This is a genomic window from Actinomadura macra NBRC 14102 (genome assembly GCF_001552215.1).
Taxonomy (GTDB): domain Bacteria; phylum Actinomycetota; class Actinomycetes; order Streptosporangiales; family Streptosporangiaceae; genus Spirillospora; species Spirillospora macra.
In genome coordinates this window covers 333,374-556,815 of the sequence record NZ_BCQT01000010.1, presented here as the reverse complement: position 1 = coordinate 556,815, position 223,442 = coordinate 333,374, and the positions used below count along the sequence as shown (strand labels likewise).

Sequence of the window (223,442 nt, the reverse complement as noted above, 5' to 3'; positions counted from 1 at the left end):
GACGGCGACGACCAGGGCGACACCCGCCTGCCCGAGGCCGAGCTGCGCGCGCTGCACCTCCCGCCGTTCCTGGCGGCGCTGCGGTTCGGCGTCGGCTCGGTGATGATCTCGCTCAGCGCGTGGAACGGCGTGAAGGTGCACGGTCACCGCTACCTCATCACCGACGTGCTGAAGGACGAGCTGGGCTTCACGGGCATCGTCGTGTCCGACTGGAACGGCCTCGACGAGATCTTCGGCCGCGAGGAGTTCACCGGCGAGGAGGTGCGCGCCGCTATCAACGCGGGCATCGACCTGGTCATGGTCCCCGAGCGGTGGCGCCGCTTCATCGACGTGCTCCGCGACGAGGTCGTGGCCGGGCGGGTGCCGATGTCGCGCATCGACGACGCCAACCGCCGCATCCTCACCAAGAAGTTCGAGCAGGGCCTGTTCGAGCACCCGCTGACCGACCGTTCCCATCTCCCGGCGATCGGGTGCGCCGACCACCGCGCCCTCGCCCGGCGGGCGGTGGCGGCGAGCCAGGTCGTGTTGAAGGACGAGCACGGGCTGCTGCCCCTCGCCCCCGGCCCGCGGCGGATCTTCGTCGCGGGACGCGCCGCCGACGACATCGGCATGCAGTGCGGCGGCTGGACCATCTCCTGGCAGGGGTCGCCCGGCCCCATCACCCCCGGCACGACGATCCTGGAGGGCATCCGCGCCGCCGCGGGACCGGACGCCACGGTCGTCCACGACGCCGGCGGCGCGGGGATCGACCCGTCCTTCGACGTCGCCATCGCCGTCGTCGGCGAGGAACCGTACGCCGAGGACGAGGGCGACCTCCCCGGCGCCATGGGCCTGGACACGGCCGACCTGGAGACCCTCGCGCGGCTCCGCGACGCGGGCGTCCCGTTGATCGTGGTGCTCGTCTCCGGCCGTCCGCTGGACATCGCCGCCGAGCTTCCCGGCTGGGACGCGCTGGTGGCGGCCTGGCTACCCGGCACCGAGGGCCACGGCGTCGCCGACGTCCTCTTCGGCGCTGTGCCCGCGACGGGACGACTCCCGGTCACCTGGATGCGCAGCGCCGAGCAACTCCCCATCGTCGACGGCGACGGCCAGGACCCCCTCTTCCCCTACGGTCACGGGCTGTCCCTGCGGGCATCGGGCGAGGTGACCGGATAAGGCAATAAGGCGCGATCAACCTCACGTGCCGGAATGGGCCGTCTACGCTGGTGGCGACGTCAATTCCGGACGTGAGGGGGCGCGATTTGGCCGAGGTCTACCTCGCGTACGGGCGAGCGGACGCAGCATGGGTCCGGAAACTGTGGCGCCACCTCGACCGGCTCGGGATCGATGTGTTCTTCGACGAACTCGTCCTGCCGGGCGACGGTGTCGTCCACACGCTGGAACAGGCCATCTGCGACACGACCTCGGGAATCGCTGTTTTCGGGCCCGGGCTCGCGAGCGACCGATGGGCGCTCACCGAATACGCCGCGCTTTTACGATCATGCACGGAAAAGGGATTACGGTTCGTTCCCGTCACGTTCGGCGGCGCGCCGATACCGCCTTTCGCCCGGGACTGGGGCTGGATCGATTTCGCCGACGGCGGGGACTTCGACACCCGCGCGGACGAGGTGGCCCGCGCCCTCCGCGATGAGGCCCCGGCGGACGGTATGCCGGAGGAAAGGGTGCTGGCCGAACCGCCCCGGCGCCTGACCGAGCCGCGGCGGCGTTCCGTCGTCGTGTGCTACGCCCCCGCGGACGCCGAGTACGGCAGGCGGCTGGTGGAGCGCGTCCACGAGGCGGGCCTGCCGGTCTGGTCGGTCCGGAGCCTGCGTCCCGGGGACCGGCTCGTCTGGACGACGCGCCAGCAACTGCGCTACGCGACGGTGGTCGTGGTGGTGATGTCCCCGGCCGCGCAGGACTCCGAGGACGTCACCCGCATGATCCTCGAAGGCCAGTGGCACGAGCGGCCCTTCTTCCCCGTCCTGCTCGCGGGGAACCGGCACTACCTGCTGGCCAACCTGTGGTGGGCGGACGCGCGCACCGGCGGGCCGCTCGACGACGGGGCGCTCGCCCAGCTCGTGGCCCTCCACGAGGCGGCACTCGCCGGACGCCCCCTGCCGCAGCCCGAGGTGGTGACAGAGCCCTCGCGCGCCGCCCCGTCCGTCCACGTCCCCACGTCGGTCTCGCTGGACCGGCTGCGCGCGGCCCTCGCCGAGCACGAGACCGAACACGCCGACCTGCTCACGACGTCGCTGCTGCTGGAGGCCGCGGACAAGCTCGACTTCGGCGTGCTGGGGCGCCGCGACGCCGGGAAGCTCTCGGCCGACCTGCTCGCCGGCGTCGACGCGCTGTGGGCCGCCGCGACGGACGGCCGGATGGGGTTCCGCGCCCAGGCGGCCATCGCCCCGGTCGGCGGCAAGAGGCACGCCGACTTCCTCACCCTGTCGACCAAGCTCGGCTGGCGCGCCTCGGCCGACGAGGCGGTCCCCACCTACCGCGAGTTCGCCGACCGTGCCCTAGGCCGGCCCGGCTTCTTCCCCACGCTGCGCAACCCGCGCGGCGAACAGCACGTGGACTGGTACGACGACTGGACCCAGACCGTGCTGACCGTCCATGCCCGGCTACGGGAATGTGGAGTCCGACCGTGATCCCCTTCTTCCTGTTCCTGCTCCTGACGGCCGGATCGGCCGGCGCGGGCTACCTGTACTGGCTGGGCCGCCACGTCGTTCCCGTCGACCACGTCGGCCTCGTCCGGCGCGAGTGGGGCCGCCCGCATCCCGACAAGACGTTCCGGGAGGTGGTGCCGAGCACCGCGCGAGGTGTGCAGTCCTACATCCTCCTCCCGCAGCGGCCGACCTGGCTGATGCCCTGGCTCTACACCGTCGAGCCCGTGCCGCGGATCCACATCCCGGAGAAGATGATCGGTGTGGTCATCGCGCGGGAGGGCAGAAGGCGTCCCACCGACCGGCGGGTGGCGCTGCTGCCCGAGCGAGTGGACTGCGATCACTTCCAGGACGCGACGGCGTTCCTACTGGGCGGCGGCGAGGAGGGACCGCAGGCGGTGACGCTGGCGGGCGGCTCCTCCTATTCCATCAACACCGCGCTGTTCGAGGTGCGGATCGTGCCGCGCACCTACGTACCGGACGGGTCGGTGGGCCTGGTGAAGGCCGAGGTCGGCCGGAACCGGGAGGCAGGGCAGCCGTTCGCGCGGCACGTCCCCTGCAACGACTTCCAGAACGCCACGGCCTTCCTACGGGGCGGCGGCGAGCAGGGACGGCAACTCGCGGTCCTGGCCGGGGGCACCTACTACGACCTCCATCCGGAGATATTCGAGGTGGTGACGACCGAGAACATCGGTTCGGGCCGGGAGGGGCTGGTCGCCACGCAGCTGGAGCTGACGTCCATCCCGGTGGGGCACACCGGCGTGGTGATCACCCGCGACGGCGCCGAGCCCGAGGAGAACGAGAAGGTCGGCCCGCCGGTGCCCGGCCACCGCAACTTCCGGCTCCCCTGGGAGTTCATCGCGCAGGGTGGTCGCCGCGGCGTGCAGCAGGAGACCCTCAAAGAAGGGTCGGTGTACGCCCTGAACCCTTGGTTCGTCCAGGTGCTGCTGGTGCCGACCTTCCTGCTCAACATGGAATGGAACATGAAGGACTCGGCCAAGAAGGGCAACTACGACGCCCGGCTGCACGAGCTGGACCTGGAGACCAGCCAGGGCATCCGGCTGCGGGTGGAGGTCTCGCAGTCCTTGCGGATCCCGCCCGCCGCGGCGCCGCGGCTGGTCAGCGAGTTCGGCAGCTCTCCCGACTCGGGACGGCTGGCCGGTGGCGCGTTGACCGATGATCCGCAGCCGGTCCAGCGTTTCGTGGAGCGAGTCCTAGGCGCCACCGTGGAGACCTACTTCGTGGAGATCGCGGCGGACTCCACGGTGAAGGAGTTCCTGTCCGGTATCGCCGACATCCGCGCCAACCTCCGCTCCCTGGTGCGCAACGCGCTGAAAGCATGGGGCGTGGACGCGGTGCGCACCAACATCGAACGCGTCAAATCGCTGGACGAGGTGTACTACGAGGAGCGGCAAGAGGTCTTCCGCGCGGCCACCCGCGGCGACGTCCTCGAAGAGCAGATCCAGCACGCCGAGGCCAAGAAGAAGATCGAATTCCAGCAGATGGAGATCGACAAGAAGCGCCTCATCCTCGCGATCGAGGCCGAGGCCGAACTGCTCGGGCTCGACCACGTCCGGCTCACCCGGATGATCGAGGCGATGTCCAAGCTGCCCGTGCCGTCCTACCTCAGCGGCGACCTGCCGGGATACCTGGAGTCACTGCCGACGAGCATGGTCCGCAACCTGCTGGAAAGGCTCCGCGTCGCCCCCGAGACGAAGGCGGTCACCGCGGGGGCCGCCGTCCCGCAGATCCTGTCGATCGGCGACGAGTCCGTCGAGCAGGACGAGCCATGGGACGGGGAGACCACCTGACGCGCCGCGCGTCAGACGCGGGCGGGCCGCTCCCCGCGCAGGGCCCGGACCAGCACGTCGAACCTCTCCTCGAACGGGGCCGGGTCGCGGAAGTCCACCCCCTTGCGCGTGCCGAGGAACTGGGGGACCTCCCCGGCGCCGCGGACGACCGGGATGAACCGCAGGCCGTACTCGATCGACCGGGTCATCAGCGCGGTGTAGACCTGCCGCGTCAAGGGTTCGTCGGGGGTGTGCGCGCCGACGACCATGAGCGCGTTCCGCGCCTCCCGGATCCCCGCCTCGACCCGCTCGACGACGATCTCCGCCTCACCGATGTCCCACGCGTCGAGCCACACCGTGAACCCGGCGGCCTCCAACCGGACGGCGAGGTCCCTGGCCCACGCCTCGTCCCCACGCGCATAGGCGACGAACACGTCCCGGGCATCACCGGAACCTCCGCCCGGGGAACCAGCCGTCCCGGACGACGCCGGAAGCGGCGGCGGCGCGGACGGTCGCGACCGCCGGGACTGGCGTAACGCATGGACGGTGCCGAAGACACCCGCCCCCGCCGCGACGACGCCCGCCGTTGTGCCCACAGACGCGAGGACCAGCGACACCACGCTCATGGATGCGACTGTAAGCAGCCCCGGGCCGGCGCAGGCACCCCCGGCCGACTACGGCCACCCCCCACCACTTGAACCAGCGAAGAGCCCGTAGCGCGACAGGTCGTCTCACCCAGGGGCGGATGGGACGGGGCGGAGCGCTCGCACGCGGGGCCACCATCGAATAGAGCAGACGCTGTGAAACATGAGGACCCCGTGCCTAGCCTGGGAGTTGTCGAGACTCCAGGAGGGTGCGGGGCCCATGCGTGAACGCAACACGCGGCTCGTCACGGCGGGCGGCACTCATGTTCGATGACTTGGCCGGGCAGCGAACCGGCAGGCGCATCCAGATTCTGCGGGAACGTAAGGGCTTGTCGCGTCCTACGCTCGCCGGACTGGTCGGCATGTCGAGCTCGTGGCTGAAGGACGTGGAGCGAGGCCGGCTGCTGCCTCCTCGTCTCCCCACACTGGTGAAGCTGGCCGAGGCTCTCGGCGTGGGTGATGTCGCGCTTCTGGCCGGCACAGACATGAACATCGGCGATACCGCTTCCATCCCGATGGCATCCTTCGCCCGCATCCCGCACGAAGCGATCCCGGCCATCCGCGACGCCATCCGCGACCCGTTGCTGACCGTCCCGCCCGCGGACGGGCCGCTCGACATCGCCCCCTTGACCGACCGCGTCGCGAACGCCTGGCGGCTGTGGCACGGATCGACGACCCATCGCACCGATGTGGGACGGATCCTGCCAGGGCTGATCCAGGATGCGCGGATCGCTGAGCGGGTCGCCGAACCCGAGCAGCGCCGGGAGGTGAACGCCGTCCTGTCCGATGTGTACGCGCTGACGCAACATGAGATCGTTTGGGCGTCCGAGCCAGAGCTGATCTGGGTCGTGGCCGACCGTAGCGTCAGTGCCGCTCACAACGCCGACCGGCCTGTCACCCTGGCCGGGGCCGCGTGGACGCTGGCGATCGTCCAGCGGTCGATGGGCGACCTTGACGGCGCGGTCCAGCTCGTCACGGACGCGGCGGCTCTGCTGCGACCCCGGCTTGACGACGGCTCCGTCCAATTGCAAGCCATGTACGGCGCGCTTCACCTGCATGCGGCCACTACCAGCGCACGCGCAGGCCGGGAAGGTGAGGCGTTGTGGCACCTCGATGAGGGCGACAGGACGGCCAAGCGACTACCGAAGGGCTACCACCACCCCTGGACGCAGTTCGGTACCTCCAACGTTGCGGTGCACTCGGTATCCGTCGGTGCTGATCTTTCCAAGTCGGCGACCGCACGGGACCGCGCGCAGCAGATCGACCCGGACACCATTCCGAGCCGCGAGCGCCGCGCCCGCCTGATGGTGGAGACGGCTCGCTCCTACCACCAGAAGCGGGACTACTCGGCCGCCCTGGATTGGCTGGAGCGCGCCTATCCGGTGTGCAACGACTCGGTGCACTACTCTCCGCAGGCTCGGCAGATGGTCTCGGACGCGGTCGATTGCGGCGGGCCGATGATCGATCGGCGGTCGCGTACCTTCGCACAGTTGCTTGAGCTGCCGGTGTGAAACGAGAGGGGGGAGACTCCACCCCTCCACCGTGGAGCAGAGCGCCTCCCATGGTCATGGGGTGTGAGCTGCAACTTGTGACACAGCGGCGTCCAGTCATGCTCTGTGTAACCGGAACACCACCGCAGATCGCACCGGGAGACAGGCATGGCAGACACCTTCGATGGCAGCGAGCACTTGCACGCCTACCCCAAGCTGTACGCGCTGATGAGCACCTTGCAGGTGCGCGGATTCACGACGGACCTGCGGGCCCGCTCGCTGACCGTGACCAGGCCGGGTGACCCCGAGCGTTCGGTTCAGACGATCACGTGCAGGCCGCGGGTCACCGACGCCGACAGGTTGTGGTTCTTCGACGGTTCTGGGGAGCCGATCGCTGAGGCCGAGGACATCACCGGCGCCGCGGTGATCATCGCGGGGAACCTGACCCCGGCCCCATGAGCCGCGAGAACGGGCAGACCGTCGTCGGTGGCTTCGTCCTCAAGGGCGGTGACGGCGTGTACCTCCTGCTCGACCCGGAATCCGAGAGTCCGTGCGCCACGATCATTTCGCAGGGTGATGGGACGTGGCGGGCCCGCACCTTGGACGGTGAGGCGAAGACCCTCCAACCGCCGGACGACAACGACCGTCCCGCGGTGTGGGTCGCCGAGCAGATCACGCGGGAGGCCCCGAATGCTCGGTGAACTAAAGGTCGAGCCGTTCGGTCCGATAGACGCGCTGCACGCCGCCGTCCGGCGCCGCGCTCCGCAGGTCGCGGTGACGCGTGCGCGCGTCCCGGAGGAGTACAGCGTCCCCAAGTTCGGGACGTTCGGTGTACTGGGATTGCGGCTGCATGTGTCGTATCGGACTCGTCTGGCGCGGCGGATCCGCTGGGACGGCGACGCAGCAATTTACGTGTGGGCGTCTGGCCCGGACGACGGCGTGCAACTGTCAACCGATCCCGAGGTGGCCGCGACGCGGATCGCCCGGGCCATAGGTGCGCCGGTGTCCCCAGCCCCTTCCAGGAGGTAGAGCCGGGGCGGCGGCGCCACGCCCGGTGACCGCTGGCGCCGCCGCCCCTTTTCAGCGACACGCCCTCGGGTGGGATGCGAGGCCCTGCCGGTCAGGCTCGATCGGGGCCCGCTAGCCCAGGTCGGCGGACAGCCAGTGTTCTGGGCGCATGTAGATGAGGAAGTGTTCGCCGAGATGCGTCCGGTCGTATTCCACGTACTCGGCGACCTTGTCAGGCGGCAGGTATCGGGCGGCCATCTCCCATGACCGCTCATGGCTGTCAGGCGCGGTCCTGATCACCGGTCCCTCCACCGACACGTAGCGGATGGTCGGTTCGGTCCGTTGGACCATGAGGCTGAACCGGCCGGCCCCGTTGATCGCCCGTGCCTTCCGCGAATCGGGACCCGTGCGTACCCACAGCTCGCCGCCCGGGGCGTACTGGTACCAGATGGGAACCGTCAGCGGCGCCCGATCCGGCGTCTCGACCACCGACAGCGCACCGATATGGGGTTCTGACAGGAATCCTTCACGATCTTCCACCGACAACACCATGTGCCGGACGCTACCCAGGGATCGGTCAACCTAGCGCCTGGCCATGGAGATGTCTGAACGTGGCGAGTTAGCGTCCGCAGGTACCAGCGAGGCGGCCTCAGCACAGATCATCGTTTCTCTTTCATCGGGACCCGCACGATCCACTCGGCGTTCCATCATGTACATGCGGCGGCCCGCTACTCGTTTCGGCGCATCCGCCAAAGTCGTGCCGCTTGAGCCATATCCGTCGTCCACTCCACCGTATTGGCCGCGGCTATCTCTTCCCACATCCGGTTGCACGCTCGCGCGAACACCGCCAAGCCTTCCTGCGGAGCTGATCTCCAGGCCGGTACATCCGCCACCACCTCTTCGGCCGACTCCGCACTATGTCCGCTCGCCATCAGGCGCAGAATGAGGCAGGCAGGGTCGATCCACCCCGCCCCCCTCGTCGGCCAGGCCCAGTCGATGAGCATCGCCCGTCCGTCGACCATGAGCACATTCAACGGGTTGTAGTCGGTGTGCAGTAGCCGGTCGCCCTTGAACCACTCCAGCTCCTCGGGAGTGGCGACGTAGTGGCGCCAGCGATGCTCGGCCAACTTCACCGGCAAGTCTGGACAGGGAATGTCTCCGAGCGCCGTTATGGTCTCGGCCACCTTGGGAAGATCGGCCGAGCCAGGCTGATAGACGCTATGACGCCCGTCAAGCAACTCGAAGCCCAGCACGTCCCACTCACCCTCAACCCGCCACAATAGCCGCGGTGCCAACTGGTCGACGTACGGGTTGATCAGCGCCTCCATGTCCTGTGTCCAGCGCCGCGGGTAGTCCCGGTGCAGCCCCTTCACGAACACCGACCCGGACTCGGTGATGAGCACGGCCGCAATTGCGGAGTTGAGCCCTTCCGGGACGGTTGTGGCGGACCACACGGCGCCGGTGTGCCGCTCCACGACCTCCTTCGTGGCGCGCGGAAGGTCTTTCCAGCGGACACGTTCGACTGCCATGAACCCTCCCGGTGAGCGCGACAGAGGGCCGCCCTCGCTATACTAGGGCGGCCCTCGCCTGCTGCCCCGTTAGTACGGCTGGTCGTCGCCAGCTGCACACGAGCACGTGGCTGACTCGACGAGCGTCTCGATGTCCTCGACGAACACGACCTCGGTCACGTCCTCGACGGGCTTCGGCCTGATCTCGACGTCCACGATCATTTGGCTACTTCCTTCCTGAGTTCCCGATGCTGGCAGTAGGCCGCCAGCGGAGCCTTGGCCTCGCGATAGAGCTGGACCAGCGGCATGCAGGTACCGCACGTTCCCTGCAAGGAGCAGCCGGTACAGCTCCCTTGCCGCAGCAGCAACGAGTCTGCGATGGCGCCGAGGCTGCCGAGGCCCTCGACACCTTCCTCGATGAGTGGGATCTGCGGGTCGCGTCCGATCTTGCAGATACTTGCCATGCCGTGCGGGTCGACGTGGAAGAAGCTGTGGCCGGCATTGCAACCGGTGAAGGGCTTGCGCTTGCGCAGGTGCTCGACCGACTGGGCGGGCAGCGTCTCCGCGCCGCCATAGATGGTCGGCGACATGTTCACGTAGAGGTGATGCGGGATACCGAGTTCGTCGCCCAGAGCCTGCATCTGCTCGACCTCGTGAGCGTTAGTCTTGGTGACGATCAGGCTGAGCCTGAGCAGCAACCCAGCCTCGTGGGCCGCTGCCAGGCCGCGACTGAACGCCTTGAACGCGCCGCGCCGGCGGGTGAGCCCGTCGTAACTCTCCTCGGTTGCGCCGTATACGCTGATCGTGATCTCGTGCGATCGGTGCGACGTGAGCAGTTCCAGAATCTTTGGGTTGGCCAGGCGCGAGCCGTTGGTCAGGATGCTGAGCATCATGCCGAGCTCAAAGGCCAGGCCGTACGTCTCGGGAAATAGCTTGTCGATGGTCGGCTCACCACCGGTGAGCTGGAGCCAGAGAACTCCGGCTTCGCGCAGCACGTGAAGGAGCTTTGCGCGGTCGGGCCAGGAAAGTCCTTCGAAACGCTTGAGGCCCAGGTAGCAGTGCTCGCAGTCGTAATTGCAGCCCAGGTTGAGCTCGTAAGTTGCGCGGACGTAGCCGTAGGGCGACTCCTCGCGGGCTACGAGGAGTTCATCAGTTCGCTGTCCAGCGATGTCGATACCCCAACTCCGCTGAACTGCATCCGTAAACCAGGGAGGACATACCTCACCGGCCGCGGTCGCGGCCGCGAGCTCCTCGTAGTGACCGTGTGAAACCTTTACGGCTCCGGCACTGCCTGGACGGAGCACCAGGTAGCTCCCCAGGAACGGACTGGCGATAAACTGATGCGCTAGTCCTCCACGGTGATAGTGCTCACGTGTGAGGAGTGGGACAGAGGTCTTCACAGAGATGGCCTCCAGTGTCAGAGAACGGATGCTAGGCGTCCCGTCATTCAGAACTGTAAATCCACTTGGCGCGCAAAGCCAGAAACTTTCTAGAGATTTCTTGCAGTAACTCAGAGACTTCGGGGTGCGGAAATCAGTCGCCATCTTCCGGTAGGCCAGCAGCAAGACTCTCGATGACGCAGTTGATGATCGCTCGCGCAGTCCGCCCGTGGCTGGCAACGGTGGCGATTTCCTCGAACACGCTGCTATACAGCTCGATCTCCTGCGGTTGCCGTAGATCCAGGGCGGCCGAGAAGGTCTCGACCAAGACCCGTTCCCGGTCGTAAGGCCAGAAGCCGTGCCATGGTGAGGTGGCGTACTGCGTCTCAAAGCCGACTATCCCAAGCCGTACGTTGGGCAGCTGAGAGAGTGAGATCAAACGATCTAGCTGGCCGAGCATGGTTGCGGGTGAGCACAGGCGGAACCGCAGCGCGGCCTCGGTCAACACGAAGTGGAAGCGCTTATCCGGCTGGTAAAGGATCTCTTGTCGGATCAGGCGGCCCTGCACCGCCTCGTTGATGTCATTCGGCAGCCCCAGCCGGCGGATGCCCTCGGCAAAGCGGGCTCGTGCATACTCCGCGGTTTGCAGCAGGCCAGGGATAACCGTCGCTTCGAACGCTCTGAAGAGTCGGGTCTTCTGATCCCACTCGGCCAGCTCGTTCTGCCGCGGGCGCAGGCCGGTCCGCAGGATGCGCTGCCACTCGGCGTGTTGGACTTCGAGGGTGTGTAGTGAGGCGAGCAGGGCTTCGGTCTCGGCCTCGCTGCCCGTGGCTCGCGTCCAGGCTCGAATGTCCCCGTCGCTGGGTGTCTGTCGGCCGTTCTCCAGCTTGCTGATTTTCGAGGGCGGCCACGACAATGACTCCGCGAGCCGCCTGCCGCTGAAACCGGCGGTTCGGCGAAGCTCACGGAGCCGTTTCCCGAGCGCGTTACGAGCCTCCTGGACGTTAGAGGCGCCCGAGGTGTTGTTCGGCAAAGTCGTCCCGTCTGATGGCGTGATGCCAGGCTGTATCACGCCAGTAGTTGTGCTTCACGATCTCAGAGGCATCCTCGATGACCTCGCCGCCGAGGAAGACGTCACTGTCGTCGAAGTGCATCCGCACCAGCTTGGATGAGTCGAAGAGCCAGTAGTCGTAGCTGGGCAGTTCTGCGGCTTGGGCCTCGTCCCGCGGGAGGTAGCGGATGTCCTCTCCAGCACCGTTGGTGAACTGCGCGCACCACACACCGAATCGGCTGTAGTCCGTAAGGGGCAGTGTTACCAGCCGTACCCGCGCGAAGCGACGGCCTTTGGCCGTCGCCTCCTGAAGCATGTCCAGCCAGCTCTGCATCCACGGTAGATCGTCCGGTTCACCCGCCAGAAACTTCTGTAGCGACTCATTTTCATAGCTCGCGTCATAGCTGTCGCGAGCCTCCAGGCGGAAGGCCGTGTACTCGAACGAGTGGAAGAGCTGCCGGAACACCGGGCCCGGTTGGATGAGCTGAGTCAGGGGTCCACCTCCTCCACGTGGCGGCGAACGTAGAACCGCAGTACCTCCTCCGGGATCTCGATCACAGTCTCGTGGTCGGGCACCGGCCCGATGTCGGCGAGGGCTTGGGGGTCGGTTACCTTCCACCCCTGGGCGATGTACGTCACGCGGTCGGTGCGGTCGGTCGCGAACAGGGTCGGCGAGTTGTCTACCTGAGACTCTGGATCCTTGCCGAGGAACCGGGCGCGCATCCTGACTCCTTGCGAGAAACGTAGTGAAGTGTTCTCGTCAAGGGTGGCAAGCGGCAGCGAGCCCGTCAATGGGCGATCGGAGCAGAGGGGGCGTGTGGCGGGTGCTGCTTGACAGGCTGCCGTCCGCTCGCCGTGCGCTCCGATGGAGGAGGGGCTGCCCCCGACGCGTAGCGGATCGTAGGTTCGGTCCGTTGAACCATAGGGCTGAACCGGCTGGGCGTGGAGGTGTTCTGGAACGGTGGCGAGGGCGCGGGTGTCTCGCCGGGGCCCGGGGCGAGGGAGGGCTAGAACGATCCCCATTTACGGTTCTTTGTAGCGCGTGCAGATAGATTTTTTCGGTCGTCTTCACCAGGCGGTCGTACACGGCCTGTCCGCGTCGCCGGTCCACCCAGGTGCCGAGGAGACTGAGGTTCACCGCCGCGTCCACCAGCAGTGGTTCTGTCACGGCGACGTCGCGCTTTTGAGCGGGGACCAGCCCACCTCCGTTCCTGCGGGTCTCGTCGGCCCCGTGCGAGATCAGAAGATCGATCACCTCGGCGGCGCCGCCGTGATAGGCGTAATGCAATAGCGTGTCGCCGTTCACGTCGTTGTTCATCACCCACCCTTCGAGTGTCGCGATCGAGCTGAGCTCATCGATGGAGCCCGACCTGACCGCCGCGGCGAGTCGTGCCCATGTCTTGTGGTCGGCGCGTGGGCCTTAGGAGAACCGGCTGTGCGTCCCGCAAAGGATCAGGGACGCCATGGCAATGGCGAACCGCATCGTGTTTCCCGTATCGAGTCATGGCGCCTGGCCGGCGCGAGTCACTCAAGGGTGTTGCCTCCCGGCCCGCGGGACGGTCCCGGGCGAGTGGCCTTCCGTGCTAGGTGGTGATGCATTCGATGCGGTAGTGGCCGTCTTCGTCGCGGTGGGCGCCGTGGATGTCGGTGGCCAGGTGGGGGAAGGCGCGGTCGAAGTCCTCCAGGGCGCGCAGGTAGCACATCAGCGGGCCGTCGTCGGGGCCGGTGGTCTCGCCGGGCATCAGCATCGGGATGCCGGGCGGGGTGACGACGACCGTCGTGGCGGACGTCCGGCCGGCCAGGCCGCTCAGCGGGACCCGTTCGGTGCGGGAGCGGATCAGCGCCTGGTAGCAGTCGGCCGGGGTCAGGACGGGCTCGGGCAGGTCGGTGAAGACCTGGTCGAGCAGGACGTCGAGGTCGGAGTCCCGGAGCCTGCCGTGGACGCAGGTGCAGAGCGCTTGCAGCGTCATGCCGGGATGGCCGAACCCGGGCAGGACCTCCGCGAGGGGCGTGCCGTCGTCGTAGGCGTTCTTGAAGTCGATGAGCGCGTCGATCAGGGTGCCCCATTTGCCCTTGGTGATGCCGATGGAGAACAGCACCAGCAGGGTGTGGTCGCCGGTCTTCTCCACCACGATGCCGCGTCGCTCCAGGAAGGCGGCCACGATCCGGGCGGGCACCCCCCACTCGGACGTGCCGCCGGTCGCGTCGGCGCCGGGGCAGGTGATCGTCACCTTGATCGGGTCGAGTAGGCACCAGCCGTCCTCCAGGCCGTCGAACCCGTGCCAGGCGGCGCCGGGCTCCAGCGTCCAGCAGCGGGGGTCGGTGGACAGCAGTTGGACGTCGGCGTCTTCGAACGGCACCGCGGAGCCGGTGCGGGGGTCGGTCACCTCCGGAGGCTGCCAGGCGCCGAAGAACCAGTCCGGACGGGTTCCGTCCTCACGGAACCGGGCCGCGAGCCGGACGAGCGCCTGGCGGAAGCGGACCGCTTCGATGATCGCCTCCCCGGTCAGGAACGGGCCGGACGGGCCGTCCATCATCGCCGCCGCCACATCCAGCGAAGCGATCATCGGGTAGAGCGGCGAGGTGCTGGCGTGCATGAGGAACGTCTCGTTCAGCCGGTCGTAGTCGACCGGTGCCTGAGGCGACGGGCGCACGTGCAGCATCGACGACTGCGACAGTGCCGCCAGCAGTTTGTGCGTGGACTGCGTGGCGAACACCGTCGGACGTGGCGCGCCGGGCAGGGACCCCTCGCTGACGGCCATGCCGTAACGGCGTTCGTACATCGGGTGGAACCGGGCGTAGGCGAACCACGCCTCGTCGAAGTGCACCCGCGGGACGGAGGCGCCGAGCAACTCCGCGACGCGGACGGCGTCGTAGCACAGGCCGTCGTAGGTCGAGTTGGTGATCACGGCGTACGCGGGGTCGGGGTGGGCCGCTCCGGGGGCGAACGGGTGGCCCGCCAGCCGGTCGCGGACGGCCGGTTCCGCCAGCGTCCCGGCCGGGATCGGGCCTGCCAGGCCCAGTCCGTTGCGTTCGGGGACCAGGTAGACGGGGCGGGCGCCGCTGATGGTGAGGGCGTGCTGGACGGACTTGTGGCAGTTGCGGTCGACCAGCGCCAGTTCGTCGCGTGCGACCGCGTGATGGCCGACGACGCGGTTGGCGGTCGAGTTGCCGTTGACCACGAAGAACGTCCGTTCGGCGCCGAAGACGCGGGCGGCGTTGCGTTCGGCGTCGCCGATCGGGCCGGTGTGCTCCAGGGGCGAGCCGAGCTCGGGTACCGAGATGGACAGGTCGGTGCGCAGCAACCGTTCGCCGTAGTAGTCGTAGAACGCCCGTCCCACCGGCGACTTGAGGAACGCCACGCCACCGGCGTGGGCGGGGGTGTGCCAGGAGTAGCCGTGCCTGTCGTCCAGGCGCAGCAGCGCCCGGAAGAACGGGGGGAGGAGACGCTGGGCGTACTGGCCGGCCGCGTGTGCGATGCGTCCGGCGATGAAGCCGGGGGTGTCCTCCAGCAGGAAGACGTAGCCCTGGATCACCTCGTAGACCCACAGGGGAACGTCGCGTGGCTCGTGCTCGGTGGTGAGCAGGAAGACCGGCAGGCGGTGGAACCTCCAGGTGACCGCGTTCATGATCTCTTCGGCGCCGGGGGTGCCCCAGCCCGCCAGGACGGCCGTGAGCATCGCGTCCGAGCGGATCACCGCCAGCGCGTCGGCGCTGCGATGGGTCCAGCGGACCTGTAACCCCTGCTCGTCCATCGTGGCGCAGAGGCGGCGCAGCTGCTCGGCCATCACCGAGTCGGCGTCGGGCCGCTCATCGACGGCGACGAGGATCGTTCGTTCCATCGCGACACCTCCACGTCGCTCACCTCATGACGACTGAGAGTATTCGTACAAATACGGAATGTAACAGTCGTGGTGATTGATGAGTAGTGGCGATGAAGTTGCTAAGAGTAACCGTTCAGTCAGAGTGGGCTCCCGGGACGGTGTCGGACGTCGCGTTCGGACGGGGGTACCAACTCACGCCAGTCCCGTACGGTCGCGCCCGTCAGGGGCTCTCCCGGGAAGGTGTTGGGCAGCAGGTCGTAGCGCTCCTCGTAGGCGAGCCTGAGAATTCGAAGCCGCCCCTCGGTCCGCTCCTTCACGAAGGTGTCGGAACTCGCCCCGTACCTTCCCGAGGCCGAGTTCGCCAGCCGGAACTTCTGTGCGGTCCGTTCCATGTCCCGTAGCGGGAAATGGTGCATCAGCAAAGACGTCTCGCTTTCCAGGACGGGTTTGCGAGACGGCGGGGCCGCGATGGTGTGGCGGCCGAACGTGAACCGGAGTTCTCCGGGGCCGCGGACGAGGAGCATCTGGTGCTTCCAATGCCCGGCGGGGCAGAAACGGATGGTGTTCCAGTGGGCATTGGGCAGTTCGTCGAGGGGATGGTGCCGGGGCCGGGGCGCGGAGAGCCTGCTCGGATAGTGCTCCAGGACGCGGCTGCCGACCGTGTCCACCCACGGCGGCAGGGCGCGGGCCAGCTCGCCGATGGTCATCCCGTCCGGCCCGCGGGGGAACTCGTCGGCGTCGACCACGACCCACCAGACGGGCCTGCCCGCTGCCTCCGTCCGTTCTTCGATCACCCGGACGAGACGTTCGGTCCGGCGGACCTCGTCGAACATCCCGTCGCTGGCGTCGCGGATGACGGTCGCCCCGGCGGCCTCCGCCTCGAAGACCGTCCCGTCGTCGGAGCCGTCGTCGATGACGAAGACCCTGTCGGCGCCCTGGAGCAGCATGTTCCGGACGGTCGCGTAAATGACGTCTTCTTCATTCCAGGCTTGGCACAGCCCGTACACGAGCGGTTCCCGTGAATGCGTTCCGCTCGTGCACGGGCGCGCGGGCCCGAAACTCTGCCACGTCCTGGCGTACCTGCGCAGCCACGGCGGGATCGGCGGATTGCGGCGCCGGGCACGGGCGAGCGCCAATTCCATCCCGTAACGGGGATAGTCGAGAATCCTGGTCTCGGGCCCGTCGCCGAAGAAGAACCCCTGGCTGCCCCACCTCTTCTTCATATCGAGGCGCCGCGCGGGTCAGCGGTCGACCGGCGCGACCGGCGACATCTCGATCGGCTGGCCGTCGGCGTCGAGGGCCTCGACCCGGACGACACCGGTCCGCAGGGACTCGGGCAGCTTGACGGCGGTGTCGAAGCCGTCCCAGTCCACCACCTCGGCCTCCTGGAGCGCGTCCTCGGCGGGGCCGGCGAGCAGCCGCCACCCGGCGACGCCGGTCGCGCCGTTCCACACCGCGCGTACGAGGTCGCCGTCCACCACCGCCACTGGGGGTGTCGCCGGACGGCCGTGCCATTCCTGCCGGAACACCCGGTAGGTCGTCCAGCCCGGCCCGTCGGGTGTCGTGGCGTCGAACAGCAACTCGCCGTCCGGGGAGAACTCGGAGATGCGGCCGGCGCGTCCCCAGCCGACCAGCGTGTTGCCGTTCGGCAGCCCCTGCGCGCTTCCCTCGACCGACGACGACAGGTGCTCGGGGTGGGTGATCTGCCGGACGTGCGTCGCGATGCCGTTCTCGACGTCGGCGCGCAGCCACACCACGCGCGACTCGTAGCCCTCCATGCCGATGTTCGCGCCGTTGTCGAACACGCGGTGGACGCCGTCGCCGACCGGCTGCGCGTCGTGCGGCCAGTTCAGGCGCGCGCCCACGCCGAGTACCAGCGTGCTGGCGCCGCTGCCGAGCTTCCAGAGGACCTCGCCGGTGCCGCGGTCCAGCTTGTAGAGCGCCTGCGAGTGCCGCGCCGTGATCACCAGGTTCTCGTCGTCGTCCACGCCGATGGCGTTCACGTGCAGGTGGTCCCAGGGGCCCTCGCCCGCCATCTGGACGGGCAGGTCGCTCTCACCGAGCGGGATGCTCTCGGCGCCGCTCCAGTGCAGCAGTACCTCGCCGGTCGCGATGTCGATCTCCTCGATGACGCTGTCGAGGATCAGGCCGTCCTCCCGCCCGCCGACGGGGGACAGGTCGTGCGGCTTCGGGTGGTAGCCGACCAGCAGCGCCGTCCCGCGGTCGGTCAGCAGCAGCTCGTGCAGGTCGGCGGGCATGTCGCCGCCCATGCGCAGCGCGGCGATGACGCGGTAGGACGTGTCGGCGATGTAGCAGGTGCCGGTGCCCGCGCCCGTCCGCGTCGCCTCGCCCTGCCACCAGGTGAGGACGGGCTCGCCCCGGTACTGCTGCACCCGGACGTTGGTGGCGTACTGGCCCTCGGGGACGGGACGGAACCAGACCACCCGTCCCTGGTCGTCGGCGATCTGCGGGCCGTGCGGCGCCGCCGGCTCCAGGATGGACTGCGGCGACATGAACAGGTATCCCGGTGCCACGCCGGCGTGCCTGGTCGTGACGTTGATCCTCCGGATCTCCTCGTACGGGGGCATGGGCGCGGTCGTCTCGGTCACAGGTTCCCTCCAGGGCTCGGCTCGGCGACCATCGTCTTCGCTGGGGCACCGCCGTCATAAGGGTCCGATCGACGCACGAACGACCATGCCCAGGCGGACGCCCGCCCCCCACCCCGAGGGTTCAGCGCTTGCGCACCATCGTGGCGCCGTCCCCGGACGGGAAGATGAGGGAGTCCACGCGGTCGTCGGCGTGCACCGCCTCGTTCAGCTCCCGGACGGCCACGACGTCCTCGGCATCGCAGTCCTCCTTCAGGACGCGCCCGCCGCGCAGCGAGTCGGCGAGCAGGATCAGCCCGCCCGGCCGCAGCCGCCGCAGCAGCTCCTCGTAGTAGAGCCGGTGGTTGACCTTGTCGGCGTCGATGAACGCGAAGTCGATGTCGGCCTCCTCGGGGAGGGCGAGCAGCGTCTCGGCCGCCGGACCCACCCGCAGGTCGATCTTGTGGTCCACTCCGGCGCGCTTCCAGTACCGCTCGGCGATGGCGGCCCACTCCGCGTTGATCTCCAGCGCGAGCAGCCGTCCGTCCGAGGGCATGGCGCGGGCGATGCACAGCGAGGAGTAGCCGGTGAAGACGCCGACCCCGACGACGCGCCGCGCCCCGGTGATGCGCGTGATCATGGACAGGAGCGCGCCCTCGTAGTGGGTGATGTGCAGGTCGGGGGCCGTCGCCTCGGTCTCGGTGGCCAGCTCGCGGAGCACCTCGTCGGGGCTCTCGCAGTGCGACAGCAGATAGCGGCCGAGCGCGGCTTGCATGGCGTCCATCGTGTCCTCCTGAATGCGGTGGGGGCACGGTCACGCTAGGTCTGCGTGCGCAGCCCCGCCCAGCCACGTTCAGGCGCACCCTCGGCTACCACCGTTCCGGCCGAGGCCACGTAAGCGCGTCGCTCACCGTTCTGGCCGTCGGGTGGTGAACGGCCCCCGGAACTGACGACCGGCGTTCCGGGGGCCGCTCCCTGCCGTCCAGCGGACCGCGCCCGCCAGTCGCTACAAGGACGGGGGTCTCGCGCCGGACGGCGTCCCGTCCACGGGGACCTCCTCCCGATGGACGGGTCTCACGCGGTCGCCTTCCCCGGCTAGGAGCACGACCGTGTGAGCGTCTTGCACGGGCCCGGGGACTACCACCCCTGGAATCCCCGGGACCCGCCGCCCGCACGTGAGCGCCACGGGAGACGAAACGCTCACGTGCGGGAGTCTCTGTCCGCGTGGTGAGGACGCCGTGTTTGGGCGCTCTCCACGCGGACGTCTGGGGTTACCCGTCCGGCCCGTCCTGGCCCGTCCGGCCCGTTCTGGACGAGCTTCCGGGCCGCCTGGACGAACTCCGAATGCCACGCCTCGCCGGTCCCGTCCACCTGGTAGGCGAGCTTGTGAGCCTCGTCCCGGATCTTGGTGACCGTCTCCGGGAGGTGTCCGGTGTCGCACAGCAGGGTCCGGACGTGTCCGGAGACCTCGTTGAAGGCCACGCCGAACGCGTCCCGCGCGGGAGCCTCCGGAACCTGCGCAAGCGCTTCCTCCGCCCGGGCATGAGCCGTGTCCGCTACGTGCCGGATCATGGACCGGGGCCGGTCCTGGGCCGCCATGACCTCCTCGAAAGCCGCAACAGCGGTCTGCGCAAGCTGTGCGGGCCGCATCATGCCGGAGGCCATCTCATCCCCTCCCGATGAGGCTGGGGAACCATCCGACCGCCCCGCACGCAACGCCAGAGAGCAGCGTCCCCGCGAACTTCCCCGCGAGCTCCCGGAGCGGAATCATCGTCACCCTGCCCGGTACCGCCGTCATGCCGCCGTCCTCCGCCGCATCTCGGCAATCACGACCTGGGTCACCTTGAGCGGTTCCCGGGCCGGAGCAAGCCCCACGGTCCGACCGTCGGCGTGGCGCGTCATGATCCACCACCGCCCTTGTGCCGAGACGTAGCCACACCCCAGCGTGAGCGTGCCCCCGATGCCGTCCAGGCGGGAGACCGCGAGCGCCGGGTACCCGTCCGCTTCGACGAGCACGCACGCCATGTCCCGCACGCGGGTGTCTGAGAAACACCTTTGGACGGCCCGGAGAGGCTCCAAGCGTTCCGAATGAACGGAAGTGATCACCGGCAACAGCCCGCACGGAGGACGGTCCTTGTTCGCGTCCAAGGCCGCAGTGGCGGCGGGGCGCGCATGGATTCCGTCCGGCGGTTGAATCGTCGGCAGAGCCGTGTGTGTCCGTTTCGCGTGAATGCCCATGTCCCGGTACCACCTCACAGGGCAGATGTATGTTCCTTGGGCTGCAATCATGCGCTCACGCAGAGTAAGTTCGCTACGTTCGCGAACGAAACGAACGTAGGAGAAAGCGCCATGCCCGGACAGCAGGATCTAGACCCGGATCGCTCAATGTGGCACTTCATCGCCACTCAACTGCGGTTTCACCGCGAGCAACGGAGGATCACCGAACAGCAGGTGGCGGACCTAATTGACCGGACGCGTTCGGTTGTTTCGCGGTATGAATCCGGGATGATTCGTCTCCCTCTAAAGATCGCGCGCATCATAGATAGAGATTGGGATACGAATCTCCTATTCACGCGGCTTGTCGGGTTCGCGAGTGCAGCGCAAGATGGAGACTGGCTAGTCGGGCTCTCGGACTGGGAGCGTCGCGCAACACGGCTACGGATGTGGGAGCTGGTACTCATCCCGGGGCTGCTCCAGACGGAGGGCTACGCGCGGGCCGTGCTGGCCTCAGGACTGACTGGAGACTTGGAGGAGCGACTACAGCGGAGGATGGACCGACAGACAGCCGTGTTCGGACGCGCCGAACCCCCGCAGGTCTCCGCACTGATCAACTGGGCGTGCCTCGCGCATCCGATCGGAGATAACGGCATCATGCGGCAACAGGTTGAACACCTGATCAAACTCGCGGAACTTCCGCACGTGAGCATCCGGCTTGTCCAGCCGGACGCGAACGCGCATCCCGGGTTGAGCGGAGCGTTCGAGCTGTTGACCGTGGACGCTCGCGATGTGGCGTACACAGACGATCCTGATGAGGGGCGGCTCATCATCAGCCCCCCGGACGTCCAGCGGTACGCACTACGGTACGACCGCATAGGCGACCTCGCCGTACCACGGGGACCGTCGCGGGCCCTGCTAGCGGAAGCACTGGAGAACTACTCATGATGATCGAATGGCGCAAGTCAAGTCGTAGCAACACTGAGAACGGGAACTGCGTCGAGCTTGCGAGCCTGCCCGGACGGGTAGGTGTGCGGGACAGCAAGAACCCCACGGGCCCCGCGTTCGCGCTCTCCCCGGAGTCCTTCCGGGCATTCGTCCGTGACGTCAAGGCGGGCGAGCTCGACACCCCGTGAGCCCGCGCAGAACCCCCGGCTTACCCCTCGATAGGTCGGGGTTTCGCGCGGATGCCGGTCCGTTTGACTGAGATCGGGAAGCCCCTCGCCTTCGGGGAGGTATCACCGGCGCTGCATCTCACCCTGCGCTCGCCTCGACTCGGGAGGTGAGCAGGAGGGAGCCGCCGCGGAAGCGCCACCGTCCGGCGTTCCCCGGCGCACCGAAACCGCCGGCCGCGCGCAACACCGCCGCCTTGTCGTCGCGGCAGGGGGTGCCTTCGCCCAGGCCCAGCACCCAGACCCGGTCGATCCGGCCGAGCCTGGCGGCGGCCTCGGGGTCGGTGACCGACCTGCCCGCCATGGTGCCCGCGTCCGCCGCGGATTCGAGGAACGCGACGTCGGTGAGACGCCGGTAGGTGGACGGGAAGGGGGCGATGACCCGCCGGTCGGCGCCGCAGGCGAACAGCAGCCCGTCCCCCGGCCGGGCGTTCACCCGCAGGATCGAGTCCATCGCGCTCAGGTCGTCGATGCGCGAGTCCTGCTGCCGCAGTTGGACGTGGCCGGGCACCGCCAAGGCCACGAGCACGAGCCCTGCCACCGTCCGCCACGGGGGTGTGAGGCGGGCGAGCCCGGCGCCGGCCGCGAGGGACGCGGCGGGCAGGCAGAACAGGACGTACCGGAACGTGTAGAGCGGGGTGACGAGGCTGACCGCCATCAGCAGCAGCGGCGGGAGCAACAGCCAGGAGAGCAGGAGGGCCCGCAGGTCGCGGGCCTGCCACAGGCCGTACCCGGCGGCCGCCGCGACCGGGGCGAGCAGCAACGACGACCCCGCCAGGCCCGAGAGCAGCACCCAGATCTCGCCGGGGGACGGCTTGGCGAGCCACGCGACCTGATCGCGCTGCCGGGAGGCGAGCCAGAGGAGAGGGGCGAGCGCCACCGCCGCCGCGAGCACGGCGGCTGTCCAGCCACGCGCGAGTGAGCGATGCCTCCGCAACACCAGGACGCCGTGTGCCGTCAGGATCAGCAGGCCGAGGATGTTGAAGGCACCCAGCAGCGCGAGAGTTGCGCCATAGGCCGTGAACCGCCGGGCCGAGGCTCGCTCGGTGAGCTTCACCAGAAGGCACGTGGAGAGCACCGCGAGCGCCGACACGAGCGCGTAGGGACGGGCCTCCTGGGCGTACCTGCTGACCATGGGGGTCAGCGCGTAGGCGGATCCCGCGAGCACGCCGGTGCGCCGCCCGTCCAGCCGCTGCCCCAGCCACGCCACCCCGGCCGCGGCGAAGGCCACCGCTAGCGCCGACGGCAGGCGGAGTATCGCCGCACCGCTGCCGAACAGCGTCACGAAGGGGTGGAGCAGCAGGTAGTAGGCACCGTGGACGGCGTCGGCGTGCCCGAGGAGCCGCCACAGCTCCGGCAGGGAGTGGTGCGTGGCCGAGACGGTGGCGGCCTCGTCCCGCCACAGCGACGGGATCGAGATCCCGGCGGACCCGATCACCAAGGCGGCCACGAACGCGAGCACCTGCGGGCCGCGCTCACCGGACGTTCCGCGTTCACCGGACGTTCCGCGCTCACCGGACGTTCCGCGTTCACCGGACGTTCCGCGCTCACCGGCCGCTCCGGGCCCGTGGGCCGTCTTCCGCTCGTGCGTCTTCGACGGAGGCTCCGCCGTCCTCGGCTTGCGGTCGATCCCCACGGCCCCGGTCCCCCTTCGTCCCATCATCGGCACGCCCCCGGCCAACGCTAGGGACGAGGACCTGGGATGTCTGGCGCCTTAGGGGCGCTCAGAAGGGCCTGCCAGATGGACGGCGGCGGGCGGGGACGGTCCGGGACCTGGCGTCCCGCCGCTCACCCTTCCGCATGTCCGGACAGCCCATTCGTCCGCCCGGCAGAGCGGTCGGCGGGGGATATCGCCGCCCCGCCGCCGGCGACCACGATGGCAGCGCCCCATTGGCCGGAGGGCGGCACGCCCGAGCGTGCCCCAGGACTTTGAGGAAAGAGCAGGTGATGAGCCATGAGCGAGGCGCTGCGTGGCATGACCAAGAGCGGCTCCCCCGATCGGGAGCTCGCCGCGCACGGCGGCACGCCTGCCCGCGCGACACCGTGGCCGGCGTGGCCGAGGCTCGACGCCGGGACCGAGCGCCTCGCCCTGGACGCGCTGCGGAGCGGGCGCTGGGCGATCAGCGAGATGCACAACGGGCAGGAGCTGTACGAGCGGCGGTTCGCCCGCGCGTTCGCCGCCTACCACGGGGTTGAACACTGCATCCCGACCACCAGCGGCACCAGCGCCCTGACGATCGCCTTCGAGGCGCTCGGTCTCAGCCGCGGCGCGGAGGTGCTCGTCCCCGGCCTGACCTGGGTCGCGTGCGCGTCGGCGGTGGCGGGCGCCGGGCTCGTCCCGGTGCTGGTGGACATCGACCCGGACACGCTCTGCATGTCCCCGGCCGCCGCGGCCGCCGCGCTGACGCCGCGCACCGAGGCGGTCCTGCTCGTCCACTACGCGTGCAACACCGCCGACCTGGACGCGTTCACCGACCTGGCGCGGCGGCACGGGCTCGCGCTGATCGAGGACTGCGCGCAGGCACACGGCGCCGAGTACCGCGGCCGGCCCGTCGGCACCTTCGGCGCGATCGGCACCTACAGCATGCAGGAGTCGAAGGTGCTGACGTGCGGCGAGGGCGGCGCGTCCGTCACCGCCGACACGTCCCTGGCCGGGCTCATGGAGCAGTACCGCGCCGACGGACGGGTCTACTCGGTGAACCCCGGGCTGGGCGAGCCCAACCTCCAGGACCGGGGCGACGTCCAGGGGCGGAACCTGTGCCTGTCGGAGGTCCAGGCGGCGCTGCTGCTCGGACGCCTGGAGGAGATGGACGCCGAGAACGAGCGGCGGCGCGAGACGGCCGCCCTGCTCGACGACGCCCTCACCGAGATCGACGCGTTCTCGCCGATCGCGGTGCCGGACGGATGCACCAAGCGCACCTACTACCGCTACTGCGTCCGCGTCCACTCCGACGTCAAGCCCGACGAGGTCGAGGCGATGCAGCACGAGCTGAGCCACGAGCTCCGCGTCACCTGCGAGCCGCTGCACGACCCGCTGAACGACTGCCGCCTGTACAACCCGCTCGGATCGCCGCAGAAGTACGACCCCGCGCTGCTGACCCGGATCGACCCGAAGAACTTCGAGCTGCCCGAGTCGCTCGCGGCCCGGCAGCAGGTCATGACGATCCCGCACTTCCTGCTGCTCGGCGACTACGCCGACTTCAGCGACATCCGCCGCGCCCTGCTCAAGGTCTCCGCCGCCCACGGGCTCTGAGCGGCCCACGGGCCGCCCGCGTGCTCCGGGCGGCCCACCGACACTGGCTCCAGCGAAGGGAAGGCAATGCGAAGCCGTCTCACGGTCGACGTCGTCGGGTGCGGGGAGATCGCGCAGATCATGCATCTGCCGCACCTGCTCGAACGCTCCGACGTGTGCACCGTCCGCGCGATCTGCGAGCGCGACCCGCACGTCCTGAAAGGGGTGGCGGACCGGTTCGGCATCGCCGCGACCTTCACCGACCACCGCGAGATGCTGCGGACCTCGCCGGCGGACGTGCTGGTGGTCCTCACCTCCGGCGACCACGCGTCCATCGTCGACGACGCGCTGGACGCCGGCATGGACGTCTTCGTCGAGAAGCCGCTGTGCTACTCGACGAAGGACGCCCACGCGCTCGCGCGGAAGGCGAAGGAACTCGGCAGGACCGTCATGGTCGGCTACAGCCGCCTGTTCGACACGGCCTTCGGCGCCCTGTGGGACGAGGTCCGCGAGGAACCCGGCCCGGTCTACCTCCGCGCGGAGGCGAGCCTGCCGATGGACTACCACTTCCGGGCGCACCTCGACGTTGTCCGGCCGCTCGACTGGACCCCGCCGGCGGCGGCGCCGGAATGGGGTGGATCGTGGGAGTACCTCCGCCAGGAGGTGCTGTTCAACCTGGCGATCCACGAGGTGTACCTGCTGCGCGTGCTGACGGGCATCCAGCGGCCCGAGCTCCGGCTCGTGACCGACGTGCTGGACCGGCGCGGTGTCGAGGCCATCTGGCAGGACGGCGGGAACCGCCACGTCAGCATGGGCGTGCTGACCCTCGACACCGTCGCGGGCGGCTACGTCGAGGAGATCCGGGCGGTGACCGGCGACGCGACCCACGTTCTGGACTATCCGTCGATCTACCTCAAGAACGTCCCGGCGACGCTGTCCACGACCCGGCTCCGCGACGGCGCGCTGGTGGAGAGCACGGTGCCCGGCTCGTACGTCAGCCCCTTCAAGGCCGAACTCGACCACTTCTTCGACGTCCTGTCGGAGGGGCGGCCCTGCCTCAGCCCGGCGGAGGACGCCGCCCACGACGTGGAGACGCTGAACCGCATCCACGCGGCGGCCCGCGAGAACGGGGAGGCCCGCAAGGATGGGGCGAAAAGGGACGACCAGTGATCAGGATCAGCGCGGCCATCATGCACCATCCGCGCCGCGCGCACCGGATCCCGTCGCTGCTGCGCGCGTGCGCGCCCCTCGCACCGACGGTCGTCCCCGACCCCGAGCCCGAGGGCAAGCCGAGCCCGCTGCGGACGGCCAAGCGCGCGTGGGCGGCGATCGACGACGACGCGACGCACCACCTGGTGCTCCAGGACGACGTGCGGCTGGCCCCGGGTTTCGCCGCGCAGCTGCACGACGCGGTCGCCCGGCGGCCCGCGCACGGCGTCTCGTCCTTCTGCCTGTGGCACACTCCGCACAACTCCTACCTGGTGCGCAGGGCGGCGGTCGCCGGCGCGGCCTACGCGCCGCTGTCGCTGTACGAGTGGACGCCCACCCAGGCGTTCGTCCTGCCGGTGGAGCACGCCCGTGCCCTCGCCGACTACCTCGCCGGCATCCCCGACGAGGTCCAGGACGACGACGAGATGGTCGTGATCTTCTGCCGGGAGCGGGGCATCCCGGTCGTGACCACGGTGCCGCACCTGATGGACCACGGGCACGCCGAGTCGCTCGTCGAGGGCCATAGCGACGGGCTGCGCGCCACCGTCTTCGCGCCGGACCTGCGCTGGCCGGCGGACCACCCGTCCGCCGACCTCGAACTGCCGCCCGGCGCCTACACAGTCGCCCTCCAGGACTCGGTCTGCTCGATCCGGCTGATGCACGGCGACCCGGTGGAGCACGAGTTCGGCTGGTACTGGTACGACGCCTGCCCGCTGGCCGGGGTGGATCCCGAGGAGGTGCTCGACGCGGGTGCGCCGCACCTGTCCGGGCTGCCCGCCCGCGCGGCCTCGGCGATGACGGAGGTGTGGGCGGCGTGCTACCTCCTCGGCGTGGACGTCGCGCGCTCGGCGCCCTCGTCCACCGGATGCGGGCCGCTCATGCCGGCGGCCGTCGAGTCCTGGATCGACCAGGGACTGACCCGGCAGGACCACCGCGAGCTGCGCGAGGACTGCGTCCGGCTCGCGCTCGCGGCGGTCCGGCAGGGCATGGGAGAACGGAAATTCGCTGATGCGTCCTGACGTGAAGACCCTGGTGACGGCGATGGCGCGGCGGGAGGCCGCCGCCGCGCTCCTCGCCGCCCCGCGGGTGGAGTTCGGCGCGCCGGGGCCGTCCGTCCGCGTCCGCCTCGTGGAGTGCCCCACCTGCGGCGCCAGCCCGGGGGATCGGACCTGGGCGCCCCCGTTCGCGGCGGACCAGAGCGCGGCGGACGCCTCGCCGGGACCCGTCCTGCGCATGCTCGCCTGCGAGACGATCACGGCGCGTGCGGTGCTGCCGATCGTGGCCCTGGCGGAACGCTCGCCCGGCCTCCGCCGCGCGGTGTTCCAGACCCGCGCGCTGGCCTGGCTCGACGCGACGCGCACCGCCCCCACCCCCGCCGCGGCGCTGGACCTCGGCACGACGCTGGCGGTGGTGGACGACGCGGAACGCTGGGTCACCGACCCGGACGCCGCCACCGGCCGCACGATCCCCGCGTCCACCCGACGGCACGTTTCGCAGGGCGGCTGGGCCGACCATCGGCAGCGGCTCGTCCCGTCGTTCCTGTCGCCCCACGCGGCCGTCCCGCCGCCGCTCGAAGGGCTGTACGAGGAGGAGTTCCGCGGGGCGATCGTGCACGGCTACGCGTTGGCCGGCGCCTCGGCCTGACCGGCCGCTCCGTCTCTTCCGTCCACGGCAGCAGAACGCCCCCCAGCCAGAACCATCGGCTGGGGGGCGGTTCCTTGCGCTCAGCCGGCGTCCACGTCTGCGTCCACGTCTGCGTCCGTGGCGGCGTCCGTGCCTGTGCTCACGTCTGCGACCGGGATCGTGGGTGTCGGGGACATCCAGTAGCGGCCACGCTCGAACGCGTAGGTCGGCAGGGACACGCGGGACCCCGCCGGCACGGCCTTCGTCCAGTCGGGGGAGACACCGGCGGTGACCAGATGCGCCAGATGGCGCAGCATGCCGTCGCGGCCGCGGGAGGAGCCCACGACGTGGACCGGCACATCGGCCTCGTCCGCGTCCGCCTGGACCGCGGAGGGCTCCGTGCCGACCTCCACGAAATAGCGGAACCGCTCGCCGACCAGGTACCGCGCGGTGGGCACGGCGGGCATCTCCTGGCCGTCGCCGTGTCCCGTGACGATGGCGACGGCTTGGTCAAGGGTGAGCGCGCCCGAGACGTACGCGGCGGTGACCTTCCCGACGCCGTCGCCGGTCACCGCGTCCGGCTGGATGCCGAGGGACCGCCACATCGCGTCCAGTGCGCAGCCGAAGGTGAACCGCGCCGCGTCCCCCAGCGGGCCGGACGCCTCCTCCGCACCGTGCAGGATCGGCATCACCGACCAGCCCGCCCGGCGGCGGATCGCCTCGTCGCAGGCGGCGAGCGCGCCGGCGAACGCCTCCGAGTGAGCCACCAGGCTCGCGCCCGTCGCGGTGCGGCCGGGGAACACGAACGCCAGCTTCCCCTTGAGATGCTTGCGCGCCGGAACCAGCGCCGGATCCGGACGACCATCCGCCAGCGCCTCCAACGCCGACAGCAGCGTGTCGCGGTCGGCGCCCAGCACGACGGCCCGGCGCTCGAAGTGGCTCCGGCAGTGGGCGAGCGTGTACGCCACGTCCGGCAGCCGCACGGTCTCGTCTTTCGCCAGATGGGCGGCCAGACGGGCGGCCTGACGGCCGAGCCCGTCGTCGTCGCGGGCGGAGATCACGAACAATCGCGGCTCGTCCCGCCCGACCGTTTCAGTCGATCCGGCCGTTTCGACGGGTTCGGCCGGATCGGGGAGCGGCGCCTCCTCGACGATCACATGGACGTTCGTCCCGCCGATCCCGAAAGAGCTCACCCCCGCACGTCGCGTCCGCTCGCCGCGAGGCCAGGGCAGTGATTCCTGGACGAGCCGCAGCCCGCTGTCCTCCCATTTCACGCGGCGCGTCGGCTGCTCGGCGTGCAGCGTGCGCGGCAGCCGCTCGTACTGCAACGACAGCACGACCTTGATCAGCGCGGCCAGGCCGCTCGCCGCCTGCGTGTGCCCGATGTTGGACTTCACGCATCCCAGGTGCAGCGGACGGCCCGGCGGCCGGTCGTCCCTGAAGACCCGGGCCAGCGCGCGCGCCTCCGTCGGGTCACCCACCATCGTCCCGGTCGCGTGCGCCTCCACATAGTCGAGGTCGCCGGGCGCGAGCGCGGACAGCTCCAGCGCTCGCCTGATCACCTTCTCCTGCGACGTGCCGTTCGGCGCGAGCAGCGCCCGGCTCCGCCCGTCGTGGTTGACCGCGGTACCGCGCAGCACCGCCAGCACGTCATCACCGTCCCGCCGCGCGTCCGACAGCCGCTTCAGCATGACCACGGCGACGCCCTCGGCGAAGGCGCTGCCGTCCGCCCCGTCCGCGAACGACCGGCACCGGCCGGTCGGCGACAGGGCCCGCAGCCTGCTGAACTCCACGAACGTCTGCGGCGTGGTCATCACCGTGACACCGCCGACGAGCGCCTGCTCGCACTCGCCCGACCGGAGCGCCGCGGCGGCCAGGTGCACCGCCAGCAGCGACGAGGAGCACGCGGTGTCCAGCGTCATCGCGGGCCCGACGAGACCCAGGATGAACGACACGCGGCCCGAGGCGACGCTCAGCGCCGAACCGGTGCCGACCTGGCCGTTGAACTGGTCGAGGCTCAGCCCGGACAGGTAGTCGCTGCCGAGCATGCCGAGATAGACCCCCGTCTCGCTCCCGGCGAGCCGGGCGGGCACGGTCCCGGCACGCTCCAGGGCCTCCCACGCCGTCTCCAGCAGCAGCCGCTGCTGCGGGTCCATCGCCGCCGCCTCGCGCGCCGTGATGCCGAAGAAGTGCGGGTCGAACGCGTCGATGTCCGCGACGAAGCCGCCCTCGCGCGCGTAGGTCTTGCCCAGCGCGCGGGGATCCGGGTCGTAGACCGACTCAAGGTTCCAGCGGTCCGGCGGGAACGCGCCGACCGCGTCCCGCCCCTCCGACAGCAGCTCCCACAGCCGCTCCGGATCGTCGATTCCCCCCGGAAGCCGGCAGGCCATCGACACCACCGCCACCGGCTCGTCGCGCTGACGCGGTGTCTCGTCGCGCTGACGCGGTGTTCCGTGCATCCCTGGTCCCCTCGACGCGTCCGACGGAGATGACCGAATCTTCCTGACTTCCGTCCCCGCCCCAAGGGTCGATCGCCCGCCCCATCGCGCTACCCCGACGGCCATAGCCGTCCCGCCGCGCGCAGCCGATCGTGCAGGCGTCGTCAAGCCCCTTGCGCGGACGGTCATGGTCCCCCGCCGGTGAGTCCCGGGATGCTCCGCGGGGAATGTCTTCCCGCGACCTCGACCCCGCACCGAAAGCGCGGTACCCATTGAGCACGCCAGCCGCACCGTCCGGACGGATCATGACCGTCACCGGGCCCCTCGCGCCCGACGACCTCGGGCCCACGGTCACCTCCGTCCACCTGGTCAGCGACCTGGGGCACGGCGTACCGGACGGCCCACCGGTGACCATGCCCCTGCTCGGCGCGCTCGCCCTGGGCGCCGAGAACCGCGACGACCTGCGGCTGTCGGAGACCGACGCCCGTCCCGACCTTCTCGACTTCGCCGCGCAGGGCGGCGGCGCCGTCGTGGACGTCACCGCCCCCGACCTCGGCCGCGACCCGGCGGCGCTGGCCCGCCTCGCCCGCGACACCGGCGTCAGCGTGATCATGGGCTGCGGACGCTACTGCGCCCCCGCGGACGCCACCGCCGAGAGCCTCACCGAGGAGATCGTCCGCGACCTGGGCGCGGGCGTGGACGGCGTGCGCGCGGGCGTGATCGGCAAGATCGGCGCGCTGGACACCGGACGCCCGCCCGACCAGGCCCTGGCCGCGGCCGTGGCGGAGGCCGCTCGGCGCACCGGCGCCCCGGTGCTCATCGACCGCACCGCGACGCACGACGTCCTGGACCTGCTGACCGCGGGCGGAACCGACCCCGCCCGAGTCGCCGTCGGCGGCTGTGACGGCCTGGCAACCGACGTCGGCGCCCTCGCGGCGCTCGCCGGCCGCGGCGTCTACCTCCAGTTCGACGGGCTCGGCCGCCTCCCCAGCGTGTACAGCGAGGTCGACGACCAGGACGTCGCCGCCGCCGTCCTCGCCCTCGCCGACCGCGGCCACGCCGAGCGGATCCTGCTGTCGCCCGGCGTCTCCCGCAAGAGCGACCTGAAGGGCTTCGGTGGCGGCGGGTACGGCTTCGTCGCCCAGCAGCTCGTCCCCTACCTGGGCTTCACGGGGGCCGACGAGGCGCTCCTGCGCACCCTCACGGTGACGAACCCGCAGCGTTGGCTGACCATCACGGAGGACGCCGAATGAACCGGACCATCCCGAACCTCGCCGGGCAGGTGCTCACGGTCGCCGGGCCGGTCGACCCCGCGGTCCTCGGTCCCACGCTCATGCACGAGCACCTGTTCGTCGACCTCCGCCGTCCCGCCCACGCCCTCCGTCCAGGCGAGGACGCACCCGAGGCGCGGGAACCGCTCACGCTGGCCAACCTGGCCCGGACCCGGCACGGCGCCGTCAACGCCGACAACGACGTCCTCGCCGACTTCGACGAGATGCTGGAGGAGGTCCTGGCCTTCCGGCGCGCCGGCGGCGGCACCGTCGTGGAGGTCACCAACCTCGGCATCGGCCGCGACCCCGCGTCCCTCCAGCGGATGGCCAAGGCCAGCGGCCTCAACATCGTGATGGGCGCCGGCTGGTACACCCCGACCTTCCACCCCCTCGACATGCCCGAACGGACCGTCGACGACCTCGCCGAGGCGATCGTCCGCGACATCGTGGACGGCGCCGACGGCACCAGCGTTCGCGCCGGCATCATCGGCGAGGTCGGAGCCGAGAACGCGCCGCTGACCCCCGAGGAGCTGAAGAGCGTCCGCGCCAGCGGCCGGGCGAGCCGGATCACCGGCGCCCCCATCACCTTCCACGTGGGCGGGGTCGGCGAGGAGAAGTTCGCGGTCCTCGACATCCTGGACGAGGAAGGCGTGGACCCCGGCAATGTCGTCCTCGGTCACGCGGGCACCATGGCCGTGGACCTGCCCTTCGCGCGCCGCATCCTCGCCCGCGGCGTCTTCATCGAGTTCGACTTCCTGACCTCGCCGGGCAGCCCGTGGGGCCACCTCGTCCTGCTCAGCGACCACAAGGTCATCCGCGGCGTCGCCGCCCTGGTCGAGGAGGGCCACGCCGACCAGATCCTGCTGGGCCACGACGTCTGCCAGAAGATCCAGCTCAAGCGGTACGGCGGCCAGGGCTACGACTACATCCCCGAGCACTTCCTCCCGGCCCTGCGCCGCCGCGGAGTGGACGACGAGGCCCTCCACAAGATCATGGTGGACAACCCCGCCCGAGCTCTCACCTTCACCACCCCCGCCTGAACCGGCCCTCGGCCCCGGTCACGGGCCGGGACGTCCGGTCTGTCTGTTGTCGGAGGCGCGGGCGCGCCGAGGCGGCGTCACTCCGGGGACGACGTCAAAGCCCAGATGTTCCTTGATCAGGTGCTTGAGCTCGGCGCCGTTGATCAGGGTGATGCGGTTGCGCTGAGCGAACTGCTCGCTGGCGCGACCGAACCATGAGGTCGTGACGAGGACGCCCGTCGTGGCGTTGTGGTCGGCCATGACCCCGGTGAGGGCATGGACAGCCTCCAGGCCGACGAGTCCGGACCATCGCTTGGCCTGGATCAGGCAGACGCCGCCGAAGAACATGTTCTTGCTGGTGGCCACGGCGTCAACGCCGCCGTCCTTGGAAGGGATGGTGGTCCATGCCTCGGCTCCCATGGCGACGAACAACTGGCGAATGAGGTGCTCGAACTCGGTGGGGGTCAGCTTGACGAGGTTGCGGCGGGAGTCCAGGTCCGAGACCACGTCCACGTCCTCGGTGAAGCGGAACCGTTTCAAGTCGAAGGTGATGAACGGCTCGATGGCCTCCAGGTCGTAGGGGTTTGGGGAGACCAGGGCGTTGAGCTTCTTCAGGCATTCCGCGGGATCGACCTTGGCGAGCACCAGCTCTTCGAAGACGGTGCGTTCGGCTTCCACACTGAGGAGATGCAGTCGGACCGTCTTCCCCGTGGCCGGGTCGGTGGTGGTCAGCCGTCCGTTGAAAACCACCGCTTCCACGACCGCCGACGAAGTCGCGCTGAAGATCTCGTGCAGTGTGCGAAGCGTAATCTGTGCGACGAGTTGCTTATACCGCTTCTTTGTCTCCGTGACGGGACGGGAGATCGAGTCTATGACGTCGCGTGTCTTGACATATTTGTAGGCGCGGACGTCGGGGATCACCGTGGCCGGGGGAAATTCGAAGTCAACGACCACATCGTGGTTTTCGGGTCGGTAGGCGACCTGGACTCGCCGAGGAAAATCGCTCGGGTAATCGGATCCTTGCATTATCTGTCCGATGAACCACTCGACGGCCTCGGGTTCTCCGGATCCGACGCCTGTACGACGTCTTCTCAGGTCGGCGTTCACCGCCGCCGCCTTCTCTTTGAGGGCCTGGACACGGCGAGCGTGGGCGGTATGTGCTTCGTCGAGTGCGCGGACGCGTTGAGATTCACGGTGCCGGTGGGCGGCGAGATCAAGATCGTATCGCTGCCGCGCGTCCTCGGAAGCGCGCTCATAACGACCGGCGCCGCCGAACACGCGGCTCCAGGGCCCAGGCGGTATGGGTGCGTAATTCGCCCAGTCGGGCACCGGTTCAGAGGCGGCGAGCCCGCCGGGATCGAACCCTGGAACCCTGGGGGTCACCCATAGGTCATCGAAGTTCAGTGGCTTCTTCTGCAGGGCGTCCGCCAGGATGCGGTCGAGTCGCCCGATACGGTCGTCGACCTCGGCCGTTTTGTGTTCGCTCAACGTTATCTGGCCTGCTAAGTGTCGCTCCTTACGGCGCTTCTCGGCTTCTCTCTCGCGACGAGTCCGCTCTCGTGCGGCCCGCTCCGCCTCGCGTCGCGTCGCCGCCTGCTGCCGCTGCCACTCCGAGCGGCCGCCCCCACGTTGCGCCACGCCCTCGACCTCCTGCCAAGCCTCCACGAAAGCCTCGGGCCAAAGGGTAAGACGGTTCTCTGACCGAAGGAAGAGGTCAAGCGGCGGTCACGCCGTTACCGGGGATCGCCAAGTGCGATATCAGCGGCGTCTCGGCAACGTGTCCACGTCCTCGCCAGTGACCTTCAGGGAGATCTTTTCGTTCGGCGTGCCGGGGGCAGCGGTGCTCAACCTCTCGCGCGCAGGGCGTCCGCGATGTCGGCTCCGATAGGGTCCGGGGGCATGGACTGGGGGGAGCGTGTGCTGGGCGTTCGCCGGTATTCGCGCAACGGTGAACGGGCCCCGCACAAGCCGCTGCTCCTGCTCTACGCGCTCGGCCGCTTCCGGAACGAGGGCGCCGGGCCGATCGAGTTCTCGGCGGCGGAGGACGATCTGGACCGCCTGCTCCGCGAGTTCGGGCCACCGCGCCCCACCAGCCCGGGTTATCCGTTCCACCATCTGACCAATGACGACCGGCTGTGGCTCGTCGAGACGGCCAACGGCGGCGGCAGCCCGGGGTCGGGTGTCGGGCCGCTGCGTGCGCAGCGCGCGGCCGGGCGGCTGCATCCCGATCTGGCGGCGGCGCTCACCGAGGACCGGGGGCTGCTGGCCCGGCTGGCGCGCGTTCTGCTGGACGCCACGTTCGCGCCGTCGCTGCACGCCGACATCTGCCAGATGGTCGGGTTGGACCTCGAGGACGCCGAACTCGCCGTCCACGCGCGGCCGGAGGTTGTCCGGCGCGATCCCGCGTTCCGGCAGGACGTGCTGGAGGCCTACGAGTTCTCCTGCGCCTTCTGCGGCTATGACGGATGGCTGGGCGGCGTGGCGGTCGGCCTGGACGCCGCGCACGTGCGATGGCGGACCTATGGAGGCCCCGACAGCCTGGGCAACGGGCTGTGCCTGTGCGCCCTCCACCATCGGCTTTTCGACCGCGGCGTCCTCGGGCTGACCGGTGAGCGGGTCATCACTGTCTCGCAGAAGTACATCGCCCGCGCCGACACGTCCAGGAGCAATGTGCTGGCGCTTTCGGGGCGCCCCGCGGGTGAGCCGCAGACCGGTTTGCCGGTGGTCGATCCTCAGCACATCGACTGGCACACCAGGCAGGTGTTCCGCCGCCCCGCCCGGGCGGCATGACCTGGACGGTCCGCGGGGCCCATGAGCGCGTGATCCGGGTAACGGCCCATGTGGTGGGCATGGTGGTCTTGACTGCCGGACCGCCCGCTCGGGGCCGTGGGAAGGGGGATCGCGTGTCGGATGCCGTGGTCGTTGTCGGGGCGGGACTGGCCGGGCTCGCCTGCGCGGTGAGACTGCACGAGGATGGTGTCCCGGTACGGGTCCTGGAGGCGTCGGACGGTGTCGGGGGCCGGATGCGGACCGACATCGTCGACGGTTTCCGCCTCGATCGGGGATTCCAGGTCTTCAACACCGCCTATCCGGAGGCGCGGCGCGTCCTGGACTTCGACGCCCTGGATCTGCGGTCGTTCGCGTCCGGCCTGCTGGTCTTCCATGAAGGGCGCCGTGAACGCGTCATGCTCCCGTGGAAGCATCCCGAGCACGCCTTGAGCGGGGTGTTCGCCGATATCGGCTCGCTGCGCGACAAGGCCACGCTGGCCGCGATGACCGCCCGTGACCTCGCGGCTCCCGACTCCTGGATGCGGAACGGCACCGAACGCAGCACGTCCGAAGAACTTCACCATTGGGGCATCTCGGACGAGATGGTGGAGAAGCTGCTCCGGCCGTTCCTGGCCGGGGTGCTGCTGGAACGGGAGCTGGAGACCTCAAGCCGCTTCTTCCACCTGATCTGGCGGTCGTTCGCACGCGGCACGATCGCGGTCCCGGCGCTCGGCATGGGGCAGGTACCGGCACAGCTCGCGGCCCGGCTCCCGGACGAGACGATCACGCTGGGCACGGCGGTGCGCGAGGTCACCGGGGAGGGCGTGACCACGGCGGACGGGGCGTTGATCCCGGCCCGCACGGTGGTCGTCGCCACCGATCCCGTCCGGGCGGCGGCGCTGGTCCCCGAGGTGGAGGCGCCGGTGATGCGGTCGGTGACGACCTTCTACCATGCGGCTCCCGCGTCGCCGCTGGACGAGCCCGTCCAGATCCTCGACGCCGACGGGGTGATCACCGACACCCTCGTGCTGACCGACGCGGCTCCGGAGTACTCCGCCGACGGGAGCGCGCTCATCTCGACCTCGGTGCTCGGCCTCAACGCCAAGGAGTCGCTGGTGCGCGCCCGCCTGAACGAGATCTACGGGGACACCTCGGCGTGGCGGCTCGTCGCGAGCTACCCGATCGCGGTCGCCCTCCCCGCGATGACGCCGCCGCTGCGGCTGCGGCGCCCGGTCCGGGTCGGGCCCGGCCGCTACGTCTGCGGTGACCATCGCGACACCGGGTCCATCCAGGGCGCCCTGGTGTCCGGCCGCCGCGCCGCCCAGGCCGTCCTGGCCGATATGGGCGGCTGACCAGGCATTTCGGAGGAGTATCCGGCCTGTCCGCGGGTACCGCGAGGCACATGGCAGACAAGGATGATCCCAACGTGGGGGACGAGGTCACCTGGCGCAGCCACGGCTCCACGGCCAAGGGACGTGTGAAGAAGAAGATCACCGACCGCCGCGAGGAGGCGGGACGGACCGTCGCGGCCTCCCCGGAGGAACCGCAGTACGTCGTCCAGAGCGAGAAGAGCGGCGGTAAGGCCGTCCACAAGGGCTCCGCGCTGCGCAAGCGCAAGGGCTCGAAGTGAACGACGGCGGCGCGGCGACTGCGGGTTACTCCACGTCGATGATGGGCGGCGGGTAGTCGAGCGACTCCCGTTGGCCTTCGGGCAGTTTCCAGGGACGGTGGACGCGCGCCCCCTCGATGTCGGCGAGCTCCGGTACGTAGTGCCGGACGTAGTCGCCCCGGGGGTCGAAACGGGACGCCTGCCGGAGCGGGTTCATGACCTGGTCCGGCCGGGTGCTGTTACCGGTTCCGGCGACCCACTGCCAGTTCCCCGCGTTGTCGGCGATGTCGCCGTCCGCGAGCCAGTCGTTGAAGTGGCGCAGGCCGTGCCGCCAGTCGATGCCGAGGTCACGGGTCAGGAACGAGGCGGTGATCAGGCGCGCCCGGTTGTGCATGAAGCCCTCGCGGTGCAACTGGCGCATCCCGGCATCGACGATCGGGACGCCGGTCATGCCGTCGCGCCAGGCGGCGAGCGCGTCGCCGTCGTCGTTCCAGCGCCGTCCGCGCGACCGGTAGTCGTCCTTGGCGAGCCCGGGGAAGGCGGCGGCGACCTGGTGGTGGAAGTCCCGCCACGCGAGCTGGCGCCGGACCGGGTCCGGAGCGGCCTCCGCCAGTTCCCGCGGGGACACGCAGCCGAACTTCAGATAGGCGCTGAGCCGGGACGTGCGATCGGCGGCGAGGTCGTCGCGGGTCTGCTCGTAGCGGGCGGCGTCGTCGCGCAGCCACGCCGCCATGTGGTACCGGCCCGCCCGCTCGCCGCCGGGCGCGAGGTCGGGTGACAGCGAGCCGGATGTCAGGTCGGCGAGCTGGGGCAGGGCGCCGACCCGCACACGGGACGGCAGCCGGACCGCCGTCGGCGCGTCCACGGCCGGACGCCATCGGGCCTCGTCCCAGGCCCGCCAATATGGGGTGAACACCCGATAGTGGTCGCCGCCGGCCGGGGTCAGCTCCCCGGGCGGGACGACCGTGACGCCGGGATGCACCGAGACGGTGAGCCCCTCCTCGCGGAGCCTGCCAAGCCGCCGCGTCGCGTACGCGGACCGCTCGTCGGCGAGGGCCACCGAATCCGCGTGGGTCTCGGCGGCCAGCCGGGCGACCTCCGTGACCGGGTCACCGCGCCGCACCACCAGATCACCGCCCCGCTCGCGCAATGACTTTCGCAGGTCGGCAAGGCTGTCCAGGAGGAACCGGACACGGTTGGGGGCGGCGAACGGACCGTCCAGGATCGCGTCATCGAAGACGAAGACCGGCACGGTGCGGTCGGCCCCGCACGCCGCCGCCAGCGCGGGATTGTCGTGGACCCGCAGGTCACGGGTGAACAGCAGGATCGAGGTGCTCATCACCCGGTCTTCGGAGCGGTACCCGTGGCCGGTTGCCCTCCCCGCCTTCGCCCGGGACGAACACGACCGTTAGTGTCTGAGAGATGCGTTTCGCGATCTCCATCCCGCAGGACGTCACCGACCGCGAGTTCGACCCGGCCGCCTTCCGCGCCCATCTGCGACGCGCCGAGGAACTCGGCTTCGAAGGCGCCTGGACGCAGGAACAGGTCCTGGGTTCGGCGTCGCGGCTGAGCCCGATCGAGACCATGTCCTACGCCGCCGCGTGCACCGAACGGTTGCGTCTCGGCTGCGCCGTGCTCGTCACCCCGCTGCACATCCCCGTCCACCTGGCCAAGAGCCTGAGCACGCTGGACCAGCTCAGCCGGGGCCGTCTCGACGTCGGCGTCGGGACCGGCGGGCAGGGACGGATGTTCAGCGCGTTCGGTCTCGACCCGGACGGTCTGGTCTCCCGGTTCACCGAGGGGCTGAACCTGATGAAGGCGTGCTGGACGCAGTCCCGCATCGACTTCGACGGGCGCTTCTGGCAGGTCGAGGGCGCCGCCATGGAACCCAAGCCGTTCCAGAAGCCGCATCCGCCGATCTGGTTCGGCGCGCACGCCCCGGCGGCGCTGCGGCGCGCGGTCCGGCACGGCGACGCCTTCATCGGCGCCGGGTCGGCCACGACCGAGCAGTTCGCCGACGAGGTCGGCATCCTCCGCGAGGCCCTGGTGGAGGAGGGGCGCGACGCCGCGGGCTTCCCGATCGCCAAGCGGGTCTATATCGCGGTCGACGGGGACGCCGCGCGCACCGGGGAGCGGGTGGCCGCCGGCCTGCGGAACCTCTACGGGCACGACGGCCTGACCGACGTCGCCGTCTGGGGTCCTCCGGAGGCGTGCGTGGAGGGGTTGCAGAAGGTGGCGGACGCGGGCGCGGAGCTGATCCTGCTCACCCCGCTCTACGACGACGCCGAGCAGATGGAGCGGCTTGCGGCCGACGTGATGCCACACCTGGGCTGAGAGGTCGCCGGGGAGCGTGCAGGGGGACCGGGCTCCCCGGCGACGTTAGCGGTGGTCAGCGCGAGTGTTTGCGGAGCCACCTCTGCAGGACGGGGTTGAAGACGTCCGAGCGCTCCCAGTGCGGCTGGTGGCCGCACTCGTTGGCGACGACCGTCTCGACGTCGCGCAGGTGGCTCGCCATGATCCGCTGGACGGTCGGCGGGCTGTAGAGGTCACCGTCGCCCCACAGGAGCAGGGTGGGGACGCGCAACCGCTCGACATCGGTCCAGGCGGGCTTGTTGGCGTTCGCCTGGCTGACCTCGGTGTGGACGGCGCGTTCGTGGATCTCAAGCCACTCATGCACGCCCGAGGGGTTGATCGCCCGGTAGGACGGTCCGAGCTCGATGAAGTCGGGGGGCATCTCGTCGAAGCCCTCCGGCCGCAGGCGCAGGAGCATGTCCTTGTACGCCTGGTCGGTCACGCCGGTCAGGCTGCCGCTGATCACCAGGCTGTGCAGCCTCTCCTGATGTGACAGCGCGTAGTCGAGGGCCACGCCCCCGCCCGCGGCGACGCCGATCGCGTGGAACCGGCGGAGGCGGAGGTGCTCGACGAGGGCGTGCAGGTCTCCGGACCCGGTCCCCGTCTCGTCCTTGGACCCGGCGTCGGACCTGAAGTAGCCGCGCCGGGAGTAGCTGATGACGCGGTAGCCGGCCTTGGCGAAGTAGGGCTGCTGGTACGGCCAGCTCTCCGCGCTGCCGGTCCCCGGGTGCAGGAAGATGATCGGGGTTCCGCGGCCCCCGGTGTCCCAGTACCACAGGCGTGCGCCCGGCGCCTGCACGTATCCCGAGGTGGCGGGCACCTGCGGCGGGACGGGGATCGGCTTCAGCGGCGAGTCGGGACGGGGGATGCCCGTCCCCGCGGCGGCCGTTCCCACGCCGGTGGCGAGCACCGCCCCGCCGACCGCCAGTGCAGTGGCGCTTCCCAGCAGTCCCCGGCGGCCCATGCCCGCTGCCGTCTCCGTCTGTCTGACGCTGTCGTTCGTCGTCACTCAAGACCTCCCAATCTTGACGTCGACTCCTCGCTCCGGAGCCCGTTCGGGGGCGGGGCGCTCGCAGGCCGTGGCGGGGTGTCCATGGCGTCCGCCTTCGCGGGCTCAGGGAGGGTCGTCACAGCAGGTATATAGCGACCTGTTGATAAACACAACACTTAAGATCGAACAAAACACCGTGACTTGCGCTGATTTCTTGTGTCTGAGTTGACAAAGACAACACTGTGAAGCAAGGGGCGGCGTTGCGGCCGAGCCTTGTCGAGTGGCTGTGGAGGAGCCGGGGTTGCCGTCCCGAGAGTGTGAGTGGTTTATTACTCAGATGACCGCCGCCCCCCGGAAACTGTCCACCGCGGACGAGCGCCGCGGCACGGTCGTGCGGACCGCGATCGACGCGTTCGCGGCGCGCGGCTACTACGGGACGACGACGACCGAGGTCGCCCGGCACGCCGGGATCTCCCAGGCGTACCTGTACCGGCTGTTCCCCGACAAGGAGGCGCTGTTCGTCTCGGTCGTGAACCACTGCGCGGACCGGATCCTCCAGTGCATGGCCGACGCCGCGGCCGAGGTGCGCAGCGGCGACCCGGAGGCGGTGCTGTTCGCCATGGGCGACGCCTACGCCCGGCTGATCGCCGAACGGAACCTGTTCATGGTGCTCATGCAGGCCAAGTGCGCCGCGAGCGAGCCCGCCATCGGCGAGGCGATCCGCGCCTGCTACGCCGAGGCCGTCGAGTATGTGCGGGAGGTGTCCGGCGCGTCCGAGGGCCAGATCCAGATGTACTTCGTGCGCGGGTTCTGGTGCGACGCCGTGACCGCCATGGGGGTCGACCAGGTGGACGCGCCCTGGGCGCGCACCCTCGCGCACGGCCTGCTCCACTATGCGCCCGAATCGGGCTGAAGGACGGAGAGGCCGGTGTCGCGCAGACCGCTCGGGCAACTGGAGGCGGAGGTCCTGGCGGCGCTGGCCGCGCTCGGCGGGTCCGCCAGGACCGCGGAGCTGGTGGCGCGGCTGGAGGGCGGCCCCGCGTACACCACCGTGAACACGATCCTGCACCGGCTGCACGAGAAGCGGCTGGTCACGCGTACCCGCGCCGGGCGGTACTACCGGTACCGGCTCGCCGTCGACGAGTCCGAGCTGGTGGCCGGCCGTATGCACGACCATCTGCGCCTCGCCAGCGATCCTGGCACGGTGCTGAACCGGTTCGCGCAGTCGCTCAGCGCCGAGGACGCGCGCAGGCTCCGGGAGTTCCTCGACGCACCAGAGGCGGACGGGTGAACTGGTTCACCTTCCTGCCCCTGGCCGTCATGCTGGCGCTGGCCACGGCGCTCGGCAGGGCGCTCGGCAGGGCGCGCTCGCCGCTGCATCCCTCCTGGGCGGCGCGGCTGCTGGCGACGACCGGGGCGATGTCCGTCCTCGCCGCGCTCGGCACCGGCGTCTTCGTGACGATCAACTACGCGGCGACGCTGCTGCCGGCCGCCGCCGCGCACGTCCCGGAATGGGCGCTGTCCGGGGACGACAGTCCCGTGCCCGACCTCGTGGGAGTCCCGGCGGCCGTCCTGCTGGCCGCGGCGCTGCTGACCACCGCGCGCACGGCGCTGCGCTGGACGGGCGAGCTGCGCACCGCCCGTTCGCAGGCCCGGAGGCCACTGGAGACCGAGGTCCCGATCGCCGTCGCGGTCCCGGGCCGCCGCGGGGGAGTGCTGATCTCCAGGGGACTGCTGCGCGCGCTGTCGCCCGCGGAACTGCACGTGGTGTTCGCGCACGAGACGTCCCACCTGCGGCACCGGCACCACCGCTACCTGGCGTGCGGCGCCCTGACCGCGGCGGTCCTGCCGCCGCTGCGTCCGCTGGACGAGCGGCTCCGGCTCGCGGTGGAGCGGTGGGCGGACGAGGACGCGGCGGAGGTCGCCGGTGACCGCGCCCTCGTCGCCCGCACGATCGCCAAGGTCGCCCTCGCTCACCCCACGGCACCCGGACCGTCCGCCGCGTTCGCCGAGTCGGGCGTCGTCCTGCGCGTCGAGGCGCTGCTCGGCGCGCCGCCCGCGAGGAATTCCGTCACCGGCCCGCTGCTGTTCATGGGCAACGGCTTCCTCACCAGCTCGCTGACCGCGACGACGCTCCAGCTCGACCAGGTCGTCGTGTCGTGCCTGCTGCCGCTGCTGGCGCTCCAGTGACGGGACGCGCCGGTCAGAGCTCGAACTCGGCCGGGTCCAGACCCACGGCGAGGCAGGCTTCGCGGACGACGGCCTTCTCGCTGTCGTCGAAGTGCCCGTCCGCGCCGCCGATGATGATGCCGATCTGGATGACGGCCCGCGCCTCGGTGGGCTTCTTCTTGGTCTTGGCGATGTCCTGAAGCACCGAGACCTTCCCGAAGGCGAAGTCGGCGGTCAGCTTGGACACGTTGTCGTTGAAGCGCTGCTGGAGGACGTCCGCGGGGAAGTTCTTCAGCACGTCGTTGGAGGCGATGAGGGAGGCGGTCCGCTGCCGCTCGGACGGATCGACGCTGCCGTCCGCCGCCGCCACCAGCGCGCACATCGCCATGCTCGCGTCGCGGAACGTCGCGCTTTGCAGTTCGTTCTTCTTGCTGAGGAGCTGCGACTGAAGGGTCTGGGTCGATTCGCGCAACTTGGTCCAGAAGGCCATGGGGGTCCTCCGCTCGCCGGTCGTGTCCTCCGACCCTAACCGGCTTCTGCTACAGCTGTAGCAGAAGCCGGTCGGAGTTCAGGACAGAGCCAGACAGCGTCCAGGCAGCGTCCAGGCAGAGGCCCGGGCAGAGGCAGGGGCAGAGGCAGGGGCAGAGTCAGCAGGTTTGGAGCAGCTCGGTCAGGGCGCCCTTCTCGGCGGGATCGACGGTCAGGCCGTAGCGGTGCTTCACGTCGATCCAGGACCGGGCATACGTGCAGTAGAACGAGGTCAGCGGGGGCTTCCACTGGGCTGGATCCTTGTCGCCCTTGGCCTGGTTGACGTTGTCGGTGACGGTCCAGAGCTGCGAACTGCTCAGATCGTTGGCGAACTGGCGCCTGCGCTCGGTCGTCCACTGGTCGGCGCCGGATCGCCAGGCCTGGGCGAGGGGCACCATGTGATCGATGTCGAGGTCGGACGCCTGCGTCCACCGGCCGCCGTCGTAGGGGCTGGTCCAGGTGCCGGAGATGGCCGCGCACTGGTCATCGGTCTGGACGTTCTCGCCGTCGCGCTTGAGTGCGGTCTCGCGGGTGTTGCAGGTCCCGGAGATGGTGATCCAGTGCGGGAACTTCTGGCGGCTGTAGCCGGTCATGGAACCCTCGGCGGCGACGGCCAGGCCGGCGAGGTGTTCGGCGGCCTCGGCCTTACCGGGAGGAGCCGGCGGATCAGCGGACGCGGCCGGAGCGGCGGCGACGAGGACGGCGGCGAGAGCGGCGGTCAGCGTGGCGGGCACGGTACGGCGGTACATGCGGGATCTCCCAGGTCAGGGTCATGATCACCGCTAGCTTCACCACCGTGTGCGCGGCCGCCGCCGCGACACGGTCAGACGCTGTGATCACTTGACCCGGTGCTGACCCGGGCGTGCCGAGATCGCCTAGGGCACGGGCCATCCGCGCGGCGGCGGCCCGTGCCGATCGGCCGGACGATCAGCGGCCGTCACCCGCGGGGGACATAGAGGCGGATGTCGTCGATGTCGGCGGAGCCCTCGTAGTAGTTCAGGTGCGGGTCGCCGATGATGAAGGAGTCGGGGTAGGCCGAGCCCTTGGGCCAGGCGTGCTCGGTCGTGTACGTCCCGGCCGGGCCGCGGTGAACGAGCGTGCGGTCGAAGCGGCCGTCGTACTCGCCGGGGGTCTGGTTGTAGTGCCAGATCGGACGGCCGTCCTCCACGAACCTGTGGTGGACGCGCAATGTCGTCTGCCCGATGTGGAGGAACGGGCCGCTCATTTCGAGCGTGTACCCGGTGCGGTCGCGTTCCACGGCGAACCGGTAGGCGGCCTTGGGGAGCAGTTGCGGTTGCAGTTCGGCGCTGGTGAGGTGGCCCTGGAACCGGCCGCCCGGTCCATAGGGCTTGTCCATGGAGACGTTCCCACAGGCGGTCTTGATGTAGTACTCGTTGCTGATGTTGTTGTTGGCGGCCTCGCGGAACAGGTCGCCGCGCGGGAAGAGGGCGTTGACGCCGTTGAAGGTGCCGTCGAAGGTGCGATAGATCTTGCCGGTCTTCGGGTTGCAGGTCCCGGCGTTCTTCCAGCGGGCGTCATCGCTGTAGTAGCCGTCCATGATGGCCTTGCGCCGGTAGTGGATGCCGGGATTGCCGTGCGGCGCGGGCGTCGCGTAGTCGAGGATCGTCATGTAGTAGAACCCGTTCTCGCGCGTCACGTCCGGGTACTCGCAGCGCGACTTGCCGGGCAGCGCGCCTTGGAACGTCCACGGGAACCGTGTTTTGCAGGGCTCTTTGGTGTAGCCGTTGTGCCGGCCGTTGTAGTCGAAGGTGCCGCGTCGCATGCCGCCGAAGTTGATGCCGCGCAGCGTCATCTCCACGCGGTAGTGCGGTGGCAGCGGACGGGTGGGACGGATCAGGACTCCGGCGTCCCAGCTCGGCTCGGACAGCCGCGCCGCCTTCTGCCCGTTCGGGAGGCGTGCGGTCGACAGACCCGGGCGCGAGTCGGGGTGGCCGTCGCGGTCCTTGTCGACGGCGGCGACCTCGGCGGTCAGCCATCCCCGGTGGCCGAACGCCACGCGCTTGCGGAACACGTTCAGGGTGGAGAGCTGCTTGTTGAACAGCGGTCCGCTGATCCTCTTCCACGCCGTGCCGTCGTCGTCGAACGCGTCGACGTGCCACGGGCTGCGCGGTCCCTGCGGGTCGAGGCGCCACTTGGCCCCGTCGATCCGCAGCGGCCTGTCGAAGCCCTCGTGATCGAGCAGGACCCAGCCCTTGCGCCCGATCCCGCGGTCGATGGTGCCGGACGCGGTTCCGGCAGGCCAGGCGGCGGACGCGGCCGCCGCGGCGGTCGCTCCGGCGGCGGCCACGGTGAGCTTCCAGCTTCTCCTCAAGACGTCCCCCTCGGGCACGGGAGGCGCGCCGCACCCCCGGTTCGGCGCGGTCCGCGCGGACCACGCCAGCGGACCCTACGACCGGGAGGCGGCGTGGCCGGAGGCGATGCGCCGGTCCACGGGGTGTCTTGGCCGTTCCTTGGGAGATCCTGGGCCGAGCCTCAGGAGTCGGCCGGGACGGTGCTGATGACCTTGCCCTTGGTGTTCACGGCCAGATAGCCGCCGTCGTACTCGTCGGTGAAGTAGATCATCATGGTGGGGCGGTCGCCGTTGAAGGTCCAGGACGCCTTCACGATGATGTACTTGCTGGTCGGCTTCGGCACCTTGAGCGTGCGCGCGGCCCGCTGCATCAGCGCGGGCAGGGCGTCCCAGTTGAAGGCGTTGAGGTTGACCTTGGCGTCGCCCGTCGTGATCGCGATGCTGGGGCCCTTGCGGACGGCGGCGTCCGCGCCCTTCTCGAAGGTGTAGTTGTCGAAGGCGGCGCGGCGCCCGGCGACGGGGGCGTCGGCGTCGGCGCGCTCCTCGTACACCGTGAACTCGGCGAACTGCTTGCTGTGCGACGCGTCCTCGAACTTCTTGATCACGCTGCGGATGGCGGTGGGGGTCAGCAGGGTCTTGGTCTCGGTGGTGCCGCCGCCGGTGCCGCCGCGCGGCCCGGCCGCACCGCTCGTGCCGCTCGTCGGCTTGTTGCCGGACGGGTGGCCACCGTTCGCCACCCGTCCGGTCGCGTTGTCCAGGACCCGGGGCAGGACGATGATGATCGTCGCGAGGAGCGCCGCGACCGCCCCGGCCGCCAGGATGGCGACCACGGTGGTGATCAGCGGGGACCGGCGGCGCGGCGCCAGCGCGGGGTCGGTGATCCGGATCGGCGGCGGGAACGAGTTCGGGTTCGTCCCCGGGGCACCCGGCATGGAGAAACCGGGCGGCAGTGGTGGGGGACCTCCCGGCATGGACGCCACGCTCGGGCCGGTGGGGATTCCCGGTCCGGTGGAGACGCCCGGTCCGGTGGAGCCGTTCGGTCCGGTAGAGCCGTTCGGGCCGGGCAGGGGCGGGACGGCCGGGATGTTCAGGCCGGTGGAGCCGTTCAGGCCGGTCGCCGCGGCCTGGGAGAGCAAGTGGTCCAGGTGGGCGCCCGCCGGGCGTGCGGCCGGGTCCCGCACGAGCAGCGCCTGTAGGACGGGCGCCAGCGCGCCGGCGCGGTGGGCCGGCGGGATCGGGGCGGTCATGACGGCGGCCAGCGTCGCGGCGGTGGTGGGGCGGCGCAGCGGGTTGCGGCCCTCCACCGCCACGTACAGCAGCACGCCGAGCGACCACAGGTCCGAGGCGGGATTGCCCTCGTGCCCGTGCAGCCGTTCGGGCGCGATGTACTCCGGCGAGCCCACGAGCCCGCCGGTGGCGGTGACGCGGGACGCCTCCTCCAGCACCGCGATGCCGAAGTCGGTGAGGACCGGCGTCCCGTCCGTCCGCAGCAGGACGTTCGCGGGCTTGACGTCGCGATGGCAGATCCCGGCCTCGTGGGCCGCCCGCAGCGCCGCCAGGATGCCGCGCCCGACCGCGGCTCCCTCGGCGGGCGACAGCGGGCCGTTCTCCAGCCGGTCGTGGAGGGACTGCCCGCGGACGAGTTCCATGACCAGCCACGGGTGCGGCATGTCGGGCGAGTCCACGATGTGGTGGATGGTCACCACGTTCGGGTGGTCGATGCGCGCGAGGGCGCGGGCCTCGCGCATCACCCGCTCGCGCAGCATCCGCACGACGTCCGGGTCGAGCTGGGAGGTCTCGGTGTCGGCGAGCCGCACCTCCTTCAGCGCGACCTCGCGTTCCAGGGCCAGGTCGAACGCGCGCCAGACCGTGCCCATCCCACCGCTGCCGAGCCGTCCCCGCAGCTCGAAGCGGCCGTCGATCACCATCTGCCCTGAGGTCACGGGCGACAGCCTAGAACCACTGCCAGCTGGAATGCCTCATATCCCCCTCAACCGGTCTCATGGCTCGCTCCAATCCGGGGAATGCCCGCAATCCCTCGCGCACCGGCATCACCCCGTCACGCAGCCGGGTCGACCGGGAGCCGCCGGCCCAGCGCGGTGATCAGCTCCGCGTTGAGCCGGTAGGCCGTCTTCACCTCGGCGATGACGCGCCCGCGCTCGGCCTCGTCCCACGGGGCGTCGTCGAGCAGGGCACGGTACCGGTCCTTCATGACCTTCGGCCTGCCCTCGAACTCGTAGAAGCGCAGCCCGTTCCCGTCCGCGAGACCGTAGACGCCCTTCAGCCGCCTTGCGATGACCTGCCCGCCGGACAGGTCGCCGAGGTAACGGGTGTAGTGGTGGGCCACGAAACCTCCCGGCCAGTCGAAGCACACCGCACGGAGCCGGTCGCAGTAGCGGCGGGTCGCCTCGTCGGCCTGGACGTGCTCACGCCAGCCCGGCCCGTAGAAGAACTCAAGGTCGGAGTGCAAGGCGTCCAGGCGGCGGAAAGCCGGGAAATCGAACGTCCCCGCGACCTCGTCGTCGTGCATACGGTCGGCCGCCTGCTCCAGGACGTCGTAGACGAAGGAGAGCTGCCCGACCAGCAGCGCGTACTCGTCCCGGTTGAGCCGCCCCTCGACCAGCGCGTCCATGAAGGGCGAGTGCTCGGTGTCGCCGTGGTCGGGCCTGGTGGCCATGCGCAACCTGACCGAGAACCGCTCGGCCTCGCGGGCCTTGTCGTACATGCGCACCACCTCGGCGCGCACCTGCGCCCGCTGCGTCAGCCGTTCGCTCCACGGGATCCGGACGGGCACCGAACGCCCGTCCACCTGGACGGAGAAGTCGATCCCGTCGGCGTCCATCCCGGTCATCACCGCGGCCGTGGCCGCCGGCTGCCCGCCGAGCGCCCGCACGATCACCACCGAGTCCGCGGCGTGGTCGTCGTTCATATGGCGGGCGATCGCCGCGACCACCTCCGCGGTGAACGGTTCCTGTTCCATGGCGCACTCCTTCTCTACACGGACGGGCCGGGGCTGGACGCCCGTCCCGCACTGGTCACCGGGCTGGCGGGAGGCGCGATCTCGTAGCCGGACGGCGGCAGCAGCAGCGCCGGCAGGGGGACGTCGAGGGCGCGGCTGAGGGCCAGCAGCTCGTCGGCGTCGAAGCGGTGCGGCGGGCTGAGGGTCTCCGCGCTCTCGACGTCGCGGTCCGTCCACGTCGTGCCGGTGAGCGGGGTCAACGTGTCGGCGAGCGCGGCCCGCGACAGGTTCCGGAGGCGCCGCCACTGCCCGACGTTGAGCGCGACGATCTCGTTCATGGCGACGGCCCGCGGCGCCCCGGCCACCTGCCGCGGCCCGCGGGCGCCCCTGCCGCGGGGACGGCGGAGCTCCCTGACGATGACGAGCGGCGCCGCGAGCACGATCAAGGCGGGCAGCGCCCACGGGTAGGACGAGGTGCGGGCGGTGAACCGCGCGGGCCGGTCGACGCCGGTGAGCTCCCCGACGATCGCGTACCGGCCGAAGGCGGGACCCGGCAGCCGGGCGCGGACGGAGTAGCTGCGCTCCTGCCCGGGCGCCAGCGTCCCGATCCTCGGCGCGTCCAGGATGCCGGTGGGCTCGCCGCCGCGTCCGACCGCCAGCGTGAGCGGCGGGTCGGTGACGGGTGCGGCGCCGGTGTTGCGGACGGTGAACGTCACCGTCCGCGTCGCGGAGCCGCCGAGCCAGGCCGCCCCCGGGCCGCCGCCGCTCACCCGGACCCCCGAGACGGCCAGGTCACGGGCGGGCGTGGTGGACACGGCGCGGCGCTGCGCGGACGACAGCGTCGGGACGCCCGTGACCACCAGCGGGACGGTCCGCGCCCGCCCGCCGGTGACCGGGCGCGCGGAGATGACGCAGGGGCAGCCGATCGGCGGCTTGACGACCGTGACCATCGCCGTGCCACGGCCCTTGGCGTCGATGAACGTCGTGGCCGCCGCGGCGACGGCGCAGTCGGCCGAACCGCGCCCCCCGCCGTTGCCGCACAGCTCGATCAGCACGTTCCCGGACGGCCATGCCGCCAGGTCCACGGTGACGGTGTCGCCCACCCGCGCCTCCGCGCGGTCGATCTCGACGGTCGGGCCGGGCGCGGCGAGGGAGAGCGGCGGGACGGCCAACGCCGCAGCCAGCAGTGTCCTCATCAGCGCGTCCTCATGAGCGTGCGGCGCCGCCTCATGGACGGGCCCTGCGGCGGCGCCGCACCAGGTACACGGCCAGGACGGCGGCGAGCACGATCGCGGCGGCCGGCGCCCACGGCGTCGCCCACCACCCGGCGGTTCTGACGGTCGGCCGCGGGGCGGAGGGCGAGCCGTCCGCCGCGCCCGCCGGCGTCAGCCGCAGCGTCGCGGTCAGCGGACCGGCCGGATACACGCCGCGGACCCGGTCGGTGAAGGTGTAGACGCTGCCGGGCAGCAGCTCGGGGACCTGCCGCGTGGCGGGGCTGCCGAGACCCGTCCCGAACGGGCCGCTGACACCGGCCCGCGCCGTCGCGGCGAGCCGCACGTTCCCGGTGTTGCGGATCCGGTAGGTGACGTTCACGTCCCCGCCGCCGAACACCGGGCGCTGGTGCGCGACCTTCAGCGACTCCACCCGCAGCGACGAGGTGAGCGCACCGTCGACCCGCGCGTACACGCGGGCGGCGATCCTGCGGTCGACGTTGACGCGCTGACCCTGGCTGCCGGTGGTCTGCTCGGTGACGGCGGCGATCACGCCGCCGGAGTGGTCGCCCGGCGTGGCGCCCGGCGGGACGGTCAACGTGAACGGCAGTTCGGCGGAGCGGCCGGGCGCGACGGTGCGCGCGGGGTTGCCCGCGACAGTGATCCAGGTGCCGATGTCGCTGGCGGTACGGTCCGCGGTGAGCAGTGCGAACGAGCCGTCCGCGGTGTTGAACGCGTCGGTGGCGTACACGCGGAAGGTCAGCTTCCGCGTGCTCATGTTGGTGACGACCACCTTGTCGCGCACGCGCTGGCCGGGCGACACCGAGTAGACGAAGAAGTCGCGCCGCGACTGCCCTTTGGCCCCGGCGGGCTTGACCGACCAGGCGAACCCGCCCGGCGCGGGCGCGGCACCGGGCGCGGCACCGGCGTGCGCGGTGGCCGCAGCGGCGGCGTGCGCGGCGGCCGGTGGCGGGACGGCCGCGGGCGCGGCGAGGGCGGTCGCCGCGGCCACGACGGCAACTCCGCGAATGGCGTTCATCTTGGTAAGGACTCCGCGTACTCTTCGCGGGCGAGGTGGGGATGCTTGGATCATCCCCACCTCGCCCTTCATCTGCGTCTTGCGGGCAGACCCTAGGAGAGGGTCAGGGTGAGGGTGGCGGTGTAGTCGCCCGGTGCGGTTCCGGCCGGGACGCTGAGGTCCAGCCCGGCTCCGGCCTCGAACACGCCGCCGCTGGATCCGGCGGCCGACGACGCGAGCGTGCGGGGCGCCCCGAGGGAACCCGCCGCGCCCGGCGTCACCGCGCCCCGCGAACCGTCGTCCACCACGCGTGCGGTCGGGGACCACGCGAGACCGGACGCCGGGATCGTCCCGCCCGCCGCGCGGCCGAAGTCGGTGACCTCGCCGACGAGGCTCCAGCCCGCCTGGGTGCCACGGGCGTCGGTGACCGTCGCGGTCCGCAGCGCGCCGGTGGAGTGCTTGCCGGGCGCCACCGCGCTCAGCTCGGCGCTGTCACCGGCCAGGGCGAGGGTGAGCGCCCCGTTGCTGACCTTGGTGGACAGCTTCTGCTGTCCCGTCCCCGCGGGGGTGCCGGGGCCTGGGCCCCCGGGGTTCTCCCCGCCCGTGAACGTGACCGGGGTGAAGCTGTCCTGGCTGCGGTCGGGGAGGCCGTGCGCCGCCATCGTGATGAGGTAGCACTGGGTGGTGAGGCAGTTGACCTGCTTGCCGTCGCCGTCGGTGTACTTGGCCTTGATGCCGGTGAAGGTGACGTCGAAGGTGCCGTCGGCGTTCAGCACGGCCTGGCCGGCGCTGGGAGTGGCTCCCTTGTGCACCCACTTGGACGCCTGGTAGGCGTTCGCGTTGGTGGCATAGTCGGGCCCCTTCGGCCCGAACACCGCGTAGACGCCGAGGCCGTTGTTCGCCGTGGCGCTGAAGCCGCTGCCGTGGACGGTGAGGGTCGCGCCTTCGGGGTCGGCCCCCGTCGCGGGGGTGACGGTGGTGGCGGGGCCGGCCGCGAGCGCCGGCGCGACGCCGAGCCCGATCGTGGTCAGCCCGGCTGCGGCGAGCAGCGCCGCGCCGCGGGCGAGCCGTACGGACGCCCTCGTCTTGGGTCTGGTCATCGGTTCCTCTCAAAAATTAGGTAAGGCTTACCTAAGATCGGCTACCTAAGATCGGGACTGTACAGGAGTGCCGTCGCAGATCAAGAGGGGTGCCCTGGTCATGACGCCCTACCGCCGGTGGGCCGCCCGGCGGCGGGCGCCGTGACGGGCGGCCAGCACCGCGAGGAGAGCGGCTCCGGTTATGGCCCAAAACGGCCACGGCGATCCGGTCCGTCCGCCGGACGGGGTCTGCTCGAACGCGCTCGCGGGAGAGAGCCCGTCCGGCGCGACCGCGCCCGGTGCCGCCGCCGCTGACGGGGCACCGGACGCGGCGCCGGACGGGCTCCCGGATGTGGCGGACCCGCCCGCTCCACCCGGTGTGCCCGTCCCCGGCCCGGAGGACGTCCCGCCGCCCGATCCGGTGCCGGACGAGCCGTCCGTGTCGGACCCGCTCCCGGGCTCCGGGTCGGAACCTGGCCCGGAACCCGGCCCGGAGCCGGTGAACCTGATGGGGGTGGCGGTGTCCTGGCTGCGGTCGGGGACGCCGTGCGCCGCCATCGTCATGACATAGCACTGGGTCTTCAGGCAGTCGACCTTCCTACCGTTGCCGTCGGTGTACTTGGCCCTCACCGAGAGGCTGACCGAGAAGCCGCCGGACGAACTCATGGGCGCCTGCCCTCCGCTCCCGGCGGCGCCGCGGTGCACCCATTTGGCCGCGAGGTAGGCGTTGGAGTCGGTCACCCAGTTGGCGCGGCGGGGCCCGAACACGACGTAGACGCCGAAGCCGTTGTTGCGCGCGGGGTCGAAACCGGAGCCACTCACCGTGACCGACTGCCCGGCGGGATTCACACCGGACGTGGGGGACACCCGTACCGAGGCGGCGTAGGCGGGATCGGCGGCGAGGGCCAGCGCGGCGAGGGTGGCGGCCGTGACAGAGGCGGGAATCGCGGCACGCCGTAGCGCGATGGAGTTAGGCAAGGCTCACCTCTTAAGAGTTAGGTAAGCCTAAGCTAATGTAAGGGCGGGATCTCGGTAAAGCCCCTGGTGGGGGCCGCACAGCTCGAAGGTTGGAAAACCCAATGCACGCTTCCCTCATCGCCGTACGTCCGCTGGCGACGCTCGCCCTGACCGCCGCCGCGGGCGCGCTGCTCGCCCCGCCCGCGCACGCCGTGTCCGTGGCCGTTGGGTCTGCCGCGTCCGTGCCCGCCAAGGAAGGGCGGGCCGCCGGTCCCTCCGGACAGGCCCTCACCGTCTCGCGGGTGGACGGTCTGCCCGTCAAGGGCGCCACTGTCCGTGTCCGAGGCTCCGGTTACGACAAGGGCAAGGGCGTCTACGTCGCCCTGTGCAAGGACAACGGGCAGGGGAAGGTGCCCTCCCCGTGCGGGGGCGGCGCCGACACCTCCGGGAGCGCCGGCGCCTCGCAGTGGATCTCGTCCAACCCGCCCCCGTACGGGAAGGGCCTGGCCGTTCCGTACGGGCCCGGCGGCACCTTCGACGTGCAGCTGCGGGTCGGCGCCGCGCTGTCGGACACCGCGGACTGCACGAAGGTGCGCTGCGTCGTCGTCACCCGCGCCGACCACACCCGGACCTCGGACCGCTCGCAGGACGTCCGCGTACCGGTGACGTTCACGGGCGAACCCGACGGCGTGCCCGTCTGGGCGTGGGTCGCCTCCGGCGCGGGAGTCGTCGTCATCGCGGGAGCAGGATTCCTCCTCCTGCGCCGCAGGAAGAGCGCCGGAGCCTCCTCGTGACCGGTCCCGTCCGCGCTCTGGCCGCGACGTTCGCCCTGGCCTGCACGTTGCCACTGACCGCCTGCGGCACCGGGACGGCGGCCGGACCCGGCGGTGCGCGATCCGCCCCCGGCTGCGGACCCGCCACGGTCGCGGCGCCCAAGGGCGACCCGGTCCCGGTCAAGAAGGCACCGGAGCCCAAGCTGCCGGTCACCGTGCGGTCCGCCGACGGCACCGACGTCACCGTCCGCGACGTGCGGCGCGTCCTCGCGGTCAACCTCTACGGCTCGCTCGCCGAGATCGTGCACGGCCTCGGCCTCGGCGACCGCCTCATCGGACGGGACGTCTCCACCACCTTCCCCGCCGCCCGCGCGCTGCCGCTGGTGACCGCGCAGGGCCATGACCTGTCCGCCGAGGCGATCCTGAACCTCAACCCCTCGGTGGTGATCACCGACAAGAGCATCGGCCCGCCCGAGGTGCTCGCCCAGCTCCGCCGCGCCGGCATCCCCATCGTCCTCGTGGACGACAAGGAGACGCTCCCCGCGATCGGCCCGCACATCACCGCCGTCGCCGAGGCGCTCGGCGTGCCCGGCGCGGGACGCGAACTGGCCGGACGCGTGGACCGCGAGATCAAGGCCGCCGCCAGGCCGGCGTCCGGTGACCGGCCGAAGGTCGCCTTCCTCTACGTCCGGGGCAACGCGGGCGTCTACCTCGTCGGCGGGAAGGGCGCGGGCTCGGACGCGATGATCGAGGCCGCCGGCGGAGCCGACGCGGGCAGCGCCATCGGCCTGTCCGGCTTCCGCCCGCTCACCAGCGAGGGAATGATCAACGCGGCTCCCGACGTCCTGCTCGTCCTGTCGGGCGGGCTGAGGTCGGTCGGCGGCGTGACCGGACTGCTGAAGCTGCCGGGCGTCGCGCAGACCCCGGCCGGACAGAGCCGCCGCGTCGTGGACGTCGACGACGGCACCCTGCTGTCCTTCGGCTCCCGCACGGCGGAGACGATCGGCGCGCTCGCCGCCGCCGTCCACCGGACCTGCTGATGGCGACGGCCACCAAGAGCCCGCCCGGCAGGACCGCCCGCGAGCGCGGGAACCGGCGGCTGCCCGGCGCCGCGCTACTGCCGGGACTGGCCCTCGCCCTGGCCGCGCTGTGCGTCGTGGCCGCCGGCGCGGGGCAGGTCGACGTCCCGCCCGACCAGGTGATCGGGTCCCTCCTGCACCACCTGGGGCTGGACGTCGGGCCCCGTCCCACCGCGGCGCAGGGCGACAACGCGCTGTGGATCGTCCGTTTCCCCCGCGTCGCGCTCGCCGTCGTGGTGGGCGCGTCGCTCGGCTGCTCCGGCGCCGTCATGCAGGGGGTGTTCGGCAACCCCCTCGCCGAACCCGCCGTCATCGGCGTCTCCTGGGGCTCGGCGGTCGGCGCCGCGACCGTCATCGTGTTCGGCCTGTCCACCCTCGGCAGCTGGACGATCATGACCGCGGCGTTCGTGTCCGGCCTGGTCACCACCCTGCTCGTCTACGTGGTGTCCCGTTCGGGCGGCGGCACCGAGGTCGTCACACTGCTGCTCACGGGCATTGCGGTCAACGCGGTCGCGAGCGCGCTGCTCGGCCTGCTGATGTTCGCGGCCGGCGACGACGCGCTGCGCGCCATCACGTCCTGGAACCTCGGCAGCCTCGCGGGCGCGAACTGGAACGCGGTCGCCGCCGTGACCCCGGTGGCCGCCGCCGGAATGGTGGTGGCGCTCGCCCTCGCGCACCGCCTCGACCTGCTCTCCCTCGGCGAGCGCACCGCCCGCCACCTGGGCGTGGACGTCGAACGGCTGCGCTTCACCGCGATCGTCGTGATCGCCCTGATGACCTCGGCCGCCGTGGCGTTCGCCGGCGTCATCTCGTTCGTCGGACTGGTCGTGCCGCACCTGGTCAGGCTCGTGGCGGGCCCCGGACACCGGACGCTGATCCCGGCCAGCGCGCTCGGCGGCGCCATCGTGCTGGTCGCCGCCGACACGGTCGCCCGCACCGCGATCCCCTACCAGGAACTCCCGCTCGGCGTCCTCACCGCCCTGCTCGGCGGCCCGTTCTTCTTCTGGCTCCTGCGCCGCGCTCGCGGCGGCCCCGGGAACTGGTCATGATCGGCGCACGCGCCCTCCGGCCGCCCCGCCCCGTCCCGTACGGCTCCGCCACGATCGAGGTCCGTGCGCTCGGCGTCGAACGAGGCCCCCGGACCGTCCTCACGGGCCTCGACCTGACCGTCCGCACCGGCGAGGTGCTCGCCCTCGTCGGCCCGAACGGCGCGGGCAAGTCGACCCTGCTCGCGGCGGTCGGCGGCGACGTCCCGTCCACCGGCCACGTCACCGTGGACGGCGCGCCGCTCGCGTCGTGGAGCCACCCCGAGCTGGCGATGCGGCGGGCGATCCTCCTCCAGAAGCAGACCCTCGCGTTCCCGTTCACCGTCCATCAGGTCGTCGCGATGGGCCGCGCCCCCTGGTCCAGGACGCCGCTCGCCGCCGACGACGAGGCCGCGATCACCGAGGCCATGCGGCAGACCGACGTGACGGCGTTCGCCGGCCGCCCCTACCCGCACCTGTCGGGCGGCGAGCAGGCCCGCGTCGCGCTCGCCCGCGTCCTCGCCCAGCGGACGGGCGTCCTCCTGCTGGACGAACCCACCGCAGCCCTCGACCTGCACCACCAGGAGATGGTGTTCGACATCGTCCGGCAGAGAGCCGACGCGGGCGCCGCCGTGGTGGCGGTCGTCCACGACCTCGGCCTCGCGGCGGCCCACGCCGACCGCGTCGCGGTCCTCTCCGAAGGCCGCCTGGCCGCCTGCGGCCCCCCGGACGAGGTCCTCACCGCACCCCTGCTCACCGACGTCTACCGCCACGACATCGAGGTGGTCCCGCATCCCCGCACCGGCCGCCCCCTGATCCTCCCCCTCAGACGAACGTGAACGAGACCTTGTGCCGCGGCGGCGCCACGGCACAAGGTCTCCGGTGTTCCGCTGTTCAGGTGTTCACCGAGACGCTCTGCTCACGGCCCGGCGTACCAGAAATGCTGGAGCGGTCGTCTCTGGCCGATGGCGAAGACGTGCTGCTGGTCTCCGGTGCCGAACCCGGCCGGGGTGCCCTCGACGCCGCAGCCCCACTCGCTCGACCCCGCCAGCGGGAGCAGGAGCGGTACAGCCAGCGCTACCACCGTGACCGCTTCAGCGCCCATCAGGCGGTGCGGGGACGCGCCGCCTGCCGCCTGCCGCCGGGTGCCGGGGACGGGCGGCACGCTGAAAAAGCGGCATTGCGTCGGGTTGTGAGTGGCAACACAATTGCCCGCATGAGTCCCATGTCATTAGATCAAGGTGAGCCTCTTTTCACCCCGGAAGAGCTCCTCTGGTTGGAGGGCAAGGGGAGCAGGCTGCACCGGCTGGCGGGGCACGTCTTCTTCGAGGAGGGCGAGGAGACGGACTTCGTCGTCCTGATACTCAGCGGCCACGTCAAGGTCTCGATGGGCGATCCGAAGCGCATGGTCGCCGTCCGCGGTCCCCAGGACGTCGTCGGAGAGATGGCCTCACTGGCCCGCAAGCCCCGGACCGCTTCCGTGGAGGCGATCGACGAGGTGGAGGCGTTGCTCATCTCCGCTTCGCCCTGGTCGGAATTCCTGGCGCTTCATCCCCGGGCGATGCTGGCCCGGCTGGCGGCCATGGACACCCGGCTCGACCGAACCACGCGCAAGATCGTCGCGTCCGAGCTGGCGGTGGAACAGCGGCTCGCGCGGGCCGTGATCGAGTTGGTGGAAAGCGGCCTCGGCCGGACCAGCGATGAGGGAATCGAGCTGCGAATCTACCAGCAGGAATTGGCTGATTTCGCCGGCATATCGCTCGAATCGGTGAAGAAGCTCATCCGGGCGTTCAAGGGCGCCGCGATCGTGACCACGTCCCGGCAGCAGATGCTCGTTCACGACCTGGCGGCCCTCCGGGAGATCGCACAGGGGAAGCAGACGGCTTCCGCCTGAGGGGAGCGAGCACACCGAGTGCTCCTCCGGCGTGCGGAGACGGCGCCCGGCCGGGGAGGGATGACCGGACGCCGCTGGATGGTGGAACCGGGGATCAGCGCGCGCAGCGCGCCGGCGGCGGGGCGAGGTCGACGGCACCGTCGATGACCTCGATCACGTTGCCGGCGGCGTCCTTACGGACCGCGTGCACGGCCATGTGGTTCGGGTTCCCGCGGGCGACCGGGTTCGGGTGGACCTCCCGGATCCCGTCCGCGGTGGAGATGTCGTTGTCGTTGCGGAAGAACTCCGTCCCGTTGTCGGTGAAGCTGACCGACCACCGTTGCCCGGCGGCCTCGGTGTTGATCTCGAACTCCTCCCCGGCGACCAGTCGGTTCGGCGGCGTGCCGTCGTCGTCGTACTGCGACTTGAGCGTCCATGGGGTGCCCTGCGAGCCGGTCCCGCTGGTCATGACCGGGCGTCCGCAGGGGCGCTCCTTCGCCTCGGCGGCGGTGCCGGTGGCCACGGCGGTCGTCAGTGCCAGCGCCCCCGCGGTCACCAGCCCCGCCACTGCTCGGATTCGCATCGAGTTCTCCTTCTCCGCACGGTTGCTCGTTCAGCCGCTTGATAGGCGCGGGGGTTACGGGTGGCGGCGACGTGTAACCCCCGCGCCTATCTGTTGTCGGAGCCTGAAGCCGGAGAAGGGACGGGGAGATGGGGAAGACGTTGGCGGTCATGGCCGTGGCGGTGGGGACCACCTTGTCGGCGGGAGCGGCGTACGGGGCGCAGGCCGAGCCCGCACGGACCACCACGACGGCGAGCGCGCGGGCCGCGGAGGGCCGGGAGCTGGTGATCCAATGGAACCGGACATTGCTGGGGATCGTCCGGACGCCCGGTGCGCAGCCGGCGACCGTACATCCCACCCGCAACTTCGCGATCATGCATACGGCGATCGCCGATGCCATCGGCGCGGCGGGCCGCGGCGGTTCCGGGCAGGCCGCGGGGGCGCAGGCCGGGCACGACAGCCTGGCCGCGCTGTACCCGGCGCAGCGCACCGGCCTGGACCGGCAGCTCGCCGACGAGCTCGCGGACGTGCCGGACGGGCCGGCCAAGGACGCGGGCATACGGGCCGGGCGACACGCCGCCGAGGCCGTGCTCGCCGACCGCGCGGGCGACGGGTCGCAGGCCGTCCCGCCACCGTTCGTGCCGGGCGATCGGCCGGGGGACTACCGGCCCACACCGCCGGCGTTCGCCGCCCCGGTGTTCACGCATTGGGCCGGCGTGCGGCCGTTCACATTGGGCCGCGGCGACCGGTTCCGTCCGCGCCGGTACCCGGCGCTGACCAGCCGGGTGTACGCCACGGCGCTCAACGAGGTGGAGGTCCTCGGGCGGGACACCAGCGCCGCGCGGACGGCGGACCAGACGACGCAGGCGCGGTTCTGGGCCGCGCCGATCTGGAACTACTGGAACGAGATCGCCGAGGACGCCGCGCGCCGGCACGGGACCGACCTGGCCACCACGGCGCGCCTGTTCGCCGTGCTCGACCGGACGTTCGCCGACGCGGCGATCGCGTTCTACGACGGTAAGTACCACCACCGGATCTGGCGGCCCGTCACCGCGGTCCGCGCCGCCGGTACCGACGGCAATCCCGCGACCCACGCCGATCCGAACTGGAACCCGCTGGCCGCGACGCCACCCGACCCGTCCTATCCCGGCGCGCACAGCGTCGTCGGCGAGGCCGGGGCCATCGTGCTGTCGGCCTTCTTCGGCCCCGCCGACCGCTTCACCGTGACCTCGGAGGCGCTCCCCGGCGTCACCCGGTCGTTCGCGCGCTACCAGGACGCGGCGGACGAGGGCGGCCTCAGCCGCATCTATGCGGGCATCCACACCCGCATCGACCACCAGGCGGGGGAGACACTCGGGCTGCGGGTCGCTCGATACGGGCTCGCCCACACCGAGACCGGCCGATGACCCGTTCCAGGAAACGGCGGAAAGGATCGTTATGCGCCGTTGGAACCCGGCCTCCCGGAAACCGGCCGAACCGGCGGGGTCGGCGCCCCCGCCCCGGGCGCCGCTGCACCTCGTCCAGGCGGAGACCTACGCGAACTGGGAGGCGATCTACCTGCACAATGTCGACCGGATCTACCGGCTGATCTTCGCCAAGGTCGGCAACCGGCCCGATGCCGAGGACCTGACCGCCGAGGTGTTCATGACCGCCCTGCGGCCGTTACGGGTGTCGGCGTCCGTCGGCGAGGTCCGCGCGTACCTGCTCGCCACCGCCCGCACCGTCCTCGCCGCGCATTGGAAACGCACACTCGGACGTGAGATCACCAGCATCGATCTCGACCAGGTGGCCGCCGACGACGCACCGCCGACGGAGAACGGCGGCTCCCAGCGGCGGGCGGAACGGTTGCTGGCCGCACTGCCCGACAACTACCGGCGGGTGCTGGAACTGCGGTTCCTGCGCTCGTACTCGATCCGCCAGACCGCGACCGAACTCGGGATCAGCATCGGCAACGTCAAAGTGGTCCAGCATCGCGCACTGCGGCTCGCGGCCGAGTTGTCCCGCAACGACCCGAACCTCCAGGGATGAGCAGGTGACCATGAAGGGACTGCACCGCTTCGTCGAGACCCTGCTGTCCGGTGGCCGGCCTCGGCCGTTCCCGGTTGAGGAGGCCGACGCGGACGCGCTGCGGGTGGCCATCGAGCTGCGCGCGGCCCGGCCCGGCTCGCACGCGCCCAGCGAGGAGTTCATCACCGAGTTGCACCGCCGCCTGGCCCGCGACCAGGCCGAAACCGCGCCCGTCCCGGTCCGCCGGCGCCTGCTCATCGGCGGCGCCGTCGGGGCGGCCGGAGCCGCCGCGGGAGTGTTCGCCGATCGCGCGATGACCGGCGACCCGTCCGCACCGGGAGGCGGCACGCTGAACCCCGACCTGGGCGCCTGGCACCCCGTCGCGAACGTCGCCGACCTACCCGAAGGCGCCGTCCACGGCTTCGCCGCAGGCGGCGTCGACGGCTTCGTGACCCGCACGGGTGGGCGGCTGCGCGCCGTGTCCGGCGTGTGCACCCACCAAGGCTGCCGCCTGAGCGTGCACGCCGGGACGCAGCTGCGCTGCCCGTGCCACGGAGCCCTCTTCTCACTCGACGGCGCCGTCCTGCACCACCGCCTCAAGGCCCCGATCCCCGCGCTGCCGCGCTTGGCCGTACGCCAGGTGAACGGGACAGTCGAGGTCTATCTTCCACGCGGATGAAGTGGACAATTTGGCAGGAATTGAGGTGATTTTTGTCGCTGAGTGCCGGGCCGCATCCGGCCGTACTAAAGCTCTCCTCGGGCTTGACGAATCGTGTGAATCTTCTCCTGACTATGATCTCACTATCAGGAGCGACCCCATGGTCAAGATCCCGATGGTGGCGCGCGGCGCAATGGCGCTGTCGCTCGCCGCCGTGTCAATGCTCACCGCCGCGAGTACGGCGGCCGCCGCGTCGGCGGACCCCAAACCCGGTGACACCTGCACGTCCGCCGACCTCGGTAAGAGGCACCCGTTCATCAAGAGCGCGGTGACCGACCCGACCATCACCCATTTCAAGGGGTACTACGTCACCGACGGCTCGACGGGCAGCCAGAGCGTCACCCTCAGCACCCAAACCGTGATCACCGTGCAGGTCGGGAACACGGCCCAGATCACCAGCGGGTTCAACATCGGGACGCTCTTCAAGGTCGAGGCGTTCGTCAACAGCACCGTGACCAAGAGCACCGCCACCACCAACACCCAGAGCATGACCATCACCTGGAACTTCCTCAAGCCCGGCTACTACGGCGTCTACCAGGGGACGCGCAAGGTCACCGGCGAATACGGAAGCCTCAACTGCGACCGGGTGGACCTGGGCGGCGGCCGGTACGCCACCCGCTGGGTCGCGCGCCCCGGCGGCACGTACACGACCTTCTCCACGATCGAGGAGGGCGCCGTCCGGTGCGAGGACAAGGTGCCCGCCGGCAGCATCATGCGCAAGGCCCAGACGGTGCTGGGCTGCACCGGCACCCCGCCGCAGACGCGCACACAGGCACCGGCTCCGGCCAAGGAGACGCCGACGGGCCACGCTCTCGCGCCCAAGGCACTGCCCCCGGGTTTCACCTGTCTCCCGGGCTATTACCGGATCGGTACGCCTGACCGCCTGCTGTTCTGGTGGAACGCCGACGGCACCGACGAGTTCCGACTGCGTGCCTGGGGGTCGTCCGCCCGGCCGCAGTGGCAGGTCTGCCAGGGGCCGACCAGCAACGGCAAGGTCGAGCACCTCCTTATCACCCGGCAGAGCAACAAATGCCTCACCTTGAGACCCGCTGACGTCCCCAGTGAGAGCGTCCGGCTTTTCGAGGAGGGCTGCCGGACCGTCGACGACGGCCAGCGGTTCTACGTCTACCAGGACGTGCCAGGAACAGATTTGGTCGGTTTGCAGAACAAGCTGTCCGGATCGATGATCGGCCAGGAAAGGGTCACCGACAACGAGAACATGCGCCAGTACAGCACCGGCAAGGCGGACGGAACAGGGACCTACGTTCTTGAGCCGATCACATAGCGGAGCCGACTAGGAGATGGTGAGCCGCCCGCTGTCGAGCATCTGCTGGATATAGGGCGGCCAGATGTCGTCGAGCTTGCGCTCGAAGTGCTCGTGCACCGCCCGGCGTTCCTGCTCGGTGAGGAACTCGCTCGTACCGTCGGCGTAAAAGAGCTCGAACTGCTGGGCGGTGTTGATCATGTGGAAGTGGGCGCGGCGGCTGACCGTCATGAAAATGCCGAGGATGCGAAGTTCGGGTAGGTCCCGTAGAGCGTCTTCCCAGCCGGGAACGCCGAGGTCGTCCCAGCTGCTACCGCGCTCGCCCAGCCAGCGGGTGATATCGGTGAACCAGACGACACGCTCGCTCGGGTGCTCCCTGACGTACAGGTGCGTGACCTGCATGACATCCTCGACGTGCTCCGGAAGTCTCCGCCAATTCATGCATTCGGGGGCGCAGACGAACGCCGCCTCCGCCATCGTCGCGTCGGGTTGCCGCTCCGGCCAAGGCAGCGCGGTCATCAGCCAGTACGGGGGATGGGTGAACCGATTCCTGACCACAGAAAGAGCCTATCGGGCGACCCTCTCATGACGTGCGTTCTAGTCGGAAAGGACGTGGCCAGTTCACCGGTTCGAAGAAATTGCCTAGCGCCCGGCACGTGGCCAAGGTGCTTGCGGTGAAGGCGTGCCGCTTCATGGGGTGATCCGGACCGGGAGCATGCAGACCAGGACGCCCGGGACGTGCTCGCGCAGGGCCTCCGCCAGCAGCAGGCTCCACTGGTCGTAGAGGAACCGGTACCGGGGACGGCTCGACCCGACGGTCGGGATCAGCACGACGACGGCGCGGTCGTCGTGCGCCGCGACCCGGCGGACGTAGTCCACGATCGGACGGACCTTCGCCTCCTGGGGGCTGGCGAGGATCTCCAGTCGCACGCCAGGGTTCCAGCGGTCCCAACGCTCCCGCAGGGTGCGGGTCCGGTCGTCGTCCGAGGACACCGTGACCGCGATCGCCTCCTCGCCGAGGCCCAGCGCGGTGCTCAGGACGCCGCCGGTCGTCGCGCCGAGCTCGTTCAGGGGGACCAGCACCAGTCGCCGTGTGGCTGCCGGCCTCGGGTGTTCCGGGGGGATCTCGCCGATCCGCAGCTCCCGTCCGATCCGGTCGTAGTAGTGCCGTATCCGGGTGAACAGCAGGATCAGCAGCGGCATCACGATGACGACGACCCAGGCGCCCTCGTCGAACTTGGTGATCAGGAGCACCGCGGTGGCGACCGCGGTGAGGACCGCGCCGGTGCCGTTGAGCAGTGCCTTCCCGGCCCAGCCGGGTGTCCGCAGCCGCGTCCAGTGCAGGACGAGTCCCGTCTGGCTGATCGTGAAGCCGGTGAACACGCCGATGGCGAACAGGGGAAGGAGCCGGTGGGTGCGGGCGTCGACCGCGATCAGCAGCAGCGCGGCGGCGGCCGCCACCGCGAGCACGCCGTAGCGGTGCACCGGGCGCTCTCCGCGCAGGGTGAACACGTGCGGCAGCCTGTGGTCCCTGGCCAGCAGGCTGAGCAGGACGGGCAGGCCGCCGAAGCTGCTGTTGGCGGCCAGGGTCAGCGCGATGGCGACCACGATGCTCGCCGCCTGGAAGAGCCAGCCGGTGCCGAAGGCGCCCACGGTCAGCTGGGCGAGGATCGTCACGCCCTCGCGCGGGACGACGTCGTCGCGCCGGATGAGCAGCGCGATGCCGATCAGCATCAGGGCCAGCAGCGCACCGAGCATCAGCTCGGTCCGCTGCGCCCTCGCCACCCTCGGTTCCCGGAACATCGGCACACCGTTGGCGATGGCCTCCACGCCGGTCAACGCGGAGCAGCCGGAGGAGAACGCCTTGAGGATCAGCATCACGCCGAGCGCCTCGGGCGCGTGGGGCGCCACCGCCGCGCCCACGGTCGCGGTGGCCTGTCCCCGGACGAGGCCCACCACGACGATGCCGAGGATCGTCACGACGAACAGCACGGTCGGCAGCATCAGGAAGCGGGCGCTGTCGGCGATGCCGTACAGGTTGACGGCGGTCAGCACGAACAGGACCGCCAGCGTGGTCTCCAGCAGGTAGGGCAGCAGCGAGGGGAACGCCGAGGCGAGGGCGGCGGCGCCCGCCGCGAGGCTGACCGCCACGGTGAGGACGTAGTCGACGACGAGCGCGGCGGCGGCCAGCATGCCGACCCGGGGGCCGAGATCGTCCTTGGCCACCGCGTAGGAGCCGCCGCCGTCGGGGTGGACGGCGATCACCTGCCGGTACGACACCACCAGCACGGCCAGCAGCCCGGCGATGACGAGGGTGACGGGCAGCGTGAGGCGGACCTTCGAGACGCCCGCGGTGACGAGCACCAGGGCGATCGCCTCGGGACCGTAGGCGACGGAGCTGAGCGCGTCGAGGGACAGCGCGACCAGCCCTTGGACGCTCGTCAGACGGCTCCTGTCGCCCTCGCCGTGGCGTAACTGGAGCTTCGGCCCGCGGCGTCCCGCGAGCGGGCCGCGGGACGACACCACGGCGCGGGACGGGTCGAACGGCTTTCCGGCGTCGGCCTTGCCCAGGGGCTGGGGCGCGCCGGCGTCAGCCTTCGACAAAGTTGGCGTCCGTTCCCTTGGCCTGTTCCTCGTCGGTCATGTGCATGCGGAAGAACCGGTCGATGAGCTTGCCGATGATGTAGGTGACGATGAACGCGTACGCCCCGACGGCCAGGACGGCGACGACCTGTTTGCCCAGGACCGAGACGGAGCCGCCGTAGAACAGCCCCGGCGAGCCCTGGTCCCAGCCGGTGGCCAGGAACCCCAGGGACACGATCCCGACGATGCCGCCGGCGCCGTGGATGCCGGTGACGTCCAGGGTGTCGTCGTATCCGGCGACGAGCTTCAACTCCACCGCGTAGGTGCACACGACGGCGGCGATGACACCGATCCCGAAGGCGCCCTCGACGCTGACGAACGCGCAGGACGGGGTGATGGCGACCAGCCCGGCGAGCGCCCCGCTGGCCGATCCCAGCTGGGTGAAGTGGCGGGTGCGCAGCCATTCCAGCAGCCGCCAGGTCAGCATCCCCGCGCATCCGGCGATCATGGTGCTGACGAACGCGCGGGTGGCCAGGGCGCCGTCGCTCAGGGCGGAGCCGGCGTTGAAGCCGAACCAGCCGAACCAGAGCAGCCCCAGCCCGAGCAGCACGAACGGGACGTTGCCGGGACGGGGTCCCTCCCGGCGGCGGAACGCGATGCCGGGCCCGAGGACGAGGGCCATGGCCAGGCCGGAGATGCCGGAGTTGAGCTCGACGACGAGACCACCGGCGAAGTCCATCACGCCCCACTCGTTCAGCCATCCCGAGGAGGAGAACACCCAGTGCGCGATGGGCACGTACACGAGGGTGACCCAGACGATGACGAACAGGATCCAGGGGCCGAAGCGGGCGCGTCCGGCGATGGAGCCGCTGATCAGCGCGACGGTGATGATGGCGAAGGTGAGCTGGAAGCAGGCGTAGATCTGTTCGGGGATCTTGCCCTGGAGGGTGTCGGGAGAGATGTGGCCGAGGCGCCAGTCGCCCCAGCCGATCAGCCCGGCGTCGCCGGCGTCCTTGCCGAACGCCATCCCGTAGCCGTACAGGAACCACAGGATGGTGACGAGGCTGATGCAGATGAAGCTCATGTAGAGCATCGTCAGCATGTTCTTGGAGCGGACCATCCCGCCGTAGAAGAAGGCGAGACCGGGCGTCATCAGAAGCACCATCGCGGTGCTCGTCATCAGCCATGCGGAATCACCGGTGTTCAGCCCGACAGACATTTCAGACCTTCCGGTCGTTCGCGCGCTCTCCGCCCCCACCGACCCCGGGCGAAGCATTCCCAGAAACCCGCGAGCTCGTCCGGTCATGGGGCAAAGATCGCGCTTGGGGTTCTTGGTCGATAATTGGCGGAACGCGATTTTGCGGATCCGGCGTGCGGGAAATGTGCAAGGTGTCATGACTACCTGGACGGCCGGATGACCGTGCCGCCGTCCACCGCCGCAGGGAGAGCGCGAATGGCGACGGCAACGGCGGCCGTGGAGACACCGGGCCGGGAGGAGCCGTCCAAACGTCCCGGCCTGGCGGACGTCCTCCTGACGATCCCGCGTGGCGTCGCCCAGGTGGACTTCCAGCCCAGCTACTGGACCGGGCTCATCTTCATCGTCGCCCTCTTCGTCGGGGGCTGGCAGTTCGGCGTCTTCGGGCTGCTCGGCACGGTCACCGCCACGGTCACCGCGTACCTGCTCGGCGTCTCCCGGGACCGGGTCTCGATCGGCCTCGAAGGGTTCAACGGGACGCTCGTCGGTGTCGCTCTCGTCCTCTACCTGGACGTCCGGTGGATGACGGTGCTGCTGGTCATCGGATCCGCGATCGCCGCGAGCGTGGTCTCCTCGGCGCTGAACACGGTGCTCACGCCGTACAACCTGCCGGGCTTCACCGCGCCCTTCTGCATCGTCACGCTGGTGATGGTGATCGGGGCGCCGTCCTATGACCGGGTGTGGGCCGAGCACGCCAACACCGCGGCGCCCTCGGCCACCGACCCCGGCACGGCGATGACCTGGCACGACTTCTGGCGCGGCACCTTCAACGGGATCGGCCAGGTGTTCTTCCAGGACAAGTGGTACGTGGGCCTGATCTTCCTGATCGGGCTGGCGGTGTCGAGCCGGCTGGTCGCGGCCGCGGCGCTCGTGTCGAGCGTGATCGGGCTGCTGGTCGGCTGGTGGCTCGGGGTTCCGGCCGCCGACCTCGGCGCCGGCCTGTACGGCTACAACGCCGTGCTGACCGGGATCGCGCTGACCGGGACGTTCCTCGCGCTGAGCCGGGCCGGCGTGCTCTACGCGGTGATCGGGGCGGCGACCGCCGCCGCCCTGACCGCCGGTATCTCCAATCTGTTCACCGTGGTCGGCGGCCACACCCTGACCTGGCCGTTCGTGCTGGTCGCCTGGGTGTTCCTGGCAGCCGTCCCGATCTTCTCCAGGCTCCGGCGGGCCAGTTGAGCACCGCGCGGCGCCGCCAGGAAGGACCTCGATGAACCTGTCACCACGGGAGATCGACAAGCTGCTCATCTTCGTCGTCTCGGAGATGGCCGAACGGCGCCGCGACCGCGGCCTGAAGCTCAACTACGGCGAGACGGTGGCGCTGATCAGCGCCGCGATCGTCGAGGCGGCCCGGGACGGCAAGACCGTCGCCGACTGCATGGAGCTGGGCAAGCACGTGGTGGGGCCGAACGACGTGCTCCCCGGAGTGCGCGGAATGCTGAAGCTGATCCAGGTCGAGGCGGCGTTCGACGACGGGACCAAGCTCGTCTCCTGCCACGACCCCGTCGGCGGCGGCAAGTGACCGCACCATCGCGGGGAGCCGGGCCACCGGGCCGCGCCGTCGTGACGGTGGGCGGGCACGAGTGCCCCGCCGGGGAGACGCCGGGTCCCGGACGCGCCCTGGCCGCCGCGCTCCGGGGCCGTCCGCGCGCCGTCGTGGTACCGATGACGCTGGGCCGCGACCCGGTGCTCGCGGCGGCCGCCGCGCAGACGATCGGGTGGGCGGCACGCGGCGGGACATCCGGCGATCTGCTGCTCGCCGGGCCGCTCGGCACGGTGACGCATCTGGTCGGCTGGCTGCGCGCGGCCGTCGTGCGGGCGCTGCGCGGCGGGGACTCCGGACGGGCCGCGCTCCTGGTGGCGCCGGCGGGGCGGCCCGAGGACGACGCGGAGCTGTGCAAGGTGGCGCGGCTGGTCTGGCGGCACCTGCGGGCGCCCTGGGTGGAGGTCGCCTTCAGCGGCGGGGAACCGGAGGTGCCCGAAGGGGTGGACCGCTGCCGCCGCCTGGGCGCCCGGGAGGTGGTGCTCGTGCCCGCGTCGCTCGTCCCGCCCCCGCAGTGGGACGGCGCCCTGACCGCCCCGCCCCTGCTCGGCACCGCGGCGCTCGACGCCCTCGTCCGGGAGCGCGCGGCCGAGGCGGAACGGCGGTGGCACCGGGACGGCGATGACGGACTGGCCGCCGCGGCGGCGCACCACCACGGTCACCGGCACGACCACGGTCACCGGCACGACCACGATCACCAGCGCGACCACGATCACCGTCACGTGGCCGTCGGGCATGTTCACGACGCTTGTGCGGAGACCACGGAACCGAGCCTGAGGGGGGCGGCCGTCCATGGCCGATGACGTCTACATTTTCGCGGAGGGCTCGATCGAGCTCAACGCCGGGCAGCGCAGGACGCGGCTGACCGTGCACAACACCGGAGACCGGGCCGTCCAGATCGGCTCGCACTTCCATTTCTTCGAGGTCAACCGGGCCATGAGCTTCGACCGGGAGAAGGCGTTCGGGATGCGGCTGGACATCCCGGCCGGCACCGCCGTCCGGTTCGAGGCCGGCGACACCAAGGAGGTGCGCCTGGTCGAGTACGGGGGCGGGCTGCGCATCGTCGGTTTCGGCGGGTTGCTCAACGGAAGCGTCCGGTCCAGCGCCGCGAAGGCCGAGGCGCTGGCGCGGATGCGCGCCCGCGGCTATCTCGACGAGCCCGGGGCGCCGGCGAAGGACGACGGCCGGGCCAAGACCGGCGCGGGCCGGCACGGCGCCGGCCGGAGCCGCGCGAGCGGCAGCCGCGCGAGCGGGAACGGCGCGGGCCGCAAGAAGGCACCGAAGCGCCCGGCCGCCGCACGGGCCGGTACGTCCCGGTCGAAGAAGGGCTGACGGCGATGACGACGATCTCTCGCAAGCAGTACGCGAGCATGTACGGGCCCACCGTGGGGGACCGCATCCGGCTGGGCGACACCAACCTGGTCGTCGAGGTGGAGAAGGATCACACCGAGGGGCACTACGGCGACGAGTCCCAGTACGGCGGCGGGAAGACGGCCCGGGACGGCATGTCGTCCGACCCGGCCTCGCAGAACGCCACCACCGCGCTCGACACGGTGATCACCAATGCCGTGATCATCGATCCGGTGCTGGGCATCGTCAAGGGCGACATCGGGATCAAGGACGGGAGGATCGCCGGGGTCGGCAAGTCCGGCAACACGCACACCCAGAACGGGGTGGACCGGCGGCTGATCATCGGCGCCGGTACCGAGGTGATCTCCGGGGAGAACCTCATCGCCACCGCCGGGGCGATCGACACCCATGTCCACTTCATCGCACCGCAGCAGGCGCAGAACGCGCTGAGCAACGGGATCACGACCCTGGTCGGCGGCGGCACCGGCCCGGCGGACGGCTCCCGCGGCACCACCTGTACGCCCGGGCCGTGGAACATCGCCCGGATACTCCAGGCGTACGAGGACATCCCGATCAACATCGCCGTCTACGGCAAGGGCAACAACAGCCTGCCCGGCCCGCTGGACGAGCAGCTGCGGGCGGGTGCCGCCGGCCTGAAGGTGCACGAGGACTGGGGCTCGACCCCGGCGGCCATCGACTGCGCGCTGTCCGTCGCCGACGACCACGACGTCCAGGTGACCATCCACACCGACACCCTGAACGAGGCCGGATTCGTCGAGGACACGATCAGCGCGATCAACGGCAGGGCCATCCACACCTACCACTCCGAGGGCGCCGGCGGCGGGCACGCGCCGGACATCCTGCGCATCACCGGGGAGCCGAACGCGCTGCCCGCGTCCACGAACCCGACGCTGCCCTACACGGCGAACTCGGTGGACGAACTGCTGGACATGACCATGGTCTGCCACCATCTCAGCTACGACGTCCCCGAGGACCTGTCGTTCGCCGAGAGCCGCGTCCGGGCCGAGACCATCTCGGCCGAGACCGTCCTGCACGACCTCGGCGTCATCAGCATCATCGGCTCGGACTCGCAGGCGATGGGACGGGTCGGCGAGTCGTTCACCCGGGCCTTCCAGGTCGCGCACCACTGCAAGGACAAGCGCGGCGCGCTGCCCGAGGACTCCTCGCGCAACGACAACCACCGCGTGCTGCGCTACATCTCCAAGCTCACCATCAACCCGGCGCGCGCGAGCGGGATGGCCGACACGATCGGCTCGCTGGAGGACGGCAAGCTCGCCGACATCGTGCTCTGGCAGGTGCACTCCTTCGGCGCGAAGCCGTTCATGGTCGTCAAGGGCGGGCTGATCAGCTGGGCGCAGATGGGCGACCCGAACGCCTCGCTGCCCACGCCGCAGCCGGTCTACCTGCGCCCGACGTACGGGGCCTTCGGCAAGGCGCTGAAGGAGACCTGCGTGACGTTCATGTCGGACGCGGGGATCTCCGCGGGTATCCCGGAACGGCTCGGGCTGGAGCGGCTCATCCGTCCCGTCCGGCAGTGCCGGACTGTGGACAAGCGGCACATGCTGTACAACTCGACGCTGGCCGACATCGAGGTCGACCCCGAGACGTACCGGGTCACGGTGGACGGGGAACCGGCCTCGATCGAGCCCGCCACGAAGCTGCCGCTGAACCGGCTGTACTTCATCGCATGACCGGCGTCACGCCGCCGTCCGGTCCGGAAGAGGGCGCGGTCCTCGAAGCGCTGCTGGGGCAGTTCCAGATCACCGACTCGGGCTTCCCCAGCGGGCTGTACACGCTGTCGCACGGGCTGGAGGGCTACACCCAGCTCCGCGCGGTGCAGGCGGACGGCCTGGTCGCCCTGGTCACCGACCTCGTGCGCGCCGCCGGGACGAGCGACGCGGCGGCGCTGGCGCTGACGCACCGCGCGGTGTGGACGGGCGACTGGGACCGGGTCGTGGATGTGGACCGCAGGTTGTACGCCGTCAAGCTGAACCGGGAGCAGCGGAGGGCCTCGGTCCGCACCGGACGGCAGGTCCTGGACACCGCTGAGGAGGCGTTCGGCTCTGAACCCGCCGCCCGGCTCACCGGTCTTGTCACGCGCCGGATCACCCCCGGCAACCACGCGGTCGCCGTGGGGACCGTCCACGCGGGACTCGGCTCCCCTGTGGAGCACGCGGTGGCCGGTGACCTGTTCGCGTTCGCGGCGGGGTGCGCGGCGGCGGCCGTGCGGCTGGGGCGGATCGACTTCCGGCGGGCGCAGGGGCTGCTGCGCGAGATCCGCCCGGAGCTCGTCCGGGCGGTGGGCCGGGCGCTGGCCGCCCGGGACCCGCGGGACCTGCACGGCTCGACGCCGGTCGCCGACACCGTGTCGACCGCGCACGAGCGGGCCGAGGCCCGCCTGTTCTTCACCTGAGGGGGCACGAGATGGAACTACAGCAGGTGTTCAAGATCGGCATCGGCGGGCCGGTGGGGTCGGGCAAGACGGCCCTCATCGAGGCGCTCGTCCCGGTCCTGGTCGAACGCGGGCACAGTCCCGGCGTCATCACCAACGACATCTACACGCAGGAGGACGCCGAGCATGTCCGCAGGACGCTCGCCGGGACGCTGGACGGGGAGCGCGTCACCGGCGTGGAGACCGGATCGTGCCCGCACACGGCCGTCCGGGACGACCCGACGATGAACCTCGCCGCGGCGGCCGAGATGCTCGACCGCTTCCCCGACATCGACGTGCTGCTGTTCGAGAGCGGCGGCGACAATCTGACGCTGACCTTCAGCCCCGTCCTGGCCGACGTGTTCGTGTTCGTGCTGGACACGGCGGAAGGGGAGAAGATGCCCCGCAAGCGCGGCCCCGGCACCACCGACTCCGACCTGCTCGTCATCAACAAGATCGACATCGCGCCGTATGTGCGCACCGACCTGACGATCATGGAGCGGGACGCGCGCCGGGTACGCGGAGAGGGCCGCGTCATCCTCACCGACTGCCTGGCCGGCACCGGTATCGCCGACGTCGCGGACTTCGTCCTGGCACAACGGGAGACAGTGTGCTCACCGGTGGGGTGAGGACGAATCCCGCCCTGAAGCTGTGCACGCCGGACTGGCTGCCCGCGTCCGTGGCGCGTCATGCCGCCGTGCCGGAGATGCTCCCGGTGGGCGCGCCCGGCAAGGTCGGTGTCCTGGACCTGCGGTTCGAGACGTCCGGTGGGCGGACGGAGCTGACCGGGCACTACCAGGCCGCGCCGCTGCACATCCCCCGCCCCCTGTACCCCGATCCCGAGCAGCCCGGGATGCCGTCCGTGCTGCTCATGTCGTCCGGGGGAGGCGTGCTCCAGGGCGACCGCTACCGCACCGACGTGGACTGCGGCCCCGGGACGTCCCTCCACGTCACGACGCAGACCGCGACACGGCTCTACCGGATGGAGCAGGACTACGCCACCCAGCTCGTCGGCATCACCGCCGCGCCCGGAAGCTACGTCGAGTACCTGCCGGAGACGACGATCCCGTTCGCGAACTCGCGGTTCTACCAGCGGACCACCGTCACCGCCGACCCGGAGTCGACCGTGGTCCTCGGCGAGAAGCTGATGGCGGGACGGCTGGCACGCGGGGAACGGCACGCCTACACCGCCTACTGCACGGACCTGGAGGTCAGGACACCGGACGGCCGGCTGCTGTTCGCGGACCCGGTCCGGCTCGTCCCGGACGAGTGCGGGGTGGCCGGTCCCGGGGTGATGTCCGGCTTCGGGGTCATGGCGTCGCTGTACGTCGTCACGGGGGCGAAGCCCGCGCAGCAGGTGGCCGACACGATGCACGAGGCGCTCGCCGGGACCGGCCTGCTGGGCGGGTCGAGCGTCCTGCCCCACGAGGCGGGGGCGTGGGCCCGGCTGTTCGGTGACCGGTCGCCCGAGGTGGAGGCCGCGTTCTTCCAGACCTGGGACGCCGTCCGGTGGTTGCTGCTGGGCGGCCCCGCACCGGATCGCCGCGGATAGGGACGGATCATGATCGGGAGACTGCGCCACCGCGAGCAGGCGGAGGCCGCCGCGCTGCATCCGCACGCCGGACGGCCTCCGAAACCGGGGCTCGGCCCGCGGGTCCTCGCCGAGATCGCGGCCGGGGGCGCGGTCGGCGCGCTGGCGCGCCATCTGCTGACCAAGGCGATCCCGAGTTCCGCGGACGGCTTCCCGTGGAACACCTTCACCGTCAACATGCTCGGCTGTCTCGTCATGGGCATCCTGACCACGTACCTGCTCGGCGGCAGGCCGCACGCGCTCGCGCGCCCGTTCGCCGTGACCGGCTACCTGGGCGGCTTCACCACCTTCTCGCACCTGATCGACGGCATCTACACTCTCGGCTCTGACGGCCGGGCGGGACTGGGCGTCGGCTACGCGGCCGCCAGCGTGCTCCTCGGCTGGGTCGCGGTGGCCGTGGGCCTGGTCCTCGGCCGCAGAATTCCCCACCGCGACGCGGGGGAGAGGACATGACCACGGTCGCCGTGATCGTCCTCGTGCTCGTCGGCGGCGCTCTCGGCGCCGTGCTCCGCTACGTCATCGACGGCTATGTGAAGGCGTTCGCGGGCAAGGCGTTCCCGTGGGGCACGCTCACGGTCAACGTCCTCGGCGCGGCGGCCCTCGGCGCCCTGCACGGCGCGGGCACCGGGGAACTGACCGAGGCGCTGCTCGGCACCGGCCTGTGCGGTGCGCTGACCACCTTCAGTACCTTCGAGCTGGACACCGTCCACCTCCTCCAGGACGGCGCCTACACCAAGGCCGCCGTCAACGCGGTCGGCAGCCTGGTTCTGGGATTCCTCGCCTTCCTGGCCTTCCACGCCCTGCTCGGCCGGCTCACGTGACGTTCAGGATGACCTTTCCCCGCGCGTGACCCCGCTCGATATAGCGCACCGCCTCGGCCGCGTCCGCCAGCGGGTACGAGCGGTCGAGGACCGAGGTGAGCCAGCCCTCCTCGACGAGACCCGCGAGGTCGCGGAGGTCCTCCTGGCGCTGCTTGGTCGGGACGATGCGGAGCCGCTGCCGGACGAAGCGGTCCAGCGCGACCCCGCGGAGCATGGCCCCGACGGCCCCGAAGACGGCCCCCGGCGAACCGCCCGCATTGATCACGAGCGTGCCCGCGGGAGTGAGCGCCCGCCGCAACCGGCCCAGCGCGTGGTTCCCGACATTGTCGAGGATCACATCGAAGCCCCCGGACCGCTCGGTGAAGTCCTCCTTCGTGTAGTCCACGGCGTGCGCGGCGCCGATCGAGCGCACCAGATTCAGGTTGCGCGTGCCGCACACGCCGGTCACCTCGGCGCCCAGCATCACCGCGATCTGGACGGCGTACATGCCGACGCCCCCGGCCGCGCCGTTGACGAGCACCCGGTTCCCGGCCCGCACTCCGCCGATGTCCCGGATCGCGCGCAGCGCCGTCGTCGCCGCGATCGGCAGCGCCGCCGCCTCCTCGAAGGTCAGCCCCGCCGGTTTGGGCACGACCAGGTCCGCCCTCGCGCGGGCGTACTCGGCGAACGCGCCCGGGCAGAAACCGAACACCTCGTCGCCGGGCCGCAGGTCGCGCACGTTCGCGCCGGCCGCCTCGACGCGCCCCGCCGCGTCGACGCCGGCCACCGGGTTCCTCGGCCTGGTCAGCCCGATATCGCCCATCATCAGCCGCGCGACGTAGGGGTCGCCGCGCAGGACGTGCCACTCGTACGGGTTGACCGCGGCGGCGTGCACCTGGACGAGCACGTCGCCCGGCCCGATCTCGGGGGTGTCCACGTCCGCCAGCCGCAGGACGTCCGGCGGCCCGAACCGCTCCTGGACGATCGCCTTCATCGCCTCACCTCACGTTTCCGGGTGGCCCGGGTCCGTCCCTGGTGGTCCATGACTCGATCGTGACGGCTGGCCCCGGTGCCGCTCATCGGTAGAAGAGCCTGGATCGAGCCGTCCTTACGTTGGACCGGGGGGCCGTACTTTCGGATGAGGGTCGGTGACGACCGCGAGGTCAGCCTAGGTGCTGGTCTTCACGCGGTTCGTCTCATAGGCCCAGATGGCGATCTCGACGCGGTTCCGGGCGCCGAGCTTCGCCATCAGGCTGGTGATGTGCGTCTTGACGGTGCTGAGTGTGATGTGCAGTTCATCCGCCACCTCGCTGTTCGTCCGCCCCCGCGCGACCGCGGCGAGGACCTGCTCCTCCCGGCCGGTGAGCGCGTCGGCGGGCCGCGCCGCGGGGGCGGCGGGACCGGTGGCGGCGAAGGCCGAGAGCAGCCGCGCGGTGACGCTCGGGGCGATGAGCGCGTCGCCCGCGGCCGCGGCGCGGATCGCCTGCGAGAGCAGCGCCGGCCCGGCGTCCTTCAGCAGGAACCCGCGGGCACCCGCCTTGAGCGCGGCGTAGACGTGCTCGTCCAGGTCGAACGTCGTGATGACGACGACCGCGAGGGGGTCGGGGACGGCCGGCCCGGCGAGCGCCCGGGTGGCCTCGATGCCGTCCATGCCGGGCATCCGGATGTCGAACAGGCACACGTCGGGACGCAGCCGCCGCGCCAGTTCCACCGCCCGCCGCCCGTCGCCGGCCTCCCCGACGACCTCGATGTCCGGCTGGACGTCGAGCAGCATCCTGAGCCCGGTGCGGACGATCTCCTGGTCGTCGGCGAGGACCACCCGGATGCTCATGTCGCCCGTCCGGCGCGGGGCAGCACGGCCGTCACCGTCCAGCCGCGCCCGGGGTCCGGCCCGGCGTCGCACGTGCCGCCCAGCAGGCTCGCGCGCTCCCGCATCCCGACGAGCCCGTACCCGGGTGACGCGGCGGGGCGCGGGCCGCCGGGGTCGCCGTCGTCGCTGACGCGCAGCCGCACCACCGCGTCGTCGGCGGTGACGCGGACGTCGATGCGCGTGGCATGGCGGGCGTGCCGCCGGGCGTTGGTGACGGCCTCCTGGACGAGCCGGTAGGCCGCCGCCGCGACCGGCGACGGCAGGTCGTCGATGTCACCGGTGATCCCCACCTGCACGGCGGGGCCGGAGCCCGAGCCCGAGCCCCTCGCGCTCGCGAGCCGGCGAAGGTCGGTGACGCGCGGACCCGGTGCTCGGTCGGCGGGCTGGTCGAGCTGTCCGTGCTGGTCAGCGGGTTTGTCGGCCGGTTGGTCGGCCGCTTGGCCGGGCGGGTCGGCCGGTTGGTCGTGGCGCAGAACGCGGACGAGCGCGCGCATCTCCGCGAGGGTCCGTGTCGCCTCCGCCTCGATGACGCTCAGGGCGTCGGTCGCCGCGTCCGGGTGCGTCGCGGCGGTCGCGAGCCCCGCCTGCGCGCGGATCGCGATGGCCGAGACGTGGTGGGCGACGGTGTCGTGCAGGTCGCGGGCGAGACGCTGGCGTTCGAGCAGCTTGACCTGCTCCAGCTCGCGCAGCACGGCCCGGGCCCGGTACCGCAGCGCGCCGCCCGCGGCCATGGCCGCGCACAGGATCGCGAAGGCGCTGAACATCGCGCCGGAGTCCATGTCGTCGACGGCGCCCGACACCGCCACCTTGCCGAGCATGATCGCCGCGCCGAGCAGGGCCTCCCGTCCGGACCCCCAGCGGAACAGCGCGTAGGCCAGCAGCAGCAGGAACGCCATCGTGTCGAGGCCCGGCGGCTCCCCGGCGGTGAGCAGGCCGGCGAGACCGCAGAGGCCGAAGGCGATCGCGACCATGAGCAGCGGCCTCGTCCGCCGCCACAGCAGGGTGGGCACCAGCCCGACGGTGAGCAGGAGGGACAGCGTCCGCCACGGGACGTCCGGCCGCAGCAGCCCCTCCAGCGCCGCGGCCGGGACCAGCACGCTGACCAGCGCCCAGTCCCGCCACACACGCGCGGGCGGGCCGGGAGGGCGCGGCTCGTCCCACAGGGACCTCGAAAAGCCGGGCACGCGCTCATCGTACGAGCGTCCGTACCGGCCGGTCCACTTCGGGAAATGACCGTTGTGGCAGACAGCAATGGCGGACCTCAGGGGTGTGAACGTCCGCGGCCCCGGGTATCGGCCTGGGTCCGGCGGCGCCGGAAGAGACGCGGAGTTCGCGGTACGGATCGATGCAGGCACGCCCCGTGCTGCCCCAATTTCCATCGAACGTCGAGCGGCGGCGGGGAATCCGCCGCCATCATGGCGATGAGCTCGGAAACCTCGATCCCAGGCCTCGTGGCATACAGTCGCCTTTCCGGTGCGGATAGTGCCTATCCCGGAACGGCTTGTGACCTCTCTCCGGCGCGATTACGATGATCAGCGGCATTTTCTGCGACAGACGGCCGTGTCCAGCCCCCCGCCTTTGCCTGACGCGGCCGGACAATTTCTGAGAACGATTTTCTGATTCCTGGAGCCGGTATGGGAGACCTGCGTTCTCCGGTCGCCGTGAGGACGCGTCGGCGCTGGTCACCATGCTGACCTCGCCGGCGGATGACGCGCTGGACGGGCGGAAGGGCAAACCGATGGAACACGTGCACCTCGGACGCAGCGGGCTGGTCGTGAGCCGGCTGTGCCTGGGCACGCTGAACTTCGGGCCGCGCACGTCCGAGCCCGAGTCCCACGCCATGATGGACCTCGCTCACGAGAACGGCGTCAACTTCTTCGACACCGCCGACACCTACGGCGGTGACGGCGCCCGGGGCCGCACCGAGGAGATCATCGGCGACTGGTTCACGCAGGGCGTCGGCCGCCGCGACCGCACGGTCCTCGCCACGAAGGTGTACGGCTCGATGGGCGGGTGGCCGAACGAGGAACGGCTGTCCGCGCTGCACATCAAACGCGCCTGCGACGCCTCGCTGCGGCGGCTGCGCACCGACCGGATCGAGCTGTACCAGCTCCACCGCGTCGACCGGCGGACGCCCTGGGAGGAGATCTGGGAGGCGCTGTCCGACCTCCGGGCCCAAGGCAAGATCCTCTACATCGGGACGTCCGACCACGCGGGCTGGCACCTGGTCAAGGCACAGGAGCGGGCGAGCCGGCTCGGGCTGCTCGGGCTGGTCAGCGAACAGCCGCCGTACAGCCTCGCCGAGCGCACGGCGGAGCTGGAGGTGCTGCCCGCCTGCCAGGACTACGAGATCGGCGTGCTGCCGCGGAGCCCGCTGTACCACGGGTTGCTGTCGGGTGTCCTGCGGCGCACGGGCGGGGTCCGAAGCCGAGGCGAGCACGCGCGGCGGGCCCTGGCGGTGATGCACGACCGCGTCGAGGCGTACGAGTCGTTCTGCGCGGAACTGGGCGAGGCCCCGGCGGCGGTCGGCCTGGCCTGGCTGCTGCACCAGCCCGCGGTGACCGCACCGATCATCGGGCCGCGGACCGGCGATCAGTTCCTCTCCGCGCTGCGTGCCCGCGACGTGCGGCTGGACACGGCGGCGCTGGCCCGGCTGGACGCCATCTTCCCCGGGCCGGGGGGTGCGGCGCCAGGGGCGTACGCGTGGTGAGCTTCAGCGGTCGTACCGCCAGAAGACCTCGTACCCCACGAACTCGTCCCAGCGGCTTGTATGGGCCGGGTCGAGACCGAGCCCGGGAAGCTGGGTCCGGTACTCCCGGACGGCCCGGTCCTTTCTGGCGCGGGCGTCCGCCGACAGCCTGCGTACCTCGCGCGTCAGTCGCGCCGGGTCGAGGCCGTTCCTGGTCATCTGGTCGGCGAGCCAGTAGTCGATGTCGAGGTAGGGCCTCGGCTCGGCGCCGGTCACCCAGGACGGCCAGCCGTACTTGATCGAGTACGGGAGGTCGGCGTAGAGCCGCAGGTCGGCTCCCGACCCGGTCGGTGCCCCGGCCGCCGACCGCCGCCGCTCCAGGCCGTCCAGCAGCGTGTCGCGCACCGTGACGTGGTCGGGGTGGTTGCCGATCGCGGCGGGGATCCAGATCTCGCCGGCCGTCTTCAGGAAGGGTTCGAGCCGGTCGAACAGCCGCTCCTGGTCGATCGGGCCGTCGCGGTACTGGTCGTCGAGTTCGTCGCAGCGGACCTGCGCGCAGCCGAACACGTCCATCGCGCGGTCGTCCTCGGCGATGCGCTCACGGTAGCGCTCGTGTGAGCTACGGGCCCCGGTAATGCGGTCATAGTGGGTCAGCGTGATGCTCTTGGGCGGTGAGCCGGCGAACACGGTGACGACCTGTGTTCCGGGTTGCGTCAGCGGAACGGAAGCGGAGAACGCGGCGTCGTCCAGGTGCGGAGAGAACACGACTGTGGGGTTCACCGGGTGAATATAGATGATCGAAGGAAATTCATGGAGAGAAACGCCGATATCCGTTAATGGGGCGTTTGTCGTGTTTGTTGTGGCGGATGGGAACCATTCTGCCGGCGAGGTCTCACGACGGCTGGCACCACTGGTACTCGACTGGACGCGCACCGGAGCCGAAGAGGCGGGAACCTCGAAGGCGCGTTCCGCCGTCCGGGAACGCCCCTTTCCCGGCCAGATCATCGTCGATGAGGGACGCCCAGAACCGTAACTGGTCCGCGTAGTGGACGAGCTCGGCGACGGCCGTGTCCTCCAGCCGCGCGTGGTACTCCCGCCAGGGACCTCGCAGAAGCGGGCCCGCCTTCCCGGCGAGGGCCTCGCCGTAGGCGCGCACGTCGGCGTGCGCCGATCGGCGGGCCCGGCGGACGTCCGCGCGCAGCTCCGCCCACAGCACCCGCCCGAGGACCGGCGGCACGACGGCACCCCGCCCCGCCCGCCCGGCCAGGGCGGCCCCGGCCGCCCGGAGCCAGTCCGCGTAGGCGAGCCCCGCCCCCACCTCCCCGAACGCCTCCCGCGCCGCGTGCAGCAGCGGCCACAGGATCTCCTCGCGGAAGAGGTAGGACGACAGCTCGCCGCGCCCCGAGTCGGTGACCGTGCCGCGCGAGTGCCACAGGCCCGTCCCGGCGACGCAGCCCGGAAGCCCGTGCGCCTGCATGAGGTCGCCGACCGCCACGTCCACGAGCCGCGCGGACGTCGCCCACATCGTCGGGGGCCCCGGCATCCGTCCGGCCGGGAGACCCACGACGGTGCCGAAGGCCGACGTCCATCGCCGCAGCGAGACCGTCGGCGGCGGGTCGGCGAGGAGCCGCCGCATCGGCAGGCCACCGGACAGGAGACTCACCCTGGCCGCCGCGGGGGTGCGCGGGTCGAGGACGAGATGATGGCTCGCCCTCGCCCGGACGTCGGGATGCCCGCAGGTATGGAAGTGCACCATCCCGGGCAGCGGATGGCGCCGCGGCGACGGCGGGCCGAGCGCGGTGAAGGTCGTGTCCTCGTAGTCGACCACCTGCCCCTCCACCGGCATGGCCTCCAGCTGCGCCGCGTGCGCGAGCCGGTCGATCACATGGACGATGTCGACGGGCTCGGGCCGGATGTCGGCGGGCGCGCCGTCCATCACGTCGAGGAACGCCCGCGCGCCGCCTCCCGGACGGGCGGGGGTCACGGGCGCCCAGGGCATTGCGTCCTGTTCGAGCCAGACGATGTCGCGGCCCGTGAACGCCGCGAAGATCGCGTTCGCGGTGCCGGGCAGCCCGGGGGCGAAGGTACGGTCCGCGCACGCCCTCAGATCGTCCCGCCGCGCGGCCAGCCGCCGCCGGAACACCCGCTTCGGCCCCGCGCCGCCGTCGGCGTCCCACTCCCCGAACCGGGTCACGTCGAAGCCGAAATCCCGCCGCGCCTCGCCGCACACCTCGTCGAGATCCCGGGCGGCGGCGGGGGAGGGCGCGTCGTCGGCGACGACGATCAACAGACCCGTATGGCCGTAGCGCCGCATCACCTCGCAGTGCGCGGCGAGGGCCGCGCGGACGTCGGCGGCCCGCCCGGCGGTGGGCAGGATGACCAGCGGCGGATCCGCCGCCAGCCGGGACCGGCCCGCGGGCGGGCGGCCGCTCAGCAGGGCGTGCTCGGCGGACGTGATGGACCGCGCCGGGGCGGCGGCGCGGCGGCCCGGCCCGAGCGGCCCGGCCGGATGGTCGTCGCGGGCTGTCAGCGTCCCGTCCGGCCTCCGGACGATGCGCAGCCGCGCGGCGAGCCGGACGTTCAGCACGGCCAGCAGATCGCCGAGCGCCGCGGCGTCGCGCGCCGTCACGGGCAGCGCGGCGCGGAGCCCGAGCAGGAATTCGAACAGCTCCTCGGCGCGGCCCCCGTAGGTCTCGGCGAGACCGCCGCGCGGGCGGACACCGAGGAGTCCCAGCGTGACGGCCCGGCCCTCCGCTCGGACGTCCCGCCACCGTCCGATCACCCGGTCACCCCATCCGGCGCCTCGCCGAGTACCTCGAACGGGTCGTCCCCGTCCAGGAAGTCCTCGGCGTAGCACCGCAGCTGGGTGATCGGCTCGATCACGGCGACATCGTCGAGGTGCGGCACCCGCCGGTCGCGGACGTCGGCGGACACGGCGCAGCACAGGAGCAGCCGAATCACCGTCCCGGCCTGCTCCACCTCAGCGGCCGGCCCGTCCGAGGACGGCACCAGGGCACGATGAACCCGCATCTGCGCGCCGGGCCTCCCGGACCGCAGGATCCGGACCGCGATCTCGGCGGGCTCCGCCAGCCCCCATTCCCGGTAGCGGCGTTCGAGGTCCCGCCAGGCCGGGGTACGGGCGGCCGCCGCGCGGTCGGCGAGGTCCAGCAGCCGCCGCGGCGCCGCCGGCCGGTCAGGGTCCGGTCGCATCGGCCGGCTCCCGCGTCCAGTCGACCAGCAGGTCGGGGCCGTCGAACCGGGCCGGGACGACCGGCAGGTCCGAGCACGACGGCCCGTGGACCGCCCGGCCGTCCCCGATCCGGAAGGCGGAGCGGTGCCAGGCACAGACCAGCAGCCCGCCGATCTCGTAGGCGTCTTCCAGCGGACCCCCGCGATGGGGGCACAGCGCGTAGTGGACCACCGGCACCCCTTTGACCAGCCGGACGACATACGGGCCCTGCTCGGTCTCCACCTGGACGACCCGCTCCTGCGACAGCCGCTCACGGAACCCTTTCAGCCTTGCCATGCCGTCCCCGCCTCCTTGGACGGGGGAGTCCCCGCCGCCTCGTACAGCCAGCCCGGGTGGGGACGCCACAGCAGTGACTCGTCCGCCCGCGCGGCTTCGAAGAAGGCCACGACCACGCGGCGGACCTCGTCCATTCCCAGGCTGCTCGGCGCGGGGACCTCGTCGTCGGTGTACAGCTGGAGCAGCGGCGTGGCGGTAGCGGGGGACTCGCAGAACCAGAGGCCGTCCCGCTCCCGCGCGTTGAGCTCCGCCGCCAGGAGATCGCCCCTGACCCGGGGTGCAGGGCGCCTGGACTGGAGGTCCACGAAGTTCTCGTAGCGGAAGCGCAGGCTGTGCCGCCCGTCGCGGCGCAGCCTGAGCACGTGGCCCGCGTCGGTCCGGGCGTGGACGGCGTACTCGTGCGCCGGCCCGGCGGTGTCGACGAAGACCGCGAGATCCCCACGCTCGTCGACCTCGATCGGGGACCGCAGCGAGCGCTCGACGTCCTCCCATTCGCCGGCCCATCCATCGCGCCAGGCGTCCGGGTCGAGCAGGCATTCCCGCGCCACGTCGAGCATCCCCCGGTACAGCGCCGTCGTGGCCTGCTCCACCGACCGGAACCGCGTCGCCTGGCTGATCTCGCGCTCGGCCGCCAGCAGCGCGAGGCACGCGCGGACCCCCGGGGCGCCTGTGTGCACGTCGAAGTCACCGCACAGCGCCGTGGCCTCCACCAGGTCCCGGTGGCGCAGCGTGAACGCCGGATCGGTCAGGCAGAGGACGCTCAGCAGGCCGTCCACGTCGTAGTGGTCACACGTCACCGCGGTCGCCCCGGCGAGCAGGCGCTCCCGCTCTGCCGCGGGCCGGTCCCACAGCCGCAGGACGGACTGGGTGCTGACGTCGCACTTGAGGTGGGCGGGCGTGCGGTTGCCCGGCCAATGGCTGAGTTCCAGGACCGTCGCCGGGGTGCGGAGGCCGTCGACGAACACGTGCGGCCGGTCCCGCAGCCCGGCGCCGAAGGGGACGTAGGGCAGCGCTCTCATCTGTGCTCCCCGCCGGTAGGTCAGGCAACGGGTCGCCACCGCGCGCGGACGCGGACGGTGTCCTGATCACCCGTATCCCGTGCGGAGCCCGGCGAAACTCACCGGACCCTCCACAGCACCATGCGGACGGTGCCGCGCCACAGGCACGCCGATCTCCGAAGCGCCTGCGGCCCTCACGCTTGCGGCGGAGGGTCGAGGCCGGTGACCACGAGCGTCCCGTCCGGACGGATGATCACCTTGGCGGCCGGGACCGCATCGAGGTCGGCCGCGGTGTAGCGGCCGGTGAACAGGTGCACGGTCTTGTTGGACGAGCCGCACAGCCCCCCGCCGAGGTGCCACGCTCGCCCGTACCGGCCGGCGAGCAGCACGTCCACCCGCTCGCGCAAGGCCGCCGCGCCCGGCATCCGCACGACCTCGTCCCAGGCGTAGCCGGTGAGTAGGACGACCGACAGGGAGGTCTCCTCCCGCAGCCGCGCCAGCAGCCGCAGCACGGGCCGGAGCTGCTGGAGCGGCTCCCCGCCGCTGACCGTCACGCCCTCGATCCGGTCGCCGAGCGCGGCGATGTGCGCGACCATCATGTCCACGCCCGTCTCGTAGCCGAACCGGGGGTGCGTCTCAGGGTTGGAGCAGCCCGGACAGCCCAGGGTGCACCCCTGCAACCACAGCACCGCACGGGTGCCGGGGCCGTTGGCCTGGCTGAACGGCTCGAAGGCGTGCACGCGCAGGGGACGCGGCTCCGGCGGTGCCTCGTGCGGCTGCCGCCGGCGCGAGGGCCAGCGCCACGTTCCGGGCCGCGTCCACCGGCGGCGCGTGGCCGCGCCGGCACCGCCATGGTCTCCGAGTTTGTCGGTCATGTCGTGATTGGACTGCGGTCTCGCCGGGACCCGTCCCGGGGTGATCCCCCATCATGTCCCTGGGCCGGGACGGCGGGAGGAGGGCGGTGGCGGAGCCGCTTCAGCGGGCCGACCCGGACCGGAAGCGGGACCCCTCCCGCGCCGGGACGGCTACCGTGAGCCTCGGCGCACGTGCGGGAAAGGACGGTGCACATGGCCACGGCGATGCGGAAGCCACCGGGCAAGGTCGACATCCTCCCGAAGGAGATGGGGAGCCTCGCGACCGGTCTGCCGCCGGCTCAGCCCGGCACATTGTTCGTGATGGGCGCGAACGGCGGTATGCGCGTCTCCCCCGACGCCGGATTCGAGGTCGTGTTCGGACGCTGCGAGCCCGACGTCCACGTCTGCGTCGGTCCGGCCGACCCCCGCGTCAGCCGCCGGCACGGATACATCACCCGCGAGCATCAGCGCTGGGTGCTGCACAACGCCGGGAAGCTGGCCATCCGGTTCCCCGGCCCGAGACTCGTCCTCGGCGGGCACCGGGCGGAACTGCCGGTGGCGTACACGCCGCTGTTCATCGTCGCCCCGGGCCAGGAGCACCTGCTCGAAGTGCGGATCGCCGCCGGCCCGGGGCTCGGCCCGGCCGACATCCACGAGGTCGAGACCTACGACCCGGAGGACACCGGTGCCCGGGCGGCGCAGGCCGACAAATGGGGGCTGAACGCGGCGGAAAAGCTCGTCCTGGTCTGCCTCGCCCAGCGCTACCTGCGGCAGGAGGCCTGGCCGCAGCCGCTCACCTGGGCCCAGGTCGCCGACGAGATCGGACGGCTCCGCCCCGGCGAGAAGTGGAACGACAAGCGGGCCGCCCGCATCGTCACCGCGGTGCGGATGCGGCTCAGCACCGAGGTGGACGGGCTGCTGGAGGAGCAGATCCCGCCCCCGATCGGCAACGCCCTCAACCACAACCTGATCACCGCGCTGCTGGTCGGCACCAGGCTCCGCACCACCGACCTGGCCCTTCTCGGCGGCTGACCGGGGCCGTCAGGCCGCCGGAAGCTGGGCGGTCGCCGCGTCGGCGAGGTCTGTCGCCAACGCGCACAGCCGCTTGGTGGGCGGCTCGCCCTGGACGACGAGGAACAGCACCTCGACCGCGTCCTCATCGTGCTGGTCGGAGTAGGTGCGGTGGACCACCCTGACCAGGCACGTCCCGTTCCCCTCCTCGTCCGGCGAGACGAAGGCACGGTGACCTCGAAGCCGGGTCGGGCTGCCGTCCACGGCGGTGAGCGGGGGGCCTCGATCGAACCGCAGCTTGACCTGGATGTCCTGGGTGGTGCTGTGCCATTCGCAGTCCCAGCCGCCGAACCCGACGTCGGGTTCCGCGGCGTCGATGCCGGGAACCGCGTCCAGGGCGTCCCCACTGAGTATCGCGCACGCGTTCCAGTGTGCGAGGGACTCCGCGGGCAGTCGCGGACGCCGGGGGAGCGGGCCCCGGCCGAGCACGGCGACCGCTCGGGCGGCGGCCGTGTCGGCGATGGCGCAGAGGGGGGCGGGTCCCTCCTTGGTCTCGTGCGCCAGGACGATGATGCTGGTGTCGCCGTCGGGGACCGGCAAGAGCAGCCTCCTGCCGCACTCGTCGCCCTCGGCGCGGTCCTCGACCACGCGGAACCGCCCGACCGCCCTCACCGGCCCGGTCGGCTCCGGCGCGGGCCCCGCACTGAAGTTGATCTTGACGTCCACCTCGCTCTTCGCGCCCGGGTCCACGAGCACGTCGCACCGGTCGAAGTTGCCGTAGTCGTTGTCCAGCTCGGTCTCGCCGTACTTCCCGAGAGCGGCGGGATCGGCCAGCGCACAAGGGTCGGCCGTGTGCGGATCACCGATCAGGGACACGGGCCCCGCCTGCGCCGGAGCCTCCTTCCCGTCACCTAAGACGGACACGAGCAGAAGCGCCGCCACCGCCGCCGCCACCACGACGGACGCACCGGCCAAGGAGAACGGATGCCGCCGCACGTAGCCCACCGGACCCCGCCGGCCCGGCGGGCCACCTTCCTCCTGCGCCGTGCCCGGCCCGTCCTCGGTGGCGGTGGCATGGACGGGAAGCTCCACCTCCGCGTCGCCCGCCACCTCGGCCAGCATCCGCCGCGCCTCCGCGGGGCCCGGCCGGTCGGCCGGATCGGGCCGCAGCAGCGCCGCCAGCACCCCGCTCAGCGGCCCCGCCTCGGCGGACATCGCGCCGGGCGGCTCCCCGGTGGTCAGCGAGTGGACCGTGAGCCCCAGCGAGTACACGTCCGACGCCGGTTCCGGCACGCCGTGCAGGACCTCCGGCGCGGCATAGGCCGGAGTGTGGGCCACGGAGCCGTTCCGCGTGATCGTCTCCCGTCCGCCCACCCGGTACGCGGCACCGAAGTCGGTGAGCTTGGCGGTCCCCTTCTCGGTGACGACGACGTTGCCCGGCTTGATGTCGCAGTGCACGATCCCCTCGGCGTGCAGCGCGGCCAGCGCGTCCGCGATCTGCGCGCCGATCAGCGCTGCGACCTGCGGGGACGTCGCCGGCCAGCCGTCCAGGCTGCCGCCCGGCACGTACTCGAGGACGAGCCACGACGTCGCGCGCCCCCGTGCTCTCACCCGGACCGCGTCGTACAGCGTGACCACATGCGGGTGGCTGAACCGCGCCAGCGCGCGGGCCTCCGACTTCAACCGGTCGAACGAACGCGTCCCGCCGTCACCGAACCTGGCCCGCTTGAGCGCGACCCGGCGCCCGAGCTCGGTGTCGTCCGCCAGCCAGACCTCGGCCGTGCCCCCACGTATGGGCCCCTTGACCAGCCGGTACCGCCCGGTGACCTCCGCTCCCAAGCGCACCGTGACTCCTCTCACCGGGACGCCGGCCACGCGCCGTCAAACCTACTGGGTGACAGAGCGAACACACACCGTTTTCAGGTTCTCCACACAAACCGCCTCAACGTGCTGATCCCGAGTCAGGGGCTGACCTACTTTTCACTAAAACGACGGTCAAATACCGCTTAATTGTGGTTTGTGGCTTCTGGAGCTGCGGGATGTGCCGGATGCATGAACGCTGCCGGCCGGTCCGGCCGCCGCGACGACGGGGAGGTTCGATATGACCAGAACGGCCCATGGCTCGACCTCGGTGCACCGGCGGCACCGGACGTCCGGATGGCTGACGTTCGCGGGCACCTTGGCCTTGGTGGTCGGCGCCTTCAACGTCATCGACGGGCTCGTCGCGCTGTTCAACGACGACTACTACCTGGTCGGTGCCAACCAGATTCTGGTGTTCGACTTCGACACCTGGGGATGGATCTGGCTCGGCGTCGGCATCGTCCAGATCGCCGTCGGCGCGGGGATCCTGGCGGGCCAGATGTGGGCCCGCGTGGTCGGGGTCATCCTCGCCGTCGCGGCGGCGATCGGCCATCTGGCGTTCCTGCAGGCGTTCCCGATGTGGTCGGTGCTGACCATCGCCCTGTGCGTCCTGCTGATCTACGCGCTCACCGCACCGCCCGCCGGATCGAGAGCGGCCTGAACGCGCCGCGGAACACTGCCCAGTCAAGAGAGCCCAACGGGGGATTTCATGAGTGACCTGATCGCTGTCGCCTACGACGACCTGCCCACCGCAGAGCAGGCCCGGGACAGACTCGTCCAACTCCAGCGCGAGCACGTCGTAGAGCTGGCCGACCTCGTCGTCATCGAACGCAAGGACGACGGCAAGATCAAGCTCCACCAGGCCCGGAACATGGTCGCGGGAGGCGCGCTCGGCGGCGCCGCCTGGGGCGGCCTCATCGGGCTGCTGTTCCTCATGCCGCTGCTGGGCATGGCGATCGGCGGTGCGGCGGGCGCGGCCGCCGGTGCCGCGACCGACATCGGCGTCGACGACGACTTCATGCGCGACCTGGGGCGGCACCTCGTCCCGGGCACGGCCGCGCTGTTCGTTCTCGTCGACAAGCGCAACCCCGACAAGGTCATCCCCGAGATGGCGCCCCTGGGCGGACGGCTCATCAGGACGTCTCTGTCCAATGAGGAGGAAGAGCACCTTCGCGAGGCGGTCATGGCCGCTCGTGCTCACCAGCCCGCCTGACACTTTCTCGGACCATCGCACGCGACAGGGGCGGCCATTGTGCCGGCCCTGCTGCGTCATGTGCGACAAAGAATGACGAGCTCCATGCAATAGCGTGTGGCTCTAGGAACGGAGCAAGCGGACGCGGATTCGGCATGGCACGGCCCGGTTCTTCGGCCTTTGAGCCGGGCGCGCCCTGCGTGGTGGTCAGGTCCCCCCACCGAGTCGGTGTCCCTGGAGCGCGACGTCACCCAGTCCGCCTTCGCCCCTCAGCTGGCCAGCGGGGCGGCCCGCTGACGGAGAGACGGGCCGATGGACCTGTTAGGGTCCGACCGCAACACCCGCCCCCTGCCTCCGGAGCTGACCCGTGTCCCGAAAGATCGCGATCCTGCTGATGTCCGGGGGCCTCGTCCTCGGTGCCACCGCCTGCGAGGGCGAGAGCGAGGCCAAGGGCACCTCGCCCGCCCCGTCGGCGAGCGCGACCGCGCCGGGAGCCGCCACGCCGGCGGCGCCCACGTCCTCCACGCCCACGTCCTCCACGCCCACGTCCTCCGCGCCGCCGGCCGACGCCTCTCCCATGCCCCGGGCCACACCCACTGAGCCCAAGATCACTAACAGCAAGCGGATCATCATGATCGATCCGGACGGCAAGCGGTACACCTTCACCATGATGGTCCAGATGGCGGCGGGCATGCGCGCGACCATGGGCAAGAACGCCCCGCCGAACTTCTGCGCCATGTCCTATAAGCAGGGCGTGAACGAGGGCGGCAGGTTCCCGGCCGGGCGCCAGGCGTTCATGGCCGCCTGCGAGGAAGGCTGGCGCAAGGGCGCCTGACCCGGGGGAGGGGTTTCAGCTCCCCTGGGCGCAGGCGAGCCGGTGGCGAATGCCGTCGAGGAAGAACGGTCAGGCGAGCCGTCAGGTCAGCTGTTCAGCGCGGATCCGCGCCGACGCGGACGCCGCTTGGGCGTGGTGACCTGCTGGTTCCCGCGAGCGGAAGCGTGCCCGGCGGAGCCGCCGCGGCGCGGTTTGCGGGACGGTGTGGTGGCCGGAGCCGCGGCGGGCGGTGTGGCGGCGCGGGACGGTGCGGCGGCGGCGCGGGACGGCGGGCGGGCGCCGGTGATGCGCGCCAGCTCCTGGTCGCCGGGCCGCACGCGGGTGGTGCGCGGCTTGATGCCGGCCTTGGCCATCATGTCGTCCATCTCGCGACGCTGCTCGGGCAGGACGAGGGTCACCACGGTGCCCGGACGTCCGGCGCGTGCGGTGCGCCCGCCGCGGTGGAGGTAGTCCTTGTGGTCGGCGGGCGGGTCGGCGTTGACGACGAGGTCGAGGTCGTCGATGTGGATACCGCGGGCGGCGACGTTCGTGGCGACCAGCACGGTCACGTCCTCGGTGCGGAAGCCCTCCAGCGCGCGGTTGCGCTGCGACTGGGTCTTGCCGCCGTGCAGCGCGGCGGCGCGGATGCCGCGGGACGTCAGCTTGCGGACGAGGCGGTCCGCGGCGTGCTTCTTGCCGACGAACATGATCACCCGGTTGTGCCGGGCGGCGATGTGCACGGTCGTCTCGTGCTTGTCGGCGTCGTCGACGTGCAGCAGGTGGTGTTCCATGGCGGTGACGACCCCGGCCGTCGGGTCGACCGAGTGGGTGACCGGGTCGGTGAGGAAACGGCGGACGAGCTGGTCGATGTTGCGGTCGAGCGTCGCGGAGAACAGCATCCGCTGCCCGCCCGGCGGCGTCTGCTCCAGCAACCGGGTGACCTGCGGCAGGAACCCCATGTCGGTCATCTGGTCGGCCTCGTCCAGCACGGTGATGTCCACCGCGCCGAGCCGGCAGTCGCCGCGCTCGATGAGGTCGGCGAGGCGCCCGGGAGTGGCGATCAGGACGTCGGTGCCGCGGCGGAGCGCGTTCGCCTGGCGGGCGAGCGGAACACCGCCGACCACGGTCGCCAGCCGCAGGCGCACGGCGTCCGCGTACGGCGCGAGGGCATCGGTGACCTGCTGGGCGAGTTCCCGGGTGGGGACCAGGACCAGGGCGAGGGGGCTGCGGGCCTCAGCGCGGCGGCCGGCGGTGCGGGCGAGCAGCGCCAGGCCGAACGCGAGGGTCTTGCCCGAGCCCGTGCGTCCCCGGCCGAGGACGTCGCGGCCGGTGAGGGCGTTCGGCAGGGTCGCGGCCTGGATGGGGAACGGTTCCGTCACCCCGTTGCGGGTCAGTGCCGCCAGCAGCGGCGCCGGCAGCCGCGACTCCGCGAACGACGCGATCGGGGGCAACGGCGGGGTGGTGGTCTCCGGAAGCGCGAACTCGGCGTTCGGACGCGCGGGCGCCGGACGGCGACCGCCCGCGGATCGGGACGAGCGGCCTCGGGCGGCCGGACGGGTGGCGCGGGACATGGTGGAGCCTTCCTCGGGAGCGGTGCGTGTCGAGGGAGTGCTCCGCTGCGCGTGGTCGCGGCCTCGGATCGGGGCGGGCGAAGGTTTCTCAAGAACGAACCGGGAACAAGCGGCGAACGGCGGGCGAGCCCAGGGCTGACCCGGGCCCGCCCGCCGTGCCGTCGATGATCAGGCGGTGACGAGCGTCGTCACCGTCAGGCGGGGACGATGTTCTCCGCCTGCAGGCCCTTCTGGCCCTGGGTGACGTCGAACGACACCTTCTGGCCCTCCTGGAGCTCACGGAAGCCCTGGGCCGCGATGTTGGAGTAGTGGGCGAAGACGTCGGCGCCGCCGCCGTCCTGCTCGATGAAGCCGAAGCCCTTTTCCGCGTTGAACCACTTGACGGTACCGGTGGCCATTGTCTTCTCCTTCTGGGGTCGGTCCCAGCCGCGCACCTTGTGCGACCGAGGACGCCGCGATGGCCCATCCGGAAGATCCAGAACAACAAAAAATGCGCCTGAGGTGGAACCGGCAGGCGCACGCATATGTCTATGGGAACCGCAACTACCGACAGAGTAGCACATGATCCTGGAGAGGGAACCGGTATCCGCCGCGAGTCGCGCGACCGTAGGTTTTCGCCGTGCGACGACCCGCGCGGCGGCACCCCCCCGCCGGGCGCCGCCGCTGCCGCCCGATCGCCTCACGCCTGGGTTGACCAGGGCGGGCGCAGCGCCCGGACGACATGCGCGCGGTCGGCGGGATCCGGCGAGACTCCGGCGCGGTGCGCCTCGGACAGCTCGATCAGCCGGGCGGACATGTCGGCGAAGAGCAGCATCTGGCGTGCCATGACCGGGCTGAACGGCTGCGCTCCCGGACGGCCGAGGACGGCGAGCACCCCACGGGTGGCCTCGCCCGTCTCCAACGGCAGGATCAGTATCGGGCCGGCCGGCAGGGCGCTGAGCGTCTGGTCGGCGACGATCCGCGCGGACAGCGCGCGGCGCGAGCTGAACGCCCGGCCGAGCATCGACCGGCCGCGCCGCACCGTCAGCCCGCGTATGCGGTCGCTGCCGGCGCCGATCGCGACGTCGATCCGCAGCGTGTCGGGGTCCTCTGCGGGCATGGCGATGAACGCCAGCGGAACGCGGGTCATCGCGCGGGCGTGCGCCGCCAGGAGGGTCAGCATGTCGGGCAGGCGCGTCCCGTTCAGGACGGCCGTCATCAGGTCGAACGTCGCGTCCAGCCGCTCACGGTCCTCGGCTCGCCGGGCCGCGCCCGCGTGTCCCCAGCCGCTCGGCGGCGTCTCGTCCCCGCTCATGTCGTCATCCCGCTCTCCTCCTCCGGCCGGGACGGCGCTCCCCGCGCTCAGGCCACGGCCGATCGGACTCCGGCACGGGCGAACCGGGCCGCGGTGACGGTGGGGCGGATGGTGAAGGCCCGGGACAACCCGGTGATGTGCAGCAGCTTGACCATCTGCGGGCCCGGGGCGGCGAGGACGATGGTGGTGCCCCTCGGTTCCGTCCGCCGCCGCGCGCCGATGAGCAGGGCAAGACCGGACGCGTCGCAGAACGTCACCCCCGACAGGTCAATGACGACGCGCGGCCCGACGTTGCGCAGCGCGGCGTTCAGGCGTTCCCGCAGGGAGGGCGTGGACGCGATGTCGAGTTCGCCGCTGAGGGTGATGACGGTGTGTTCCGCGAGCCGTTCTCGGCTCAGCCCGGCCTCTCGCGAGGCGGTGTGAATGGCGGGCATGCTGGATCTCCGATCCGAGGTCTGTGTGCGCCGGTCGCGGCCAAGGCCGGTCCGGCGGCGGCACGGGCCGTCAGCCCGTGGTGAAGAGTACGCGGCGTCCGCACCGTCGCTCCGCGGTCAACGTGATCGCCCCTCGGTGTCAGGGAGGGTTCCTGCGCTTTCCGGCGCGGACGGCGGACGTCCGCGTCCGGACGGGGTGGTGTTGCGCCGTCATGGGCGCCGGCCTGTCCGGGCCCCGAGGGGGCCGAGTTCCGGGAAACCAGGGGAACACGGGCTGGCCGCCCGCATCGAGAACCCCTCGTTCACTTCAAGTCTACGCCTTTCGGGGGCCACGCGCTCTGAACGTCCCTCGACCAGCGGGTCTTCGGCCTGCTCGAAGCCCGTCCGGCACGGGGTCTTGCGCGCGGGAGAGGTCTTCTCCCTCCGCGCCGATGTCGTCGCCGGGTAGGGGGTGGGCGTGCGGTCAGGTCGCCTATGTTGAAAGTGATACGGCAAGTGCCCTGCCGTTCCAGGGAGATGAGGCTCATGAGCGGAACGGCGTCCCAGGTGTGGATCTCGGCCGCTGACGGTGGCGACATGGTGCGCGCCGATGCGATCGTGATGCTCCGTTTGGACGAGACAGGCCGGCTGACGGCACAACTCCGCGATGACGCGAGGGTCAGCGTCAGCCTTCTGGAAGGCTCGTCGGCCGGTGGCCGCCCGCCCGCCGACTTCCACCGACAGCTGATCCGGGCGGTCGTCGAGCTCGCGGACTCCAGTGGTGCGCGGCTCGTCCACGCACGCCACGAGGACGGCGTGTGGCGTTGGATCAGTGAATCGCTCTGAGACGGCGGTGGCGGTTACGCGGCGAGTCCATCCGGGACAAGCACGGCCGGATGGACGGCGAGGGTCCGGTCCAGCCCGCTGACGCGGAGCAGCTTGACGACCTGCGGTCCGGGGGAGGCCAGGCGGACCGTGATGCCGAGCCCGGCGGCACGCTTCTGGGTGCCGACCAGTACGGCCAGCCCCGCCAGGTCGCAGGAGGGCACCTCGCCCAGGTCGACTATCAGCAGCCGACCGCTGTGACGTAGCGCGCCGATCAGATGCTCGCGCAGCGCCGGCGCGGCCGCCGCGTTCAGGGCGCCGTGCAAGGCGACGATGGTGTGGCCGGGACGCGGACGGGGAGGCATGGTCACTTCCGCGGGGGCGGAAGAGGGAGTGATGGTCACGGCGATCTCCGATCGCAGAGGGCGGACGCACCGGCCGAGACGCGGACCGGGCCTGGCGGAGGCTGGATCACTATGCCGGGCGGTTCTCCCGCAATCGCCCACCCTCAGATTCCCAGGCGTTCTCTGAGGCGGCCTGCATGCCGGACCGGTTCGCTCGACCGGGCGGCGTGGCGAGCAGGGCCGGCAGGTCGGGGCTGTGGAGGAATCCGTCGGTGCGGGCGGCCAGTTCCATGACCGCCTGGGCCCTCTCGTGAGGCGTGGCGGCGGGGACCGTGAGCAGATCGATGCGCCGGCCGCCTGCGCAGATCGCCGTGAGGAGCCCCACGGGAAGGGTGTCGAACCAGCTCAGCCGAACCACCTGGGTGTTGTCCGGGCCGTCGACGCGCAGCCGGCGGGGATGGCTGTCCCAGTCGCCGACCCGCAACATCACATGGGTGACGGGACGGCGGGCATCACCGTGACCGTGCTCTTGCACGGCCAGGATCAGCCCCGGCAGTTCCGCCACCGGATCGGTACTGCGGGGCCACCAGGCGCCGTCCAGCAGCGTCCGCGCCGAGCCGGCGGATGCGGGCCCGAAGCGTAGCCGTGGGGACGAGGGGGCCGACAAGCTGATCGTGGTGCGGCGCTCGGTGGTGCTCCACATGGCCATCGCCTTCCGATCGGTGTCCGACCGACACGGCGGGCCGGATTATCGCCGGGGTGCCGGCGTCCGATGCCGTCAGCTGACTCGCCGCCACTGGCGCGAGATCACATTACGTCATTCGTCGGATACTTTTTAATATACCCCATAAATGTTCGGTATCGTGAAAATTCGATAATCAATTTCTGGGAATAATTCGCGGGTCGCCAGGTAGACTCCGAATACGCCCGGCGTCATTTGTGAACCGCTCGCGTCCCGGCGCTCACGGGCGGGCCGGCGCGGACGCGGGCGCCCGCAGGTCGGCGATCGTCCGCGTAGACTGCGGGTATCCGGCTATGACGACCTCCCACACGCGGTTGACTCGCCACACCGGCTCGCCCCCGAAGGGGGATGCCATGCCGCTCCCGAACCGCGCACGCCGAACCGGTACCGACCGCACTATCCGCGCGTCCCGGATGGGACTCGCCGGCCCCCTGGCGATCACCGGGGTGGCGCTCATCGTCTTCACGGTCTTCTGGACGACGGCCTCGCCGCTGATCGCGGTGGTCATGGCGCTGGCCGCGCTGGCCGCCGGAGCGATCCTGCTCGTCCTGGTCTTCGGGCCGGGCCGGCTTCGCGGACGGACCCGTTCCCAGGGGCTGTGGCGGTACCGCTGACCCGCCCGCGTTCCGTTTGACGGACTCGACCCTGCCCTGGCAACGAACGGAGTTTCATGGTCCTGACGCTCGGAGTGACCGCTCGATCGGGTAAGGAGAACGAGCGCAGGCAGCCGATCCACCCGCTGCACATCGAGCGGATAGACCCCGCCCTCCGCTCGCGCGTGTTCCTCGAACGCGGGTACGGCGAGGGTTTCGGTGTCCCGGACGAGAAACTGGCGCCGCATGTCGGCGGGCTGCTCACCCGTGAGGAGCTCATCGACCGCTGCGATGTCCTCCTGCTGCTCAAACCGCGGCCCGATGACCTCAAGAGGATGCGCCGCGGCCAGATCCTGTGGGGCTGGCCCCACTGCGTCCAGGACCCGGAGATCACCCAGCTCGCGGTCGACGCACGGCTGACGCTCATCGCGTTCGAGGCGATGAACCACTGGACCGCCGCCGGCGGGTTCGGCCTGCATGTGTTCCACAAGAACAACGAACTCGCCGGCTACTGCTCGGTGATGCACGCCCTCGCCCTCTCCGGCGTCACCGGCGCCTACGGACGACGGCGGAGCGCGGCCGTCATCAGCTTCGGCGCGACCGCCCGGGGCGCGGTCACGGCGCTGAACGCGCTCGGTGTCCACGACGTCCACATCCTGACGCAGCGGGGTGTCAGCGCGGTGGGCTCACCGATCCACTCGGCCCGGATCGTCCATTTCGATCGCCGTCCGGACGACCCGACCCTCACCCAGGTGCTCACCGAGGACGGCCCGATGCCGACCGCCGCCTTCCTCGCGCGGCACGACATCATCGTCAACTGCGTCCTTCAGGACACCGGCGCGCCGCTCATCTTCGCGACCCTCGGAGACCTGCCGCTCTTCAGGCCGGGCACGCTCGCCATCGACGTGTCCTGTGACGCGGGCATGGGGTTCGAGTGGTCGCGTCCGACACCGTTCACCGACCCGATGTTCACCGTCGGCACCGTCCGCAACTACGGCGTCGATCACAGCCCGTCCTATCTCTGGGACTCCGCGACCTGGGAGATCAGCGAGGCCCTGCTGCCGCACCTGCGCACGGTTCTCGCCGGCCCCATAGGCTGGGAAGCCGACAAGACCGTCCAGCGGGCTGTGGAGATCCGCGACGGTGTCATCAAGAATCCCGCCGTCCTCGCCTTCCAGCAGCGCTCCTCCACCTACCCGCACCTCCAAACCTGACGGGCGCGACCGGACCCGCCAGGTGAGCGGACGGCCTTCCCCGTCCGGCGAGGAAGGCCGTCGATCGAACCTCGGCTCAGCCGGTGCGGTCCTGCCGGACGCGGTGCGCCGCCGTGACCAGGTTGCGCAGGGACGCCTCGGTCTCGGGGTAGGCGCGGGTCTTCAGGCCGCAGTCGGGATTGACCCACAGCCGGGCGGGCTCGACGGCCTGGAGCGCGCGCCGGAGGTTGTCCTCCATCTCCTCGGCGGACGGGACGCGGGGCGAGTGGATGTCGTAGACGCCCGGCCCGATGCCGTTGTCGTACCCGGCGGCGCGCAGGTCGGCGACCAGTTCCATGCGCGAGCGGGCGGCCTCGACGCTGGTGACGTCGGCGTCCAGGGCACCGATCGCGCCGATGATCTCGCCGAACTCCGAGTAGCACATGTGGGTGTGGATCTGCGTGGCGTCCGCGACGCCCGAGGTGGCCAGCCGGAACGCCTCCACGGCCCAGTCCAGGTAGGCGGCGCGGTCGGCCTCGCGCAGCGGCAGTGACTCGCGCAGCGCCGGCTCGTCCACCTGGATGACGCGCACCCCGGCCGCCTCCAGGTCGCCGATCTCGTCCCGCAGGGCCAGCGCCACCTGCCGCGCGGTGTCGGCGAGCGGCTGGTCGTCCCGGACGAACGACCAGGCCAGCATCGTGACGGGGCCGGTCAGCATCCCCTTCACGGGCTTGCTCGTCAGCGACTGCGCGTAGGTCGCCCACTCCACCGTCATCGGACGCGGCCGCGCGATGTCGCCGTGCAGGATCGGCGGCCGCACGTAACGCGACCCATAGGACTGCACCCAGCCGTGCTCCGTGGCGGCGTACCCGTCGAGCTGCTCGGCGAAGTACTGGACCATGTCGTTGCGCTCCGGCTCGCCGTGCACGAGCACGTCCAGCCCGATGTCCTCCTGGAGCTCGATGACCCGCGCGATCTCCTCCTTCATGGCCTGGACGTAGGCGTCGGCGGAGATCCGTCCGGCCCGCCCGTCGGCGCGGGCACGGCGGATCCCCGGGGTCTGCGGGAACGAGCCGATCGTCGTCGTCGGCAGGTCGGGCAGGCCGAGCGCGGCGCGCTGCGCGGCGAACCGGCCCGCGCGGTCGCCCCGGCGCACGCCGCGAAGGGCGTCCAGGCGGGCCCGGACGTCATGGTCGACCGCCGGTGCCGGGGCGGGAGCCTCCGCCGGCGCCGGACCGTCCTCGCGCAGTGCCCTGCCGAGCGCGACGACCTCGGCGACCTTCTGCCGGGCGAAGGCGAGCCGCCCGCGCACCGACGGGTCCAGCGACGTCTCGGCGTCCAGGTCGATCGGGACGTGCAGCAGCGAGCACGACGTGCTCACCACCACCTGGTCGGCCAGCCCGAGCAGGGTGGCGCAGGTGGCGCGGGCCCTGCGCGTGTCGGTGCGCCAGACGTTGCGGCCGTCGACGACGCCCGCCACGACGGTCTTGCGCGGCAGCCCGCCGACCGACGCGAGGGCCTCCAGGTTGCCGGACCCGGCGACGAAGTCCAGGCCGACGGCCTCGACCCGGTCGGCCAGCACCCGCAGCGCGTCCACGCCGATCGTCGCGAAGTAGGTCGAGACCAGCAGGCGCGGACGCGACGACAGCCCGCCGAGCCGCCCGTAGGCGCGGGCGAGCGCGGCGATCTCCTCATCGGTCCGGTCGGCCACGAGCGCGGGCTCGTCCAGCTGCACCCAGGCGGCGCCGGCGCCGGAGAGCCGCTCCAGCAGCTCGGCGTACACCTCGACCAGGTCGTCCAGCAGGTCCAGCGGCCGGAACCCGGCCGGCGCACCCGGTGCGGGCTTGGCCAGCAGCAGGTAGGTCAGCGGCCCGACCAGGACCGGACGCGTCTCGACGCCCAGCGACCTGGCCTCTCCGTACTCGGCCAGGGGCTTGGACGCCGACCCGCCGGCCAGCCGGAACCGGGTGTCCGGCTCCAGTTCGGGGACGATGTAGTGGTAGTTGGTGTCGAACCACTTGGTCATCTCCAGCGGCGGGACGTCCTGGACCCCGCGCGCCATCGCGAAGTACCGGTCGAGCCCGGTCAGATGCCGGTACCGGTCCGGGACGGCGTCGACGAGGACGCTGGTGTCGAGCACCTGGTCGTAGAAGGAGAACGTGTTCGACGGGATCGCGTCCAGCCCCGCGTCGCGCAGCTGGGTCCAGACCTGACGGCGTAGCTCGGCCCCCGCCTCGTCCAGCGCGGCGGCGTCGATGCGTCCGGCCCAGTAGTCCTCGGTGGCGGTCTTCAGTTCGCGGTGCGCACCGATGCGCGGATATCCCAGGACAGTGGAGTTCATGGCGGCTTCCCTCGCTGAGCCACAAGGCGGACACGCGTGGGGGACGGCGCGGCACGGTCAGGCGTGCCTGCCGTGACCCTCCCGCGAGGCCACCGACCACCGCACGCCGGACGGCGCGCGGGCGGAGGCAGGTCTTCGGACTCGCGGGCACCGCTTCCGTGAAGAAGCGTCCTACTGGCCGTCGCTTCCCAGGATCGAAGATCCCAGTGCATGATGACGGCGGTCGTTCCCGCTCACCGCTGCGGGGCAGTCCCGGATTCGCACCGGGTTCCCTCTTACGACACTCGTCACCGAGTGAACCATCCGCATCGCGGAGTCTACCAACGCGTCATGAACCACCGCCCGACAGGAGGCCCGCGGGCGCCGCTCCGAGCGCAGGTCGCAGGCGACGCGGGCGTGGTGGTGTGGGCGAGCGCCTGCCGGGTAAGGTGGAGGTGAAGTTCCGCCCTGTGTCCGCGGATCAGTGCTTTTAGGCTGCCCGAAGGGACAATCATGGCGAACGACCGTGACATCAGCGATCATACCGACCACCGTCCGTGGCCACAGCCTGGATCTGCGTCCGGCCGCGGTCGGGAAACGTTCATCGATCAGTGGTCCTTGGCCGCGGGACAGTTGGCATGTGCGTTGCGCTCGATGGCGGTCATCTCTCGGACCGATGGTGTGGCCCTGATGCTCGCCGCCGACGCGAGCGGGTTGCGCGCCGTGGGGGGATCCACGGCGGAAGGGCTCGAATTGGAGTACGCCCAGCAGGCCGAGCAGCTCGGGCCCGCCCACGAGTCCGTGGCTGCCGATCACCCCGTCGCGGTGGAGGATCTGGGCCGCGAGAGCGGGGCCGGATACGCGCGGCTGGCGCGCCGGGCGGCACCGGTTCGGGCCGTGCTGTCGGTGCCCGTGCACCTCGACGGCGGTGTCATCGGGGCGTTGAACTTCTACCGGTGCGCACCGTGCACCTGGACGCGGAACCAGATCACGGTCGGTGAGCACCTGGCCGAAACGGCCGCCGAACTGCTGGTCCGTCTCGCCGCGCACACCGCGTCGGACGACCACGGATGGCCGTAGTGCCCGCCCGGACCCATCGACCGCTGTTCCGCCATCCGAGGACGTAGATCATGATGCACATCGACACCGAAGCCCTGCAATTCAGCCTTGAGCATCTGCGTAAGACGCCGCACGAGACGGATGTGGTGCGCGCGCTCCAGCGTGTGGTCAGCTCGGTGGACGAGCTGTTCGGCTACGACGGCGCCGGCATCATGCTCATCGACGAGGAGGAGCAACTCCTCTACGTGGCCGCCTCGGACGAGGTCGGACGGACCCTGGAACAGGCGCAGATCGACGCCGAACAGGGCCCGTGCTACGACACCTATGTCGTCGGCCACCCGGTGTCCACGAAGGACGTGCGGTCCGACGCCCGCTGGCCGCAACTCGTCGAGGTGCTGGACGAGCGCGTGCGGGCGGTGGCCGGGGTGCCGATACTGCTGGGAGGCAGTCCGGTCGGGACCCTGAACGTCTACCGGTCCCAGCCGTACGGATGGGACGACTCAGACATCTCGGCATTGCGCGCCTACGCGGGCCTGATCGGGGAGCTGATGTCCGCCGCGCTGTCGTCGCAGGAGCACAGCGTCACCGCCGCCCAGTTGCAGTACGCGCTGGACTACCGGGTGATCATCGAGCGGGCCATCGGCTACCTGATGGCCACCCACAAGGTGGACGCCGTCTCGGCCTTCAACCGGTTGCGCCGGCAGGCGCGGGACAGCCGGCGCCGCGTCGCCGACCTGGCCGCCGAGATCCTCGAAAAGGGCGTTTCCTAGGTTCCGCAACCGTCCGACGTCCGCTGATCCGACCTCATCCACTTATCCGACGCGCGTCCGATCCGATTGGACCACGTTCGCTTGTTTCGTCTTGGCCCGGCCCCTGACCCCGCCCGGTCCCGGAGATCTCGCGTAGCCCTGGAGGCTCTGTGACCTTGCCCGACAACACCTCGACCCAACCCTACGCACCCCCCGACGTGCCGCCGGTGCCCTCGCCGGCGCTGACCCCGCCCGCGGCGGGCACCGACGCCTACACCGGCAGCGTTCTCCTGCTGGCCGTCGACGTCCATCACGACGGGACCACGACGGAGCTCCGCCTGAGCGGCGAGCTGGACGTGGCGACCGCGGACGAGCTGCGCCATCACATCCGGATGGCGGTCAACGCGCACAACCCGCACCGGTTGCTGCTGGAGATGTCGGGGCTCGGCTTCGCCGACTCCAGCGGCCTGTCCGTCCTGGTGTGGGCCCACCAGCTGATGAGCGAGCGCGGCCACCAGCTCCGCCTGCACCATCCGCAGCCGCAGGTGATGCGCGTCCTGCACATCACCGGCCTGCACACCCGCCTGCACATCACCGAGGCGAGCGCGTCCGGAGGCTCGCGCTCACCCGGATCCGACCGCCGGCCCGCGCGGCGGAGGTCGGCTCCCCGGTAGGCCCGTGATGAAACCGGTGCGCGGGGTTCTGGCGAAGACCTGGTAGATCGTACGCTTTGCGATCCGGGACAACGCGGGGAGTCGAGCGCATGGACGGGTCGGCGGGCCGAGAGGCCGGGCTGGGTGTGGGCGCGGTGGCGCAGCGCCTCGGCGTGGCCGCCTCGACCCTGCGCACCTGGGACCGCCGGTACGGGATCGGCCCCAGCGGGCGCAGCCCGGGCGGCCACCGGCGCTACACCCCCGCCGACCTGGCACGGCTGGCGACCATGCAGCGGCAGATCCTCGCCGGTGCCCCGCCGGGTGAGGCCGCCCGGGTCGCGCTGGACGAGCCGCCGGGCGAGCCCGCGCCCCGCGCGCACGGCGCGGGCGGCCGTCGCGTCCCCCTGGCCGGAACCTCCGCCACGCCGGACGGGACGGGCGCCGCGGTGCGGGGCCTGGCCCGGGCGGCGATGGCGCTGGACCAGCCCGCGATGGTCGAGACCGTCCGGGACGCGCTGCGCCGGGACGGGGTCGTGGCGACCTGGGACGGGCTGATCGTTCCCGTCCTGACGGGGGTCGGGCGCAAGTACATGGCGACCGGGGAGTGCGTGGAGGTCGAGCATCTGCTGTCCACGGTCCTCCTCGGTTGCCTGGCGGAGGTGACCGCGCCGGCGCGGTCGCTGAACGTCCGTCCCGTGCTGCTGGCGTGCGCGCCGGAGGAACAGCACTGCCTGCCGGTGTACGCGCTGGCCGCGGCCCTTGCCGAGGCCGGTGCCACGGCGCGGATCCTGGGCGCGCGTGTGCCGCCCCGTGCGCTGGCCGCCGCGATCCGGAGGGCCGGCCCGAACGCCGTCTTCGTCTGGTCGCAGACCGCCGAGACTGGTGAGCCCGGCTGGCTGGACGGGCTGCCGCCGTCGCGTCCCCCGTATCGCCTGGTGGTCGGCGGGCCCGGCTGGGCGCGCGACCGCCTGCCGGGCTCCGTCGTCCTGATCGGGACGCTACCCGAGGCCGTCGCCGAACTGACGTCGACGCCGCCGCTCGCCTGATCGCTCCTGGTCGTCGTACCGGCTTTCCTCTTCCTTTGCGCTGTGCTGGTTGCGCATGCCCACCGTTTTGACTATGAACAAGTTTTGAATCACTTTTTCTGGAGACGACGGTGCATATGACCCCGCACACGAGCCTGGGACAGCGGCTTGCCCACGGCGACGAGACGGCGCTGGCCGAGTGCTACCGGACGCTCGCGCCCCTCGTCCGCCACCACGCGGCACGGCTGGTACCCGGGCACGCCGTGGACGACGTCGTCCAGCTCGTCTTCCTGGAGGTGTGGCGGTCGCGGCGCCGCTTCGATCCCACCCGCGACCTGGAACCGTGGGTGATCGCCATCGTCCGCAAACGCGCCATCGACCAGCTGCGCGCCGAGGCGCGCCACCACCGGCGCGCGGTGCCGCTGGAGGACGCCGCCGCCGTGCCCGACGCGGCGCCCGCCCTGGACGTCGCGCACGACGTCCGCAACGCGCTGGCGGTGCTGCCCGTCCCGCAGCGGCAGGCGATCGTGCTCGCGCACTTCGGGCAGCTGACCCAGCGCGAGATCGCCGACCGGCTGGCCGTCCCGCTCGGCACCGTCAAGGCGCGTACCGCCCGCGGGATGCGCCGCATGAAGGAGCTGCTGTGACCCCGCCCCTGCCGCCGCCCGGACCCGCGCCCGGGGCCCATCCACGCCCCCGGCTCGCGGTGTCCAGCTGCCTGCTCGGCGCGCCCGTCCGCTACAACGGCGGCCACAGCCGCGACCGTTTCCTCACCGGTCCGCTCGCGCACCACGTCGACTGGGTGCCCATCTGCCCGGAGATGGAGATCGGCCTCGGCGCCCCGCGCCCCACCCTGCGGCTGCTCACCGACCAGCACATCGTCACCAAGGACGGCGGCGCCGACCACACCCGCGCGATGACCACCCTGGCGGACGACCGCGTCGTCGCCATCGCCGACGTCGACGGGTATGTGTTCAAGTCGCGTTCACCGAGCTGCGGGCTGCTGAACCTGCCGCGCTACGCGTCCGGACGGCCCGGCGAACGCACCGACGGGCAGCCGGTGGACCGCCGCGGCCGGGGCGTGTTCGCCGCCCTGGTCACCGGCGCGCTCCCGCACCTTCCGGCCGAGGAGGACGGGCGGCTGCGCGACCCCGTCCTGCGCGAGCACTTCGTCGAGCGCGTCTTCGCCCACGCCCGCCTCCGCGAGCTGTTCGCCGGCGACTGGCGGCCCCGCGACCTCGTCGCCTTCCACAGCCGCCACAAGCTCCAGCTTCTCGCGCACACACCGTCCGCGTACCGGGAGATGGGGCGGATCGTCGCGCAGGCGGGCACCCGCGACCGCGACGGCCTGGAAGCCGACTACCGTCGCGCCTTCGCCGAGGCCATGGCCGTCCGTCCCGGCCGGGGCCGCCACGCCAACGCGCTGCTGCACGTCTTCGGCCCGCTGAGCGAGCACCTCAACGAGGCGCGGCGGCATGACATCGTGGCCGCCATCGAGTCCTACCGGCAGGGCGAGGCGCCGCTGAGCGTCCCCGTCGCCCTGCTGCACCATCACGCCGAAGGCGAGGACCTCGCCTACCTCACCCAGCAGACCTACCTGGACCCCTTCCCCGCCGACCTCGTCCTCCGCCACCATCTCTGACGCCCTTTCGCGATGATCGTGATCGTCTGCACGGTGACCGCATGGTGGCCGGCCTGGTGTTGCTCGACGTTCGGCTGCTCGACGTGGAGTCGGGGGAGTATCGGCAGGGCGACCTGTTAAGACACCCCCGGCGAGCCGCGCGCGATCGTGGCGGAGGCGGAGGCAGAGGCGGCCAACCGGTACGTCGCCGCGCACGCCTACACCGCACGATCGGTGAATCGGGCGCTGGAGCCGGGCGTCCGCGGTAACGCTGGTCGGGGGTCGAGTATCGTTCGAGGATGCGGCGGTGCGGCAGATGTCACCATTGGGAACCCGCCGGAGCGCCCGACTGCGAGCGATGCGCCGGGATCGTCGATGAGATCGTCGAATCCGGATGGCGGGGGTTCGTCACGCAGGAGTTCGGCACATTGACGGCCTCGGACGAGCACGCCGTCGCCGAGATGGTGATCGACGAGCCCGACAGACACCCGTGGCGGGTGGTGGACGCCGCCTACGACCGGCTTACCTGCGCCGAGTGCGGCGACAGGTTGAGCCGGGGCCCGGCCGGCTGCACGGCCTGCGACCTGGCCAACGGATTTCGATTCGTCGCCGTGGAGACCGACCGGCCGGGCGTCCCACCGGGCAACGAGCACGCCTTGAGGGTCAATGTGTCCGTGGTGCGCAGGCCATCAGGAATCTCGTCGCGCGAGGTGCGGGGGCGGCGGCTCTCACTCCCTCACCTCCTTGACGGATATCTGCCGACGACCAGGCAGGCCCAGGCCGCCCGTGCCCTTCTCAACGAACGGGGTACGGCGAAGCGCCTTTCCCGGGACGATGACCGACCGCCGGCCCGGTAGGCACGTGCAATCTAAGGAGTCTCCTGCAACGGCCACACCTCGACCACACCGTGCGCGACCGCGCATGGGGTCTTCGACACCAGTTGGACGGCCTCGTCCATGCTCGCGGCCTCGATGATCGCGAACCCGGCCACCGGGAGAGCGGAGGACATGAAGGAGCCCTCCCGCACGGTCACACCGGCACCATCGTGGTTACGCACCTGTGCGGGCGAACCGGCGATGCCCATGACAGTTCCGGCTTCCTGCAAGCGAGCGTCGTGCGCGTGCGCCTGGTCACGGACAGATGGGCTAGTACGGTCGTAGCCCTCCTGGTCTCCGTACCCGATAGTCACATATTTCGGCACAGCAGGTCCCCCTTCTCGCAATCGCGCGGCACGTTCACCAGTACCGACCCTGCCGAAGCCTCGAACTCATCGGTGCGACGGAAGATCCTTGGACCCCTCAGGTGGTCGGTGCCAGATGCGCCGAGGCCCCGGCGTCCTGCGCGGAGCAGGTCACCGGGGCACGGTCACGCGGGGGAGGGGTCAGCGCCACCGCTGGACGGAGCCGACGCCGTTACGGGTCTCCGGCTCGCCGTTGGGGTTGATGAACCCGCTGGGGCTTTCGCAGTTGGGGTCTTCAAAGGCCATCCACAGTTCGGGGGCCCCTTCGCTGGCGACCTGCCATGAGCTGAACCGGTAGTCGGTGTTCTGGCACTCGAAGCCCTCGAAGACCTGGTCGGGGGGCCCGCTCGGCTGGCCCCGCCAGGCGTGCAGGCTGCCTGCGGCGGCCGCGGTGGCGGTGTTCTGTCCGTCGGGGGTGTCGGCGGTTGCGGCGGGACCCAGCATCAGGCCCGTGACCGCCGTGGCTGCCGCGGCCAGAGCGCCGCAGGAACGGATGAGTCGGGGGGAGTAGCGCATGACAGATGACTCCTCTGGTTTCAGGTCGGATGACAGGAGTCTCTCCAGCAACCGACAGCTACTCAATGCACATGACCAACTACATGTTGTGTCCAAGAGGAGAGGCGGAGGTGACTGCTGAGGCGCCTGTCTCCGCCTTGTTGCATTGCTGCACGCGAGGCAAGAGCGCCCCTCGAAAACCGACGTAGACCCGGGGCCGCACAGCTGCCCGGGAGTGGGGACTCGCGTCGGTGAACCGGCGGATCGTCATCGTGGTGTGGCTCGGAACGCCCGGCGGTAGGCGCCGGGGGTTGTGCCCAGACTGTTGAGGAAGCGCCTGCGGAGATTGGTGGCCGAGGAAAGACCGACGCGGCGGGCGACGGTGTCCAAAGAGAGGTCGGAGGACTCCAGCAGATCCCGGGCCGCGGCGATCCGCTGGGCGAGCAGCCACTGCCCGGGGCTGGTGCCGAGCTGATCGGAGAAGCGCCGGGTGAGGGTACGAGTTGAGATGCCCGCGTGCGCGGCCAGGCGTTCGATGGTCACGGGTTCGCTGAGTCGCCCGGTGATCCATTCCAGCAGCGGCGCGAGCGTGTCGTCGATCTGTGCGGGATGTGGCGGCGCCGAGTACTGCAACTGCCCGCCCTCGCGGTGGGGCGGCATGACCATGGTCCGTGCGACATGCGCGGCGTACCGGGCGCCCTGGTCGTTGCGGATCAGGTGCATGCACAGGTCGATTCCGGCCCCGGCGCCGGCGCTGGTGGCTACGTCACCATGGTCCACGTACAGCACATCCGGGTCGATCCGGATAGCCGGGAAGCGCGCGGCGAACTCGTCCGCCAGTGCCCAGTGAGTGGTCGCCCGCCGTCCGTCCAGCAGGCCGGCGTGCGCCAGCGCGAAGGCGCCGGAGCAGATGCTGACGACCCGCGCTCCGCGGGAGTGGGCGCTGCGCAGCGCGCGGACGACGGCGGGAGAGGGCGGCTCCTTCGTGGGCAGCCAGCCCGGGATGATCACGGTGTCGGCCCGGGCCAGAGCGTCCAGCCCGTCAGTCACGAGCATGTCGTACCCGGCGAGCGTCGCGACCGGGCCAGGGCGCTCCGTGCACACGCCGAAGGCGTACCGCGTCGGAAGTCCTGGCCGTTCGATCCCGAACTCCTGAGCTGCGCAGCCGAGTTCGAAGGTCGACTGAGGCGGGCGGACGAGGGCCACGACGCGATGCATGGCAGGAAAGTACCGCATGATGTCTTTTCTGACACTCGGCGGGGGCCACGGTCGGCCGCCAGGCTGGCCCCATGACGACTGAACAGAACACGCCTGCCTATGTGTGGTCCGCCGTCCAGGACGCCCCGGTTCACGAACTCTTCCCAGGCATTCGTGCGCGCCCACTGTGGAACGGGGACAATGGCGCGAAGGCACATGTGCTGGAGATGGACGCGAACACATGCTGGCAGGGAGTGGACGTCCACGAACCGGGTCCCGAGGAGGTCTTCGTGATCTCTGGCATCTTCAACGACGGAGACCGGGACTACCAGGCCGGATCCTTCATCCACGCCCCCGCAGGCTCCTCGCACGTCCCGCAGACCACGACGGGTTGCACGCTGTTCCTCTTCTACCCGGAAGGTTAGTTCAGCTAGTAGCCGAAGGACGTCAGCGCCGGGCGGAAGCTGGTGTTCGCGCCGGGCACGAAGTCAGGGGACGTCCAGGTACTGGAGTTGTCGCACCGGTTCCACCAGATCCGCTGGTCTCCGGGGACTCCCTTCCAGGCCATGTAGACGTGGGGGCCGCGCACGGTCAGCGTGGGACCGACGCTGGTGTAGGCGCCGGGCACGCCTTGCGGGGCCGACCAGCGCGCCGGGTAGAGCATGCGGCTCCAGTAGATCTGCCCGTCGGAGGGGTTCCTCCAGGCCATGACCAGGCCGCCGATGGACGGAGCGGCCAGCGCGACCCCGGCGTCGGTGAAGGCACCCGATAACGGCGTCGGCGCGTTCCAGCTCTTGCGGTCCCGGTGGTCGAAGGTCATCCAGTAGATCTGCTGGCTGGTGTTGTGCTTCCAGACCATGTTGACCTCGCCCCAGTCCTGGAGCGAGCCGGGTGCCCGGACCGCCAGCGCAGGGCCGAAGCTGGTAAAGGCGTTGGGCACGACCTGTGTTCCGGTCCAGTTCCCGGACGGCCAGTCGCGTGAGATCCACCAGATCCGGTCATCACCGGCGACCCCCTTCCAGGCCAACCACGTATGGTCCCCCCAGACGGTGGCCGCCGGGCCGACGCTCGTGAAGGCGCCGGGCACCGCCTGCCGCTCACCGAAAGTCGAGCCGTCGAAAGCGTGGAACCAGATCTGCTGATCGTCGCCGTACCCCCGCTCGAGCATTATCGTCTGTGCCCGGAAGGGGAGGCTCAGTGCCGTACCGGCGGAGGTGATGGCGCCGGTCTTCTGCGGCCAGGTCCAGCCGGGCCCCGCACCGTCCAGATGGTTCCACCAGATGGCCTCATCGCCGTCCACGCCCTTCCAGACCATGTACGTCGTTCCCCTGTCGGGCTCTGACGCACTCGGCCAGGACGTGGCGGCGGCCGGTGCGGGAACAAGCCGCGAGCCGGCCGCCAGGGCGAGCGGGGCGGCCAGCAGCGTCCGCCTGTCTAAGTGGGCCATCGGAAGTCCCCTCCAGGAGCTGGTGACGGGAGCGCGGGCGGCGCACCGAGGAGGTGAGTCGACCGCCGACGCCACCATCCCCCCTGTCCTATATGAACATCAATGGCCATACTTGTCCGGTTCTTGCCACGTTGCCGGGCCCCAACTCAGCCGCAGCGCCCGGCTGGGTGGGCCTGCCGGTGGCGTTCCAGGCCGCGCCTCGAAATCTGTTCGTCTCCCGGCGTCGTCTGGGACGACGCTCACTTCCTGGCAGTCACCGTGCCTTGATCGACGACGCGGGTGAGCGGGCCAAGTCCGTGCTCGGCCCCCTCTGATCCCGAGAAACTGATTCCAGACGACTTTGCGCCGATCGTCCGCAACCGCTTGGCCTGCTTCGATATCGATGCTTCTCTTGGTTTGCTCGGCGACCAAGAGGTCTAGTATGGGGAACAGTATCGCCCACTATGTGCTGGCCGGAATCCCTAGCTCTCTGAGATAGGTGATACGGGCAGTTATTGCGGCGGAAAAATGCTTCCAGTCGAGGCTTTCGACTAGCTCGATGGGGTGCGGATCAGGTGCGGACGAAGTGATGTAGCAAACCGCATCATATAGACCTTCCGCCATAAGGCGCTCGCAGAAGAGTGCGAATCTTGCTTGGTAGGATCTTCCGCGCCAGATCTCCTCGACAGGCGATGCTCCCCTCTTGAGGCGTACGGGGGTGCGTGAACCGGGGGCGTCTTCCATGATAAAGAAGTAGCCGAGCCACGGCTTTTCGCCGGGAAACAGATCAGCGAGTGCGGCGCGTCTGAGGTCGACTGCGCTACCCAATGCCTCTTCTACTCGATTATTATAGTTGTTGCCGAAGGACGGGCCGCCGAGCGCTTTGAGCTCAAAGGCCGCAACGAGGGTCGTCCCATGGGATATCACGAGGTCCCACTGTTTTTGTGGGCGATAGTAGCCGGGAAGTTCCAGTCCATGCTTCTTCGCCACTCGGATGTCCTTCGTTGGATATCCGGACTCTAGGAAGAACTTGGCAAGAAGAGCGGTGATATCGTCGAAGTGTCTGCCGCCCCGTATGGAGCCGGCCGTGCCAGCGCCGACAGCATCTTTGATCTTAGATATTTCTCGCTGCGACTCTTTCGCGTCCCAGTAAGCGGCAACCGCGCCCTCGAAGTCTTGTCGAGTAACTGCCAAGGTCTTCCTTCAGTCGGGGAGTCCTGGGAGCCCGTAGGCGCGCAGGGCGGCTTGTGTCGCTGCCTGCACGTCGCGGCGTTCGAATGCCGCCGCCAAGGCCGCGCCGGTGACTTCATCTATCTCCGCAGGGTCTGGAACGCGGATCTTCCGCAGGTACTGGGCTTGGAAGCGCAGAGTTCCGCCCCGCATCTTGACCGCGTAGGCCTCCACGAATGCCTCAGCGACATTGGACAGCAGCAAACCACCAAGCACCCGCAAATCCCAGACATCAGAGACGATGAAGTACAGGTTGTGATGAGGATACAGCCCGCCCTCATCCAGCACCGGGTGAATGACCTGCTTCATGTCCGGCAGCAGGAGCTTGGGACGAGTGTTCAGCTGCGGGTCAACCTTATCGATCGTCTTGTACCAGCGTTCTGGCTGCTTACGGGCAACATGACGCTTTTGTAGCGCTGCCCGGTGCCGGGTGAGGTAGGCGCGCAGCCGCGGATAGGCTGCCAGGTCGACTAGCCCACCCAGCTCATTCCATGGGTTGACCAGGTACATACCGCCCCAGTCGAGATTCCCCGACGTCGTGTCGCGGACCATGGCGAGGGGAAGCATTCGATCTTCTTCCACGAGATCGGATCGCTCGGTGATAAAAACCTTGTCCGCTCCCGTGGCCACCCCGATGCCAACGCGTGTTCCCGTTGTCTCGTCTTCGAGGAGCTGAAACCTATCACTCAGCTCCTCCAGAACCGCCAAACGTGCAGGGGAAGCCGCCGGCCAAGAGTCCTCACCAGGGAACCAGTGAGGAAGACGCGAAGCCTTGAAGCTCGCGGTGACTACCGTGTCCTGTGACGGGCCATTCAACCATCCAAGGAGTTCCTGAGCCTCGGACGGCCCGAAACCTCTCGTGGTATCGGCGGCGATCGCGGCACCTTGTGCAGCGTTACGAATGATCGTAATGGCCGGGTAAGCGGAAACCGGTTCGTGGAACGCGTCAACGTCATGCATCGTAAGAACAAGGTCCATGCTGTGACGCCGTGTCACCGTCTGCCGAAGACGCCGGCCATATTGGTTGCGCATCCAACGATCGGCACAGATGAAGCCGAGTTTCCCGCCCGTCTTCAAGCTACGAAGGGCGGTCTCATAAAATCCCACATATACATCAGCGCGACCACCCATCGTGGGACAGACGGCCCGATAGGCCATCATGCGCTCTTCCGGCACGTCCTCAAGCCGGATGTAGGGCGGGTTGCCGACCACGAAGTCAGCCTCAGCGGTACGGTGAGCGGCGAGTAGATAGTCCCCTTGGCGCACCCAGCCTGACACGATGGCCTCAGTCTCGCTGTGTCCCCAGCCGTCCGCCGTGAGCTGGTCGCGGACGAGCGTGCGTGTCAGCTCGACGTTCCCGTGCAGCAGATCGAACGTTCGGATCGACTCAGCTGCGTCGGAAAGCGGCCGCCCATGATCTCGACACGACTTGCTCAACCGCTCCACGACCGGTCCGACGAATGCGCCCTGCCCGCACGCCGGCTCAACGAGGCTCAGCTCAGCAAGATCACGATTGGCGGTGTAGCCGACGAGGTCGAGGATCAGCTCCACGACCCACCGGCGAGTGAAGATCTCCCCGTGCCGCACAGCGGCCTGCAACGCCATCGGTAGCGAAGGCTCGTCCACGTCGAACAGCGCTTGAGTGACCACCGGCCAGACGATACCTCCAGCTACGTGGCGCCCAAGGTCACACTCTCTACTTGTGGATACTTCTTTGGCTGGCCCAGGCTGGGGCCACCGGGGTCATGAGCACCACGCTCGCGGTCCAGACGGGCGGTGATGTGCGCGCTCGCGCTTCGTGGGGGACTCCAGAGCCCCGGACGGACCCCGGGCGGCTGCTTCACGGGCAGCGCTTCCAGGCCAGCTTGATCTTGCTACCTCTGGTCGAGTCCATCTCCATGACTGTGGTCTTGGCTTTGTCGGAGGTGCCGATGTCCACCCTCAGTGACAGGTTGATCAGCAAAGTTCTTTCCTCGCCGCAGGGCTTGAACTGCTGCTCTCCGGTAGAGAAAACATCCGAGTACGTCCAGTTGTCCCAGTACGGGCCGGTGAGCTCATGTTTGTACAGCCCTCCGGACCGGCCCTGGAAGTAATAGGAGGAGGAGAGACGGCCGGAGGCGCCAGGCTGTAGATCGGCGAAGCCGGAATGGTCAGCGGCGGCGACCGCGTAGGTGAACTCCTTCGGGGCGCTGATCTGTAGTCCGGTCTGGCAGATTCTAAAGCGGTCGGTGGGTTCGGCGGTTCCGCCGGCATGTGCGCGGAAGTCGGTGGGCGTCAGGGTGAAGGTATAGGTCTGGAGATCTACGGAGAACCCCACGGTGTCTGGTGGGCAGCCCGAACCGCTGCTGGTCAGGCGTGTGATGGTGACGCTTCCCGGTGGCGGGGTGGTCGGGTCCGCGGATGCGGGGGCGGAGGTCAGGGCGGTCAGGGCGAGTGCGGCCCCCAGTGCCGCGCTCGCCGCGTGTCTGCTGTTCGTCATGGCAGCCTTCCGGGCCTGGTGAAAGGTGAAACATACTGGGAGCCGGCACGGTCGCAATGATCAGTGCGCGCCAGGGAATCTGTTGCCAGGCTAATTCTGATCTAGGAAGAACGTCAATGTTGATGTCTTTCGTTCTTCATTCACATTCAACAGTGCAGGGGGGCCTCGGCATCATTTTGATGCCATCCATTCGCTTTTGAGGGCGATCCGAAAACTGGCCCTGGGTGCGCTATGACCTGGACGAGTGCGTCACTCGTGCGCGGCCGACGTCGACTCCATCTCGCCTGTCGCGCGGCGGGCGCCTGCCGCGCCGGTCGTCATGACGATCGTGGGCGACCGGTCCGGGTACGGGGTCGTGGCCGGGGACGTCCTGGCCGCCGTGGCGACGGGCGGAACGCGGCTGAGCTCACCTGGTCCTGTCCCGTGCGAGGGTCGCTTGACCTGGGGTTTCGTCTCTCTTGTGCGTCATGTCGACGTGATGTATACATTACGTCTATGAGTCGTACGCAAGGTGCGCGGGAGAGTGCGCAGGACGTCACGTATCGGTGGTTGAAGCGGCACATCGGGTCGTTGCCCCGGCATGAGGGGACCTTCCTGACCGAGGCGGAGGTGTGCGAGGCGACGGGGACGTCGCGAACCCCTGTGCGGGAGGCGCTGCTGCGGCTGGAGACCGAGGGCTTCCTGAAGATCATGCCGAAGAAGGGCGCGTTCGTGCCGCCCGTCTCCGATGGGGAGATCCAGGCGGTGATGCAGGCCCGCGAGCTGGTCGAGGACTGGAGCGTGCGGCGGGCGACGTCGCTGGCGGAGGAACTCGCCCCGGAGTTGGAGGTCCTGGTGACGCGGCAGGAGGGGCTGCTGGACGACCCGGTCGAGTTCATCGAGTGCGACCGGGCGTTCCACCGCGCGATCGTCACGAGGGCGGGCAACTCCGTGCTGGCCGAGTTCTACGAGTCGCTGCGCGACCGGCAGGTCCGGATGGGGTTGCGGGCCATCGCGTCGGCGGAGGACCGGGCGCGGGTGGTGCTGTCGGAGCACACCGCGATCGTGGACGCGATCCGGTCGGGTGATCCGCTGCGGGCCGCCGAGGCCCTGGCCGCGCACCTGAACGGGACGCTTGAGGTCCTGCGGCTTCCCGCGGTGGCGAACTGGGACGGACGATGACGCGGGTCGCGCTCGTCCAGGTCGAGAGCCCGCCGTCCGAGCCGGTCGAGCGTCGGCGGGAGCGCGTCGGGGCGATGGTGGCCGACGCCGCGGGCGCCGAGTTGGTGCTGTTGCCCGAGTTGTGGCTGCCGGGCTATTTCGCGTTCGAGCGCTATGAGGAACTGGCCGAGCCGTTGGACGGGGACACCGTCACCGCGGCACGGGAGTGGGCCAGGGACCTGAACTGCTTCTTGCATCTGGGGAGTTTCCTGGAGCGTTCCGCGGAGGGACGGCTGCACAACACGGCCGTGCTCATCGACCCCGCAGGTGCGGTCGTCCACACGTACCGGAAGGTGCATGTGTTCGGGTACCGGTCGCGGGAGGCGGAACTGCTGACGCCGGGTTCGGGCGTTGCGGCGACGGCGTCGCCGCTGGGCCCGCTGGGTGCCACGACCTGCTATGACCTGCGGTTCCCTGAGCTGTGGCGCGACCTGGTGGACGCGGGAGCACAGGCCGTGGCGGTGCCGGCGGCGTGGCCCGCGGCGCGCCGGGGGCACTGGCGGCTGTTCACCGAATGCCGCGCGGTCGAGCAGCAGGTCGTGGTGCTGGCCTGCAACGCGGTCGGCACGCAGGGGGACGTCGAGCTGGGCGGCGCCGGACGGGTCGTCGACCCGTGGGGGACGGTCCTGGCCGAGGGCGGCGAGAAGGAGGAGATCGTCCATTGCGAGGTCGATCCGGACGTCGTGGCCCGGACGCGCGAGGAGTTCCCCGTCCTGAAGGACCGGCGGTCATGAGCGCGACGTTGCGGCTGCGGTTCAACGGCGGCGAGCTGGAGTGCGCGCCCCGGCACCTGATCGTCGCCGGTTACACGGGACGGGACGAGGCGGCGGCCCGGGTCCACATCGAGGAGCTGGCGGCGATCGGGGTGCCCGAGCCGCCGAGCGTGCCCGCGTTCTACCGGTTGGACCCCGGCCTGCTGACCGCGGAACCGGTGATCGCGGTGGCCGGCGGCAACACCTCCGGTGAGGTCGAGCCGGTGCTGATCCGGCATCGCGACCGGCACTACCTGGGCGTCGGGTCCGACCACACCGACCGCGACATCGAGCGGACCGGGATCGCCGCGGCGAAGGCCGCGTGCCCGAAGCCGCTCGGCGGCGAGGTCGTCGAGCTGCCGGACGGCGAGGCGGCGTGGGACGCCATCCGCGTCGAGTCGTCCGTGGACGGGAACCGGTACCAGTCCGGGACGCTCGCGGAACTGCGCACCCCCGGTGATCTGCTCGGCCGGCTCGCGGACGCGGTCGGCGACCTGGACGGAGACGTCGTGGTGTTCGCCGGGACGCTGCCGCTGCTCGGCGGCGTGTTCGCCCCGGGCCGCCGCTGGCAGCTCTCGCTGACCGTCGGCGCGACCACTCTGACCTGTGAATACGAGACGAAATGGAGGACGTCGTGATGCGTACCGGAGCGGAGTACCTGGCGGCGTTGAAGGACGCGCGGGAGATCTATGTCGATGGCGAGCGCGTGCAGGACGTCGCCGACCATCCGGCGTTCGCGCCGATCGCGCGGACGATGGCGGAGCTGTTCGACCTGGCCGCCGACCGGTCCACGGGGATGACCTACCGGTCGCCGGAGACGGGGGCCGAGGCCAACCTGGTGTTCTCCGTCCCGCGCAGCCGGGAGGACCTGGCGGCGCGCCGCCACGCGATCGAGACGTGGGCGCGGCACACGCACGGCTGGGTGGGACGCAGCCCCGACCATGTGGGCTCGTTCATCGCGGCGTTCGCCTCGTCGCCGGAGTCGTTCGTCACCGAGCGGCGGGACCTGTCGTCCAGCGTCACCGAGTACCACAAGCGGGTGCTGAACGAGAGCCTGTACGTCTCCTACGCGATCATTCCGCCGCAGGTGTCGCGGGCGACGACCGCGCACGCGTGGGACGGGGAGTTCATCCAGGCCGGCGTCGTCGAGGAGCGGCCGGACGGGATCGTGGTGCGTGGCGCGCAGATGCTCGCGACCGGCGCCGCGGTCGCGGACGAGATCTTCATCTCCTGTATCAAGCCGCTGACGCCGGACGACCGCGACTTCGCGGTGGGCTTCACCGTCCCGGTGTCGGCCGAGGGGCTGAAGCTGTACTGCCGCCGCCCGTACGCGACGACCGGCAGCGGCTACGACTACCCCCTGTCCACGCGCTACGACGAGACGGACTCCCTGGTCGTGCTGGACGACGTGTTCGTCCCGTGGGAGCGGGTGTTCGTGGACCGGGACGTGGAGGGGCTGCGCCGCCAGTTCTTCTCCACCGGCGCGCACGTCCTCGGCAACTGGCAGGCCCAGATCCGGTTCGTGGTGAAGCTGCGGTTCATCGCCGGGCTCGCCGGGAAGATCGCCGCGGTCAACGGTGTGGACCGGATCCCGGGCGTCCAGGAGAAGCTGGGCGAGTTGGCCGGGCTGGCGTCGCTGGTCGAGTCGGCCGTGCTCGCGGCGGAGTACAAGGCGGAGCCGGACGGGAACGGGATGTGGCGGCCGAACGCGCGGGCCGTCTACGGGGCGATGGGGCTCCAGGCCGAGCTGTATCCGCGGGTCCTGGCGATCCTGCGGGATCTCGCGGGCGGCGGGGTGCTGCAACTGCCGTCCAGCGTCGCCGACATGCGCGAACCCGCGATCCGTGCGGACATCGACCGGTACGTCCACTCCCCGGGGGTGGAGGCCGTGGACCGGGTGAAGCTGTTCAAGCTCGTCTGGGACGCGGTCGGGTCGGAGTTCGCGGGACGCCACCACCAGTACGAGATGTTCTACGCCGGCGCGCCGTTCGTCGCGAAGGGCTACGCCTACCGCAACTTCGGCTACCCCGAGGCCGTCGCCGATGTCGACGCCTTCCTCGCCGGCTACACCGACGTCGCCTGAACGGACGAGATCCATGGCCAAGCCCGAACACGAGTTCTTCCCCGCCGAGAAGGTCGGCTTCACGCCCTGCGAAGGGGACGTCCCGGAACTGACCGAGCGGATCCTCGCCGCCGACACCGGCGCCGGGGTCGCCACCCGGATGCTGCGCTTCGAGCCCGGCACCGACACCAGGCCCAACGGCGTCCAGGCGCACGACTTCTGGGAGGAGGTCTACATCCTGGAGGGCTCGATCACCGACCTGCGGCTGGGCGAGACGTTCACGGCCGGGATGTACGCCTGCCGCCCGCCCGGCATGGAGCACGGGCCGTGGCGCAGTGAGGACGGCTGCCTCACGTTCGAGGTCCGCTACCGCACATGAGGGAGGCACCGTCATGCCACCGACCACCAGCCCCGGGGCCCCGGTGCTGAACCCCGTCGACATGCGCCGCGTCATGGGGCGCTTCACGACCGGGGTCGCCGTCATCACGACGCTGGACGCGGACGGGGACCCGCATGGGATGACCGTCAACTCGCTGACGTCGGTGTCCCTGGACCCGCCGATGATCCTCGTCTGCTTCGGCGCGCGGGCCCGCACGGCCCTCGCCGTCGCCGCGTCCGGGAGGTTCGCCGTGTCGATCCTGGCCGCCCGCCAGGAGCCGATCGCGCGGCGGTTCGCCGGACGCGGCGAGGACCACTTTGCCGGGCTGCCGCTCACCTACGGCGAGCACGACGTCCCGGTCGTCCCGGACGCGCTCGCCCACCTCGAATGCGCCGTGGACCGCCAGGTCACCGCCGGCGACCACGTCGTGGTGTTCGGCGCCGTCCAGCGGACCTGCGACCGGGACGGCCTGCCGCTGGCCTTCCTCGGCGGCCGCTTCGGCGACTTCGCCGGCCGGGGGCACGAGCCTCCCGCCTGGTTCTTCTGATCCCACACCGTCTCTTCCCACCCTGGCCGTTCGCGGCCGAATGAGGAGTTCGTCATGCCCTCGATCGGATTTCCGGTCCCCTCTCCCGAGCATCTGGAGGTGCCGCTGAGCGACGGGGCCGGCCTGTCCGTGCTGCGGTACCCCGCGTCGCGCGGTCCTGCTCCGGCGGTGGTGGTCATCACGCCGTACCGCAAGGAGTCCGCGATGCACATCGAGCTGCTCCAGGTACCCGTGCGCGAGGGGTATGAGGTGCTCATCGCCGACGTGCGCGGGTTCGGCGGCTCCACCGGGCCCTACCACGGCATCCTGTCCCCGCGCGAGGTCCAGGACGGCGTCGAGCTGCTCGAGTGGGCGGCCCGGCAGGAGTTCTGCGACGGTCGGACGGCCATGATCGGCGGCTCGTACTCCGGTCTGAACCAGCTCCTCATCGGGGCCCGCCGTCCGGGCGGCCTGCGCTGCATCGCCCCGTGGATCGCCCCGACCGACTTCTACCGCGACATGTGGAAGCGCGGCGGCATCCCGTCCCACACCAACTGGGGCGCGATGGCCTTCCTGTCCGCGCAGCGCGCGGACACCCGCCGGGAGGGGCTGCGTCATTTCTACGGGGAGATCGTCGGGGAGGACTTCGACACCGAGCTGTTCCACCGCAGCACGCCGGACCTGTCGGCGATCGAGGTCCCGACCCTTTTCCTGGGCGGCTGGTACGACTACTTCCTCCGCGGCACCGTCCGGGGATTCCAGCAGGTCGGGTGCCCCAAACGGCTGGTCGTCGGGCCGTGGAGCCACGAGCCGTTCCTGTCGGACGAGCAGCGCGGCGAGCTGGCGTCCTGGCTGAACCACTGGCTGCGCGATGAGGGGGCGGACCCGACCGCGGAGGGCGCCAACGTGCGGCTGTCCTGCGTCGGCTCCGACGACTGGGAGGTCCGCGGCGACTGGCCGGCGACCGACGAGATCTCCTGGACCCGCTGGCGTCCCGTCGCCGCTGAACAGGCTGGTCCGGGGGGTGTGGGGGGTCGCACCTCCACGGAAGGCCGCGTCGTTCCCATTGAGCCCTGCCTGTCCAGCACGCCTCCTCCTCCGCCGTCCTCGGTGGACACCATGGTGGACACGACCACGAGCTCCGGGATGCGCCTGTGGGGGGAGACGGTCGTCTTCGACCTGCCGGCCGCCGGGCGACCCGCCCGCCTCCTCGGCCCGATCGGGCTTCAGGCCGTGCTGCGGACCGACGACTCCTGTACCGACTTCGAGGTGCACGCGCGGGTGTCGGTCGTCCGGCCGGACGGGCAGGTGCACCCGGTCACCGAGGGCCGGCTCCGCGCGTCCCACCGCGAGGTGGACCTCAAGCGGAGCCTGCTCGACCAGGACGGGGAGATCATCGTTCCCTGGCACACGCACGGCGAGGGCGAGCCCGTCGAACCGGGGACGCCGGTCACGCTGCACGTCGAGGTCTACCCGGTGCACATCCGGCTCGCGCCCGGCGAGCGGCTCCGGCTCGGCCTGACCCTCGTCCGGGCCGACGAGTCGGCGGCGCCCGCGCAGGCCACGCTGCTGCCCGGGACGACCGTGTCCCTCCCAGCGACCGGCCTCACGTCGTTCCCGGTCACGGGCGGCGACACCGGCCAGGACGGGTGACGATCATGCTGCGCATGGTCGGCGGGCGGCTGCTGTGGTCGCTTCCGCTGCTGCTGGTGCTGTCCGCGCTGACGTTCGTGCTGGCCTGGCTGACCCCCGGCGACGCCGCCCGCACCATCCTCGGCACGAACACCGACCCCGCCGCCTACCGGCAGGTCAGGTCGCAGCTCGGGCTCGACCGGCCGCTGGCGGACCAGTACTGGACGTGGCTGTCGCACGCCGTCCGCGGCGACCTCGGCGCCTCGCTGTTCACCGGGGAGCCGGTGTCGTCGGTGCTGAACTCGCGCCTGGCGGTCAGCCTGTGCCTGCTCGCCGGCGCCGCCCTGGTGATCGCGGTGCTGGGCGTCGCGGTGGGCCTGGTCGGCGCGCTGCGCGGCGGCGTGGCCGGACGGGTCCTGGACGGCGCGGCCGTCGCCGGGATGAGCGTGCCGCAGCCGTGGCTCGGGCTGGTGCTGGTCGTGCTGTTCGCCGTCAACCTGGAGATCTTCCCGGTGACCGGGTACGTGCCGTTCGCGCAGGCGCCGGACCAGTGGGCCCGCTCGCTGGTCCTGCCGGCCGCGTGCCTGGCGCTCGGCGGCATCGCGATGATCGCCAAGCAGGTGCGGGGCGCCCTGGCCGACGTCCTCGGCCGGGAGTACATCCGCGCGCTGCGGGCGAACGGGCTGCCCGTCCGGTCGCTGCTGTTCCGGCACGCGGCGAAGAACGCGGCACTGCCCGTGGTGAACGTGTTCGGGGTCGTGCTCATCGGGATGCTCGGCGGCTCCATCGTCGTCGAGCAGCTGTTCGCGCTGCCCGGTCTCGGGCAGCTCGCGGTGACGGCCACGGCGCAGCACGACCTGCCCGTCCTCCAGGGCGTCGTCCTGTACTTCACGATCCTGGTCGTCCTGGTCAACCTGCTGACCGACCTCGCGTCGGGCTGGCTCACGCCGAGGGCGGTGACGAGATGACGGGCACCCTCGGGGTGAGCCGGTCCGGCACGCTGACGCTCCGTGTGCTGCGCCGCCCCGCCGGGTTCGTGAGCGCGGGCTGGCTCGTCCTCGTCGTCCTCGCGTGCGCGCTGGCGGGCCTGATCGCCCCCTACGACCCGCAGGAACAGGACCTGACGACCGTCTACGGCGGGCCTTCCGGCGACCACTGGCTGGGCACCGACCAGCTCGGACGCGACATCCTCAGCCGCATCCTGCACGGCGGCCAGGTCAGCCTGCCGGTCGTGGCGGAGGCGCTGGCCGTGTACGTCGCCGTCGGCGTGCTGGCGGGCCTGGTCGCCGGGTACAGCCCGGGGATCCTCGACCGCGTGATCATGCGGGTCTGTGACCTGCTGCTGTCGGTGCCGTCCGTGGTGATCCTGCTCGCCATCCTGGCGATCTTCAGCCACAACGAGTCCGCGGCGATGCTGACGCTCGGGTTCCTGGCGTCCGGCGGCCTGGCCCGGGTGGTGCGCGCCGGCGCGCGGGACGTCCGGGACGAGCCGTACGTGACGGCGGCGCGCGTCGCGGGGCTGACCACCCCGCGGATCCTGCGCCGGCACGTGCTGCCGCGCATCGCCGGCCCGGTGATCTCGCTGACGTCGCTGGTCGCGGGGTCCGCGCTGCTGATCGAGACGTCCCTCGGCTACCTGGGCCTCGGGGTGCAGCCACCGCGCCCGTCCTGGGGCGGGCTGATCGCGGAGGCGTCCCAGGCGATCTTCCGGCAGACGTGGATGCTCGTGCCGACCGGCGGGGTGGTCGTGCTGACGGCCCTCGCGCTGGGCCTGCTCGGTGACGCCGTCCGCGACGTGGCCACCGACCGCGCCTCCAGCGAGCCGCTGTCGTGGCGGCGGATGCGGACGCGCGTGATCGGACCGCCGCGTCCCGCCAAGGGCGGCGTTGCCGACCCGGACGACGCGGACGGCGGCGCGCTGCTGTCGGTCCGGAACCTGTCCGTCCGGCTCCAGGACGCGGGCGGGACGACGCAGGTCGTGGACGGGGTCGGTTTCGACGTGCGGCGCGGCGAGGCGGTCGGGCTCGTCGGCGAGTCCGGCTGCGGGAAGACGATGGCGGTGTCGGGCGTGATGCGGCTGCTGCCTGCCGGCGGCACCGTGTCGGCGGACGCCCTCCGGTTCGACGGGCACGACCTGCTGGCGATGAGCGAACCCGAGGTCGCCCGCCTGCGCGGCCGGGGCATCGCCTACATCGGGCAGGAGCCCGTCGCGGGCCTCGACCCGGTGTTCACGGTCGGGGCGCAGCTCAGCGAGGCCGTCCGGCACCACACCGGGGTGGACCGGCGCGCGGCGCGCCGCCGCGCCGCCGAGCTCCTGGAGATGGTGCGGCTGCCACACCCGGACGCGGTCCTGACCCGCTACCCGCACGAGCTGTCGGGCGGCATGGCGCAGCGCGTGTCGATCGCCCGCGCGCTCGCCGGCGGACCGAGCCTGCTCATCGCCGACGAGCCGACGACCGCGCTGGACGTGACCGTCCAGGCCGAGATCCTCGACCTGCTGCGCGACCTGCGCGAGAGCACCGGCATGGGCCTCATCCTGGTCACCCACGACTGGGGCGTCGTCGCCGACGCCTGCGACCGGGCCGTGGTGATGTACGCCGGCCAGGTCGTCGAGCAGTCCGGCGTCGGGCGGGTCTTCGACGCCCCGCGCCACCCCTACACCGAGGCGCTGCTCGCGGCCGATCCGAGCGCCGGCACGCCCGGCCGCCACCTGCCCGTGCTGCCCGGCGCGGTGCCCGCCGCCGGGCGCTGGCCGTCCGGCTGCCGGTTCGCGCCGCGCTGCCGCTACGCGGCGGCCGACTGCACGGCCGCGCCGGTGGCGCTCACACCGGACGGCGGCGACGGCTACCGGTGCCTGCATCCGACCACGACCGGAGGCTGACCATGCCACTGACAGAGCCGCCCGCGGGGCCGCTCACGGGGCCGGCGACGGGGTCCGCACGCCCACTGCTTGAGGTGGCCGGCGTGACCGTCCGCTACCAGGGGCGTCGCCGGCTGCGTTCGACGTCCGCGCTCACCGAGGTGTCCCTGGACGTGCGGCCGGGCGAGACCGTCGGGCTGGTCGGCGAGTCCGGGTCGGGGAAGACGACGCTGGGCAAGGCCGTCCTCGGGCTGGTGCCGGTCGCGCACGGCGCGGTGCGGCTGGACGGCCGCGACATCACCCGGCTGGGCGGGCGGGAACGCCGCGCGCTGAGCCGGGACGTCCAGGTCGTCTTCCAGAACCCGTACCTGTCGTTCAACCCGAGCCGGACCGTCGGGCAGACCGTCGCCGAGACCACGACCATGCTGCGCGACATGAGGCCCGCGCAGGTCGCCGCGCGGATGGCGGAGATGCTGGAGGCGGTCGGGCTGGACGGCGCGGCCGCCGGCCGGTACCCGGGCCAGTTCTCCGGCGGGCAGCTCCAGCGGATCGCCATCGCCCGCGCGCTGATGCCCTCCCCGCGGCTGCTGATCTGCGACGAGGCGGTCAGCGCGCTGGACCTGTCCGTCCAGGCGCAGGTCCTCAACCTGCTGGCCGACCTGCGTGAGCGGCACGGCCTGGCGTACCTGTTCATCACCCACGACCTGGCGGTCGTCCGGCACCTCGCGGACCGGGTCGTGGTGCTGCGCCGCGGCCGGGTCGTGGAGTCCGGCACCGTCACCGAGGTGTGCGAGCACCCCCGCCATTCCTACACCCGCGCGCTGCTGGCCGCCGCGCCCGTCGCCGACCCCGGCGAGCAGGCGCGCCGCCGGGAACTGCGCCGGTCACCGGCCACCGCCGGGACCCCTGAAAGGAACGCGAGATGACACCACGGAAACTGACGGCCGTGCTGGCCGGGACCGCCCTGGCGATGACGGGAGGGGCGATGGCGGGGTGCTCGTCCACGACCGGGGCGGCGTCCGGCGACCGGACGCTGACCATCGCCCTCCCGGCGCCGCCCGAGAGCCTCAACCCGGGGCAGAACGGCTCGGGCGGCCAGGGCATCCTGCACTGGCTGACGTACGAGCCGCTGATCAGGGCCAACTCGGACGGCACTTTCAGCCCCGCGCTCGCCACGTCCTGGAAGTACGTCGGGAAGCGGAACACGCGGTTCGACATGACGATCCGCTCCGGCGTGAAGTTCGCGGACGGCTCCGCCGTGACCGCCGAGGCCGTCGCCGCGACCATCGGCCACTACCTCAAGACCCCCGGTTCGATGAGCCCGTTCCTGACCGGCGTGACCGGCGCGAAGGTCACCGGCGGCTCGACCGTCCAGGTGGACCTGTCGTCCCCGAACCCGATCCTGCCCTACGTGTTCAGCCAGCTCGTCAACTGGGGCGACGTCATCAGCCCCGCCGGGCTGAAGAACCCGGCGCAGCTCACGACGCGGACGTTCGGCGCCGGTGCGTACACGCTGGACACCTCGGCCACCGTCGCGGGCGACCACTACACGCTGACGAAGAACCCGAACTACTACCGGCCGGACGCGCAGCGCTGGGACCGGGTCGTGATCAAGGTGATCGGCGACCCCAACTCCGCGCTCCAGGCGCTCAACAGCGGGCAGATCGACGTGGACCTCAACGCCTCCGCGACCCTCGCCCCGCAGGCGCGCGGGCGGAACGTGAAGGTGCTGTCCGGAGACCCCGGCGTCCTGGCGCTCTATCTGATCGACCGGGCGGGCAAGACGACGCCCGCGCTCGGTGACCGGAGGGTCCGGCAGGCGCTGAACTACGCGATCGACCGGAACGCGATAGCGAAGGCGCTGGGCGCCGGGTACACGCCGTCCGCGCAGATCGCGCCCGCAGACACCGACGGCTACGACCCCGCCCTCAAGAACGCCTACACCTACGACCCGGCCAAGGCCAAGAAGATGCTCGCGGACGCGGGTTACCCCAACGGCATCGACGCCAAGCTCGTCGACCTTTCCCTCTTCGGCATGAACGTCGTGTCGCAGGCCGTCGTCGCGCAGCTCGCCAAGGTCGGCGTGCGGGTGTCCCTGAACAACGTGGGCAACGACCTCAACAAGTTCGTGGCGGAGCTGACCTCGCACAAGTACGCGGTGACGACGTTCCGGCTCGCGACCCCGATGTTCGCCAACGCCCTGTTCAACTTCACCGGCGCCACGTCACCGCTCAACCCGTTCCAGAGCCGGAGCGCCGAGATCAGCAAGGTGTTCGCGAGGCTCGCCTCCGCGCCGGCGGCGGGCCAGCAGGACGCCGCGCGGGCGCTGAACAAGACCGTTCTCGACGAAGCATGGTTCGTGCCCATCGCGACGATCGAGAACTACCTCTTCGCCAATGGCGTGAACGGTCTCGGCCGCTACGGGCTCAACGGGGCCCTGGACGTTCTGTCCTGGAACCCCGGCACATCCGGCTGACGGTGTTGCCGCTGGACCGTCCGTTGTCATGATCCGGTCGGGAAATCATCCCGGAATTGCGGCGGAGCATTGTGCCGATCGAGGTCCTATTCTCGGTCGGCACAGGCTCCGGCCCATATACTCCATGTTGTCAAGAGTAGTCACGATTACGGTGCGGGCATCACTCGTTACGCTGTTGAATAAGCACTGATGAGAATGCGCACTGCGTAGAATTTTGTGCGCCCCACTGGCCTGATCAGGTCAGCTCCTGGCAGATTTCGGATTTCTCCTGCAAACTGATCTGGATCTAGCGGGGGTTGATCTGATCAATGAAATCATTCGTGAGAATTTCACGCGCACTCGGCGGTCCGGTGTGAGCCGCGCTCGCGGGGGCCGGGACATCCGGCTGCCACGGCGGCCTCCGGACGCCTGACGCCGCATCCTTCATCGGGGAACCGGCGGATGGAACGGATGCACAGGCTCGCCACTCTGGCGTGCGTGTGCGCGACGACGTTCATGATGGTGCTCGACATCACGGTCGTCGCGGTCGCGCTCGCCGACGTGCAGCGGGATCTGCACGCGGGACTGGCGGACCTGCAATGGGTGGTCGACGCCTACGTGGTCCCGCTCGCGGCGCTGCTGCTGGTCGCCGCCGCGTTCGGGGACCGGTTCGGGCGGCGGACGGTGTTCCTCGGCGGGACGGCCGTGTTCAGCGCCGCGTCGCTGGCCTGCGGCCTCGCGCCGACGGTCGGATGGCTCGCCGCGGCCCGCACGGTGCAGGGCGCAGGCGCGGCGATGCTGCTCGGGATCGCGCTCGCCCTGATCACCGACGCTTTTCCGGAGCAGCGCCGGCGCGACGTCGCGCTGGGCGTCTTCGGGGCGACGGTGGCGAGCGCGATCGCCGTCGGGCCGCTGCTCGGCGGCGGGCTGGCCCAGTGGGCGGGCTGGCGGGCGGTGTTCCTGGTCAACGTGCCGATCGGCGCCGCCGTGGTGTGCCTCGGATGGCGGCGGCTGCCCGCGCCGGGGCCGCGGCGCCGCGGCCGGGTCGACTGGGCCGGGACCGCGACGCTGACCGTCGCGCTGGCCGCGCTGGTGATGGCCTGCGTCAGGGCCGGCGGGGACGGCTGGGACGATCCGCTGGTGCTGGCCCTGTTCGGCGTGGCGGGCGTGCTGCTGGCGTCCTTCGCGATGATCGAACGGCGGGCCGCCGACCCGGTGGTGGACCTGCGGCTCCTCGCCGGCCGCGGCTACGCGGCGAACGCGCTCGTGGCCCTGCTCAACCAGGGCGCCGTGGTCGCGGCGGCCACCTACCTGGCGCTGTACGTGCAGCAGGTCCGGGGGCTCGGCCCCCTGAAGACGGGGTTATGCCTGCTGCCGTTCGGGGTGGCGGCGTTCCTGTCGGCGCTGCTGTCGGCGCCGCTGGCCGGGCGGGTGCCGACACGGTGGGCGGTCGGCGGCACGGCCGGGTTCACCGCGGCGGGGCTGGCGCTGCTGACCGCGCTCGACGCCTCGTCCGGGTGGACGGTGGTGATGTGCGGGCTCGCGGTGATGGGCGTCGGCCTCGGGGCCAGCTCCACCGTCCTCAACCAGGTCGCGGTGTACGGGGTGGACGCGCGCCGGGCCGGGATGGCCGGCGGGATCATCATGGCCCTCCGCCAGGTGGGCACGGCGTTCGCCGTGCCGGCGCTGGGCGCGGCCTACCAGCACTCCGGCCTGGACCTGCTGTTCACCCTGGCCGCCGCCGGCACCGCCGGCGGGGGCCTGATCGCGCTGCTGTGCACGCAGGACATCCGGAGCCCCCCGCGGCCGGAACCGCGTCCCGCCGGACGGGCGGCGGGAGCGCGCTAACTCGGGAAAGGAGCTGAACCGTCATTTCGAACGACTCGGCCGGGGGTGGCCGATTACTCATCGCACCGATCACGATCACACCGACCAAACCGATCTTGCCCACCCATGCGAAAGGGTTCCTGTGGGTGGACGTGCTGTACCGGAGCACCCGCGCCCTGGGTGATGTGACATGCCTGTGGAACACGCGCTCCGCCTGCCTGACCGGGCAGACGATGCGGTACTGGGAATACCTCGACCGGACATCCGGTGACACCGATTTCGCCCGGCGGTCCGTGCATGAGCTGGGCGAGCTCTACGTGAAGGCACATGCCGAGCCGATGCCGTCGTTCGCTGCGCTGCGGCCGTACGCGGAGCGGGCGGAACAGGGCTGGATCCATCCCGCCAGTGAGCGGATCCTCCGCCTGTGGAGTGAGCAGCTCGAAGTGCTGCATGTGACCGATCCGGGTCTCTTCCTCGACCAGCCCTACCGGGTGGGAACCGGGGAACTGATCGAGATGCTCGCCGACCGGGGTCTCGCCCTGGACCACCGCCGGTTCGGCGGGCCCGTCTACCTGGACGGCACCCGCTGGGGAATGCCGCTGCGCAGGGTGGTCAGCGCGGACGGGCACGCCAACTACCTGCTGATGGTGCTGCGCGACCTGGTCCCGATGATCGCCGGGCACGACCGGGTCCTGCTCGTCCACGACGAGGAGATCGGGCACGACTACGCGCTGGTCGAGCGGATTCTCGGGCACCTGGGAGCCGTGACGTCACGGCTGGCGCTCGGCCGGGTGCCCCTGGCGGGCGTCACCGGGACCAGCCGGGAGGGCGGCTGGGCGGGCACGGCACTGGACGAGCTGTCGGCGCTGTGCCTGCCCCACGTCGAGCCCGATGTCTACCGCCTGGGGATGCGGCTCTATTTCATCGCGACGTTGCAGCGGAAGGGGGACACCCCGCTCGATACCGGGCTGCTCCGCCGCGCCATGCGCCGGGCTGCCGATCTGCTCGCCCGTGCGGACCGCGATGCCGATCCCGTCGGGGAACTGCGCCGCCACCTGACCCCGTCCGGCTGGGTCAGTCCCTACTCGCTGACCTGCGGAATCCTCGCGAAGAACAACCGCACGCCGGCCCGTCGCCTTCTCGACGACGTCTTCCTCTAGCCCCACCCCGCAGTCGCACCCCGCCCCCGCAGTCCCACCCCGCAGTCCTGCCCCGCAGCCTTGCCCCGCAGTCCTTCAGCGGTATCCACGAAAGGCCGTGCACATGCAATTGCCCGAAGGTTCGTTACCCCAAGTGGAGTTACCCCAGGCGGGAACCGCCGACCCCGGAACCCCCGCCGGGCGGGCGGACGGCATCCGCCGCCGTGCCCGCGCCGAGCTGGCCCGGTTCCGCGAAGCGCTGGCCGATCCGCAGGCAGTGCAGTCGACGGTCCTCGCCGCGGCGGTCGAGGCGAACCGGGAATCGGCCTTCGGCCGCTCCCACGGCTTCGCCCTCGTCAAAAGCGTGGACGACTACCGTGCGGCGGTGCCGATCCGCGCGCACGAGGAGCTGGCGCCCTGGCTGGACCGGGTCATCGGTGGCGAGCCGGGGGTCCTGTCCAGCGAGGATCCGATCGTCTACTTCTCCAGTAGCGGCACGACCGGCGTGGAGAAACGGATCCCGGTCACCGTGCGCTACCTGAAGCAGAGCTTCCTGCCGTTCTACTTCGCCGGGCTCGCGACGGCGGTCGAGCACCATCCGGGGTTGACCGCCGCGGACGACTCGGTCCTCAACCTGTGGCAGGACCCGTACTCCCGGATGGGACGCACCGAGGGCGGCCAGCCGCACATCGGACCCAGCCAGCTCGACTACAAGCGCATCGGCGAGGACATCGCCACCGGACTCGGCAACCGCGCCCCGTGGAGCAAGCTGCCCGAAGGGTTCGACGGAAGCGATCCCTGGGAACGCACCTACCTGCGGCTGCGGCTGGCCGCCGAGCGCGACGTCCGCGCCGTCATTGCGGTCAACCCCGCCATCGCCGCCGCGCTGCCGTACCAGCTCGGGCTGTGGTGGCCGCGGATCATCAAGGAGATCCACGACGGCACGCTCGGCGGGGAGCCGTTCCGCGCCCCCGATCCCGCACGCGCCCGCGTCATCGAGCAGGCGGCGCACCGGCTCGGCACCGTCCGGCCGTGCGACCTGTGGCCCCGGCTCGACGTGGTGCTCGCCTGGACCACCTACGTCGCGCGGCTCTACCTCCCCTGGGTGGCGCAGGAGTACGGCCCGCGGGTGCGGGTGCTGCCTGCGCCGCTGGGCTCGTGCGAGGGGCCGCTGGCGGCGCCGGTGGACCGCCATCCCACCGCCGGGCCCCTGATGACCCCGTCCTGCTTCTACGAGTTCGTCCCGGCCGAGGACGAGATCCACGGCGAGTCGCGGACGGTCCTCGTCCACGAGCTGGAACGGGGCCGGGACTACCACGTCGTGCTGTCGCACATCGGCGGGCTGTACCGCTGCGCGACCCGCGACATCGTCCGGGTGACCGGCTTCACCGGCCGGACGCCGCGCGTCGAGTACTGCGGCCGGGACACGACGCTGTCGGCGGCGGGGGAGCGGCTGCGGGAGTACGAGGCGCTGCGGGCGCTGTCGGCCGCCGTCTCCGACACCGGGCTCGAAGTGCGGAACATGACGTGGCGGCTGGATCCCGCGCGGACCGAGGTCCCGGCCCATCAGGCGGCGGTCGCCGTCCAGGGGCGGGTCGCCGACGCCGAACTCCAGGCCCTCACCGACGCCCTGGACGCGCGCCTGGCCGAGGAGTCGGCCGGGTACCGGCGGGCCCGGGAGCAGCGGGCGCTGGCGCCGCTCAGTGTCCTCCCGGCGCGGCCGGAGCTGTTCTTCGAGGACTGGCGGCGCCGCGTCGAGGCGGGTGAGCGTCCACCCAGGGTCAAGGATCGGGTCTTCCAGCCGTCCTCGCCCCTCTGGGCCCGGCTGGTGGAGGAGCAGTCGCGATGACCGGCCGGAACGAGGAGATGCCCGGACGCGGGCTGTACACCGAGGCGGCGCGGCGGGCGCGGCTGGAATGGCTGCGCCGCGCCACCGGCTCGCCGCTCGCGACACTGGAGCGGACGGGCATCCCCGCCCGCGACCTGATGGGCAACGTCGAGAACTACGTGGCCACGGTGGAGGTGCCGGTCGGGCTGGCCGGGCCGCTGCTCTTCCGCGGGGACGCGGCGCGCGGGCCGGTCACCGTCCCGCTGGCGACCACCGAGGGCGCGCTGGTCGCGTCCGCGGCCCGCGGCGCCAAGGCCATCACCCGCGCGGGCGGCGTCGAGACGAGGGTGATCGCGCAGCGCATGACGCGGGCGCCGGTGTTCGAGTTCGACGGCATCGCGGCGGCGGACCGGTTCGCGCGCTGGGTGACCGGTCTGCACGCCGAGCTGGCCGAGCAGATCGGTGCGGTCTCCCGCCACTCCCGGCTGGTCGAGCTGGACCCCGTCCAGATCGGCCGCGCCGTGCACCTGCGCTTCGTCTACGAGACCGCCGACGCCGGCGGGCAGAACATGACCACGGCGGCGACCTGGCGCGCCTGCGGCTGGATCAACGACCGGATAGCGCTGATGCCGGATCTCGCGCCCGTGTGGTTCGCGGTCGAGGGCAACATGAGCGGTGACAAGAAGCTCACCCACCTCAACATGATCGCGGGCCGCGGGACGCGGGTGACCGCCGAGTGCGTGCTCGACCGGGAGACGGTCAGGCGGGTGCTCAAGACCACCCCCGAGGCGATCGACCGGGGCTACCGGATCGGCATCCCGGCCGCGCAGCAGGCCGGGATGATCGGGTTCGACATCGACGCGGCCAACGTCATCGCCGCCGTCTACACCGCGACCGGGCAGGACATCGCCAGCGTCTACGAGTCGTCCGGCGCCATGTTCTACGTCGAACCCGACGGCACGGGGCTGCGCGCCACCCTGCTGCTGCCCAACCTGCTGGTGGGGACGGTCGGGGGCGGCACCGGACTGCCCCGGCAGCGCGACTATCTGGAGGCCCTCGGCTGCGCGGGCGACGGCGGGATGCGCCGGCTGGCGGAGATCATCTGCGGGTTCTCGCTGGCCGTGGACCTGTCCACCATCGCCGCGATCACCGGCGGCCAGTTCGCCGACGCCCACGAGCGGCTCGGCCGTCCGCGCCGCGTCGACTGGCTGACGCGGGCCGACCTGGACGCGCCGCTGCTCGAAACCCTGCTGGCCGACGGCCTGGACGTACCGGAGCTGAAAGTCCGCGAGGTCACGGTGCTGCCCACGGACGACGCGCCGTCCGGGCTGCTCACCGAGATCGCCGCACGCGGGGAGAGCCGCAAGCTGACGGGCCTGTTCCCGCTCCGCGTCGGCTACACCGGCCGCGACGGCGCCGGCGGGACCCTCGACCTGGTCGCGAAGGTCAAGCCGCTGGACGACGAGGTGATCATCGAGGCGGCCAAGCTGGCGGCGCTGTCCGGTGGCGCGCTGGCCGACCTGTACGCCACCTGGCGCGACTGGACCGGGTTCAAGGACGTGCACACCCGCGAACCCGCCCTCTACCGGAGCGGCGACCCCGCCCTGGCCCGCGTCCTCCCCGCGGTGTACGGCGTGCATGTCGACCCCGCCCGGGAGGCCTACGTGATCCTCATGGAGCGCCTCGGCCCGGACGTGATCCTCATGGACGCCGCCGACCGTCCCGGCCTGTGGCGCGGCGAGCATGTGCGCGCCGCCGTCCGCGGGATCGCCGGTGTCCACGCCGCCTGGCTCGGCCGCGAGGACGAGCTGATCGGCCTCGGCTGGCTGGGCCGCGTCCAGTCGGCGGAACGGATGGCGGCGATGGCCGGGTTGTGGACGGCGATGGCCGAGCACAACGCCGCCGAGCATCCCCACTGGATCACCCCGGACGTCCTGCGGCGCCTCCGCCGGATCATCGGCTCGGCGGGCGACTGGTGGGCGCGGCTCGAACGCCTGCCGCGCACGCTCGTCCACAACGACTTCAACCCGCGCAACATCGCGCTGCGCGAAGCCGACCTGAGCCTGGTCGCCTACGACTGGGAACTGGCGACCCTGCACGTCCCGCAGCGGGACCTGGCCGAGCTGCTCGCCTACGTGCTGCCCGCCGACGCGGGGGAGACCGAGGTGAGCGACCTCCTCGACCTGCACCGGGCGGCCCTGCGGGACCGGGGAGCCGCGGCGCCCGGCCGCGACTCCTGGCGGGAGGGGTACCGGCTGGCCCTGTGGGACTTCTCCATCACCCGTCTCCAGCTGTACCTGATGGCGCACACGCACCGCGAACTGCCGTTCCTGGAGCATCTCGTCCCGACCGTCCTGCGCCTGCTGGAGATCGAGGACCGGGCGGAGGAGGCCGTCGGTGCCTGCTGAAACTTCGGTGCCTGCTGAAACGCCGGTGCCTGCTGAAACGCTCCGCGCCGCCCTGGTCGGCATCGACGGCTCCGGGAAGTCCACGGTGATCCGGCTGCTCGCCGACGGCTCGTCGGGGGACCGCGCCGCCGTGTCCTGCCTGCGCGCCCACGAGAACCCCGACGGCCCGCTGCACCGGCTGTCCCGCCATCTGGACTCGCTGTCGCGCGACGCCGACCGGCTCGGCGCCCCCGAGCTGAAGCTCGCCGTCCTCTACCTCCAGATGTGCACCTTCGCCGTGACGGAACGGTTCTTCATCGGGGAACTCGGGACGCGGGTCGTCCTCTCCGAACGGCACCCGGTCGTGGACGGCCTCGCCTACCTCCCGATGTACCGGGACGCCATCGAGCGCGTCGCCGGGCCGGACCGCCCGGCCCGGCTCCGCCGGCACCTGGCGTCCCTGGACCCCGGTGATGTCGGAGCCGCCCGCGCCTGGTGCGAGCGGCTCGGCCGGCGGCTCGGCCGCACGCCCGACCTCGCCACCGTCGCCGCCGACCTCATCCGGCTGGTCGACCTGCCGGACGCCGAGCGGGCGCACGCGTTCGCCGGCCGGCTCGGCGTCCGCCTCCCCGACGTCGTCGTCCACCTCGACATCGACGTGGCGGAGGCGCGCCGGCGTGTCCGCGACCGCGACCGGCCCGCGGAGCTGCACGAGCACCACGCCCCGCTGCTGCGGATCCGCGACGGCTACGACACCGCCCTGAAGTCCCTGGAGTCGGTGCGTGTGCACCGGATCCGCGCCGACGGAGCCTCCCCCGCCGAGCTGGCGGCGGAGATCGACCGTCTCCTCACCGAATGAGGTCATCATGTTCGATCAGCAGACCCTCCGAGAAGTGCTCAGCGACCGGGTCACGCGGGCCCGTGACGCGTGGCCCTCCGGACAGGCCGAGATCGGAGCCATCGCGGTGCTGCGGGACTTCACGCCCGCGGAGTTCGCCGGCTCGGCGGTGGCGTTCGCCGACCGGATGCCCCCGCAGCAAAGGGCCCTCTGGTACGGCAGCTTCACCCGGACCGTCTTCCTGGCCGGCGACCCGCGCAACCTCGCGGCGCGGTTCCGGCACGTCCACCTCTCCGAGGACGAGTCGATCGCCTGGTACGGGCCGGGTCCCCTCGCGGACTACCTGCCGTTGCGGCGGCTGCTCCGTCCCATCCGGGGGACGACCGACCCCGGCTGGGTGGGCGCCCTGCACGTCTCGCTGAACGAGGCGCAGGCGGGACGCGGGCAGGTCGCGCACCTGCGCGTCGCGGTGCAGGATCTGACGCTCCAGGACTACCTCGTCCACGTCAACCACACGCTCGCCGAGGCGGTCCTGGACGGCCTGCTCACGACCGTGGACGTCCTGGAGATCGAGCACGTGGCGCAGCTTCCCGACGATCCCGGCCCCTACCACGCCCTGCGGGTCTCGTCCGACCCGCGGAGCCCGGACCGTCTCCGCGCCTACGCGAGCCTCTCCCTGAGCGCGGCGGGGTGAGGGGACCGGCGGTCAGGAACCGCGCTTCGGGGTGACGATGGCGAGGCGCGCGCCGATCGGGTCGTTCATGACGGCGAGGCGCGCGAAGCGCGCGGTGGGGACGTCGATCGGCTCGACGCGCAGTCGCGCGCCGAGCTCGACGGCCCTGGCGGCGGACGCGTCGCAGTCGGCGACCGTGAAGTACGGCATCCAGTGCGTGGGGTGGTCGGCGGGCCAGAACTCGTCCATGGGGATCATGCCCGCCACCGGACGGTCACCGGCCTTCCAGAGGGTGTAGCCGGTGGGGACCTCGCCGGAGGCGTTGTAGTACGGGCGGTCCTCGAAGGTCCAGCCGAAGATCTGGCCGTAGAAGCGCCGGGCCACCTCGACGTCGGGGGCGACCAGCTCGACCCAGGAGACCGTGGACGGCTCGTCCCAGAGCGCCGCGCCATGGAACTCGAAGGGTTCCCAGACGCCGAAGTCGGCGCCCCGCGGGTCCGCGAACTGCGCCATCCGGCCGAGGTGGGCGACGTTGCGCGGCTCCGACTGCTCCTGCCCGCCCGCGGCCAGCACGGCGAACGAGGACTCCAGCGCGTCCTCGGTCTTGAAGTAGCACGTCCAGCTGGGCTCCTCGGTGCTGTCGAGCAGCGACCGCATGGCCGCGATCTCGGGGCCCTGGACCCCGCCGAGGGTGAACATCTCGTAGTCGCCGAAGGTGTCCACGCTCAGCGTGTACGAGGACCATCCGAACAGCCCGCGGTAGAACTCCTTGGACGCGTCGACATTGGGGCTGGCCAGGTCCACCCAGCAGGGAGCCCCCACGGGGTAACGCGTTACCTCGGGCATGGATGCCACGCTACGGAAGGGCACGCAATCGCAGCGGCGGCGAGCGTGAGGGGATTCCCCAAGATCGTCTAAATTCTGGCAAATCGGCGCACGCGCGTCGCGACGGGCCGGTGTCGCGCAGACGCCGGGCTAGGCGGACGCCGGGCTAGGGCGGAGCGGTCTCATGGGCGGTCCTCTGCGGCCCCGCCCTCGGGGGGACGTGCGGCGAGGCGCCGGGTGAGCTCGGCGTGCTCGCGGGTGAGTTCGGCGAGCTGGTGCTGGAGTTCGAAGATGCGCCGGATGGCGGGCAGGGTCATGCCCTCGCCCATCATCGTGACGACCTCCTGGACGCGGCCGATCTCATGGCGGCTGTAGCGGCGCTGCCCGCCCGCCGACCGCTGGGGCGACACGATCTCGTGGTCGTCGATGCGGCGCAGGAACGCCTGCCGCACGTCCAGCATCTGGGCCACCTGCCCCACGGTGAACAGGGCGGCGTGCTCGTCGTCGAACGGCAGATTCATGTCGTCCTCCTGCCTCGTTCCGGTGACCGGACTCGGAAAGCGGGAGGAGGGCGCGCCCGGCCCCGTCCGCGCGTGCCGTGCAGGCAGCGCGGCCGGGGCCGCTCGCACCCATGCTCCGGCCGCCGGTCAGCTCTTGATCGCCTTGGGGCCGTCGCCGGTGCGCTGGATGGCGACCTTGCGCGGCTTGGCCTTCTCCAGCACCGGGATGCGGACGGCGAGGACGCCGTTGTCGTATGCGGCCTCGATCGCCTCGGCGTCCAGGTGCTCCGACAGGTAGACCCGGCGCGTGAAGGCGCCCATCGCGCGCTCGCGCACGAACACGCGCTCGTTCTCGCCGTACTCCTCCTCGCGGCGGGCGGTGACCGACAGCACGCCGCGATCCACGGTGACCTCGATGGAACCCGGGTCGGCGCCGGGCAGGTCGAACCGCAGGACGACGTCGTCGGCGCGGCGGATCCCGTCCATGGGCATGCTCGCGGCGCTGCCCTGGCCGTTGATCTGGCGGACCGCTCGGTCGAACTGGCGCTCGAATTCCTGCACGAACGGGTCGATCGACGTCAGCAACATTGACCATCACCTCCGAAGACCCTCGGCGCCCGGTCGGGCGCCGAACCACCTGTTCCTCGTACAAGAGGAAACCTACAACTGAAGTTATAGGTAACCTGCGAACCGATGTCAAGGGGGCGGCGCGGGAAAGCGCTCTCGCCTTTGGCCGTGGTGGATGTGCATCCGCGGCGCGGCTCGGCTCCGAAGGGTGTGTATGGGACAGGTGCGGGACGGGCGGGCCGGGCAGCGACGGGGGACGCCCGCTCGGCGGCGGGTGGGGGCGGGGGTGGTCGCGGGGTCCGGTTTCCTGGCCGCGATGGTGGTCGCGCAGGTCGCGTCGGGGTTGCGGCCCGAGTCCGTCCGGCTGACGGCTGTGGTCGTGGTGCTGCTGGCGGCGAGCACGGTGGCGTTCCTCGCGGGCAGGTACGGGATCGGCCGGGCGATCGGGGCGTTCGGCGCCGCGGTGCTCGTGGGATACACGGCCGAGTGGGTGGGCGTCCGGACCGGCGTGCCGTTCGGGGACTACTCCTACACGTCGCTGCTGTGGCCGCAACTCGGCGGCGTCCCGGTGATCGTGGCTCTGGCCTGGGGCGGCATGGGGCTGGCCGCGCACTCGGTGGCCACCGCCATCGTGCCGCAGGGCGGGCCCGTCCGGTGGGCGGTGGGGGCGGTGGCCCTGACGGCGTGGGACTTGTTCCTCGATCCGCAGATGCTCCGGCTCGGCCTGTGGACGTGGGCGGACGGCGGCCCGTACCGGGACGTGCCGGTCGGCAACTTCGCCGGATGGCTGGGCGTGTCGCTGCTGGTGATGGCCGTGGTCGACACGATGGTGAGACGGTCGGCGGTCGCGTCCCGGGGCCTCGTCGTGGTCTACACCGTGATGGCGGTGATGGAGACGATCGCGTTCGCGGCGGTGTTCGAGCCGCCCGACCGGGTCGTGGCGGCGGCCGGCGGGCTGTCGATGGGGGCGTGCGCCCTGCTGGCGTGGCGGCCGGTCTGGAAGCCGGTCTGGAGGCACCGGTGGCAGAGGTGATCGTCGTCGGCGGCGGGGTCGGCGGGATGGTCGCCGCGCTGCTGCTGGCGCGCGGCGGCCACCAGGTCCGACTGCACGAGAGGCGGGACCGGCTCGGCGGGAAGCTCGCCGAGCGTGTGCGCGACGGTTTCGTCTTCTCGCTCGGGCCGTCGTTGCTCACCCTTCCCGGGCTGTTCCGGGACCTTGGCGTCGACCGCGAACTGGTGGCCCTGGACGAGCTGTGCAGGTACCGCTTCGCGGACGGATCGGAGCTGCGCGCGCACCGCGACCCGCACCGGATGGCGGCGGCGGTCGAGCGGCTGGCCCCCGGGCAGGGCGCCGCGTGGCGGGCGTTCTACGGCTGGGCCGAAGAGTGCCTGGCGGCGGCACGGCGGACGTTCTTCGCCGGGCCGCTGGTCCGCAGGCCCGCGGACGCCCGGATCGGCGACCTGTTCGCGGTCGCGCCGGGCCGGACCCTGGACGGGCTCGCGCGGCGGTTCTTCGGCGATCCCCGGCTGCGCCAGTACGTCGGCCGGTACGCCACCTATGCGGGGTCGGACCCGTACCGGGCGCCGGCCGCGCTCGGGTGCGTCCCGGCGATCGAGCACGGGGACGGCGGCTGGTACGTGCCCGGCGGCCTGCCCCGGATCGCCGACGACCTGGCCGGGCTGCTCGTCGAGGCGGGCGTCGAGATCCGTACCGGCAGCGCGGTGACGCGGCTGATCGCCGACCGCGCGGCGGTGTCGGGGGTGGTGCTGGAGTCGGGCGAGCGGGTGCGCGGCGACGCGGTGGTGGTCAACGCCGACGCGGCGGCGCTGTACGGCCGGCTGCTGCCGGACGGGCGGCGGCTGCGCCGGATCGCCGGACTCGGCCCGTCCTCGTCGGCGTTCCTGCTGCTCGCCGGAGTGGAGGGACGGACCGAAGGGCTCCCGCACCACTCGGTCGTCTTCTCCGCCGACTACCGGCGGGAGTTCGGCGACATCTTCACGCGGCGGGTGCCGCCCAGGGACCCGACCGTGTACATCGGCTGCTCCGCGGTCGACGACCCGTCCCAGGCGCCGTCCGGGGCTGAGAACTGGGTGATGCTGGTCAACGTCCCCGCCGGCGATCCGGGACGCTGGCCGATGACGCCCGACTCCTACCGCGACCTGGTGCTGGAACGTCTGGCGCGTCGTGGCCACGACCTGGCCGGGCGGCTGCGGTTCGTGGAGACGTTCACGCCGGCGGACCTGCGCGACCGGTACGGCGCGTGGGGCGGCGCGATCTACGGCACGGCCTACCGGGGCCGGTTCGCGTCGTTCCGCAGGCCGGGGAACCGCGGGCCGCGACGCGGGCTGTACCTGGTGGGCGGGTCGGTGCATCCGGGCGGCGGGCTCCCGCTGGTGGCGACGGGCGGCCGGATCGTCGCGTCGCTGGTCGCGGCGGACCTGGCGCGGCGGGCGGCTGGACGCGCGAGGACGCGATGAGGGCGCTCACCCTGGCCCAGGCAGCGGCGGCAGCGGTCGTGGCCTCGCGGCTCGCGCGGGGGAGGCACCGGCCGGCGCCGCTCGTCCCCGGGCGCTCGGGCCCGCCCGCGCGGCCGGTGTCGGTGGTCGTCCCGGCGCGGGACGAGGAGGCCCGGATCGGCGGCTGCCTGGTGCCGCTGCTCGCCGACCCGGCGGTGCACGAGGTGATCGTCGTGGACGACGAGTCGCGCGACGGGACGGCGAAGGTCGCCGCACGGCTGGGCGCGACCGTCGTGCAGGGCGCGCCGCTGCCTGCGGGTTGGGTCGGCAAGCAGTGGGCGCTGCATCAGGGCGTGCAGGCCGCCGCCGGGCCCTTCGTAGTGCTGCTGGACGCCGACACGCGTCCGAGACCGGGGCTGTGCGGGGAACTCGTGGCGCTGCTGGACGAGTGCGACCTGGTGTCGGCCGGGCCGCGGTTCGTCTGCGGCGGGGTGGCCGAGCAGGCCTTGCACGCCTCGCTCCTGGCCGGGCTGGTCTACCGCTTCGGGCCGATCGGCCCGGTGCCCGCCTCGCCTGACCGGCTGCTCGTCAACGGGCAGTGCCTGGCGTTCCGCAAGGCGCGGATGGTCGAGGCCGACGGGTTCGCCCGCGTCCGGCGGCACCTCACCGACGACGTCGCGCTCGGGCGGCTGCTCGCCCGCGACGGCTGGCGGGTCGCCTTCCGGGACGCGGGCGCCCTGCTGGAGGTGGATATGCACGCCTCGGCCGCCGACGTGTGGCGCGAGTGGGGGCGTTCGATCGCGTTGCGGGACGTGACGGGCGGGGCCGCGCTGGCCGGGGACCTCGCGGTGATCTGGCTGACCATGGCCCTGCCGGTGCTGCGGACGGCTGCGGGACGTCCGGCGCCGCTGGACCTCGCGCTGCTCGCGCAGCGGATGCTGCTGGTGGCGGCGCTGCGCGGCAGCTACGCGCGGCCGGGGCCGGGCCTGGCGGTCTCACCGCTCCTGGACGTGGCGTCCGCGGCACGGCTGACGTGGTCGGCGTTGCGGCCGGCACGGACGTGGCGCGGCCGTACCTACAGCCGCGCCCACGGCCCCGGCTACAGCCGCACCGACGGCGGCGACCACGGGCGCGTGGCGGTCAGGCCCGGCGATCGGCCAGCGCGGCCTGCCCGAAACGCAGCCCGATGAGGCACATCAGCGCCCCGGTGCCGGCCACGTGCCCGACCGGCGCGAAGATCAGCTGGAGCGCGGGCAGTGAGAACACCGCCACGCGCGTCCCCCACGCGAACGACCGCCGGGCCAGGCTCGCGCCGACCAGCAGCGCGACGCCCAGCGCGAAGGCCGGGGGGCAGATCACGGCGAACCCGCCGGCGAACGTGAGGATCGAGCGGCCGCCGCGCCATCCGGCGAACACCGGCCAGGCGTGGCCCACCATCGCCGCCGCCACCGCCGCGTACACCGGGAGGATGCTCCCGCTGCTCACCGCGAGCCCGACCAGCCCCGCCAGCGTTCCCTTGAGCATGTCGCCCGCGAAGACGGGGACGGCGGCCTTCCAGCCGAGCCGTTCCATCACGTTCCAGAAACCTGGGTTGCGGTCGCCGACCTCGCGCGGGTCGAAGCCGTGGACGCGTCCGACGAGCACCGCGACCGGCACCGAGCCGAGCAGGTAGCCGCCGATGACCGCGACGAGCACGGGAGCCATCGCCTCGTTCCACCTCATCAGGTATCGGAGTTGGGACGCCATGCGGAACATGGCGTTCGACCGGCCGGTGCTGCGCGGCACCGGCGGCCTGTCGTTCTGGCGGCTGCTCGGGACGGGCCGCGGCGACTCGATGACCCTCGGCGCCGACCTGCGCCGCTGGGCGCTGTTCGCCGTGTGGGACGACGAGGCCGCGCTGGAGGACTTCCTCGCGCGCTCGCCGGTGGCGGCGCGGTGGTGGGAGGACGCCGAGGAGTCGTGGCATGTGCGTCTCGTGCCGTCGTCGTCGCGGGGCGGATGGGGCGGACGCGATCCGCTGGCCGCGGCGGTCGCGGCGGTCGCCGCGCCCGGCCGCTCCGAGGGCGGTCCGGTGGCCGTCCTGACCAGGGCCTCGATCCGTCCGAGGCGGCTGGTGGCGTTCTACCGGTCGATCGCGGACGTCGACCGGGAACTGCGGCGCGGGCCGGGCCGGCTCGCCTCGGTCGGCGCGGGGGAATGGCCGCTGGCCCGGCAGGCGACGTTCTCGCTGTGGGAGGACGAGGCCGCCGCCGCCCGTTTCGCGTACCGGACGTCCGCGCACCGCGACGTCATCGCACGCGTGCGCGGCGAACGCTGGTACGCCGAGGAGATGTTCGCGCATTTCGTTCCGTACGGAAGCCAGGGCACGTGGGATGGCCGGGATCCGCTGCTCGCCCAGGGGTGACCACGTCACGGCAACGTCCGCACGGCGGGGTGACGGTCCACCGGCGCCGGCCCGCCCGCCGATCCGCCCGCCGATCCGTCCGGCGGCCCGGCCGCCGATCCGCCCGCCAATCCGCCCGCCAATCCGGACGCCACGACGCACGCCCGCGTGATCGCGGTGGCCGTGGACGAGCCGTGCGCGACGACGACCGTCCCGGTCAGGCCGAGAAGTGCCGCGCCGCCGTGGGTGTCCGCCGTGTAGAGCCGCGCGACCTCCTCCAGCCGTCCGGTCGGGGCGATCCCCGTCCGGGCGACCAGCTTCAGGGTGGTGCGGACGCAGCCCTCGATGTTCTTCAGCACCACGTTGCCGGTGAAGCCGTCCGTCACGACCACGTCGACCGTCCCGGCGAGGACGTCGTGCCCTTCGACGTTCCCGTGGTAGCGGACGGGCACGTCCGGGAGCAGGCCGGCGGCCTCACGGGTGAGCCGGTTCCCCTTCCCCGGTTCGGAGCCGATGGACAGAAGGCCCACCGAGGGATCGGCCACGCCGAGGACGGTCCGCGCGTAGGAGGCCCCCAGCAGCGCGAACTGCGCCAGCATCTCCGCGGTCGGGTCCGCGGTCCCCCCGGCGTCGACCAGCACCGTGGACCCGGTCAGGGTGGGCAGCGCCACGGCCAGCGCCGGACGCAGGACGCCCGCACGCCGGCCGAGGACACGGACCGCGCACGTCACCACGGCCCCCGTGGAGCCCGCCGAGACGAACGCGCCCCCGTGCCGTCGCGCCACCTCGCACCCGATCATCAGGCTCGAACCGGGCCGCGCGGCGGCGCCCGCACCGCGCTCGGCCATGGGCACGACGTCGTCGGCGTCCAGCACGTCCACCTCGGCGGCGCCGCCATGCAGCCGCAGGAGCCGCCGCAACTCCCCGCCCCGCCCGACGAGGATCACCGGCACACCGTGCTCGCGCCGCGCCGCCAGCGCCGCCGGCACCGTCTCGGCCGGGCCGTGGTCGCCGCCCATCGCGTCCAGCACCACAGGAAGGACCGTCCCGCGGGGCGTTCCCCCACCGCCCATGTCAGCCCACCCCGGACGGTACGCGGCGCTCCGCCCGCCCGGCGGCGGACGCGGCCCGCAGATGCCGCGCGAAGATCGCCGCCCGCCGGCGGCGCGGCACCCGCGCCCGCGCCGCCAGCACGTCGTGTCCAGCCGCCGCGATCCGGCCGAGGATGCCCCCGTACAGCTCGACGGCGGCGCGGATGCACGGCCGGGACGACGGCGCCAGCAACTCCACCCCGCCGAGGGCGCGGCGGTAGTGGTCGCGGGCGCGGTCGGCCTCGAACGCCACCAGGTCGCGCAGCCCGCGGGTGCTGGCGGGGGCGGCGAGGTCGGCCTCGCTCACCCCGAACTTCGCCAGGTCCTCGCGCGGCAGGTAGACGCGGCCCCGGGCCAGGTCCTCGGCGACGTCCCGGAGGAAGTTGGTGAGCTGGAAGGCCCGTCCCAGCTCCCGGGCCGGCTCGCGGGCGAGCCGATCGGCGCCCGGCATCGTCTCCAGCACGGGGAGCATCATCAGGCCGATGGCTGCGGCGGACCCTTCCATGTACTCCAGCAGATCCTCGTAGGTGTCGTAGCCCGCGACGGTGAGGTCGGTGCGCATCGACCGCAGGAACGCGTCGATGTCGGCCCGCTCGACGCTGAACGAGCGCACGGTGTGCACGAACGCGGGCAGGACGGGGTCGGGGAGCGGCTCGCCCGCCAGGCAGGCGTCCAACCGTGCCGTGACCTCGTCGAGCGCAGCCGCCCGTCCGGCCGGATCGGTGGACCCGCACACGTCCACGATGTCGTCGACATGGCGCGCGAAGCCGTACAGCGCGTGCACGTGCCGGCGTTTCCACGCGGGCAGCAGGAGCGTCGCGAGGTAGAAGGAGCGACCATGGCGGGCGTTGAGGCGGCGGCAGTGCTCGTAACTCGCGGTCAGTGTCAGCGGTGGTGCCTGCGGTGGCGTCTGCGGTGGCGTCTGCGGTGGCGTCATCGGCGGTCCTCCAGGACCCGGACGGCGGCCAGCCGCCCGGAGATCAGTGCCGGGGGGACGCCCACGCCGGGCGCGGTGTACATCCCCGCGACGTGCAGGCCGGGGACCCGGCGGACGCGGCCGGAGGGCCGGAACCAGGCCGTCTGGCGGAAGCGGTGGTCGAGCGCGAAGGGCGTGCCCGCCGAGTGGCCCAGCCGCGCCCAGCCCGGCGGGTCGATCGTCGTGCGCGGCGCCGCCGACAGATCGCCGTAACCCAGGTCCGCCAGGCGGCCGAGCAGGCGTTCCTCCAGCCGGGGCGCGAGGTCGTCCCAGTCGGCTCCGCTCGCGAGGTTCGGTGCCGGCTCCAGCACGCTCAATGTCGGAGGCCCGCCGCCCGCTGTGCCGGTCTCGGGACAGGTGATCAGCAGGCTCGGGTCGGGCTGCGGACGTCCGGCCGCCAGCGCGGCGAACGTCGCGGCCCACTCCCGTCCGAAGTGCAGGGTGTGGTGGGCCTGGCCGGGTGGACGCCGGTCGAGCCCGACATGCATGACCAGGCAGGACGGCGAGAACCGGGGGCGGGCCAGCCGCCAGCCGCCCGCCGCGCCCGCCGGCAGCAGCCCGCCCCGGGCCCGCGGCAGATCGCAGGCGACGACCACATGGCGAGCTCGGAGACGTTCGCCCGTTTCCAGCCGGACCGCCACCACCCCCGACGCGTCCGTCTCGACCCGTTCGGCGCGCACGCCGTACCGGAGCGCGGCGCCCGCCTTCTCCGCCACGGACGCCAGCGCCCGCGGGATGGCGTGCATGCCGCCGGACGGGAAGTAGACCCCGCCGACGGTGTCCATGTGCGCGACGACGGCGTAGATGGCCAGCGCCTTGGCCGGGGCCAGCCCCACGTACAGCGCCTGGAACGTGTGCGCCCGGATCAGCCGCTCGTCGGTCAGATGCCGTGCCACGAACCGGTCCAGCCGCCGGAATCCGCCGGCGGCGGCCAGCTTGAGCAGCGCGTGGGGCCTGGCCATGGCGCGCAGCCGCGTCATGTCCGCGTCGATGAACGACGACCACTCCGCCTCGAACATCGTCCCGAGCCGCCGCCGGAACTCCAGGTACCGGGCCGCCTCGGCGGGCCCGCACAGCGCCCGGACGTTGTCGGCCATCCGCTGGGCGCCGTCCACCACGTCCAGCTGCGAGCCGTCGGGGAAGGCCATCCGGTAGAAGGGATCCAGGCGCCGCAGTGGCAGCACGCTCTCCATGTCCACACCGGCGGCGCCGAACGTGTCGGCGAGCACCTCCGGCATCGTCAGGACGGACGGTCCGGTGTCGAACCGGAAGGGGCCCAGGTCCGCCGTTCCGCAGCATCCGCCGGGCTCGTCCCGCGCCTCGACCACCACGACCTCACGGCCGTGCGCGGCCAGGTGGAGCGCCGCGGACAGACCGGACAGGCCCGCCCCGATCACGACGACCGGGCCATGGGTCCCCATCAGCTTCCTCCAACGTCGCCCCGGGTTCTGTCCAGTTCTTCGGGGCGCGGAGGCCGATCGGTTTCACCCCGTCCGGGAAGCCGCCGGGGAACGGTCCTGCTCGGCGGCGCGGGCGATGCCGCGGCACATGACGCCGAAGATGCGGTCGTGGAACGGCCGGAACATCCACCAGTACAGGTGTCCCGGCAGTCCCCGGGGGTGGAACAGCGCCCGCTGCGTGAGGATGCTGCCGCCGTCCTCCTCGGACACGCCCAGTTCCAGCCAGGCCAGGCCGGGCAGCCGCATCTCCGCCCGCAGCCGCAGCAGCCTTCCGGTCTCCTTCTCCTCGACGCGCCAGAAGTCGACCGTCTCCCCTATACGCAGGCGGCGCGGGTCCCGGCGACCCCGCCGCAGCCCCACGCCCCCCACCAGCCGGTCGATGACACCCCGCGCCCACCAGGCGACGGGGAAGGAGTACCAGCCCGACTCGCCGCCGACGCCCTCGATGACGTCCCAGAGCCGTTCCGGTGGTGCGTCGGAGCGGCAGGACCGCTCGTCGGTGTAAAGGCTTCCGCCCGCCCAGTCCGGGTCCGTGGGCAGCGGGTCGCTGGGCGCGCCGGGAACGGCGGCCGAGGACCAGCGCGTGGCGACGTCCGTCTCGCGGACGCGGCGCAGCGCCAGCGCGACCGAGCGGTCGAAGCCGATCGGCCCCTCCGGCGGTGGCGGGATGTAGCGGGCGATGTCGTTCTCGGAGCACACCACCTCGTTGCGCAGCGACTCCACCAGCGGGCGCGCGAGAGCGCCGGGGACGGGCGTGATGGTCCCGACCCACAGGCTCGACAGCCGGGGGCTCAGCAGCGGCACCGGCAGGATGATCCGCGGCTTCAGCCCGGCGACGGCGGCGTACCGGCGCATCATGTCGGCGTAGGTGAGCACGTCGGGGCCGCCGATGTCGAACCCGCGGTTCACCTCGGCGGGCAGGGTCGCCGACGCCACCAGGTAGTGCAGGACGTCCCGGATCGCGATCGGCTGGATGCGGCTGTGCACCCATCTCGGCGTGACCATCACCGGGAGCCGCTCGGTGAGGTAGCGCAGCATCTCGAACGACGCCGAACCCGAACCGATGATCACCGCGGCCCGCAGCCACACCGTCGGTACCCCGCTGTCCAGCAGGATCTTGCCGACCTCGGCGCGGGACCGCAGATGCGGTGACAGCTCCTCCTCGGGATCCATGCCGCCGAGGTAGACCAGCCGCCCGATCCCGGCGTCCCGGGCCGCGCCGGCGAAGGTGCGCGCGGCCTCGCGGTCGGTCTCGGCGAAACCGCCCTTCCCCCCGATCGCGTGGATCAGGTAGTAGGCGACGTCCACTCCGTCCATCGCCCGCCCGGTCGTCTCCGGGTCGGTGGCGTCCGCCTCCACGATCTCCACCCGTTCGCTCCACGGGTAGTCGCGCAGCCGCCGAGCCGAGCGGACCATGCACCGCACGGTGTGACCGGCGTCCAGGAGTTCGGGTACCAGCCGGCCCCCGATGTACCCGCTGGCTCCGGTCACCAGGCACAGCCGCCCGCCCGCGGTGTCGGTGTCATGGCCCATGGAATGCCCCCGCCTTCCCCCGAGATCAACGCCTTCCTTGAGATCAGCCGCGTCCTACCCGCCGTCGCCGATCGCAAGCGGCGATGACCGCCCTGGAGAAATGGATCTTGGACGCAGGTCACAGGAATGAGGCGCCCGATCAGGGGTACCCCGGTCTCCATCGGGAGGTGGGAACATGACGATGAGTGCGGTACGGGGCGAGGAGTCCCTTGCGGGTTGGCAGTGGTGCGGTCCACAGAACCGGATCCGAGTCCGAGCCGAACGCCGCGACTCCACCCTTGTCGCGTATGTGGAGGGCGAGATCGACTATCTCGTGTCCGGTCCCTTTCGCGAGCACGTCCTTTCTCTTCCTGCTCCGTCCTGGCGGATCGTCCTCGACCTGGAGAACGTCAAGTTCTGTGACTCCTCCGGACTGGGCGCGATGGTGGGCATCTGGAAGGTGGTCAAGGCACGTCGCGGAAAGCTGGTCGTGAGCCGTCCCAGCGCGCTGTGCCGGCGGATTCTGCGGCGTACCGGTCTCGACAAGCATTTCGTCGTGAGCGCCACGCTCAGTCACGCGCTCACGCAGGTCACCGCAGGCAACACGGGTTCTGTTCAGACGGGATGACCGTCCCCCGCCAGTGACAGGCCGGCGGTCAGGCCCGAAGTTCGGGGATACGCCCGCGCCCCGGCTCCCGCTCCTCACCACTCTCCACGGCGGCAGCAGCGGCCTTGCCTTGGTCCTGCGCAACCGGCTCTGGCACCGTCCGGGGCCGATCTGCGCGCGGCGCTCGACGGCCAGTTCGCCGCCACGACGGCGTTGATCAAAGGCGTGCATTCGTTGCCGGTCGCCTCGCCGCGCCTGTGAGCAGCCGGTCCTAATGTCGAGGCCGGTGCTGACGGGATCGCGCTCAACGTTGCCGGCATGCGGGTGAAGAACGGCACGACGGCGGCACTCCGCGGGCGCCACCTGCTCCTGGGAGGAGGTCGGCTCCGGACTGGGGCCGATGATCCCTCTCGACAGTAAAGGACATTACTGAGAAACCGGGCATAAAGGGCATTCTTCGGTTTTCAACAAGAAGTGATCTACCTTTCTGTGTCCCCCGGTGCGAAGAATGATGATCCTTTTGCGTGAGGGACTACTTGCCGCGCGGCAAGGCAACCCAATTCTCCTTATTTTTGCCGAGATCAAAGTTGGAATTGTCGTCGCGTCAAGATGGACATAGGTCCTCATGTGGACATCAGATCACCTCTGATGTCACATCCGTCACACCCGTCACAGTGAAAGAACTTTCAGGAAATGTTTCCTACTAATCCGATGGGTTTGATTCTAAAAAAGGGCCTGGATTTTACGTTCTCTTGTGGTTAGCGTGTGCATCCGAACGGTGGCTTGCGGGGCCGGATGCAGCACTTCTGGCGGACGTGATTCCGATCTTCTCGGAAACATTGCCGGCGAAATGGTGCAGACGCAGGGGAGCGGAGATCATTCATGGCGGACTTCAATTTCAGTGTCTTCAGCGCGGCGTCGGCCGCCGATACAGGAGATGCCGATCTCATTGATGTCCTCACGCACGCCCTAGGTGAGGCCCCCGCTCCGGCACGGTGGCGCACGGGCCGCAACGGCATCTGGTGCTCGGTCTCCCCTGAAGGCGGGCGACAGCTCGCGCAGGGCTGGAAGCTGCATGTTTCCGCCACTCCGGCGTCCGCGCGGGAGGTGCTCCGGCGCACCCTGCCCGTGCTTCTGGAAGCGGACTCGGCGTTCAAGTTCGCCGCCACGACCGACTATGTCGCGGCGCTCAACGCGCGTAACACCTCGCGCGGCCATTCGGGCAAGTTCATGACGATCTACCCCGGCAGTGATGCCGAGGCGGTCCGGTTGGCCGGCGAACTGGACCGGGTAACGGCGGGTCTTCCCGGTCCCCGGATCCTTTCCGACCGGCCCTATGCTCGGGAGAGTCTCGTTCATTACCGCTATGGCGCGTTCGTCGAAGAGCGGCGAATGACCAATGACGGGTTCTACGCGTGGATGATCCTCGATCCGGACGGGAATCCGGTGGAGGATCGGCGTGTCGGCCGGTACACACCTCCCTCATGGGTGACCTGTCCCTTTCCTGACAATGGGATGAACGTCACTCGGCAGTCAGGCGGTACGGGAGACGAGGTCCTGATCGGGTCGCGCTTCGCGGTTCGGGAGGCGATCCGCCATTCCAACAAGGGCGGCGTGTACCGCGCCGTGGACGCCGAGAGCGGGGACCCGGTGGTGATCAAGGAGGCTCGTCCCCATGTCGCCGCCGATCATCGGGGGCGGGATGCCAGAGACCGGCTGCGTTCGGAGTTCCGGGCGCTGGAGTCGATACAGAGCCTCGCATTGGCGCCGCGTCCCGTCCGGCTGTTCACCCAGAGCGGGCACCTGTTCCTCGCGCAGGAGATGATTCCCGGAAACCCATTACGCGACTGGACGGCCGATCTTCTCGGCGAATCGGGCTGGGGTGCCCATCTGGCGTCGGCACTCGGAATGGCGCGTCGGCTGGCCGACCTGATGATCAAGGCGCACGCCGCCGGGCTCGTGCTGCGGGACTTCAACCCCAACAACATCATGGTGCGCCCTGACGGCACCCCCGTCCTGATCGACCTCGAGCTGGCCGTGACCGGGGACGACCCGCCGGAGGACGCGCCCACGGGGATGGGAACCCCGGCCTTCGGGGCGCCCGAGCAGATGGAGGGCGCGCCGCCCCGGGTGACGGCGGACTACTACAGCCTCGGCGCGACCCTGTGTTACGTCTTCACCGGCGGCCCGCCGTACTTCCTCGACGATCGCCCACCGGCCAGACCGCTGGCCGACCGCCTGACGGAGTGGCTGGCGGCGCGCACCCACGATCTGGACCTGCCCACCTCGGTGACGACGATGCTCACGGGGCTGATGGCCGACGAACCCGACCGCCGCTGGACACCGGCGCGGGCACGTGAGGTGCTGGCGCAGTGGAACCCGGTCCCCCATCGCGGGCACCGCGAAGACCACCGGGCTCCGGATGAGAGTGAGGGCGCTTCCGAACCGCAGTGGTTACGCGAGGCGTGCGAGCAGGCCGTCGAAGGGATCACCGGGTACCTGCTCGCGTCCATGGAACCGGAGTCGGCGCGGGTGTTGTGGCCCGCCTCCTGCGTCCACGGCGCGCCCGACCCGTGCAGTCTCCAACATGGTGCCGCGGGCAGCCTGGGAGCCCTGGCGCGGTGCTACCAGCTCACCGCCGACCCCCGCCTTCCCGAGGGCATCGGCGTCGCCGCACGCTGGATCGTCAAGCAACTGCAAGAGGACACGGGCCGGCCACCCGGACTGTACTTCGGGACGGCGGGCGCCGCGTGGGCACTCCTGGAGGCGGGCCTGGCGCTCGGAGACGACGGGCTGGTCGATGACGCGCTCGCCGTGGCCGAGAGCCTCCCGTCCAGGGCGGCGAGCCCCGACGTGACCCACGGGACGGCGGGCATCGGCCTGACCGCCCTGCACATGTGGGCACGCACCGGGCGGGCCCGGTTCGCCGAGCGGGCCCGCGCCGCCGCCGACGCCCTGGTCGCCTCGGCCGAGGAGCGGTCGGGCCGCCTCGTCTGGAGGACGCCCGCCGACCAGGACTCCAAGCTGGCCGGCAAGACCTATCACGGCTTCGCCCACGGTACGGCGGGGGTCGGCTATTTCCTGCTCGCCTACGCCGAGGCGTCCGGGCACGCCGGCTGCCGGGAACTGGCCCTGCGCGTCGGCGACGGCCTGCTGGACGAGGCGCTCATCACGCCGCGATCGGCGATGTGGGGGACCGGGTCCGGCGACGCGCCCACGGCCCCCTACTGGTGCCACGGCTCGTCGGGCATCGCGAGTTTCCTGGTCCGGTTGGGCCAGGCCACCGGCGCCGAGCGGTTCGCACGCGCCGCGGACCTGTCCGCGCGGGCCGTGACGGACCACGCGTGGCGCGCGGTGCTGGGGCAGTGCCACGGCCTGTCCGGCAACGGCGACTTCCTGCTCGACATGGCCTCGCTCACCGGCGACGGCCGGCACCGGGCCGCCGCCTGGCGGCTCGCCCGGATCATCCTCGCCGGCCGCGCGCACCGCGACGGCCACATCGTGTTCCCCGACGAGCAGGGGGAGATCTCGACGACCTGGGGTGACGGCCTGAGCGGCATCCTGGCGTTCCTCGCGCGGCTGCGGTACGGCTCCCCGCGGCTGTGGATGGCCGACGCCGCGCACGGGGCCGCCACCTCCGCGGCCGGGACGAGCGGCACGGGACGGACGGCATGAGGGCCGCCGTGCCCGACATGTCGGGCGTACCCAGCAGGTTCGGCTTCGCCTTCTCCGGCAACGGCCGGTGGGCGACCTGCCTCAGCACCGTCCAGGGCAGCGCCGATCGAGACAGGGTGACGCTGGAGCGCTGGGACCTCGCCGGCCCGGTACCGTCCCGCTGTGCGCTCGGCGGTGGGCGGGCGGTCGTCGACCGGCGTAGCCGCCCGCTGCCACTGGACGACGGCCGGGTCCTGGTGGCGCGGGCCGAGACCGCTGAGGGCGGGGCCCCGGCCGGGCACGGCACCGTGGTCGCGGCGCGGGTGAGCGGGGCGGGACTGGACATCACCCGCTCGTGGCCGATCGCCTCGATGCTCGCCGGGCACCTGCTGGCTGCGCCGGGGACTCCGCAGGTGGTCGTCCTCGTGGCCGTGGAGGACGACGGGCACTCACGGATCTGGCGGTTGTCGGACTCCTCACCGTCGCTCGATCCGCTCCTGCGGGTCCCCGGCGTCCTGTCGGGCGGCGTATGGCTCGACGACGGGCGGACGCTGGCCCTCGACCACACCGCCGAGGGGCACCGGACCGACGCGATCATGGTGGACCTGCACGATCGCAGCTGGCGGCGCGTCTGGTCGGTCGCCAGCACGACGACGGACCGGATCGTGGCCTACAGCCCGCGTTCGGGCGTGCTGGTGGTGACCACCAGCTCGCCCGGCGACCAGCAGGCGGGAACCGAGCGCATCGGGCTGTGGTCCCCCGGCACCGGCCCGGTGCGCTTTCCCACCACCCTCAACCGGCCCGACCGCTCGCGGACCCCACTGACCCTCGATGAGAGCGGCGAGCACCTGCTGGTCGGCGAGGTCCACGGCGCGACGTCCCGCCTCGTGGTCTACACCGCGGCCCACGACCGGGTCGAACCCATGCCGGGGCCGCCGGGCACGCTGTGGCCGCCCGCCTCCTGGACGGGCGACCGGATCCACTTCCGCTTCTCGGCCCCGCACCAGCCACCGACGCTCGCGACGGTGCGCCGTCCCGCACGCTCCGGCTGGTCCCTGGCAGCCCGGCCGCCCGGCGCCGCGACGGGCTGGATCGGCGCCGAGCTCGTCGAGCTGCCGGGCCCGGCCGGGCCCATCGAGGCCGTCGTCTACGGCGGTCCCGACTGGCGCCGGTGCCCCCGCCTGGTGATCGCGCTCCACGGCGGTCCTCTCGCGGCGTGGCGGTTCGAGTTCGACCCGCTTCTGCAGCACCTGGCGGCGGCCGGCGTGGCCGTCGTCGCCCCCAACTACCGGGGCAGCACCGGCTACGGCGAGGAGCACCTGCGGGCGGTCATCGGCGACTGGGGTGGCCCGGACCTGGAGGACGTCGTCCATCTGGCGCGCGCCATCACCGACTCCCGCAGGGCCGCCTCGCTGCCGGGCCCGGTCCTGCTCGGCGGGAGCTACGGCGCCTTCCTGGCGCTGCTGGCGGCCTGCCACAGCCCGCGGCTGTGGTCGGGGTGCGTGGCGCTGGCGCCCTTCACCTCGGCATCGAGCCTCTACCGCGACGCGACCGTTCCGGTCAGGGACCGGGTGGCGCGGTTGAACCGGTCGCCCGACGGCGGTGAACCGCTCGCCGAGCGCGACGTCCTGCGCGTGTGCGGCGCGCTCACGGCGCCGCTGCTGCTCGCCCACGGGACGCGGGACGAGGTCATCCCGGTCGGGCAGTCCCGGGCGCTGCGGCGCCGCCTTCTCGAACTCGGCAGTACCGAAGGGGCCGACTTCGACTATGTCGAGGTCGACGACGACCACACCGGCGTCGTCCAGTCATGGCCCCCGGCGCTGCGCACAGCGGTGGTCCGCTTCTGCCTCACCGCGGAGCGGATCGTCGGACACGACCAGGAAAGGAGGTGAATCGAATGGACATCTTCGAAGGTGACCTCGTGGCGGCTCTCCAGGAACTGCCCGAGACCGACCCCATCGAGATCGAGGGGATCCAGCTCGGCGGCACGTGCTCGTGCATCGGCCTGCTGACGCTGCTGAACTCCGTGTGTATCGGCATCACCTGCGCATGATGACGAGCACGGCCACGCGAGCCCGGACAGGCTAGGCACCCCCCGGTTCGCGAACCCCGGTCACGGGCCGGCCAGAAGGCCGGTCCGTGACCGGACCCACGTCCACTGTAACGAACGCCCGCTGAATGGGAACGGAGCCGAGGAGCGTGGCACCGACAAAGTCCGCCGGCACCGACGACCCCGCCTCCCTCGCAGGACCCCACGCCGCCTCCGCCAGGCAGCGCGCCGGAGGCAGGCGGCTGCTCCGCGCCGCCCTGTACCACGCCCGTCTGCCGATGACCCTGCTGTCGGTGCTCACGGTGGTCCGCATCGTGGCGATGCTGGCGACGCCGGTGATGCTGGCCAGGGCGATCGACGCCGTCCGCGCCGGCGGGCAGGTGGGCGCCGCCATGGCCGGCCTCGCCCTCGTGCTCACCATCGCCGCCGTGGCCGACACCGCCGAGGACCTGGCGGGCGCCTACTGCGGCAGCCGCGTCACCGCGTGGCTCCGGCACCGCCTGATCGGACGGGTGCTGGAACTCGGCGTGCCCGGCCTGCGGCGATTTCCCGCGGGGGACGTGCTCTCCCGGCTCACCGAGAGCGCGGGCGGCCCGGCCGCCTTCCCGGTGCTGCTGCTGTCGGCCGCCGCGGCGCTGGCGACGACGGCGGGCGCCATGACCGCGCTGGCCCTGATCGACTGGACCCTCGCCCTGGCCTTCGCGCTCGGCATCCCGCCGGCGATCGGGGTGCTGCGCGTCTTCGTCGTCCGCGCCAGCGAACCCTTCACGCGCTACCAGCGGCATCTCGCGGCCATCGCGACCCGGCTGCTCGACGCCGCGCAGGGCGCCCGCACGATCCGGGCGGCGGGCACCGCCGGCCGCGAGGTCCGGCGGATCCTGCTGCCGCTGCCTGAGCTGCGAGAGGCCGGGCACCGTACCTGGACCACGCAGGGACAGGTGAGCTGGCGGCTCTCCCTGCTGGCCCCCGCGATCCAGATCCTGGTGGTCGGTGTCGCCGGGACGCGGCTCGCGACGGGCGGCATCACCACCGGCCAGCTCGTGGCGGCCGTGTCCTACACGTCCATGGCGCTCGGCGCGGTCGCCCTCTTCGACACCTTCGTCGCCCTGCTGAACTGCGAGGTCGGCGCCGGACGCATCCAGGAGATCCTCAGCGCGCCCCCGGCCGTCAGGCCGCCCCCCTGCCCGATGCGGCTGCCGGACGGGCCCGGCGAACTGCGGCTGCGAGAGGTCACCGTCCGGATCGGCGACCGGACCGTGCTGGACGGCCTTGACCTGACGGTGCCCCCCGGAACCTGCGTCGCGGTCGTGGGCGAGTCCGGGACGGGCAAGAGCGTGCTGGTCTCGACGATCGGACGGCTCCTGGACCCCGCCGAGGGATCCATCGAGCTCGACGGCGTTCCCGTCGCGGACGTGGCGCTCCCGACCCTGCGCCATGCCGTGACGTACGCCTTCGAGCGTCCCGCGCTGCTCGGCGCGACCGTCCACGACACGATCGCCTACGCACGTCCCGACGCGACCCGCGAGCAGGTGCGCCGTGCCGCCCGCGCCGTGGCCGCCGACGAGTTCATCCGGGCGCTGCCGGCCGGATACGACACCCCGCTTGACCGCGCCCCTCTGTCCGGTGGTGAGCTGCAACGGCTCGGCCTGGCGCGGGCGGCCCTGACGGACGCGCGGATCCTCGTCCTTGACGACGCCACCAGCAGCCTCGACACCGCCACGGAGTTGAAGGTGACCCGGGCGCTCCGGGCGATCCTGACCCGCCGCACCAGCCTGGTGGTGGCGCGCCGCCCCGCCACGGCGGCCCGCGCGGACCTCGTCGCCTGGCTCGACGGGGGACGGATACGCGCCCTCGCCCCCCACGCCGACCTGTGGCCGGACCCCGGCTACCGCGCCGTCTTCTCCGCCGGCCCCGACGCTCCGTCCGCCGCCCCGGCGCCCCGCCCCGATCCGGCCGCACCCCGGTCGCGCGCATGAACGTTCCTCCGGCCGCGCGGCTGCTGCGCCACCATCTGCGCGGGCAGGGGCCGGCGATGCGCCGCCTCGCCGCGTGGTCCGTCCTCGAAAGCGTCCCCGCGTTCGCCTCGGGCTTCCTGCTCGCCCAGGCGATCGACCGGGGTTTCCTGGCGGACGCGCCGCTCACCGGGCTGTCCTGGCTGGTGGCGCTGGCCGTCCTCCACGTGCTCGGCGCCGTGGGCACCCGGCGGATCTATCCCTGGCTCGCCGCCACCGTCGAACCCCTCCGCGACTCCCTGGTCACCGACGTCGTCACCGCCACCGTGAACCGGATGGGCGAGCAGACCGCCGGCGCCGGCGTCTCCCAGCTCACCGAGCAGGCCGAGGCCGTCCGGTTGCTGCTGGGCACCGCGTTGCGCAACGCGCGGCAGCTGCTGACCGCCGCGGTCGCCGCGCTGCTCGGGCTGCTCCTGCTCTCCCCGCCGCTGGCCCTGGCCATCGTCGTGCCGGTGGTGCTCGCCGTGACCCTGTTCGCCGCGCTCCTGGGCGTCCAGGTCCGCCGTTACCGCGCCGTCGTACGGCATGCCGAACGCATCGGCGAGTCCGCCACCACGATCGTCGAGGGCGTCCGCGACGTCGTCGCCAGCGCGGCCGAGGACCGCGCGGCCCGCACGGTCGGCGAGGCGATCGACGCGCAGGCCGCGGCCCTGCGCGCCTTCGCCCGCTCCCGGCTGGCCCGCCTCCCCGTGCTGGTGCTGGGGGTGCACCTGCCCCTGCTCGTCCTGCTCGCCCTGTCGCCGCACCTGATCGCGCACGGCCGGCTGACCGCCGGTCAGGTCGCCGGGGGGATCAGCTACCTCATCACCGGACTCCAGCCGGGGATCGTCCTGCTGGTCGACGCCGGCGGCACCCTCCTGCTCAGCCTCGCCGTGATCCTCGGCAGGCTCGCCGAGATCTGCGCCGGGTCCGGCGGGACGCCCCCCGCCGCGCCGGGGACCCCCGCCACGTCCTACGACATTCACGCCGACCATGTGACGTTCGCCTACGCGCCCGAGGCAGCCCCCGTCCTCGCCGACCTGTCCCTGCACATACCCGAGGGCACGCATCTGGCGGTGGTCGGGCCCAGCGGCACCGGGAAATCGACGCTGGCCAACGTGTTCACGGGCCTCGTCAGCCCCCAGCAGGGCGGCGTCACGCTCGGCAAGGTGCCGCTGGCCGCCATCGACACGGCACGACTGCGCTCGACGATCACCCTTATCCCGCAGGAGAGCTACGTCTTCGCCGGGACCCTGCGCGAGAACCTCGCCTACCTGCGGCCCGACACCACCGCCGCGCAACTGGACGAGGCCGTCGACGCCGTGGGCTTGACCCCGACCATGAACCGGCTCGGCGGCTACGACGCCGAGATCCCCCCGGGGGGCGGCGCGCTGTCCCAGGGCGAACGCCAGCTGATCACCCTCGCCCGCGCCTACCTGTCGCCGGCGCCGGTCATCATCCTCGACGAGGCCACCTGCCACCTGCACCCCGCCGCGGAGGCCCGCGCCGAGCAGGCCCTGGCCGGCCGCGAGGGCACGTTGATCGTCATCGCCCACCGCATCAGCTCCGCCCAGCGCGCCCACCAGGTTCTTCTACTGGACGACTCGGCCCCACTCCTCGGAACCCACCACACCCTGCTAGCCCTCAGCCCCCTCTACGCCGAACTAGTCGGCCACTGGCAGCAGTAAAAAGCGTGGCCGGCGGACGCGACGAGTTGCTTGCCGCGATCTCCAGCCGACGCGCCTAGGCGAGGGGTGGGGCGGAGGCGGTGATGGCCCTGGCCTGCCCGACCGCGTGGGCGGCCCACGAGCCCGACTGCGGGCCCGGCGGGAACTGCGCGGTGTGGTGGAATCCGGGGCCGGTCACGGAGACGGCCACGAAACCGAGGTAGCGGCGTTCCTTCATCAGCAGGAACAGCAGGCCCAGCAGGCAGAACCAGACGAAGATGATCGTCAGGACGATGGCCACGACGGGGATGCCGTCGGTGACCTGGGTGGAGTCCTGGACGGTCCAGGTGGAGCCGTGGAGCGGATAGCGCCCGTACGGGAGGATGACGTGCGTGCTCGTCAGGGCCATGTCGCCGATCTGCAGCAGAACAGGCTCGGCGCCGCCATGAGGAACCGGGTACATCCACTCACCTCTGCTCGAATGACCGTCCGTCGCCCCCCGAAGGACAGCCTCATGCTATTGCCCTCCGGGATGCGGGACGGCCCCTCGGCCGTGTCCGGTCGCGTGCGGTTCCGGGCTACTTCGAGTCGGGGGTCAGTGCTTCGTAGTGGGGCTTCTGGGCGGGGTAGTAGTCGTCGAAATCCGGCATGGGGTTGCCGGAGAAGGTCGCGGCCAGCCCGTCCAGGTAGTACTCCCAGCCGGGGCCGGTGGAGGTCACGTCCGTGTCGGGGTCGAGGTGGTGGAGGAAGGTCAGCGTCGTCACGCCGTGGGCCTCGTCGAGACGGGCCTCCAGGTGCCAGCGGCCGTACTCGTCGACGGCCTCGACCTCAAGACGGCGCGGGGGCTCACAAGAGATGATCTTCAGATCGCTCTCGGGCCGGCCTTCCTCGTGCATGAGCGTGAGTCGCACCGTGGCGCCGGGCCTGCCCTCGCCCGTCCAGTGCGCGAACCAGCGTGCGGTGCGCTCGGGCTCGGTGATGCTCGCCCAGACCTCGTCGATCGTGGCCTTGAACTCGCGTGTCATCTCCAGGTCGGTGCCGGTCGCCGTGGCGATCAGCCGGCCGGTGGGGGTGGGCGTCATCCTGCGCTCCTTGCATCGGTGACGGGCGGCCCGGCCGCGCGGTCGCGCCGGGTGCGGTGGACCTCGGTGCTCAGGGCGTCGAGGCGCTGCTCCCACCGCTGCCCGCGGACGGTCGCCAGCCACCCTTCGATCTCCTGGAGGGGGCGGGGGTCGGCCCTGTAGCGACGCTCCCGGCCCGCGGGCTCGGCCGCGATCAGCCCCGCCTCGCGCAGCACCCGCAGGTGCCGGCTCACCGCCGGACGGCTGATCTCCGGGAACGCGGCGGCCAGCGTGCCGGCGGTCTGCGGACCGCCGGCGAGCAGCGTCACGATGCGCCGGCGTACCGGGTCGGCGACGGCCCCGAAGACGTCCATGGCGATATATGTAACCGATATGTTACGCGTTTGTCCAGGGGTGCCGGCTGCTTCCCGTGCGGTGGACCTCGTGCCGCCGGTGGTGCGGACCACGCTGCTGCCCTCACTGGAGCCTGGACTGCCAGGTCCTGTTCACCCGGGACCAGTCGTAGGGCCTGCTCGTGCTCACCACCCCGCCGCGCACTGAAGGCGACCAGAAGCTGCGGCTGCTCGCGGTGCTGGGGCGCGAGGATTTCGCCGGGACGGCCGCGGCGGGGCCCATGTCGCCCTAGCCGCCTTGCGGCCGGGCCATCGCCCGCCAACTGTGCCCGAGCGGCATGTCACTTCAGGGTCCGGAACCAGCGGAGGGTGTCGGGGAGGCCGCGGTACATGGTCCCGAAGTGCCGGGTGCCCGCCCCGTAGTCGGTCACGGACGGGCGGGCGCCGTGGGAGCGCAGCGCCCGCAGGCAGCTCGTGGTGTTGGCGAACGGGACCTGCTCGTCTCCGGCGGCGCCGATCAGCCTGACCGGGACGCGTGGCCGCCAGCCGCAGGTCCCGTCGGCCGAGCGGAACGCCTGGTCCAGGCGTGCGTCCGGGTGCTGGAACCGGTGGACGTAGCGCGGGGTCAGCAGATCCCGCACCCGGGTGGGCAACTGCGGGAAGACCTCGTCCTCCGCGTGCTGCCCGTCGAAGAGCGCGGGCACCTTCGTGTCATAGGGCGCCTTGAACGCCTCAGAGGGGGAGTCGTAGAGGTGGAACAGGCGGTTCCACGACACCAGGGCGTAGGAGAGGTAGAACGCCGACGCCTCCGGGTCGAGCGCGCCCCCTTCGTCGAGGGACGCCGGGATCTGGGCGTTCCTCAGGTCGTAGGGTCCGCTGATCGGGGCCAGCGCGCCCAGCCGCAGGTAGTCGGCGTCCCCTCCCCATGGCCCTGTACCTCGGGACACCGTCCCCACCGGCGGGGTCGGGTTGGCCCTACCCCGGAGTCGAGGGCCAGCCGTAATGATCTTCTGGCCGCGAGGCGATGGGATCGGACGCATGACCATCTCACGCATCGCGACGGCCACCGCGCTCGGCGTGGCCGGGCTCGTCTGCTGGACGGGGGCCGCCGGGGCCTCGGTGCCGGCGCCCCGGTCTCCCTCGTCCGGGCTGTCGCGCTACCTCGGGCAGCATCTGGACTGGGGTGCCTGCCCGGCCGACGCCGCGGACCTGACCAAGGCGGGCGCGCAGTGCGCGCAGGTGACCGCGCCGCTCGACTACGCGGCTCCGGACGGCCCCACGATCACGCTCGCGATCTCCCGGATCGAGGCCAGGGACCGCGCGCATCGCCGCGGCGTCCTGCTGGCCAACCCGGGCGGGCCCGGCGGCCCCGGGCTGGAGTACGCGGCGCTGATGAAGCCCGCGATGAAGGACGCGGCGGACCGGTACGACCTGATCGGTTTCGACCCCCGCTTCGTCGGCCGCAGCACGCCGATCTACTGCGGGGCCTCCCCGCGGCCACAGCCGACGCACTCCCGGCGGGAGGCGTTCGAGGCGTCGGTGCGGTCGGCCCGCGAGACTGCGCGACGCTGCTACGAGCACGGGAACAACGCCGCGCTGCTGCCGCACGCCTCCAGCCGTAACGTCGCCCGCGACATGGACCTGATCCGCGCCGTCCTGGGCGAGCGCAGGCTGTCCTACTACGGCGTCTCCTACGGCGGCGACCTGGGCGCCGTGTACACCCAGATGTTCCCCCGCCGCGCGGACCGCATCGTGATCGACAGCGTCACCGATCCGGCGTTGACGCAGTACGAGAACTTCCAAGCCGCCGGCCCGGCCCAGGAACGGGGCCTGGACGAATGGGCCGCCTGGACTGCCCGGCGCTCGGACGAGTACAAGCTCGGCGCCACACCCCGCCAGGTCCGGACGAGCGTCGAGCGGGTGGTCTCCACGGTGGACGGGGGGCCGCTCCGGTTCGGCGACTTCACGCTCGACGCGAGTGCGCTGGGCCTCGTCCTGCGCCAGCTCGTCGCCAACGAGGAGAGCAACCCCGTCCTCGCCAGGAGCGTCCGCAACCTGGTGGACGCCGCCGCCGGTCAGGACGTCCAGCCCGTCCCCGAGCTGCGCATGTGGCTCGAACTTTTCAACAAGCCGACCCCGGAGCTGGACAACCTGTTCAACAGCGGCAACGCTTTCCTGTGCGGCGACGGTGGCTGGCCGGCCGGGGGATGGCCGTCCGATCCGGAGCGGTACTGGCGGAATATCGAGAACGCGCGCCGCACCCAGCCGGTGTTCGCGGCGACGGCCAACGGCATCTTCCCGTGCCCGTTCTGGAAGACCGCGCCCCGCGAGCCCGGCGTCGCGATCGGCAACCGCGTGCCCTTGCTGCTCCTCCAGGCCAGGCGCGACAACAACGTCCCTTACACCGGTGCGGTCGCCCTGCATCGCAAGCTGGAAGGCTCACGCATGATCTCGGCGGACATCCGCTCGCACGGCGTGTTCGGGCGCGGTGTCGACGGCCTGACGCCCGTTCCCTGCGCGGACCGGGCCGTCAACGCCTACCTGCGCACCGGCGCCCTGCCGGCCGCGGACCTGAACTGCGCCGCTCCCGGACGCCCCTACGCGCAGCGCGAGCTGCAACGCGACGTGGACGCCATCCGCGCGGGGTCTGGTTCCACGGCGGTTCCAGTCTCGGTGTGGTCTCCGAGTCCGGGGTGAGCGCGGACGGCCGGCGCGCCGCGACCGTCGCCGTCTCCACCTGCGGGTTCGGCGACGATCAGCAGGGGGCCCAGGACAGGGCCTCCCTTCAGCTGGTCGACAACGCGGTCTGCGCGGCGGCGGGGTAGCGGGTCCACTCCTCGGCGAGCAGCTCGTAGGAGCGGACCCGGTGGGCGTGGTCGTGGGTGATGGTGGTCACCAGCAGCTCGTCCGCTCCGGTGACGCGGCGCAGGGTCTCCAGTTTGGCCGCGACCGTTGCGGGTGCGCCGACGAACTGGGTCTCGATCCTGTCGGCGACGAGGTCGAGATCCTCGGGGCTCCACTCGTGCGCGGCGGCCTGCGCGGGCGTGGGGAACGGTATCGCGCCGAGCCCCGACCGGATGCTGCGCACCCACAGGCCGTAGGGCGTGGCAAGGTGCCGCGCCTCCTCGTCGGTGGGCGCCACGACCACGTCGGCCGAGACGACGACGTACGGCTCGTCCAGCGTCTTGGACGCGACGAACGCCTCCCGGTAGGCGTTCACGGCGTCCAGCACGTTGGACGGGCTGACGTGGTAGTTCGCCGCGAACGGCAGGCCGCGCTCGCCCGCGACCCGCGCGCTCTCGCCGCCGCTGCTGCCCAGGATCCACAGCGCCAGCTCGGCGCCCTCGCCGGGGTTGGCGTGCGCCTCCCGGCCCTCGTGGCGGAGGGTGCCCTCCAGCAGCGCGACGATCTGGTCGACCACGTCGGCGAAGCCGGGGGATTCGGCGCCGGGTTGCTGCAACAGGGCCGCGTGCACCGCGAACGCCGGCGACCGCGCCAGCTGCGCGAAGTCGAACGGCGGGGGGATGAGCAGGCCGTCCACGACGGCGGGGTCGCGCGGGGGAGGGCTCGGCGCGCCGGCCCGCGCCGCCTCCTTGACCTGCGCCGCCGCCTCGGCGCGCCGCTGCCCGGAGCGGCCGAGACCGACATCGATCCGCCCCGGGTACAGGGCGTCGATCGTGCCGAACTGCTCGACGATCGACAGCGGCGTCCAGTGCCCGGTCTGCACCGCGCCGGACCCGACCCGGATCCGGGAGGTCGCGGCGGCGACCGCCGCGATGAGGATCTGCGGCGCCGAACTGGCCACGCCGGGCGCGAGGTGGTGCTCGGCGAGCCAGTACCGGTGGTAGCCGGCGGCCTCGGTGCGCCGCGCGAGGTCGAGGGTGTTGTGCACGGCGCCGCGCGCGGTGCCGCCCGCGGGGATGGGCGCGAGGTCGAGGACGGACAGCGGCGTCATGGTCGCCTCCCGGTCGGGACGGAGTAGCGGTCGGCGGGACGCGCCAGGCCGAAGTGGCCGCGCAGCGTCGTCGCCTCGTAGGCGGTGCGGAACGCGCCGCGCTCCTGGAGGACGGGCACCAGCCCCCGGGTGATGCCGGCCAGGTCGGCGGGCAGGACGCCGGGCCGCAGCCGGAACCCGTCGAGGCCCGCCTCGCGCCGGTCGAGCAGGAGGTCGGCCAGCTCGCCGGGCGTGCCGGTGAAGATCTCGGCGTCGGACGCGAGCGCGGCGCCGTCCAGGTCGTCCAGCCGGGCCTTGCGGGACGCCGCACCGCCGGGCGTCTCGTCGAGGAACACCACCAGGTCGGCCAGGACCTTGAGCGGTGCGCCGGACCGTCCGACGGCGCGCTCGGCCGCCCGCACCCGCGCGACGATGTCCACGGTGTCCGGCCGCGACTGCGGGGTGACGTAGACGATGTCGGCGCCGCGGGCGGCGAACTCGTAGGGGCCGGTGTCGTGGGCGAGCACGGCGACCGGCGGCTGGCCCTGCGGCGGGCGCGGCGTGATCGAGGGTCCGCGCACGCCGAGATGGTCGCCCTCGAAGTCGATGTAGTGCACCTTCGCCCGGTCCAGGAACCTGCCGGTGGGGACGTCGCGGATCTCCGCGTCGTCCTCCCAGCTGTCCCACAGCCGCCGGACGATCTCGACGAACTCGCCGGCCTCCGCGAGCAGCCCGGCGGCGAGCTCCCTGCCCTCAGGCGTCGCGAACCACCCCGGGCCGGCCTCGGCGAAGACACGGCGCCCGAAATGCGGTGCGTCGGTGAGCCCGGCGCCGGCGATCTGGGGCCGCCAGCCGCCACGCCCCCGGCTGGCATGGTCGAGCGAGGCGATCCCGATCGAGACGTGGAACGGCTCGGTGTGCGTGGTGTCGGTGGTCGGGACCAGGCCGATCCGGGAGGTCGCGGGCGCGAGCAGCGCGGCGAGCAGCACCGCGTCCAGCCGGCCCCGCACCTGGTCGGTCCGCTCGTCGGTCGTGGCGGGGACGGCCGACTGGAGGCCGAGCGAGTCCTCGATGGTGAGGAGGTCGAGCAGGCCGCGCTCGGCCTCGGCGGCGAGGCCCGTCCAGTACTCGGCGGTGAAGAGGTCGCCCGGGCGGGCGGCCGGGTCGCGCCAGGCGGCCGGGTGCCAGCCGGCGTCGTTCAGCGCGGCGGCGAGGTGCAGGCCGGTCATGACGCCTCCTTGCGGGCCCGCGGGCCGCCGATGCCGAGGTGGTCGCGCAGTGTCGGTCCCGTGTAGTCGGTGCGGAACACGCCCTTCTCCTGGAGCAGCGGCACCACGTGGTCGACCAGGTCGTCGAGGCCGCCGGGGGTCAGGTGCGGGACGAAGACGAACCCGTCGGCGGCGTCGGTCCGCACGAACTCGTCGATCTGGTCGGCGACCGTGCGCGCGGTACCGACGAACGTCTGCCGCCCGGTGGTCTCGATGACCAGTTCGCGGATGCTGAGGCCGCGTTCGGCGGCCAGCGCCCGCCACGTCCGGACGACCTCGCCGCGGTCGCCGCGGAACTGGGCGCGGCCCTTCGAGACGCCCTCGCCGAGATCGGGCTCGATGTCGGGCAGCGGACCGTCCGGGTCGTAGCCGGACAGGTCGCGGCCCCAGTACCCCTCCAGGAACACCAGGGCGTTGCGGGGCGTGACCTGGGCGCGGCGGATCTCGGCGGCGCGCTCGGCCGCGTCCTGCTCGGTGTCGCCGAGGACGTAGGTGACGGCGGGCAGGATCTTCAGCTCGTCCGGGCGCCGCCCGTGCCTGGCGAGCCGGCTCTTGACGTCCTTGTAGAAGGCGCGGCCGTCCTCCAGCCTGCTGTGCCGGCTGAAGATCACGTCGGCGTCGGCGGCGGCGAACTCACGGCCCTCGTCCGAGTCGCCCGCCTGGATGATCACCGGGTGGCCCTGCGGCCCGCGCGGCACGTTGAACCGCCCGGCGATGTCGAACTGCCGCCCGCGGTGGGCGAACGTCCCCGCCCCGGCCCGGACGAACTCGCCCGCCGCCGGGTCGGCCACCAGGTCGCCGTCCGCCCACGAGTCCCACAGCTCGCGGGCGGTGTGCAGGAACTCGGCGGCGCGGCTGTAGCGGTCCGCCTCGGCCAGGTACCCGCCGCGCCGGAAGTTCGCGCCGGTGAACGCATCGTAGCTGGTCACGACGTTCCAGGCGGCCCGGCCGCCGCTGAGGTGATCGAGGGTGGCCAGCCGCCGCGCCACCTCGTACGGCTCGTTGAAGGTGGAGTTGACGGTCGCGGCGAGCCCGAGGCGCGTGGTGACGGCCGACAGCGCGGCCAGGACGGTCAGCGACTCGGGCCGTCCGGCGACGTCCAGGTCGTGGATGCGGCCCTTCATCTCCCGCAGCCGCAGCCCTTCGGCCAGGAAGAAGAAGTCGAACTTCCCGCGCTCGGCGGTGCGCGCGAGGTGGGTGAAGGACGCGAAGTCGATCTGGCTGCCCGACCGGGGGTCGGACCAGACGGTGGTGTTGTTGACCCCGGGGAAGTGGGCGGCCAGATGGATCTGCTTGACCGGCGCCGGAGGCGTTCCGGTCATCGCCGGCCCGCGACGGCCCTGCCCGCGAGGGCGGCCGTCACTTGCGGCGCGACGAGCCCGGCCCACGCGCCGAGCACCTCCTCGGCGTCCGGGAAATGCGACTCCAGGAACGCCAGCCCGGGGGTGGGCACGGCCGCGCCCAGCTCCACCAGCAGCGGCCGGAGATGGAGCTCCACGGCCAGCGAATGTTTCGGGTCGCCCATCACCAGCAGCGGCAGCGCCACCGTCGACGCCAGCGCACCGCCCGGCAGGCGGTCGAGGAAGATTTTCAGCAGGCCGGTGTATGTGGCTTTGTACGTCGGGCTCGCGACGACCAGCACGTCCGCTCCCGTGACCCGGTCCAGCGCGTCCTGCACCTCTGACGGCGGGACGGCGTTCAACAGGCCGGGCGCCAGCGTGGACAGGTCGATCAGGTCCGGCGCGTCCGGGTGCCCGGTCCGCTCGCCGACCGCGGCCGCGGCGCGCAGGGCCACCTGGAGCGTGCGGGACTGCGGCCGGGGATTCCCGACAAGGACGACGATGCTCACGTGGTTCTCTCCTTGGATCGCAATGGACGGCTCGGGATCTCTCGCCGTAGGACGGGGGCGACATTGCTCTGGAACAGCTCCAGGGACGCGCGGTGCAGCTCCTCCGGGAGCCCGTCGGCGTCGGCCTGGACGTGCATGACCTCGTGGCCGAGACGCCCGTGGTACCGGTGGACCTTGTCGATGACCTGCTGCGGGCTGCCGATGAGCGCGGAGCTGCGCTCGATCGCGTCGTCGACGGAGTGGAAGACGGTCGGGACGCCGTTGCGGCGGAACAGGTCCTGCCGCGCCTCGAACACGGGCCGGTAGACCTCCACGGCGTCCTGGGAGTTCTTGGCGACGTACAGGCCCGCGGTCCCGGCGCCGACGAGGGCGTCGGCGGGGTCGTGGCCGTGGTGTTCCCAGCGCTCGCGGTAGTGGGCGACGAGTTCGGCGTACGGTTCGACGGGGTTGGTGACGTTGGCGGAGAACAGCGGATCGCCGTAGTAGGCGGCCAGCTCCACCGACTGCTCGCTCGTCGCGCTGCCGTGCCAGACGCGGATCGGCCGCTGCAACGGCCGCGGGAGCACCTCGGCGTCGGTCAGCGACGGGCGGTACCGGCCCTGCCAGGTGACGGTGTCCTCCCGCCAGAGCCGTCTGAACAGCTCGTAGCCCTCCCGGTTGCGGTCCCACTGGTCGTCGGTGGTGACGTGGAACAGCTCGGCCTGCGCCGTGCCGTTGCCCTTGCCGATCATCAGTTCCAGCCGGCCGCCGGACAGGTGGTCCAGGGTGGCGTAGTCCTCGAACGCGCGGACCGGGTCGAGGAGGCTGAGCGTGGTGACGGCCGTGAACAGCCGGATCGCGGACGTGCGGGCCGCGATGTGGCTGAGGATCACCGGTGGCGACGACGACAGGAACGGGCGCTCGTGCCGTTCGCCCACCCCGAAGCCGTCGAATCCCAGCTCCTCGGCGAGGACGGCGTGCTCGACGACCGTGCGGAGCCGGTCGGTGACCGTCGGCTGCCTGCCCGTGGCGGGGTCCGGCGCGTACACGATGAGGGTGATCGCCAGGAACTTCACAGGACCTTCTCCATACAGATCGAGAAGCGCAGCAGCTCGTACGGCGGGAAGATCGGGATGCGGGTGTAGCCCGCGCGCTCGTAGAGCCGGACCGCGTCGGGCTGCCGGTCGCCGGTCTGCAGCACGATCCGCGGCGCGCCGAGCGAGCGTGCCGCGCCCTCCACGGCCGACAGCAGCGCGGTGGAGACGCCCGTGCCGCGCTGGTCGGACGCGACGTACATCCGCTTGAGCTCCAGGTCGCCGGCCAGGTCGCCGGCCAGGTCGCCGGTCGGCGGGCCGGGCGGGCGGCGGAGCGCGGCGTGCCCCGCGGGCTCGCCGGCCGCGTACGCGACGGCGACGTAGACGACGTCGTCCGGTTCGACGGTGATCGTTCCCCGCCGTCCGGGTTCGGCGGCCTGCCTCTCCAGCTCCGCCAGCCGGTCGCGGTAGCGGCCGCGCATCTCCGCCTCCATCGCCTCGCGCAGGGCGGTCGCCACCGGGTCGTCCCAGTCGGTCGCGCGGACGTCGACCGGGAAGCCTGCGGGCACGAGGGCGCCTCCTTACTTTTATGGTAGGAAAAACAGGCTTAATGTCAATGGACCGTTCGCCGGCCCGCGCCGCCGGTCATGTGAGGCGCCGGAAGGTGCTGGCGTGGAAGACGAGCGGGGGGACGCCGTCGGCGGCGTCCAGGTCCTTGACGCGGAAGACGACGATGTCGTGGTCGCCTGAGCGGACCTGCTGTTCGATCGAGCAGTCGAACCACGCGGAGGCGCCCTCGACGAGCACGCTGCCGTCCGCGGTGGAGCGCCAGTCGACGCCGGCGAACCGGTCACCGGACCGGGCCCCGAGCCGCCGGCCGACGTGCTCCTGGTGGGCGGCGAGCACGCTGATCCCGATGCGGGGTCGCTCGCGCAGCAGCGGCCAGGTCGTCGAGGTGTGCGCGACGCACACCGACACCAGCGGCGGGTCCAGGGACACCGGGACGAACGAGCTGGCGGCGATGCCGGCGGGCCGTCCGCCGACCAGGCCCGCCACCACCGCGACGCCGGTCGGGTAGGCGCCGTAGACGCGGCGCAGGTCCAGGCCGAGGATCGTCATCGCAACGGCTCCTTCGGCAGGAAGGCGGTCGATTGGTACGCGGCGGCGCCGGTGAGCCCGTCGAACAGGCCGCGCTTCGCGAGCAGGGGCAGCACGCCCTCGCCGAACCAGTACAGCTCCTCCAGGTGCGGGTAGCCGGACAGGACGAACTCCTCGATGCCGATCGCGGCGTACTCGGCGATGCGGTCGGCCACCTCGGTGTGGCTGCCGACCAGCGCCGTCCCCGCGCCGCCGCGCACCAGGCCGACGCCCGCCCACAGGTTCGGTGCCACCTCCAGCGCGCGCGGGTCCCGCCACGAGCCCTCCGCCCGGCTGCGCTCGTGCAGCTCGCGCATTCGCCGCTGGCCGGTGGACTCGCTCCGCGCGAGGGTGGCCTGGGCGGCGGCGACGGTGTCCTCGCCGAGCGCCTCGACGAACCGTTCCGCCAGCCGCCATGCCTCCTCGGCCGTGTCGCGGGAGATGACGTGCAGGCGGACGCCGAACCGCGGCTTGCGGCCCTGCGCCGCGGCCAGCCCGCGGATCCACTCGATCTTGGCCGCCACCGCGTCCGGCGGCTCGCCCCAGGTCAGGTACACGTCGGCGTGCTCGGCGGCGACCGGACCCGCCGCGGCCGACGATCCGCCGAAGTACAGCGGCGGGACGGGGTCGGGGACGGTCGGCAGGCGCGCGGCGTCGATGTCCAGGTGCGTGCCGCGGTGGGTGACGGTCTCGCCGTCCCACAGCCGCCGCACGACCGACAGGAACTCGGCGCAGCGGGCGTACCGCTCGTCCTTCGACAGGTGGTCCCCGTAGGCGCGCTGCTCGTGGGCCTCGCCGCCGGTGACGACGTTGAGCAGCAGCCGTCCGGGCGCGTGCGCGGAGAACGTGGCGGCCATCTGGGCGGCGAGCGTCGGGCTGATCAGCCCGGGCCGGAACGCCACCAGGAACGCCAGCCGCTCGGACTCGCGGGCCAGCATGGCGGTGGTCAGCCAGGCGTCCTCGCACCACGCGCCGGTGGGGGTGAGCGCGCCGGTGAAGCCGAGTTCCTCCGCCCCCCGCACGATCGAGGACAGGTAGCCGATCGAGGCGCGGCGGTCACCGGACGCGGCGTCCGCGGGACGGCCGTGCCCGCCGCCCACGATGAAGCGCGAGTCTCCGTAGGTGGGCAGGAACCAGTGGAACGACAGGGTCACGGTGGGGTTTCCTCTCTCAGAGCCGGCCTGCTCATAGCCGGCCCTCACAGTTGCCCGTGCCGCGGCGGGGGCGTGCCCGTCAGCAGCCAGCGTCCGATGTGCTGCACCTTCCAGCGTTCGGGGTCGTGCAGGGTGTGGGTGCGTGCGTCGCGCCAGTAGCGGGACAGGTTGAGGGCGCCGGCCGCCGACCGCGTGCCGCCCAGCTCGAACAGCGCCGACGACGCCTCCAGCGCGGCGCGTCCGGTGGCGACCTTCGCCGCCGCGGTCGCGATCGAGGCGCGCGCGGTGGCGTCCGCGGACGGGGCGCGCTCGGCCGCGTCGATCGTCTCGGCGGCCTCGCGCAGCAGCGCCTCCGCTCCGCGGACGGTGAGCTCCAGCTCACCGGCCCGCTGGACGAGCAGCGGATCGCCCGCGGCGGTGTCGGCGTCGCTCTCGAACCACGGGCGCGCCCGGCCCGCCGCGGTCACGGCGGCGGCGAGCGCGCCCCGGGCGATGCCGGCGTCCAGGGCGGCGTGCAGCACCTGCGCCCGCGCGCCATAGGTCGTCGGCCCCTCGAACAGCGGGTTGTACGGGATGATCTCGTTCGGGTGGACGCGCACCCGGTCCAGCCGGACCGTTCCACTGGCGGTGGTGCGCTGCCCCATGCCGTCCCAGTCGTCTTCGACGACGACGCCTCGGGTGTCGCGGTCGATGTAGGCGAGCGCCTTCGGCGGGGACCCGTCCGGCAAGGGCGGCTCGTCGGGGAGCACGGCGCGGACGACGAGCACGTCCGCGAACAGGGCACCGGTGCTGTAGTACTTCACGCCGTCGAGGACGTAACGGCCCCGGCCAGACCGGCGCAGGGTTGTCGCGTCGTCGGTGACGGTGCGGCCGCCGCGCTCGGTCTGGGCGTTGGCGAAGCGCGCGCCGTCCAGGGCGCGGGCGAAGTACTGCGCCTGCTGCTCGCGGGTGCCCTGCCGCCGCAGCGCGTCCAGGAAAACGAAGTGGCTCTGCGGTATCTGCGCGAGGCTCGCGTCGGCGGCGGCCAACGTGCGGAACACCTCGGTCAGCACCGCCAGGCTCACCTCGGCGCCGCCGTGCCGCGCGGGCACGGTGATGCCGAGGAGGCCGGAGTCCGACAGCTCGGCGAGCTCGGCGGCGGGCGGCCGCCGGTCGCGGTCGCGGTCATCGGCCTGCTCGGCGATGCCGACGGCGAGCTTGCGCGCGATCTCGGTGGCCTCCGCGCCGAAGCGGATCCGGTGGGCCATCGCGTCACCTCGCGGCGCGGGTGGGCGGCGTGGTCATGGGTCTCCCCTCGGGTGGCCCGGCCCGCGGCGGCCTCGGTCGTGCGGCCGCCGCGGCCGGGGGCGGATCAGCGGTAGAGCGAGAATTCGGGCGCGCGCCGGTTCAGCGTCCAGTCGCCGACCTCGCGCGCCTTGTAGGCGACGGGGTCGTGCACGGTGTGGGTCCGCAGGTTGCGCCAGTGCCGGTCGAAGCCGTAGGCGCTGCTGGTGGCCCGCGCGCCCTGGATCTCGAATAGCCGTGACGCTGTCGACAGCGCGACCTTGGTCGTCAGGTACTTGGCCTCGTAGACGGCGATGGCCGCCTCGGCGCGCTGCTCCTCGGTGAGCGACGGGCCGGTGTCCAGCGCCGCCTGGAGCGCGTCCCCCGCGCGGTCGGCGAGCAGGGCCGCGGCGCGGATGTCGCTGCGGATCTCCCCGACGGTCTGCAGGACGTACGGATCGTCGGTCGCGCTGTCCACCCCGGAGGTCTCCCAGGGGGCGGCGTGCAGGCGCGTCCAGTCGAGCGCCTCCTCAAGCGCGCCCTCCGCCGTGCCGATGTAGAAGTTCACGAACGCCAGCTGCCAGTGCGGTGTGACGAGCGTCTGGTACGGCGTGATCGTCCGTCCGACGAGCGGGTCGGGCCCGAGGATCTCCGACCGTTCGACGCGGGTGCCGGTGAACTCGACGCCGCCGGAGTCGGTGAGCCGCTGGCCGATGTTGTCCCAGTCGTCCAGTGCCCGGAAGCCCTCGCGCCCGCCCGGCAGCGCGATGAAGACGAGCTCGCCCTCCAGCGTCGCGGTGACCGACAGGTGATCGCCGAGGCTCGCGCCGGAGGCGAACGAGCGGTGGCCGTCCAGCCGGAACCCGTCGCCGTCCTTGGTCAGGACGAGGTCGGAGCCGCCGCGCGGGTTCTGTACCCCGCCCCAGAACAGCTTCCGCTCGCCGTTGCGGCGCGACAGCTCGGTGGCCTGCCCCGGCGTTCCGAACAGCGGGGCGATGCGGGTCTGCGCGAAGTGGTACCCGATCAGGTGCGCGATGGAGGTGTCGCCGCGGGCGATCCGGCGGGTGATCTGCACGGTCTGCGCGTAGGAAAGGCCGTCCCCGCCGTACTCGACGGGTTCCTGCACCTGGAGAAGGTCGTGCCGGCGCAGCAGCTCGACCTCCTCGCGCGGGGTCTCATTGGCGCGGTCGCGTTCGGCCGCGGTGGCACGCAGTTCGGCGGCGGCGATGTCGGCGCGCCGGAGGGCGGCGGCGAACCGCTCCTCGCCGGTCGCCTCGGTGTGTGCGGTGTGTTCCGTGTGTGCGGCGTGTTCGGTGGTGGTCTGCTGTGTCTCGACGGACATCGTTCTCTCCTTTCCGGTGGCTCAGGTTTCCGGTGTCTCAGGAACCCACCCGCGCGGGGGCGCCGCGCTCGGCGGCGTCCGCCTCCAGTTCGCGCACGAGCGGGAGCACTCGCTTGCCGAAGTACTCCACGTCCTCCAGGTAGTGCAGGAAACCGAGCAGGAACAGGTCGACGCCGAGCCGCTTGTAGGCGACGATGCGCTCGGCGATCTGCTCGGGCGTGCCGATCAGCCCGGTGCGGAAGCCGTCGTTGTACTGGACGAGGTCGGCGAACTCCGAGTCCTGCCACATGCCCTTGCCGTCGGAGGCCGACTTCCCGGCCTGCTTGACTGCCGACCCGAAGCCCTCCACGGCCTCCCGGTCGGCCTTGGCGACGATCTCGCGCAGCACCTCGCGCGCCTCGGCCTCGGTGTCGCGGGCGATGAGGAAGCCGTTGAGGCCGAACCGGACGCGCCGCCCGTGCACCGCGGCCTCGGCCTGGACGTCGCGGATCTGCTCGGTGACGCCGTCGAAGTCCCGGCCGTTGCTGAAGTACCAGTCCGAGACGCGGCCGGCCATGCGGCGGGCGCTGGTGGAGTTGCCGCCCTGGAAGATCTCCGGGTGCGGGCGGTCCGCCCCGGCCAGCGGCTTCGGCTTGAGGTCGAAGTCGTGCAGCCGGTAGAAGTCGCCGTTGAACTCCGCGTGCTCGGACGTCCAGATCTCGCGGAGCACCCGGATGAACTCCTCGCTGCGCCGGTACCGCTCGTCGTGCTCCAGCCACGGCTCGCCGAGCTTGGTGAACTCGTCCTTGAACCAGCCGCTGACGACGTTGACCGCGGCACGGCCCCCCGACAGCTGGTCGGCGGTCGCGACGAACTTGGCGAGCACCCCCGGATGCCACAGCCCGGGATGGATCGCGGCGATCACCTTCAGCCGCTGCGTGGCGAGCAGCAGCGCCAGGCTGAACCCGGTGGACTCGTGCTGGTAGGCGGCCCCGTAGGAGGCGATGTAGCGGACCTGGCTGAGCGCGTATTCGAACCCGTTGTTCTCGGCGAGGACGGCCAGCTCGCGGTTGTAGTCATATCCCCAGTCGGTGCGCTGCTCGATCTTGCTCACCACGAGGCCGCCGCTGACGTTGGGTACCCAGTAGGCGAACTTCACCGGTTCTGGTGAATTTTCCATATTCCCTACAGACATAGTTAGGATTGTGCGATTCATTCCGCCGCAGGTCAATGCGACGGTTATCAGATGGTGATTACAGGGATGCCTGGAGCCGCTCCACGAAGATGTGGTTGCGGTCGGCGCGGCTGCCCGGGGTCCGGCCCCGTCCCCAGCCGACGATCCGGCGGTACTCGCCGAGCGCCTCGCCCAGGGCCGCCTCGTCGGTGTGCGGGGAACCGGCCGGGGCCGGCCCGCTGAACGGCGCGACGTACAGGGCGTCCGTCGGGCAGTGCGCCTCGCACATGAAACACGACTGGCAGTCGCCCTGCCGGGCGATCACCGGCACGCCGTCGGGCCCCCGGTCGAACACGTCCGTCGGGCACACCTTGATGCACACATCGCACGTGACACAGCGATCCGCGCTCACCACCTCGATCATGCCGCCACCTCCCGTGGTTCGGCCGCCGTCCATGGCTCGTCCAGCCCGCCGACCAGCAACCGGTGCTCGAACCGGCGCAGCGTCGGCAGGTCCTCCAGCCGGTGCAGGCCCCGGGACTCCTCGCGGGCGAGGGCCGCGCGATAGCACCAGCGGGCGTGCGCCGCCATGGCCGCCGCCGAGCGAGCCCGCAGGCGGTCCCGCCCCTCACCGGCCAGGCCCTGGGACGTGATCCGCTCCCACAACGCGTCCAGCGAGGTCAGGGAGTCGCGGAGCCCGGCACGCGTCCGGAAGAGGTTGCGGTCCAGCGGCAACGTCTCCTCCTGCACGGCCCGGACGACCTCCGCCGCGTCGAGCGGCCCGGGTTCGAGACCCGCCCGCCCCACCGGGACCGGGCGCGGACGTGCCCTGCCCACCCCGAACAGGGCGGCGCCGCGCCCGGCCCACGTCCCCGAGGAGATGGCCCAAGCCCCGTTGTAGGCGCCGCCTCCGCTGACGGCCCCGGACACCAGTTCGCGCGTGGCGACGTCCCCGGCGGCGTACAGGCCGGGGACGGTAGTCGCGCAGTCGTCGCCGGTGATCCGCAGACCGCCCGTGCCCCGGACCGTGCCCTCCAGCACCATCCGCACCTCGTACCGGTCGCGGAACGGGTCGATCCCGGCCTTGTCCAGCGGCAGGAAGTAGTTCGGCTGGGCGCCCCGCATCGCCTCGCGCAGGTCCACGGGCGCCTGGTCCAGCCGGGCGTACACCTTCCGGCCCGCCGCGAGCCGCTCCGCGACCTGTGTCCTGGCGCCGAGCGGATGCGGCACCTCGATCCGGGTTCCGTCCTCGGCGTAGTACGTCGCGAACTGCATCATCAGGCCCTTGGTGTGCGAGCCGTACGCCGGAGACAGCGCGTACGCGCTGGAGAACTCCATGCCCGACATCTCCGCACCGAGCTCGGCGGCCATCAGATGCCCGTCGCCGGTGTCGACGTTGGTGCCGAACGCGCCGGACAGGAACGCGCAACCGCCGGTCGCGAGGACGACCGCCCCCGCGCGGACCGTCCAGGGCTCCCCGTCCCGCTGCCGGGCGATGCCGGACGCGCCCGCCACCGCGCCCGAGTCGTCCACGAGCAGCCGCAGCGCCGGATGATGATCGAGGATCACCGCCCCGGACCGGTGCACGCGCCGCCGCATCCGCTTCATGTACTCGGGCCCCTGGAGGCTGCCGCGCCGCTCCACGCCCCCGTCGACGGGGAACGGGTAGCCGAACGAGGCGAGGTCGGCGACCCGCAGATACGTCTCGTCGATGACCCGCGCCATCCAGTGGTGGTCGGCGAGCCGGGCGCTCTGCTCGAACCGCTCGCCGATCGCCCGCTCCCGCGCGGGCGCGTCCGGCGGGACGTACCAGAGGTTGTTGCCGCCCGACGCGGTCGGCCCGCTCGTACCGCAGTACCCCTTGTCGGCGAGGACGACCCGCGCTCCGGCGCCGCCGGCGGCGAGCGCCGCCCACGCCCCGGCGGGGCCACCGCCGAGGACGAGGACGTCGGTGTCCAGCTCGATCACGGTGCCGCCCCGGACGGCTTCGCGCCGGGCGCGAGCCAGGAGTCGATCGGGAAGTCCTTCTTCACGAGATCCTGCTCGACCAGGAACGACTTGGTACCGCCGAGCAGCTTCACCCCCTCCGCGGCGAAGGGCTCCTCGGGAAGCTGCTCCTTGAGCGTCGTCTTGATCGAGACCTGGGGGGCGTAGCCGCCCGTCCTGCCCACGAACGCGGTGTAGGCGGGCCAGTTGGCCTTGGCGACCTGGGCGCCCTTGGTCTCGGCCTTCTGCCAGGCCTTGACGATGTCCTTGTGCCCGGCCAGGTACTTCTCCGTCACGACCGTGACGGATGTGCCGAGCAGGTCCGGGTGGTCACGGGACGCGACGTCGATCGAGCGGTACCCCTTCTGCTCCTGCGCCACCTGGTCGGCGGACACGAGGCCGCCCGCGTCGATCGAGTTGTTCGCCAGCGCCGCGATGATCGCGGGCGTGTACATGTGGATGATCTGCTTCGGCTTCACCCCGGCCTGCCGCAGCGCGCCGAGCAGGTAACGGTGGATGTAGGAGCCGGTCTGCACGCCGATCCGCTTGCCCTCCAGGTCCTTGAGGGACGCCGGCCCGGCGTCCTTCTTCGCCACGATCGCCGCGTCCAGGCGGATCGAGTTGAGGGAGACCAGCCGGGTCGGCAGGCCCTGCCCGCGCCCGACGAGCGCCGGGGTGTCGCCGTACTGGCCGATGTCGAGCGACCCCCCGGCGAGGGCCTGGTTCAGGTCGGGGCCGTTCTGGAAGGTCGCGACCTGGATCTTGGTGATCCCGGCCGACTTCAGCTCCGGCAGCAGTTCGCCGCGCTCGTCGAGGAACCCGAGGGTGCGGGTCAGCTTGTTGCCGACGCCCGAGTTGATCACTCCGACGCGCAGCGTCCCGGAGCCGCCGTCGGCCGCGGACGAGCCGCACGCCGTCGCGGCCAGCACGAGCAGGCCGGCGGCCAGGACCTTGGGGATCTTCACGTTGACGCCTTTCCCAGGGGGGTTGTTCAGGAGGTGAGGGGGCCGGACCGGTTCAGCGACGGTCCGACCGCGAGTTTGGCGCCGGGGGTGCGTCCCCGGCCCCAGCCGATCTGCTCGCGGTAGCTGCCGAGCAGCCCGCCGGCGGCGAGCGCCGCCTCGTCCGGCGGCTCCGGCAGCGGATGCGAGCGCGGGTCGACGAACAGCGCGTCGACCGGGCAGTACGCCTCGCACATGAAGCACGTCTGACAGTCGCCCTGCCGGGTCAGGACCGGGATGCCGTCCTCGCCGCGGTCGAAGACGTTCGTCGGGCACACCGCGATGCACTTGTCGCAGGCGATGCACCGCTCCCGCGAGACGATCTCGATCACGACGCCACCGCCAGCGCCGCGGCCTCGGGCCGCGTCCACACCTCGTGCAGCCCGCCGGTCACCAGCCGGCGGCGCTGGGACGGGTCCTGCTCGGGAAGGTCCTGCCGCTTGTGCATCCCGCGCGTCTCGGTCCGGGCGAGCGCGGCGTTGTACATCCACCGGGCGTGCGCGGTCATCGCGGCCGCCGACCGCGCCCGGACGAGCCCGGCGCCGTCCTCACGCAGGGTGCCGCTCAGCTCCCGCCACGTCCGGTCGAGCGCGTCGAGCGCCGGGGCGAGACGGTCGCCGTGGCGCAGCAGGTTCTTGTCGTAGGGCAGCACCTCGGCCTGGACGGCGGCGACGTACTCGGCGTGCCCGCCGGTCGCCGGGCCGGACGGCCGGACGCCCGCCTCGCCGAGCGCGCGGACGCCCCGCCGCCCCGCGAGCCCGCCCAGCCTCGCGGCGTACCGCGCGGCGCCCTGCCCGGCCCAGGTGCCGGACGACATCGCCCACGCGGAGTTGTGGCTGCCGCCGCCGGTGAACCCGCCGCAGATCAGCTCGCGGGTGGCGGCGTCGCCCGCCGCGTACAGGCCGGGCACCGTCGTGGCGCAGTCGGGCCCGGTGATCCGGATGCCGCCGGTGCCCCGGACGGTCCCCTCGGCGAGCAGGGTGACGGGGAACAGGTCCGTGAACGGGTCGATGCCCTGCCGGTCGAACGGCAGGAAGAAGTTCGCCTGCGCGAGCCGCATCGCCTGCTGCTCCTCGGGCGTCGCCCGGTCGATGCGGCACAGGACGGGCTCGCTGAGCAGGGTGCGGGCGATGACGGACCGCCCCCGCTGGCTGCCCGCGCCCTCCAGGACCGTCCCGTCCGCGTGGTAGAAGGTCGCGAACATGTAGAACGCCGTCTTGGTCACGGACGTGAACTCCGGCGCGATCGCGTACGCGTTGGAGAACTCCATCCCCGACAGCTCCGCGCCCGCCTCCGCCGCGAACAGCGCGCCGTCCCCGGTGTTGACGTCGCAGCCCAGTGCCTTGCTGAGGAACGCGCATCCGCCGGTCGCGAGCACGACCGCGCCCGCCCGCACCCGGAACGGCCGATCTCCCCGCAGCTGGTACCCGGCCGCCCCCGCGACGGCCCCGGACCCGTCCGCGAGCAGCTCGGTGACCGGGCTGTGGTCGAGGACGCGCACGCCCGCCCGGCGCACCCGCACCCGCATCCGCCGCATGTACTCCGGCCCCTGTAGACCGCGCCGGATCTGCCGGCCGTCCTCGTCCACCGGGAACGGGTACCGCGAGACCTCGGCCAGCTCGTTCATGTTCGCGTACGTCTGGTCGAGGACGCGGGCCATCCACTCCCGGTCGGCGAGATGCCCGCCGAGCCCCTCGCGGCTCGCCATCGCGGCCTCCCGCGCCGACGGCTCCGGCTCGACGTACCAGACCCCGGTGCCCGCCGCGGCCGTCGCGCCGCTCGTCCCGAGGTACCCCTTGTCGGCGAGGACGACGCTAGCGCCGGCCTCCGCCGCCTTGATCGCGGCCCACGCGCCGGCGGGGCCGCCGCCGGCGACGAGCACGTCCGCGGTCAGCTCGGTCACGGTCTTCTCGGTCGCGCTCACTCCGGTCGCGCTCACTTCGGTCACAGGGCCTCCTTGGCAGTGGCGACGGTCCGGACTCCGAGCCCGTCGAGCAGGTCGCGCCGCAGCGCGATGAATCGTGGATCGTCCATGGACCGTGGCCGGGGCAGGTCGACGGTGTACTCCCGGGCGATCCGGCCGTCCGCGAGCAGCAGCGCGCGGTCGGCGAGCAGGAGCGCCTCCTCGACGTCATGGGTGACGAGCAGGACGGCGGGCCGGTGCTCGGCCCACAGGTCGGCGACGAGCGCCTGGGCGTTGAGCCTGGTCAGCGCGTCCAGCGCCCCGAACGGCTCGTCCAGCAGCAGCAGGTCGGGCGTGCGGACCAGGGCCCGCGCCAGCGCGACGCGCTGCGACTCCCCGCCCGACAGGGTGAGCGGCCAGGCGTCGGCGTGGGTCGCCAGCCCCACCTCCGCCAGCGCGGCCTCCGCCCGCTTGCGCAGGTCCCGTCCGCGCAGGCCGAGCACGACGTTGTCCCATACCCGGCTCCACGGGAGCAGCCGATGCTCCTGGTAGACGACGGCGTGCTTGCCGGGGACGTCGATCTCGCCGCTTCCCTCGCCGTCCAGCCCGGCCAGCGCCCGCAGCAGCGTGCTCTTCCCGGACCCGCTGGCGCCGAGCAGCGCGACGAACTCGCCGGGGGCGATGTCGAGGTCCACGCCGTCCAGCACGGCCCGTTCGCCGAACACGCGCCGCAGGCCCCGGACGTGCACCCCCCGCTGCTCCACGATGGTCATCGCGCCACCAGCCCTCTGCGCCAGGCCAGCGCGCGCCGCTCGATCAGCCGCACCAGCAGGTCCGTCGACACGCCGAGCAGCGCGTAGACGACGAGCACCAGGAAGACCGTGTCCATCTGGAGGAACTGTGTGGCCTGGTTGATGACGAAGCCGATCCCGCTGGCGGTCGCCGACTGCTCCACGACCACGAGCGTCAGCCAGGCCACACCGAGCGACAGCCGCAGCCCGACGAGGATCTGCGGGAGTGCTCCCGGAAGGATGACCTTTCGGACGAGTCCGAGCCGTCCGAGGCCGCACGTCCGCGCGGACTCCACCAGCCGCTCGTCCACCCCCCGGATGCCGTGGAACACGTTGATGTAGAGCGGGAACACCACGCCGACCGCGATGAGACCGACCTTGGACGTCTCGCCTATCCCGAACCAGATGATGAACAGGGGGACCAGCGCGAGGTGCGGCAGCATCCGGAGGGCCTGGAGGGGCGCGTCGACCACGTCCTCGCTGATCCGGAACAGGCCCGAGAGCAGGCCCAGCACCAGGCCCAGCGGCAGCCCGATCGAGAGCCCCTTCAGGACCCGCAGTAGCGAGACGCCGAGGTTCTCGAACAGCTCGCCCGAGGCCGCCATGTCCCAGCCCCGCGCGGCGACGTCGCTGAGCGGCGGGGTGGTGCTGCCGAGCCAGCCCGCACGGGCGCCGACCTCCCACAGCACGAGCACCAGCGCCAGCCCGCTGACCTTGCGCACGCGGCGCAGCAGCGACAGCACCACGGCACCGGAACGTCCCGCGGCGGCGGGCAGCGTGGCCTCAGGCAGGGAGGAACGGGGTGGATCGAGCAGGTCGGTGGACATGCGGCACCTCCAGAACAGGGTGCGAAAGGAAGGCAGGGGAGAATCCGGCGGCGTTGGCCCGGCGATGGAGGGGGAGGGCGGCCGATCAGCGGCCGTGGCGTGCGTAAAAGCGGTTCAACAGGACGCGCTGCACACACGAAGGAGGTCGATGTGGCGCCTCGCCACCAGTACCTCCGTTGCGTTCATGCTCCTAGGATGCACACGGATCCACCCCCTGTGAAGCCCCCGGAAGCGGCCACGACCTGCGCAGACGTCCCCAGAGGGGGACAAAATCGATAAAACCTACCGATTTACCAGGGATTATGGTCAGACCGTCCCCTGGCAAGGCTCCCCGCCACAGTTACACAGATCACACCGTATGGAGACCCAAGGATGGACGTTCCGTACCCCTCCGGGAACAGAGCGTCCCCACCGCCCGCACCAGCAGCGAAGCCCCCACCCGAGACGCATGCCCACGACGGTCGAGCCCGCCCGGAGTCCTCGGTAGGTTCTCGGCTGTGCTTCCCTGGACGAGCGGGCGTAGTTTTGAAATATGGCGATATGGTGCGGGTCATTCGCAGTTGCAGATGTACTCGGCCGACGATGACCCTTTGCTGCGCGTGCTGATCCTTTTTGAGTCGGTCGAGTTCATGAGCCTGCGCAGGACGTATCGTGATCTGACCCTGGACTTCGCCGATGAGGCGAACGATCCGAGCGGCCGGGTGATTTCCGCGGATTCGTCGTTGCGGCTGTCGGTGACCGGGACAGCGGCGGCGGGTGTGATCATCTGCGCCAGGGTCACGGTCGTCCGGGTGAGCGATGCCCCGAGAACATGGCTGCCGGACGACTCGGAACCGATCTTCTCTCTCAGCGCCCCGGGCTGACGCTGCGCACGCGGACGTCGGCCTCCCCGCCCCTCCCCGCCCCTCCCCGCCCCTCCCCGCCCCTCGGCAAACGCCTGCCTTGCTGAAGCTGGCCGGGTGATCCGGTCAACGGCGGGTCAACGGCGAGGCGCCGCGTTCTCCGGCTCGCAATAACTCGTCTCGCGCGGTTACCGGGTCCCTGTTCCGGCAAAGGTGCAGGTGGCTGGGGGTACCCACGGCGTCGGACGAGGCTTCGGGGCCGTGCCGAATTCGCTGGGCGGGGGAAGACGTGGCGAAGGTGAAGCGCGAGCACAACGGTCACGACGCGACGGCGGGCGCCGAGGTGCTGTCGTCGCAGGAGTACGCGGTCGAGCATCGGTACGACGCGAGCGGCCTCACCTTCGGGGCGAGCAGCTGCGGGGGACCGGCCGAGGGCCTTGAGCAGCATGTCTGCATGGGGCTGAACGCCTGCAACGCGTTCGACGTCGACGGCGGGGCCGCCATGGCCGGAATGGGGAACTGCGCCACCGTTCGTCATGTCTGCCACGGCGAGGGCCAGTGCCGCGGGCAGGGCGGCTGTGGTTACGCGGGAAGTGACGAGCAGCAGTGGCGGCCGGGGGAGCAGGCGTGCCGGTTCAACGGAAGCTGCGCCAGCCCGCTCAACGTCAGCCGCGTGTTCAGCACCGGGCCGATGAAGGGCAAGAGCGTGTGGTTGCAGGCCCGGCGGCTGATGGAGGACCGGATGTACCGCGCCGGGCTGGCCTTCGGCCCGTCCCCGAGCGACGGAATCCCGGACGATCTGCTGCCCGCCTACGACGTCGATGACGGCAGCGATCTGCCGACGACCCGGGCCAAGGGGAACGGCCACCGGACTCGCAGCGGGGGCAACTCCCGTAAGAAGGCGACCTCGAAGAGCAAGAAGGCGACCTCGAAGAGCAAGAAGGGCGCAGCGGGAAAGAGCCGATGACCCGGCCGGGCACCGATGACGGCCCGTCCGGTTTCGGGCTGGGGTTGCGCACGCCGCATATGGACCATGTGCGGCGGCACCTGCCGGCCGTGGACTTCTTCGAGGTGATCTCGGAGAACTTCATGGACTGCGAGGGCGGGCGGCGCCGCGCCCTCGACGCGATCGCCGAACGCTATCCGATCGTTCTGCACGGGGTCTCACTGTCGATCGGTAGCACCGATCCGCTCGACTTCGACTATCTGGCCCGGTTGCGGGATCTGGCCGAATCGGTCAAGGCCCGGCTGGTGTCCGATCACGTCTGCTGGACGGGAGTGATGGGCCACAACACCCACGATCTCCTGCCGCTGCCGTTCACCGAGGCGGCTCTGGCGCACGTGGCCGAACGCGTCCGGATCGTGCAGGAGTATCTGGGACGCAGCCTGGTGCTGGAGAATCCGAGCACCTATGTCGGCTTCTCGGCCTCGGACATGACAGAACAGGAATTCATGGCCCGGCTCGTCGAGGATACCGGTTGCGGGCTGCTGCTGGACGTCAACAACGTCTATGTCTCGGCGTTCAATCATGATTTCGACCCGATGGACTATCTCGACGCGCTGCCTTTGGACCGCGTGGAGCAGATCCATCTGGCCGGGCACACCGATTACGGCACCCACATCATCGACACCCACGACGGCCCGGTCACCGATGCGGTCTGGGACCTCTACCGGCATGTGATCGAACGCGCCGACGGGATTCCGACGCTGCTCGAATGGGATGACAAGCTGCCCGCCTTTCCGGTCCTGGAGGCCGAGCTCGACAAGGCCCGGCGGTTCGCCGCGGGCCGAAACCGGGTCCCGGTCGGGAGCGACGCCGATGGCTGAGCCGTCCGAGCTGGCCGGGTTACAGCAGTGGATGCAGGCGGCGATCCTGGACTCGGGCGGTAGCGCGGACGGGGTGGCCGACGTGCTCACCTCGTCCGCCGCGCTGAACGCCCGGCAGCGGCTCGGGATCTACTGGCGGGGCTACCGCCTCCGGCTGCTGGAGAACATGCGCGGAATGTACCCCGGCCTGACGCATCTCCTGGGCGAGGAGATGTTCGACCGCTTCGCCCTGGACTACCTCGACGCGCGTCCGTCCCGCGCGTACACACTGTCCCGGTTGGACGAGGGGTTCGCCGACCATCTCTCGGCGACCAGGCCCGACATGCCGCACCGGGAGGACTGGCCGGACCTGATCATCGACCTGGCCCGGTTGGAACGGACTATCACCGAGGTCATGGAGGGGCCCGGCACCGAGGACGGCCCGCTGCTGCGCGCCGACGACCTTCCGGACGGCGCGGACCTGCACGAACTGCGCCTGGTGACCGCACCCTGCCTGCGTCTGCCGAGTCTGGTCTTTCCGGTCAACGAGTACCTGGCGGCCATCCGGCACGGCGCGGACCCGGAGCCGCCCCTGCCGCGCCCGGTGCGGCTGGCCGTCAACCGCCGGGACTTCAGGGTCACGATGCGGGAGCTCGATCCCGCCGACCACCGCGCGCTCCACGCGCTGGCCACGGGCGCCACGGTCGGTGCCGCCCTCGCGGACATGAGGGAGGCCGCCGACCTCCTCAGCGAGTGGACGTCACTCGGCTTCTTCGCCGCCGTCCAATGGCCCGGCGCCACGGCACCACGACATCCAGAGGAAAGGGCGACACGATGACGACCATCACGACCAGGACGAAGAGCCGTAAGACCGCCAAGAAGGCGCGGGCGCCCCGGGCCACACCGATCAGGCGGCTGAATCCGGCAGCGGGCATTCAGAGCGTGCAGGACCTCGCCGACCACCTGTACGTCGCCGCGCAGGTGGAACTCTCCACCATTCCGATGTACCTGTACGCCACCTATTCCCTCAGGGCCCGCGGGCATTCCCAGTGGGCGGCCCCGCGCGGTGTGCTCCGCACGCTGACCGGGATCGCGATCGAGGAGATGCTGCACCTGGCGCTCGTGCGCAACCTCATGGTCGCCATCGGGTACGGCGACGAGATCAGCTTCTATGACGAGGACTTCATCCCGAAGTACCCCAGCTACATGATGAACCGTTACAACCCCGACGACCCGGACGGCGAGGAGATCCTCCTCACCCTCGATCGGCTTTCCACGGGACAGGTGAGCACATTCCGGCGGGTGGAGATGCCCGACGACATCGACCCCGAGGAGACCACCTTCGCGGCGCATCCCGAGGACGTCGGCCAGTACACCAGTCTCGGCGCGTTCTATCGTGCCATCGACCAGGCGTTCTGCGATCTGGAGGACGAGATCGACTGGGCGCTAGACGACGCGCGCAAACAATACAAGCGGGCCTTCTGGAACGAGTACGGCAGCGGCAAGCCGATCCGCATCCACGATCTCGACACCGCCCGGCAGGCCCTGAAAATCATCATCGAGCAGGGTGAGGGCACCATCGACGACCACAAGAGCATCGAGGTCCGGCCCGGGGTCGAGGACTACACCCACTACGAGAAGTTCGTGCGGATCGAGAAGGGCGTGGAGGGCATCGGAGCCGTCGACGGCGGCCCTGACTACGAGATCAGCATCGACGACCCGGAGGCCACCTGGCCCATCGTCGCCGATCCCGCGCTGGAGGATTTCGAGGACCAGCCGGCCGTCCACAGCCTGATGACGCTGTTCAACGCCGCCTACTGCTACAGCCTGTGCCTGCTGGACGAGTTGTACGAGCACTCCACCGACGACGTGGAGACCAAGAAGATCCCGGGCACCGAACGCGAGGAGATGTTCAGCTACCGATACGGGCTGGAACGCAGCAACATCGCGCTGATGCAGGGCATTCTCTACCCCATCGCGCAGGTCCTCGTCACCACTCCGATCACCGACGGTCCCTTCAAGGGCTTCAACGCCGCCCCGTCCTTCGAGTTTTACGACTTCAACGAGAAGACGAAGGTCTCCAAGAAGCAGCAGCTCATCGATCTCTGCGACGAGGCCATTCACCACTTCCCGATCCTCGGTGGCCCAGACGGAGTCGAGCGCCAGATCGCTCTCGTCGCCGACATCTGACAGCCGGGACCCGCCGGATCACAACACTCGCAGAGCCTCAAAAGCCGATCTCGCGCCTGGTGCCGCATCCAGAAATAGACCATTGATCTATGGACGGATACGGCACCAGGCTGCTTCTCATCCGAGCCGCGAAAGGCATTTGCGCTGGGGCCCCGCCCCCCACGCCCAACGATCGAGATGTCCTGCTGGGACTACAGGGACAGCCGATACCCCAGGGAACTGTGGAGTTGCTGCCTCAACGGCAGAGCGAAGGGGTTTCAGGGACCGGACAGCAACTACCCTCCAGGAAAGATAACACTTTGTAGTTAAGTTGCTACTTTCCGAGTCGAGGCTGCGAGGGTGACGCTATCAGCGTCAGCGTAGAAGCGCAGTCGCTCCTGGCAGGAGACGTGATTCTCCTGCGACCCCGCCACACGTCCTGCGCCTACGCCACGGGGCTGGTTCACCGCAGACCGCCTATGCCGGTCTTCGCGGTGCCTCATCAACGACGTTCTGTCGAGAATCGGGGAAGCAAAGTGGGTGCAGCAGAAGCGACCGCCGATGTCGCGGTGGTCGGAACGGGAATCGTGGGGCTCGCCACCGCGTGGGCGGTGGCCGAGCAGGGCTCGCACGTCGTCCTGATCGGTCCGCGTTCGCACGAGGGCCAGGCGTCGACCGCCGCTGGCGCGATGCTGGCGCCGTTCAGCGAGACGTCCGCCGGGGAGGATCAGGCCTCTGACCCGGCCGAGATCGCACACCGGGCGGCAGCGCGAGCAAGGTACGGCGAGTGGGTCGCCCGGCTGCGGTCGGCCAGCGACCGCCAGGTCACGATGACCGAAGGGCTGTGGCTGGTGGCCACCTCGTATGGCGGCGGCGACCTGGAGACGCTGGAGGCGGTCGCGCAAGCCGCGCGGGCCCACGGCAGCGTCGCCGAAGCGCATCCGCCTGCGCAGGTCCCCGGTCTGCTGCCCGCCCGCACCTGCCCGGCGCACGCGGCACTGTGGCTACCGGGCGAGGGCTGCGTCGACACCGGCGAACTGATGGGCGCGCTCACCCACCTGCTGGCCGGCCATCGGCTGGTGCGCTGGGCCGACACCCAGGCCACGGGGCTCGCTCCTGCCGCCGCCCACGATCCGGCCGGGGCGCTGGCGGTCAGGTGCGCCGGCGGCGAGTACTACGAGACGGGACGGGTCGTCCTGGCCGCGGGATCCGGCACCGGCGCGGTATGCGCCGGCTCGCCCGAACTGGAACTCGCGCTGCCGCCGGTCCTGGCCGGCAAGGGCGTCAGCTTGCTTCTCCGCGAGGTCAGGTTCGCGCTGCCGCTGCCGGTACGTACGCCGTTGCGCAACTTCGCCTGCGGCTCCCACCTGGTACCACGCGCGGACGGTGCCGCCTACCTGGGTGCCACCAACCGGCTCACCCCGCCGGGAGAAGTGGCGGTCCACCCCGCCCTGGAGGAGATCAACGCGGTGATCTGCGGCGTCGGCGATGAGCTCAACACCGGCGTCTACCACCACGAACTCGCCGGCATCCGCGTCGGCCACCGTCCCTACACACTCGACCATCTGCCCTTGGTGGGGCCCACCGGCGACCCACGGGTCGTGGCCGCCACCGCCACCTACCGCAACGGCGTCCTGCTGGCCCCGTACGTGGCCGACCTGGTCGCCGGTCATCTGGACGGCGACCGTCCGCTGGACCGGCATCCCTGGCGACCCACCCGGCCGATCAGCGTGCCGCCGCTCGGTCACGCGCTGCCCGACCAGATCCAGACCTTGATCGATGTGCTGCTCCCCGCCAACGGCGTCACACCCGCATGGCATCAGGATCTCCAGGCGCTCCTGGGGGTGGCGGCCCGGCAACTGCTGACCAGCGCTCCCACCGACGACCGGTGGCGGTCACTGCACCGGCTGTGGGAGCGCGCACCGGTCGCCGAGACGCTGCCGGTCATGCTCCGCGCCGTCCGTGACCTCCCCGAAGACCTCCCCGGACCGTCCATCGCTCCCCCCTCGCCCCGGAAGGACCCGTCCATGCCCACCACACCGTCCGACACAGCGCGAGGACGCTGGCAGCGCAGCGATCTGACGCCCTTCGGGGTGGTGCTGCTGGCCGACGACACGGCCGACCTCGCGGATCTCCCGTCGCAGTGGCTGAAGGAACTGCTGCTGCGCGAGCACCTGATCCTGCTGCGCCGATTCACTGGAGCCGAAACGATCGATCAGCTGGAGGAGTTCGCCTGCCGACTGGGCGAGCCTGTGCTGTGGGGCGATCGGCCCGCCATGTCGGTACGCGCCCAGAGCAACCCCGACGACCACGTCAACGAGACCGGGTTCCTGCCCATCCACTGGGACGGCATGTACAAGCCCGACACACCCGACTTCCAGGTGTTCCAATGCCTGCGTTCCGTCGACGCGGCGGTCACCGGCGGCGCGACCCTGTTCAGCGACACCACCAAGGTCATGGCCGACGCCGATCCCGGGACGCGGTCGCTGTGGAGGTCGCTGACCTTCCGCTACGACCGCCCTCTCGGCGAGGAGATCATCAGCCGCACCTGCCCGCTGGTCGTCGAGCATCCCCATACCGGCCAGCCCACCCTGCGCTTCACCGAACCGGTGCCCGAAGGCACGACCATCATCAACCCGCCCCGCATCACCCTGGAACGCGTCCCCGCCGGGCACGACACAACCGAGATCATGCGCCGGCTCCAGGAGGTGCTGTACGACCCCCGCCACATGTACGCCCACCACTGGCAGGACGGTGACATCGTCCTGACCGACAACCGGTCCCTGCTGCACACCCGCGAGCCCTACCCGCCCGGTGCCGAACGCCATCTGCTCCGCGTCCACATCACCCTCAACGAAGCGGACACCCACGACCTGGCGCCCACCCGCATACCCATTGGCGATCGCGGGAGCACACCGTGACCCACCAGCATCAGGTCCACCAAGAGCAGAGCGTGCACGGGCTGCCGCAATGGACGGTGACGGGATACGCATGCGCGGAGCGGTTCCTCAACGAGCCCCGTCTCAGCAACGACATGACCCGGTGGGCGGCCCCCGAAAGGCTCGCGGTGTCCTGGACGGAGGAGCGTCTGCGGCCGAGGCTCTGCCGCCAGATGATGTTCAGCGATCCACCCGACCACACCAGGCTCCGCCGGCTCGCCCTTCCCTACCTCACCTCCCGGCGGGTCGAGAACCGGCGGCACGGGATCCAGCAGACAGCCGACCGCCTACTGCGGCAGATCGGCAGCCGTTCCGCCGGCACCGCCGAACTGTTGGAGGACTTCGCCTTCCCGCTCGCGATCACCACGCTGTGCCAGGTCGCCGGATTCCCCGACGGCTACCGGCAGGCCTACCAGCGCAAACGCCTGTTCACCGCCGGTATCACCATCCTGCCCGAGGACTCACCGCAGCGTGCTGTCAACGCCGCCAACCACCAGAGGATGCTCCAGCAGTTCCACGAGGTGATCGCCGAGAAGCGACGTCACCCCGGACCCGACCTCGTCACCACTCTCGTCCAGTCCGAAGGCCGGCCCGGCGGCCTGGACCACGACGAGCTCACGTCCGCCTTCGCGCAGCTGATCATCGCCGGTGTCGAGCCCCTCGCCCGCTTCATCGCCCATGCGGTGATCGTCCTGCTCGACCACCCTGACCAGCTCGCCGAGTTGCGCGACGACCCGGCGCTGATGCCCGCGGCGGTCGAGGAACTGCTGCGCTTCATCTCACCCAACCCGCAGGGCTCGCCCCGCTTCGCCACCCAACCCGTGACGCTGTGCGAGGCTGCCCTGGCCCCGCGCGACAGGGTCACCATCATGCTGCGTGACGCCAACCGCGACCCAGAACGGTTCAGGTCCCCCGAACGGCTGGACCTCCGTCGCGACGAAGGACCGAGTCTGGCGTTCGGCAAAGGCATCCACTACTGCCCGGGCGCGACGCTCGCCCGCCTGGAGGCCACCATCGCCCTCATGAGCCTGCTCCAGCAGTTGCCCAACCTGGCCCTGACCGTCCCCAGACACCACATCGACCTCCAAGATCACCTGCCCATCTTCGGCGGCCCCGTCGCCGTGCCCGTCCACTGGAAACCAACCGCCAACTGACCGGCCACCAATGCATGGCGCGTGCCGGTTCACTCGCGGGCCGGAGTCGGACGCTCAACGCCCCACCGGTCGCGATGATCGGTGGGGCGTCGTGTCGGGGGTCAGGCTCCGGCGGTCAGCGCGTGTAACTCTCGGACGGCGGGTCGGTCCCGCTGCTCGACCGGGACGGCACGCAACACGGTCTTCCCTGTCTTGGTGATCATTTGGCTCTGCTCGGCGGGAGGCAGCGCGGCGAGAATCTCCGTAGCCTGCTGCGTGCCGCGATCGGTCCCGCCGTTGACCACGGTGCACAGGGCGCGCTGCAGGTGGATCATCGGCACGTACTGGTGATCCGAGATTCTGGCGAGGTTGTGCTCAGCAGCCTGGTTCACTCTGGGCTCGTCGCCGATGGCGGCATAGATCTGGAGCTCGGCCCAATCTGATTGGAAGTTGTCCCAGTAATCGGCCATGATCCCTTGGGCTACCGGCGCGGTCTCGGCGATGCTGCGATAGGTGTCGAGGCCCCGCCGCGCATCGGCGTGCCTGCCCAACCTTGTGAGGGTCTTGGCTCGGGCGTAGGCGACCAGCGCCCTACGCGGGCTGCGGCCAGCGATGCGCTGTGCCTGCTCGGTGAGGGCAAGAACAGTCGCCGGATCTCGCTGACCATAGAGTCCGTGACCTGCCTCCGTGACGCGCACGCCAAGCCGAAGATCAAGGTCTCCAGTTGCATCGGCAGCGACTTTGGCAGAGCGCCACCATTGAATGGCGGCGTCGTCATTGCCAAGCCGAGTGAGGGTGTTCGCATACAGCACGGACAGCGCAGCGATGACCCGACGCAGCTCGATCGATACCCCTGGCTCGCGCGGTCCGGTGTCCCGTAGCTGACGCTGGACTGCGACCAGGTTGACCAGCAGGCCGTCACGAACCTGCGCAGGAGGTCGGGTGCGGATCGCGTGCAAATGATCTGCCACAGTCAGATGCCAGTCATCGAGTTCGCGCGGTTCGCTGTTCAGCGCTAGGGCGAGTAGTTGACGGACCGGTTCCCCGGTTGAGCCGAGCGTCCCCACGCTGAATCCCAGCGCGGCGAGTTGCAGTAATGCGCGACGCTCCATGTCGTCCTCCCACGGGAGCGGAGGTGCCTGGATCTCCACGCTAGCTCCCGGTATGACCGATGCGTTCTCGGTGCCGAACAGTTCCTCGTGGGGGATGTCGTAGATGGTGGCGTACGCGTTGGCCCACTCGACGGGAAACGTGTGTCCCTTTTCGTGTCGGGTGATCTGTGAGGCGAGGCTTTTGACCTTGTCGCCGGGGTGCTCGGTGATGTTGATCGCCTCGCGTAACCGGCGGGCGGCCTCGAAGGGACCCCACCCGCGCGCTTGTCGCTCGGCTTGGAGGCGGATCGCCCATGCCGGGCGTTGTTGGTCGGTCATAACGCACCCTTCGTCGCGAAGGCGGGGATATTGGTGAGGCAACACCCCAGGGCTACAAACCATTGTGTGCGTTCCGTGACGCACTGTGCAGGGGTTTCACTCAGTGATGCGGGGCCACGCGCCAACCGCTGAAGTTCCCGGGTGGCCCGGCACGGCCACCATCGGCGCGTGGTCCCGCCCAGAGACAAAGCGGCCCCGGACGCGGTGTTACGAGCACCGGCCGGAGCCTAACCGGAAACGGAGTCCGGCTATGGGGCAGGGTACGAACTACGCGGAGCGGTCACGGGCGGTTGCTTCGATGGCACCGAACATCGGCACGCCTACCCGAAGCTCTACGACCTGATGACCACCTTGCAGGGGCGCGGCTTCGTCGTGGAACTGCGGGCCAGCCCGCTGGCCATCATCGTGACCCGTCCGGACGATCCCACCGGTGCGGTTCAGACGATCACTTGCAAGCCGCGGGTCATCGACCAGGACCGAATGTGGTTTTTCAATGCCGCTAACAACGAGGCGTTCGCAGAGGCCGACGACATCACGGGCGCCGCCGTCATCATCGTCGGCCACCTGTCCCCGGCGCCATGAGCGCCGGAAACGCCGCGTCCTATCTCGGCTTGCTCGCACGAGCCCTGATCAGCGAGGGATGGACGGTGCATCCCCACTACGACCGGGACCCGGCACTGTTGCACGTGCTGTGCCCCAACCTCCCCATGATCGGGGAGAGCGTCGTCGTCGAGGCGGGCGAGGGCGGGGTGCCCTGGTTCGTCGGCTCGACCGGTGACCCGCTCGCGCCCTGCCACGACCTTCCCGGAGCGGTCGCGAAGATCGGCGCGCGGCTCACACCGCACGCCATGGCGGACGCCGTCCGGCGGCTGGCCTGCCCCGGACGGCGGGACGCACCCCCGCGCTTTCCCGTCAGATGCCTCCAGACCCGACAGACCCGACTCAGGCGCCACGATGATGACTGAACTCGGCATCCTGAAGGTCGAGCCGTTCGGGCCCCTGGACGCGCTGTACGCCGCCGTCAAACGATGCGCCCCGCAGGTCGCGGTGACGCGGGCACGGGTCCCGGAGCAGTACAACATCCCCAAGCTGGGGACGGTCGGTGCGCTGGGGACGCGGTTGCAGGTGTCCTATCGGAACCGTTCGGCGCGGCGGATCCGCTGGGACGAGGGCGCCGAAACCTACGTGTGGGCGTCCGGCCCGGACTACCGGGTGCAACTGCCAGCCGATCCGGAGCAGGCCGCAATGTGGGTGGCCAGGGCGGTCGGGGCACCGATCATGCTGGATTCCTCCAGGGGGTAGAGCGGGGGCGGCGCCGTCGTGACCGACCGCTGCGGACGGCCGCGCCGCCCCCTCCACTCACCTGGGGACGCGTACGCGCGTAATCGTGTCTTCAGACGCAGGGCGGCCCCGAAATCGCGGTGTTAGCGCACCGGCGGGGCCTTGGTCGGAGGTGGTCCGACACTCGATGTTCAGTGTGGCCAGCAAGCGAAATGCCTGGGCGCCCATCGCCTTGCTGGCGGCCATCTGGGGCTTGGCCGTAGACGTTCGTGGTTCTGACGGTGGCGGTGGGCGGACAACCTGTCTGGTGGCGCGCGGACAACGAAACCGGAGATCCGCTGAGCTGAGTAGTTGGCGGCGGCGACGGCACCGAGCGGGCGGGGCTCCAGCACGGCCGCGGAGGTGATCACGTCCCCGGCCCGGGTGACCGCGTCGGCGAACTCGGCCGTGCGGCTGGTGAGGATGAGCTGGTCGTCACCGTCCAGAGACCGGTTCAGCGCGCTGATGACGGCGGTTTGCGCGGGTGGAGGGAGCTCGTCCAAGCTGTCCAGGACGGGCAGCAGGTGCCCGCGCGCGACACCGCGTCCCCCGTCTGTGCTCGCCGAGGCGCCCATGGTGATCACGCTCAACCTGCAACAGCAGAAACGTGGTAGCAGTCAGCGAGGCGGTGAAGGCGATACTGGAGATGATCACCGTTAACAGAAGTTTGCGAGCCAAGTCTATTTGCTTTACATGACATCGGAGACACTTAGAATGATCACATTGAGTGCCGGGAGTGACATCTGTCGGAAGTGGGCGGGTACGCAGTATCCGCCCTGGCACCGAAAAGGGACCGGCGCGTATTATATCTGAGAGGAAAGAAGGCAATGAGCACACTCACCACGGAGCAGTTTGAAAGTACTATCGACGCCATCGCCGACCACTCCATCGCGCATGTAGAGTACGCCTTCGAGCAGGTAAAAGTACGCCAACGTCCGGTGGCTCCTCCGTGCCCCTACGTCCCGAGGTACCGGCTCGATAGTGAAGATGATATCCCCCTCCCTGAAGATGCGAGGACCACGCTCGAGCAGGGCAAGGATGAGCACAAGGGCGACCTCGATACGAACAATGAATACGTAGCTCCCATCGCAGAACGCCGATATAATAACGAGATGAGCCAGAGTGAATTCGACAAGCTCATCGATGATCAGGCAGATGCGAACATCAAAAAGTTCACAGAAAACCAGAGAGATACCGCGAAAAAGCTGAAGGAGATCGGCAACAATAACCCGCGGGCGAGGGGAATCATCGCACAGTCCTTTTCGGCCGTGAGTGAGTTCTTCACGAATCTCTGGAGCAAGGTAGCCGATTTCTTCGGTAAGCTGATTCAGAAGCTGATCGACCTCTGGAACAAAGTCGTACAGTTCTTTACGGGCCTGGTGGACACGATCAAAAAGTGGTGGCCGCCGTTTTAGCCGGGCCGTTGACCGCCCAGGAGTTCGTGGTCGACCTGAAGCGTCGGCACCGGACGGCGCCGGACCGCTTGAACACCGCGCCTGGGTACGGGGTGTGCGGTCAGCTGCGAGGCCCGTTGAGGGACGCCGGGTGTTGCGGCACCACCATCAGACCGGGCTGTCGACGGTGGGCGATGGCGGTGAAGACACATCCGATGTCGAGCACGACGATCCTGCGCCGCGGTGGGACATCACCAGCCGAGTTGGGGCGATTCCCTTTACCGCCTCTCATACGCCCGTACGCTGTCGGACTCACGTAACACCGCCGGACAACCGCGGACAGTCTGGCGACGGTGAAAGGGGTCCGCGGCGGTGGACGACGCCCGCGCCGTCTCACAGGTCGGGGCGCCGTGCCCAGCGGAAACGGCGAGGCGTACTCCACTGCACGTCGACCGGCGCCGCTCCGACTGACGCACGCGGTCGCCGCTCGGTGACAGAGTGGGCCAGCAGGCAATGGGACTAACGGCAGCTTTTGAGTCCCTCACAACCGTGATCACATCTGCCGCATCCATGCGGCGGAACTCGTCACCTTGAGAGGACGAGGCGAACGCTGCGCGCTCGTTCGTATCTGGCCGGTCCGGCAAAACTTGGACAGATGGCAACTTAGAGTGATCAGGACATAACTCCTAGCTCTGTCATCTACTGCTTCAGTAACGGAAAGTAGTGAACTATTACTATTGGTCTTGAGTGGGGGGGGCAATGGACCGTCCAGATCACCTGGAGGCAGACCCGGGGACCGGTCTGCGGATCGAGGCAGAGAAGCGGGATGGAGTTGAAGCGGCGCGGCGAGTACATGCGCTGGTCGGGTCGGGCGTGCCGTTGGAGCCGCGGTTCCGGGAGCTGGTGGAGCGACGGATCGGGATGGACTGCGATGCGGTTCGAGTGCACACGGGGCGGGAGGCTGATCGGCTGGCGCGGCTGGCCGGTGCCGATGCGGTGACCGCGGGTGCCGACATCTTCTTCCGCTCGGGCGCCTACCGGCCGCACACCCGGGCGGGGCTGGCGCTGCTGGGGCACGAGCTCGGTCACGTGGCCGCCAACGCTGATACCGCCGCCAGTGGCGGGCCGGGCGCGGCCGGCCCGTGCGGGCGGCGCCCGCGGAGCGGCGGCCTGCCGGGCCATCTGCGGGGCGCGGTCGTCGATGTCGATGCGCGGTCGGAGCGCCGTGCCGATGAGGTCGCGGCGCGCATCCTGGCCGACCGGCCACCTCCCCGCGGTGCGGGGTGCGGTGAACCCGGAGGTGGGCTGGTGGCCCGGCGGCTGGCGGCGGGGCAGGACGTGGTGCTGCACCCCCATGCGTCGTGGGAGCACCGGCTACTGGGGGACGCGCGCGGCGAGGAACTCAACGCGATCGCCAAGCATCTTCCGGGGCGTGAAAAGCTGCTGCGGAACCTGCGGGACTTTCTGTACATGTGGCATCAGGATCCCAAGAGCGTCACCAAAGAGCAGATCAAGGCCAGGTACCCCTACCTGCGGACGCTGCAGTTGCAGAAAAGCGGGTTGCTGGTGACCTACGGGGAGGTCAATACCCTGCCGGATTATCTGGCGCGGCCCGAGGTGATCGATGAGCTAGGGGAGGACATCCTGCTGCCGATCCTGCAGGCGGTTCGGCAGGAGGGCTACGACCACATCCAGCAGATGCTGAATGGCAAGAGCACCCACTTTGAGGGATCGGTGACGATCAACACTGGGTGGAAGATGGTCGATTTGATTTGGGAGACCAGGGAAGTCGACAAGCTCACCACGGGGCTGGGGGCCGGCGGAGTTGACCACTACACTGCCCTGCTCGGCCGTAATGCCTGCCACTTCGCACCCTACTCGTGGTACCGGTGGCAGGCATTCCACACCATCGCCCGCGATAAGGCGCTCGAAGCGTTCAATACCCTCGACCAGAGGGAAAAGGATAAGCTCACTCATGAGGCCTGGATCAACAATGGCTACGCCGACCATTTCCTGCAAGATTCGTTCGCGGCCGGTCATCTGATCAACAAGACCCAGGTCATGCAATGGTTCCTGGAATGGGCGGAGGACAAATGGTACGTCCCGGTGGCGGATTGGGAGGACGTGTCGAAGATGACGACCAAACTCCAGCCCGGCCTGGCCGCCCAGGGCCTGTACGACTGGGCCGATCCGGGGAAGGTGCGCGACCCGCAGACGGCCGAGGAACAAGACGACATCCAGAAACGCATGGACACCTGCGGGGTCCAGGCCGACGGCCAGACCTCACAGCGTGACAGCTATAAAAAGTACCTGGCGTTCCTGAACTCGTCCGTGGTGCAGGCCTCATCGGGTGCGCTTCACGACCACTTCAACGATATCTCGGTGTGGGCGGCATCGACCGTTCAGGACACCCCCTTCCAATTGTGGGGCGACAACACCATGCTCAACGGCGGTGATGGCGTCCAGATCGCTGATGACACCGCTCACCTGGCACAGAGAGCGATCGAGGAGATCCTTAAGAAGGGGGAAACCAGCATCAAGGTGCAGGACATCTTCGATCATTTCCCCATCCGGGTCGCGACCGGCGAGAGTGACACCCCGAAACCGCTCAAGGAATGGAACGAAGCTCAGCGGGACGTGGCGATGGAGCATTTCCCTGCGGTGCAATACTATCTGGTGAAGTTCCATCCGCGGATCGGAAAAATATCGATCGACCAATGACCGCGACAGCGCGCTGGGCCCAGCCCCTTCCAGGGCAGGACCAGCGACGGCGGGAGGAGATAGGGCATCATGGCATGGGAATTCGGCACCATCGACAATAGATACAACGAGCAGGCAATGATCGATTATCAGGTTCCCAAGGAAACCCAGACCCAAGGCTCCAAACTTAATGAGACGCGCGGTAACGCGACCATCGAGGTCTCGACGCTGGGCGCGATCATGCTCACCGAAGACGCCGACAGGAAGCAGGTACAGGTCCGATGGACCAGTGCGGCATTCCCTAGCGACTGGACATACGACGATGAAAATCATCGGATGGACATCACCATCAACACCGACGGCAGCTTCGAGATCACTGGCGGTACCGGCGATCCCATCAAGGGCAAATTCGATACCTGACTGGGAGCTATAGGGCAGACCCGTCTGCTTCTGCGCCCCGCCACTCGCCTCACGGCGCGCCTCGAACGATGACGCCGGCAGGCTGCTGCGCCAATATTTCCCCAAAGCCGTCCACACCCGTGAGTAGACATCGGCGAGGGTGGTGTCGCAGAGGTTCTTCCGCACGTGCCGCCTGCCGCTGACCTGCACCGCATCGGGTAGTGGCAGCCGTATGAGCAGCTGCAGCGCCGTCGACTTCGACACCACGACCTGCAGCGCTTGTGAGCGGCGAGCGCCCGCCCGGAACGCCAGTTCTGTGACCACCGCGCTCACCTGGCCGGCCGGTCGACTGGTACGGCGCCGATAGCGCTCCAGCAGCCCGGGCGCCTGTCCGGGGAACGTCTGCCGTTGGCCCTCCTGTGCGGGGCAGACCAGCCGTCGCCACGACATCTCCAAGGGTGACGGGACATGGGGGGCCCGCGCCCTGGACGGCAGGCCCGAGACCTTCCAACCCCTGGACGGCGTTGAGCGGCCGGCGGTGTGGAGTGAGCCTGTCTCGCGGGGGTGGTGTGTCTCCAGCGCTTCTGGGAGCGGGGATCATTGGACGTGGTGACAACAGCCCGTCACGCCGCCGAGGCACCGGGAAGGACGAACCGGGTGAGCAGCCATGGCTATGAGGTCATCGGCGACGACAAGATGATCATCATCGTGGACGTCGAGACCCGCGAGGTCATCGGTGCCGCCTATGCCGAAGAGGATCCGCGCTGGTGGCGTGGTGTCCTGCGCGGCCGAGTTCGCCGTCTGTACGTCCCGGGGCACCTGCCCGACCCGCACCTGGACGTCGCCCGTCGCCTCCAGCAGTAGTGCTGTGTCGGGGCCTGTCGAGCTGTGATGGCCGCCTGGACGAGCGGACCCCGGTGAGCCTGCTCGGGGGCGTCAGGATGGCGTCAGGAATCGGGGCGAGAGCGTCAATAATGTGTAGAGGCGCCTTCCTGGCGGCACTGTGGTCATACATTGGAATTGCCGCTGCTTATCAATAAAGGAGTGTCTTCGAGTTCGAAGATATTCCGCGTTGAGAGCGGTTGTTCGGATCCTCGTGGGTCCCGCGTCGAGGAGGCACGTGATGGATCGCCTGGAATCGGCCGCCTGGCCGCTGGCCGGCGGTGTGTTCTGTGCTCTGCTGCTCGCGGTCGTGCTCAAGGACGCCGCCTGGCAGGTCGGCTGCGCGGCCGTGGTGGTCTCGGTCGCTGGTTGGGCGTTGTCGGCATCGCCCGGCGTGGGTGCGGTGCTGGGGCTGGTCGGCTGGTCGTTCGTGACCGGCTTCGATGTCGGGAAGACCGGCGGCCTGGAGTTCACCGGCACCGGTGACCTGGTACGGGCCGGGGTATTGGTGGGTGTGGGCCTGGTGGCGGGTGCCGCCGGGCGGTGGCTGCTGAGGTTGTCATCGCCACCCGGCAGGCCGGGGCCGTGGTGGCCCCGGCCTTGGATGGTGGAGGTCAGAGACCGCCGGTCAGAAGGTGGAACGGGATCGAGGGGTGTGGCGTTCGATCAGCACGCCGCGGGGGTGACCACCTCCGACCAGGCCCCGGTCCCGACGGTGGTGGTGGCGCGGACGCGCTCGCGTGCGTCCTGACCGCACGGCCAGCCGTTCGACGGGCTGAAGAAGCGCGTGTCGCCCCCGGCGGCGATCGTCTTCGTCCCGCTGGTGTCGGGTTCCCAACTGCTGGTCGTGTAATTCCAGCGTTCGAGTGTCGCGGTCACGGTGACCGATCCGAAGCCGCGGTTACGCGCGTACAAAAACGACTGGGTGCCGTACTGAGTGCCGTTTGAAAGGAGCAAATCGCTGCACCCCTTATAAACGATGGCGCCGAGTTCGACTTCCGGGCCGCAACCATCTTCCGCTTGCTGAGCCGCGGCGACCGGTATTCCACTCACGGCGGTGACGAGCACCGCCGCGCCCGTGACGAGGGCAAGACGATAAGACCCCATTGACTTCATGCGATTCTCCCCGTGGCGACATGACGCCGTGTTCGCGTCTGTTGATCTATCGACCTTTCGATTAACGATCATCACGGGCGTCATATCAAGACGATCACCATGTCCGCAGTCGGCCACACAAAAGGCCCCGTCACGCACTTCAACGGACCCGCGGGCGGGTAGTGCGGTCGCAATCCGTGCAGGTCAGCGGCCCATTCGACAGTGAAGATGTGACAGGTCCGTCAGACGGACGCCGCCACAATGTGAACAGGTGTTCTTCTGATGAGAATGAGGCGCACGGCATCTGCACGGCCCCTTTGCCCGGTTTTAGGGTCAGTGTCGCAACCTCGTGGCGCTCACCCTTGTGGCGGACGGTGATCTCCTCGTCTGGCTGGATGTGAAGGCGCGCACCGATGTGCGTGAAGGGTGCGTGAAGGGCACGTGTCAGGAACGCGTCAAGATTCGGGGCGGGCGCGTCAGTAACGCGTATGGGTCGGCTCCTTGTCGTGAATACGGCCATACAGTGTTTGTAGGTGCTTTTCAGGAAAAGCACTATTTCGACCGGGCTTGGCCTCCCGGACATTCGACCGAGGTGACCAATGAGCGATGTGGTGTTCATCCTGCTGACGGTGGCGCTGTTCGCCCTGATCGGCCTGCTGGTGAAGGGCGTGGAGAAACTGTGACCGTTGAGAACGCGGTCGGGCTCGTCCTGGCCTCGGTGCTGGCCGTCTTTCTGATCGCCGCCCTCGTGTTCCCGGAGCGCTTCTAGTGAGTACGACCGTCGCGGGGATCCTCTTCATCGGGTCCCTCGTCCTCGCCCTGGCCGCGGTCTACCGGCCGCTGGGCGACTACATGTACCGCGTCTACAGCGGGACGAGACACAGCCGTGTGGAACGCGCCATCTATCGGCTGGTGGGGGCCGATCCGGGCACCGAGCAGACCTGGGGGACCTATGCCCGCAGTGTGCTGGCGTTCTCGGCCGTCGGTGTCCTGCTGCTGTACGGGCTCCAGCGGCTCCAGAACCACCTGCTCCTCAGCCTGGGCTTCGCGCCGGTCAAGCCGGACCAGGCGTGGAACACCGCGGTCAGCTTCGTCACCAACACCAATTGGCAGTCGTACTCGGGCGAGTCGACGATGGGGCATCTGGTGCAGATGTCGGGCCTGGCGGTTCAGAACTTCGTGTCCGCGGCCGTGGGCATGTGCGTCGCCATGGCGCTCATCCGCGGGTTCGCGCGCAAGAGGACCACGAACCTCGGCAACTTCTGGGTCGATCTGACCCGGACGTGCGTGCGGATTCTGCTGCCCATCGCGTTCGTCGGCGCCGTCGTGCTGATCGCCGGCGGGCTGGTGCAGAACTTCGGGGACGCCAACCACCACGTGGTCACCACGATCGCGGGCGGCGAGCAGCGGATCACCGGCGGGCCGGTGGCGAGCCAGGAAGTGATCAAGGAGCTCGGGACCAACGGCGGCGGCTTCTACAACGCCAACTCCGCGCATCCCTTCGAGAACGCCACCGCGTGGACGAACTGGCTGGAGATCTTCCTCATCCTGCTCATCCCGATCGCGCTCTGCCGCACGTTCGGACGGCTGGTCGGGCAGAACCGGCAGGGCTACGCGATCCTCGCGGTGATGGGGACGATCGCGATCGTCAGCATCTCGCTGCTCAACGCGTTCCAGCTCGCACACCACGGGACCGTGCCAACGGCCGTCGGCGGCGCGACGGAGGGCGTCGAGAACCGGTTCGGTGTGGCGAACTCGGCGACGTTCGCGGGGGCGACCACGCTGACCTCGACGGGCGCCGTGGACTCCTTCCACGACTCCTACACAAGCCTCGGCGGCATGATGACGCTGTTCAACATGATGCTCGGCGAGGTCGCGCCCGGCGGCACCGGCTCGGGCCTGTACGGGATGCTCATTCTCGCCGTGATCACCGTGTTCGTCGCCGGGCTCATGGTGGGGCGGACGCCCGAGTACCTCGGCAAGAAGATCGGTCCCCGCGAGATCAAGCTCGCGGCCATGTACTTCCTGATCACGCCGATCCTGGTGCTGGCCGGCACCGGGGTGGCGATGGCGACGCAGAGCGGGCGCGCCGCGATGCTGAACGGCGGGCCGCACGGCCTCAGCGAGATCCTGTACGCCTTCACGTCCGCGTCGAACAACAACGGGTCCGCGTTCGCCGGCGTCACGGTCAACACCGTCTGGTACGACACGGCGCTCGGTTTGTGCATGCTGCTCGGCCGGTTCGTGCCCCTCGTGTTCGTGCTGGCCCTGGCCGGGTCGCTGGCCGGGCAGGGCAGCACGCCCGAGTCGGACGGCACGCTGCCCACCCACCGGCCGCAGTTCGTCGGGATGGTCGTCGGGGTGACGGTCGTCCTGGTCGCGCTCACCTTCCTGCCCGCTCTCGCGCTCGGGCCGCTCGCCGAAGGAATCCACTGATGACGACACAGACCACCGAGGCGTCCGCCCCCTCCCCTTCTCCTGCACCGCCGCCGGCACGCCGCGGCGGCAAGGTCGAGGGCGGCCTGCTCGACCCGGCACAGCTGGTCCGGTCGCTGCCGGACGCGTTGCGCAAGCTGGATCCGCGCACCCTGTGGCGCAACCCCGTCATGCTGATCGTGGAGGTCGGCGCGATCTGGACCACGGTCCTCGCGGCGCTCGACCCGAGCGCGTTCGCCTGGGCGATCGTCGTGTGGCTGTGGCTCACCGTCGTCTTCGCGAACCTGGCCGAGGCGGTGGCGGAGGGGCGCGGCAAGGCGCAGGCGGACGCGCTGCGCCGGGCCAAGACCGACGCCGTGGCGCGCCGCCTGACCGACTGGACGGCCGGCCACGCGGCCGCCGCCGAGGAGCGGGTCCCGGCACCCGAACTGCGGCTCGGCGACCATGTGGTGGTCGAGGCCGGTGAGATCATCCCCGGTGACGGGGACGTGGTCGAGGGCATCGCCAGCGTGGACGAGTCGGCGATCACGGGGGAGTCGGCGCCGGTGATCCGCGAGTCCGGTGGCGACCGGTCCGCGGTGACGGGCGGGACGAAGGTGCTGTCCGACCGCATCGTCGTCCGGATCACCCAGCGGCCCGGCGAGTCGTTCATCGACCGGATGATCTCGCTGGTGGAGGGGGCGAACCGTCAGAAGACGCCCAACGAGATCGCTCTCAACATCCTGCTGTCCGCGCTGACGATCATCTTCCTGCTGGCGGTCACCACGCTCCAGCCGCTGGCGATCTACTCCAAGGGCGGCAACCCGGGCGCCGTGGACTCGCCCGCCCTGGACGGCCACGGCATCACCGGCGTCGTGCTGGTGTCGCTGCTGGTCTGCCTGATCCCGACCACGATCGGCGCGCTGCTGTCGGCGATCGGCATCGCGGGCATGGACCGGCTCGTCCAGCGCAACGTGCTGGCGATGTCCGGACGGGCCGTCGAGGCCGCGGGCGACGTCAACACCCTGCTGCTGGACAAGACCGGCACGATCACCCTCGGCAACCGGCAGGCGTCGGCGTTCACCCCGGTGGGTGGCGTCGGCGACGAGCAGTTGGCGGACGCGGCGCAGCTGTCCAGCCTGGCCGACGAAACCCCCGAGGGACGGTCGGTCGTCGTGTTCGCCAAGCAGCACCACGGCCTGCGCGAACGCACGCCGGGCGAGCTGACCCACGCGACATGGGTGCCCTTCACCGCGCAGACGCGGATGAGCGGCGTCGACCTGGACGCGTCCGGGGACGGCGGGCCCGGCCGCATGCTGCGCAAGGGCGCGGCCGCCGCGGTCGCCGAGTGGGTGCGCGAGCGGGGCGGCTCCGTCCCCGCCGAACTCGGCAGGACGGTGGACGGTATCTCCGCCGCCGGTGGCACGCCCCTGGTGGTCGGCGAGGTCGTGGACGGCAGGGCGCGCGTGCTCGGCGTCATCCACCTCAAGGACGTGGTGAAGGCGGGCATGCGGGAACGTTTCGACGAGATGCGCCGGATGGGCATCCGCACCGTGATGATCACCGGTGACAACCCGCTGACCGCCCGGGCCATCGCCGAGGAGGCGGGCGTCGACGACTTCCTCGCCGAGGCCAGGCCGGAGGACAAGCTCGCCCTCATCAAACGGGAGCAGGACGGCGGCCGGCTCGTCGCGATGACCGGCGACGGCACCAACGACGCCCCCGCCCTCGCCCAGGCGGACGTGGGCGTGGCGATGAACACCGGTACCTCGGCCGCCAAGGAGGCCGGGAACATGGTCGACCTGGACTCCGATCCGACGAAGCTCATCGAGATCGTGGAGATCGGCAAGCAGCTGCTCATCACCCGCGGCGCCCTCACCACCTTCTCGATCGCCAACGACATCGCCAAGTACTTCGCGATCATCCCGGCGCTGTTCGCCGGCCTCTACCCGGGCCTGGACACGCTCAACGTGATGCGGCTGCACAGCCCGCAGTCGGCGATCCTGTCCGCCGTCGTGTTCAACGCACTGGTGATCATCGCGCTGATCCCGCTGGCGCTGCGCGGGGTGGCCTACCGTCCGAGCAGCGCGTCGAAGCTCCTGTCGCGCAACCTCTCGGTGTACGGGCTCGGCGGCATCGTCGCCCCCTTCGTCGGCATCAAGCTCATCGACCTGATCATCCGATTCGTCCCGGGGATGTCCTGATGCGTTACCCCAGCTGGATCCGGCAGCACCTGGCCGCGCTGCGTGCGCTGCTCGTCCTGACCGTGCTGCTCGGCGTCGTCTACCCGCTCGCCGTCTTCGCGGTCGGCCGTATCCCCGGCCTGAAGGACCACGCCGACGGCTCGTACGTCACGCTGCACGGCACGAGGGTCGGCAGCGCGATCATCGGCCAGTCGTTCACCGCCGAGAACGGCGACCCGCTCACGCGGTACTTCCAGAGCCGCCCGTCCAACGCCGGCGACGGCTACGACCCGACCGCCACCGCCGCGAGCAACCTCGGCCCCGAGGACGTCGTCGACACCCTGCCCGACCCGCGGCTCGTCACCACCGGCAAGGCGGACGAGAACGCACGGCAGAGCCTGCTCACGCAGGTCTGCGCCCGCAGCAAGGCCGTCGGAGAGCTCGAAGGCGTGAACGGCGCGCGGCCCTTCTGCACCCCCGGCGGAGTCGGCGCCGTGCTCGCGGTCTTCGGGCCCCGCACCACGGCCGGCGCCGTCCCGCACCCGACCCGGGTCGTCAGCCTCAACGAGGAGGAGGGCGTGGTGAAGGCCCCGTTCCTCGCGACCTACAACGGCGTCCCGGTCGAGTTGGCGCGGTTCGGCGAGGACTACGCCGCCGGCCTGACCGTCCCGATCAGAGGCGACGCGCCCGCGCGGCCCGCCGTCCCGGCCGACGCGGTCACCGCGAGCGGCAGCGGGCTCGACCCGCACATCTCGCCCGCCTACGCCGCGTTGCAGGTCAGGCGGGTCGCCAAGGCACGCGGCATCACGTCGGCCCAGGTCGAGGCGCTGGTGAAGGACGAGACGGACGGCCGCGACCTCGGTTTCATGGGCGAGGCCCGCGTCAACGTCCTGAAGCTCAACATCGCGCTGGACCGGCGGTTCCCCGTCCGGGGCTGACGCCACAAATGTCCAACACGTGGTGAGCGTGTGAATTCAATGCGGTCGGGTTAGTAACGATTCGGGGCGAAGGGGTGTCGGATTGCGTGGTCCATACACGAACCTGGAGCCATGGGCCCACCCCTCCCCGACAGAGGCTTCGCCGACCGAGCTTTACGACAGTTGCGCGGCTGGCCCGCGCTGACGGTGTGCCAGGCAGACGACGGCGCGGGCAACGCACTGGCCTTACGCACACACCAGATCGTGCATCTGCACAGCGAAGACGAGGCAGAGGTCCTGCTCACCCTCCCGGTGGTGCAGCGGATGGCCGAGGCCCTGAGCGACTGCTCCCAGGTGATCATGGAGCCTGGTGGATGGGTCCGCGTCCGGCTGGACGGCGCGAGTGACGTCATCCTCCTCGTCTCTCTGGTAAGCGTGGCCATCAAAGCCAATATCACGGGGCCGGCCGCTCCACATCCCACAATTACCCCTTGTCCCCACGCCATGACGGCGGCAGTGTAGAAGACAGGAACGTCAATCGCTGACCCGAGGGGATATGCGGTGGCCGCACAAGTGGATCCGGAAGTTCGCGAGACACAGGCTCTGAAGGAGGTGGCCGATCGCCTGAGGAAGTCGTTCGCCGACACCTACAGCGACCTCCAGGTGACCGAGGCGGTGACCGCCGTCCATCGCCGTTTCGACGACAAGCCCATCCGCGACTTCGTCCCGATCCTCGTCGAACGAATGACCCGAGAGCGGCTCCGTTCGACAGACGATCAATTCTCCTGAAGATCGCGCCAGGACCCGCTCCGGGTATTCACCCTCAGAACCGGTTCCTGACCGCGACCACAGGTGGCCTCAAGAGCGAATGAAAAGCAGTGTGCGGCGTCATCTGCGAGTGTTCTGGTGAACTCGTCCGCACGGCAGCATGGGGGGCCGCATGCCGCAGCGAGGGGGAGACACCGGGGACGGTGACGGGGCGGGCGCACCGCCGCCGCCCCGCGCCGTCCTGGTCGGGGCCGAGTCCGGTGTGAGACGGCGTCGCCGGCCGGCCTTTCTGCGCGGCGCGAGCGATTCGGAGATCGTCGAGGTCGACAGTTCTGGCCTGACGGTGAAAGAGCGGCTCGATCTGCAAAACCAGCGCCGCCAGACCCGGCACCAATCCGTCAACACCGTCGTGCTCAGCCTCGGAGTCCTGTTCACCATCGCGAGCCTGACGACGACCTATCTCGCCCTGCGTGCGACGCGGGAAGGCCAGATAACCGTGAGCCTGTCGGGCGCGAACCTCAACGGCGCCGACCTGAGGGACGCGGACTTATACAACGCGCGGCTCGACCGCGCGAACCTGACGGGCGCACGCCCCAAGGGCGCGAATCTGACCGACGCCAGCCTGGCCGGGGCGCGAGTGAAGGAGGCGGACCTGCGAACCGCGACAGGGACGGAGTGAGGCGCCGCCGGCACGCGAGCCGGGCCCGCCCCGGCTCGCGTGCGGCCTGCGCGTTCGCGCCTCAGCACCTCGCGCTCACTGCTGCGCCGAACCGGATGACGAGGACTCCGGCCTCCGGATCGTCCGCTGGGAACGAGTGCTCGGGCACCAGATCCCGTAGGGCCGCGGGCCATCGGGTCGCGCCGGAGACGGCCGTGGCGTTCGACCAGGTGACCCCGTCGAGATCCTCCAGGTGGATCTTCGGATCCGCCGGGCGCAGGTCCGCTCCTCGGAAGTCGGACAGCGCTCGCCATGCCTGGTCCATCATCGCGGCCAGATCGTCCGCCAGGTCCAGGCATTCCTGGCGGTCACCGGGTCCCGGCACATCGATGCCGTCCAGCAGCCGGTCGTTCAGCTGGGCCAGCTCGTCCGCCGACCGCCGTAGCGTCCGGACGGCACCGGCGGTCATGGCGGGCTCCAGCCCGGACGCCGCCTCATCTTGCGAGTGCGCTGTCACCGCCGCGTTCGCAATGGCGGCGGCCTGTTGGAGCATCCGCGCACCGCTTTGAAGATCCCCCGCCCGCTGCTGCATGAGGGCAAGGCGGGACGACACGCTGTAGCTGGCTTCGAAGTCGAATACCTGACGGTACAACAGCTCCGCGGTCGCCTGGTCTCCCGCCTGCTCCCGCAGCCCGGCCAGGAGGTACAGCGCGTTGCGGTCTCCCGCAACGGCCGCCTGGTGGTACAGCCGCTCCGCGTCCCGGTGCTCTCCCCTCTGCTCCAGCCGCCAGGCCGAGCGCGTGAGTGTTTCGGTGTCGGCGGCGGCTGCGTCCGGCGCAACGCCATTGCTGGATGCCTGTCTCGGACGTACCCCGAGGAGCCGGTCGAGCTCCTCCTCGGTCAGCCTCCCGTCGGCCGTGGCGGCGGCGGTCAGGAGCTCACCGTAGAGTTCGCTCTCCTCCAGCGCGGCAGAGGGAGGGGGGCTCGGCGGACGGCGCGTGCCGGTGAGGGCATCCGCGAGCGCAGAGGCCGCCCGCGCCATCAGGGCCTGCTGACGGGCGAGGACGGCCACGACGCCGGACGGGCGGGAGCCGCCCCGGTGCCCCTCCGAAGACATCGCGGCCAAGTGTTCGCGGACGTCGCGCAGCTCCCGTCTCGCGCTTTGCAGGTAGGGATGGAAATGGGCGGCGCGCAAGAGGAGCCGGCGGTGATCGGGCGCGGCGTGAATTCTCGCCAAGTCCTCGGCCATCGAGCGGTCTACCGGCGTCCCCGCTGGAGTGCGCCCCGTCCGGACGTCCGTCCCTTCCCGGCCAGGGGCGGCCCCACGGACGGCCGGGCCGGGAGTCAGGATGTCCGACAGCCCGCGTGCGGTGTCCAGCGAGGCTTCCAGGCCGGTGACCAGATCGCTGTGCCCGCGCTCGGTGTGCAGGATCTCTGCCAGCCCTTCAGGCACGTGCAGTGCCCTGCGCAGGTCGGTGACCAGGTCCGCGTACGCGTCACAGTGCGGTTCCGTGATGGTCGCGTCGGCCCGGCCCGGCGTACAGGGCTCGCCGACGGGTGCGGGCAGGATGCGTGCCAGCCCCTCCTCGATGCGCAGCATGCCGGCCAGGTCGGCGAGGAGGCGCTCGTGGTCCTGCTGGCGCGGGACGGCGGAGGGCGCCTCGTCCGCTTCTGACGTGGTCATGGCGTCTCCTGAGTGCGCGGGTACCTCTTCCTCAGGGCCGCCCGTGCCTCCCTGAGCGCGGACCGCACCGTCGCGGGTTCCTTGCCCAGCAGCGCGGCGATCTCGGTCGGCCGGTAGCCGTCGTAGGTCCAGGCCATGATCTGGCGCTGGTTCTGCGGCAGGTCGCGGACCATGGCCAGAAAGGTGTGCCGGGTCTCGATCTCGGCGGACTCCCGCTCCGACAGCAGCGTGCCCGGTTCGGGCAACTCGTCGTAAGGGACCTCGGCCCTGTCGTCTCCGGCGCGCCGCCACCACGCCCGCGAGGCGACGGTCCGGACCCAGGCGCGGGGCGCATCGATCCGATCCCACTGCCGGTAAGCCTCCGTCATGGCGTCCTGGGCTAACTCGGCCGCGACGGCGGGGCGGGCGCCCTGGACCACCAGGAAACTCACGAGCCTGGGCATGTCAGCCGTATAGAACAGCCCGAACTCCACGTCCCGGGCCGTCTTGTTCCGGACGGCGTCCTCGCTTGCGACGTCGGACCGCAGCCGACTTGCTCGGGGGGCGGTCATCCCGCTTTCGGAGTCGTCCTCGACCATTCCTGCTCCTCGATCCGGGTGGCCGGCCGGTCAGGCGGCCAGGGTCTGATGCAGTGCCAGGATCGCGGTCCCGCCGGCGCCCAGCGCCGCCAGCAGAGCGGCCGGCCAACTGGCGGTCTCCACGAGCGTCAGCGCGCCGACGAGGGCGGCGGCCACGAGGGCGCCCATAAAGATCAGCGCCCACCGCACCGGCAGCGGATCGGGCGACGGTGGGGACGGGGGGGAGGCATCCATGGCGGTCCCTTTCGGAGTCGGAGGCCTGACAAACCGCCGGGCGGGTTTCTCCGCGGCGCGCTCACAGAGGTAGTGCCGCCGACCGGCCGAAGCGTGCGGCCCGTCCGCTCCGATTGTCGTCCGCCGGGCACCGTCCGTCAGACGGCTGCGCTGGCACCGGCCAGCGTGTCATACGGCTGGGCAACGACAACACGAGAACTTCGAACCGGATTACCAACAGGCCACCGGGAACCAGGAATCGTGTGCAGGTCTGGACACCGACCTCATCACCGAGCCGCAGATCGCTCACCGCAGCGGCGTGTACGCGTTCACTTCTTCCGCCATCCGATCTACGGCGTGATGACTTCCGGCGAGCGAATGAGCACCTTCTTGATCGTCATTCCGACTTCTTCTTCGAATTTGATCTCCCTGGCGACAGGCCCTTCTCGGTTTCCCAGTTGAATGCCCGGGCCGGCCTTTAGACTGGGCGGTGAAAACGCAAGGCGGGCGCGCCGCATTTCTAGATCATCAGATGCAAGGGCTATCGGATCGCCTTGGCGCGCCGTGTTATCCGCGGGGGGCGCGTCCCGCGAGAGGAGGGGGCTCTGTGGAGATTCGGTTAAGGCTCGACGGCGACGACGGGCGGGAACTGCTCTCCCTTTACCGGTGGCTGCGTCAGGACCCGGACGTGACCCGGAACGGCCGGGTGTCGCTGGTGCCCACCGCGTCCCGTCCGGGGGAGATGGGTGGGGCATACGAGGCGGTCTCCGCGCAGATCGGCCATGTGATCGCCCTGGCCGGGCTGATCATCGCCTACCGGGGCTGGTCGGATACCCGGCGCAAGGACCGGCGGCCGGTCGCGCGTATCGAGCGCGACGGCGTGGCAGTGGAACTGGAGGGCGCGTCGGCGGACGACGTCCGCCGGGTCGCGCAGGCCCTCGGAATGCCGGACGAACCACGGTGACTCGCGCAGTCCAGCCCGATCCCGCCCTGTCGCGGGTCGTCCTGATCGGGGTGGCGCGGTACGAGCACCTGGGAGAGTTACCGACCGTCGACGCCAACCTACGCGACCTGCGGCGCGTGTTCACCGATCCGATGCTGTGGGGGCTGCCCCCCGCCAACTGCACGGTCCTCGACTCCGTCGCGCTGAACCGTCCGGACGCACGAGCCGCGGCGTTGCGGGCGGTCAAGCGGGCTGCCCTGGAGGCCGAGGACACCCTGGTCGTCTACTACGCCGGGCATGGGCTGACCGTCCCGGACGACGAGCACGGGCTCTATCTGGCGCTGCCCGGTTCGGCCGAGGAGGATGCCGACACCGACAGCCTCCCGTACGACGTGATCCGCCGCTTAATGCGGGAGACCCAGGCGAAGTGCACCTTCGTCATCCTCGACTGCTGCTACAGCGGGCGGGTGCTCGCCCGCTCGATGGGTGCCACGGCCACCGTTCCCCGCCTGACGATCGAGGGGGCCTGCGTGCTGACCGCGACACCGCCGACCCGCCAGGCGCTGGCCCCGCTGGGGCGGCGGCACACGGCGTTCACCGGCGAGCTGCTCGACCTCTGGGACAACGGCATCGCCGGCGGCCCCGTCCTGCTGGACATGAACACCGTCTTTCCCCTGGTGCACGACCGGCTGGACGCCGCGGGGTTCCCGACCCCGGACATCATGAATCACCGGCTCGGTGGCCACATCGCGCTGGTCCGCAACCGCTCCCTAGAGTCCGACCGTGTCTCGCCGGAGCCCCGGCCCCTGGCGCGGCCCCCCATCTCCCGCCGGCTCGACCCGCACGAGACAGGCGACCGGACAGAACGGGTGATCGAGCCCCGCCCGCCGCATCGTGAGCACCTGACGCCTCGGGTGCGGTCCGGCCTGACGCGCGGGGCGGGCAGGGTCGCCGTAGGCGCGGCACTAGTGACGGGAGTGCTGGTGGCCGTGTCCAACGCAGGCCCGCTGCTGGAACGGGTCCGGGAACTGGACATCGGACCCTTTCGCTCGGCCAAGCCCGTGATCGTGGACGCCACAGGGAAGCCGCCTTGGAAGGTGGAGGGCTACGGCTTCCGCTATTCCGTGGAGAAGGTGACGCGGACCAGCAGCGAATGGCAGTTCAAGCGGAAACCGTCGATCACCATCACCGCATATGCCACCCGGACCAGGAAGGGCAGTTTCGCGAGGATGGAATACCGGTACGGCAACCAGGGCAGCGGCGCTGCGCTCGACACCGTCCCGTTCCAGGGCAGCGGTGACGACGAGCCGCCGCTGAACCAGCCGAGCCGCCTGGTGGCCGTCGTCTGGGACACCGACCCCAGAGCCAGACACCTGGTCGTCACTTTGCACGACTTCTACTGGCCCGGCGGCCGCGACCTCGTGCTGCGCAACATCCCAGTCGGCCCCCAAACCTGACCAGGCGGGCCCGTCAGCCGATCGCTGCGACGAGGCCGCGGTCGATCGTCGCGGCGTCCGCGCCGATGGCGTGAGCGGCACTCGTCCGATGACCCGGCTGGAGGGCCGGTGGGCGGTCGGGACCCGCCCCGGGTCCTGGCCGGGGCGGGTCATCCGCGCTCGTCGGTGTGATCAGAACCAGCGGACTGAGCCGCCGCATGCGTCAGGTCGGCGGGCCGCTGCCGAGGGCCCGCCGCCCTGTCCTATCAGCTGATGAAGAACTCGTTGCTGCGCGCGATGGAGACGCTGCCGTCTCCCAGGCGCAATACGGCGACGAACTCGTACAGGCCGTCGGGGTCGAAGTCCCCCGCGTCGATGGCGTACGTGGACTGCTTGACATAGCCGTTGTTGTTGCCGGGGACCGCCGTCCAGTCGGCGGCGGGGTCGCCGGCCTGCTCGTTGAGGATTCTGGGCACGAACCTGGTGACGCCCCCCGAGGTGGAGTGAGCGCTGATGACAAGCCGGTAGTTGACCCTGTTGTCGCCGGCCGGGTCGCTGGCGTCGGCCTGGAGCATCAGATAGAAGGGCGTGTGGGGGTTCCCGCCCACTTCGTTGGGGGTGTCGTCCAGCGTGCCGTTGGCGATGCTGGAGACATACAGGCGCACGACCTTTACGTCGGTGGCCATACCGGACCTCCCACGGGCTGAAGAGACGACTCGTGCCCGGTCACCGACAAAATCCACGACAGGGTGGTTCACCGAAAGCGCCGCCCATGGAAATGAATGGCACACCTTCGGAGATTATGTCGGTAATCGATCGGCAGACCATCGGGGACTGCCGGCTCTGGGACCTGTGCAGCCCCGCAGAGTCTGGACGCGTGTCTCACTGCCCGCTATTAGCGAGACACAATTCCACGTTTATCCCGCCCCTGTGCGGAGCGCCAATACCGCGGCCGGATCCGGCCCAATTCCCGTGCGTCCCGGCGATGTCGTGCTGCCCCTCGCTCACCGTGGCTTGCCATGTGTCGACATCATCGCAGGTCAGCATGCCTTTTTGACCATGGCCCGAGTCGGCCATTAACAGATCTTCGTGTGTGTGGATACTTTGTTCTTGAAGCGCGCTTGGTTCGACGAGACGTTCGACTGAATCGCTCGGATCCACTCGTGTGGGTAACGGATCAATGACATCAGTCGGGATTCTGCGATATCGCGTCTCGGAAAACGGTGTCGCTCGATTGGCGGGCAAGGGCGATGGGAACCGGTCGTGACGGTTCGCGTCCGTTCGACCAGTTGGAGCGGACGGCGGCAACGCGAACACACGAGAGCGGCGAGGTCCGATCCGGTCCCCGGCGGGTGGTCTGGGGTGCTCGGCAGGGCGGGCGAAAGATGCGAAGGCGGCGAGTCGTGGGATGAGCCGTGCCGGTTCTGGCCGAGACGATCGCGGCTGGATCAGGGCAAAATCCCTGTGGCGCTGTTGCTTCCTGAGGAACAATATGGTCCATGACCGGAGATCCGACTGTATTCCCGCCGTCGGCGAAGCTCGGCGATTACGAGATCGTCGAGACTCTCGGCGAAGGAGGGATGGGCACGGTTTATCGCGCCCTGACACCGGACGGCGCCGATGTCGCCGTCAAAGTAATTAAGGCCGATCTCCGCGACAGCCCCGAACTTCGCGCCCGCTTCCGGAAGGAGGTCGAGGCCGCGCAGCGTGTCGAGGACCTGGAACCGATCGCGCGCATCCTCGACTCGGACCTGCTGGCCGACCCCGCCTATATCGTTATGGAGTACGTGGACGGGATCAACCTGGATACCGACCTGGAAGAGCACGGTCCGTTGCGTTGGACCGAGTTGAAGTGGCTGGGGTTGGGAGTAGCATCAGCCCTCGATGCGGTCCATAAGGCCGATGTGGTCCACCGCGACCTCAAGCCAAAGAACATCCTGCTGACCCGGCGTGGGCCGAAGATCATCGATTTCGGAATCGCTCAGGTGCTCACGTCCGGAAGCCAGACGGCCAGCCAGATCGGCACTGTCTTTTATATGGCTCCCGAAGTGTGGCAGAACGAGCCCGCGACTCCGGCGTCGGACGTCTTCGCCTGGGGTTGCCTAATGGTCTTCGCCGGCACCGGGAAGCAAGCCTTTGAGGGGCCGACGAGGCAGCAGGTCGCGTTCAACATCGTCTACGGGGAGCCGCGTCTGGACGACCTGCACGACGGAATACGTCCGCTCGTGGAGCAGGCGCTGGCCAAGAACCCGGCGGAACGGCCGACCGCCCATGAGCTCGCGGCTCGCTTATACGGTGACGAACACGTCGACTCGGCGGCGGTCGCGGCGGAGGCCGCCCGTCGGAATCTCGATCGGACGAGCCAGCGGCAGGGCGTCACCATTGTTGTCCCTCGTATTCCGGAGCTGGTCAGCCGTCGTCGAAGTATCGTCCTAGCGACCGCGGCGGCAGGGACGTTCGCGCTGGTGCTCGCCGTCTCGCTCCTGGTCTGGGGTGTGCCGGGTACCGGCTCTGACACCCCGCCCTTGAAGAGTTCCGCACGTGCCGCGGGTGCGCGTCTCTATCTCGATCGCTTCGACAATCCGAACTCCGGATGGGTCGGGGGAATGTGGACGGCCCGGAGTGTGTCCGGCTACCGTGACGGCCGCTACAGGGTGAGCACCCACAGCAGCCACGAGCTGATCTCGTTCGCGCCGATGAAGAAACTGGCCGCCCCTTCCCGGACGTCTGTCTCGGTGTCGGGCCGGCAGGTCTCCGGGCCGGCCTCGGGTTGGTTCGGCCTGTTCTGCTTCGGCTCCCGGGCGAAGAGCGCGTATTCCTTCCTCATGAAGTCGGACGGGTCGGTCATCGAGCTCCGGAAACAGCAGTACAAGCTCGCCGAGACACGGGATGCCGCCGGTTACCAGCAGCGCGGTGCGGTGACGATGGTGATCTCGTGCGTCGAATCGAACCGGGAGCAGACGGTGCGTCTCCGGCTGTGGCTCAATGGCCGGCTTCGCATCGACAGCCTTGATGACAGCCAACCGCTGACAGGGCGCACCGTCGGGGTCGCCGTGTCGAACGAAGGTGCGCGGACCGGGGGGCCACTCGTGGTCGAGTTCGACGACTTCGAGATCAGGAAGGCCGTTTGAGCGGCCGGTTCCGCGTGGGGAAATGATGCCGGGCCAGGTGCAGATAGCTGAACTCGTTCTCGGCGATCGAGGATCTGCTCAGCTTGTTGGTCGCCAGGTTGATCGCGAGTCCGCTGCCCACCAGGAGCGGGACGGCGAGGGCCGATGTCTCCAGGGCCACCGTGGAGGCCGTCATCGCCATGAACACATAGGCCGAACGCCGTATCCAATCGATCTTCGACGCCAGCCCGGCACGCTCCAGCTCCGCCATGGCGCCGACGAGTTCGTCGCGGGAGTACTCGATCACGTCTCGCGGACCGTGTTCCTGTGACCGCAGGTCATGCTGGAGCCGCTGGACCGCACGGACCAGCCTGCGGCGCTCCTGCTCGTATCTGTCGCGGAAGGCCAGGACCGTGCTGATCGGAGTACCCGGCGCCGGGATCGGGAGCACGGCACCGAGGTCGATCTGCCAGACGAGCTGGATCGGATCCCGCTCACGGTCGGAAACGTGCCCCACATGGAACGCGTCGTAGTCCGAGGTGTGGGCGAAGAAACGCCGTTCGAGCACCCGGGTCATCTCGCTCGCCATGATCTCGGCGGCCAGGCTGATGAGGAGACGCCGCATCAACGGCCTGATCAGCAGGGTGCGCGTCCCCTCGACCGACTTCACCACCCCGTGGTCGAGCAACTCCTCGACCACCTCGCGCGGATACCTGTCCCAGGAGTTCCAGGTGATGTCGGTGTCCATCAGCAACTCCGGCGAGTCGGCCGACGGATGCCCGGTGGCGGGCAGCACGGTCTCCGGCCCTGATCTCTCGACCAAGGGCAGAAGATCGTCCACAAGCGCCTGCCAGAGCGGCCGCCCGTAGTCCGTGCTGTTCAGGTCGATCGGTGTGTAGTAGCCGGCGTCCTCGATCTCTCGTAGCGCGGGGGACAGCAGCGAACGGTGATCTGGGGTGGTGATCGTGGCCAGCGAGTCCCAGTACAGGAGCGCCTGAAAGAGGATCTCCTCGGGCGGGTTGACGTCCGGGTAGTACAGCATCCCTGCCAAGGCGACTCCGGAGGGTCTCGAAGAGGGCCCATGCGTGGGCGAAGCAGACGCTCGGTTCACCGCGTGCTTCCGGCGCCCTCGCCTCTCTCCACATCATCGCGTCGCCCTTTAATAACGGGTGCCGCATGTCCGGTTGCGGACGGTTGCTCCGCGTCGTGTCTTTGGCGGCCAGGGCCGGGATCGTCGCGCTCTGTATATCGCCCTTACTCTGTGTGTGTTGACGACTCAACATACGTATGTTCTCATTCATCAGACAAAGTACAAATCGACGCCGCGGTGATCCCGGGGCGGCCCGCGCAGCAGCCCTCCGAGCGATCGGCCCGTCTGTTCTGGACGCAGCGACCCTGCGAATGATCGGGCCCCTCTCCTCCGAACGACCCATGACTCCCCTTATCGGAGGGCACCCCCACCCCCTTTTCACCACCACATCTTGGTTCGGAGGACTCCTTGATGCGGAAAAAGCTCATCGTCGCGGCTGCCGTCACTCTTCTGACGACGATCACGAGCGCCTGTAGTGCCAGCAGCGGTGATTCGAGCGGCGGCGCCGGCGCGACGAAACGGGAGCAGAACGTCGCCTGTCCACCGGTCGACACGGCCGCGATCGACAAGAACGCGACGTTCACCTGGATGTACAGCGTCGCCAATACGAGCTTCGACCCGGACAAGGTGACCACCAGCAACAGCTGGATGTACCTGTACCCGGTCTACGACACGCTGATCCGCATCGACGCCGCCGGTGAACCGAAGCCGATGCTGGCGAAGAAATGGATGATCGGCGACTCGGGCAAGAGCCTGACACTCCAACTCATCGAGAAATGGAAGTACCACGACGGGACGCCCTTCGACGCCGCGTCCGTCAAGGCGAACATCGATCGGCATCGGGCGGACAAGAGCTTCAACAAGCAGGCTCTGAGCGACGTCACCGGGGTCGAGGTCGTCGACGCGTCAACCGTACGGGTGCGCACGCAGCACGGTGCCGCTCCACTCGTCGGGATCCTCGCCAGCTCGGCGGGCATGATGATGAGCCCGGCGGTGTTCGACGACCCCGCCCAGGCGCGGATGCCCACCGGAGGCTCGGGTGCCTTCAAGGTCACCGCCTACGAGCCCAACACCAAGGTCGAGTACACGCCGGTCAGCGGTTACTGGGATCCGCAGGCGGTCAATGTCGCCAAGATGGTCTTCCTGATTTCCAGCAATGACAATGCGCGCCTGAACGCCACCATCACCGGAACGGCGGACGTCACCTTCCTGCGGTCGAGCATGTACCAGCCTGCGAAGGACGCCAAGCTTGTCGTGTGCCAGAAGCCGAGTTTGGCGAGCTTCACGATCGCCCTGAACGTCGCACGGCCTCCGTTCGACAAGAAGGAGGTCCGCCAGGCGCTGAACTATGCGATCAACCGGGCCGCGGTCAATGAACTCCAGGGTGGATTCTGCCAGCCCGGAGTGCAGATGTTCCCGTCCTCGTACTATGCGGCCGATCCGACGCTCACGGCGGACGCCTATTCCTACGATGCCGGTAAAGCCCGGGAATTGCTCGCCAAGGCCGGCGTGAAGGACGGTTTCACCTTCACGCTGGAGACCGACAACCTCGACGCCTACCAGCGGATCGCGGAGCTCATCCAGGCGAACCTGCAAGAGGTCGGCATCAAGATGACCATTCGGCCGGTGGAGCTGCCCAAGCTGATGGAGGGCTTCTCGGTGAACAAGTCGGTCGACGCGATCATGGTGCAGCAGAAGGCCGACGCGGACCCGAGCATCCAGATCGCCTCCTACTACCTGCCCGATGGCTTCAGCAACCCGGGCGGTTACTCGAATCCGACGATCACCGACCTCGCCGCCAAGGCCAAGGGCACCGACAGCAGGGAGAGCCGCGCGGGCTTCTACAAGCAACTGTTCCGGGCGGCTCACGAGGACGCGGCGCAGCCGATCACCTTGTGCCACCTCAACACCCCGATGGCGATGAACAACAAGGTCATGGGGCTTGAGGTGTACGTCGACGGATCCCGCCAGTTCCGCGGTGTCGCGGTCAAGAAGTGATTCGCCGGTAACGGAGCGGGGCCCGGCCGGCGTGTGCCGTGCAGGACGGCCGGCCGGGCCCGGCAGAGAGAACGGAGGGCTCGGCGTGCTGCGGTTGTTGTGCGTCCGACTCCTGGCGATGTTCCCCTTGCTGGTCATCGTCAGCTTCTTGATCTACAGCCTCATCGCGCTGGTGCCGGGCGGGCCGGAGGTGGCGCTGGCCGGGAGCAATCCGACACCCGAGCGGATCCAGGCGATCCGTGAGCAGCTCGGCCTCGACGCGCCCTTCCTGGTCCAGTACTGGAACTGGCTGACCGACGTGTTGCAGGGCGACCTCGGGACATCCTTCGTCGACGGGCAGAGCGTCTGGTCGGCGGTCGCCGCGGGGTTCCCGGTCACGCTCTCGCTGGTCGTCCTCACCCTGCTCATCGCGGCGGTCCTGGGGCTGGCCCTCGGTCTCGCGGCCGGGCTGCGGCCGGGCAGCTGGGTGGACCGGCTGTCGACCGTCACCGCGAGCGCGTTCATGGCGCTGCCCTACTTCTGGGTCGGCATGATGCTCGTGCTCGTCTTCGCCATCCAGATGCGGGCGCTTCCGGCGGTCGGCTACGTGCCGTTCGCCGAAAGCCCGGTGGACTGGCTCGGGCATCTGATCCTGCCGGCCTTCTCCCTCGCGACCGTGCCGACCGCGGTCGTCGCCCGGCAGACCCGGGCGGCGGTGACCTCGGTCATGCAGGAGGACTACATCCGCACGGCCAGGGCCAAGGGCCTGCATCCCGGACGGGTGGCCGGCAAACACGTGCTGAAGAACGCCGCGGTTCCCGTGGTCACGGCGTTCGGCGTCGAGGCCAACCGGCTGATCGGGGCGACGGTCGTCATCGAGCAGCTGTTCGCCCTGCCCGGCGTCGGGAAGCTGGCGTACTTCTCGGTGTTCTCGCGTGACTTCCCGATGGTCCAAGGAATCCTGCTGATCACCGCTGTCCTGATCATGCTCGTCAACCTGGCGGTCGACCTGTCGTACGGCTACTTCAATCCGAAGGTCAAAGTGTCATGACGCACAGTGACGGCATAGACGTCCGGAAGCCGGTCAGCACGCCGGTCGAGGACGGGGACGACCTCGTCGAGCCGGTCTCGCGAGGACGCGCCATCGTACGGCGATTCCGGGCCAACAGGTCGGCGGCCGTCGGCGGCGGACTGCTCTTGGCGATCATCATCGTGACCACGGCGGCTCCGATCATCGCTCCGTACGGACCGGCGCAGGTCGACATCAGCGACCGGCTGTCCGGGCCGACGCCCGAGCACTGGCTCGGCACCGACACGCTGGGACGCGACACGCTGAGCCGGCTGATGCACGGCGGACGGGTGTCGCTCGCGGCGGCCGGCCTGAGCGTCGCCATCGCGACGGTCATCGGCCTGCCGCTCGGTCTCGTGAGCGGCTACTTCGGCGGCATCGTCGACTGGCTCCTGGACCGGGCCGCCGACGTGCTGATGGCGTTCCCCGCGATCATCCTGACGATCGCCATCATCGCGGCGGTCGGGCCCGGGCTCACGACCGCGATGGTGTCCCTCGGCATCGTGTACGCGCCGCGGATGTACCGCGTGGTCCGGGGGAGCACCCTTGAGGTCCGGCGGGAGGTCTATATCGAGGCCTCGACCAGCATCGGGACGCCGAGCCTGATGATCCTGCGGAAGAGGGTGCTGCCGAACATCCTGCCGGCGACCCTCGTCCAGCTGTCGTTCCTGCTCGCGTCCGCGCTGCTGGCCGAGGTGACGATCAGCCTGCTGGGCCTCGGCGCGCTTCCGCCGACGGCCAGCTGGGGCAGCATGCTCGGGCAGGCGTTCCTGGAGATGCGCGGCAGCCCGTCGCTCGCCGTGTATCCGGGGATCGCGATCGCCATCGCGACACTGTGCTTCAACCTCATTGGCGACGGTCTGCGGGACGCCTTCGGGCGCGAGACGAGGAAGTCATGACGAGCATGCCGGACAGCGGGCAGTTGCTGCGGATCGAGGACCTGTGCGTCGACTTCCTGACCGACCGCGGCTGGACCACCGTCGTCGAGGGGGTGTCCTTCGACGTCGGTCCCGGTGAGATCGTGGGCCTGGTCGGCGAGTCCGGTTCGGGGAAGAGCGTCACCAGCCTGTCGGTGCTGCGGCTGCTGCCGACGGCGTACGCGCGGACATCCGCGGGACACGTGTGGTACCAGGGCCGGGATCTGATCGGCATGCCGGCGCGGGAACTGCGCGACATCCGCGGCAACGAGATCTCGATGATCTTTCAGGAGCCGATGACGAGCCTGAACCCGGCCTTCACCATCGGCGACCAGATCGCCGAGGTCTACCGGCGGCACAAGGGCGGGAGGAGACGGGCCGCGCTGGCCCGCGCCGCGGAGATGCTCGACCTCGTCGGCATTCCGAACGCGGGCAGCCGGGTCAAGGACTACCCGCACGAGTTCTCGGGCGGCATGCGGCAGCGGGCCATGATCGCGATGGCCCTGGCGTGCGAGCCGAGACTGCTCATCGCGGACGAACCGGCCACCGCCCTCGATGTGACGGTGCAGGCGCAGATCGTCGCGTTGCTGTCGAGGCTCCGCGACGAGACGGGGTGCGGAATCCTGTTCATCACCCACGATCTCGGGCTCGTCGTCGAGCTGGCCGACCGGGTCGTCGTGATGTACGCGGGCGAGGTGGTCGAGGCCGCTCCGGCACTCGACCTGTACGACGCGCCGAAGCATCCGTACACGGCGGGATTGCTGAACGCAATGCCCCAGCTGGGGGTGCGCGGGAAGGAACTGCCGGTGATCCCGGGCCGCCCACCCGAACCCTGGCGCATGCCGGCCGGGTGCAGGTTCAGTCCCCGATGCGGGCACACGAGCGAGGAGTGCCTGGTCGCCGCCCCGGCGCTCCGGACGGTCGAGACCGGCCGCAGTTGCCGCTGCTGCCGTACCGGGCAGCTGAACCTGGTGGGTTCCTCATGAGCGTCACGAAATCCAGTGCGGAGGCGCCGTCGTCCGGCTCGCCGGGCCCGGGACCCGAGTCGGGGCCTCTCGTCGACGTCCGCGACGTCAGCGTGGTGTTCCGCAAGAAGCGGACGCTGGCGGCGGCGCGGCTGGTGCGCGCGGTCAACGACGTCACCTTCCACATCGACCCGGGCGAGACGTTCGGCCTGGTCGGCGAGTCGGGGTCGGGAAAGTCGACGACCGGGCGCGCGCTGCTCAAGCTCGTTCCGGTGGAGAGCGGATCCATCACGGTGGCCGGTCAGGACGTCGCGAGCCTGCGCGGCCGGGGCCTGCGCAAGGCCCGGCGGAGTATGCAGATGGTGTTCCAGGACCCGTACTCGTCGCTGGACCCGTCGTCCACGGTGGCGGCGAGCATCGCCGAACCGCTCATCGTCCACGAGGGTCTGTCGTCCAGGGCGGCGCGCGGCCGGGTGAACGATCTCGTCGAGATGGTCGGGCTCCGGGCGAGCTACGCGGACCGGTATCCCTACGAGTTCTCGGGCGGGCAGCGCCAGCGGCTGGCCATCGCGCGGGCGATCGCGTTGCACCCGCGGTTCATCGTCTGCGACGAGGCCGTGTCCGCGCTGGACGTCTCCACGCAGAACCAGGTGATCAATCTGCTGGAGCGGCTGCGGGCGGAGTTCCGGCTGACGTATCTCTTCATCGCGCACGATCTGGCCATCGTGCGGCACATCTCGCACCGGGTGGGAGTGATGTACCTCGGCCGGATCGTCGAGACCGGCCCGGCGGAACGGGTCTACGGCGCGCCGGCGCATCCGTACACACAGGCATTGCTGTCCGCGATCCCGGATCCGCGCCGGAGAACGGAGCGAATCGTCCTCGCGGGGGATCTTCCCGACCCGGCGCGGCCACCGCGGGGATGTCCCTTCCAAACCCGCTGCAGTTTCGCGATGGACGTCTGCACGGAGCGGATGCCCGAGCACACCGCCGTCGAGGGCGGCGGGGAAGTAGCGTGCCATTTGCAAACCAGCGGCCCCGCATTGGCGGGCTCGCCGTTGAACGATCTCGGTTCTCCATCGTGAGGCAGCGGAGAGGGCATTGCATTTCGGTGTCCGCGGCCGTGGCTCGTGATGTGGTTCACCTTGACCGACATATACCGGCAGACGTAGTCTGTAGTACGTCAGACAAACTTAAGGACGGCCGTGACCGACCCGAAGCTCGACCTCCTGATCGACCGCCCGACCGAATCCATCCCGGAGATGGTCGTCCGGCGGATCCGGCACGCGATCGCGTCGGGGCTGCTGCCACCGGGGCGCAAGCTCACCGAGCGTGAACTCGTCGAACTGACCGGCGTCAGCCGGACCTCGGTGCGCGAGGCCATGCGGCACCTGCAGACCCTCGGGCTCGTGGAGCCGTCGCCGAGCCGCGGAGTTCGCGTCGCCAGGCTCGGCAGCGCCGAGGTGCGGGAGATCTACGAGGTCCGCGACGCGCTGGAGCCCGCCGCGGCCGAGTTGTTCGTGCTGCGCGCGACCGATGAGGAGGTCGCCGCGCTCGTGGAGAAGGTCCAGCCGCGAGCGTCGGGCGAGGAGCGTCTTCAGGCGATCTACGAGTTCGACGAACTGCTCGTCGAGGGCGCTCGCAACTCGTTGCTGAAGTCCATGCTGGGGCCCCTGCACACGCGGATACACGCGCTGCGCAGCCTGTCGGTGACCATTCCCGGACGGCGTGAGGCGTCCGTGCAGGAGTACCTGGAACTCGCCGAGGCGATCAGTTCCCGCTCGCCCGAGCGTGCGGCGGAGGCCGCGCATCGTCATATCCGAGCCGCGGCGAAGGCGGCCCTGGAGGCCGTGGAGATCCTTGAGAAAGAGCCCCCGAAGTCATAGCGCGACATCGTGGCGCGAAGCCACACCGGCACGAATGCAAGGGTGATATCGCCATGACCATCAAGGATGTGGCAATCGTCGGCGTCGGGTCGTCGGACTTCCGGCGGCTGTACGCGGACAAGAGCCGTCCGAACGACATGTACCAGCTCGCCGCGGAGGCGTTCAGGGACGCGCTGGCCGACTGTGGCGCCACCCAGCAGGACATCGACGGCCTCCTCTGCATCAACGTCAAGTACGGCCGTGTCGGGGAGATGGTCGGGCTCACGCAGCCGGCGTTCGTGCACGACCTGGAGGGCACCGGCCGCATGAGCGGTGTCGCCCTCCAGGAGGCGTGCGCCCTGGTCCGCTCGGGCACCGCGGACATGGTCGCCTGCGTCTACGCGACGAACGGCCGGACGGCGCGCCTGAAGTACGGCGGCGGTGACGCCGATCCCGCCGGGGCGTACGACGCCATGTACGGCATGACGTCCACCGGCGCGTACGTGTCGATGATGTATCAGCGGTACCGCAGCCTCTACGGAGCCCCCGACGACGCGCTGGCCCCGCTCGCGATCAATAATCGCGCCAACGGGAGCCGTAATCCCATCGCGGTGTTCCAGCAGGAGATCAGCCGGGACGAGTACCTGTCGTCGCGGTTCATCTCCGAGCCGCTGCGCAAGCTGGACTACTGCATCATCAACGACGGCGCGGTCGCGTTCATCGTGACGTCGGCCGACCGTGCCCGCGGGCTGCGGAAGAAGCCCGTACGAGTGGCGGCCACGGCGGGCCGCGCCGAGTTGAGCCGCAGCTACATCAGCCCCAACTTCTACTTCTCGACAAGTGCCGCGGTGGCCGACGCGCTCTACCGGCAGGCCGGGATCGGCCCGGACCAGATCGATTGCATGCAAGTCTATGACAACTTTCTACCAACGATCCTGTTCACCTTGGAAGGCTTCGGTCACGCGCCCCGCGGGGAAGCCTGGGAATGGATCCGGGACGGCCGAATCGAGCATGGTGGGAAACGACCGCTGAACACATCTGGCGGGCATACCAGCGAGAGCTACATGCAGGGCTTCGCGCTCCATGTGGAAGCGGTACGGCAACTGCGCGGCGAAGCCGGCGAGCGGCAGGTCAAGAATTGCAACACCGTGCAGTACATGTGCGTCTCTCCCATCGTGACGTCGCATATCTTCACGGCCGACTAGAAGGGCGAGCCGATGGACGTCGCGGCCTACGCGAAGCTCTTGCCTGATATCACTCCCAGCAACAAGCCGTTCTGGGACGGCTGTGCCGCCGGCGAGCTCCGGCTACAGCAATGCTCGGACTGCGGGCGGCACCGGTTCCCGGACGCGCCGATCTGCCCGCAGTGCCTTTCCGGCTCGGCCTCCTGGGCGGTCGTGAGCGGCAAGGGAACCGTGTGGTCGTGGTGCACGATGCACCAGAAGTACTTCGCCGCCTTCGCCGACGAGGTTCCCTACCGGCTCGTGTACGTGCGGCTGGCCGAGGGGCCGCTAGTGATCAGCACGCTGGCCGACGAGTCGGCCGAGCCGCATATCGACCAGCCGGTGCGTGCGGTCTTCCGGCCGAGCCCCGGCGGGCGGGTCGTCCTGCAGTTCAGTACCGACGCAGCGAACGTGAGTTGACCCGGGTCGCCGGCCTGGCCGGCGACGAGGTCGCCGTAGGTAGGTGAGGTATTCCCATGGACTCCATAAGTGAAGGCGCCCGATGAGCGGTAGAGCCGGAACCGGTAGGCCTTCAAAGCGAGGTGGCCCCCTTCGGGTGGTCGAACTCGCCGAGGGCGTGGCCGGCCAGAGCTGCGGACGGTTGTTCGCCGGCTTCGGCGACTCCGTGATCAAATGCGAGCCTCCCGGCGGTGATCCACTACGGACGCAGGAGCCGGTCGACGCCGGCGGGGTGGGGTACCTGTTCGCCGCGTTGAACGCCGACAAGCAGAGCGTGCAGGTCGATGTGGAGAGCCGGGACGGCAGGGCCCGGCTGGCGGAACTGCTGGCGTCCGCCGACATCGTGATCACCGATTCCGGGCCGGGCCGGGCGCGGGAGACCGGTTTGTCGCCGGCCCGCCTACGCGCGGAACACCCGCGGCTGGTCGTCGTCACGATCACGCCCTACGGCGCCGATGACGTGCGGTCCGATGCTTACGGGGACAGCCTGCTGGCCGAATGCTACGGAGGTCTGGCGGCGATGGTCGGCGAGCCTGCGCGGGCGCCCCTGAGCCTCGGCGGCGAGCAGACGGCACACGCCGCGGCGTTCGCGGGCTTCTACGGGTCCATGCTCGCGCTGCGCCGGCCGGGTGGCGATGTGGTCGACGTCGCCCTCTGCGATGTGGCCGCGTACATCGATTGGAAGAGCGACGTCGTCTACGCGGAGACCGGCCTGATCCCGGTGCGGACGGGAGCGAGCAGCGGCCGCTGGCGGATCGTGCGAGCGGCGGACGGGTATGTCGGGTTCGTCTTTCTGCCTGAGCAGTGGGACAGCGTCGTCGCGCTCGTCGACGACCCGGCGCTCGCGGACCCGCGGCTGCGCGGCGATCAGGCGCGCTTCGAGCTCATGGAGTCCTGGTGGCCGGTCGTCGAGAGATGGGCCGCGCAGCGCACCAAGCGGGAGATCTACCACGGTGCCCAGCGGCTCGGCCTGCCATTCGGGTACTGCGCGGACCTGGCAGACCTCGCGGCCGACCCCCAGTACCGGGCGAGATCGTTCATCACGGACGCAGAAGCCGAAGCGGCGGTGCCGGACGGCCGTGCCCCGCTGGCGCCCGTCGTCGGACTGCCATGGCGGTGCGGTGCGCCGCCGGACCTCGACGCCGGCGAACCGCACCGCAGCGAACACGCCGCGGACGGACACGCCGCGGACAGAGCCGGCGCGGACCTGGCCGGTGCGGGCGGGGCGACCGTCCCGCCTCCGCGGCTTCGCCTGGTGGACGGTGCGGAGCGGGACGCCAAGCAGGGCCCGCTCGCCGGTGTCGTCGTGCTGGACCTCGGCACCATCACGGCGGGGGCCGCCACCGGCCGGTTGCTCGCGGACTACGGCGCCACGGTCATCAAGATCGAATCGATGGAACGGCCGGACGCGTTCCGGGTGTGGCCGGTGCCCACGGCGGACGATGCCGAGGTCACGGAGGATTCGCCGCTCTTCGCGTCGAACAACGCGGGCAAGCTCGGGATCACGATCGATCTGAAGACCGGCTCCGGGCGGGCGGAGATGCACCGGCTCGTCGCACGGTCCGACGTCCTGATCGAGAATTTCACCGTGGGGGTCACGCGCCGGCTCGGCATCGACCATCCGACGTTGAGCGAGATCAACCCACGCCTGATCTACCTGTCGCTGTCCAGCCAGGGGCAGTTCGGTCCCGAGTCGGGCATCCGATCCTACGGTTCCACCCTCGACCTGCTCTCCGGCCTGGCCTCGATCACGGGATACGCGGGCGACGGGCCGATGTGGTCGTCGGCCGAGATCAACTATCCCGACCAGCTGGTCTCCCTGTTCGGTGCCGGGCTGATCGCGTACTGCGTGGCCAGGGGCCTGCGCGGGACGCATCTCGACGTGTCGCAGCGGGAGCTGGTGAGCTGGACGCTCGCCGACCGCATCGCCGAGTATCGTGCAGCTGGGACCGTTCCAGGACCGACCGGCAACCGGCGTCCCGGCAGCACGCCGCACGACGTCTACCGGTGCGGTGGGGACGACCAGTGGATCGCGATCGTCTGCCGAACCGACGCGGAGCGTGCCGCGCTGGCGGCGCTCGTGGGCGCCGACCGGCTGGCGGACAGGTCGGCCGGCTGGTGGGAGCGGAACCACCAGGAGGTCGACACCGCGATCGGCGCCTGGACACGGCGGCTTTCCAAGGAGGAGTGCCTGCGTGAGCTGACCCAGGCCGGGATCGCCTCGGCGCCCGTCCGGTCGGCCCGCGAGCGCGCCGCGGATCCGCTGTTTCGACGTCGCAGGGTCTTCCTCGACGAGCCCCGCAGGCAGAAGGGATTTCCGCTGCGGCTGCTCGGCTACGAGCCGCCGGAGCCGCGGCCCGCACCGCGAATCGGGCAGCACAACGCCGACATCCGCCATGGCCACTGGCCGGGTGCCGCGGCCGTCAGTGCCGCGGAGCCCACCGAAGTGCCGTCCCAGCGTCCGGGAGGACCGACATGAACGTCAACGATGCCGCCGTCATCATCGGAGCATACGAACATCCGGGTAGAGAGCTGCCAGACAAGTCGCTGGCACAGATCCATGCCGAGGTCGCGGTCGGGGCGCTCGCCGACGCGGGGCTGACGCTCGCCGACGTCGACGGCTACTTCTGCGGCCACGACGCGCCGGGATACGGCGGCGGCTGGGTCTCGATGGCCGAGTACCTGGGCCTGCGCAATCTCACCTACATGGACTCGACCGAGAGCGGCGGGGCCTCGCCGATCTACCACGTGTCGCACGCGGCGGCGGCCATCGCGGCCGGCAAGTGCAACGTCGCGCTCATCACGCTCGCAGGCAAGCCGCGGACGGGCATCCAGCCCGGTGGGGGTGGTCCGGCGCGGCCGGAGGACTCCTTCGAAGGCGCGATGTTCGGCGTCACCGGCCTCGTGAGCTCCTACGCGCTGTCGGCGCGCCGGCACATGTACGAGTTCGGCACGACGAGCGAGCAACTCGCCGAGATCAAGGTGGCGGCGACGAAGCACGCCTCCCACAACCCGAACGCCTTCCTGCAGAAGGTGATGACGGTCGAGGACGTCGTCAACTCGCCGCTCGTCGCGGACCCGCTGCACCGGGCCGACTGCTGCCTGGTGACCGACGGCGGCGGCGCCGTAGTCGTGGTGAGCCGCGAGGTCGCTCGCAGCCTGGACCGGCACGCGGTGCGGATCATGGGCCAGGGCGAGTCCGCGAAGCTGACCAACGGCGGCAAGGTCGACCTGACGTACACGAGCGCCGTCTGGTCCGGTCCGCCGGCGTTCGAGCAGGCCGGAGTCACCGTACGGGACATCGACTACGTGTCGATCTACGACAGCTTCACCATCACCGTCCTGGAGATCCTGGAAGACCTCGGCTTCTGCGAGAAGGGCAAGGGCGGCCGTTTCGTGATGGACGGCGCACTCGTCGCACCGGACGGACGGCTGCCCTTCAACACCGACGGTGGCGGGCTGAGCAACAACCACCCCGGGCACCGCGGCGGGATCACGAAGATCATCGAAGCGGTGCGGCAGCTCCGGGGGGAGGCGAATCCGGGCGTGCAGGTGCGCGACTGCGAGATCGCCCTGGTGCACGGTAACGGTGGCGACCTGGGCACTCGGATGCGCAGCGCCACGATGATCCTCGGAAGGGACAGCGCGTGAGCGACGTACGGAGCCCGGTCCTGCCCACCCCGCAGCCGGTGGTCAACCCGGATACCGAGAAGTTCTGGAAGGCGGCGGCCGAGGGGACCTTTCTCGGCAAGCGCTGCGACGACTGCGGCGAGGCGATCTGGTACCCGCGACCGATATGCCCGTTCTGTCACAGCATGAACACCCGGTGGGAGGCGTTCACCGGCCGCGGCGTCGTCTACTCCTACAGCGTCGTCCACCGGGCCGCCGGCGAGTGGAAGGGCGTCACCCCCTACGTCCTCGCCTACGTGGAGCTCGAAGAGGGACCCCGCGTGATGACCAACATCGTCGACTGCGACGTCGAGCAGGTCCGCATCGGGGACGCCGTCGAGGTGGTGTTCGAGGACACCGGGAACGGCAGCGCGCTACCCCGCTTCCGTCCCGCCAGCACGACGTAAGAAGCCGCGACGAGATTGTGTGGGCCCAGAAGAAGGTGGATAGGCATGACGATTAACAAGGTGTACGAGTCTCCGCTGGCGGCCGTTTCCGACATTCCGGACGGCGCAAGCGTGTCGATCGCCGGGTTCGGGATGACCCACAGCTTCCCGACGAGCCTCACCGTGGCGCTGCGGGAGCACGGCGCCCGGCAGCTGTGCATCGTGGCCAACTCGCTCGGCACGGGCGAGTACCGATCGAACACTCTCATCGAGAACAAGCAGGTCAACCGGCTGATCGTGTCGTTCTCGGCGCGGGCGGGCGAGGCGACCTCGGCCGCCGAGAAGCAGATCGCCGCGGGCGAGATCGAGGTCGAGCTCGTCCCGCAGGGCACGCTCGTCGAGCGGCTGCGCGCGGGCGGCGCCGGGATCGGCGCCTTCTTCACGCGCACCGCCGTCGGCACCGCGGTGGCGGAGGGCAAGGAGACCCGCGTGATCGACGGTGTCGAGCACGTCCTGGAGATGGGGCTGAAGGTCGACTTCGCACTGATCCGCGCCGCCCGCGCCGACCGCTACGGCAACCTCGAGTTCGAGGGCGTGGGGCGGAACTTCATGCCCGCCTTCGCGAAGGGCGCCCACGTCACGATCGCCGAGGTCGACGAGATCGTCGACGGTGAGCTGGACCCCGAGTCGGTCGGTCTCCCCGGCATCTTCGTCAGCCGGGTGGTCCGCAAGACCGTCGACGTCCCGCACGACTTCCCGGCGCCGAGGGCGGGACGCGGGGCCGACAGCGCCCGCACCTACAACGGGAAACCGGCACTCACCCGCCTACAGATGGCGGAGGTGGCGGCGGGACTCGTGCCCAACGGCAGCTACGTGAATCTGGGCCTCGGAATTCCCACGCTCATCTCGAACTACATCTCCGGGCGCGACATCGTCCTGCATTCGGAGAACGGCGTCCTCGGCTACGGGACCATCGCCGCGCCCGAGGACTACAACCCGGAGGTCTACAACGCGGGCGGTCAGTACGTCCATCTGGAGCGGGGCGCCTCGTTCTTCGAGAGCGTGACGTCGTTCGAGATGGTGCGCGGCGGAAAGGTGGACTTCGTCGCGCTCGGCGCGTTCCAGGTCGACGCCGCGGCCAACCTCGCCAACTGGAGCACCCCGAACATGGTGGGCGGGGGCATCGGCGGGGCCATGGACCTGGTCGCGGGCGACGTCACGGTCATGGTGCTGATGACGCACTGCGATTCCGGCGGCCGGCCGAAGCTCGTCAAGAATTGCGAATACCCGCTGACGGGCCTCAACTGCGTCGACATCGTCGTGACGGATCTGTGCGTGCTGCGGCGGAGCGGCGACGCGTTCAAGGTCGAGTACGTGGCGCCGGGATTCACCGCCGCCGAGGTCGCCGCGCTGACCGAACTCGAACTCGACCTTTCTGATGCCGTTCCGGGAGGTGCATCGGCGAATGGCGTCGCGAGCTGATCGCCGCGGCCGCACACCATCCGGTCACCCGGCATAGGAGCCGTTGTGTCAGATCTCGCTGGGATGAGCGCCGCGGAGCTGGCCGGGGCGTACGCGCGGCGCGAGGCCTCGCCGGTGGAGGCGACCCGCGCCGCGCTGGCCGCCATCGAGGAGCGGGACGCCGAGCTGAACGCGTTCGTCCTGGTCGACGCGGACGCCGCGCTGCGGGCGGCGGCCGTCTCCGAGGCCCGCTGGTCGGCGGGCGCGCAACGCGGCGCGGCCGACGGCATCCCCACCACCGTCAAGGATCTTGAGCAGACCCGCGGGTGGCCGACGCTGCGCGGCAGCTGGCTGGTCGCCGACCCGGGCCCGTGGACCGAGGACTCGCCGAGTGTCGCCAGGCTGCGGGAGGCCGGCGCCATCCTGCTCGGCAAGACCACGACACCGGAGTTCGGGTGGAAGGGCGTCACCGACTCGCACCGCTTCGGGATCACCAGGAATCCCTGGGATCCCACGCTGACCCCCGGCGGCTCCAGCGGTGGCTCCGCCGCGGCGGTCGCGGCCGGGATGGGCACCTGGTCGATCGGCAGCGACGGGGGCGGCTCCGTCCGTGTGCCGGCGGCCTTCACCGGCACGGTCGGCTTCAAGCCGACCGGGGATCTCGTCCCGATGTATCCCACCGGCAGCAACGGGCTGCTGTCGCATCGCGGACCGATCTCCCTGTCGGTCCTGGACGCGGCCATCATGCTCGGCGTGATCACCCGGCCCGACGTGCGCGACTGGGCGGCGCTGCCCGTCCGGGAC

Annotated in this window: 219 protein-coding genes and 1 riboswitch (2 of these 220 running past the window's edge); of the genes, 123 read left to right on the top strand and 96 right to left on the bottom strand. The window is 70.7% G+C overall.

Going from position 1 to position 223,442, the window contains the following annotated elements; genetic code table 11:
• The 3 genes from AMA02S_RS19350 to AMA02S_RS19340 all read left to right on the top strand — a co-directional run.
• Nucleotides 1-1,155, top strand: partial view of a glycoside hydrolase family 3 protein gene (locus AMA02S_RS19350; RefSeq protein ID WP_157430701.1) — the 3' portion only. It extends 642 nt beyond the left edge of the window; the window shows 1,155 of its 1,797 coding nt (coding positions 643-1,797); its start codon lies off the left edge, out of view; the stop codon is at nt 1,153-1,155.
• A gap of 71 nt (nt 1,156-1,226) precedes the next feature.
• Nucleotides 1,227-2,627: a toll/interleukin-1 receptor domain-containing protein gene (locus AMA02S_RS19345; protein ID WP_218005031.1), complete on the top strand. Its 1,401-nt coding sequence runs from the start codon at nt 1,227-1,229 to the stop codon at nt 2,625-2,627.
• The gene (locus AMA02S_RS19340) at nt 2,624-4,453 is read left to right on the top strand and encodes an SPFH domain-containing protein (RefSeq protein WP_067460464.1); all 1,830 of its coding nucleotides are present in this window, start codon (nt 2,624-2,626) and stop codon (nt 4,451-4,453) included. Before AMA02S_RS19345 ends, AMA02S_RS19340 begins: the two co-directional genes overlap by 4 nt.
• Nucleotides 4,454-4,464: 11 nt before the next feature.
• Here the strand turns inward: AMA02S_RS19340 and AMA02S_RS19335 are convergent, their stop codons facing one another.
• Entirely contained in the window at nt 4,465-5,058 is a 594-nt protein-coding gene (locus tag AMA02S_RS19335) for a toll/interleukin-1 receptor domain-containing protein (RefSeq protein ID WP_084265320.1), read from the bottom strand.
• A 281-nt stretch (nt 5,059-5,339) separates the two neighbouring features.
• Here AMA02S_RS19335 and AMA02S_RS19330 point away from each other — a divergent pair, with 281 nt between their 5' ends.
• The 4 genes from AMA02S_RS19330 (at nt 5,340) to AMA02S_RS41930 (ending at nt 7,595) form a co-directional block, all read left to right on the top strand.
• Nucleotides 5,340-6,587 carry a helix-turn-helix domain-containing protein gene (locus tag AMA02S_RS19330; protein WP_067460456.1) on the top strand — a complete coding sequence of 416 codons (1,248 nt, stop codon included), beginning with the start codon at nt 5,340-5,342 and terminating at the stop codon, nt 6,585-6,587.
• 147 nt (nt 6,588-6,734) lie between these two features.
• Nucleotides 6,735-7,025: a hypothetical protein gene (locus AMA02S_RS19325; protein WP_067460453.1), complete on the top strand. Its 291-nt coding sequence runs from the start codon at nt 6,735-6,737 to the stop codon at nt 7,023-7,025.
• On the top strand, nt 7,022-7,267 hold the full coding sequence (locus AMA02S_RS19320) for a hypothetical protein (RefSeq protein ID WP_067460449.1): 246 nt from the start codon (nt 7,022-7,024) through the stop codon (nt 7,265-7,267). The genes AMA02S_RS19325 and AMA02S_RS19320 overlap by 4 nt, the downstream gene beginning before the upstream one ends.
• Nucleotides 7,257-7,595: a hypothetical protein gene (locus AMA02S_RS41930; RefSeq protein WP_157430700.1), complete on the top strand. Its 339-nt coding sequence runs from the start codon at nt 7,257-7,259 to the stop codon at nt 7,593-7,595. Before AMA02S_RS19320 ends, AMA02S_RS41930 begins: the two co-directional genes overlap by 11 nt.
• Before the next feature lie 111 nt (nt 7,596-7,706).
• On the opposite strand, the gene AMA02S_RS19315 is transcribed toward AMA02S_RS41930, so the two are convergent.
• The 14 genes from AMA02S_RS19315 to AMA02S_RS19255 form a co-directional block, all read right to left on the bottom strand.
• On the bottom strand, nt 7,707-8,114 hold the full coding sequence (locus AMA02S_RS19315) for a pyridoxamine 5'-phosphate oxidase family protein (RefSeq protein WP_245667650.1): 408 nt from the start codon (nt 8,112-8,114) through the stop codon (nt 7,707-7,709).
• A gap of 188 nt (nt 8,115-8,302) precedes the next feature.
• Nucleotides 8,303-9,103 (bottom strand): hypothetical protein, encoded by an 801-nt coding sequence (locus AMA02S_RS19310; RefSeq protein ID WP_067460444.1) that lies wholly within the window; start codon nt 9,101-9,103, stop codon nt 8,303-8,305.
• A 69-nt stretch (nt 9,104-9,172) separates the two neighbouring features.
• The gene (locus tag AMA02S_RS44730) at nt 9,173-9,304 is read right to left on the bottom strand and encodes a hypothetical protein (RefSeq protein WP_281181897.1); all 132 of its coding nucleotides are present in this window, start codon (nt 9,302-9,304) and stop codon (nt 9,173-9,175) included.
• The gene (locus AMA02S_RS19305; RefSeq protein ID WP_245667648.1) at nt 9,301-10,386 is read right to left on the bottom strand and encodes a radical SAM protein; all 1,086 of its coding nucleotides are present in this window, start codon (nt 10,384-10,386) and stop codon (nt 9,301-9,303) included. The genes AMA02S_RS44730 and AMA02S_RS19305 overlap by 4 nt, the downstream gene beginning before the upstream one ends.
• 229 nt (nt 10,387-10,615) lie before the next feature.
• The gene (locus AMA02S_RS19300) at nt 10,616-11,494 is read right to left on the bottom strand and encodes a helix-turn-helix domain-containing protein (protein ID WP_067460440.1); all 879 of its coding nucleotides are present in this window, start codon (nt 11,492-11,494) and stop codon (nt 10,616-10,618) included.
• Entirely contained in the window at nt 11,466-11,978 is a 513-nt protein-coding gene (locus AMA02S_RS19295) for a DUF6879 family protein (RefSeq protein WP_245667646.1), read from the bottom strand. Before AMA02S_RS19295 ends, AMA02S_RS19300 begins: the two co-directional genes overlap by 29 nt.
• 23 nt (nt 11,979-12,001) lie before the next feature.
• Nucleotides 12,002-12,235 carry a hypothetical protein gene (locus AMA02S_RS19290; protein ID WP_067460437.1) on the bottom strand — a complete coding sequence of 78 codons (234 nt, stop codon included), beginning with the start codon at nt 12,233-12,235 and terminating at the stop codon, nt 12,002-12,004.
• A 37-nt stretch (nt 12,236-12,272) separates the two neighbouring features.
• Entirely contained in the window at nt 12,273-12,830 is a 558-nt protein-coding gene (locus AMA02S_RS45045; protein ID WP_084265319.1) for an ankyrin repeat domain-containing protein, read from the bottom strand.
• Nucleotides 12,831-13,095: 265 nt separating this feature from the next.
• A complete protein-coding gene (locus AMA02S_RS19280; RefSeq protein WP_067460431.1) occupies nt 13,096-15,354 on the bottom strand; it encodes an Orn/Lys/Arg family decarboxylase in 2,259 nt (752 codons plus the stop codon).
• Nucleotides 15,355-15,473: 119 nt separating this feature from the next.
• Nucleotides 15,474-16,559: a glycosyltransferase gene (locus tag AMA02S_RS19275; RefSeq protein WP_067460428.1), complete on the bottom strand. Its 1,086-nt coding sequence runs from the start codon at nt 16,557-16,559 to the stop codon at nt 15,474-15,476.
• Nucleotides 16,560-16,577: 18 nt separating this feature from the next.
• Nucleotides 16,578-17,945: an arylsulfotransferase family protein gene (locus tag AMA02S_RS19270; protein ID WP_067460425.1), complete on the bottom strand. Its 1,368-nt coding sequence runs from the start codon at nt 17,943-17,945 to the stop codon at nt 16,578-16,580.
• A gap of 121 nt (nt 17,946-18,066) precedes the next feature.
• The gene (locus AMA02S_RS19265; protein ID WP_067460422.1) at nt 18,067-18,705 is read right to left on the bottom strand and encodes an O-methyltransferase; all 639 of its coding nucleotides are present in this window, start codon (nt 18,703-18,705) and stop codon (nt 18,067-18,069) included.
• A 416-nt stretch (nt 18,706-19,121) separates the two neighbouring features.
• A complete protein-coding gene (locus AMA02S_RS19260) occupies nt 19,122-19,586 on the bottom strand; it encodes a hypothetical protein (protein WP_067460419.1) in 465 nt (154 codons plus the stop codon).
• Between the two features lie 129 nt (nt 19,587-19,715).
• Entirely contained in the window at nt 19,716-20,159 is a 444-nt protein-coding gene (locus AMA02S_RS19255; protein WP_157430699.1) for a hypothetical protein, read from the bottom strand.
• A gap of 111 nt (nt 20,160-20,270) precedes the next feature.
• On the opposite strand from AMA02S_RS19255, the gene AMA02S_RS19250 reads away from it, so the two are divergent.
• Together AMA02S_RS19250 and AMA02S_RS19245 are read left to right on the top strand one after the other, a co-directional pair.
• Entirely contained in the window at nt 20,271-21,083 is an 813-nt protein-coding gene (locus AMA02S_RS19250; protein ID WP_157430698.1) for a helix-turn-helix domain-containing protein, read from the top strand.
• Entirely contained in the window at nt 21,080-21,271 is a 192-nt protein-coding gene (locus tag AMA02S_RS19245; protein WP_067460410.1) for a DUF397 domain-containing protein, read from the top strand. The genes AMA02S_RS19250 and AMA02S_RS19245 overlap by 4 nt, the downstream gene beginning before the upstream one ends.
• Before the next feature lie 118 nt (nt 21,272-21,389).
• Here AMA02S_RS19245 and AMA02S_RS19240 read toward each other — a convergent pair whose 3' ends face one another.
• Nucleotides 21,390-22,943 carry a glycosyltransferase family 39 protein gene (locus tag AMA02S_RS19240; protein WP_067460407.1) on the bottom strand — a complete coding sequence of 518 codons (1,554 nt, stop codon included), beginning with the start codon at nt 22,941-22,943 and terminating at the stop codon, nt 21,390-21,392.
• A 318-nt stretch (nt 22,944-23,261) separates the two neighbouring features.
• On the opposite strand from AMA02S_RS19240, the gene AMA02S_RS19235 reads away from it, so the two are divergent.
• From AMA02S_RS19235 to AMA02S_RS19220, 4 genes are all read left to right on the top strand, one after another.
• Complete coding sequence (locus AMA02S_RS19235) at nt 23,262-24,560, top strand: DegT/DnrJ/EryC1/StrS family aminotransferase (protein ID WP_084265317.1); 1,299 nt, start codon at nt 23,262-23,264, stop codon at nt 24,558-24,560.
• A gap of 66 nt (nt 24,561-24,626) precedes the next feature.
• Nucleotides 24,627-25,709, top strand: coding sequence for a Gfo/Idh/MocA family protein (locus tag AMA02S_RS19230; protein ID WP_067460404.1), 1,083 nt, complete (start codon nt 24,627-24,629; stop codon nt 25,707-25,709).
• Entirely contained in the window at nt 25,706-26,767 is a 1,062-nt protein-coding gene (locus AMA02S_RS19225; protein WP_067460401.1) for a hypothetical protein, read from the top strand. The genes AMA02S_RS19230 and AMA02S_RS19225 overlap by 4 nt, the downstream gene beginning before the upstream one ends.
• A complete protein-coding gene (locus AMA02S_RS19220; protein WP_157430697.1) occupies nt 26,757-27,392 on the top strand; it encodes a hypothetical protein in 636 nt (211 codons plus the stop codon). Before AMA02S_RS19225 ends, AMA02S_RS19220 begins: the two co-directional genes overlap by 11 nt.
• Nucleotides 27,393-27,472: 80 nt before the next feature.
• On the opposite strand, the gene AMA02S_RS19215 is transcribed toward AMA02S_RS19220, so the two are convergent.
• A complete protein-coding gene (locus tag AMA02S_RS19215; protein WP_067460395.1) occupies nt 27,473-29,830 on the bottom strand; it encodes a type I polyketide synthase in 2,358 nt (785 codons plus the stop codon).
• 284 nt (nt 29,831-30,114) lie between these two features.
• On the opposite strand from AMA02S_RS19215, the gene AMA02S_RS19210 reads away from it, so the two are divergent.
• Nucleotides 30,115-31,062, top strand: a complete 948-nt coding sequence (locus tag AMA02S_RS19210) for a phosphotriesterase family protein (RefSeq protein ID WP_067460392.1) — start codon at nt 30,115-30,117, stop codon at nt 31,060-31,062.
• Nucleotides 31,059-32,120 carry a phosphotriesterase family protein gene (locus AMA02S_RS19205; RefSeq protein WP_067460390.1) on the top strand — a complete coding sequence of 354 codons (1,062 nt, stop codon included), beginning with the start codon at nt 31,059-31,061 and terminating at the stop codon, nt 32,118-32,120. Before AMA02S_RS19210 ends, AMA02S_RS19205 begins: the two co-directional genes overlap by 4 nt.
• Nucleotides 32,121-32,138: 18 nt before the next feature.
• On the opposite strand, the gene AMA02S_RS43560 is transcribed toward AMA02S_RS19205, so the two are convergent.
• Nucleotides 32,139-33,764, bottom strand: a complete 1,626-nt coding sequence (locus AMA02S_RS43560) for a restriction endonuclease (protein WP_218005030.1) — start codon at nt 33,762-33,764, stop codon at nt 32,139-32,141.
• Between the two features lie 234 nt (nt 33,765-33,998).
• Between AMA02S_RS43560 and AMA02S_RS19195 the strand changes: the two genes are divergently transcribed.
• The 3 genes from AMA02S_RS19195 to AMA02S_RS19185 all read left to right on the top strand — a co-directional run bounded on the left by AMA02S_RS19195 (nt 33,999) and on the right by AMA02S_RS19185 (nt 36,498).
• Nucleotides 33,999-34,889, top strand: coding sequence for a phosphorothioated DNA-binding restriction endonuclease (locus AMA02S_RS19195; RefSeq protein WP_067460385.1), 891 nt, complete (start codon nt 33,999-34,001; stop codon nt 34,887-34,889).
• A 113-nt stretch (nt 34,890-35,002) separates the two neighbouring features.
• Nucleotides 35,003-36,220, top strand: coding sequence for an NAD(P)/FAD-dependent oxidoreductase (locus AMA02S_RS19190; protein WP_218005029.1), 1,218 nt, complete (start codon nt 35,003-35,005; stop codon nt 36,218-36,220).
• 50 nt (nt 36,221-36,270) lie between these two features.
• The gene (locus AMA02S_RS19185; protein WP_067460379.1) at nt 36,271-36,498 is read left to right on the top strand and encodes a hypervirulence associated TUDOR domain-containing protein; all 228 of its coding nucleotides are present in this window, start codon (nt 36,271-36,273) and stop codon (nt 36,496-36,498) included.
• A gap of 25 nt (nt 36,499-36,523) precedes the next feature.
• Here the strand turns inward: AMA02S_RS19185 and AMA02S_RS19180 are convergent, their stop codons facing one another.
• A complete protein-coding gene (locus AMA02S_RS19180; protein WP_067460871.1) occupies nt 36,524-37,816 on the bottom strand; it encodes a cryptochrome/photolyase family protein in 1,293 nt (430 codons plus the stop codon).
• 83 nt (nt 37,817-37,899) lie between these two features.
• Here AMA02S_RS19180 and AMA02S_RS19175 point away from each other — a divergent pair, with 83 nt between their 5' ends.
• Complete coding sequence (locus AMA02S_RS19175) at nt 37,900-38,811, top strand: LLM class flavin-dependent oxidoreductase (RefSeq protein ID WP_067460377.1); 912 nt, start codon at nt 37,900-37,902, stop codon at nt 38,809-38,811.
• 55 nt (nt 38,812-38,866) lie between these two features.
• Here the strand turns inward: AMA02S_RS19175 and AMA02S_RS19170 are convergent, their stop codons facing one another.
• Complete coding sequence (locus AMA02S_RS19170) at nt 38,867-39,838, bottom strand: alpha/beta fold hydrolase (RefSeq protein ID WP_218005028.1); 972 nt, start codon at nt 39,836-39,838, stop codon at nt 38,867-38,869.
• 319 nt (nt 39,839-40,157) lie between these two features.
• Here AMA02S_RS19170 and AMA02S_RS19165 point away from each other — a divergent pair, with 319 nt between their 5' ends.
• The 3 genes from AMA02S_RS19165 to AMA02S_RS19155 are packed head-to-tail and all read left to right on the top strand — an operon-like array spanning nt 40,158 to nt 42,010.
• Complete coding sequence (locus AMA02S_RS19165; RefSeq protein WP_067460371.1) at nt 40,158-40,733, top strand: TetR/AcrR family transcriptional regulator; 576 nt, start codon at nt 40,158-40,160, stop codon at nt 40,731-40,733.
• Nucleotides 40,734-40,748: 15 nt separating this feature from the next.
• Complete coding sequence (locus tag AMA02S_RS19160; protein ID WP_067460368.1) at nt 40,749-41,111, top strand: BlaI/MecI/CopY family transcriptional regulator; 363 nt, start codon at nt 40,749-40,751, stop codon at nt 41,109-41,111.
• A complete protein-coding gene (locus tag AMA02S_RS19155; protein ID WP_067460365.1) occupies nt 41,108-42,010 on the top strand; it encodes a M56 family metallopeptidase in 903 nt (300 codons plus the stop codon). Before AMA02S_RS19160 ends, AMA02S_RS19155 begins: the two co-directional genes overlap by 4 nt.
• Nucleotides 42,011-42,023: 13 nt before the next feature.
• Here AMA02S_RS19155 and AMA02S_RS19150 read toward each other — a convergent pair whose 3' ends face one another.
• The 9 genes from AMA02S_RS19150 to AMA02S_RS41925 all read right to left on the bottom strand — a co-directional run bounded on the left by AMA02S_RS19150 (nt 42,024) and on the right by AMA02S_RS41925 (nt 52,073).
• Nucleotides 42,024-42,479 (bottom strand): tellurite resistance TerB family protein, encoded by a 456-nt coding sequence (locus AMA02S_RS19150; RefSeq protein ID WP_067460362.1) that lies wholly within the window; start codon nt 42,477-42,479, stop codon nt 42,024-42,026.
• Between the two features lie 157 nt (nt 42,480-42,636).
• Nucleotides 42,637-43,266: an HNH endonuclease family protein gene (locus AMA02S_RS19145; protein WP_067460359.1), complete on the bottom strand. Its 630-nt coding sequence runs from the start codon at nt 43,264-43,266 to the stop codon at nt 42,637-42,639.
• Between the two features lie 188 nt (nt 43,267-43,454).
• Complete coding sequence (locus tag AMA02S_RS19140) at nt 43,455-44,849, bottom strand: hypothetical protein (RefSeq protein WP_157430696.1); 1,395 nt, start codon at nt 44,847-44,849, stop codon at nt 43,455-43,457.
• Nucleotides 44,850-45,010: 161 nt separating this feature from the next.
• Complete coding sequence (locus tag AMA02S_RS19135; RefSeq protein WP_245667644.1) at nt 45,011-46,771, bottom strand: serine/threonine-protein kinase; 1,761 nt, start codon at nt 46,769-46,771, stop codon at nt 45,011-45,013.
• Nucleotides 46,772-46,887: 116 nt separating this feature from the next.
• Nucleotides 46,888-47,808, bottom strand: coding sequence for a biliverdin-producing heme oxygenase (locus AMA02S_RS19130; protein ID WP_084265314.1), 921 nt, complete (start codon nt 47,806-47,808; stop codon nt 46,888-46,890).
• 14 nt (nt 47,809-47,822) lie between these two features.
• On the bottom strand, nt 47,823-48,983 hold the full coding sequence (locus tag AMA02S_RS19125; RefSeq protein WP_067460350.1) for a hypothetical protein: 1,161 nt from the start codon (nt 48,981-48,983) through the stop codon (nt 47,823-47,825).
• Between the two features lie 31 nt (nt 48,984-49,014).
• Nucleotides 49,015-50,037, bottom strand: a complete 1,023-nt coding sequence (locus tag AMA02S_RS19120; protein WP_084265313.1) for a WxL protein peptidoglycan domain-containing protein — start codon at nt 50,035-50,037, stop codon at nt 49,015-49,017.
• Nucleotides 50,038-50,129: 92 nt separating this feature from the next.
• Nucleotides 50,130-51,116 carry a hypothetical protein gene (locus AMA02S_RS19115; RefSeq protein WP_067460344.1) on the bottom strand — a complete coding sequence of 329 codons (987 nt, stop codon included), beginning with the start codon at nt 51,114-51,116 and terminating at the stop codon, nt 50,130-50,132.
• Nucleotides 51,117-51,224: 108 nt separating this feature from the next.
• Nucleotides 51,225-52,073, bottom strand: a complete 849-nt coding sequence (locus AMA02S_RS41925) for a hypothetical protein (protein ID WP_157430695.1) — start codon at nt 52,071-52,073, stop codon at nt 51,225-51,227.
• Nucleotides 52,074-52,174: 101 nt separating this feature from the next.
• On the opposite strand from AMA02S_RS41925, the gene AMA02S_RS19105 reads away from it, so the two are divergent.
• The 5 genes from AMA02S_RS19105 to AMA02S_RS40455 are packed head-to-tail and all read left to right on the top strand — an operon-like array spanning nt 52,175 to nt 56,823.
• Complete coding sequence (locus AMA02S_RS19105) at nt 52,175-52,846, top strand: hypothetical protein (RefSeq protein WP_157430694.1); 672 nt, start codon at nt 52,175-52,177, stop codon at nt 52,844-52,846.
• Nucleotides 52,843-53,865, top strand: coding sequence for a heme/hemin ABC transporter substrate-binding protein (locus AMA02S_RS19100; protein ID WP_245667643.1), 1,023 nt, complete (start codon nt 52,843-52,845; stop codon nt 53,863-53,865). The genes AMA02S_RS19105 and AMA02S_RS19100 overlap by 4 nt, the downstream gene beginning before the upstream one ends.
• The gene (locus AMA02S_RS19095; protein ID WP_067460341.1) at nt 53,865-54,953 is read left to right on the top strand and encodes a FecCD family ABC transporter permease; all 1,089 of its coding nucleotides are present in this window, start codon (nt 53,865-53,867) and stop codon (nt 54,951-54,953) included. Before AMA02S_RS19100 ends, AMA02S_RS19095 begins: the two co-directional genes overlap by 1 nt.
• A complete protein-coding gene (locus tag AMA02S_RS19090) occupies nt 54,950-55,768 on the top strand; it encodes a heme ABC transporter ATP-binding protein (protein ID WP_067460338.1) in 819 nt (272 codons plus the stop codon). Before AMA02S_RS19095 ends, AMA02S_RS19090 begins: the two co-directional genes overlap by 4 nt.
• Nucleotides 55,769-55,827: 59 nt before the next feature.
• Nucleotides 55,828-56,823 carry a Crp/Fnr family transcriptional regulator gene (locus AMA02S_RS40455; RefSeq protein WP_157430693.1) on the top strand — a complete coding sequence of 332 codons (996 nt, stop codon included), beginning with the start codon at nt 55,828-55,830 and terminating at the stop codon, nt 56,821-56,823.
• A gap of 94 nt (nt 56,824-56,917) precedes the next feature.
• Here AMA02S_RS40455 and AMA02S_RS19080 read toward each other — a convergent pair whose 3' ends face one another.
• Complete coding sequence (locus AMA02S_RS19080; RefSeq protein WP_067460332.1) at nt 56,918-57,385, bottom strand: hypothetical protein; 468 nt, start codon at nt 57,383-57,385, stop codon at nt 56,918-56,920.
• A gap of 128 nt (nt 57,386-57,513) precedes the next feature.
• Here AMA02S_RS19080 and AMA02S_RS19075 point away from each other — a divergent pair, with 128 nt between their 5' ends.
• The 4 genes from AMA02S_RS19075 (at nt 57,514) to AMA02S_RS19060 (ending at nt 61,374) form a co-directional block, all read left to right on the top strand.
• Nucleotides 57,514-58,770: a vanadium-dependent haloperoxidase gene (locus AMA02S_RS19075; RefSeq protein WP_067460329.1), complete on the top strand. Its 1,257-nt coding sequence runs from the start codon at nt 57,514-57,516 to the stop codon at nt 58,768-58,770.
• Nucleotides 58,771-58,801: 31 nt separating this feature from the next.
• Nucleotides 58,802-59,392 carry an RNA polymerase sigma factor gene (locus AMA02S_RS19070; RefSeq protein ID WP_067460326.1) on the top strand — a complete coding sequence of 197 codons (591 nt, stop codon included), beginning with the start codon at nt 58,802-58,804 and terminating at the stop codon, nt 59,390-59,392.
• A 10-nt stretch (nt 59,393-59,402) separates the two neighbouring features.
• On the top strand, nt 59,403-60,050 hold the full coding sequence (locus tag AMA02S_RS19065) for a Rieske (2Fe-2S) protein (RefSeq protein ID WP_067460323.1): 648 nt from the start codon (nt 59,403-59,405) through the stop codon (nt 60,048-60,050).
• Nucleotides 60,051-60,189: 139 nt separating this feature from the next.
• A complete protein-coding gene (locus AMA02S_RS19060; protein ID WP_067460320.1) occupies nt 60,190-61,374 on the top strand; it encodes a hypothetical protein in 1,185 nt (394 codons plus the stop codon).
• A 9-nt stretch (nt 61,375-61,383) separates the two neighbouring features.
• Here the strand turns inward: AMA02S_RS19060 and AMA02S_RS19055 are convergent, their stop codons facing one another.
• The 3 genes from AMA02S_RS19055 to AMA02S_RS19045 all read right to left on the bottom strand — a co-directional run bounded on the left by AMA02S_RS19055 (nt 61,384) and on the right by AMA02S_RS19045 (nt 65,155).
• Nucleotides 61,384-61,911 (bottom strand): hypothetical protein, encoded by a 528-nt coding sequence (locus tag AMA02S_RS19055; RefSeq protein WP_157430692.1) that lies wholly within the window; start codon nt 61,909-61,911, stop codon nt 61,384-61,386.
• 132 nt (nt 61,912-62,043) lie between these two features.
• Complete coding sequence (locus AMA02S_RS19050; protein WP_218005027.1) at nt 62,044-63,957, bottom strand: APC family permease; 1,914 nt, start codon at nt 63,955-63,957, stop codon at nt 62,044-62,046.
• On the bottom strand, nt 63,944-65,155 hold the full coding sequence (locus tag AMA02S_RS19045) for an ammonium transporter (RefSeq protein WP_067460314.1): 1,212 nt from the start codon (nt 65,153-65,155) through the stop codon (nt 63,944-63,946). The genes AMA02S_RS19050 and AMA02S_RS19045 overlap by 14 nt, the downstream gene beginning before the upstream one ends.
• A gap of 234 nt (nt 65,156-65,389) precedes the next feature.
• Here AMA02S_RS19045 and AMA02S_RS19040 point away from each other — a divergent pair, with 234 nt between their 5' ends.
• The 10 genes from AMA02S_RS19040 to crcB are packed head-to-tail and all read left to right on the top strand — an operon-like array spanning nt 65,390 to nt 72,948.
• Complete coding sequence (locus AMA02S_RS19040; RefSeq protein ID WP_084265309.1) at nt 65,390-66,370, top strand: urea transporter; 981 nt, start codon at nt 65,390-65,392, stop codon at nt 66,368-66,370.
• A gap of 31 nt (nt 66,371-66,401) precedes the next feature.
• Complete coding sequence (locus AMA02S_RS19035; RefSeq protein ID WP_067460311.1) at nt 66,402-66,713, top strand: urease subunit gamma; 312 nt, start codon at nt 66,402-66,404, stop codon at nt 66,711-66,713.
• Nucleotides 66,710-67,537: a sirohydrochlorin chelatase gene (locus AMA02S_RS19030; RefSeq protein ID WP_157430691.1), complete on the top strand. Its 828-nt coding sequence runs from the start codon at nt 66,710-66,712 to the stop codon at nt 67,535-67,537. The genes AMA02S_RS19035 and AMA02S_RS19030 overlap by 4 nt, the downstream gene beginning before the upstream one ends.
• On the top strand, nt 67,527-68,066 hold the full coding sequence (gene ureB / locus AMA02S_RS45290) for an urease subunit beta (RefSeq protein ID WP_067460305.1): 540 nt from the start codon (nt 67,527-67,529) through the stop codon (nt 68,064-68,066). The genes AMA02S_RS19030 and ureB overlap by 11 nt, the downstream gene beginning before the upstream one ends.
• Nucleotides 68,067-68,071: 5 nt before the next feature.
• On the top strand, nt 68,072-69,796 hold the full coding sequence (ureC, locus tag AMA02S_RS19020; RefSeq protein WP_067460302.1) for an urease subunit alpha: 1,725 nt from the start codon (nt 68,072-68,074) through the stop codon (nt 69,794-69,796).
• Nucleotides 69,793-70,518, top strand: a complete 726-nt coding sequence (locus AMA02S_RS19015; RefSeq protein WP_067460299.1) for an urease accessory protein UreF — start codon at nt 69,793-69,795, stop codon at nt 70,516-70,518. Before ureC ends, AMA02S_RS19015 begins: the two co-directional genes overlap by 4 nt.
• 11 nt (nt 70,519-70,529) lie before the next feature.
• Nucleotides 70,530-71,165 carry an urease accessory protein UreG gene (gene ureG, locus AMA02S_RS19010; protein WP_067460296.1) on the top strand — a complete coding sequence of 212 codons (636 nt, stop codon included), beginning with the start codon at nt 70,530-70,532 and terminating at the stop codon, nt 71,163-71,165.
• On the top strand, nt 71,162-72,088 hold the full coding sequence (locus tag AMA02S_RS19005; RefSeq protein WP_245667641.1) for an urease accessory protein UreD: 927 nt from the start codon (nt 71,162-71,164) through the stop codon (nt 72,086-72,088). Before ureG ends, AMA02S_RS19005 begins: the two co-directional genes overlap by 4 nt.
• Before the next feature lie 9 nt (nt 72,089-72,097).
• Complete coding sequence (locus AMA02S_RS19000) at nt 72,098-72,580, top strand: fluoride efflux transporter FluC (protein WP_084265308.1); 483 nt, start codon at nt 72,098-72,100, stop codon at nt 72,578-72,580.
• Nucleotides 72,577-72,948, top strand: coding sequence for a fluoride efflux transporter CrcB (gene crcB / locus AMA02S_RS18995; RefSeq protein WP_067460290.1), 372 nt, complete (start codon nt 72,577-72,579; stop codon nt 72,946-72,948). The genes AMA02S_RS19000 and crcB overlap by 4 nt, the downstream gene beginning before the upstream one ends.
• Here crcB and AMA02S_RS18990 read toward each other — a convergent pair.
• The 3 genes from AMA02S_RS18990 to AMA02S_RS18980 all read right to left on the bottom strand — a co-directional run bounded on the left by AMA02S_RS18990 (nt 72,941) and on the right by AMA02S_RS18980 (nt 75,981).
• A complete protein-coding gene (locus AMA02S_RS18990) occupies nt 72,941-73,921 on the bottom strand; it encodes an NAD(P)-dependent alcohol dehydrogenase (RefSeq protein WP_067460287.1) in 981 nt (326 codons plus the stop codon). The genes crcB and AMA02S_RS18990 overlap by 8 nt on opposite strands.
• Nucleotides 73,922-74,095: 174 nt before the next feature.
• A complete protein-coding gene (locus AMA02S_RS18985) occupies nt 74,096-74,758 on the bottom strand; it encodes a response regulator transcription factor (RefSeq protein ID WP_067460284.1) in 663 nt (220 codons plus the stop codon).
• Nucleotides 74,755-75,981 (bottom strand): sensor histidine kinase, encoded by a 1,227-nt coding sequence (locus AMA02S_RS18980; RefSeq protein ID WP_067460281.1) that lies wholly within the window; start codon nt 75,979-75,981, stop codon nt 74,755-74,757. Before AMA02S_RS18980 ends, AMA02S_RS18985 begins: the two co-directional genes overlap by 4 nt.
• 503 nt (nt 75,982-76,484) lie before the next feature.
• Between AMA02S_RS18980 and AMA02S_RS18975 the strand changes: the two genes are divergently transcribed.
• The gene (locus AMA02S_RS18975; RefSeq protein WP_245667639.1) at nt 76,485-77,507 is read left to right on the top strand and encodes an aldo/keto reductase; all 1,023 of its coding nucleotides are present in this window, start codon (nt 76,485-76,487) and stop codon (nt 77,505-77,507) included.
• A 3-nt stretch (nt 77,508-77,510) separates the two neighbouring features.
• Here AMA02S_RS18975 and AMA02S_RS18970 read toward each other — a convergent pair whose 3' ends face one another.
• From AMA02S_RS18970 to AMA02S_RS18945, 6 genes are all read right to left on the bottom strand, one after another.
• Nucleotides 77,511-78,266, bottom strand: coding sequence for a PIG-L deacetylase family protein (locus AMA02S_RS18970; protein WP_067460278.1), 756 nt, complete (start codon nt 78,264-78,266; stop codon nt 77,511-77,513).
• 112 nt (nt 78,267-78,378) lie between these two features.
• The gene (locus AMA02S_RS18965) at nt 78,379-80,268 is read right to left on the bottom strand and encodes a hypothetical protein (protein ID WP_067460275.1); all 1,890 of its coding nucleotides are present in this window, start codon (nt 80,266-80,268) and stop codon (nt 78,379-78,381) included.
• Nucleotides 80,265-80,696, bottom strand: a complete 432-nt coding sequence (locus AMA02S_RS18960; RefSeq protein ID WP_067460273.1) for a hypothetical protein — start codon at nt 80,694-80,696, stop codon at nt 80,265-80,267. Before AMA02S_RS18960 ends, AMA02S_RS18965 begins: the two co-directional genes overlap by 4 nt.
• Nucleotides 80,680-81,012: a Rieske (2Fe-2S) protein gene (locus AMA02S_RS42945; RefSeq protein ID WP_067460270.1), complete on the bottom strand. Its 333-nt coding sequence runs from the start codon at nt 81,010-81,012 to the stop codon at nt 80,680-80,682. The genes AMA02S_RS18960 and AMA02S_RS42945 overlap by 17 nt, the downstream gene beginning before the upstream one ends.
• Nucleotides 81,000-82,031, bottom strand: coding sequence for a DUF6687 family protein (locus AMA02S_RS42940; protein ID WP_067460267.1), 1,032 nt, complete (start codon nt 82,029-82,031; stop codon nt 81,000-81,002). The genes AMA02S_RS42945 and AMA02S_RS42940 overlap by 13 nt, the downstream gene beginning before the upstream one ends.
• Nucleotides 82,032-82,204: 173 nt before the next feature.
• Nucleotides 82,205-82,885 (bottom strand): 4Fe-4S single cluster domain-containing protein, encoded by a 681-nt coding sequence (locus tag AMA02S_RS18945; protein WP_067460264.1) that lies wholly within the window; start codon nt 82,883-82,885, stop codon nt 82,205-82,207.
• Nucleotides 82,886-83,077: 192 nt separating this feature from the next.
• On the opposite strand from AMA02S_RS18945, the gene AMA02S_RS18940 reads away from it, so the two are divergent.
• Entirely contained in the window at nt 83,078-83,896 is an 819-nt protein-coding gene (locus AMA02S_RS18940; protein ID WP_218005026.1) for an FHA domain-containing protein, read from the top strand.
• Nucleotides 83,897-83,905: 9 nt separating this feature from the next.
• On the opposite strand, the gene AMA02S_RS18935 is transcribed toward AMA02S_RS18940, so the two are convergent.
• On the bottom strand, nt 83,906-85,720 hold the full coding sequence (locus AMA02S_RS18935) for a serine/threonine-protein kinase (RefSeq protein WP_067460261.1): 1,815 nt from the start codon (nt 85,718-85,720) through the stop codon (nt 83,906-83,908).
• A 256-nt stretch (nt 85,721-85,976) separates the two neighbouring features.
• Here AMA02S_RS18935 and AMA02S_RS18930 point away from each other — a divergent pair, with 256 nt between their 5' ends.
• The 3 genes from AMA02S_RS18930 (at nt 85,977) to AMA02S_RS41915 (ending at nt 87,762) form a co-directional block, all read left to right on the top strand.
• A complete protein-coding gene (locus AMA02S_RS18930) occupies nt 85,977-86,396 on the top strand; it encodes a DUF7144 family membrane protein (RefSeq protein ID WP_067460258.1) in 420 nt (139 codons plus the stop codon).
• A gap of 48 nt (nt 86,397-86,444) precedes the next feature.
• On the top strand, nt 86,445-86,948 hold the full coding sequence (locus tag AMA02S_RS18925; protein WP_067460255.1) for a DUF1269 domain-containing protein: 504 nt from the start codon (nt 86,445-86,447) through the stop codon (nt 86,946-86,948).
• A 346-nt stretch (nt 86,949-87,294) separates the two neighbouring features.
• On the top strand, nt 87,295-87,762 hold the full coding sequence (locus AMA02S_RS41915; protein ID WP_157430690.1) for a hypothetical protein: 468 nt from the start codon (nt 87,295-87,297) through the stop codon (nt 87,760-87,762).
• 86 nt (nt 87,763-87,848) lie between these two features.
• Here AMA02S_RS41915 and AMA02S_RS18910 read toward each other — a convergent pair whose 3' ends face one another.
• The 4 genes from AMA02S_RS18910 to AMA02S_RS18895 form a co-directional block, all read right to left on the bottom strand.
• Nucleotides 87,849-89,312, bottom strand: a complete 1,464-nt coding sequence (locus tag AMA02S_RS18910) for a DEAD/DEAH box helicase (protein ID WP_067460246.1) — start codon at nt 89,310-89,312, stop codon at nt 87,849-87,851.
• A gap of 194 nt (nt 89,313-89,506) precedes the next feature.
• On the bottom strand, nt 89,507-89,710 hold the full coding sequence (locus AMA02S_RS18905) for a cold-shock protein (protein ID WP_067460243.1): 204 nt from the start codon (nt 89,708-89,710) through the stop codon (nt 89,507-89,509).
• 281 nt (nt 89,711-89,991) lie between these two features.
• Nucleotides 89,992-90,606, bottom strand: coding sequence for a GAF domain-containing protein (locus tag AMA02S_RS18900; RefSeq protein WP_067460240.1), 615 nt, complete (start codon nt 90,604-90,606; stop codon nt 89,992-89,994).
• A 47-nt stretch (nt 90,607-90,653) separates the two neighbouring features.
• Entirely contained in the window at nt 90,654-91,040 is a 387-nt protein-coding gene (locus tag AMA02S_RS18895) for an STAS domain-containing protein (RefSeq protein WP_067460237.1), read from the bottom strand.
• A 525-nt stretch (nt 91,041-91,565) separates the two neighbouring features.
• Between AMA02S_RS18895 and AMA02S_RS18890 the strand changes: the two genes are divergently transcribed.
• A complete protein-coding gene (locus tag AMA02S_RS18890; protein ID WP_067460234.1) occupies nt 91,566-91,865 on the top strand; it encodes a hypothetical protein in 300 nt (99 codons plus the stop codon).
• Nucleotides 91,866-91,879: 14 nt separating this feature from the next.
• On the opposite strand, the gene AMA02S_RS18885 is transcribed toward AMA02S_RS18890, so the two are convergent.
• Together AMA02S_RS18885 and AMA02S_RS18880 are read right to left on the bottom strand one after the other, a co-directional pair.
• Complete coding sequence (locus tag AMA02S_RS18885) at nt 91,880-92,209, bottom strand: STAS domain-containing protein (RefSeq protein WP_084265305.1); 330 nt, start codon at nt 92,207-92,209, stop codon at nt 91,880-91,882.
• Nucleotides 92,210-92,318: 109 nt separating this feature from the next.
• Entirely contained in the window at nt 92,319-92,891 is a 573-nt protein-coding gene (locus AMA02S_RS18880; protein WP_157430689.1) for a DUF5994 family protein, read from the bottom strand.
• A gap of 392 nt (nt 92,892-93,283) precedes the next feature.
• Here AMA02S_RS18880 and AMA02S_RS18875 point away from each other — a divergent pair, with 392 nt between their 5' ends.
• Entirely contained in the window at nt 93,284-93,544 is a 261-nt protein-coding gene (locus AMA02S_RS18875; protein ID WP_067460228.1) for a hypothetical protein, read from the top strand.
• 56 nt (nt 93,545-93,600) lie between these two features.
• Nucleotides 93,601-94,737 (top strand): N(5)-(carboxyethyl)ornithine synthase, encoded by a 1,137-nt coding sequence (locus AMA02S_RS18870; protein ID WP_067460225.1) that lies wholly within the window; start codon nt 93,601-93,603, stop codon nt 94,735-94,737.
• A 76-nt stretch (nt 94,738-94,813) separates the two neighbouring features.
• Here the strand turns inward: AMA02S_RS18870 and metE are convergent, their stop codons facing one another.
• Nucleotides 94,814-97,057, bottom strand: coding sequence for a 5-methyltetrahydropteroyltriglutamate--homocysteine S-methyltransferase (metE, locus tag AMA02S_RS18865; RefSeq protein WP_067460221.1), 2,244 nt, complete (start codon nt 97,055-97,057; stop codon nt 94,814-94,816).
• A gap of 109 nt (nt 97,058-97,166) precedes the next feature.
• Nucleotides 97,167-97,378, bottom strand: a riboswitch (cobalamin riboswitch).
• 312 nt (nt 97,379-97,690) lie between these two features.
• Here metE and AMA02S_RS18860 point away from each other — a divergent pair.
• The 7 genes from AMA02S_RS18860 (at nt 97,691) to AMA02S_RS18830 (ending at nt 103,000) form a co-directional block, all read left to right on the top strand.
• Complete coding sequence (locus tag AMA02S_RS18860) at nt 97,691-98,116, top strand: GAF domain-containing protein (protein ID WP_067460218.1); 426 nt, start codon at nt 97,691-97,693, stop codon at nt 98,114-98,116.
• Nucleotides 98,117-98,166: 50 nt separating this feature from the next.
• Nucleotides 98,167-98,865, top strand: coding sequence for a GAF and ANTAR domain-containing protein (locus AMA02S_RS18855; protein ID WP_084265303.1), 699 nt, complete (start codon nt 98,167-98,169; stop codon nt 98,863-98,865).
• A 149-nt stretch (nt 98,866-99,014) separates the two neighbouring features.
• Nucleotides 99,015-99,518: an STAS domain-containing protein gene (locus AMA02S_RS18850; protein WP_169806850.1), complete on the top strand. Its 504-nt coding sequence runs from the start codon at nt 99,015-99,017 to the stop codon at nt 99,516-99,518.
• Nucleotides 99,519-99,607: 89 nt separating this feature from the next.
• A complete protein-coding gene (locus AMA02S_RS18845; protein ID WP_067460215.1) occupies nt 99,608-100,543 on the top strand; it encodes a MerR family transcriptional regulator in 936 nt (311 codons plus the stop codon).
• Nucleotides 100,544-100,659: 116 nt separating this feature from the next.
• Nucleotides 100,660-101,169, top strand: a complete 510-nt coding sequence (locus AMA02S_RS18840) for an RNA polymerase sigma factor (RefSeq protein ID WP_067460212.1) — start codon at nt 100,660-100,662, stop codon at nt 101,167-101,169.
• Nucleotides 101,166-102,164 (top strand): YbgA family protein, encoded by a 999-nt coding sequence (locus tag AMA02S_RS18835; RefSeq protein WP_245667637.1) that lies wholly within the window; start codon nt 101,166-101,168, stop codon nt 102,162-102,164. The genes AMA02S_RS18840 and AMA02S_RS18835 overlap by 4 nt, the downstream gene beginning before the upstream one ends.
• Nucleotides 102,165-102,442: 278 nt before the next feature.
• Entirely contained in the window at nt 102,443-103,000 is a 558-nt protein-coding gene (locus AMA02S_RS18830; RefSeq protein WP_218005025.1) for a hypothetical protein, read from the top strand.
• An 11-nt stretch (nt 103,001-103,011) separates the two neighbouring features.
• Here AMA02S_RS18830 and AMA02S_RS18825 read toward each other — a convergent pair whose 3' ends face one another.
• The 3 genes from AMA02S_RS18825 to AMA02S_RS18815 all read right to left on the bottom strand — a co-directional run bounded on the left by AMA02S_RS18825 (nt 103,012) and on the right by AMA02S_RS18815 (nt 105,096).
• Nucleotides 103,012-103,332: a YciI family protein gene (locus AMA02S_RS18825; RefSeq protein ID WP_245667666.1), complete on the bottom strand. Its 321-nt coding sequence runs from the start codon at nt 103,330-103,332 to the stop codon at nt 103,012-103,014.
• A gap of 192 nt (nt 103,333-103,524) precedes the next feature.
• Complete coding sequence (locus AMA02S_RS18820) at nt 103,525-103,899, bottom strand: hypothetical protein (protein ID WP_067460207.1); 375 nt, start codon at nt 103,897-103,899, stop codon at nt 103,525-103,527.
• Nucleotides 103,900-104,145: 246 nt separating this feature from the next.
• Nucleotides 104,146-105,096: a helix-turn-helix domain-containing protein gene (locus AMA02S_RS18815; RefSeq protein WP_067460204.1), complete on the bottom strand. Its 951-nt coding sequence runs from the start codon at nt 105,094-105,096 to the stop codon at nt 104,146-104,148.
• 71 nt (nt 105,097-105,167) lie between these two features.
• Here AMA02S_RS18815 and AMA02S_RS18810 point away from each other — a divergent pair, with 71 nt between their 5' ends.
• Complete coding sequence (locus AMA02S_RS18810) at nt 105,168-105,500, top strand: cupin domain-containing protein (RefSeq protein WP_067460201.1); 333 nt, start codon at nt 105,168-105,170, stop codon at nt 105,498-105,500.
• Between the two features lie 5 nt (nt 105,501-105,505).
• On the opposite strand, the gene AMA02S_RS18805 is transcribed toward AMA02S_RS18810, so the two are convergent.
• The 4 genes from AMA02S_RS18805 to AMA02S_RS18795 all read right to left on the bottom strand — a co-directional run bounded on the left by AMA02S_RS18805 (nt 105,506) and on the right by AMA02S_RS18795 (nt 110,210).
• Nucleotides 105,506-106,522 carry a hypothetical protein gene (locus AMA02S_RS18805; RefSeq protein ID WP_157430688.1) on the bottom strand — a complete coding sequence of 339 codons (1,017 nt, stop codon included), beginning with the start codon at nt 106,520-106,522 and terminating at the stop codon, nt 105,506-105,508.
• Nucleotides 106,523-106,963: 441 nt separating this feature from the next.
• Entirely contained in the window at nt 106,964-107,695 is a 732-nt protein-coding gene (locus AMA02S_RS40445) for a PaeR7I family type II restriction endonuclease (protein WP_084265300.1), read from the bottom strand.
• Between the two features lie 9 nt (nt 107,696-107,704).
• Nucleotides 107,705-109,381, bottom strand: coding sequence for an Eco57I restriction-modification methylase domain-containing protein (locus AMA02S_RS18800; protein ID WP_218005023.1), 1,677 nt, complete (start codon nt 109,379-109,381; stop codon nt 107,705-107,707).
• Between the two features lie 190 nt (nt 109,382-109,571).
• A complete protein-coding gene (locus AMA02S_RS18795; protein WP_067460196.1) occupies nt 109,572-110,210 on the bottom strand; it encodes a DUF4360 domain-containing protein in 639 nt (212 codons plus the stop codon).
• 495 nt (nt 110,211-110,705) lie between these two features.
• On the opposite strand from AMA02S_RS18795, the gene AMA02S_RS18790 reads away from it, so the two are divergent.
• From AMA02S_RS18790 to AMA02S_RS18710, 17 genes are all read left to right on the top strand, one after another.
• On the top strand, nt 110,706-111,371 hold the full coding sequence (locus AMA02S_RS18790) for a GntR family transcriptional regulator (RefSeq protein ID WP_067460193.1): 666 nt from the start codon (nt 110,706-110,708) through the stop codon (nt 111,369-111,371).
• The gene (locus tag AMA02S_RS18785; RefSeq protein WP_067460190.1) at nt 111,368-112,144 is read left to right on the top strand and encodes a nitrilase-related carbon-nitrogen hydrolase; all 777 of its coding nucleotides are present in this window, start codon (nt 111,368-111,370) and stop codon (nt 112,142-112,144) included. Before AMA02S_RS18790 ends, AMA02S_RS18785 begins: the two co-directional genes overlap by 4 nt.
• Nucleotides 112,141-112,800 (top strand): DUF2848 family protein, encoded by a 660-nt coding sequence (locus AMA02S_RS18780; protein ID WP_067460187.1) that lies wholly within the window; start codon nt 112,141-112,143, stop codon nt 112,798-112,800. The genes AMA02S_RS18785 and AMA02S_RS18780 overlap by 4 nt, the downstream gene beginning before the upstream one ends.
• Nucleotides 112,800-114,245 carry a 4-hydroxyphenylacetate 3-hydroxylase family protein gene (locus AMA02S_RS18775; protein ID WP_067460855.1) on the top strand — a complete coding sequence of 482 codons (1,446 nt, stop codon included), beginning with the start codon at nt 112,800-112,802 and terminating at the stop codon, nt 114,243-114,245. The genes AMA02S_RS18780 and AMA02S_RS18775 overlap by 1 nt, the downstream gene beginning before the upstream one ends.
• A gap of 13 nt (nt 114,246-114,258) precedes the next feature.
• A complete protein-coding gene (locus AMA02S_RS18770; protein ID WP_067460185.1) occupies nt 114,259-114,603 on the top strand; it encodes a cupin domain-containing protein in 345 nt (114 codons plus the stop codon).
• Nucleotides 114,604-114,616: 13 nt separating this feature from the next.
• On the top strand, nt 114,617-115,150 hold the full coding sequence (locus tag AMA02S_RS18765; protein WP_067460182.1) for a flavin reductase family protein: 534 nt from the start codon (nt 114,617-114,619) through the stop codon (nt 115,148-115,150).
• A gap of 54 nt (nt 115,151-115,204) precedes the next feature.
• The gene (locus AMA02S_RS18760; protein ID WP_067460178.1) at nt 115,205-116,782 is read left to right on the top strand and encodes a CocE/NonD family hydrolase; all 1,578 of its coding nucleotides are present in this window, start codon (nt 115,205-115,207) and stop codon (nt 116,780-116,782) included.
• A gap of 5 nt (nt 116,783-116,787) precedes the next feature.
• Entirely contained in the window at nt 116,788-117,729 is a 942-nt protein-coding gene (locus AMA02S_RS18755) for an ABC transporter permease (RefSeq protein WP_067460854.1), read from the top strand.
• Nucleotides 117,726-119,642 carry a dipeptide/oligopeptide/nickel ABC transporter permease/ATP-binding protein gene (locus tag AMA02S_RS18750; protein WP_067460175.1) on the top strand — a complete coding sequence of 639 codons (1,917 nt, stop codon included), beginning with the start codon at nt 117,726-117,728 and terminating at the stop codon, nt 119,640-119,642. The genes AMA02S_RS18755 and AMA02S_RS18750 overlap by 4 nt, the downstream gene beginning before the upstream one ends.
• 2 nt (nt 119,643-119,644) lie before the next feature.
• Nucleotides 119,645-120,547 carry an ATP-binding cassette domain-containing protein gene (locus tag AMA02S_RS18745; protein WP_067460172.1) on the top strand — a complete coding sequence of 301 codons (903 nt, stop codon included), beginning with the start codon at nt 119,645-119,647 and terminating at the stop codon, nt 120,545-120,547.
• Nucleotides 120,544-122,097 (top strand): ABC transporter substrate-binding protein, encoded by a 1,554-nt coding sequence (locus AMA02S_RS18740; RefSeq protein ID WP_067460169.1) that lies wholly within the window; start codon nt 120,544-120,546, stop codon nt 122,095-122,097. The genes AMA02S_RS18745 and AMA02S_RS18740 overlap by 4 nt, the downstream gene beginning before the upstream one ends.
• Before the next feature lie 441 nt (nt 122,098-122,538).
• Nucleotides 122,539-123,924 carry an MFS transporter gene (locus AMA02S_RS18735; RefSeq protein ID WP_067460166.1) on the top strand — a complete coding sequence of 462 codons (1,386 nt, stop codon included), beginning with the start codon at nt 122,539-122,541 and terminating at the stop codon, nt 123,922-123,924.
• Between the two features lie 95 nt (nt 123,925-124,019).
• Nucleotides 124,020-125,063, top strand: coding sequence for a hypothetical protein (locus tag AMA02S_RS18730; RefSeq protein WP_157430687.1), 1,044 nt, complete (start codon nt 124,020-124,022; stop codon nt 125,061-125,063).
• 133 nt (nt 125,064-125,196) lie between these two features.
• Nucleotides 125,197-126,891, top strand: a complete 1,695-nt coding sequence (locus AMA02S_RS18725) for a GH3 family acyl-acid amido synthetase (RefSeq protein WP_169806849.1) — start codon at nt 125,197-125,199, stop codon at nt 126,889-126,891.
• A complete protein-coding gene (locus AMA02S_RS43555; RefSeq protein ID WP_067460160.1) occupies nt 126,888-129,278 on the top strand; it encodes a hydroxymethylglutaryl-coenzyme A reductase family protein in 2,391 nt (796 codons plus the stop codon). The genes AMA02S_RS18725 and AMA02S_RS43555 overlap by 4 nt, the downstream gene beginning before the upstream one ends.
• A 25-nt stretch (nt 129,279-129,303) precedes the next feature.
• Nucleotides 129,304-130,116, top strand: coding sequence for a hypothetical protein (locus AMA02S_RS18715; RefSeq protein ID WP_067460157.1), 813 nt, complete (start codon nt 129,304-129,306; stop codon nt 130,114-130,116).
• Nucleotides 130,117-130,123: 7 nt separating this feature from the next.
• Nucleotides 130,124-130,789, top strand: a complete 666-nt coding sequence (locus tag AMA02S_RS18710; protein WP_067460154.1) for a DUF6182 family protein — start codon at nt 130,124-130,126, stop codon at nt 130,787-130,789.
• Between the two features lie 12 nt (nt 130,790-130,801).
• Here AMA02S_RS18710 and AMA02S_RS18705 read toward each other — a convergent pair whose 3' ends face one another.
• The 3 genes from AMA02S_RS18705 to AMA02S_RS18695 all read right to left on the bottom strand — a co-directional run bounded on the left by AMA02S_RS18705 (nt 130,802) and on the right by AMA02S_RS18695 (nt 132,681).
• Entirely contained in the window at nt 130,802-131,614 is an 813-nt protein-coding gene (locus AMA02S_RS18705) for a VOC family protein (RefSeq protein ID WP_067460152.1), read from the bottom strand.
• A gap of 161 nt (nt 131,615-131,775) precedes the next feature.
• Nucleotides 131,776-132,114, bottom strand: a complete 339-nt coding sequence (locus AMA02S_RS18700) for a MerR family transcriptional regulator (protein ID WP_067460149.1) — start codon at nt 132,112-132,114, stop codon at nt 131,776-131,778.
• 126 nt (nt 132,115-132,240) lie between these two features.
• Nucleotides 132,241-132,681: an Hsp20/alpha crystallin family protein gene (locus AMA02S_RS18695; protein ID WP_067460146.1), complete on the bottom strand. Its 441-nt coding sequence runs from the start codon at nt 132,679-132,681 to the stop codon at nt 132,241-132,243.
• A 193-nt stretch (nt 132,682-132,874) separates the two neighbouring features.
• Between AMA02S_RS18695 and AMA02S_RS43550 the strand changes: the two genes are divergently transcribed.
• Genes AMA02S_RS43550 through AMA02S_RS18680 form a run of 3 tightly spaced genes read left to right on the top strand, consistent with a single transcriptional unit; the run spans nt 132,875 to nt 136,307 of the window.
• Nucleotides 132,875-133,693: a carotenoid biosynthesis protein gene (locus tag AMA02S_RS43550; RefSeq protein ID WP_084265296.1), complete on the top strand. Its 819-nt coding sequence runs from the start codon at nt 132,875-132,877 to the stop codon at nt 133,691-133,693.
• Nucleotides 133,681-135,138, top strand: coding sequence for a phytoene desaturase family protein (locus AMA02S_RS18685; protein WP_067460851.1), 1,458 nt, complete (start codon nt 133,681-133,683; stop codon nt 135,136-135,138). Before AMA02S_RS43550 ends, AMA02S_RS18685 begins: the two co-directional genes overlap by 13 nt.
• Nucleotides 135,135-136,307, top strand: a complete 1,173-nt coding sequence (locus AMA02S_RS18680; RefSeq protein WP_067460143.1) for a glycosyltransferase family 2 protein — start codon at nt 135,135-135,137, stop codon at nt 136,305-136,307. The genes AMA02S_RS18685 and AMA02S_RS18680 overlap by 4 nt, the downstream gene beginning before the upstream one ends.
• Here the strand turns inward: AMA02S_RS18680 and AMA02S_RS18675 are convergent.
• Nucleotides 136,258-136,821, bottom strand: a complete 564-nt coding sequence (locus AMA02S_RS18675) for a glycerol-3-phosphate acyltransferase (protein WP_067460141.1) — start codon at nt 136,819-136,821, stop codon at nt 136,258-136,260. The two genes, AMA02S_RS18680 and AMA02S_RS18675, sit on opposite strands and share 50 nt — an antisense overlap.
• Between AMA02S_RS18675 and AMA02S_RS18670 the strand changes: the two genes are divergently transcribed.
• Entirely contained in the window at nt 136,796-137,521 is a 726-nt protein-coding gene (locus AMA02S_RS18670) for a spheroidene monooxygenase (protein ID WP_067460138.1), read from the top strand. The genes AMA02S_RS18675 and AMA02S_RS18670 overlap by 26 nt on opposite strands.
• 5 nt (nt 137,522-137,526) lie before the next feature.
• On the opposite strand, the gene AMA02S_RS18665 is transcribed toward AMA02S_RS18670, so the two are convergent.
• The 4 genes from AMA02S_RS18665 to AMA02S_RS18650 form a co-directional block, all read right to left on the bottom strand.
• On the bottom strand, nt 137,527-138,573 hold the full coding sequence (locus AMA02S_RS18665) for a phosphate acyltransferase (protein ID WP_084265295.1): 1,047 nt from the start codon (nt 138,571-138,573) through the stop codon (nt 137,527-137,529).
• Nucleotide 138,574: 1 nt separating this feature from the next.
• Nucleotides 138,575-139,528 carry a phytoene/squalene synthase family protein gene (locus AMA02S_RS18660; RefSeq protein WP_067460135.1) on the bottom strand — a complete coding sequence of 318 codons (954 nt, stop codon included), beginning with the start codon at nt 139,526-139,528 and terminating at the stop codon, nt 138,575-138,577.
• Nucleotides 139,525-140,988, bottom strand: a complete 1,464-nt coding sequence (locus AMA02S_RS18655) for a phytoene desaturase family protein (protein WP_067460131.1) — start codon at nt 140,986-140,988, stop codon at nt 139,525-139,527. The genes AMA02S_RS18660 and AMA02S_RS18655 overlap by 4 nt, the downstream gene beginning before the upstream one ends.
• Nucleotides 140,989-141,051: 63 nt before the next feature.
• The gene (locus AMA02S_RS18650; RefSeq protein ID WP_067460128.1) at nt 141,052-142,560 is read right to left on the bottom strand and encodes an SDR family oxidoreductase; all 1,509 of its coding nucleotides are present in this window, start codon (nt 142,558-142,560) and stop codon (nt 141,052-141,054) included.
• 175 nt (nt 142,561-142,735) lie between these two features.
• Between AMA02S_RS18650 and AMA02S_RS18645 the strand changes: the two genes are divergently transcribed.
• The 6 genes from AMA02S_RS18645 to AMA02S_RS18625 all read left to right on the top strand — a co-directional run bounded on the left by AMA02S_RS18645 (nt 142,736) and on the right by AMA02S_RS18625 (nt 152,529).
• Nucleotides 142,736-143,167 (top strand): STAS domain-containing protein, encoded by a 432-nt coding sequence (locus AMA02S_RS18645; protein WP_084265294.1) that lies wholly within the window; start codon nt 142,736-142,738, stop codon nt 143,165-143,167.
• A gap of 861 nt (nt 143,168-144,028) precedes the next feature.
• Nucleotides 144,029-146,821 (top strand): class IV lanthionine synthetase LanL, encoded by a 2,793-nt coding sequence (lanL, locus tag AMA02S_RS18640; RefSeq protein WP_067460126.1) that lies wholly within the window; start codon nt 144,029-144,031, stop codon nt 146,819-146,821.
• Nucleotides 146,818-148,692 carry an alpha/beta hydrolase family protein gene (locus AMA02S_RS18635; protein ID WP_157430686.1) on the top strand — a complete coding sequence of 625 codons (1,875 nt, stop codon included), beginning with the start codon at nt 146,818-146,820 and terminating at the stop codon, nt 148,690-148,692. The genes lanL and AMA02S_RS18635 overlap by 4 nt, the downstream gene beginning before the upstream one ends.
• A gap of 5 nt (nt 148,693-148,697) precedes the next feature.
• On the top strand, nt 148,698-148,853 hold the full coding sequence (locus AMA02S_RS42930; protein ID WP_169806848.1) for a VenA family class IV lanthipeptide: 156 nt from the start codon (nt 148,698-148,700) through the stop codon (nt 148,851-148,853).
• Nucleotides 148,854-148,999: 146 nt separating this feature from the next.
• The gene (locus AMA02S_RS18630; RefSeq protein ID WP_157430685.1) at nt 149,000-150,826 is read left to right on the top strand and encodes an ABC transporter ATP-binding protein; all 1,827 of its coding nucleotides are present in this window, start codon (nt 149,000-149,002) and stop codon (nt 150,824-150,826) included.
• A complete protein-coding gene (locus AMA02S_RS18625; RefSeq protein WP_067460849.1) occupies nt 150,823-152,529 on the top strand; it encodes an ATP-binding cassette domain-containing protein in 1,707 nt (568 codons plus the stop codon). Before AMA02S_RS18630 ends, AMA02S_RS18625 begins: the two co-directional genes overlap by 4 nt.
• A gap of 55 nt (nt 152,530-152,584) precedes the next feature.
• On the opposite strand, the gene AMA02S_RS18620 is transcribed toward AMA02S_RS18625, so the two are convergent.
• From AMA02S_RS18620 to AMA02S_RS18605, 4 genes are all read right to left on the bottom strand, one after another.
• A complete protein-coding gene (locus tag AMA02S_RS18620) occupies nt 152,585-152,971 on the bottom strand; it encodes a hypothetical protein (protein WP_067460122.1) in 387 nt (128 codons plus the stop codon).
• Nucleotides 152,972-153,086: 115 nt separating this feature from the next.
• Nucleotides 153,087-153,590 carry an SRPBCC family protein gene (locus tag AMA02S_RS18615; RefSeq protein ID WP_067460120.1) on the bottom strand — a complete coding sequence of 168 codons (504 nt, stop codon included), beginning with the start codon at nt 153,588-153,590 and terminating at the stop codon, nt 153,087-153,089.
• On the bottom strand, nt 153,587-153,943 hold the full coding sequence (locus tag AMA02S_RS18610; protein ID WP_067460118.1) for an ArsR/SmtB family transcription factor: 357 nt from the start codon (nt 153,941-153,943) through the stop codon (nt 153,587-153,589). The genes AMA02S_RS18615 and AMA02S_RS18610 overlap by 4 nt, the downstream gene beginning before the upstream one ends.
• 320 nt (nt 153,944-154,263) lie before the next feature.
• A complete protein-coding gene (locus AMA02S_RS18605; protein ID WP_157430684.1) occupies nt 154,264-154,869 on the bottom strand; it encodes a hypothetical protein in 606 nt (201 codons plus the stop codon).
• 91 nt (nt 154,870-154,960) lie between these two features.
• On the opposite strand from AMA02S_RS18605, the gene AMA02S_RS18600 reads away from it, so the two are divergent.
• The gene (locus AMA02S_RS18600) at nt 154,961-156,619 is read left to right on the top strand and encodes an alpha/beta hydrolase (RefSeq protein ID WP_067460112.1); all 1,659 of its coding nucleotides are present in this window, start codon (nt 154,961-154,963) and stop codon (nt 156,617-156,619) included.
• An 88-nt stretch (nt 156,620-156,707) separates the two neighbouring features.
• On the opposite strand, the gene AMA02S_RS18595 is transcribed toward AMA02S_RS18600, so the two are convergent.
• From AMA02S_RS18595 to AMA02S_RS18510, 18 genes are all read right to left on the bottom strand, one after another.
• Nucleotides 156,708-157,877: an LLM class flavin-dependent oxidoreductase gene (locus AMA02S_RS18595; RefSeq protein ID WP_067460109.1), complete on the bottom strand. Its 1,170-nt coding sequence runs from the start codon at nt 157,875-157,877 to the stop codon at nt 156,708-156,710.
• The gene (locus tag AMA02S_RS18590; RefSeq protein ID WP_067460106.1) at nt 157,874-159,085 is read right to left on the bottom strand and encodes an LLM class flavin-dependent oxidoreductase; all 1,212 of its coding nucleotides are present in this window, start codon (nt 159,083-159,085) and stop codon (nt 157,874-157,876) included. Before AMA02S_RS18590 ends, AMA02S_RS18595 begins: the two co-directional genes overlap by 4 nt.
• Nucleotides 159,082-160,446 carry an NtaA/DmoA family FMN-dependent monooxygenase gene (locus AMA02S_RS18585; protein WP_067460103.1) on the bottom strand — a complete coding sequence of 455 codons (1,365 nt, stop codon included), beginning with the start codon at nt 160,444-160,446 and terminating at the stop codon, nt 159,082-159,084. Before AMA02S_RS18585 ends, AMA02S_RS18590 begins: the two co-directional genes overlap by 4 nt.
• Nucleotides 160,443-160,973 carry an NADPH-dependent FMN reductase gene (locus tag AMA02S_RS18580; protein WP_067460100.1) on the bottom strand — a complete coding sequence of 177 codons (531 nt, stop codon included), beginning with the start codon at nt 160,971-160,973 and terminating at the stop codon, nt 160,443-160,445. Before AMA02S_RS18580 ends, AMA02S_RS18585 begins: the two co-directional genes overlap by 4 nt.
• Nucleotides 160,970-162,028: an LLM class flavin-dependent oxidoreductase gene (locus AMA02S_RS18575; protein ID WP_067460097.1), complete on the bottom strand. Its 1,059-nt coding sequence runs from the start codon at nt 162,026-162,028 to the stop codon at nt 160,970-160,972. Before AMA02S_RS18575 ends, AMA02S_RS18580 begins: the two co-directional genes overlap by 4 nt.
• Nucleotides 162,025-162,555, bottom strand: a complete 531-nt coding sequence (locus tag AMA02S_RS18570; RefSeq protein ID WP_067460094.1) for a GNAT family N-acetyltransferase — start codon at nt 162,553-162,555, stop codon at nt 162,025-162,027. The genes AMA02S_RS18575 and AMA02S_RS18570 overlap by 4 nt, the downstream gene beginning before the upstream one ends.
• A 76-nt stretch (nt 162,556-162,631) precedes the next feature.
• A complete protein-coding gene (locus AMA02S_RS18565) occupies nt 162,632-163,105 on the bottom strand; it encodes a flavin reductase family protein (RefSeq protein ID WP_067460091.1) in 474 nt (157 codons plus the stop codon).
• The gene (locus AMA02S_RS18560) at nt 163,102-164,277 is read right to left on the bottom strand and encodes an LLM class flavin-dependent oxidoreductase (RefSeq protein WP_067460088.1); all 1,176 of its coding nucleotides are present in this window, start codon (nt 164,275-164,277) and stop codon (nt 163,102-163,104) included. The genes AMA02S_RS18565 and AMA02S_RS18560 overlap by 4 nt, the downstream gene beginning before the upstream one ends.
• 44 nt (nt 164,278-164,321) lie before the next feature.
• The gene (locus tag AMA02S_RS18555) at nt 164,322-165,524 is read right to left on the bottom strand and encodes an SfnB family sulfur acquisition oxidoreductase (protein WP_067460085.1); all 1,203 of its coding nucleotides are present in this window, start codon (nt 165,522-165,524) and stop codon (nt 164,322-164,324) included.
• Between the two features lie 104 nt (nt 165,525-165,628).
• Complete coding sequence (locus AMA02S_RS18550) at nt 165,629-166,882, bottom strand: acyl-CoA dehydrogenase family protein (protein ID WP_067460082.1); 1,254 nt, start codon at nt 166,880-166,882, stop codon at nt 165,629-165,631.
• Nucleotides 166,883-166,919: 37 nt separating this feature from the next.
• Complete coding sequence (sfnG, locus tag AMA02S_RS18545) at nt 166,920-168,056, bottom strand: dimethylsulfone monooxygenase SfnG (RefSeq protein WP_067460078.1); 1,137 nt, start codon at nt 168,054-168,056, stop codon at nt 166,920-166,922.
• A 58-nt stretch (nt 168,057-168,114) separates the two neighbouring features.
• Nucleotides 168,115-168,459, bottom strand: a complete 345-nt coding sequence (locus AMA02S_RS18540) for a 4Fe-4S dicluster domain-containing protein (protein WP_067460847.1) — start codon at nt 168,457-168,459, stop codon at nt 168,115-168,117.
• Nucleotides 168,456-170,003 carry an FAD-dependent oxidoreductase gene (locus AMA02S_RS18535; RefSeq protein WP_067460075.1) on the bottom strand — a complete coding sequence of 516 codons (1,548 nt, stop codon included), beginning with the start codon at nt 170,001-170,003 and terminating at the stop codon, nt 168,456-168,458. Before AMA02S_RS18535 ends, AMA02S_RS18540 begins: the two co-directional genes overlap by 4 nt.
• Nucleotides 170,000-170,986 carry an ABC transporter substrate-binding protein gene (locus AMA02S_RS18530; protein ID WP_169806847.1) on the bottom strand — a complete coding sequence of 329 codons (987 nt, stop codon included), beginning with the start codon at nt 170,984-170,986 and terminating at the stop codon, nt 170,000-170,002. Before AMA02S_RS18530 ends, AMA02S_RS18535 begins: the two co-directional genes overlap by 4 nt.
• Nucleotides 170,987-171,012: 26 nt before the next feature.
• Nucleotides 171,013-171,354, bottom strand: coding sequence for a 4Fe-4S dicluster domain-containing protein (locus AMA02S_RS18525; RefSeq protein ID WP_067460844.1), 342 nt, complete (start codon nt 171,352-171,354; stop codon nt 171,013-171,015).
• Nucleotides 171,351-172,970 (bottom strand): FAD-dependent oxidoreductase, encoded by a 1,620-nt coding sequence (locus AMA02S_RS18520; RefSeq protein WP_245667635.1) that lies wholly within the window; start codon nt 172,968-172,970, stop codon nt 171,351-171,353. The genes AMA02S_RS18525 and AMA02S_RS18520 overlap by 4 nt, the downstream gene beginning before the upstream one ends.
• Nucleotides 172,967-173,698, bottom strand: a complete 732-nt coding sequence (locus tag AMA02S_RS18515) for an ABC transporter ATP-binding protein (RefSeq protein WP_067460072.1) — start codon at nt 173,696-173,698, stop codon at nt 172,967-172,969. Before AMA02S_RS18515 ends, AMA02S_RS18520 begins: the two co-directional genes overlap by 4 nt.
• Nucleotides 173,695-174,543 (bottom strand): ABC transporter permease, encoded by an 849-nt coding sequence (locus AMA02S_RS18510; RefSeq protein WP_067460069.1) that lies wholly within the window; start codon nt 174,541-174,543, stop codon nt 173,695-173,697. Before AMA02S_RS18510 ends, AMA02S_RS18515 begins: the two co-directional genes overlap by 4 nt.
• A 497-nt stretch (nt 174,544-175,040) precedes the next feature.
• Here AMA02S_RS18510 and AMA02S_RS18505 point away from each other — a divergent pair, with 497 nt between their 5' ends.
• From AMA02S_RS18505 to AMA02S_RS18475, 7 genes are all read left to right on the top strand, one after another.
• Entirely contained in the window at nt 175,041-175,406 is a 366-nt protein-coding gene (locus AMA02S_RS18505; protein ID WP_157430683.1) for a hypothetical protein, read from the top strand.
• Between the two features lie 268 nt (nt 175,407-175,674).
• On the top strand, nt 175,675-176,352 hold the full coding sequence (locus tag AMA02S_RS18500; RefSeq protein WP_067460063.1) for a hypothetical protein: 678 nt from the start codon (nt 175,675-175,677) through the stop codon (nt 176,350-176,352).
• A complete protein-coding gene (bufB, locus tag AMA02S_RS18495) occupies nt 176,349-177,212 on the top strand; it encodes an MNIO family bufferin maturase (RefSeq protein WP_067460060.1) in 864 nt (287 codons plus the stop codon). The genes AMA02S_RS18500 and bufB overlap by 4 nt, the downstream gene beginning before the upstream one ends.
• Nucleotides 177,205-178,029 (top strand): HvfC/BufC N-terminal domain-containing protein, encoded by an 825-nt coding sequence (locus AMA02S_RS18490; RefSeq protein ID WP_067460057.1) that lies wholly within the window; start codon nt 177,205-177,207, stop codon nt 178,027-178,029. The genes bufB and AMA02S_RS18490 overlap by 8 nt, the downstream gene beginning before the upstream one ends.
• Nucleotides 178,026-179,381 carry a ferritin-like domain-containing protein gene (locus AMA02S_RS18485; protein WP_067460054.1) on the top strand — a complete coding sequence of 452 codons (1,356 nt, stop codon included), beginning with the start codon at nt 178,026-178,028 and terminating at the stop codon, nt 179,379-179,381. The genes AMA02S_RS18490 and AMA02S_RS18485 overlap by 4 nt, the downstream gene beginning before the upstream one ends.
• A gap of 515 nt (nt 179,382-179,896) precedes the next feature.
• Entirely contained in the window at nt 179,897-182,281 is a 2,385-nt protein-coding gene (locus AMA02S_RS18480) for an FAD-dependent oxidoreductase (protein WP_067460051.1), read from the top strand.
• Entirely contained in the window at nt 182,278-183,453 is a 1,176-nt protein-coding gene (locus tag AMA02S_RS18475) for a cytochrome P450 (protein ID WP_067460048.1), read from the top strand. The genes AMA02S_RS18480 and AMA02S_RS18475 overlap by 4 nt, the downstream gene beginning before the upstream one ends.
• A 101-nt stretch (nt 183,454-183,554) precedes the next feature.
• On the opposite strand, the gene AMA02S_RS18470 is transcribed toward AMA02S_RS18475, so the two are convergent.
• Nucleotides 183,555-184,862 (bottom strand): hypothetical protein, encoded by a 1,308-nt coding sequence (locus tag AMA02S_RS18470; protein WP_067460045.1) that lies wholly within the window; start codon nt 184,860-184,862, stop codon nt 183,555-183,557.
• A 342-nt stretch (nt 184,863-185,204) separates the two neighbouring features.
• Between AMA02S_RS18470 and AMA02S_RS18465 the strand changes: the two genes are divergently transcribed.
• From AMA02S_RS18465 to AMA02S_RS18455, 3 genes are read left to right on the top strand one after another with little or no spacing between them, the layout of a single operon-like run.
• On the top strand, nt 185,205-185,444 hold the full coding sequence (locus AMA02S_RS18465) for a hypothetical protein (protein ID WP_067460042.1): 240 nt from the start codon (nt 185,205-185,207) through the stop codon (nt 185,442-185,444).
• The gene (locus AMA02S_RS18460; protein WP_067460037.1) at nt 185,441-185,827 is read left to right on the top strand and encodes a hypothetical protein; all 387 of its coding nucleotides are present in this window, start codon (nt 185,441-185,443) and stop codon (nt 185,825-185,827) included. Before AMA02S_RS18465 ends, AMA02S_RS18460 begins: the two co-directional genes overlap by 4 nt.
• Nucleotides 185,817-186,164, top strand: a complete 348-nt coding sequence (locus AMA02S_RS18455) for a hypothetical protein (protein WP_157430681.1) — start codon at nt 185,817-185,819, stop codon at nt 186,162-186,164. The genes AMA02S_RS18460 and AMA02S_RS18455 overlap by 11 nt, the downstream gene beginning before the upstream one ends.
• 170 nt (nt 186,165-186,334) lie before the next feature.
• Here AMA02S_RS18455 and AMA02S_RS18450 read toward each other — a convergent pair whose 3' ends face one another.
• A complete protein-coding gene (locus AMA02S_RS18450; RefSeq protein WP_157430680.1) occupies nt 186,335-186,772 on the bottom strand; it encodes a hypothetical protein in 438 nt (145 codons plus the stop codon).
• A 237-nt stretch (nt 186,773-187,009) separates the two neighbouring features.
• Between AMA02S_RS18450 and AMA02S_RS18445 the strand changes: the two genes are divergently transcribed.
• From AMA02S_RS18445 to AMA02S_RS18425, 5 genes are all read left to right on the top strand, one after another.
• On the top strand, nt 187,010-187,597 hold the full coding sequence (locus tag AMA02S_RS18445; RefSeq protein WP_067460031.1) for a hypothetical protein: 588 nt from the start codon (nt 187,010-187,012) through the stop codon (nt 187,595-187,597).
• 738 nt (nt 187,598-188,335) lie between these two features.
• On the top strand, nt 188,336-190,297 hold the full coding sequence (locus tag AMA02S_RS18440; RefSeq protein WP_084265288.1) for an eCIS core domain-containing protein: 1,962 nt from the start codon (nt 188,336-188,338) through the stop codon (nt 190,295-190,297).
• 69 nt (nt 190,298-190,366) lie between these two features.
• A complete protein-coding gene (locus tag AMA02S_RS18435) occupies nt 190,367-190,696 on the top strand; it encodes a hypothetical protein (RefSeq protein ID WP_067460024.1) in 330 nt (109 codons plus the stop codon).
• 636 nt (nt 190,697-191,332) lie between these two features.
• Nucleotides 191,333-191,539, top strand: a complete 207-nt coding sequence (locus tag AMA02S_RS18430) for a hypothetical protein (protein ID WP_067460021.1) — start codon at nt 191,333-191,335, stop codon at nt 191,537-191,539.
• A gap of 259 nt (nt 191,540-191,798) precedes the next feature.
• On the top strand, nt 191,799-192,308 hold the full coding sequence (locus AMA02S_RS18425; RefSeq protein WP_067460019.1) for a hypothetical protein: 510 nt from the start codon (nt 191,799-191,801) through the stop codon (nt 192,306-192,308).
• Here AMA02S_RS18425 and AMA02S_RS41905 read toward each other — a convergent pair.
• Entirely contained in the window at nt 192,224-192,757 is a 534-nt protein-coding gene (locus AMA02S_RS41905; RefSeq protein WP_157430679.1) for a hypothetical protein, read from the bottom strand. The genes AMA02S_RS18425 and AMA02S_RS41905 overlap by 85 nt on opposite strands.
• Before the next feature lie 574 nt (nt 192,758-193,331).
• Between AMA02S_RS41905 and AMA02S_RS44250 the strand changes: the two genes are divergently transcribed.
• The 7 genes from AMA02S_RS44250 to AMA02S_RS18395 all read left to right on the top strand — a co-directional run bounded on the left by AMA02S_RS44250 (nt 193,332) and on the right by AMA02S_RS18395 (nt 199,614).
• Nucleotides 193,332-193,421 carry a potassium-transporting ATPase subunit F gene (locus tag AMA02S_RS44250; RefSeq protein ID WP_157430678.1) on the top strand — a complete coding sequence of 30 codons (90 nt, stop codon included), beginning with the start codon at nt 193,332-193,334 and terminating at the stop codon, nt 193,419-193,421.
• Nucleotides 193,421-195,088, top strand: coding sequence for a potassium-transporting ATPase subunit KdpA (gene kdpA, locus AMA02S_RS18420; RefSeq protein WP_067460017.1), 1,668 nt, complete (start codon nt 193,421-193,423; stop codon nt 195,086-195,088). Before AMA02S_RS44250 ends, kdpA begins: the two co-directional genes overlap by 1 nt.
• Nucleotides 195,088-197,271: a potassium-transporting ATPase subunit KdpB gene (gene kdpB / locus AMA02S_RS18415; RefSeq protein ID WP_067460015.1), complete on the top strand. Its 2,184-nt coding sequence runs from the start codon at nt 195,088-195,090 to the stop codon at nt 197,269-197,271. Before kdpA ends, kdpB begins: the two co-directional genes overlap by 1 nt.
• Entirely contained in the window at nt 197,271-198,188 is a 918-nt protein-coding gene (locus AMA02S_RS45035) for a potassium-transporting ATPase subunit C (RefSeq protein ID WP_067460012.1), read from the top strand. The genes kdpB and AMA02S_RS45035 overlap by 1 nt, the downstream gene beginning before the upstream one ends.
• 111 nt (nt 198,189-198,299) lie before the next feature.
• A complete protein-coding gene (locus tag AMA02S_RS18405; RefSeq protein WP_067460009.1) occupies nt 198,300-198,689 on the top strand; it encodes a luciferase domain-containing protein in 390 nt (129 codons plus the stop codon).
• Between the two features lie 39 nt (nt 198,690-198,728).
• A complete protein-coding gene (locus AMA02S_RS18400) occupies nt 198,729-198,956 on the top strand; it encodes a three-helix bundle dimerization domain-containing protein (protein ID WP_369688395.1) in 228 nt (75 codons plus the stop codon).
• A 241-nt stretch (nt 198,957-199,197) separates the two neighbouring features.
• Nucleotides 199,198-199,614 (top strand): pentapeptide repeat-containing protein, encoded by a 417-nt coding sequence (locus AMA02S_RS18395; protein WP_218005021.1) that lies wholly within the window; start codon nt 199,198-199,200, stop codon nt 199,612-199,614.
• 61 nt (nt 199,615-199,675) lie between these two features.
• Here the strand turns inward: AMA02S_RS18395 and AMA02S_RS18390 are convergent, their stop codons facing one another.
• The 4 genes from AMA02S_RS18390 to AMA02S_RS41890 all read right to left on the bottom strand — a co-directional run bounded on the left by AMA02S_RS18390 (nt 199,676) and on the right by AMA02S_RS41890 (nt 202,586).
• Nucleotides 199,676-201,277 carry a hypothetical protein gene (locus AMA02S_RS18390; RefSeq protein ID WP_067460003.1) on the bottom strand — a complete coding sequence of 534 codons (1,602 nt, stop codon included), beginning with the start codon at nt 201,275-201,277 and terminating at the stop codon, nt 199,676-199,678.
• A complete protein-coding gene (locus AMA02S_RS18385; RefSeq protein WP_218005020.1) occupies nt 201,274-201,855 on the bottom strand; it encodes an RNA polymerase sigma factor in 582 nt (193 codons plus the stop codon). Before AMA02S_RS18385 ends, AMA02S_RS18390 begins: the two co-directional genes overlap by 4 nt.
• Nucleotides 201,856-201,885: 30 nt before the next feature.
• Nucleotides 201,886-202,089 carry a hypothetical protein gene (locus AMA02S_RS41895; RefSeq protein ID WP_157430676.1) on the bottom strand — a complete coding sequence of 68 codons (204 nt, stop codon included), beginning with the start codon at nt 202,087-202,089 and terminating at the stop codon, nt 201,886-201,888.
• Nucleotides 202,090-202,418: 329 nt separating this feature from the next.
• Nucleotides 202,419-202,586: a hypothetical protein gene (locus tag AMA02S_RS41890; protein ID WP_157430675.1), complete on the bottom strand. Its 168-nt coding sequence runs from the start codon at nt 202,584-202,586 to the stop codon at nt 202,419-202,421.
• An 89-nt stretch (nt 202,587-202,675) separates the two neighbouring features.
• Here AMA02S_RS41890 and AMA02S_RS42925 point away from each other — a divergent pair, with 89 nt between their 5' ends.
• Together AMA02S_RS42925 and AMA02S_RS18375 are read left to right on the top strand one after the other, a co-directional pair.
• On the top strand, nt 202,676-203,032 hold the full coding sequence (locus tag AMA02S_RS42925; RefSeq protein WP_067460000.1) for an effector-associated constant component EACC1: 357 nt from the start codon (nt 202,676-202,678) through the stop codon (nt 203,030-203,032).
• Nucleotides 203,029-204,468 (top strand): caspase family protein, encoded by a 1,440-nt coding sequence (locus AMA02S_RS18375; RefSeq protein WP_067459998.1) that lies wholly within the window; start codon nt 203,029-203,031, stop codon nt 204,466-204,468. Before AMA02S_RS42925 ends, AMA02S_RS18375 begins: the two co-directional genes overlap by 4 nt.
• A 245-nt stretch (nt 204,469-204,713) precedes the next feature.
• Here AMA02S_RS18375 and AMA02S_RS18370 read toward each other — a convergent pair whose 3' ends face one another.
• The gene (locus tag AMA02S_RS18370; RefSeq protein ID WP_067459988.1) at nt 204,714-205,133 is read right to left on the bottom strand and encodes a hypothetical protein; all 420 of its coding nucleotides are present in this window, start codon (nt 205,131-205,133) and stop codon (nt 204,714-204,716) included.
• 813 nt (nt 205,134-205,946) lie between these two features.
• On the opposite strand from AMA02S_RS18370, the gene AMA02S_RS18365 reads away from it, so the two are divergent.
• A complete protein-coding gene (locus AMA02S_RS18365; protein ID WP_067459986.1) occupies nt 205,947-207,578 on the top strand; it encodes a serine/threonine-protein kinase in 1,632 nt (543 codons plus the stop codon).
• Here AMA02S_RS18365 and AMA02S_RS18360 read toward each other — a convergent pair.
• Complete coding sequence (locus tag AMA02S_RS18360; protein ID WP_157430673.1) at nt 207,562-208,608, bottom strand: hypothetical protein; 1,047 nt, start codon at nt 208,606-208,608, stop codon at nt 207,562-207,564. The genes AMA02S_RS18365 and AMA02S_RS18360 overlap by 17 nt on opposite strands.
• A 450-nt stretch (nt 208,609-209,058) precedes the next feature.
• Between AMA02S_RS18360 and AMA02S_RS18355 the strand changes: the two genes are divergently transcribed.
• The 13 genes from AMA02S_RS18355 to AMA02S_RS18295 all read left to right on the top strand — a co-directional run.
• The gene (locus tag AMA02S_RS18355) at nt 209,059-210,645 is read left to right on the top strand and encodes an ABC transporter substrate-binding protein (protein WP_067459978.1); all 1,587 of its coding nucleotides are present in this window, start codon (nt 209,059-209,061) and stop codon (nt 210,643-210,645) included.
• 85 nt (nt 210,646-210,730) lie between these two features.
• Nucleotides 210,731-211,675 (top strand): ABC transporter permease, encoded by a 945-nt coding sequence (locus AMA02S_RS18350; RefSeq protein ID WP_067459973.1) that lies wholly within the window; start codon nt 210,731-210,733, stop codon nt 211,673-211,675.
• On the top strand, nt 211,672-212,592 hold the full coding sequence (locus tag AMA02S_RS18345) for an ABC transporter permease (RefSeq protein WP_084265286.1): 921 nt from the start codon (nt 211,672-211,674) through the stop codon (nt 212,590-212,592). Before AMA02S_RS18350 ends, AMA02S_RS18345 begins: the two co-directional genes overlap by 4 nt.
• A complete protein-coding gene (locus tag AMA02S_RS18340) occupies nt 212,589-213,596 on the top strand; it encodes an ABC transporter ATP-binding protein (RefSeq protein WP_084265285.1) in 1,008 nt (335 codons plus the stop codon). Before AMA02S_RS18345 ends, AMA02S_RS18340 begins: the two co-directional genes overlap by 4 nt.
• Nucleotides 213,593-214,660: an ABC transporter ATP-binding protein gene (locus AMA02S_RS18335; RefSeq protein ID WP_084265284.1), complete on the top strand. Its 1,068-nt coding sequence runs from the start codon at nt 213,593-213,595 to the stop codon at nt 214,658-214,660. Before AMA02S_RS18340 ends, AMA02S_RS18335 begins: the two co-directional genes overlap by 4 nt.
• A 120-nt stretch (nt 214,661-214,780) precedes the next feature.
• Nucleotides 214,781-215,461, top strand: a complete 681-nt coding sequence (locus AMA02S_RS18330) for a GntR family transcriptional regulator (RefSeq protein ID WP_067459969.1) — start codon at nt 214,781-214,783, stop codon at nt 215,459-215,461.
• Nucleotides 215,462-215,514: 53 nt separating this feature from the next.
• Nucleotides 215,515-216,645, top strand: a complete 1,131-nt coding sequence (locus AMA02S_RS18325; RefSeq protein WP_067459967.1) for a thiolase family protein — start codon at nt 215,515-215,517, stop codon at nt 216,643-216,645.
• Nucleotides 216,646-216,657: 12 nt separating this feature from the next.
• Nucleotides 216,658-217,083 carry a Zn-ribbon domain-containing OB-fold protein gene (locus AMA02S_RS18320; RefSeq protein ID WP_067459959.1) on the top strand — a complete coding sequence of 142 codons (426 nt, stop codon included), beginning with the start codon at nt 216,658-216,660 and terminating at the stop codon, nt 217,081-217,083.
• A gap of 136 nt (nt 217,084-217,219) precedes the next feature.
• The gene (locus tag AMA02S_RS18315) at nt 217,220-219,601 is read left to right on the top strand and encodes a CaiB/BaiF CoA-transferase family protein (protein ID WP_067459953.1); all 2,382 of its coding nucleotides are present in this window, start codon (nt 217,220-217,222) and stop codon (nt 219,599-219,601) included.
• The gene (locus tag AMA02S_RS18310; protein ID WP_067459951.1) at nt 219,598-220,773 is read left to right on the top strand and encodes a thiolase domain-containing protein; all 1,176 of its coding nucleotides are present in this window, start codon (nt 219,598-219,600) and stop codon (nt 220,771-220,773) included. Before AMA02S_RS18315 ends, AMA02S_RS18310 begins: the two co-directional genes overlap by 4 nt.
• Nucleotides 220,770-221,198 carry a Zn-ribbon domain-containing OB-fold protein gene (locus AMA02S_RS18305; RefSeq protein ID WP_084265282.1) on the top strand — a complete coding sequence of 143 codons (429 nt, stop codon included), beginning with the start codon at nt 220,770-220,772 and terminating at the stop codon, nt 221,196-221,198. The genes AMA02S_RS18310 and AMA02S_RS18305 overlap by 4 nt, the downstream gene beginning before the upstream one ends.
• Before the next feature lie 45 nt (nt 221,199-221,243).
• Nucleotides 221,244-222,659: a 3-oxoacid CoA-transferase gene (locus AMA02S_RS18300; protein ID WP_218005019.1), complete on the top strand. Its 1,416-nt coding sequence runs from the start codon at nt 221,244-221,246 to the stop codon at nt 222,657-222,659.
• Nucleotides 222,660-222,704: 45 nt separating this feature from the next.
• A protein-coding gene (locus tag AMA02S_RS18295) for an amidase (protein ID WP_245667632.1) crosses the window boundary here: on the top strand, nt 222,705-223,442 show its 5' portion. Its footprint extends 693 nt past the window's final position; only the first 738 of its 1,431 coding nucleotides appear in the window; its start codon is at nt 222,705-222,707; the stop codon falls past the right edge of the window.

Excerpts from the sequence above, each read along its gene's own strand:
- AMA02S_RS41930 (WP_157430700.1), top strand. The coding sequence starts at position 7,257 with ATGCTCGGTGAACTAAAGGTCGAGCCGTTCGGTCCGATAGACGCGCTG.
- AMA02S_RS19080 (WP_067460332.1), bottom strand. The coding sequence starts at position 57,385 with ATGCGAATCCGAGCAGTGGCGGGGCTGGTGACCGCGGGGGCGCTGGCA.
- AMA02S_RS19115 (WP_067460344.1), bottom strand. The coding sequence starts at position 51,116 with ATGACCAGACCCAAGACGAGGGCGTCCGTACGGCTCGCCCGCGGCGCG.
- AMA02S_RS18320 (WP_067459959.1), top strand. The coding sequence starts at position 216,658 with ATGGACGTCGCGGCCTACGCGAAGCTCTTGCCTGATATCACTCCCAGC.
- AMA02S_RS18565 (WP_067460091.1), bottom strand. The coding sequence starts at position 163,105 with ATGACGATCCTCGGCCTGGACCTGCGCCGCGTCTACGGCGCCTACCCG.
- AMA02S_RS42945 (WP_067460270.1), bottom strand. The coding sequence starts at position 81,012 with ATGGCAAGGCTGAAAGGGTTCCGTGAGCGGCTGTCGCAGGAGCGGGTC.
- AMA02S_RS19045 (WP_067460314.1), bottom strand. The coding sequence starts at position 65,155 with ATGTCTGTCGGGCTGAACACCGGTGATTCCGCATGGCTGATGACGAGC.
- AMA02S_RS18365 (WP_067459986.1), top strand. The coding sequence starts at position 205,947 with ATGACCGGAGATCCGACTGTATTCCCGCCGTCGGCGAAGCTCGGCGAT.
- AMA02S_RS19090 (WP_067460338.1), top strand. The coding sequence starts at position 54,950 with ATGATCGGCGCACGCGCCCTCCGGCCGCCCCGCCCCGTCCCGTACGGC.
- AMA02S_RS19070 (WP_067460326.1), top strand. The coding sequence starts at position 58,802 with ATGCGCCGTTGGAACCCGGCCTCCCGGAAACCGGCCGAACCGGCGGGG.
- AMA02S_RS43555 (WP_067460160.1), top strand. The coding sequence starts at position 126,888 with ATGACCGGCCGGAACGAGGAGATGCCCGGACGCGGGCTGTACACCGAG.
- AMA02S_RS18990 (WP_067460287.1), bottom strand. The coding sequence starts at position 73,921 with ATGAAGGCGATCGTCCAGGAGCGGTTCGGGCCGCCGGACGTCCTGCGG.
- AMA02S_RS18460 (WP_067460037.1), top strand. The coding sequence starts at position 185,441 with ATGAGCGCCGGAAACGCCGCGTCCTATCTCGGCTTGCTCGCACGAGCC.
- AMA02S_RS18810 (WP_067460201.1), top strand. The coding sequence starts at position 105,168 with ATGACGACTGAACAGAACACGCCTGCCTATGTGTGGTCCGCCGTCCAG.
- AMA02S_RS19250 (WP_157430698.1), top strand. The coding sequence starts at position 20,271 with ATGCCCGGACAGCAGGATCTAGACCCGGATCGCTCAATGTGGCACTTC.
- AMA02S_RS19065 (WP_067460323.1), top strand. The coding sequence starts at position 59,403 with ATGAAGGGACTGCACCGCTTCGTCGAGACCCTGCTGTCCGGTGGCCGG.
- AMA02S_RS18405 (WP_067460009.1), top strand. The coding sequence starts at position 198,300 with ATGGGCCCACCCCTCCCCGACAGAGGCTTCGCCGACCGAGCTTTACGA.
- AMA02S_RS18600 (WP_067460112.1), top strand. The coding sequence starts at position 154,961 with ATGACCATCTCACGCATCGCGACGGCCACCGCGCTCGGCGTGGCCGGG.
- AMA02S_RS18780 (WP_067460187.1), top strand. The coding sequence starts at position 112,141 with ATGAGCGCGACGTTGCGGCTGCGGTTCAACGGCGGCGAGCTGGAGTGC.
- AMA02S_RS18855 (WP_084265303.1), top strand. The coding sequence starts at position 98,167 with ATGATGCACATCGACACCGAAGCCCTGCAATTCAGCCTTGAGCATCTG.
- AMA02S_RS19220 (WP_157430697.1), top strand. The coding sequence starts at position 26,757 with ATGCGTCCTGACGTGAAGACCCTGGTGACGGCGATGGCGCGGCGGGAG.
- AMA02S_RS18620 (WP_067460122.1), bottom strand. The coding sequence starts at position 152,971 with ATGTACCCGGTTCCTCATGGCGGCGCCGAGCCTGTTCTGCTGCAGATC.
- AMA02S_RS19275 (WP_067460428.1), bottom strand. The coding sequence starts at position 16,559 with ATGAAGAAGAGGTGGGGCAGCCAGGGGTTCTTCTTCGGCGACGGGCCC.
- AMA02S_RS18325 (WP_067459967.1), top strand. The coding sequence starts at position 215,515 with ATGACCATCAAGGATGTGGCAATCGTCGGCGTCGGGTCGTCGGACTTC.
- AMA02S_RS18650 (WP_067460128.1), bottom strand. The coding sequence starts at position 142,560 with ATGGGCCATGACACCGACACCGCGGGCGGGCGGCTGTGCCTGGTGACC.
- AMA02S_RS19150 (WP_067460362.1), bottom strand. The coding sequence starts at position 42,479 with ATGGCCTTCTGGACCAAGTTGCGCGAATCGACCCAGACCCTTCAGTCG.
- AMA02S_RS18820 (WP_067460207.1), bottom strand. The coding sequence starts at position 103,899 with ATGCGCTACTCCCCCCGACTCATCCGTTCCTGCGGCGCTCTGGCCGCG.
- AMA02S_RS18300 (WP_218005019.1), top strand. The coding sequence starts at position 221,244 with ATGACGATTAACAAGGTGTACGAGTCTCCGCTGGCGGCCGTTTCCGAC.
- AMA02S_RS19335 (WP_084265320.1), bottom strand. The coding sequence starts at position 5,058 with ATGAGCGTGGTGTCGCTGGTCCTCGCGTCTGTGGGCACAACGGCGGGC.
- AMA02S_RS18470 (WP_067460045.1), bottom strand. The coding sequence starts at position 184,862 with ATGACCGACCAACAACGCCCGGCATGGGCGATCCGCCTCCAAGCCGAG.
- AMA02S_RS19015 (WP_067460299.1), top strand. The coding sequence starts at position 69,793 with ATGACCGGCGTCACGCCGCCGTCCGGTCCGGAAGAGGGCGCGGTCCTC.
- AMA02S_RS18830 (WP_218005025.1), top strand. The coding sequence starts at position 102,443 with ATGCGGCGGTGCGGCAGATGTCACCATTGGGAACCCGCCGGAGCGCCC.
- AMA02S_RS18985 (WP_067460284.1), bottom strand. The coding sequence starts at position 74,758 with ATGAGCATCCGGGTGGTCCTCGCCGACGACCAGGAGATCGTCCGCACC.
- AMA02S_RS18595 (WP_067460109.1), bottom strand. The coding sequence starts at position 157,877 with ATGACGCCGCTGTCCGTCCTCGACCTCGCGCCCATCCCCGCGGGCGGC.
- AMA02S_RS41890 (WP_157430675.1), bottom strand. The coding sequence starts at position 202,586 with ATGCGGCGCGCCCGCCTTGCGTTTTCACCGCCCAGTCTAAAGGCCGGC.
- AMA02S_RS19035 (WP_067460311.1), top strand. The coding sequence starts at position 66,402 with ATGAACCTGTCACCACGGGAGATCGACAAGCTGCTCATCTTCGTCGTC.
- AMA02S_RS19280 (WP_067460431.1), bottom strand. The coding sequence starts at position 15,354 with ATGGAACGAACGATCCTCGTCGCCGTCGATGAGCGGCCCGACGCCGAC.
- AMA02S_RS45035 (WP_067460012.1), top strand. The coding sequence starts at position 197,271 with ATGCGTTACCCCAGCTGGATCCGGCAGCACCTGGCCGCGCTGCGTGCG.
- AMA02S_RS18615 (WP_067460120.1), bottom strand. The coding sequence starts at position 153,590 with ATGACGCCCACCCCCACCGGCCGGCTGATCGCCACGGCGACCGGCACC.
- AMA02S_RS19230 (WP_067460404.1), top strand. The coding sequence starts at position 24,627 with ATGCGAAGCCGTCTCACGGTCGACGTCGTCGGGTGCGGGGAGATCGCG.
- AMA02S_RS18660 (WP_067460135.1), bottom strand. The coding sequence starts at position 139,528 with ATGACGCCACCGCAGACGCCACCGCAGACGCCACCGCAGGCACCACCG.
- AMA02S_RS19075 (WP_067460329.1), top strand. The coding sequence starts at position 57,514 with ATGGGGAAGACGTTGGCGGTCATGGCCGTGGCGGTGGGGACCACCTTG.
- AMA02S_RS18945 (WP_067460264.1), bottom strand. The coding sequence starts at position 82,885 with ATGACCGACAAACTCGGAGACCATGGCGGTGCCGGCGCGGCCACGCGC.
- AMA02S_RS18775 (WP_067460855.1), top strand. The coding sequence starts at position 112,800 with ATGCGTACCGGAGCGGAGTACCTGGCGGCGTTGAAGGACGCGCGGGAG.
- AMA02S_RS19060 (WP_067460320.1), top strand. The coding sequence starts at position 60,190 with ATGGTCAAGATCCCGATGGTGGCGCGCGGCGCAATGGCGCTGTCGCTC.
- AMA02S_RS18905 (WP_067460243.1), bottom strand. The coding sequence starts at position 89,710 with ATGGCCACCGGTACCGTCAAGTGGTTCAACGCGGAAAAGGGCTTCGGC.
- AMA02S_RS18745 (WP_067460172.1), top strand. The coding sequence starts at position 119,645 with ATGCCACTGACAGAGCCGCCCGCGGGGCCGCTCACGGGGCCGGCGACG.
- AMA02S_RS18445 (WP_067460031.1), top strand. The coding sequence starts at position 187,010 with ATGAGCACACTCACCACGGAGCAGTTTGAAAGTACTATCGACGCCATC.
- AMA02S_RS19320 (WP_067460449.1), top strand. The coding sequence starts at position 7,022 with ATGAGCCGCGAGAACGGGCAGACCGTCGTCGGTGGCTTCGTCCTCAAG.
- AMA02S_RS19120 (WP_084265313.1), bottom strand. The coding sequence starts at position 50,037 with ATGAACGCCATTCGCGGAGTTGCCGTCGTGGCCGCGGCGACCGCCCTC.
- AMA02S_RS18760 (WP_067460178.1), top strand. The coding sequence starts at position 115,205 with ATGCCCTCGATCGGATTTCCGGTCCCCTCTCCCGAGCATCTGGAGGTG.
- AMA02S_RS18960 (WP_067460273.1), bottom strand. The coding sequence starts at position 80,696 with ATGCGACCGGACCCTGACCGGCCGGCGGCGCCGCGGCGGCTGCTGGAC.
- AMA02S_RS44730 (WP_281181897.1), bottom strand. The coding sequence starts at position 9,304 with ATGATCGTGGACGTCGAGATCAGGCCGAAGCCCGTCGAGGACGTGACC.
- AMA02S_RS19210 (WP_067460392.1), top strand. The coding sequence starts at position 30,115 with ATGACCGTCACCGGGCCCCTCGCGCCCGACGACCTCGGGCCCACGGTC.
- AMA02S_RS18540 (WP_067460847.1), bottom strand. The coding sequence starts at position 168,459 with ATGATCGAGGTGGTGAGCGCGGATCGCTGTGTCACGTGCGATGTGTGC.
- AMA02S_RS19095 (WP_067460341.1), top strand. The coding sequence starts at position 53,865 with ATGGCGACGGCCACCAAGAGCCCGCCCGGCAGGACCGCCCGCGAGCGC.
- AMA02S_RS18740 (WP_067460169.1), top strand. The coding sequence starts at position 120,544 with ATGACACCACGGAAACTGACGGCCGTGCTGGCCGGGACCGCCCTGGCG.
- sfnG (WP_067460078.1), bottom strand. The coding sequence starts at position 168,056 with ATGTCTGTAGGGAATATGGAAAATTCACCAGAACCGGTGAAGTTCGCC.
- AMA02S_RS18340 (WP_084265285.1), top strand. The coding sequence starts at position 212,589 with ATGACGAGCATGCCGGACAGCGGGCAGTTGCTGCGGATCGAGGACCTG.
- ureB (WP_067460305.1), top strand. The coding sequence starts at position 67,527 with ATGGCCGATGACGTCTACATTTTCGCGGAGGGCTCGATCGAGCTCAAC.
- AMA02S_RS18765 (WP_067460182.1), top strand. The coding sequence starts at position 114,617 with ATGCCACCGACCACCAGCCCCGGGGCCCCGGTGCTGAACCCCGTCGAC.
- AMA02S_RS18925 (WP_067460255.1), top strand. The coding sequence starts at position 86,445 with ATGAGTGACCTGATCGCTGTCGCCTACGACGACCTGCCCACCGCAGAG.
- AMA02S_RS18670 (WP_067460138.1), top strand. The coding sequence starts at position 136,796 with ATGACCGCGACGAGCACGGGAGCCATCGCCTCGTTCCACCTCATCAGG.
- ureC (WP_067460302.1), top strand. The coding sequence starts at position 68,072 with ATGACGACGATCTCTCGCAAGCAGTACGCGAGCATGTACGGGCCCACC.
- AMA02S_RS18695 (WP_067460146.1), bottom strand. The coding sequence starts at position 132,681 with ATGTTGCTGACGTCGATCGACCCGTTCGTGCAGGAATTCGAGCGCCAG.
- AMA02S_RS18940 (WP_218005026.1), top strand. The coding sequence starts at position 83,078 with ATGGCCACGGCGATGCGGAAGCCACCGGGCAAGGTCGACATCCTCCCG.
- crcB (WP_067460290.1), top strand. The coding sequence starts at position 72,577 with ATGACCACGGTCGCCGTGATCGTCCTCGTGCTCGTCGGCGGCGCTCTC.
- AMA02S_RS18885 (WP_084265305.1), bottom strand. The coding sequence starts at position 92,209 with ATGCCTCCCCGTCCGCGTCCCGGCCACACCATCGTCGCCTTGCACGGC.
- AMA02S_RS18585 (WP_067460103.1), bottom strand. The coding sequence starts at position 160,446 with ATGACCGGAACGCCTCCGGCGCCGGTCAAGCAGATCCATCTGGCCGCC.
- AMA02S_RS18355 (WP_067459978.1), top strand. The coding sequence starts at position 209,059 with ATGCGGAAAAAGCTCATCGTCGCGGCTGCCGTCACTCTTCTGACGACG.
- AMA02S_RS18785 (WP_067460190.1), top strand. The coding sequence starts at position 111,368 with ATGACGCGGGTCGCGCTCGTCCAGGTCGAGAGCCCGCCGTCCGAGCCG.
- AMA02S_RS43550 (WP_084265296.1), top strand. The coding sequence starts at position 132,875 with ATGGGACAGGTGCGGGACGGGCGGGCCGGGCAGCGACGGGGGACGCCC.
- AMA02S_RS18930 (WP_067460258.1), top strand. The coding sequence starts at position 85,977 with ATGACCAGAACGGCCCATGGCTCGACCTCGGTGCACCGGCGGCACCGG.
- AMA02S_RS18815 (WP_067460204.1), bottom strand. The coding sequence starts at position 105,096 with ATGCATCGCGTCGTGGCCCTCGTCCGCCCGCCTCAGTCGACCTTCGAA.
- AMA02S_RS19195 (WP_067460385.1), top strand. The coding sequence starts at position 33,999 with ATGGACTGGGGGGAGCGTGTGCTGGGCGTTCGCCGGTATTCGCGCAAC.
- AMA02S_RS18880 (WP_157430689.1), bottom strand. The coding sequence starts at position 92,891 with ATGTGGAGCACCACCGAGCGCCGCACCACGATCAGCTTGTCGGCCCCC.
- AMA02S_RS19175 (WP_067460377.1), top strand. The coding sequence starts at position 37,900 with ATGCGTTTCGCGATCTCCATCCCGCAGGACGTCACCGACCGCGAGTTC.
- AMA02S_RS18435 (WP_067460024.1), top strand. The coding sequence starts at position 190,367 with ATGGCATGGGAATTCGGCACCATCGACAATAGATACAACGAGCAGGCA.
- AMA02S_RS18975 (WP_245667639.1), top strand. The coding sequence starts at position 76,485 with ATGCTGACCTCGCCGGCGGATGACGCGCTGGACGGGCGGAAGGGCAAA.
- AMA02S_RS18485 (WP_067460054.1), top strand. The coding sequence starts at position 178,026 with ATGACGACCATCACGACCAGGACGAAGAGCCGTAAGACCGCCAAGAAG.
- AMA02S_RS18895 (WP_067460237.1), bottom strand. The coding sequence starts at position 91,040 with ATGCCCGCCATTCACACCGCCTCGCGAGAGGCCGGGCTGAGCCGAGAA.
- AMA02S_RS41905 (WP_157430679.1), bottom strand. The coding sequence starts at position 192,757 with ATGACGCCCGTGATGATCGTTAATCGAAAGGTCGATAGATCAACAGAC.
- AMA02S_RS18840 (WP_067460212.1), top strand. The coding sequence starts at position 100,660 with ATGACCCCGCACACGAGCCTGGGACAGCGGCTTGCCCACGGCGACGAG.
- AMA02S_RS18700 (WP_067460149.1), bottom strand. The coding sequence starts at position 132,114 with ATGAATCTGCCGTTCGACGACGAGCACGCCGCCCTGTTCACCGTGGGG.
- AMA02S_RS18665 (WP_084265295.1), bottom strand. The coding sequence starts at position 138,573 with ATGGGCGGTGGGGGAACGCCCCGCGGGACGGTCCTTCCTGTGGTGCTG.
- AMA02S_RS19205 (WP_067460390.1), top strand. The coding sequence starts at position 31,059 with ATGAACCGGACCATCCCGAACCTCGCCGGGCAGGTGCTCACGGTCGCC.
- AMA02S_RS18805 (WP_157430688.1), bottom strand. The coding sequence starts at position 106,522 with ATGGCCCACTTAGACAGGCGGACGCTGCTGGCCGCCCCGCTCGCCCTG.
- AMA02S_RS18770 (WP_067460185.1), top strand. The coding sequence starts at position 114,259 with ATGGCCAAGCCCGAACACGAGTTCTTCCCCGCCGAGAAGGTCGGCTTC.
- AMA02S_RS18750 (WP_067460175.1), top strand. The coding sequence starts at position 117,726 with ATGACGGGCACCCTCGGGGTGAGCCGGTCCGGCACGCTGACGCTCCGT.
- AMA02S_RS19185 (WP_067460379.1), top strand. The coding sequence starts at position 36,271 with ATGGCAGACAAGGATGATCCCAACGTGGGGGACGAGGTCACCTGGCGC.
- kdpB (WP_067460015.1), top strand. The coding sequence starts at position 195,088 with ATGACGACACAGACCACCGAGGCGTCCGCCCCCTCCCCTTCTCCTGCA.
- AMA02S_RS18655 (WP_067460131.1), bottom strand. The coding sequence starts at position 140,988 with ATGGGGACCCATGGCCCGGTCGTCGTGATCGGGGCGGGCCTGTCCGGT.
- AMA02S_RS18515 (WP_067460072.1), bottom strand. The coding sequence starts at position 173,698 with ATGACCATCGTGGAGCAGCGGGGGGTGCACGTCCGGGGCCTGCGGCGC.
- AMA02S_RS19255 (WP_157430699.1), bottom strand. The coding sequence starts at position 20,159 with ATGGGCATTCACGCGAAACGGACACACACGGCTCTGCCGACGATTCAA.
- AMA02S_RS19215 (WP_067460395.1), bottom strand. The coding sequence starts at position 29,830 with ATGCACGGAACACCGCGTCAGCGCGACGAGACACCGCGTCAGCGCGAC.
- AMA02S_RS45045 (WP_084265319.1), bottom strand. The coding sequence starts at position 12,830 with ATGAACAACGACGTGAACGGCGACACGCTATTGCATTACGCCTATCAC.
- ureG (WP_067460296.1), top strand. The coding sequence starts at position 70,530 with ATGGAACTACAGCAGGTGTTCAAGATCGGCATCGGCGGGCCGGTGGGG.
- AMA02S_RS18310 (WP_067459951.1), top strand. The coding sequence starts at position 219,598 with ATGAACGTCAACGATGCCGCCGTCATCATCGGAGCATACGAACATCCG.
- AMA02S_RS41895 (WP_157430676.1), bottom strand. The coding sequence starts at position 202,089 with ATGGATGCCTCCCCCCCGTCCCCACCGTCGCCCGATCCGCTGCCGGTG.
- AMA02S_RS18845 (WP_067460215.1), top strand. The coding sequence starts at position 99,608 with ATGGACGGGTCGGCGGGCCGAGAGGCCGGGCTGGGTGTGGGCGCGGTG.
- bufB (WP_067460060.1), top strand. The coding sequence starts at position 176,349 with ATGACCCGGCCGGGCACCGATGACGGCCCGTCCGGTTTCGGGCTGGGG.
- metE (WP_067460221.1), bottom strand. The coding sequence starts at position 97,057 with ATGAACTCCACTGTCCTGGGATATCCGCGCATCGGTGCGCACCGCGAA.
- AMA02S_RS18675 (WP_067460141.1), bottom strand. The coding sequence starts at position 136,821 with ATGGCTCCCGTGCTCGTCGCGGTCATCGGCGGCTACCTGCTCGGCTCG.
- AMA02S_RS19000 (WP_084265308.1), top strand. The coding sequence starts at position 72,098 with ATGATCGGGAGACTGCGCCACCGCGAGCAGGCGGAGGCCGCCGCGCTG.
- AMA02S_RS18910 (WP_067460246.1), bottom strand. The coding sequence starts at position 89,312 with ATGTCCCGCGCCACCCGTCCGGCCGCCCGAGGCCGCTCGTCCCGATCC.
- AMA02S_RS18440 (WP_084265288.1), top strand. The coding sequence starts at position 188,336 with ATGGACCGTCCAGATCACCTGGAGGCAGACCCGGGGACCGGTCTGCGG.
- AMA02S_RS18790 (WP_067460193.1), top strand. The coding sequence starts at position 110,706 with ATGAGTCGTACGCAAGGTGCGCGGGAGAGTGCGCAGGACGTCACGTAT.
- AMA02S_RS19310 (WP_067460444.1), bottom strand. The coding sequence starts at position 9,103 with ATGGCAGTCGAACGTGTCCGCTGGAAAGACCTTCCGCGCGCCACGAAG.
- AMA02S_RS19105 (WP_157430694.1), top strand. The coding sequence starts at position 52,175 with ATGCACGCTTCCCTCATCGCCGTACGTCCGCTGGCGACGCTCGCCCTG.
- AMA02S_RS18705 (WP_067460152.1), bottom strand. The coding sequence starts at position 131,614 with ATGCCCGAGGTAACGCGTTACCCCGTGGGGGCTCCCTGCTGGGTGGAC.
- AMA02S_RS18635 (WP_157430686.1), top strand. The coding sequence starts at position 146,818 with ATGAGGGCCGCCGTGCCCGACATGTCGGGCGTACCCAGCAGGTTCGGC.
- AMA02S_RS18795 (WP_067460196.1), bottom strand. The coding sequence starts at position 110,210 with ATGACGAACAGCAGACACGCGGCGAGCGCGGCACTGGGGGCCGCACTC.
- AMA02S_RS18490 (WP_067460057.1), top strand. The coding sequence starts at position 177,205 with ATGGCTGAGCCGTCCGAGCTGGCCGGGTTACAGCAGTGGATGCAGGCG.
- AMA02S_RS19125 (WP_067460350.1), bottom strand. The coding sequence starts at position 48,983 with ATGAGGACACTGCTGGCTGCGGCGTTGGCCGTCCCGCCGCTCTCCCTC.
- AMA02S_RS42940 (WP_067460267.1), bottom strand. The coding sequence starts at position 82,031 with ATGAGAGCGCTGCCCTACGTCCCCTTCGGCGCCGGGCTGCGGGACCGG.
- AMA02S_RS19130 (WP_084265314.1), bottom strand. The coding sequence starts at position 47,808 with ATGGAACAGGAACCGTTCACCGCGGAGGTGGTCGCGGCGATCGCCCGC.
- AMA02S_RS18465 (WP_067460042.1), top strand. The coding sequence starts at position 185,205 with ATGACCACCTTGCAGGGGCGCGGCTTCGTCGTGGAACTGCGGGCCAGC.
- AMA02S_RS18710 (WP_067460154.1), top strand. The coding sequence starts at position 130,124 with ATGTTCGATCAGCAGACCCTCCGAGAAGTGCTCAGCGACCGGGTCACG.
- AMA02S_RS18550 (WP_067460082.1), bottom strand. The coding sequence starts at position 166,882 with ATGTCCGTCGAGACACAGCAGACCACCACCGAACACGCCGCACACACG.
- AMA02S_RS18590 (WP_067460106.1), bottom strand. The coding sequence starts at position 159,085 with ATGACCGGCCTGCACCTCGCCGCCGCGCTGAACGACGCCGGCTGGCAC.
- AMA02S_RS18680 (WP_067460143.1), top strand. The coding sequence starts at position 135,135 with ATGAGGGCGCTCACCCTGGCCCAGGCAGCGGCGGCAGCGGTCGTGGCC.
- AMA02S_RS19325 (WP_067460453.1), top strand. The coding sequence starts at position 6,735 with ATGGCAGACACCTTCGATGGCAGCGAGCACTTGCACGCCTACCCCAAG.
- AMA02S_RS18625 (WP_067460849.1), top strand. The coding sequence starts at position 150,823 with ATGAACGTTCCTCCGGCCGCGCGGCTGCTGCGCCACCATCTGCGCGGG.
- AMA02S_RS19180 (WP_067460871.1), bottom strand. The coding sequence starts at position 37,816 with ATGAGCACCTCGATCCTGCTGTTCACCCGTGACCTGCGGGTCCACGAC.
- AMA02S_RS18455 (WP_157430681.1), top strand. The coding sequence starts at position 185,817 with ATGATGACTGAACTCGGCATCCTGAAGGTCGAGCCGTTCGGGCCCCTG.
- AMA02S_RS19235 (WP_084265317.1), top strand. The coding sequence starts at position 23,262 with ATGAGCGAGGCGCTGCGTGGCATGACCAAGAGCGGCTCCCCCGATCGG.
- AMA02S_RS18900 (WP_067460240.1), bottom strand. The coding sequence starts at position 90,606 with ATGAGCGGGGACGAGACGCCGCCGAGCGGCTGGGGACACGCGGGCGCG.
- AMA02S_RS18385 (WP_218005020.1), bottom strand. The coding sequence starts at position 201,855 with ATGGTCGAGGACGACTCCGAAAGCGGGATGACCGCCCCCCGAGCAAGT.
- AMA02S_RS18735 (WP_067460166.1), top strand. The coding sequence starts at position 122,539 with ATGGAACGGATGCACAGGCTCGCCACTCTGGCGTGCGTGTGCGCGACG.
- AMA02S_RS18890 (WP_067460234.1), top strand. The coding sequence starts at position 91,566 with ATGAGCGGAACGGCGTCCCAGGTGTGGATCTCGGCCGCTGACGGTGGC.
- AMA02S_RS18390 (WP_067460003.1), bottom strand. The coding sequence starts at position 201,277 with ATGACCACGTCAGAAGCGGACGAGGCGCCCTCCGCCGTCCCGCGCCAG.
- AMA02S_RS18335 (WP_084265284.1), top strand. The coding sequence starts at position 213,593 with ATGAGCGTCACGAAATCCAGTGCGGAGGCGCCGTCGTCCGGCTCGCCG.
- AMA02S_RS18510 (WP_067460069.1), bottom strand. The coding sequence starts at position 174,543 with ATGTCCACCGACCTGCTCGATCCACCCCGTTCCTCCCTGCCTGAGGCC.
- AMA02S_RS19260 (WP_067460419.1), bottom strand. The coding sequence starts at position 19,586 with ATGGCCTCCGGCATGATGCGGCCCGCACAGCTTGCGCAGACCGCTGTT.
- AMA02S_RS18870 (WP_067460225.1), top strand. The coding sequence starts at position 93,601 with ATGGTCCTGACGCTCGGAGTGACCGCTCGATCGGGTAAGGAGAACGAG.
- AMA02S_RS19145 (WP_067460359.1), bottom strand. The coding sequence starts at position 43,266 with ATGTACCGCCGTACCGTGCCCGCCACGCTGACCGCCGCTCTCGCCGCC.
- AMA02S_RS19265 (WP_067460422.1), bottom strand. The coding sequence starts at position 18,705 with ATGGACGCCATGCAAGCCGCGCTCGGCCGCTATCTGCTGTCGCACTGC.
- AMA02S_RS18860 (WP_067460218.1), top strand. The coding sequence starts at position 97,691 with ATGGCGGTCATCTCTCGGACCGATGGTGTGGCCCTGATGCTCGCCGCC.
- AMA02S_RS18370 (WP_067459988.1), bottom strand. The coding sequence starts at position 205,133 with ATGGCCACCGACGTAAAGGTCGTGCGCCTGTATGTCTCCAGCATCGCC.
- AMA02S_RS18425 (WP_067460019.1), top strand. The coding sequence starts at position 191,799 with ATGGATCGCCTGGAATCGGCCGCCTGGCCGCTGGCCGGCGGTGTGTTC.
- AMA02S_RS19165 (WP_067460371.1), top strand. The coding sequence starts at position 40,158 with ATGACCGCCGCCCCCCGGAAACTGTCCACCGCGGACGAGCGCCGCGGC.
- AMA02S_RS18645 (WP_084265294.1), top strand. The coding sequence starts at position 142,736 with ATGACGATGAGTGCGGTACGGGGCGAGGAGTCCCTTGCGGGTTGGCAG.
- AMA02S_RS19040 (WP_084265309.1), top strand. The coding sequence starts at position 65,390 with ATGGCGACGGCAACGGCGGCCGTGGAGACACCGGGCCGGGAGGAGCCG.
- AMA02S_RS42930 (WP_169806848.1), top strand. The coding sequence starts at position 148,698 with ATGGACATCTTCGAAGGTGACCTCGTGGCGGCTCTCCAGGAACTGCCC.
- AMA02S_RS18555 (WP_067460085.1), bottom strand. The coding sequence starts at position 165,524 with ATGGCCCACCGGATCCGCTTCGGCGCGGAGGCCACCGAGATCGCGCGC.
- AMA02S_RS19245 (WP_067460410.1), top strand. The coding sequence starts at position 21,080 with ATGATGATCGAATGGCGCAAGTCAAGTCGTAGCAACACTGAGAACGGG.
- AMA02S_RS18610 (WP_067460118.1), bottom strand. The coding sequence starts at position 153,943 with ATGGACGTCTTCGGGGCCGTCGCCGACCCGGTACGCCGGCGCATCGTG.
- AMA02S_RS19330 (WP_067460456.1), top strand. The coding sequence starts at position 5,340 with ATGTTCGATGACTTGGCCGGGCAGCGAACCGGCAGGCGCATCCAGATT.
- AMA02S_RS18875 (WP_067460228.1), top strand. The coding sequence starts at position 93,284 with ATGCCGCTCCCGAACCGCGCACGCCGAACCGGTACCGACCGCACTATC.
- AMA02S_RS19290 (WP_067460437.1), bottom strand. The coding sequence starts at position 12,235 with ATGCGCGCCCGGTTCCTCGGCAAGGATCCAGAGTCTCAGGTAGACAAC.
- AMA02S_RS18345 (WP_084265286.1), top strand. The coding sequence starts at position 211,672 with ATGACGCACAGTGACGGCATAGACGTCCGGAAGCCGGTCAGCACGCCG.
- AMA02S_RS18755 (WP_067460854.1), top strand. The coding sequence starts at position 116,788 with ATGCTGCGCATGGTCGGCGGGCGGCTGCTGTGGTCGCTTCCGCTGCTG.
- lanL (WP_067460126.1), top strand. The coding sequence starts at position 144,029 with ATGGCGGACTTCAATTTCAGTGTCTTCAGCGCGGCGTCGGCCGCCGAT.